This window comes from Treponema sp. R8-4-B8, from assembly GCF_054786175.1.
Genome location: NZ_BDHE01000484.1, coordinates 57672 through 226697 on the forward strand (window position 1 = coordinate 57672; position 169026 = coordinate 226697).

Below are 169026 nucleotides of genomic sequence, written 5' to 3' on the forward strand. Positions count from 1 at the left end.
ATCAATTATTTAAAAGAAGAATTTGCCTCTCTGCTTGAAAGCGGCTGGCAAATCGCAGTCGCCGCCGAATCGCAGGTGCAGGCAGACCGTATAAAAGTGTTGCTTGAACCGCATAAATCATTGTCTATTATGGCAGTCCCCCTAACCGCCGGTTTCAACCTGCCTGACATAAAATTTATGCTGGTGCAGGAAAATGAAATTTTTGGCAGAAGAAAACTTCCTCCCCGATCTTTAAAAACCGCGCGTTCAAGCCCCATAGACACATTCTTAGAAATTAATCCCGGCGATTACATTGTCCATGTAAACCACGGCATCGGTCTTTTTAAAGGTATCGAAAGATTATCGTCAGGCGGCAATGAAAGAGACTATATAAAAATTGAATATGCCGACGAGGAAACCGTGTTTGTTCCGGTGGAACAGCTTAACCTTGTACAGCGGTATATCGGGAATAACGGCTTGCAGTCGCCGCGCCTTGACAAGATCGGTTCTAAGAGCTGGGAGAACAGAAAGGGAAAAGTAAAAAAATCCGTAGAGGACATCGCACAGAAACTGATAGAACTCTATTCAAAACGGAAGCGGGCGCAGGGCTTCGCCTTCCCCAAAGACAGCGAGTGGCAGACAATGTTTGAAGCCGCCTTCCCTTTTGACGAGACGGAGGATCAGCTTCGCTGTATTCAAGAGATAAAACAGGATATGGAAAGTATCTCTCCCATGGACAGGCTTGTCTGCGGAGACGTTGGCTTTGGAAAAACAGAAGTCGCCCTTAGGGCATGCTTTAAGGCGATAATGGGCGGGAAACAGGCGGCCTTCCTCGCCCCCACGACAATTCTTGTCGAGCAGCACTATGAAAATTTTGAAGAAAGATTTTCACGCTTCCCAGTAAAAGTCGCGATGCTTTCACGCTTTGTAGACAGAAAAAAAACGCGAATAATTCTTGAGCAGTTAAAAAGAGGAGAGGTTGATTTATTAATTGGCACTCACAGAATTATCCAACGTGACGTGCAATTTAAAAACTTAGGTTTGATAGTGATTGACGAAGAACAGCGTTTTGGCGTTAAAGACAAGGAACGCTTAAAGGAATTAAAAACAAACGTAGACTGCCTGACTCTTACCGCGACGCCAATCCCGCGCACGCTTCATATGAGCCTTGTAAAAATTAGGGACATGAGCCTATTGGCTACCGCCCCCGGAGGCAGGCACCCGATAGAAACATTTGTCGAAGAATACGACAATTATTTAATCGCGCAGGCCGTCCGCAGAGAGGTTGAACGGGGAGGGCAGGTATTTTTTCTTCACAACCGAATTGAAACGTTAAAAGACATCCGCATTAAACTTGAACATTTAATGCCTGAAATACTGATTGAAACGGCCCACGGGCAGATGGACGCGCAGGAACTTGAAGACGTGATGCGCCGTTTTATTCACGGCGGCTTTCATGTTCTTGTATCAACAACTATTATCGAGAACGGCATTGATATTCCAAATGTCAACACAATTATCATAGACAGCGCCGACATGTACGGCGTGTCGCAGTTATACCAGCTTAGGGGCAGGGTAGGCAGGTCTGACCGCGTGGCATACGCGTACCTTTTTTACCCCGATCAAAAAGCCCTTTCAGAAATAGCTATGAAGCGTTTGCAGACAATTTCCGATTTTACTGAACTTGGCTCCGGTTTTAAAATTGCGAGAAAAGACATGGAAATTAGGGGAGCGGGAAATCTTTTAGGGAGGGAACAGTCGGGAGATATTTATTCAGTAGGGTTTGATTTATACGTGAAGCTCTTAGACGAGGCGGTAAAACGTCTTGAAGACTCAAATTATGAACCAGATACTGAAACCTTGCTTGAGCTTGAATATACGGGCTTTATCCCCGACTCGTACATTGATTCCCCCCAGCAGAAAATGGAAGTTTATAAAATGATAGCCGCAATACGCGACAAAGAAGACTTGGAGCGCGTATACTCTGAGTTACTCGACCGTTTTGGCCCGTTACCCGACGAAGCCGCGTCTTTGTTAGCCCTTGCCGAAATCAGAATTATATGCCGCCAACTTGCGGTATCTTCGCTAAAAGAGAGAACCGGCGTAGTGCGTATAGAGTTCGCAAAGGTAGCCCGCGTAAAAGTGGACAGGCTGGTTCGCCTAATGCAGCAATCCGCCGGCAAAATAAAACTCGACCCCAAATGCGCAAACGCCCTCTTGCTTAAAACAGGCAGCGTCGGCCTAAAAGAAAAAAGCGAATTTATCCGCGAAAAACTGTCCTCTTTGGCTGGATAGTGAAATATTCCCAAATTTTCTCTCGCAAAGGCGCAAAGGCGCAAAGTTACTGTCCGATAGCTCATTATTGACTAGATATATTAGTTTGACTACAAATCATGAAGGAAAAACGATAATCCCTCGAATAACAACTTCGCGTCCTTTGCGCCTTTGCGAGAGAATTTTCTCAATATTCTTGCTATAAAAGCATACTTTGTGGTATTATGTGATAAATGCCAAATACATCAAAACAGGCTGACTTTTTTGACAACGTTCAGCTAATTACGGAAAAATACCTGACTAAGCGGGCGCGTCTCCGCCATGAAAAAAAGGAAAAGCGAAAGGCAAAAAACCCCATTTTAGATTGGCTGGACGCGTTTATTTGGGCTGCCTGTATGGTTTTGCTGGCAAATCAGTATTTAGTGCAGGCGTATAGGATTCCTTCCGGGTCAATGATAGACACGCTTAATATCGGAGACTTTGTTTTTGTCAATAAAATTATTTACGGGCCTGAAATACTGCCCGGTTTTTTTAAACTGCCAAGCCTTATAAGCCCTAAGCGCAATGACATTATTATTTTTGAAAATCCTTCGTATATCTCAAGGGGAGTCGCTTTTGACGTAACGCAGCGCATTATCTATATGCTTACCCTGACCTTTGTTGATATTGATAAGGACGAAAAAGGGGAGCCGAGAGTTCATTTTCTCATTAAAAGATCAGTCGGATATTCGGGAGATCATTTAATCATGGAGAACGGCGACATGAAGATACGTTTTTCAGGAGAAGACCGCTGGGTTGATGAAAGTGAATATAACGCGTCTGTCGGGTGGAACCACAATATAAGCAGATTAATGCCGCAGGAACAATATTCGGCGCTGAACGCGGCGGCTAAAGCGGCGGGATGGATTGACGCTAAACTGAATCCTTCACAAGATTTATATTCAAAGTCTCAGGCATCAAGTGAAATGCGGTATCCCGATTTTCTTACCTATGAAAAAATAAGGATTGAAACATTGCGAAAAGCGTCTCCCGGCGACGGACGTTACGCGACGCTTTTGGCAAAACAGAGACTTGGCTGGTATGTGCCAAATGGAAGAATATTGCCGATGGGGGACAACCGCGACAATTCCAGGGACGGGCGTTATTTTGGCCCTGTGAAGAAGTCAAAAATTCTTGGAAAAGGGATGTTTATTTATTGGCCTTTATGGCGAATGGGAACAATGCATTAGGATAAATATGTTTGATAAATGGACGCAATATTCATATACCGCGCAAAAAAAACAGAGAAATAAACTTTTTAAATATCTTTTTATTTTTATTATTCTGTATGTTATATATAATTGTTTTAACGCATTCCTCTTTTCAACGTGGTCAGTAGATAATAATACTATGCAGCCGGGGCTTAATTCCGGGGATCGTTTAATATTTACGTCATTTGTTATTCCTTCTTGGCTACGTAACAAAAACGAACAGAATTATTTTCCGTTCAAACGCGGAAGCGTCGTATTGGTGGATATGGGGCATTATAAAGACAAGAAAATTCCCCTGCGTATTGTTGACGGAATTGTAAGGTTCTTTACGGCGCAAAAGAAAAGCATATTTTCAGGAAAAGGGCAGTACTATGTAAAAAGAGTTATCGCGCTTCCCGGCGATGAAATTTCCATGAGCAATTATGTGTTCGGGGTAAAAGCCGCGGGAAGCACGTACAGCCTTACGGAGTTCGAACTTTCAGAAAAGCCGTATCAGCCGCTTATTCCAAAGACGCCTGAATTATGGGACGGCTCAATTCCTTTTTCGGGAAGCATGGACACCGTTATTTTGGGTCCCGACGAATGTTTTGTAATTTCAGACGACAGAAGCAACACTAACGATTCACGGACGTGGGGGGCGGTCTCCCCTTCGTTAATCGTAGCGAGAGCTTTGCTCAGGTTCTGGCCTTTTGTGAAATTTGACCTGCTTTAAAATTGAAAACAAGCGCTTCACTGTATATACATATCCCTTTTTGCGATTCCTTCTGCGATTACTGTGATTTTTATTCGGTAACCGTGAAAAATTTAAATGAAGAGTATATTGAATCATTTATTACGGCTCTTATTACAGATATAAAATTTCAAATAGAGTATTTTAACATTAACGAAATTCCGACTGTTTACATAGGAGGCGGAACGCCGTCCGTTCTTGGTACAAAAATATCCCCCCTTTTTGAAGCGTTAAAAGAAATCCCCTTTTTTACGCATGAAGAATTTACCGTAGAGGCGAATCCCGAATCAATTACGGAAGAGTTTCTCTCTCTTTGCAGGCGGGGTGGAGTGAACAGGCTAAGTCTTGGAGCGCAAACCTTCCATGAGCCTTCGCGCCTATCAGTAAACAGGAAAGGAAACGCGTTTTTTCTGGAGAGCCAATTAAACCTCGCCTGTCAATATTTTCCCGGCGCTCAAAGTGGAGCGGACTTGTCTTTTGACCTTATGACCGGCTTCCCTCATCAGGATGAAAAAATTATCGAGGAAGACATAAACCGCGTTTGCGCCCACAATCCTTCGCATATTTCGCTTTACAGCCTGACCTTAGAAAAAAACACCGCCCTGGAAGAAAAAATAAAAGCCCAAAAAATTATCCTGCCGGACAGTGATAAAACTGATTCTCTTTGGCTCTACGGGCGCGATTTGCTTAAAAGCGAAGGTTACAACCACTATGAAGTTTCCAATTTCGCTCTGGATGGGAAACAATGTCTTCACAACCTTCGTTACTGGCAGATGAAAAACTGGATAGGAGCCGGCCCATCAGCGTCAGGCACTTTAATAAACGAAGACTCCGCTCAGGCTAAACGGTTTACTTACGCCCATGATGTTGACGCGTATATAAAATCACCGTTAATAACCTCCGCGCTCTGCGAAAACATTGATAAAACAGCTCTTTTAAAAGACGTAATATTAATGGGTTTCCGTTTAAAAGAAGGCCCGGATAGGGAATTGTTCAAGAGCCGTTTTGGTCTCACGCTTGAAGAAAGTATTCCCGAAACCTTAGAAAAATGGAAAGAAAAAGACAAAATGCTTTTTTTGAACAGTTTCCTAAATGACGCATTTATGGAGATAGATGGAACTTTTAAAACATTATTCCAAAATTTTCTCTCGCAAAGGCGCAGAGGCGCAAAGTTCCTGTCCGATAGCTCATCTTTGATCTAAATATATTAGTTTAACTACAAATCTTGAAAAAAAAACGATAATCTCACGAACAACAACTTTGCGCCTCTGCGCCTCTGCGAGAGGTCTTCTTTGTAAATAATTAAATGTTACAGATTACTAAGAGAAAGTTCAGCGTCGGTTTTTCTAATGTATTCAGGTCCTGAATATAGATAGGGCGTGCAGTCCTTGTTAAATAAATTGTTGCTCTTAGCGATGGCGATTAGTTCTTTCGCATAGCCGTTTTTTTCAAAAACAAGCGTAAGACTATCTTTTGTGTTTTCAGTCAAGGAATCGTAAAGGAGTTTTGAGCCGGGGCCTGTTAGGGTTATTTGTTTATATTCATTTTTATATAGCTCTATATCATTTATTATTTGTGATAAATTTGAGTCTTTATCTTCCGTCAGGCGTTGCCCGTCTTTAAAAAAGGCGTAGAAAAAAGCGTTTTTTCTGGCTTCAATTACAGACAGAGTTACCCCCAGCGCAAATCGCTCATTATTGGCGATACATTCAAGGGTTGGGACGGGCGCGAAGGGGACTGATAAAGAGAGGGCAAGACCTTTGGCTATTGAATAACCGATTCTAAGGCCTGTGAATGAACCAGGGCCGCCCATGCAAAGAATGCCGTTAATATCCTTGGGCTGGATGCCGGCTTTTTTTATAAGGCCGTCAATTAATTCCATTATAAGCTGCGAATGGCTTGTTCCGGCTTCCGTTTCAGAGGAAAATATTTCTTCTTCATTGGAGACAGCAACTGAAAGAATGGACGCAGCAGTGTCTATCGCAAGCAATTTCATAATTTATCAAGCCCTTTAATTTTTATCGCTCTGGAAACGGGGCTTGTTATCTCCATGCGGATTTTAATTGAATTTTCAGGAATTGATTCTGGTATGCGTTCGCTCCATTCAATTATTGAAATCCCGTCTGAATTAATTATATCATCTCCGCCAATATCTTCAAAATCTTTATAACAATTTAAACGGTAAGCGTCAATGTGAAACAGAGCGGGGGAGGAGCCATTTTGATATTCATTGATTATTGTATATGTTGGGCTTGTAATATTTTCCGTTATGCCCAAACCAAGCGCAATGCCCTTTGTAAGGCAGGTTTTTCCGCTTCCAAGACAGCCTTCAAGGGCGATAACGGAACCGGCAGAAAGAAAACTTGCAATCCGTTTTCCAAGGATAATAGTTTCTTCTGGGGAATTAGAAACTATGTCAATCATATTTTAGTCGGGAAGCCCGTCGGCGCAGTCCAACTCGTATATATGGCGTTTAAGTTCCCTTATTACGGGAACAAGAGGATAATCAACAGCGTCAATAAATGTTACGGCGACTTCTTTTTGGCCCGTTGGTTTTACTTCTATGGAAAAATCAATACGGTAATCGTTTTGCTTGTTATTTAATTCAATAACCGCGACGCTTGTATAAAGCTTTCTGTAGTAAATGGGGACATCCTTTCTGATCATGTCTTTTAATGTTACAATCTTCATCCTTTTATCCTTTTTTTTATTTTACTCCTGTGAATATTCATATACAAATGAATTGATTACATTCATTGATTTTTGGGTTAATTTAAGGAATTTCATATGAATAATAGTATTTGCGCCAGTCCGGTTTGTCCTTAAAACCTGCCCCAAAGCGGCCAAGTTTATATCGCATAACAAAAATTCAACTTTAAACCTTGCCCCAACCTGTATGGAGGTCATTGTTTTTATTGAACAGCCGCCTACGGAAATATCGGCGATAGTGCCCTGTAATTTCCTTTTATCCGCGATCAGGCGCTGTTTTTTGCCGCTGCCTTCAACAATTACAAGAAATAATGAGCAGGGGACGGCCGTTTGTTTCCTGCGGAAACGCCTCTGTGAAAGAAACCTTAATTGATTGGAATGGGCAATCTGCATTGTAGGATGCCCTTGTCTGGTTGTGTAGCCCGTAACTCTGGTTTCAAAAGAAAAACCTTTGTTGCTTTTATCAAAGAATAATACGTTTAGCTTTGTGCCTTTTTGAAGTTTTATCTGGCTTCCAAGTACGGTTTTTGGCGTTTCAACTTCGATATTTTCACCTTTTGTGGACATTACGGTAACTTCAATTCTTTCTTTGTTCGCGACAATGGTAAATTTTGTGTCGTCCTTTATTTGGCGCGTGGAAGTCAACCCTTCCAAGACGCTGTTTTCGATAATGTTTCTTGTTGAAAAAAGAACCCCAAGCTTATGCTGCGTTTCGTTTTCATGACCGTGCGTCTGCTCTAAGACTCTGTACGCGCGCCTGAAATGCCTGTCTAAGAGAGAAGGAGTTATTATGGATCTTTGCGGATCAACCACCTGATCTGTTTTAAAAACATAATCAAGCATTTTTGTCTGTTCATGATCAAGCCCAAGACTTCTCGCGATGCGGTGAAACGCAAAAATTGAAAAAACGCCCGCCCCCGAAGCCCCGGTTGCCGCGCCGGAACTTTTTTTGCCTGCTGTTGCAGAGCCTCTTCTTGAATTGACAATTAAAAGAGCCGCTACGATGACGACGACAATGACAAATATGATTATTATATCTTTAGGAGACGCGTTTGATTTTGATCCACCCCAGCTAAAATCTGTCGCTGATACTAATGGATAAAGCATTAAGATATTGCCTGTCATTTTTCACCCTGCGCCGTTTGCCGGCAGTTGTCTAAAATAGCGAAATATAATTCCTTTAATCTTGGAGCCGCTTCATATTCTGCAATGTCTCCAATAATGATTGTATCATGTTTTTCGTAAGCTTCCAACAGTTGCGTTAAGATATTTTTAAAATCACTAAAGTCATGGGCAATTTTATTTGCTTTTTCCATCTGTAATAGATAACCTTGAATGTTTAACTGGTAAAAAATACGCAATATTTTTTCAGTTAGAGATGAAAAAATTTCTATTGTTTTTGCCGCAAGCAGGTCTTTTCCAGTTTGAATATTCAAAGGAAGATTTATAAGTTTTTCGCAAATTTCATTTAAAATAGGTTCGAGCTTTTCCAGTTCTTTTACAGGTTCTGTTACTTCCCTTTGTACTTCTTCAGTTATTGAGCGCAAGGTCAGGACGGATACATTGCCTGTGGAAAACGCATCAACAAAATAAGAGTAAAGCTCGGGCATTTCTTCGGATATATACTGCGCCTGTCCGCTTTTCTTCCAGTTTTCAAAGAATTTTGCCTTTTCATCAAAGTTAAGTTTTTCGTATTCGTCGATATCCCGTTTTAAATTAATTATGCAGGCCGTGGTTAATTCCGCGATTGAATTAGTGCGTACTTCAATACATTTTACCGTATTAATGTCTTTTTTGAAAATTTCCTCCACCATAGAAGAGTTGACATCCTGACCGTCAACTGACATTTCGCTCATACGGTGTCCTGAATTGGAAAGCCATTGTTCAAGGCCGGCGACAATCTCTATTAATGTTTTTTCATTGCTAAGCGTATAATCCAGCGGCTTGTCATTAATTTTTATTATCATTACCTGCCGCCCCGGTTTTGCTGGCTAAAATTGTCAAGCGACCTTGACATTTGTTCCATCCGCGCGTAGGCGGATTCCATTCTCGCGTATTGCATGCGAAGATCCTGTTCTTTTGCGGCTAATTGGCGATCTAAAGTGGCAATACGCCTTTCGTCCTGGTTGATACGGGAATCAATAGTGCTGCTTTTCAAGGAAATAATGCCGCCTGTTTCAACAAACGGCCTTACAAGAGAGTCTACGTTAAACGCGATGCCCGTATCCGCGATTATGTCTCCTGAAGTGTTGCTTGCAAAAAGCTCTTTAATTGCCGGTATTTTAGTCTCCAAAGCCGCGTCAAGGGCTTTTTCGTCAATTTCCAGATAACCTCTTAACTGTGACGGATTGTATCCGGTGCTTCTTGAAGCGTTTGAACTGACGCCTATTTGGGATAAAAGCGTAAGTTCGCGCTCAAGGCTTGTAGGGTAGGGCGCGGTAACCGTCCTTGTAAGGTGGGTTTTTAAATTGGTTAATGTAAGGTCTCCGTTAAAAGCGCCCAGTCTGCTTTGCATCTCCTTTTTTTCTTCAGCGGTTAAGTATGTCAATTCATTTATAATCGCGTCATCCGCGGCGGTATTGTATCCCGATCCTGAGTACACGCTTCTTGCGGTCAGTACGTTTATCTCCGCCATAAGGCGGTTGTAATTTCCAACAAAAGCGATAATCGCTTCTTTTACCGCTTCCTTATTACCGGTAATTTTTAAATCAACCGGTTTGCTGGAAACGCCTCTGACAGTTAAGGTAATGCCGGGAACAAGGTCGTCTATAACATTGGTAGGGCGGGTAATTTCTATGCCTTCCATTGATAAAACTGCGTCGCGCGCCGTAGAAACGGCGTTTAACGGCCTTAAGCCGCCCGCAACCGTAGGATCTACTATTTCTATTTTACCGACTGAAACTTCACGGTGGGTATTCGCGTTTTCGATATTAAGCGAGACAATAGTCCTGCCGCCCGCGATTTCAGATAAATTGTATTGCCTTGAGGTAAATGAATTTGAATCGCTAATAGCCGGTAATTTTGCCGTTGTGCCGTCTGAGAAGACAATGCTTAATACCGCCATATCATCGTTTCGCTGAGCAGCGGGCGGCGGGGTAGAGTCAAGTTTTGGAGCGTCGGACGGCAAGTTTTCAATTGTGATGTCTCCGTAGGTTACTGAACCTGTCGGGATATTCGGCCCCGGGCCGGGTTGAGGAGTATTAACGGCGTCGCCGGTATTAACCTTAGTTTGAGTTTCAAGCTTCAGTATTAGGGGAGAATCGGAGCTAATTGCGATATTCATTGGGACGGAGGCGGAAGAAAGCGGGGCAACCTGTAATACGCCGTTGTTAATTGTCACATTAGCGGCGTTTTGTCCCGATCTTTGCACTGTGTTTTCATTGACGGGAAAGTTTGTCTGTTCTCCGCTGCCGACTTCCATCATTCCGATACGTGTGGCAAGAGCCGCCGCGTCCTGAGAAAAGATCAATCTGTTTTCAGAGCCGGTTAATTTGGATTCTATTAAAAGTGAAATTGTTCCGCTTTTTACGGTTATAAGAGAAGCGGAGATTTTATTGCGCCCGCGGTTATTTATCGTTTCTACAAAATTTTTTAAGGTGCCGCCGCGGTAATTTATGGTAATTTCATCATTGCCGACTGAAAAGGAATATGTGCCGGCTTCTATTCTTGTTTTTTCATCAAGAGGCTGGGAAAGGAAGCGGTCTGCCTGGGCGGTTTGTTTAACGGTAAAAGTAAAGGTTTGTTCCAAGGCATCCCTATTTGCGATTGCCGTTATTACGGATTCATCGGAACTATTGCCCAGTCTTTCGTTAAAAGGGTTTTGAAAAGAGTAGAGTTGGCGGGCGCTCTCCCGCAGCGCGTTTATCCTTCTGCCGACTTCCTGCCAATAGCCTTTTTGAACGCGCAGAGCGTCAATGTTATTTTGGGCTCTGTCTCTGGGAATTCTTTCAATTTTCATCAGGCCGTCAATAACCTGATCAGAATTAAACCTGCTTTTTACCCCCGGTATGTAGACATCGGACATAAACTTGAACTCCCCATCATCAATTCGCTTAAAATAACCGCTCGTTTACGCTTAATCTTTGCGGCTAGACCATCTCATCAAATAAAAGACCTATGGCCTCTTTCAGGTTACTGTGCAACCGCTGCAACTCTTCAGGCGGAATTTCCTTGATCACCTTATCGGTTTCTTTATCAATAACCTTGATAATCACCTGATTAGAACCGTGATCTACTACAAATTGCAGTTTCCTGTTAAAAGCAAGACCTATTCTCTCCAAATCCGCCGTTGTAGAGTTACTGACTTGAGGCTTTACTTTCTTTTCCGGCTGCGTAAGCGTCTGCCTGACCGGTTGCTCCTGTTCGTGTACCGGCATTGGCGTGACAGGATTAAATCCCACACTTGCTACGGACATGATATACCTCCATGTAAATTGTCTGACTTTCCTTATATGGATTGCCAGACGCTATTTTTCCGCCAATCCCTGGCAGAAAAAATCGGGCAGTGAAGGCGCGAACTTCACTGTCCTTGTACGAATAAAAAGACGACATCCAGAAGTCTCTTAATCCGTTATTTTTAAATAATCGACACTTACGAAAGCAGCGACAAAACAGATTGACTGCGAAGATTGGCCTGCGCCAACATCGCGGTCCCGCTCTGGTTCAAGATGGAGTCCCTTGTATAGTCAACCATCTTATTCGCCATATCTGTATCCCTAATGCGGGATTCCGCCGCTTGCAAGTTCTCCGCCGCAATGGCTACGCCCTGCGCCGCCATTTCAAAACGGTTCTGATAAGCGCCAAGGTCCGCGCGTTGTTTTGAAACCATTTTTAACGCGTTGTCCACCGTGCCTATGGCTTTGTTAGCTTCAGCGGGGTCGGCAATAGAAATCTTGCCTTGTGCACCCTGCGCGTTATTCAAACCTAAAGCATCTGCTGTCATATTGCCAATAAAAACCCTTGCGCTCTGATCCATGTTCGCGCCAATCTGGAACTGCATAGTCCTTCCGGTTGTATCCGTCGCAAACGCTCCTGTGAGCATATTCATGCCGTTAAATTGGGCATGGCTCGCGACGCGGTTTACTTCATCGACTAACTGCGAAACTTCGACTTGGATCTGCATACGATCCTCGTCCGTATAGATTCCGTTAGCTGATTGAACCGATAGTTCCCGAATACGGTGCAGTATATCCTGGGTTTCCTGGAGATAACCTTCAGTAGCCTGAATAAAGGACACACCGTTTTGAATATTGCGTTCCGCCTGATTTAATCCGCGAATTTGGCTTCTCATTTTTTCGGAAACCGCAAGTCCGGATGCATCATCCCCAGCTCTGTTGATCCTCATACCGGAGCTTAATTTCTCCATGTTTTTGGTCAACGATTCCTGGGTTACGCCGAGCTGACGATCGGCGAACATGGCGCTCATGTTGTGATTAATAATCATTTTTTTACCCTCCATAGTTTGCTTGTCCCGGCTATCCCTTGCCGGGACCGTTCCGCGGACGCGGTTTACAGGAGACGGTTTCGCGCCGCCGCCCCAATAAACCGCAAACAGAACGAAACGATTTATTAACGATTCGAGGCAAGTATATATACTTGCCTTTTTGTCAATTAATCTATCGTTTCGAACTGTCCCACGCAAGCCTAATCAATATGATTGGACTTGGCTGGAAGGTTTTTGTCAAATAACCCTGCTGGATTATAAACACCGTTTAAAACCCAGACTTTAAACTACCTTAAGAAGGGGGGCTGAACCTCTTTCCACGGTTAAGTAGATTCAGTATCCCCCTATAAGGTAATTTTAACACATTATTGCAACAATGACAAGACCGAAGTTGACCTTTGATTGGCCTGTGCCAGCATTGCGGTGCCAGACTGATTCAGAATTTGGTCTCTAACATAGTCAACCATGTATTTGGCCATGTCCGTGTCCCTTATTCTGGATTCTGAAGCCTGCATGTTTTCCGCGCCTACGTCAAGACCGCGGACGGCGTGTTCCAGACGGTTCTGATAACCGCCAAGATCCGCCCTTTGTTTATTGACGATTTTGAGGGCAGCGTCCATAACGCCGATGGTTCTGTTCGCTTCATTTGGGGTTGATAAACTGATGAAAGTATCGTCCATTTGGCGGATTCCAAGACCTTTGCTGGTCATGGTGCCGATATAGACCTGCTCCCTTTGATCCATGTTGGCGCCGATATGGAGCCACATTGACGCTGTAACGACATTATCGCTGATTACGCGGGCAAAACGCCCTGTAAGCATATTCATGCCGTTAAACTGGGCATGGCTGGCGATTCTGTCCACTTCGTCAACAAGCTGTGAAACTTCAACTTGGATGTACATTCTGTCTTCATCGGTGTAGATGCCGTTTGCAGACTGTACCGCCAATTCCCTGATACGTTGAAGAATGTCCTCTGTTTCCTGGAGATACCCTTCCGATACCTGGATGAACGAAATGCCGTTTTGGGCATTTGTTGAAGCCTGGTTAAGACCACGAATCTGGCTCCGTAATTTCTCGGAAACCGCCAGTCCGGACGCGTCATCGCCCGCACGGTTGATTCTAAGACCCGAGGAGAGTTTCTCCATGTTTTTGGTGAGGTAAACTTGAGTTACCTTGAGGGACCTGTCCGCAAACATTGCGCTCAGGTTGTGATTAATGATCATAAGATCCTCCTTGAACTGTTACGAAAGCATCCATGCTCCCGTTTGATTCTAGCCGTTTCCGGCTTAAACCGTTAGATAATGTACCTGAGCGGAATCCGCGGAAATCCCACGCCAAATACATCTTTCCGTTTTTATTGTCGGCAGGTGGGGATTTATACTTTAGATAAATTTAAAAATTATTTTGGGAAAACTATTAATGGGCGCCTATGGCCGGTTTGCTGTAAGGCGCTTCCTTCAGGGAGACTCATATCTTGCTGTTGTATATTTAACTGTTTTTCTGTCGGTTTTTCCAAAGGTCTTTCAATCGGCTTTTCAATTGGTTTTATCGCGGGATTTTCTATTACAACCACTGGCTTAAAAACCGGCTTTTTTTCTATTTTTGGGGTTGGTTTTGTTATTTTCTCAGAAACAGGTTTTTTTGATGTTTTTGGCGCGGATTTAGAGATTTTCTTGGAGACCGTTTTTTTAGGCGTTTTTGATGGTTTCTTTAAATCAGGTTTAACAGCCTTTTTTTCTGTTTTTACTGGTTTAGCTTTTACGGAAGCCTTTTTTGATACAGGCTTCTTTACCTGTTTTGCGGGGCTTTTTACTGCCTTTTTCTTGGAAACTTCCTTTCTCATAAATAACACCTCTTTTGAACAATTTATACGCTATATATTAAATATAACATAAATTATTAAAATTGTGAACTATATAACGAAGAATTTCACACGAAGAGCACAAAGGAAGAGAAGAACACGAAGGGAAAGAGGGGGTTCTTGTACGTATTTTAGGAGACTGTCTTAACTTTCTTCTCTCTTCACTTTTCTTTCTTCTTTCGCATTATCCGCTACGTGCCCGTTTGCAATTAATTACGGTTCCATGACCAATTTCTGTCGGGATGTTTCCCCATAATTCCTCTGGAAGTTTGCAATGTTCAATGCTTCCATCAATATGCCTTTGTTTTGGTCTTTCACAGTTATACAAATTAATAATTTCATTGTTTGTTAGATTGACTATTTCGGCTGTCTTTCCGAATAATGTTTGAAAATCGTTAATATTTATTACTATATAACCGCAATCGTAATTTTTCTTTTCTGGCATAATTGGACAAAAATAACATCTGCTCATGGCATAATGCAATGAAAGATGTTCTTTATGAACTTCATATTTTATCCCGGTGCATTTTATATAAAAAAGAAGAGCTGCAAAACTAAGATATATTTCGCCCATAGATTTTGATACGCTGCCTTATATTGTGAAGAATCCCACTTCTTTAATCGGAGTTTTGTGTTGTTGTGTTAAATAGTAAAAATTTATAACGCTTTGGCAAAAAAATATATCAGGCTCTGTTGGTTTTAGAGAATTTCTTTCTCGTGAATCTTTAGGGGTTTCAAACCAAATTCTAAGCCTTTCATAGTATTCTAACGACCTTTTTGATTGTTTATATTTATCAAATTTTTTAAGAAAATTCTGGTCATTAACGCTCATAAGCGGAACCGGTTTTTTCCCCTGCTCCTTAAAAAATTCTTTTTCGCCTTCAGTTGTAATTTTAATAATTCTATTAACTATGTCAAAGAAGGCCGCGAATAACATTTTTTCTTCAGAAATAACCCTTAATTCATTTTCAAGACATAAGCCAGAGAAATCTTTAGAGTCTTCCCTATAATTACTAATTACTACATTGAATTCCCTATCAATGTAATCTTCATCCGGGATTTTAAACGTGAAAGCGTAACTGTAAGGAACGCCTTTATACACCATGCACATAATATTTCTCCCTTAGACAAGAGGGCAGGTTCCTTCGCCGCAAAAGCGACAGCTTTATAGGCCGGAAACCTTCCAACCCCCTCCTTAGTAAACAACCCCAAAAAACCTATATATTAGCCATAATTCTTTTTAAGCTATTTTTATTATTGCTATATGCTGCAAAAAAAGTCAATAGTTATACAAAAGAAAAAAGAATAGAGAAAAATGAAAAAAGCAAGAACCCAGTTTCGTCAGATCATCGTCTCGGCAGTAGCCCCGCTCACTAACAACAATCTTCCCTTTCTTCTCTCTTCATTTTTATTTTTTCTTTTGCATTTGCTCCGTTCGCTACGGCTCGGGCATTTCGCTAAGCTAAAAAGCCGCAGGCTTTTTAGCACTTGAGCCTGTTAAAAGGAGCGGACAAGCCGAAAGCCAGAGGAACTGGCCCGGGGGCTCGGGTAGCCGACGCTCCGAGACGCGGAACGCAAGTCCTCGGCTGAACTACTCCAACCCCCGCCGCGCCCCACGCGGTAAGTCCCCGAAGACGCGCCTGTCGGATTATTAGTCGGACTATTCAAATAATAACCTGAGTCGTACCAATCCCAGCACCATTCATACACGTTCCCATACATATCATACAAGCCCCATACATTTGCGGACTTCAATCCCACCTGATGCGTCTTATTCTCGCTGTTACCATAATACCACCCAGTATTGTCGCTAATCGTATTTCCCGTGTTGTAAGCGGTCGTCGTCCCCGCCCGGCACGCGTATTCCCATTCCGCTTCTGTCGGTAATCTATACCCGTTTTTGTTCTTGTACATTACCGCGTCATTCCATATCGCATTACCGCTTGAGGGTATGCTTCCTCCGTTATTTTTTATCCAAGCAGCAGGATCGGTACTGCCGCCAATGCTGTACACTGGGCTTAATCCTTCTATTATGCTTAATTTGTTGCAGAACACTATTGCATCATACCAGTTTACATTGTAAATAGGATAATTATCTCCTTTGCCACGTTGGGTGAAGGTTCGATCTTCCCTTGTGCCCATTACCGCCCGATACTGCGCTTGCGTTACTTCATACTTGCCCATTTTAAATCCGCTCAACTTTACCTTATGTTGCGTTTCACTTGTAGGACTGCCCATTATAAATGTCCCGGCGGGTATTGAAACCATTTCAATTCCATTTTTTATAAGCGTAAATTCCGTTTCTTTTGCATATAAATTCATTGTATTCCCTGAAACAACCGCAGTACCAAATTTACCGTCGACTGTCAATGTAAAAATTACCGATTTGTAGTCTAGGGAATAAGTACAAGCACCTGAAAAAGAGCCTTCATCATAAATTTCTGCGATCCAAGCGGGACCTGTACATATTAATGTCGAATTATCACCTGCCCATATTCCAATAAATGGATTGTCATCGTTGTCATTATCCTCGTCATTTCTGTCATTGGCGTTATCACAAGAGACGAATGAAAACCCGATTATTGCCGCAAGTGTAATAAGCCAAAACAATTTGGTTAATTTTTTTATCATAATATGTGCATTTTATCATTTTTTTTTGGATAATTTGTCAAGTAAAATTATACCCCATCCATGGACACGGCTGCCTAAAGTCAGCCTTACTTTTATTGTAAACAGCGGCGTTTATTGGTGCTACGTTGTGCGGCATTATTCATCCACACGGTTACACCGTGCGTTTGTTTAACGAGTGTGAGGTCTTGGCGAAATAATTTACAAAATAGCTGTCAAACAAACGCTCTTCCACTTCCACAAAAGCGGGCCTTTGCCTATTCGCGTTCTAAGCGCTTCTTCAATCGCGGTAAAATCGTCAGTTTTTAAAGTTTTCGCCATAAAAGCGCCCCAGCGGGATTGTTCGGGACTGAACCAGACGGAAAGATCTTTTTCGGTGATTAGGCGTTCTTCTTTTTGGTCGATTGTTTGGAGGGAGACGTTAAAGCCTTGTTCTTTAAAGGCGGAGGTAAAATCTTCCGCTTCCCAAAGATCAGCGCTGTTTTTAAAGAACAATTCTTCAGCCTGACCTAGCGATAACGAGAGTTCTTTTTGATTACATTCTTGCGAAAGTACGCGCGAAAGACGTTCGCCGAGGCGGGGAGGGGAGCAGAGTAACACTACATTGCCTTTTTTCGCGAGAATAGCTTTCGCGCTGGAGGCAAGAAGAGCGGGGGCGCATGTTAATCTGAGAGCGCGAATAAGGATGTGGTCAAATTGGGGGCATGAAAACCACTCATCACACTCCGCAGGAGCGGGTAAAATTTCTTCTGTTACGGCGATTAGCGGTTTTTCAGTTTCATCTAACACTGAGGCGTATTGATAAAGAGCGTCTTTTGCGGCGGCGTTGTTTACAAGCGCGGCGCAAAGGCCTTCGGGGCAGCGGCGCAGGCTTTCCCAAAGAAGAAGGCCGTCGTTAGCGAGGGGGATTAAAACGCGGTCATGGCGCATAACGGAAGCCGCCGCAAAAATAGTATCCCTGTCGTTTAACAGCAGCCTGCTTCTTCCCGATTCAAGGCGTTTAAACCACCCTTCGCGCCCTTTTGCCGCCGCCGACCATGTTAAAAAATCTCCTTCAGAATCCGCTGTTTGCGAGCCTAGTACAATCGCCGCCTGCAATTCGCGTTTTCTTAAAACGTCTTCGCGTATTTTTCCCTCATAGCCTGACGATGACGGAATGTAAAAAGTCCTTCCGCGCAAGGAATTGGGCAGGTACTGCTGGGCAGCCCAATGGTCGCGGTAAGCGTGGGGATAGACATACCCTTCGCCGTGGCCGAAACTTTCCGCGTCTCTGCTCGCGTCACGCAAATGGTTGGGGACTTCGGCGTCTTCGCGTTCCACTTCTTTGAGAGCGTCAAAGTAGGACATTGCGGTATTCGATTTGGGGGCGGTCGCAAGGTACAGGCAGGCGTGGGAAAGCGGAAAGTTTCCCTCAGGGAATCCGATTCTTTCAAAAGCCTGGGCGCAGGAGATGACGACTGAGATTGCGTTTGGATCGGCAAGGCCGACATCTTCGCTCGCCAGGATAATCATTCTCCTGAAAATAAATTTTGGGTCTTCTCCGGCGCGTACCATTTTCGCAAGCCAGTACAAAGCCGCGTCCGGGTCGCTGCCCCTTACGCTTTTTATAAACGCGCTGATGGTGTCAAAATGATAGTCGCCGTCGCGGTCGTAGAGAAGGGCGCGTCTCTGTATGCTTTCTTCAGCCGCTTCCATGGAAATGTGAATATCGGCGCCTTCTTTTGGCGGCCAGGGAGTGACGCTTGTTTCCACCGCAAGCTCTATAGCGTTAAGAAGGCTTCTAGCGTCCCCGCCCGCCACTTCCACAATGTGTTCCAACGCGCCTTCTTCAAAACTGACATTCCATTTTCCATAGCCGCGTTCTTTATCCGTAAGAGTCCGCCTCGCCGTTTCAAGCAGTTCCGGCCGCCCCATAGGTTTTAACTGGAAAATTCTGCTTCGGCTGACAAGGGCGCGGTTTACCTCGAAAAAGGGATTTTCCGTAGTCGCGCCGACAAGTATCACGGTGCCGTTCTCTACCCAGGGAAGAAGCGCGTCCTGCTGGGCTTTATTCCAGCGGTGTACCTCGTCTACAAACAGAATGGTTCTTTTGCCATAAAGCCTGAAACGGTCATCAGAGCGGTCTATTACTTCGCGGATATCTTTAACGCCGGATAGGACTGCGTTTAATTTTTCAAAAGCGGCGCGGGTTGTATTTGCGATAACCGCGGCAAGAGACGTTTTCCCCGTCCCCGGCGGACCGTAAAGAATAATTGAAGAAAGACGGTCAGCTTGAATGGCGCGGCGCAGAAGTCTTCCCTGTCCTACGATATGATCTTGGCCAATAATATCTTCCAGAGTTCGCGGGCGCATTCTGTCAGCGAGAGGGCTGGCGGAAGTTTTGTTTTTTTCGTTAAATAGCTCGTCCATCAAATAAAGAATAGCAGATTATTCTTCCGCATTCCATATCATAATGTTATCACGCTTTTTGTATGACCAAAGGCCGTCCTGTTGCGTGGAAGCGAACATGGTCATATTCTCGTCTATTGTAAAAGGAGTTTGAATAATATTATTTATAAGTTTTTTACCCAAAGAAGGCGTATAACGATCATAATCATCAATACTGGTCGGAGGGCTTTTTCCCGGTTCTCTGAATCTTTGTATTTCATCGCCTTTTTCATTTAACACAATCTTTATTTTGCCTGTTTCATCTAACTCAATTTCAACATAACCGTTTGAATACGCCGAAGTGGTGGAATAATAATCCTCATACCTTCCCGCAAGCAGCAAACTTGGCGTTTTGTCATTTATATCTTTATGCCAAAGGGCAAGGGCGCCTGTTGAATAACGTCCGTCATTGAAACCTGCCACTTTTTTAGAAATAGGCCCATTTTCGGAAATTGAAATTTCATGAAGGTCTCCTCTTTCGGAAATTGCCGCAACGCAATTAGCGTTTAAATTAATAATTCCGGTAAAGACGTAATTTGCTCCGGGTACTAGTAAAGGAGAATCAATATGTTTGTTTACATAAAAAATTCCATAATTAGTGCATAGATAATAATAAGTGCCGTCAAAAGCTACGCCTTTTAAAATGCAATTCTTTTTTTCCGTATCAGAGATTTGTAAAGAAATTTCTTTAAAACCCGTTTTCTCATCTTCTTTATAATAAAAAGCATACGCATTCTTATCATTTCTAATACATGCGAATAAATAATTATTCGACGCGTAAATTGATTGGACATTACATGGAACATTATCTGGCAGAATTTCTACTTCAATGGGATTGCCGTCTTTATAATACCGTCTTATTTTTCCGCTGTCGCCGCTTAAATAAACCGCGTAAAGTGAATCGCCGACAACCGCGAGATTTATTACAAAAGAATCTAATTTTTGCCAAGCGGGGTCTGACCATTCATACTTGCCTGATTGTTCATTCTTGCCGTATGAGAAAATATTTTTCCCTGACGCGATATACAATTTGCTGTTATATTCAACAAAATTCGTAGGCGATCCGCCGATTAACGGTTCAATCATAGGGGGCTCTACGGTAATCTTATAAAATATCGCGTCGTTACAGGATACAAGCGAAAAAACAACCAATAAAATAATTAATTTATAATTTTTCATCATCCTAACCTTATATTAAAAATGATAACGCCCAACAATCGCCAAATCAACAAAAAGCGCGTCAACGTTTTTTGCAGGCTCATTTGTCCATTGCGGAAACCAACTGAAATTTGACGTTATTCCGAATGACCATTCATGCGTAATTCTGAAATATGCGCCGATTCCAGCTTTCATATATAAACCAAAATAACCGAAATCAAGATATGTTTGTATTGTTCCGCCAAGAGATATAAAAATCGGAAATTCAAACTTCCCAAGTATAAATTGGGTTCCCGCCCTTGCTCCGAAGAATGTCATAAATACCGTATTGCCGCCCGTTGTGGGCATAAATAAAAGGCCAAGCTCCCCGCCTGTAAAAAAATAGGAATTTAAATAATATGTATAATTTAGGATTCCGGTTCCGCCCATTGGTATTTCGGTATTAGGAATTTTAATTCCATGGGGGATCTCTTTGCCATTATTAATAAAAACAATTGGAAAACCTACTCCAACGCCAATGGAAAGAGTCTGATCTCCCCTTGAGTATAATTCATTTGAATAAATATCCCCCCAATCGGGTTCAGTTTCAGGGTCGCTGTCATCTTGGGCAAAAAGCAGAACAGAAATCCCCCAAAAAAGTATTAAAAATAAGGCTGCCGCCTTTTGCATAAGAACTCCTAATATTAAATTACTTTATTTCTCTGCTTTATTCAACAACTAACGGGGCTTTAGGTTACTGTTTTTTATATTCGCCTTTTTCCATTGCCAAATATTCGAGTAAAATGGGATATTTTGTAAGCAATTCCCCGTAATGTTCCAATTCTTCAAAACGAAGCTGGGTTTCCATGTGGCTTTCCGCTCTTTTTCCAAAGGAGGATATGGCGTATTCCCGCTGACTGGAAAGATATCCCTCATAAATAAGGCGTAACTGCCTGTAAAGGACAAAATCAGGGTACTTTGCCGACTTAATTTCAAAAGAAAAATCGCAAATTTCAGGAAAATTTCCCTTTATTTCCCTTTCCAATTCCGCGTCTGATATTCCGGACATCAGCTGTTCCAGCCTCACGCTGTCTGTTCCCTGCGAAGAAAGAAGCCTAAGCAGCAGAACTTCGATATTTTGCGCTACGGACTGCAAATATGCGTCCAAATCATTTTGATCGATAATATTATTTTTACTTACGACAGGAATGAGCATTTGCGGGTCAAGTTTAAAACTCAATTCCCCAGTAAGATTCCATGAAAAATCCGTGTTTGCAAGGCCGATAAAGGCGGCATAGGTATCTCCGGACGGCAGAGAACTGTTAAAATTAACGGGGTATCTGTTATGATCCAGATTAAAAATGGAAATTTTTACATTTGTAGGTATCAATTTATACCAAATCCAGCGGAATTCGCCCGATTGCACGGTTTTTTGATCAATGCCGTGTGTTTTTGAATAAATAACGCCGTATTTGCCCGGAGGAACGGAAAACTGCGCCCAGCCGAACATGAAGGCGGTTCCCGCGATTATTATCAATATAATCAGGGTGATAAAAAACTTTTTCATACTGTATTATAATAATACATATATTGATCTTTTGGCAACATATATAAAGAAGGTAAATGGATAAATTGGAGAATAACACAAACAGGATAACCGATCCCTTAACATGGATATTGTTTTTATGTTTTGGAGTTTCACTTTTCTCGCTTATAATTTATCTTTTAGATTTTAATTATAGCGATAAAACCCTGTTTTTATTGCTTTCCGTAATACGGTACTCGTCATCTATGCTGTTTATATGCGCTTTTTATAAAGTGTTATTGAATATTTACCGTACTATTCGCGATCATAAATTTCATTTGTTAAAATTATTGCTTAATCTTGTATTAATGGCATATAGCATAGTAATTATTTTTATGGATGAGTTTATTAATACGTTTTCAGGGGGAAATTTATGAAAAAACTTTACGCGCTTAGAGGGGCCGTCCGTTGTGAAAATACGGCGGATGATATGATTTTACAAATCGGTTTGATGTACGGGGAACTGCTTAATTTGAACAAGCTGGAAGAAGCGGACATTGTTTCGGTAATGTTTTCCGTAACCGATGATCTTGACGCTATTAACCCATGCACTGCATTACGGAAAGGCGGCAGGGCGGGGGAGCTTTCCCTTTTTTCCACACAGGAGCCAAAAGCTAAGAATTCCCTTGAAAGGGTTGTAAGAGTCATAATTCACTGTTATCTTGATGAAGGCGCTAAAGCAAGTCATGTCTATCGTAATGGTGCGGAAGTCTTGCGCCCAGATAGGGTAAAAAAATGAACAGATTTATATTTATTGTTGAAAACGAGGCCTTTGAAGGCGTAAAAAGAATCGCCAAAAAAGTAGGCGCGGATTTTGAAAAAGTATGCGGAGCAAGTCCTACTTTTTCACAAAATGTTTTGTTAGCGGCAAAAAAGCCCAATACAATTATTTTCGCTACGTTGGGAAAAAGCCCTTTTGTGGATACGCTAATAAGCGAAGGAAAATACGATTCTTCCGCAATAAGCGGCAAGAGGGAAGTTTATAGCATAAAGTTTATTGATAACGCGTTACTTGTCTGCGGCAGCGACAAGCGCGGAACAATTTACGGAATGTTCGCGTTATCTGAATATATAGGAGTTTCCCCATTATGCTTCTGGGGAGACGTTGAACCGTGTCGGCGCGAAGATTTAAAAATAGAAAAGGATATAGAGACGGTTTCAAAAGAGCCAAGCGTTAAATACAGGGGCTTTTTTATTAACGATGAAAGACCTTGTTTTGAAACATGGGCTTTCGGGCATTTTAGAGGTTTTACGGTGGAAATGTACGATTATGTTTTTGAATTATTACTGCGGCTAAAAGGGAACTATATGTGGCCGGCAATGTGGACTTCTTCATTTCCTCTGGACGGGCCCGGAAACCGTAACGAGGAATTGGCGGATATTTACGGCATTATCATGGGTTCTTCTCATCATGAGCCGTGCCTTAGGGCAAGCGAGGAATGGGACAAGGTAAGGGGAGAAAATTCAATTTACGGCAATGAGTGGAATTATTATACAAATAAAAACGGCCTTTTAAAGTACTGGGAAGACGCTCTTATTAGAAGCGGCAAGTACGAAAAAATAATCACAATAGGGATGCGCGGGGAACGCGACAGCTCTATGTTAGGTGATAATTCATCGCTTAAAGAAAATATTGATCTGTTAAAAGACATAATAAAAAACCAGCGCGAATTAATAAAAAAGCATATTAATCCCAATTTGGAAGAAGTTCCGCAGGTGATCGCCCTGTACAAGGAAGTTGAAGAGTACTTTTACGGAAAAGAGGGGGTTGAAGGTTTAAAAGATTGGGACGAGCTAAACGGCGTTATCTGCATGTTATGCGAAGATAATTACGGCTTTATGCGGACGCTGCCCACGGCGGATATTCGCTCCCGTAAAGGCGGCTTTGGAATGTATTATCATTTTGATTACCACGGCGGCCCTATTTCTTATGAATGGGTCGCGTCCGCGTCTTTTGAAAGAACATGGGAACAGATGTGCATGGCTTATGATTACGGAGTTAGGGATATATGGATAGTCAATGTTGGAGACATAAAATTTAACGAAGTTCCTCTTAATTATTTTATGGATCTTGCGTATGATTTTGAAAAATGGGGGACAAGATCGCCTAACAGCACAGGTGAATATACGTCGCTCTGGTTAAATAAAAGTTTTCCAAACGCGGAAAAAGAAACGCTTGAAAAAATAGCCGCCGTTCTGCACGGCTATTTAAAAATAAACGCGGCAAGAAGGCCTGAGGCTCTTAACGCTGACATTTACAATCCATGCCATTATCTTGAGGCTGACAGAATGTTATCCCTTGCGGAAAAAATAGATTCATTAAACGAAGAAATTTATTCCTCGCTAAATAAAAATGAAAAAAACGCGTATTACAGCATGATCTATTTCCCCGCGAAATCAAGCGTAAATTTGCTAAGAATGCATTTATACGCTGGAAAAAACAGGCATTATGCCGCGCAAGGGAAGAAAATCGCCAATAAATACGCCGATCTTGTAACCGATTGCATAGAAAAAGACAGCCTGTTAAAAAGCGAATTCGCCCAGTTTAAGAACGGCAAATGGTTTGGCATGGAGCTTGAACAGCATATCGGTTTTACAAAATGGAATGAAGATAATTGCAGATACCCTTTAAGGATTCAAGTTGAACCCGCATATAAACCGCGTTTGGTCGTTTCCAGAAAAGACAGGGAAGAAATTTATACAAAAACTTACGGCGACCCCATGACTGTCGAAGTTAATGATTTTCTTTACGCCGGAAATGAAGAAGTGACACTTGAAATCGCCAATGACGGAATAGGCGAGCTTGATTATACGATTGAAACCGATAAAGAATACCCGTGGCTTGAGATCAGTTCGTTAAATGGAACGGTTGAGTCTCAGGAAGAAATAATTATCAGGTGCAAAAAGGACAAACTTGACAAACAGCAAGCGGAAGAAAAAGCGAGATTCATTATACAGGATAACGAATCAATTGTCGCGGTAGAAGTAAAAGCGAAAGTTATAAATTTCGAGATGCCTGAAATGACTTTTTTAGAAAACAACGATATAATTGTAATGAACGCCAAGCATTTCTGCGCTAAAAAAGACGTTCCCAAAGGCGGCTTTATAGAGCTTAAAAATTACGGCAGGACCGGCTGCGGCATGAAAGTATTTCCCGTAACGTCGGATTTTGATGAAAAAGAAGAAAAACCGTCTATTACATACCGTTTTTTAACCGAAAAATGCGGCGATTATACCGTTGAATTGTGGACGACTCCCGTTAATTCAATACAAAATAAACGCCCTCTCAGATGTCAGATAGAAAGCTCTAATGGCGAAAAACAGATTATAGTAACTGTTCCCGATGATTTCCACGCCGGAAGCCCGACTGACGAAAGATGGTGTCAGGGAGTTTTAGATAATATCCGCATAAATAAAACGTCATTTAAATACGAAAAAGGCGTTCAGGAAATTTCAATAAGCGCGTTAGAAGCCGGGCTTGTTCTTGAGCGTATTGTAATTTACCCGATAAATAATCCGCCGCTTGAATCGTATCTGGGACCGCCTGAAAGTTTTTTTTGTAAAGAAAATTAACCACGGAGGACACGGAGTTACACGGAGGAAGAAAAGATTTTCGTACAAAAACTGCGTGTACTCCGTGTAACTCAGCGTACTCCGTGGTTTAAATTCTTAATTGACCTCGAAGAACGCAAAGTTTTACACGGAGGAAGATAAGATTATCGTACAAAAACTCCGTGGTTTTAAATTCTTTTATTCCCACATTAGCTTAGGATACCCGCGCCCGGTAAGAACTAAAAAATCCCAAGTGTTAGATAAAGCGCCGAGACCAGAACCTGTGCCGCTCATATTAAAAGCCAAATTATCCGGATCTATCCAGAAGCTCGTCTCGCGAAACTGTTTAAGGAGGGTATTTTTGCCATCAGGCTTTGCCGCACCGTCTTTTGAGTCGTTATCTGGAATAGTACTGCTTGGATCAGTCCCGCTATAAGTTGTAGTTCCAACACGCGTTGTACTTAGAGCGTAATTATTGCTGCCGTTGCCTGTTGACGTATTGTAAATCCGCGACGCGACTCCAACGGAGCCGCCGGTATTGCCGCTTTTGGCAACAACAAGCGCGTTAAGCGCCGCGTTGTGATTTAAGAGGCCGCTAACCATGTACCCTACGATGCCGCCAGCATAGGCGGCGGTTGTGGTTGAACTGTTTTTTGCTATGACTGTTCCTGTGGCAAAACTGTGTGTAACAGCTTTAGCCGCGTCAATTTGCATATAGCCTACAAGCCCGCCTGAGTAAACAGCCAAACCCGATGAAGATCCATTATCCGAGGTAACATTACCCGTGGCGTAGCAGTCATTAATGGAAGCTCTTTGTTCATTCAACGAAGTAGAAGTCCAGCCAAGGAAGCCCACAAGTCCCCCGGCAATGATCGGCATGATTCCATCATCTACAGTTTGTACGATTACATTACCTGTGGCGTAACATTCGCTTATGTCGGTGGCTTGCGCCAGCCCTACAAGTCCTCCCACTCTAAAATTAAAACCGGATCCGCTTGCGGTGTTATACGCGTTAATTCCGCCGGTAGCGTAGCATTGGCTGATTGTGTTGTTATTTGTAACAGCGGTAGAACCGTAAGAAAGACCAACAAGGCCGCCGATACAGTTAGACAAAGTATTAGTACTCGTAGAATTACAACTAACTTCTAATATATTACCGGATGAAAAGCAGTTTTCAAGACCTGCGTTATTGCTACCGCGGCCTTGTAAAGACCCGCAAAAACCGCCAACAATAACTGGACCTGTCCCCTGATGATAACTGAAAGGGACAGTTATATCAATTGCGCTGGAACAATTTTTAATATTACTGTTTGTATATGCCTCTCCAACGAAACCGCCTATATATAGAGTTCCGGAAGATGATGAATTAACATAAGCCGACAAGGTATTAGATGGACTCTTTTTAAGAGAGTGGCAATTAGTAATATCGAAGCCAGACCCATTTATTTTACCTATCACTCCGCCAACCCATGAAGTTCCGTCTGTTCTTATAAGCCTTATCGTACCTGAGATGTTTGAGTTTTTTATGCTACCACCGGCATAACCGATTACGCCGCCTAAATAAACATCGCCGTTACCTGAGAGAAATTCGCGGAAATGTCTCCGGTAACTGAACACCCGTCAATATTGCCGCCAGTACCCGTGATCCCGCCTATATATAATTCATTACCGCCGAAATTTGACGTAGCGTCAAATTGAATCTTTCCGCCGAATACGCAATCTGACAGTCCGGAACCATAGCCAACGATTCCTCCAAAGTAGTTGGTTATGCCAGTTGAAGAGCCGTTGGTTTTCTTTATGTTTATTTGTCCGACGCTTGTTATTTCCTTGTAATTGGCGGTAGGATCTTTATTGCCAATTACGCCGCCCAGATTAATACCGTAATCGCCGCTAACGGAGAGGCTGATGTTCAACGCGGCGCGGCAGTTTTGGATATACGCGCTATTGCGAATGTCACCGACAATGCCGCCTGCATTGGTAATAGCGCTTGAGTTTAAAGTGAGTGTCGCCGTATTAGTGGCGCTTTTTACAATACAGTTGAGTATTGATGTGTTTCCGTATGCCTGATACACGATGCCGCCAAAACCGCTTGAGCTTACCGTCATGGTAGCGTAATTTACGGTAAGGTCGCGGATCACATTATTATCATTTTGGTTGTTTAGGCCAATAACGCCAAAGAGGCCGCCTGAGCCGCTTGAAATAGTTATTGTATGCCCGTTACCGTAGAAATTGCCTCTGAATGAAGTATCGGCGCCGGTGCTCCCTACCGGAGTCCATGCTGTGTTAATAGTGATGTCTTCGGTTACTATAAAATTTTTCCCGCTTGAACCGGCGGCGACTAAATTCGCGCTGAAATTGTCATTGTCAAGCAGTACCGTGTTTGTTTGGTTTATATTCATGCCCGGTATGTTCCAGATAGAAAGCTCCTGCGCCGCCGCTCTGCCTGCCGCGTTATACGCTTCCACGCGGATGTCGTAACGCGTAACATTGGCAATCGCCTGCCCCTCTCTCACGCCGGAAGCGTTTATCTGCGGAACCGTAAATTTGTAACTCTTCGCGCCCTGGCCGTCAATCCGCGTCTCTGCGCCGTTTACATACACATACGCGCCGGTCATGTCATCCGGTGTAGTCCAGCTTGCCGTTACCGAGTTACTCACCGCATCGTATGCCGCCAGTAAATTTGTAACCTGAGTAACCTCTCCTGCTATCCGCTTAATGGTTAAGCCGGTATCATTTGTCGATTCATTGCCAATAGTGTCGCGGAACATCACCATAACCGAATATTCTCTGTCTACTGTCAGATCGGAAATGTCTTTTGTCTGTTCCTTAACAGGAGTAAACACATTGTTCACTACTCCTTCTTCTTCCGCGTTAAGCCAGCCTGAATCAATCACGTCCCCGACAAGAACGCGCCACTGCAGGACTTTACGCTCGTCCATTGTCCATGGTCGATTCCACGCTTGGCTTACCGGTATTCCGCCCTGCGCCCCGTTGTCGTTCAGGAATGAAAGCCGATTAAGAGTCAGCGTCATTGCGGTTTCTTTCCCAAAGATATGCAGTCCCGAAACGGCGGAAACATGGCCGGTTATCTCCGCGCCCATGCCGCTTAAGCCCGGAGGAGCGCTGTCTATGACAACCGTTACATACATTCCCTGCGCTATGGCGCTATTCAATTCCATGTACTGAAACAGGGGTACGCCGTTTTCTTCATGCCAGGGCAGTACCAAAAGCCGTATAATGCCCGACGTTCTGGTTTGCAGTTCATGGCTGATTGTATACCAGCCGCCTGACGGGTTTATATTTGAATAGGGAATTTCAATACTGCTTTCCGAGTTATAGCCGCCTAAATCATAACTAAGTTTTTCAATAATGGTTATCCTGTTCGGCACGGACGGAGCGTTTTCCGGAACATTTGTCGCCGGAATGGCGAACCTTATTTCAACGGTTTTGAGTCTGTCATTGGCGTAATTGAAGCGCCGGTCTTTAGTGGGATTATTCCAGTCGCCGTCCTGAAACCAGTCTCCGTCTTGCCTTTTCGCCTGTATTGTCGCTGGGCGGTACGCTTTCTGCGCTACGCTTGTGTCGGTTTGATAAATTATTACCTGCGTTTCCGCCATAGAAACGCCGCCTTCAGTTTCAATCCCAGGACCGACGCTTATGCTGACGCTCAGCAGTTGGAGATGTGTGGAAGGATATTCCGCCGTGCTTTTTGGGCGAAGCTCCACATAGTCTACAAGAGCTTTATCCTTATCATATAACAGTTCAAAATAATTCGTTATTCCGTCATCTCCGCCAAAAAGCTGCCCGCGCTGCCCCCGCTCGTCGTCTGTCAGCAGTATCGCGCTTACTTTGATGTTATCCTGAAGGGTGCTTGCCTTTACCGGCAGCGTAAACCAGATACTGACAATTTGGTCAAACGGAAACGGAACCTGAATGGGGTTAACAGGCGGGTTAGTTTGTTGGGAAAGTCGGGGCCTGTTGCCGCACCAGGGGACGAGCGTTACAGACTCTAGTATGTTGATTTTTACCTTTGCGGTTCTCGCGCCAGTTTCGCTTATGTCTTCGGTTATCGTTACATCAGCGCCGTTAAGGGCGGAACCTTCAACTTCGCTTGAACTTTTAGTCTTATCCAGCCCCGCGTAATCGGCAGTTTTAAAGGCAAGCCACTTTTCAAATCCGTAGCCGGAAAGCGGGGTAAACTCCACGCCGAATTCATAGCCCATGCGCGTATCGCCGCACTTGCCTTCACCGCTTTGGGGGCTGTTCCCCCATTCGGGCGGAAACGCCACGGTAACGGTCAGTTTTGGAGCGTTTGCCCAATCCACTTCATCGCTGATTACCTTAAACAAATCAACTTTAGGAGCGGAAAATAGGTCGCAAGAAATAACGAATAATGAGGTAATTAACAATAACGTAATAAGCAATGAACAATTCAATTTTTTGCGCGTTTTTGGTGATTGTAATACGCCATGTTTTCGGACACTTACATTATTAATCGTTAATTTCTCATTATTCATTGTTAATTCTCCTTATTATAATAAAATAACTCATTTTTAAAAAAATGTAAAAAAAATGGGTGTTGAACAGATAAATTTCTCACAAAGATCACAAAGGAAATCAGGGGACTTTTGTTCCCTATCCCATCGTAAAATCCACGCTTAGCCCTCGGACAAAAACCCCCTCTCCCCTCTTCTTTGTGCTCTTCTCTTCCTTTGTGTTCTTCGTGTGAAGTCTCTTTAAGATAAATCCTAAAATACCGATACATAAAGAGAGGTATAGTCATGATTTACGAAAAATGCAGGGATATCCTGCTTCAGGAATGTGAATTAATCCAAAACGCCGTTTTTGAGCAGGAAAAAATACGCCAGGCGGTTACAAACCGGGAATGGACGGTATTTGAAGACCATTTAGGCGCGATAAACTCAATCGAAAGCAAAATTGAAATTCTGGAAAAAGAACGCGAACAGCTTTTTAGCGTTTTTAAGACATTAATTCATCAGAAGAGTTTTTCTGAAAATCTGGACGCAAAAGGGCAATTTTACGCGTTAGTCACGTTCCTGCCTGCAAATCAGCGCAATGAATTAACCGCTATTTACCGCAGTTTAAAGATTGAAGCAATAAAATTGAGAATGGCAAACGAATCGTTATTCGCGTATTTGTCGGGAATAAAATCGACATTAAAGGATTTCTTTGATCTTGCGTTTCCCGAGCGGGGCGGAAAAATGTACACAAAAGAAGGAATGCATTTTTCCAACGATATGCAGAGTATTTTTTTAAACCGCAGTTTTTAAGAGGAGAGTAATATGACATCGACATTCATGGGATTGGAAATCGGAAAAAGAGGCGTTCAGGCGCATCAGCAGGCGCTTGCCACAGTCGGACATAATCTTGATAACGTTAATACGCCCGGATACTCAAGGCAAAGGGTGGAATTTACTCCTGTAGAACCTATTTTTATGCCGGGGCTAAACCGCGCGGAAACTGCGGGGCAGATAGGGCAGGGGGTCAACGTTGAGCGCATTGAGCGCGTCAGGGATCAGCTTCTTGACAGAAGGATTGTGGCTCAAAGCTCAGGCGAAGGCTATTGGGCGACGCGCGACCGTTATATACGCGAAATGGAGCAGATCTATCTTGAAACGGGAACAAATTCCGTAAGAAGCAAAATGGACAGTTTCTGGGACGCATGGCAGGAGCTTTCCCAGCACGCCTCGGAAAACGAATTCCGCATCGGCGTTATTCAAAGGGGAAAAACTTTAATTGACGGCATAAAAAATCACTATAACGGTCTTAGCAGACTGCAAACTCAGACAGACGATGACATTCAAATGACGGTTTCTAGGGTAAACGAAATATCGCGCCAAATAGCCGCTCTTAACGGGGACATACAAAGGATTAAGGCGCAGGGCGATAACCCAAACGATTTAATGGACAGGCGCGATTTATTAGTTGACGAGCTTTCATCGTTAATTGACGTAACCGTTACGCAAAAAGACCCGGATGAATTTATGGTACACACTTCAGGCCATATTCTTATACAGGGGCAGGTAGGCAGGCAGTTTGACATGAGGAAGGACGTTGACGCTGAAAGTTTCGCGTACATTTATTGGCGCGATACTGGGACTGAAATGGTTTTTTCAAGAGGCAGTCTTGGCGCGTTGATGGAACTGCGTGATGTGACAATACAAAAAGAAATTCAAAACTTAGACAACATGGTTATGAATTTTACAGACCTTGTAAATGAGATTCACAGCGAAGCCTATGGCGCTAACGGATCGACAGGGAATAATTTCTTTTCCGAATATCCGTTTGTAACCAATGTGAACGGTAATTATGACAGAACAGGAGACGGAGTTTTCGATTCAAGTTATATTTACAGGATAAACGGACAGAATAGGCTTGAACCAATGGCGCAGGTAGGCTTGGAAGGAGTAATAACTCTTTCCGGAAATGACAGGCAGATAGAAGTGCCTTATTATCCCACGGATACCGTAAACGACATTATCATCCGCATAAATAATTCAGGCGCGGAAGTTGTGGCGCGGTTGAACAGGGAGGGAAAAATCTCTTTTAAAGGCACTCCCGCCGAATTAGTTGACGGGCAGAGGGTAAATCCCGACTTTGTTATACGCCATGTGGAAGATTCGGGGCATTTTCTTGTGGGATACGCTGGAATGCTTCTTCAATCGGGAGCGGAAGGCGCTTATGATTGGGGGCGCGCGGACGCCGTGACAAGTTTAAGGGGAACTCCTGAAAATTACGCGCTTGCCCCTGTCGCGCATCCGGCGGGATGGATAGAAGTAAATCCAATGCTCATTAAAGACCCCACTTATGTGGCGGCGGGTTTTGGCATTAACGGAAGGTCGGCTAATCCCGGAAACGGAGACGCCGCGGCGGATATCGCTTCCATTAGAAACAATCCCGTAATGGTAGGGCGGCTTGATACATTTGACGATTATTTTGCCGTTTCAGTCGGAAACATCGCCTTAATGGGAGAAGAATCCGAAAGGGCGCTTAACACTGAAAATCAGATAATGAAATATCTGCGCGATTGGAGGCAGTCAATATCGGGCGTAAATATTGATGAAGAACTCGCCAACATGATCCGCTTCCAGCAGGGGTACAACGCCGCGGCAAGGTTTATCACGACAGTCAATTCCATGCTGGATACGCTAATAAACCGCATGGGAGTTTAAATAAATAACACGGAGGAGTAATTATGAGAAGGATATCAAGCGACATGGCCCATTCGGACATGCAGTATTATTTAAGGCGGCAGGAAGAAAACCTGAATAATATTCAATCAAGAATTGACACGCAGAACAGGCTTCATAGGTTAAGGGACGATCCTCTCGCCGCGTCTCACGCGGTAAGATATGAATCTTATATTACGCGCCTAAACCGTTTTGAGGAAAATACATATAAGGCAAGAGAACATTTGGACAATACTCATGATTATTTAAACGAAGCTAACAGTATTCTTCAAAGAATAAGGGAACTTGCCGTGAATGGCGCAAACGGCGTCCATCAGCAATACGAACTTCAGACGATGGGAATGGAAGTAAATGAACTTTTAAAAGAACTTATTTCATTATCCAACGCCATTGGCCCTGACACAAGGCAGATTTTTTCCGGGGATAAAGTTTATACGGAACCTTTCAGGGTTGTTGAAGGAACGGTGGAAGGCGCCGGTGAAACAGTGGTAACCCGCGTTGAATACCGAGGGGCGGGGGCAAGCCGGAGAGTAGAAATCGGCGACAATATGTTTTTAGAAATTGATTTAGCCGGAGACGAAGCTTTTTGGGCTGAGAAAATGCAGGTATTTTCCACTACTGACGCTACAGATTACAGAGTGAGGGAAAACGGAGCGTTTTATATTGACGGCGTGGAAATAACCGTAAACATCGGCGATACATTGCCTTCGATAGTCGCAAAGATAAATGATTCCGCCGCTCCCGTTAAGGCGTATATTGATCCTGATACAAGAGGGCTGGTTCTTGAAGGCACAAACGCCCATCTTATCCGGGCCGAAGATAAAGCCGGTGGCGCCACTGTGTTACGCGATCTTGGAATAATAGCCGGTAACATGGAAAATGGCGCTCCCAATTGGAACTCTTCCGCGAGAGTTTACGGCGGGTCGTTATTTGACATGGTGATACGTTTAAGGGACGCGATGTACAGGGGAGACCAGGATTTTATAGGCAGCCAGGGAATAGGGGGGATGGATCTTGCGGTTAACAATGTAGTGCTAAGATTAGCCGATGTCAGCAGCCGCAAGGAACGCGCCGAAACCGCGTGGCAGAGGATAAACGCGCAAATTCCCAATGTTACGAGCATGCTTGGTCGCGAAACAGGACTTGATTTGGTGGACGCTATTACGGAATTTAAAATGGCGCAATTCGCGCATCAGGCCGCGTTGCAGACGGCGGCAAAAATTTTGCCTTCGACATTACTTGATTTTTTAAGATAGGAGTAAAAAATGAAAGTTGACACTAAGGTCTACGGGGTTATAGAAGTTGACGAAAAACAAAAGGTAATAATACCGCAGGGGCTTTTTGGTTTTGAAGATTATAAAGAATATGTATTGCTGGATAATATGGAGCAAGGGCAATTTTTTTGGCTTCAATCCATTGATGATAAAGAAACCGCTTTTATATTGATAAATCCCTTCCTTTTCCGCAACGACTATGAAGCTAACGTAACAAACGACGAACTTGCCGAAATTGGAATAAAGTCCCCAGAAAACGCCCTTGTTTTTGTCATTGTTACAATTCCGCAGGACGGCAGCTCAATGACGGCCAACCTTCAGGGGCCGATAATCATCAATAAAGAAAATATGACGGGAATGCAGGCGATACTATCCGACTCAAAATGGAGAACAAAGCACGACATTATAGCTGAATTTAACAAGCAAGGACAATAATATGCTTATACTGTCAAGAAAAGTGGATGAAAAAGTCGTAATCGGCGATGATATTAAAATCTCAATTATAGAAATTCGAGGCGATCAGGTTCGTATAGGCATTGACGCTCCTAAAAAAGTAAAAGTTTTCAGGCAAGAAGTTTATGACGCGATTAAAGCCGAGAACAAAGCCGCTTCAAAGTCGGCGACCGTTATACCAAATGTGAATTTTGGCAAGAAATAAGGAAGAATATTATCACGAACCTGAGCACTCCAGAGTTGTCAGGTAGGCCAACTCGAACATGAATAAAAAGAATTATACTGTAATTTATCAGGATGAAAAAATAATCGCAGTTAATAAATCATCGGGTATTTCTATTGGCGGAGACAGGTGGGACGAGTCAAAGGAAAGGCTGGACAGGCTTATTGAACGGGATTTAAATATTCCAAAAATTTTTACGGTTCACAGAATAGACAAGGAAACATCGGGGCTTGTAGTATTCGCGAAAGACAATGACACGCACCGAAGTTTATCCATGTCCTTTGAACGGCGTGACGTGAAAAAACTCTATACCGCAATTGTTCATGGCCGCCCATCATGGAAAGAAACTTCCTGCGATTTGTCCCTTATTCCAAACGGCAATAAAAAACACATGACTATTATCGATAAATACCGTGGTAAAAAGTCTTTTACCCGCTTTATCTGCATTACAAGCGCCGCAAACTACAGCGTACTTCAAGCAATCCCCGAAACGGGCAGAATTCATCAAATCAGGGTACATTTAGCCGCGCTTGGCCATCCTGTAGTCTGCGACGAATTATACGGTAAAAAGTCCGTAGTAAAACTCTCATCCTTCAAACGCGGCTACAGAGGCGATCCCCTAGAAGAGCGCCCGTTACTCGAAAGACTGGGCCTGCACGCCCAAGAATTGACACTGCCGGATGGGGAAGTGCTTGTTGCTTCACTGCCCAAAGACATGTCAAGCCTTATTAAACAGCTTCAAAAATATACATAATATACCCAAAGAAAACCTCTCGCAAAGGCGCAGAGGCGCAAAGTTTTCGTCCGATAGCCCATTATTGATCTAGATATATTAGTTTAACTACAAATCTTGAAGGAAAAACGATGATTCTACGAACAATAACTTTGCGCCTTTGCGCCTCTGCGAGAGAAAATTTGAGAATAATGCTTTGTAACTAATATTTATCCCTAATAGAAATATCGCTAATTTTAGAAATATTGTTAGCTGCCATGTATTTGTGTAAGCCGTCAATAATTTCTAACATTGTGTGGGGATTGGAGAAAGTCGCGGTTCCCACTTGAATGGCGCGTGAGCCCGCCATGAGGAATTCAAGCGCGTCGTTTGTGCAGGAAATCCCGCCCATTCCTACAAGGGGGATATTCACTTTTAAATCCTTTAAAGAGTCATATAATTCCCACACAATGCGGAGGGCAATCGGTTTAATCGCGGGACCGGATAAGCCCGCTATTATATTGTCAAAAACAGGCTTGCGTTTTTCAATGTCAATGGCGATAGCCCTGAAAGTGTTTACAAGAGATAGCGCGTCCGCGCCGGCATTAACGCAGGCGAGGGCTACGGAGGCAATTGAAGGACAGTTAGGTGAAAGTTTTACAATAAGCGGCTTATGGCGGCAGGCGCGGCGGACAGCCACGACCAACGCGGCGGAAGTTCCCGGATCAAGTCCAAATGCAAGGCCGCCGTCTTTGATATTCGGGCAGGAGATGTTTAGCTCGATCATATCAACTGAAGAGCTGTCCAGCAGAGCGGCGCCTTTAACATATTCATCGGAAGAAGAGCCTGAAAGATTGGCGATTATCACGGGACCAAGGCGGCGCATATAGTCAAGATCGTTTTCTATAAATGATTTAATGCCGGGATTTTCAAGTCCGATTGAATTTATCAGTCCGCTTGGAGTTTCCCAAACGCGCGTCCCCGTGTTTCCCGGGCGCGGAATAAAAGTCAGTCCCTTTGTACATATTCCGCCAAGAAGCGAAATGTCAAAAATCGTGCTGTATTCCCTTCCTTTGCCAAAAGTCCCCGAAGACGCAATAACGGGATTGTTAAATTTTACGCCGGCGATTTCCACCGACATGTCAACTTGGTTTTCGTTTGAAGTTGCATTAGTATTATCACTCATTAAAAATCACCTCACGCGCGGAAAAAATCGGACCTTCCATGCAGCAGCGGCGGTTTCCGTTTATTGTTTTTATTGTGCAGCCCATGCACGCGCCTGTGCCGCAGGCAAATTTGTTTTCCATAGAAATAAAACAGGGAACGTTTTTCTCTTCGCATTTTTTCTTTAAAACGCTCAACATAAGAGTAGGGCCGCAGCCTAAAATTACGTCAAAATCCTGCGGTGAAAAAATAAAATCGGTAATCTTGCCGATAAGGGCGTTTCCGCCGTCTTCCGCGGAAATAGAAAAACGTTTTGAGTTTACGGCGTGTCCCATAACGGCGTTTTCCTGTTCTTTTTCCCTGAAACCTTTTTTAAAACCGGCAAAAAAATGAAAATAATAATCCGGCTTTTCGCCGACAAGGGCGGCAAGCGGGGCGACTCCAGCGCTGCCGCCGACAAGAGCGGCCTTTCCGTTTTCAGGAAGGAAATCCGACCAACAGTTGCCAAAAGGCCCCGTTAGCTGAATATTTTCCCCCGCCTGGGCGCAGAATAGTTCTTCAGTCCCCCTGCCTTTTTTCTGTATAAGAAATTTTACCGTATTTGTTTTGGCGATATATTCAAATACGCTGATAGGGCGCGGCAACAAAACGCCGCCGCGCAACGGTTTTATCATAAAAAACTGACCGGCTCTTGGCGCCGGTTTTTTCCATGAAAATTCAAGAATAAAATATTCATCCGTAACAACGGTATTTTTTTCAAGTTCGCATACAATACTTAGACTCATTTTTTATTTCCTTGCCTCTTTAAATATATCATCTCTCATAACAATTACTGCCTGCCTTGCCTTTTCGGCGGCAAACAAATTATCAGCGTTTTCGCTTCCTTTTTCTTTCTGCCACGCGGTAATAATCGACCTTGACGCGTTCACAACGCCGCCGTTTCCATCCTTTAACAATAACGCCGCGTCCTTCGCGCCGCCTCCCTGAGCGCCGTAACCGGGTATCAGAAAGAAAAGATCGCTGTAATTCGCGCGTATTTCAGCGGCTTCGTCTCTTTCCGTACAGCCTGTAACAACGCCAAAAAGCCTGTAGCCGTAATTTCCTATGAAATTCTCGGAAAACGAAGCTAATTTATCACCAACACTATGATATAAGCGTTTTCCGCCGCCAATTTCAAGATACTCAAAGTCCCTCATCCCGGCGTTACTGGTTCGCATTAATACAAAAGCACCTTTTCCCTTATTTTGGGCTTCTTTTAACCACGGCTCAATAGAATCTAAACCCATATAAGGGCTTAAGGTTACAAAATCAGACTCAAAATCGCCTGAAAAATGAGCTTTTGCGTACCTAATAGCGGTATCCGCTATATCGCCGCGTTTAATGTCCGCGATAACAAGGCAATCCTTACTTCGAATATATCTTAAAATATCAGAATAAACACGAAGACCGTCAAGTCCTTTTTCTTCATAATAGGCAATTTGCACCTTAAAACAGGCGCATACGTCGCAAACTGCGTCAACTAGTGTCCTATTAAAAGCCAGCACGGCCTCAGCGTCATTCCGCGCCCTACGCCTCTCCAACTCAGGCACATAATCTGCCGCCGTATCCAGCCCAACGCAAACATTCCCTCTCTCTTTCACTCTCTCAAACAATTTATCAACATTAAACATTCACATTATACTCCAAAATATTTTTCGAGAATACTCTCACAAAGAACACAAAGGAAGAGAAGGACACAAAGAGGAATAAAGGGTTTATGTCCGCTATCTTAGCGTGAAGCTCAAGCTTAGCCTTCAGACAAAAACCCCTTTCCCCCCTTTGTGATCTTTGTACCTTTGTGATCTTTGTGTGAAGTTCTTGCGAAAAAAAGTTCATTTAAAGTCTCCAGCGGAGATGATTTCGTCGCAGTACTCGCAACGGTAGGTGCGCTGTTCTTTGTTTTCTAGGTGGAAAACATGGGTTAAATATTTTTCCGTGGAACTGATACAGCGCGGGTTTTTGCATATAAGCACATTTTCCACTTTTTGCGGAAGCTGGAGTTTTATTTTTTTGGTTACTAGCTCATTTTCTATGATGCTTACGGTAATATTTGGGTCGATTAAGCCAAGAACGTCAAAATTAATTGATATTGTATTGTCTATTTTGATAATATCCTTTTTTTCGCATTTTGTTGAATTGGCGTTAGCTACAAACGCCACAGTATACGGAACTTTATCAAGCCCAAGCCAGTTAAAAATACGGCTTCCCAGCCCCGCCTTAATGTGGTCTATAACAATGCCGTTTTTAATCTTCTCTATATTTAACATTCGCTAACCCCCAGTATAGAAGCAAGTAACGCCATGCGGACATACATTCCGTACTTCGCCTGTTTAAAATATGCGGCTCTAGGATCGCAGTCAATCTCAACGGAAATTTCGTTCACGCGGGGCAGGGGGTGCAGAACAATCATTTTTTCCTTACCCATAGCCATTTTTTCGGTATTAAGAACGTATGTATCCTTCAGGCGGATATAATCATCCTCGTTAAAAAACCTCTCCCTTTGGACTCTGGTCATGTACAGTACGTCCAATTCATGCATTGATTTTTCAAGGTTTTCCCTTTCTTCAAAAGCGATATTCTGCTTCATTAATATGCTCTTTATGTATTCAGGCAGGACAAGTTCGTCAGGAGAAATAAAAATCAGTTTTATTTTGGGATAACGCGCCAGAGCTTTAGCTAGAGAATGAACCGTGCGCCCGAATTTAAGGTCGCCGCAGAAACCTACGGTAATATCGTCAATTTTCCCTAAAAGACGCTTTATTGTAAGAAGATCGGTAAGAGTTTGGGTAGGGTGGTGGTGTCCGCCGTCACCGGCGTTTATCACGGGAACGGAAGAATAACGGCTGGCAAGGAGCGCCGCCCCCTCTTTGGGGTTACGCATCACTATCGCGTCGGCGTAACTTGCCGCCATGCGGATTGTATCGGCAAGGCTTTCACCCTTAGAGGCGGAACTGGAACCGGGTTCGGCAAACCCCAGACAGCTTCCCCCAAGTCGCAGCATGGCTGCTTCAAAACTAAGGCGAGTCCTTGTGCTAGGCTCAAAGAACAGGGTAGCCAAAAGTTTTCCCCTTAGGCTTTCCCTAAGGTACTTTTCGTCTTTTTCTATCAACTCTGCAAGCGAAAAAAGACAGTCCATCTCACTTAGTGAGAAATCTTCCGGCTCTATTAAAGACCTTCCTTTAAGCATTTTAACCTCATTGTAAACCTGACCACTTTGTAAAGTGGTCAGGCTATCTTAATCGAAGTCTCCGCGTAGCGGAGACAAACCTCATTTTAAGTCTGACCACTTTGTAAAGTGGTCAGGTAATTTATCAAAAAAAAACCGCCCTTTTAGGCGGGTTTCTTATAATGATGATTTTTAAGTTCACAATAATCATAGATGCATTATACCCAAAATATAATTTTTTATCAAGAGAAAAATAAAATTTTGATAAATTTTCTTTAAATTTTAATGCAAATTTCTTATATTTGAATTATAATTAAGGAAGAATATTATAATTTTGCGAAGAAATATTACATTCATGTTTAAAATAAACATGAAGGGGGCTTAAAATGTGCAAAAAAAACCTGTTTGTTTTCGCACTGTTTTTGATTATTGGAAGCAGTCTTTGGGCAGGCGGCGGAAAAGATAATGTATCCAAATCGGCGGAGGATCCGTCAGGTTTTACAGATACGTTGGATATTTCAGAAAAAAAACCCGGAAAATACAATTATTATCTTGAAGCTAAGGACAGAGCGGGCAACACAACCCTTGCGGGGCCTGATAATATCTATATTGATCCAGAGTCCGATCTTCCACGGACTACCATAATTAACCCTCTGCCATATATGCGCGTTCAGGGTAACATGAATATAGTCGGCATCGCGTTTGACGATGACGGCATTAAAAACGTGGAAATCGCCGTTTATAGGGGAACGGACGGCAGAGGCGAAGAAATAGTTCGCGTAACGGCAAGCGGGACGGATTACTGGTCGTATTTCCTTGACACGTCGGACGGGGAGATTTGGCGTGACGGAGACTATACCGTAAAAGCATGGTCTACGGATATAAACGATCTTTCAGGCGTCGCGGATAAATACCCTAACGGGGATAAAGTACCCGTAAAAAAACAAAAAGTCGCGGTAGTTTACTGGAGGCTTGACCGCAAAAAACCGGAAACAATTATAACAAGCCACGCGGTTGGCGCCCTTGTCGCCGGAAATATACGCCTTGGCGGAACAGTTACCGACGGTAACGGCATAGCCGCTTTAAATTATTCAGTTGACGGAGGAGAGAAGTACCTTCCGGCAAAATTCAAAGTGGATAAAAGAAAAGGCAATAATACATGGGAAATAAATCTTAATACAAAACAATTTAAAGACGGCCCTGTCGTTATCTGGCTTAAAGCGCGAGACGGCAACAACAGTATCGGAACCGCCGCGCATCTGTTATTTGTAAATAATACCGGCCCCGACGTAAAAATCGTGTATCCGGAACCCGGCTCTACGGTAAACGGAATTTTCTCCATAGCCGGTTACGCGAAACATCCCGTTGGGCTTAAATCAATAACATGGAAAGCCGGAACCCAGCAGGGAGAATTTGAATTACTGCCCGGGAATCAATGGTGGTCAGCGAGTGTGGACGCGCGCGGCTTAAAAGGCAATTCAATTGATGTCGAAGTTAGGGCGGTTGACGTTTCTGGAAATGCGACCGTTTCAAAACAAAAATACAAAGTGGATCAAGCGGCAGATATGCCAGTAGTAAAATTAACGGCGCCCGTACCCGGAGTTCTTAATAACAAACTTGGTTTAATCGTAAAAGGAACCGCGACAGATAAAGAAGGCGTAGCTTCGGTATTTTATTCGCTTGACGGCGCTCAGCCTGAGGAAATACCGTGTAACGGTTATTTCCAATTTATAATTCCCACTCCGACAGAAGGAATCCATTTCCTTGACGTTTGGGCAAAGGACATTACCGGAGTTATTGGAAACAAAGTGCAGGTAAAAGGCATTGTAGTTTCAAACGCGGTAATACAGCCAAGTATCGCTTCTGTTTCATGGCCGGAAGGAAAAGTTACAAAAACTGATATTTTCAATACCGGCATGAAAATCAGACCTGTCCCAAAAATGACTATGGCGCTTTCTTTCAAAGCCGCAGCCGCGCCCGCGTCGGCTACTATTACATTTGGCAGCCAATCGCCGGTAAATGTAAAATTGGCAGGCTCAAAAGAAGTATTTACGGCGGCAGTTCCAGTTCCATCTTTGCAAGAAGGCCTTTTGGAAATTATATTAACGGCTACCGACCGTCAGGGAAAAGTGTTTACATACAGCGAATTTGTTTATGTGACAAATCAACCGGCAGATGACGAGGAGCCTTTCAGCGCTTCTAATAGTTCATTTACATGGGTAAGGCAGAATACCCTAAATGACGGGCGCATATTATTGAAAGAAGGCGAAACATTGATGGGTATCAGTTCGACTCCTGTCAACAACGCAACTCTTCAAGGCACAGGGGCGAATTTATTAAATGTGACTGTTGACGAAAAGGGAAGGGTATTGCTTACCGCCGCAAACGAAGGCGAAGCCGGCCCTCTGACGCTCAGGCTAGAAGTTGACGGCGGCACATTTACAAGCGGCCAGTTCAGAGTCGTCGCGGAAACCGCTGGACCCGTTATCACATTGCAGAACATTGAAAATTACAAGTGGGTAAAAAACAGCGTTCCTGTCACTTTTAACATAACAAGCAGAAACAAGGTAAGCGCCGTAGACGTGTCCTTAGACATGGGAGACAACTGGCAAAATCTATTAACGGCGGCTGAATTGACGGCTATTCGCGCTCCTGTAAACAATAATTATTCAAAAACATTGGATATTACAGCCGCTGAAGACGGTTCGATCAACATATTGATAAGGGCGGCTAACGAATCAGGTTTTGATTCTGTCGCGAATTTTACAGTGCTAAAAGACACGCAAGCTCCGCAGGCGCAGACTATTATGCCAATCGCCGAAGCCGGAGTAAACGGCACAATACGCCTTGCGTTCGCGGTAGAGGAAATGGGCGCCATTCAGTCCATTAAATACAGCAGAACCGTTACAACTCCGGCGAGAGCGGCGACTCCCGCTACCCCGGCGGCTCCGGGAAGACCGGCGACTCCCGCTTCTCCCGCCGTTCCCGCGTCTACGACAAGTCAGTCGAAAGAGATTTTTAACGATACTCAATGGGATAAAGATTACGCGCCGCGCTTCTTCGAGGTGTTGATGGATTCGCTGGAAATGCCGCTTGATAAGGACATGCGTTTTACATTTACGGATAAAGCCGGAAATTCAAGCGAAGTCGCTTCATGGTCATTTATAATCGATCAGGAAATGGACGTTCCCGTAGTGCAAATAATCCTGCCTTTGGATAGCGAGGTAATTACAAATGATTTCATCGTTTCAGGCGTAATGTTTGATGATGACGGAGTTAAAAAGTACCAATGGAAAATAGACAATAATCCGTGGCAAACTGAGGACGCCGAATACGGTTTTTCAATCCCCGTAGCGCTGACAACGCTGACGGATAACGAGCATACGATTTCTGTAATTGCCGAAGATATTTACGGCGTAAAAAGCCAGCCCGTTACGCGTGATTTCCGCGTGTCGTTGAATGAGCCTACGGCGATAATGACATATCCGCTTTATGATACGGTATTAAAAGAAGGGATAGAAATAAAGGGGACTGCTTCCGACAAGAACGGCATTAAAGAAGTGAAAGTTTCAGTAGATAACGGAAATTCATTTAACGTGGTAAAAGGAAATTATGGAACGCCGACTGAGACAATACAATGGTCGTATCAGTTTAACACCACGATTTTAAAAGACGGCCCGCATGTCGTGTTTATAAAAGTATATGACAGGTATGAAATACCCGCCACTTACGCGTTTATGATCAATGTTGACAATACCCAGCCTGAAATTATTTTGGACAGCCCCGGAGACGGTTCAATCACCGTTGGCAATATTTCGGTAATGGGCCGTATTTTGGATCCCAATTTAAAAGAAGTAAGCATAGAGCTAAGAAGCCTGGACGGGTTTACAATTCCCGCAAACTTAAGGTTAAGGAAACTTGATTTAAGCTCGATGATCAGGGAAAACATCGATATTGCGGCGATGGCAGACGGGCAGTACAATGTCGCGATTATCGCCACTGACAGGGCTGGAAACATGACCCGTCTTTCACGTAACGTGCAGATGGCGCGGCAGACTTACAGAAACTACATAGAAATCCTTTACCCGCTTGAAAACGAAGAGACAAGCGGCGAATTTAACCTGTATGGCTTTGCGGGAGGCGCGAATCCGGCGGGGACTGTAACGTTAAGAGTAAACGGAATGGATTTGGACACGGCTCATGTTGACGATTCGGGTTATTTCGTCTTTAAGATGAACGGCGAAAAACTCAGTACCGGAGCCAATGCTATTACCGTAAACAGCAATTTCGGAGGCCCGACTCTTGTTTCATCGCGCTCTTACAATTTGGTTTACAGGGACGGCGGTCCGTGGGTAACGATAGACAGCTTTAAGTTTGCGGAATTCGCCTATGAAAGGCCGTATCTGTACGGGCGCACGGGATACGTTTTATCGGAAGAAGACAAGGAACTGCTTGCTGACAAGAAAACTGACAAAGCCATTAAAGACAAAATCAGGGCAAAAACACCTGATTTTACCGAAATAAGTTTTGATAACGGAAGATCGTTTATAATGACAAGCAAGTCCGCGGCAAAAAATATTAATTACCGTTACAGGTTAGAAGACGGTGAAATGGCTGAAGGCTACCATTATATTGTAGTAAGAACAACAATGAAAAACGGCGAATTCGCCCTGACAAGAATGTTAGTCCAAGTTGACAAAACAAAACCTGAAATCCGTCTTATATCGCCTGAAGCCGGAAACCGATACAATCAGTCTATCGCGTATTCCGCTTCGGCGACTGACGACATTGAACTTGTAAGCATGACATACCACCTTCGCAAAGGAGACAAATCCGCTTACGAAGTGCCGGGCTTCTTACAGGGGCTTTATATTGAAGGCGTAATACCTCCGTTCTACAGACAGCTTGCGGTTTCAAACGGTTTTCAAGAATGGGCGCCAACAATGCCATTTGCCGGAGGCGCGACATACACTGATTTTGGCCTCGGTTTAAGCTTCTTTGACGACAACGTAAAAGTACAGGGACAATACGGTTTTATGACTCAAGACCTGTACGAAGCGCTTGGCGGTGAAGGCGCGGTTCGTTACGGCGGAGACATTATCGGCCTAAAGATAATCGCGAGCGTTTACACATTGCCTCTTGGCTCGGTATGGGGCCCAGACTTTGACTGGCTTTACGCGTCAATCTCCATTGGAGCTAACTTCTCGCTGTTTAACTTCTTAAACAAAGAAAATCCAAAGTTTTCGCCAAATAAAAACGGAGATCCCGTGTATTACACCCAAAGCGGCGCGTCAACATGGTTAAGCGCGTTGATATTGCAAATTGAATTCCCGAAAGTGACTATTCCAAAGAAGAAAGCTTTAAGAACATTCAGCTTATTTACAGAAGGGCAACTTTGGTTCGTACCAACCGACATAAACGCCGAACAGATGGGCATAGAGACAATGATTCCGCATGTGATGATGGGGTTAAGAATTTACATATTCTAAGAATACTAATAAATGAAAAAGGGGCTGTCGGATGACAGCCTCTTTTTTTATTTTTACGGAAGAAGTTCACAATTTAGCGATAATATCAGGAGATAGTCCAGTATACTTATTGATCTTAGATACAGGCATATTATCAGCCTTCATTTTTCGGGCATTTTCAAGCTTTTCTTCTTTACGTCCTTTTTTGCGTCCTTCTCTACGTCCATCTTTAAGGGCTTTACGCTGAGCGGTAACCACTTCGTCCTGATAGTCCATATCGCATTTTATCCGATAAGATTCGCGTATGTAGTCTAATTCCCTCTGCGTGAAACCTTTCATCGTTTTTACCGCCATCGCTATGCCCTCCTCCTTATTGATTATATCAACAATTTTAGACCTTTTTCCGGTATCTGTCAAATATTGGAAAAATACCGCCCACAGTTCCGCAGTTGTCATCTTTTCTATCGGTTTTTCAACTATAGGTTTCGTCTTTTCAAGTTCAACGGTTATTATTCTGGTTTTTCCTCCCAAAGAAATTCGGGTTTTTGGATCATAGTAAATAAAATCATGTATGAGGTCATTGTCAGGGAAAAAATTTTTCTTCGCCAGAATTGCGATTTGATATGTCTTTTTCAAATCGACATAATTTTTGCCTTTTCCGTGAAGCTCCTGCCCAGCGAACAGCCTCGCGGCGTGGTACTCAAGACGAACATGTTCATTTGCCTTTGGGTTAAAGGACATTTCGACGTTTATAAGCTCCCCTTTTTTTGTTTTGCAGGCGATGTCGAAGCGCAAATATCGCTGCCGCAGATCGCTGACCGGCGGTTCGTTGGCTGTGATTGTCCCCACCGTAATAACACTGCCTATAAGCGCCGAAATCAGATCGGACAGCGCGGCTCTTGAATAAGCGGTGTCTCTGGTGAATACGGCTTTGAACACCGGGTCATGGCGGATGTCAAAGACTTGAGTCCCGCCCTCGAAAGGGAAGGGTCCCCACTCGTACTGGACAGGATTTTGAATTTTAGATTTCATTAGGTCTCCTTAACAACAAAATTGTTGTTACCTATATATGGCGCGCGGATGCGTGGCGCTTGACTGTTTTTAAAAATTTTTGAAAAAATGAATAAGAATTTCTACCACGAACTACATGAACCAGAGCGAACCTAAAGAACGAAGAAATTTATTATAAATACGCGTGTAGTAGCCGTAGGATCAGGGGTTTTTGTCCGTTATTTTTTGTCCGTTATCTTATCGTGAAAGCCCAAGCGTAATTTTTGAACAAAAATTCCCTCTTCGTATCTTCTTCTTCCTTTGTGTCCTTATCTTTCTTTGTGTTCTTTGTGAGAAAATTTTTCAATATGATTCTTCATATACAGGAGGAACAAATGGTCTGCTATTGATACATTTTGATGGTACAAATAAAACACATAAATTTTATATTGAGAGGTTAAAATAAACCAAGGAGCCTTTTGGCTCCCTGTAGGCTCCCGAAACTACAAGGCCGCATCGGGGGGTGGCTACGTTATCGTTCATCACGATACGCACCGTTTTGATTAAACAAAACGACTAATGAATTAAATATATCGTAATTTTATTAATCTGTCAATATCATTTTTTAGAATTTGTTAAAGAAATTCTTTATTTTTTTTAATTATAGTCAAGCAAAACGGGAAATACATACCAATATAAGGATGTTTATACCGAAGAACATCACACAAAGAACACAAAGGAAGAAGAGATCACAAAGAGGAGAGAAGGGATTTTTGTCCGTTATTTTATCGTGAAGTCCCTGCGTAATTTTTGAACAAAAATTCCCTCTTCCCCTCTTCTTCTTCGTGCTCTTCTCTTTCTTTGTGTTCTTTGTGAGAAAATTTTTGGAAAATTTTCAATATTTGACAGATAAGGAAAAAAGAGCTAAAATTATTGATATAATTAATAGGGTGGAATGTATAGCGATGGCGACGGAAATTTTATCGAAAATAACGCAAGATGAGATAGAATACGCTCGTATGACTACGTTGATAAAAAGCCAGCTTGACTACCAAAGCGGAATGGTAGAAGCTAGACGAAGTGGTATTAAAGAAGGACGTGAGGAAGAACGTCAGTATTTCCTTGAGTTGCTAGATCAAGGCTTGTCTGCCGATGAAATAAAAAAACGACTGAGAGATGGTTAATCAAATGGATGATATAAAAGTTAAACTTATTAATATAATTAACCGAGAGGAAGGTATAAGGATGGCGACAGAAGTTTTATTAGAAATAACAAATGACAAGGAAGAATACGCTCGTTTGTGTGATGAAATAATAAAAAACCAACATGACTATAAAGACGATATGGTAGATGCCATGCGAGATTGGATCAAGAAAGGCGGAAGAATAGACTGGGAAAAAGCCCGTGAAGAAGACCGTAAGTATTTCCTAGAATTATTAGGTTACGATTCGGCTAAAGAGGAAATTAAAAAACGACAAAGAGACCAATAACAGCTAGACAGTACCACAACAAAAAACCCGGTCAAAGTACCGGGCTTTTTTGTTTTGAGTGACAACCCCCGCTGTCAGTCTTTGGCTGAGAGTTTGACACGTCGGTCATAAATATGTTACCGGAAGATTTACGGAAAAACTCACACAAATAACACAAAGGAAGAAGAGAACACAAAGGGGAGAGAAGGGGTTTTTGTCCGTTATCTTATCGTGAAGCCCAAGCGTAATTTTCGGACAAAAATTCCTTCTTCGCATCTTCTTCTTCCTTTGTGACCTTCTTCGCACTGTCGGCTGCCTAAAGGCTGCCTTGCTTTATTACAGACAGCGAATTTTTTTGGTGCTCTCGCTATGCGGCATTTTTCATCTTCACTGCTTCGCAGTGCGTTTATCTAGCGTTCTTTGTGTTCTTTGTGAGAAAATTTTGTGATGTTTTTTTTTAATTTTTTTTATACGCCTAACCTTGACATTACATTTTAAAAAAGATAAATTAAATAATAAAGCATATTTGAAGGAATAATTATGCCGGTAATTAGGAAAAAAACGGATTTATTGAATAATTTAGAAGAATTAATCGGCAAATTAGAACTTTATCATTCATTACAGATGGGATTGGATCAGATAAATAATGGTGAATTTATTGAAGAAGAATAGTTTATGGCATTTTTAGATAATCTGGAGTTAATATACCATATATAGAAAAATAATCTCTATAATTTACAATAAAAAAAGAAGGAAAGGTTATATATGTCTCGTTATGATGAATGGATTGAACGAGCAAAAGGCAGTCTTGAATTAGCGCAATAACCTATTGAATAAATTCTGATATATTGAGTATTATAGTTATATGCCAACAATTTCAATGTTTTATGGTATACTAATTAGAATGTATTTGGGGAAAAAAGAACATAATCCCCCGCATATTCATGCAATTTATCAAAACAAAAAAGCTGTTTTTTATATAAAAATTGGTGAAATAACTGAAGGAAATTTACCTAAAGACAAAGAGAAATTAGTCTCTGCTTGGATAATTTTACACTAGGACGAATTATTGGCTGATTGGGAATTAGCCCAGAATGGCGAACTTCCATATAATATTGATCCGTTAAAATAAAGAGAACGAAAATGTATTTATCTATAAAAAAAGTAAAACCATTAAGCGATTACAATTTGGAACTTACCTTTGAGAATAATGAAATAAAAATATTTGACGTAAAACCATATTTAGATACAGGATTATTTAAGACATTAAAAGATGAAAAAATATTTAAGAAGGTAAAAATAACATATGATACAATAGAATGGCCTAATAGAGTAGATTTAGATCCGGAAGTATTATATGAAAAAAGCAAGATAAAAAAATAGGGAGCGCAATATTTCGCATAACCAGACCGGTAAAAACCTGCGTAATTTTCGGACAAAAATTTTTTCATCCTCCGTGTAACTTTGCGTACTTCGAAATCAAAAAAGAATAAAACCACGGAGGACACGGAGTTCACGGAGTTTAAGTCTGATAATCTTTCTTCCTCTCCATGTCCTCCTAGCTATCCAAAAAACAGCAGTCCTCTGTGGTTAAATTCTTCCCTCCCTGTCCCCAATCTAATCCCTGTGTAAGGCTCTTCCCCACTTTCCCCCCTTTGTGTCCTTCTCCCCCTTAGTGTTCTTTGTGTGAAAATTTTTGGGTATTAATTCAAAAAAAAGCGGACAAACGCAATCGCGCCTGCCCGCTCGCTGTTACCGTTATTCGCTATTTTCCCGGAATCCCGCTCGTCATGTCGTCCTTAAGAATAGCGCCTTCATAGTTAACGTTAGTTTGATAACCAACCAATATTGAATTGGTTATGTTAGTTGTCGTCAAACCAGTACCTGATATTGTTCCAGTGCTGGGAACTCCGTTACAGATAAATTCGTTCGATACCGGCACGTTGGCGACAGGGACGGTCATTACTTCCCATTTGCCTGTAAACATATCACTGCCGTCTGTTCCTGCTGACAATGTGGAGCTTTTCTGCCAAGCTACCCTGATGGAGTTTTTGGTTTCCGTAAATGAACCGTGGAAATATGTAATGTACGGAGTAGTGCCTCTTACATTGATCATAAGTTTTGTTCCCGCCGAAAGGAAGGTGTCTACCTTTACTGTTGTAACAGTTCTGGGGTTTGTAAGTGCTGTTGGTGAACTGGTGATGTTTGTAATAAGGGCGTAATACACGCCGCCGTTATTCAAATCATAATAAGCAAGGTGAACATTATTGCTTGAATCAACCGCCATGTCTACGTGAGCGCCCTTACCTGTATCAACTACAAAGGCATTGTCTTGCCATTGTGTTTGTGTAGTTACAACTCTTGACGTATTGTTACTGTCGTTGTAACCATTAGTAGACGGCGTACCGCTACCATAGGATAAGTATAATGTATTCTCATCATCATACCATGCGATAAGAGGTCTTCCGTCGCTCAAGAAGCCAACTGCCGTATACATACCGGCTTTTTTCCCGGTTGAACCAGTTGCAACTACTACAGCCACACTAGAAGTGGTTGCCGCATCAGAACCAGCAGTTGCCGTATTTTCAATATTACTGGAATTAGCACCACCGCCAACATTACCGTAAATTATATTGACGGTTTTTTTATCTCCATCGTAATAACCTATTAATACCCTGTCAGCATTACCGTCTGATCTATTATTACCTGTTGTACTAGTAGATAGAACGGCGACACGCGGTATCTTAAAACGATTACTGTTGGCTTGTATCTCTTTTACAACAGGAATTGCCGCTGGTGTAAATGTTGTACCGGTGGAAGTAACAGTAGCAGTACCATTTTCAAGGCTGCGACCAAGAAAGAAAGGATAGCTGGTAGGTACGCCTTGTTGTCCAGTGGTTGAATCAGTACCCATTGCATACCATGAACTATTAGTATTACTTCCAACGACAGTTGTATTGTACATTCTATTACCCTGCGCGCGCGCGACTTGGTAATTAGTACCATTTCTGTTTACATTTAATCTTCCATTACCTGGACTAGGATAATAACCGTAGCTTAACAGAAGGGTGCTGTTACTGGTTATTCTCATAAAGGGATTGAAGATTGTGGATGAAGCGTTATTATCAATATAATTTGTTGTCCACACATAGATGTAACGGCTGTTGTCTAGGATGTTGTTGTTTGTGTTATTAGGCTCCTTATTGTAAGCGGCGGACGTGTATTTGTATAAACTGTTATTGAAGGAAGGAATATTATTTGTCTTAACTTCAAGATTGCCTGATGAAAGAGAGGCAGAAACAGTACCTTTTATGGAAGTGTTATCTCTGCTGGTAACAGTAACATAGTTGGTTCCTCCTCCTATTGTTACGTTGTTAGTGGCGGTATTAGTGTCGTCAGTTCCAAAGTTAAATCCATTAATTGTGATTGTATCGCCTTCACGCACCGGATAGCCGCCTAACGCTGAACGGTTAAAGGCGGACGGTGCTGTATTATAGGCTCCGGTTAACGGGGTTATTATTTCCGATATGTATGGGACAATGTTTACATTTTTTACCGAGGTTGCGGTTAAAGGCGTGTCGTTACCGTCGTAAACCTTAAAGGTAATATTAACATTGTTTTGAGCGACGGTACTGATCTTTGAACTGTCCCACATAAACTGCCATACTAGCGTATGACCGTAAGGAAGAGAGAACTGCGGGGCGTCATCTTGAGAATATACAAGCCTGAATTCCCTCTCTCCGAGTATAGTATTTGTCGGATCCGGTCGAAGCAAACTGTTTTCCGGATTTCTTGAAGCAATTATTATCTCGCTATCACCGTTATAACCGGGAATTTGAACGGTTATTTTATTGATTTGGTGGTTGTCATTAACTTTACCGTTAAAAATAACTTTGCCGCTTATATTCGCCGTAGTATTAGGCGATGAATGAGCTTGGTACTGAACATAACCATTTTTTACGCCGGTTGATGTTGTATCAACATAATCAGAATAAACAGCGTTGGCAAGAGGCGATAAAACGTTTGCGGTATAGTTTTGAACATTCCCCGTTAATGACTTTTCATGTTTTTGGCCAAAATTGGCTACTTCAATTAGGGGTGCAGTATTATCATTATTGTTTATAGATACTGTTAGCAATACCGCGTGGCCAAGCTGATCATATTCCGAGTGTACTGAGCTTCCTGATATGACCGTATCGTATACTTTTACGATAAACATCCCATCTGTCCTATCTGTAACTCCGTCAAAATTAGTAAATGTAAAAATGTTTGCGTCTTCAACATTTTGCGGACCTTGTTTTGAAATTTCAGTGAACGGATAAACGGTACCGCCATCTTTTCCTTCGGGAGGAGGAGCGGCGGCGGAAGAGGCAATAAAAACAGTGTTTTGACTGTTATTCGTAGCACCGTACTTGGTATAGTCCGTATATTGACTAGATGTGGCAATCTGATAAACTTTACCTCTTTCCATAGAGGTAGCAGGTATTGTAGCGCCTCTTGTAACATTGGTAACAGTAGCTTTTTTCTGGCCATTGCCCTTGTCCAACCCAAGCCTCAATCCAAAACGCCTATTGCGAATCCTGAAATCAGCGTCAGGAGTTTCAATTCTGCCGGTGCCTTCCGAAGTGTTGTTAATAGAATATCCATGTCCGCCGCTATTATCCAGGAACTCCGCCGGATAATCAAGTCCGCCGCTAAAGTCGATATCCGTTCCAATGTTAATATTTGTGATACGCGGTTTGTTGTTTTCGATATAGATGTCTTTCTGGTAATGGGTGGCGTTCCCCGCCGTATCCATTACGATATAATGCACCATATACGGGCCGTCGGGAAACTGCTGTGTTCCGCTTTCTCTATCGGAGATCATCATCCTCGCTTCCCATGTTTTATCGGTAAGGCCGATCCATTTCTCACCGTAAGTTCCGTCATGGTCATAGTCCTCTTTAGGATCATTTTCTGCGTTATCAATGACCAAAGCGGTTGGAGATGTCCATTTTTTACCGACGCTGTCATATTCAAGCTTAGGTATTCGATAGGTTGAGCTATTTGGGGTTGTTTGACCAGGCGAGTAATTCAACGAGGTATCCATAACATTTGGATGATCCATAAAGAATGAGTTGCCAGTTGTAGCAGCGGCGCTGCCGCTTGGAGTAAGGTAGCTGCCGTTCCCGCTTACAGTTCTGCCTGTCCATAATGTCGTACTGGTATAACTTATTGTCGCTTTCTCAAAGTACACCAGTACTCGTTCAAGCCCCTGTAGAGCGCCTGAACCGGTTCCCCAGTCCTGCGCCGTTCCCTGGACAAGGAAGAATTTATCGATATTTATATCATCAAACGCCATAATGGAAGTTTCAATAACCGCGCTCGGGTAGAAGTTGTCAATGCCTACCCTGAAATTGTTCGTCGCGGAAAAATTCTGCGCCGTATCGTCTTCCACTGTTATTTCCAAATTCATAACGCCGGTTTTCCCGTAACCTATTCCTGAAACAATGGAATTGATTGCTGTTGAATCGACAGTCATCGTAAGGGTAGCTTCATAACGAGCCTCAGAATTCATTGTGGGCGTGGTAATGTTCCATACTGCGCCGTTTTCCAGTGCCGTGTTACTGGTCATTAACGTCACCTGACTGTCATTGTTCACCTTTGCCAAAACTTTATTGATGCCGTCCAAGGCGCTGATTGTCATTGATACTACAAATTTCCCCGATGAGCTGATTCCTTCAACGTAATCGCGTATGTCAGTTCCTTTTGTAATCTTAATATCTTCGATCCTTGGCACTTTTGAACTGAACTTGACAGTCTGCGTCGTTATTGGCCCGATTATATGCGGCCTGATATGAGTCGGCTCGTCGGTGTCAATGGCGACAACGTCAAACCTTACGTCTACCGTTTCCGCGTCTCCGGGAGGATTGAGTTTTCCATCCCCGTTTACTGTTGCAGTCCAGTTTACGGAAAGGCCGTCGCCCACTAAATTAAGCTTGAACCAGCCGGCTTCGTCCCGCACGCCGCCGCTCTCAGGAGCGGGATATGACGCGTCAGGATAGAACTTTTCAGTCGGGGGGACGGTAGGTATGTACCAATAATCGTCTCCCGATGTTCCGTCTTTGTGAATCCTCATAAGCACGGTGTGCATCCAGTAATTGTCTTCCGCCGTTCCCGTTACGCGGACGGTGCCGCCTACGGTGCTGTTTTTTTGCGGGTATATTATGTTCACCTGCGGTTCGTCCAGAAGCGGGTCTACGCAGAGCTTGTAATGCACGATGTGAAAATTTTCCGCGTTGTCTACTACTTTTACATAGAAGGGCAAATAAAAGCGGTCTCTTTCATCGGTTTCGGAATTTGAACCTGAAAAATTTGCCAGATCGCTTAATTCCTGGGTTATCTCAGAATGGTCTCCTTTATAACCGATAGGGTAGTTCACGGTATATGTCCACGCGTAGGACGTGCCGCTCCACGGGGTTACCGGCGTTGAGGTATTCAACCTGGTGTCTTGCCAAATGACAGCGTCATCGTAATGGGCGTCCCAATAGCCTTTGGGATCAGAATCGTCGCCGAGTTTTCCCACATGATAATAAATCCCCTTTATGTTGGATTTGTCATTCGGAGTTCCCCCTACAGATATGGTTCCTGTTACCCACTTTGGAGATTCCGACGGATAGTAAACGGAGTACATTCCGCCGTTTAACGTTCCATCACGTATATTTGTTAAAACTACCGGCCTGTCAATTACCACTTCAGGCGGCGTAATGTCATAAGTGAAATTCTGGTATAAATACGGGCCAGGCTTTTCTAGCTCGTCTTTTGCCCTGAGTCTGACGGACATTGTCCCTTCCTGCGGATTTTTCCATTTTTTTACTTCCTCAACCGGAATTGTCAGTATGTATCTGTAAGGGCTGCCCCTGTCGGGAGGCTGGAAAACAGGAGTATACGGTCCGCCTATTATATTTTCATCCACTTCATTGGCTTTGGTTATTATATACGCCGCAACAGGCTCGGTAGGATGCAGTTTATTTTGACTGCTTACTAAAAAGTCAACAACCAAGTCCTTAGCGCCATTGTAGTATTGGGGGCTGTCCGTTACCTGAATAATAGGTATGTCCGAGGCAAGGTAATTTATCTCTATGTATTTTTTTGAAGCCGTAGTCGCCCCGTGATCCGTCCTGTTGGGATAGTAATTTTCATTTCCAAAAAGGTCTTTGGTCACTATCCTTATGCGGTATTTACCGATTTTAAGGTTATCCACCAGCTCGTCATCTTTCGGTAAGCGATAGCCGCCGGGAGCGTCGGCATCCTTATGAAGCTTTAACATCGGCCATGAAAACTTTGTCGCAGTTAAACCGGGTTTGGGATTGGGAACGACAAGGGAGCGCCATGTTCCGTAATATTCATTTGTCGGTAAAGGCAGTCCGTCTTCGTCAATTTCATTAAATTCGGCGGGGTCGGCCGGCCAAATCAATATCTTAGGATAGCCTTCTGCGATTCCGTAATTATCGGTGGCCAAACCTAAAAGTTCAAAACCCATGTAAAGCGGGTCAGTGTTTATCAGGTTGTCAAGGAAAGCGTCATCGTCCCAGTTATTGTCAGTTACAGCCGGCATATTCAACTTAATCTGAGGCGGAAGATTTTTTATGAAGTAGACCATATCGGTAGTAGTGGCTTTATTGCCGTCAACGTCGATGGCGGTGACCCACGCCGTGATGGTGCCGTCTTCCATGCCGATAGTGTCAAGATCAACATACCATTTTTGGTTCGCGTCGTCAAAAAAAGCGTCAATAATTTTACGGGTTTTTTCTTGTGTCGCGCTGTCAATATATTCGACTTCCATGTAAACTTTTGCGATGCCGAATTCCTGTTCGACATCCAGCCATATTCTGTTGCCGTTTCCCGCGATAAAATCGCCGGGTTTGTTTTCGTCTCCCGCCGTTTTGATGACAGGCTTTTCGGTGTTTACCTTTGTGCCCAAGCCAATTGAGTTATCGCAAGTTGTAAAAATTAAAACCGACATTAAGAGTAATAAAGATACTTTAATAATTGACTTCATAAAAGTCCTCCTTAAATAAACACCTAAAACCCCGGCGTTTTTTATTGTTTTTTTAAAATTTCCGCCGTTTTGGACAGAAATTAATATTTTTTACATTTTGAGTAAATTTTATAGTATATTCTATAAAATGTCAATATTTTTTAATAAAATTATGCCCCTTTTTGTTAATATTTGGTTAAAATTCGGCGTTATTTACTTATTTTGAATTTTAGCTTATTTTAATTTTTTTTAAAAAGGTGTGCTATCCACTTGACAATTTAGAACGTTTTAATAAAAATTAAATAAATGAGTTTTTATAAAAATAGCCAGAAAAAATTTAAAAATATACGGAGTATGTTTTAATAATGCTTGAAATTGAGACGAAAATAAAGTTAGATGGGTAATATTATCAGTTAGAATACTCACCAAACCATAAAAAATGGTGTTTTTTGTGTACAATAATGATGGAGGAGAGAAGATGTGCATGATTATTCCGCTTAAAAGTGTCGTTGCGAACGCTTTTATTGAGTTGAGAAAAAAAAGAAGTGAAGAAAATGAACTTTTGTTTGATAAAATGGACGCTTATAGGCGTAAAATAATTGATCTTTTGGCTGAAGAAAAGAATGAGATCGCGGCAATTCCTTGCTCAGGTAATGACGTTTCAGAATTTTTAAACGAATATTCAAATTTATTTAAACTTGAAGAAAGAAATAAAAGGTATTATTTTCTCCTAAAAATCAATAATGAATCTGTTGATAAAATATTGATGGGATTTAACGCGTATCTGCCGCTTAAATTTTTGGCGGTTGTTTCTAGTTCAAAATCGACTGAACCGTTATTTCAGGCGGAAAATGTCCAATCCAAAATCCATAAATAGCAGAAATGAAAAAATATTTAAAGACCCGCTCTATGGCTATATAAGCCTCCCCGTTAATTTTGTTGATACCTTCATTGATACGCCTGTTTTTCAGAGATTAAGAGATATTGTTCAAACAAGTTATTCCTCGCTTTATGCGGCTACATTACATAATCGTTTTATACATTCGCTGGGTGTTTATCATTTGGGCTGTATAGCTTTTAAAAATATGCAAAATTCGATAAATGAGGTGATATATAAGCGTAAAATTGATAATTTCTCCGTAGATGAACATGAAGAACTGTTTATGGCCGCCTGTTTACTGCATGATGTAGGTCACGCCCCCTTTTCACATATTGGAGAAGAATTTTATGAAAAGCCATATGGAAAAGAATCCCTTGAAAATCAATTTTGGGAAGCGGCTGGCGTTGCAGAAGATAAATATAAAATGGTTAATCCGCATGAGATAGCCGCTCCGCATGAAAAAATGAGCGCTATCGTGGCGTTGCGGGTTTTTAAGTCTTTCTTTGAAAACAAAGATAAAGAATTTTTCGCAAGATGTATTACAGGATACAAATATAATGTCTCTCTATATGATAAAAAATTAAAACATCAACTTCAGCTTAAAAATTGTTTAATCTCCATCTTAAAATCCGAACCAATAGACGTGGACCGTCTTGATTATTTAATTCGTGATTCTTTTGTAAGCGGTTATCAAAATGTTTCTATTGATTATAAGCGTTTACTTAACGGTCTTATGGTGGTATATGATAATAAAAAAGATGAATATATTCCCGCATTCCATAAAAATGCGGTAAGTATTATTGAAAGCGTTATCTTTGCCCACGATTCAGAAAGAAAATGGATACAAAATCATCCGGTTATTTGTTACGAGGCCGAGATTATTAAGTATGCAATTAAAAGAATAATTACTTTAACTTATAATAATATAAGCATCTTCTGCCGTGAAGCGTTAATGGAAGAAGGAGTTGTAGTAAATGCCGAGCTGCATTTAAATAATAAATTAAAAATAACATTATTATCTGATACAGATGTTTTATTTTATATAAAAAATGTATTATATGAAGATAAATTTCTTAAGGAATTATTTGACCGCGCTAAAAGACGTAACGCGTTATGGAAATCAGAAGTTGAATTTACTCATTTGTATAGCGCAAAATTATCGAAAGACGCAATAAAGTCCATAATAGAAATATGTAAATCCATAAACGAAGTTTTTAGCGGAAGTCTGTCGCATATTCCGCCTGTTATTAATGAGAACGCGCTAACTGCTGCGACAGAAATACTAAATAATTATAAAAATCGGGGCGATTACGAATTATATCTTGATGAAAAAATATATGATAATGTTGATGAAAAACGAAAAAAAATAAATAAGAAAGGAATTACTGACTTTATAACATACTGTAAATGCTTTAAGAAATTTGCCAATGATAACAAATTGGATTTTAATATAGGCTTCATGATTCTAATGCCCGATAAATTTAAAAGTAATTTTGCGAGAGATAAAACTAAAAATATACGAATATGGTTTCCCATTACGCAAAGAATAGATTATTTCTCTAATATAACATCAACGCTTATACCAACACAAAACTCTGAAACCGCTCCACAGCCCGAAGAAACGAATGTAATATATTTTTATACGCAAAAAATAAAGAACAATGACGAAAAAAGAAAAATACAAGAAAAATTTATTTCTTTTATTGAGGAAAATTTGAAAAAGAAATATGAAAAATTATCAAAGATATAGCAAAAACGCTACCGCCTAGATAGAGTAAAAAGGAGTGATGTGAAACAGGAAAAAGTATTAGTTATAGCTATGAACTATTTAAAAGACTTTGTTCGCCCAAATTGCGTTAATGTGTCGAAAAACATACAAGACTTTCTTAACGCTGTTCAGAAAGAAGGCTGTTTTATTCCCAGAAGCAATGCGGAGAATGATTTTAACTTCAAGCAGGTGATTCCGTATATTTACATTTCTCATGATAAAAACATATTCCTAACTAATAGAAAATCAACTCAATTTGAGTCAAGGCTGCACAATAAATATTCGTTAGCTGTAGGCGGTCATATTAATGAATTTGATATTGAGGGAATTGAAAATATAATTCAAAACGGAATGCTTCGTGAATTAAATGAAGAGGTTATTGTTGACAACTACGATATTTTGGAAATATCAGCTAAATGTTTGATAAGCGATGATACTAATGAAGTGGGACGGGTTCATATCGGCGTTGTTTATCAAGTTTCATTAAAATCGCCAAAATGCGCGGTAAATGAGATTGATATGATGGACGGAAAATGGATTCAAATATCGGATATTCCCTCTTATTATGAAAAATTGGAAACTTGGTCTCAAATAATTTATGACTTTATTTTAAGGGATGGCGCTAATATTTAAAGTAAATTGTCCGAGTCTATGCGTGAATTTCACGATAAGATAACGGACAAAAACCCCTGACTCTTCTTTGTGATCTTCTCTTCCTTAGTGTTCTTTGTGAGAGGTCTTGGCGAGTAATTGGCGAATTATTGTAGCGGTTCTATGATCCAAATTGCCGCGCTTCTACGCCAAACAAGATTCTTATTATCAATCCAAGCGTCTTTATCCAAACCGGCTTTAACGCAGATTTTTTCCAGAAAATCTTTTTTTGTATAGTGTCTTTGCACGGCAATCGACGCTTGAAGGATCGTGTTTTCATAACCGTCCGCAAGCCAAAGGTTGTGGCTGCCGGGAATAAAATCTTCGGGCGTGGACATATCTTCCCATTCGCCAAAAATAAGCAGTTCCACTAATGTATCAGCCGCTTCTTCGGGGCGAAGCGGCTCATAACGTGAGTCTCTTAGAGCCTGTGCGGCGCAGAATGCGGCAAAGAGATTCATATCGCCTGAATTTTTGTACCACGCCAGACAGCCTCGGTCTTTTCCCTGAACAATAAGCCGGACTGCCAAGCCTTCGTTTATGCCAAGCGGAGGCAAAACAGGCGTCTGTCCGTCATTCCAAACCTTGAAAATACTCTCTCTTGCGGACTGGAGAATCTCTTTTAGCCTGTCCGTGTCATAAGTTTCCCGGAGTTTTGCGTTTATTTGTAATTCTTTTCCGGACGGATTGCAGGAAATGAGCAAGGCTAATGCCCAAATAAGAAATAATCCGCAGACGCGCATAGGGCAGTATACATCAATATATGGAAAATTTCACTTGGGAAACTCTAAAACTTTGATTTTTTTCCAAGAAACAGCATAAAAATCCTCCTTTTTCATTCTTCTGTGAGAGATTACTTTCATTATTTATCAATATTGTTTATAATTGAAATATGTGGTGGAACATTATTGCGTTTATAAAAAAATTTTTTTATAGATTAGGTTTTTTTGCGAAAACTCTTAAAGGAGTCGGTTACTTTATCCGCCATTCGCAGGCTTCGTTTAAGGTTCTTATCATGCAGATTCTCTTTACATTCGTATACGCTTTGGGGATTACGACCCTGCTGGCGCTGGCAATCGGCGCGGCTGTCAATATAATTGGAGTGCCTTTTCTAGCGATGATAAACCAGCAGCAGCTTATTTATACGCTGTTAATCATAATTATTACAAGGGAATTGGGCCCTCTTTTAATCGCTTTTGTCGTTATCGCCCGTTCGGCAACCGCTATTGCCACGGAAATAGCGGGAATGGTTATCTCGCATGAGGTTGAAGCCTACATTTCCGTCGGGATAGACCCTATTGAACAACTTGCCGTTCCCCGGTTTTTAGGCGTTACTATTTCGCTTGTGCTGATGAATATTTATTTTTCAGTTTTCGGGCTTGCCGGTTCCTATATTGTCACGCAGATATTCAGTTCAACTCCGATGGATTATTATTTTACAAGTTTATTGCAGCATTTGAGCATTTATGATGTGATTGTTTCGATAATTAAGAGTGTTGTGTTTGGTACGATCATCTCTGTTTATGCCGTAATTGAAGGTTTTTCAGTTGAAAGGGCAAGTACCGAAGTTCCAGTCGCGGGTTTACGCGCTGTCGGCGGCGCTTTTGCGCTCTGTATAGTGGTAGACGTTATTATTTCAGCTTTATATTATGTTGCGTTAGGGTAATGGAAAATATTATTGAATTAAACGATATACATTTTTCTGACCATGAAGGCAGGAAAATAATACAGGGAGTTTCCATTAAATATAAACCCGGAAAGACTACCGCTATTATAGGGCCTTCAGGCGGCGGTAAAAGCACCGTGTTAAAAATTTCCGCCGGGCTTCTTCAGCCAAGCCACGGGGCGGTTTTTTATAACGGGCAAAATATCGCGCTGATGAACCGAAGCGATAACCTTGAATTCCGCCGTGAAGGGGCTTTTGTTTTTCAAGATTCGGCGCTTTGGGCAAATATGGATTTGTTTCAGATAATGGAGCTTCCGCTAAAGATTCATTATCCAAAGATGACAAAACAAGAGCGTAAGGATCGCATTAATGAAGTTACAACGGAAGTTGGTTACAAAAAAAACATGACCGTCCGGCCTTCAACACTTTCTATGGGCGAGCAAAAATTAATTGCCTATGCGCGGGCGATGTTATGCGATCCGTCACTCCTTTTTTTGGATGAATGGACTGAATCAATGGATGAAAATTCCGCCAACAGGCTTGTCAATCTTGTAAGAAAAAAACAAAGCGCTGGAGCTACGATTTTATTTGTAAGCCATGATATGAGGGTAATTAAAGATTTAGCCGATTTTGTAATAGTAATTGCTGACGGTAAAGTAGCGATGAATACGCCGAAAGATCAAATAATAGGCGATTTATCACTTAACGATTTTGTACAGATGGGGGTAGTGTCATGAAATTTTCAATAAGGTTTGCGGATCAAATTGTAGGTACTCTTGTCTTACTCGGGCTTGCGATTTTGATTTTTGTAATTTTTATGTTGGGCAAAAATCAGCGCTGGTTTGAACATGACAGCCAATATAAGGCTTATTTCGCGTCCGCTTCTGGAATAAGCCCCAATATGGTGGTTCAGTATAAAGGTTTCACCATCGGGCATGTTAAAAAACTTTCACTTTCCTCCGATGACCGCGTGGAAATAGTATTTTCTATTTTTGAAGAATATACAAACAGGGTTACCGAAGGCTCTTTAGTAGAAAGAATGGAAAGCCCGATAGGCCTTGGAAGTTCATTTAATTTTTATCCCGGTAAAGGCAAAGATCAGCTTCCGGAAGGTAGCGTTATTCCAAATGTAAACTCGCCGGAGGCAAAAAAGTATATAGCGGAAGGATTGGCCGATATTCCAAAATCAAACGACAGCATAGGCAATATTGTAAATCAGGTTAATTCGATACTTGAGACTGTAAACGCCGCGCTCGCTGGTTCTAATGGAGAGCCCGCCCTTGTACAGATTGTCAGTAACATAGAAGGAGTTACCGCAAGCCTTCAAGCGTTAGCTGATAATCTTTCCGGGCAGTTGAAACCGATATTAAACAATTTTGAAGGGTTTACAGATAATCTTTCCAGCCCGACAGGCGCGGTTTCCAATATTCTTGACTCGAAAGGGCCTTTATATGAAGCTATCAATTCGCTTGCGGGCATAATTGATAACCTTAACAAAACAAGTAAATTTATCCCAACCCAGCTTCCTCAGATTGCCACGGCGATAAATGAACTTAATATTCTGCTTAAACAAGTTGAGGACGTATTAACATCGGTGGCCAATAATCCTCTTTTAAAAGGCGGCATACCTGAAAATAAAGAAACCGGCCCAACTGGCGCTAGTCCAAGAGATCAAAAGTTTTAACCGCGGGGGAAATTAGAATGAATAAAGTAATCGGCATTTTTATTTTATCAATAGTTTTTAGTTTGTTATCATGTTCAACGGCTCCAAAAAATTCCGGGGATATCTATAATTTACGAAAAACAGCTGAGATAGGGCTGGAATCGGCCAATAGGGAAGTGGGAAAGGGTAATTATGCCAACGCGGAAAATTTCTTAATTGAATATAAACGCATGGCGATTCTTGCCGATGATCCTTCGCTTATAATCAGGGTTTGCCTGTCTTATGGAAACGTTTTATTGTCTTTAGGGAAAACAAATGAAGCCTACGCGCAGTGGGATCAGGCTGTTGAAGAAGCTCAAAAATCGGGAAATAAAGAACTATTATCCGTAGCAAAAATTTTTAAGGCGAGGGGAAATCTTCTTTCTGAAAAGGCGGCAGCCCAATCCGTAATAGATGAAGTGAACAGGGAAATTGTTAATATTAAAAATAATCTCTTTATCGCCTATTCATGGCAGACAAAAGGTCTTGCTCAGAGGGTAAAAGGCTCATACGCCGATGCGGAAGAGTCAATAAAGAAAAGTTTGGATATTCATGAAAAAGAAAAGGCCCTTGAAAATGCTTCCTATGACTGGTATACTATCGCGTCGATACGTTCTCTGGCGGGAAACGCGCAGGGAGCGTTACAGGCTTTGGAAAAGGCGGTAACAATTGACCGCCGTATTGAAAATTCTTTCGGTCTTGCCGCCGATTGGAGGGCGATGGGCGATATTTACCGTAAAATGGGGAGAAATGACGACGCGTTGGAAGCGTACAAAAGATCAAGGGCGATTTTTGAAGCTTTGGATAAAAAAGACGAAGTTACGGAAATTGACAATCGAATGACAGGTTTTTGAAAACATCTAAAAACTGAAGTTTTTAAATGTTCCATAAAATTAATCTTGACATAATGTTGGAGAAATAAATGAATAGCGTTTTTATGAATACATATCACAGGCTGCCAGTGACTTTCGCAAGGGGCGAAGGTTCATGGCTTTTTGATATAGACGGGAAAAAATATCTGGATTTCAGTTCCGGGATAGCCGTAAACATTCTAGGCCATAATTATCCGCCGCTCGTGCGGGCGGTTACGGAACAGGCGGCAAAATATTTTCATGTGTGCAATTATTTTCAAAGCGATATAAGCGTGGATTTTGCCGAGAAACTTGTGCAAGCCACCGCTCCCGCGGGAATGAAAAAAGTTTTTCTTTGCAATTCAGGAGCGGAAGCTAACGAGGGAGCGTGCAAGCTCGCGAGAAAATACTCGCTTGTAAAATACGGGCCGGGAAGGCATACCATTGTCACTTTAAAGGGGAGTTTTCACGGAAGGACTATTACGACTTTATCCGCGACCGGGCAGGAAAAATTTCACAAGGACTTTGGCCCCTTTACGGAAGGTTTTATCCATATACCGTGCGGCGATATTGACGTGCTTGAAAAAACACTGGATAAAAACACAGTCGCCGGCCTTTTAATTGAAGCGGTACAAGGCGAGAACGGCATAGTGCCGCAGTCGCAGGATTTTATCGCCGCCGCCGCGGATTTATGCGCCCAGAGGGACATACTGCTGATGTTTGACGAAATCCAGTGCGGACTTGGAAGGACGGGAACCTTCCTCGCGCTTGAACAGTACAAGGACAAAAACGGCAATCCCATTAAAGCCGATATTGTAACGCTCGCGAAAGGCCTAGCCGGCGGAATTCCCGCTGGCGCTGTTTTAGCCGGAGAAAATACTTATGCCGTTTTTGAAGAAGGCGATCACGGCAGCACGTTTGGCGGCAATCCTATCGCCGCGGCGGCTGGGATTGTAGTATTAAAGACGGTAAACGATCCCGGTTTCCTTGCTGAAATAACCAGGAAGGGTGAAATACTGATGAACGCGCTTAAGCAAAACCCAAAGATTAAAGAAGTGCGGGGCAGGGGACTGATGATAGGGCTTGATATTGAAAGCAGTTCATGGATATTCCTTAAAGCGGGAATCGCAAGAGCCGATTTCGCTAAACAGCAAAATGGCCTATTACTGCTGTCCGCCGGAACAAACACTTTACGCCTACTGCCCCCGTACACGATAACAGATAGCGAACTAGAGCAAGGCATTGAAATAATGAACGAATTACTCGCGGCTAGTTGATTCGCCAAAACCTCACACAAAGGGCGCAAAGGAAGAGAAGATCACAAAGACGCTAAATAAACGCACGGCGTAGCCGTGTAGATCAATAATGCCGCACAGCGTAGCACCAATAAACGCCGCTGTCTCTAATTAAAGCAAGGCGGCCTTTAGGTCGCCGACAGTGCGCGAGAGAAGAGGGGGTTTTTGTCCGTTATCTTGTCGTGAAGTTCACGCATAGACTTCGGACAAAAACCCCACTGCTCACTGCTCATTGCTCACTGCTCACTCCCCTTACTTATTCGGCAATCCCGGCGACGCTTTATTCAAATCAGTTACATACCAATCATTCGCGGTGTGGGTATTTTCTTTGTTTTCGTGTCTGCTGACGCTTTTGGTCGCAGATGTTTTTATTGTCGAAGTATTAACGGCATCAAAAGGTCCGGGCAGATGGCCGTCTGCGGATTTCCACGCTTCTTTATTAAACAAATCTTCTATAATTCCCGTGAAATGCGTTTGATTTTTTTTCCATGTTTCAGCGGGCTCATCATTCATAATAATTGTGTCCAGAATTCTGCCGTTTGCGTCCTCTAAATACACAATATCGGTTTTGTGCAGCAATTTTTCAGAGCCGGAAACCCAAAGATCACGCGCAGTAGGGCAGGAGTCGGTCCCTGCGGATTCAGACAAGTTCTCTCCTAATTCATTAACGCATGTACTTTCCAAAGTACGCAAATGAAGCGTAACATATTCACCTAACTTTACGTCAACAGACGGGAAGTCGTAAGTATATGGTTTTTTAGCGTCATACATAATGTAAAGTTTTAATCCGTTCAAATCCCCCGCTGATTTAACTTTAAATTCAATATATTCCGCCCGTTTCGCCGAACTTGAATATTCCGTGCGTAATTCATTTATCTCTATTTTTGGAACCCAGTCATTGACAAACAGGCGTTCTTCGACAGACAACGAATTTTCATGGTTATCTATTACATTAAGTTCAATTAAAAAATCCGTCTGCAATTCAAGGTTTTCTTTTAGAAAAACTTTTACGGTTTTTCCGTCCTGAACGCGCTCAATTTCCTGATGCGGAGTAATTGTACAGGAAACATTTTTAACCGCCGCCGTAAAATTAAAGCGTATTTCTTTTTTGGAAAACAAATAGAAGTCTATATATTCCGCGGGTTCGGTTTCCGTAAAATCAGATTCATTATTATCCGTCTTATCCTGATCGTTATCTGCCGGATCATAATCATTTGGTTCCTGCCCGTCAGAATAATCAATATCGTCACTATCAGCCTCCTCCTGCTCGATATCCTCCTGATCGGTATCCTCTGAATCAGCATCATCTGATTCTTCTTCGTAAGAGAAATCAGGCTTATTTTCACCCGGTTTCTTCTGATTGGCGCCCGGTATTTCCGGGACTTCAAACTCTGGCTCCTGCAGAATGGGAAGGTCATTTGAGCATCCGCAGATTGCCCACAGTAATGATAAAATCATTACCAAGCTAAAAACATTTTTCATTTGCATCTCCTTAAAATAGATTTTAATGTCGCATACGCGACACCTATATATGGCGTGAAAGTGCCATTTTGCTTGACCGTTTTTGAAAAAATTTTTTATTATTTTTACCACGAACCACACGAACCAGCACGAACATTTCAATTTTTTGATAATTTTAAGAAAAAAGCCAGAATGGCTTGACATCTATTGAATTTTTTTCAATTCCTGATATACTTAAAAAGAGGTAAAAAATGGGAGCCAGAGTAAAACCTGTACAACCAACAGAAATTAAAGACAAAAAGATAGTTTATCAAGTTATACGGGAAATCCGCCGGAAACCGACAGCGGCAGCCCTGAAACGCCATAAGGAAGAAGAAGAAGACCTGATAAAGTTGCTTAAAAAATGAATACTCCCATCACCGTAAACCATAGGAACGGTAATACTCTATTTTATTTTGAACAATTATCTTCTGTCTCTTTGTTGGATAGTTTTTCCTGTTTAATAGCCGAATACAATGATTATTTATTTAATGACGCTCTCCGTTCTCAAAATGATCATATTGCGTTAACATGGTTATTAAGAGAACGGACTACCGATGCTATTACCGCCTATATGTCTCTGATTACGGACGCGATAAAATTATCAGTATCAGAAAGAGAAATCCACAATTTAAATTACCCTTTTAAAACTATTCCCGCAATGAAAATAGCGAAACTAGCTTTTTATTTTACGCCGGTCATGGGATACAGTCCAACGGCGAGAACTACCTTATCCCCGTGGACGCGAATATTCCCAGTGAAAACTTCCTACGCAACCGGGCGGTTTCCGTGCAGGAAATGCTTGACGAACTGAACGACGCGGGAAACAAGTTCAATGTGGTAGTATTGGACGCCTGCCGCGACAATCCCTTCGCGTGGAAGCGTTCCGGCAGCCGAGGTCTTGTCGGGGTAGGACAACAGCCCGCGGACAGCAATACTATATACTAACCACTAATAACTAATAATTAACGCCTACAACAGCAAGAAGTGTAGTTATAAGGCGCGGTAGAGGATTAAAAATGATGCCTAATTCCCGCTTGTTTCATTATGCCATTGGCGACATGACGGATGCGTATTTCCCCATCTACCGGAAAATTTTTTTCAGTGATGGGGCTATACCATATATCATGGTCCCCTTTGCCGTGACGCACAAAATGACAATTATATTTAAGAAGAATCTGCCGGACTTTTTTCTCGTATTCAGCCCCATTAAGCTACAACCGCTTGAGCTTCCATTCTGAAAAGCAGATGGATATTTGAGTGCGGTTTTCCGTTTAATTCCAGAAGTTCAGGAGTCGCCGTTTTGACTCGTTTAATAAGCGTATCAAGTGAATCGGATTCGAGGGCGATAGGTATATCGTCATTGAGGGCATACCATTTGGCGGCTTCATCATCCCAATCCAATGAAACGGTGTATTCGTTCATATTTATATTATATCTTATATTAGCAAAGGCGGCAAGTTGGGAACCTGCGCCAAAGGCGGCAAGAAGCGGGGGGAGCGCAAAAACAATAATGCGGTAAATTTATTATAAATTCACTTGACATATACGAAAACATCAGGTATTTTTACTTTTTTTCCTCTTCGTGTTCTTTGTCCCTTCGTGAGAAATTTTCTCCAACTGTCTCTTTTCGAACCTTTACTTATACTCCCCTTCAAAACTCATGTGTTTAACAAGAATCTCCGTAATCTTCTGCGCCGCCAGCCTTGCGTCATGCTCTGGAACTCTTCCTTGCCTGTTAAGGGATTCAGTAAAAAATTCGGCAAGCGATTTATAAATATCAGGAGATTGATAGAACACTACCGCAAAATTGCTCTCGGTGGGATTAAGGATTGTAAAAGAACCAAAACTTTCGTTTGGCTCTTTCGCTATCATTATCTTTGTTTGATTTCTCGCGGTGATAATTTCCAATTCGCTAAAGTGTTTTGGAATTCTCTCGCCGTCCGCCCTTGAAACAGGTTCTTGAAACTTGAGATGATACGAGTCAGGTTCAACCAAAATATACAATTTTTTTCCACCCGTAATAAATTGCAAACCTATATCCGTTAAAAAGATTTCTTTTATGCCGGCGTAAGATACAATTTCATAAATTGAATAGTAGGACGTTTCGCTGAAAAATGAAGATACGATATACCCCTGGGCAAACGGAAGTTTCCCCTGTCTGTAAGCGTCAAACAGATTACGGAATGGAACGTCGCTTATTTCTTCTACAGGTAAAGCTGCCGGTTTTTTAACTACGGGTTTTTTTTTAGCCTGTTTCTTAGCCTCTTCGTCGGTTGGCTCTCCGCAGACTGGGCATATTACCATATCATCATCAAGTTCTTCGCCGCATTTCTTGCATTTTTTAGGCTCCACTTTAACCGGCTGCTTGCAGTACGGGCAAAATACCCAATTCGGCTTTAAAGGTTTATCGCAATTTTTGCATTTCAATTCTTCATCCATGTTTTACTCCTTATTTAAATATAATTATACCACGATTACAATTTTTGTAAAGTATAGAATTTAATGGCCAAGATCTCACACAAAGGTACAAAGATCACAAAGAGGGGGAAAGGGGTTATTGTTCGTAATTTTATAGTGAGGCTCAAGCTTAGCCTTCGGACAAAAACCTCTGATTCCTCTTTGTGTTCTTCTCTTCCTTTGTGATCTTTGTGTGAAAATTTTTCGAATCAAATCCTTAGATAATCAATCTTTCCTTCTCCAAGAGCTTTCAGAATACGACGCTTAACGTCGCCCGCTTCTTTTCCGACAAAATTCGATATTTTGTCCCGCATATCTCTGCGTTTTGAATTTTGACCGTAGGGGCAGGTGCAGGCGTTTTTTAAAATATTTTGTTCCGCGGCGCAGGAAATAATTTGCTTTTCTTCAAGCAGGGCAAGAGGGCGGATAAGGCTGACGGGGTATTTTCGGTATTTTAAATTAATAGGCATGGCAAGCAACTCGCCCTTTGAGCAGAGATTCATAAAAAAGGTCTCGATAATATCGTCAAGATGATGACCAAGCGCTATTTTATTAAAGCCGTTTTCTACGGCGAATTTTAACAGTTCTGTCCGTCTTTGAGTTGAACACCAGTAGCAGTTCATTTTTTCGCCTTCTTTCAGTCTGCCAATGACGGGGACAAATAAATCGGTAAAGGTAATTCCCCATTCTTCCAGTTTTTTGCAAAGAACCGATTTCTTGCAACAGGCGCAAAAATCGGTGCTTATGTGCAAACCCGCTAATTCATAATTTATTTTTAACGCCGGTTTTATTTGCGAAAGCGCCCATGATAATACGCTAGAATCTTTCCCGCCTGAAACGGCGATTAATACGCGGTCGCCTTCGTTAATAAGGGAACGTTCGCAAACTGTTTTTACAACCAGTTTTTTTACGATTTCGCTAGCGTTTGTTTTTCTAAAAAATCTGCTCATCGCCATTTACCCGTTTTTGTTAAACACGCTGTTTATTACCAAACTTGCCAGCAACAACCCGGCGCTTGCCGTTACAGTTACAATACTGCCGTTTACTTTTTTTCGCCCTTGATAAGGACTGTTTCCGCTTGCGTTTACTGACAGTACCGCTTCATCTGCGGCGCGTTGCGGAGTTTCCGTGCTGTACACCGCGGTAAAATCGCCTGAAAACCCGCGCTTCCTTAAACCTTGTCGTACAAGCCGCGCCAAAGGGCAGTTGCCTGTTTTCCATATTGAAGCCGTCTTTATCTGCGAGGGGTCTGTTTTAAGAGCCATACCCATCGACGAAAAGAGAGTAACATTAGCATTACAAACAAGTTCGATTAAATCGAGTTTGTGGTTTAAACTGTCAATAGCGTCTATCACATAATCCGATTTCTCAATACAGTAGTTCCCTGCATTTTCGCGGCAAAAAATATCGTCCCACGCCGTAATCTCACATTTAGGATTAATTTCCAAAAGCCGTTTTTTTAACGATGACGCCTTAGGCTGTCCAAGAGTTAAAGAAGTCGCCTCCACCTGACGGTTCACATTTGAAGCGCAAACAAAGTCATTGTCGATAATGCCTAATTTCCCTATCCCAGAGCGGACAAGCGCCTCCGCCGCCCAGCTTCCCACGCCGCCCGCTCCAAAAACAAGAACGTAAGTATTGTTAAGTTTCTCAAGACTTTCTTTGCCGGTGAGTAAAACAAGTCTTTCAAAAATGGGGTTAACCATTAGTACTTTTTTCCCTCTTTGTGTTCTTATCGCACTGTCGGCAGCCTAAAGGCCGCCTTGCTTTTATTTTAAACATCGGCATTTATTGGTGCTCTCGCTATGCGGCATTATCCAACTTCACTGCTTTGCAGTGCGTTTAACTAGCGTCCTTTGTGTTCTTTGTGAGAACTCTTATCCAAATACCTCTCTTCCTCGCTAAACACGCACCCGCAGTATTTCTGCATATAAAATCCCGCGGATCGGGCTTTTGATTGCCCTTCACGGAAGAGCGGGCGAAAATCCCTATATAAAAAATCAACTCCGTATTTTTCCGCCGCATCTTCGCCAACCCGCTTTATCTCCTCATGATCCTGATACGGGCTTACAAGCAATGTCGTGCTAAAGGCTGAATATCCTTCCCGTGACGCGAAATCCGCCGTCTTTTCAAGGCGCATGCGGTAACATTTTTTACACCGTTGTCGATAAGAAATTGAATTACCGTCTGCCTGCGAGTAAACTTCGTTTAAAAACTCTCTTAACCCATATTCATCAATCGACGTAAGAGCCAATTTTTCGCTTTTGGCGAATTCTTTCAGGCAGTCTCCTCGTGATTTATATTCCGTGTACGGGTGGATATTAGGGTTGTACCAAAACAAGCGTGGCTCTATTTTTTCAGCGCGAAGACTGCTAATACAGGAGACTGAACAGGGAGCGCAACAGCAGTGAAGAAGAAGTTTCATAACTAAATAATTATAACATACTCAAAGGATCAACATCAATTTCTAGGTAGGCCTTGCTTTCTTTGCTTTTTTCATAAATTGATACTGTTTCCCGCGCCATGGAGTGAATCGCGCCAATTGATGGGCCGCGAAGAATTAACTGCCGCCTGTAATTGTTATTTATAATGCCGATTGGACATTCGGCTGGTCCGAGCATGTCGGCGTCTTTGGGAAGTAATTTTTCGGCGATACCCGCAAGTCTGTTAATAGCAGTGTTTGCTTTCGCTTCTTCTTTGGCGCGGACAGTAAAACGAATAAGTCTTGAGTAGGGGGGAAAGCCGAGGGAGCGGCGGTGTTTTAACTCGGCGTTAAAAAAGCCTGTTACGTCAAGGATACACGATCTTGTAATTACAGGGTCGTCGGTACGCAGGGTTTGCACGATTACTTTGCTGTCCGGGAAATATCTGCCGGCGCGGCCTGCGACTTGAACAATCAGAGAAAAAGTTCTCTCCGCCGCGCGGAAGTCGGGCAGGTGAAGGCCGGTGTCGGCAAACACTACACCGACAAGCCGCACTCCGGAAAAGTTCAATCCTTTAGCGACCATTTGCGTTCCAAGTAAAATGTCGATTTCTCCTTTTTTAAATAATTTAAGAGTTTCCTCAAGACCGCCGCTTTTTTTTGAGGCGGTGTCCGCGTCAACGCGGCTAAGGCGCAGATCAGGAAAAGTGCGCCGCACTTCTTCCTCGATCATTTCCGTTCCAAAACCGCGATAGCCCGCTTCTACGCAGCCGCATTCCGGGCAGACTGATGGCGGCGAAGTACTGTAGCCGCAGTAGTGGCATATGCAGCGGTTGCGGTTTTTATGCCATGTAAGCGATACGGAGCAGCGCTTGCAGACAAGTTCCCAGCCGCATTCAGGGCATTTGTAAAAATGAGCGAAGCCTCTGCGGTTTAAAAAAAGAATAGTCTGCCTTCCCATTTGAGCGGTAAGACTGATTTCATCTTTTAATTCCTTTGTAAGACAGCCTTCGGTTTTAGCGAGGCTTACGGCTTTTATCTCCGGCATTCCTCCGCCTGAAAGACGGCGAGACAAGTCAAGCCTTTTTATGCCGCCTTCCTGCATAAGTTTCCACGCCTCAGCCGAAGGAGTAGCCGATCCCATAACAAGACGCGCCCCTTCTTTTGAACAGCGGTGAAGCGCGATTTGCCGCGCGTGGTATCGCGGCGTGTTACCCGATTTATATGAGCCGTCGTGTTCTTCATCAATTATGATAAGCCCAAGATTAGGCACGGGAGCGAAGACCGCGCTTCGCGGCCCTACGACAATCGGCGCTTTTCCGTTTTTTATCCTAATCCACTCGGACAGACGCGCCGAGGGAGTCATTCCCGAATGTAAAGTGGCTGCAAGAGAGCCGAAACGGTTTCCAATCATCTGCGCCGTTTGGTGGGTTAGCGATATTTCAGGCACAAGATAGATAACTGATTTTCCCTCGTTTAACATAAATTGAGCCGCTCTAAGAAACACTTCAGTTTTGCCTGATCCCGTAACGCCGTAAAGGTAGAACATCGGCGGCAAGTTTGAATTGGAATTTTCTATTGGGGAAGTAATCGCGCTTAAAGCAGCCGCCTGTTCGTCGGATATTGAAAGTGAGGGGGAAATTTCCTCATCGCCTGAGGGCAGGGTAGGGATCTTTTCCCTTCTTCCGGACGGGATCATCGAAGAAATCGCCTGCCCTGTGCCGCAAATATAAAATCCCGCTATCCACTTGGCGATTTCTATTTCCCGCTCGCCAAATAACGGCTCGCCGTCAACCACGCGGCGGATTTTTTTTACCGCTTCCTCTTTAACCCCTTGTGGCGGATTTTCACGCTCCCCAATGACATACCCCAGGCAGTCCCTTTTACCAAACGGAACCATCGCCCGTTTCCCTATAGCCGCCTCACTTTTATCGTCAATACGATAGGTGAAACTGCTATCCAGCGGAATGTCAAATACTAAATCAAGAAAAGCCGCCAATATCTGCCCCGTTATTTAAAATTTTGAATGAAGAAGTTTTAAATCTTCCCAAGCCGGACGTTTATACTCTTCGTTACGCAAAAGCGCGGCGGGATGGTATGTGGCGATGAGCGGAATTTTCATCTCTCCAACTTCCAATTCCGTAAATTTTCCGCGAATTTTTCCTATTGACTCGGTTGTTTTTAAAAGTGACTGCGCCGCGATCCTTCCCACGACAAGAATAAATTTTGGTTTTAACAAAGCAATCTGCCGATTAAGATAATGCGCGCACGCGGCTGTTTCTTCCGGGTAGGGATCGCGGTTAAAAGGCGGACGGCATTTTACCACATTGGCGATAAAACAATTTGTCCTGCGCGAAAGGCCGATTGAATCAAGCATCTTATCCAAAAGCTGCCCGGCCCTTCCTACAAAAGGCCGCCCCTGCCTGTCCTCATCTTCACCCGGCCCTTCGCCGATTACCAGCACAAGCGGCTGTAAAACCCCTTCTCCCGGCGCGGCGTTTGTTCTTTTTTCCCAAAGCCGGCAATTCCTGCAAACCCTGATTTCCTGCGCGATTTGTTCAATAGTATCCGCAGTGTCAACTTGCTCTTTTGATTCATCATCGCTAAAATGATACTCCCTTATCGCAGTTTGGTAGCCACAGGAGAGGTGATCGGAAGCAACATCAAGAAACTCCGCTATTTTTTGTTTTTCTTCTTTAGTCATTATTGAAACTATAGCATAGATCCTAAAGATTTCACACAAAGAACACAAAGGAAGAGGAGATCACAAAGAAGAAAAGAGGGGGTTTTTGTCCGTTATCTTATCGTGAAGCTCGCGCATAGCCTTCGGACAATAACCCCTGATCCCTCTTTGTGATCTTTGTACCTTTGTGATCTTTGTGAGAGTCTTCTGGAATTAAATGTAATACTCATCTACCCCGGCTTCTTTGTAGTCGTTTAGAATATTTTGAAGGGTAATGCTGTCAAGATATTTGTTTATCGCTTTTTCAAGACCTTGCCATACGGGCAACGTTTTACAGTATGCTTTTTTTTCGCATTTATTTGGTTCATCCGCAAGACAGGAAACGGGAAACAGTCCACCCTCGGTAATCCTTAAAATCTGTCCTACAGTGTACTTGTCCGGGTCTTTTGCGAGCATATAACCGCCTTTGTTGCCACGGTTGGTTCTTAAAATATCAGGACGGCTCAGAAGGGTAACAATCTGCTCAAGGTACTTTTTGGAAATACCCTGCCTGAGTGAAATATCCTTTAAGGAAATAAAACCGTCGTTTTTATGCTCTGCCAAATCTAAAAGCATATTGAGCGAATACCGCCCTTTTGTTGATATTTTCATATTTCCTAATATACCATAAATTTACTATGTATTCAAGGTTTAAAGTTGCATAAAATAAATAATAAGTTTATATTAGAAAAAGGTAATGCTATTGACGCGTATTATAATACCAAAAATATTTTCTAAACGCCCACTTTATGTACAGCTTTTATTTACTTTTTTCGCGTTTTTATTAATGGTTGTTTTAAGCTATATCTTCACCAGCAGAATTGTGCGGATCAATTTAGTACGCCATGTTGAAAGCGTGCTTGATTATGTTGAGTCGCAAATCTATGCCGATCTTTTAGAATCACGGACGATACTTGACGATTTCGCGCAATCAGTGCAAAGTTTAGCCATACGCGGGGATGATTCCGCAAAACTGACCGCCTATAATACGGATATATCAAGTCATTTACTCTCAAAAAACAACGCGACTTTCAGCACTAACGGTCCTTTTGGCTATATTGAAAAATCTCCAGAGGGGCCGTTCTTTTTTAACGGTATTGGCTGGAATCCGCCTGAAGGTTGGAACCCGCCGGAGCGCCCCTGGTACAAAGCCGCCATCGAAGCTAACGGTGAAATCGCGCAAACCAATCCGTTTAAAGATACGGTAACCGGCGAAACAGTTTTTTCATACTCCCGCTGTCTTTTTGATAATGACGGGAATCGTTTAGGCGTTGTCGCCATTGACGTGAGGGCGGATCATATTGGGGAAAGAGTCGCTTTTACTGATTTCTCCAAAGACAAAAGTTACGGAGTATTGGCAAGTCAGGATTTTACATTGATTGGCCATCCAAACCCGGATTTTATCGGAATGAAAATGTACGATCCTAATATCCCCATTTCAATTGTAGTTGATCGGTTGAATAAAAACGGATATGTCTCAGGAATACAATTTAAGGCGTGGAATGACGATTCGGTCGTCGGTTTTTTTAGAAAGCTTAGAAACGGTTGGAGTTTAGGCCTTATGACGCCGACAGAGATATATTATAAACACGTTTATAATATGGAGTTAATACTCGGCATGTTGGGTGCCGCGCTTGCGATAATATTGATTGTCATTCTTATCAACGTTGATGCGGCCAGGCAAAAATCTGATATAGAGAGCAGGCATAAGAGCGCGTTCCTTGCCAACATGAGCCACGAGATACGCACGCCTATGAACGCGATTATCGGCATGACTGCGATAGGTAAATCCGCTTCAGACTCCATTCGCAAAGATTACTGTTTTTCTAAAATAGAAGACGCTTCCAACCATTTGCTTGGCGTTATTAACGATATTCTTGATATGTCAAAAATCGAAGCTAATAAGTTTGAGCTTTCCGAAGCGGAATTTGATCTTGAGAAAACTCTGCGGCGGGTAGTGAATGTCGTCAACTTCCGCATTGATGAAAAACATCAAAAATTTTTCGTGCATATCGACCGTTCAATTCCCCGCGTGCTCATAGGGGATGATCAAAGGATAGCGCAGGTGATTACCAATCTGTTGGGAAACGCCGTAAAATTTACTCCCGAACAAGGGACTATAACTCTTGCCGTGCGCCTTGCTGGAAAAGGAAGCGACATCTGCACGCTGCAAGTTTCGGTAAACGACAGCGGAATTGGCATAAGCCCCGAACAACAGGCGAAACTTTTCAAATCTTTTGAACAGGCAGAATCAAGCACGACTCGCAAATACGGCGGCACGGGGCTTGGCCTTGCCATTTCTAAAAGCATAGTGGAACTGATGGGCGGCAGTATTTGGGTTGAATCGGAAATTGGAAAAGGCTCCACTTTTTTCTTTACCATTCAACTAAAACGCGCTGCTAATGAAAAACATATGCTTTTGTCAGCAGATGTCAATTTGAAAAATGTCCGTATCCTGACAGTTGACGATGACAGGGACGTATTAACTTATTTTAGCGATATTGCTCAAGGTTTTAAAATTATGTGCGATACGGCCATAAGCGGTGAAGAAGCGCTTAAACTCATAGAGAAAAAAAGCGGCTACAATATCTATTTTATAGATTGGAAAATGCCTGTCATGGACGGCATACAGCTTGTCCGCGAAATAAGATCGCGCGTTAAAAAAGACGCCATTGTAATAATGATTTCCGCCGCCGAATGGAGTTCGGTCGCCACGGAAGCAAAAGCTGCCGGTGTTGATAAATTTCTTTCAAAGCCGCTGTTTCCTTCCACCATTGCGGAAATGATTAATGAATGTCTGGGAGTGGACGAACAACAAGCTGAAAAATCGAAGGCTGCGGACATTGCCGGCATCTTTACCGGTAAGCATTTACTGCTTGTTGAAGACGTTGAAATTAACCGTGAAATTGTTCTAGCCTTACTTGAGCAGACAAAGCTGGAGATAGACTGCGCCGAAAACGGAGTTGAAGCGGTAAATATGTTTACCGAAGCCCCAAATAAATACGACATGATTTTCATGGACATACAGATGCCCGAAATGGACGGCTATGACGCGACCCGGCGCATACGCTCTTTGAATATCCATCAAGCAAAAACCATCCCAATAATTGCCATGACAGCTAACGTATTTAAAGAAGATGTTGAAAAATGCCTTGCCGCCGGAATGGACGGTCATGTAGGCAAACCCATAGATTTTGACGAAGTTTTAGACAAATTACGCGTATATTTGAATACTCCCCACTCCTAGTCAGTAACATCTAAAATATTATTCTCAAATTTTCTCTCGCAGAGGCGCGGAGGCGCAAAGGGCGCAAAGTTCCTGTTCGATAGCCCATTATTAACTAAATATATTAGTATAACTACAAATATTGAAGGAAAAACGATGATCTTGCGAACAACAACTTTGCGTCCTTTGCGCCTTTGCGTGAGATTCTTTGCGAAAAATACTTTTCCTACAGTCTCCTGCGCCTCTACGAGAGGTCTTTTGTAAATATTTAGATGTTACAGAATACTAACTCCCCAATTAAAAAACCACACAAAATATAGTACCACCTATTGACAGGTACGCTATATATATGGTACTATATATAGCGTAAGTTTATAGGCAGGAGACACTATATGCGTTGCCCCCATTGCGGGACTGTTGAGGACAGGGTAATTGAATCGCGGACTTTGGCTAATGGGGATGCCGTGCGCAGGCGCAGGGAATGTATAAACTGCAATTACCGGTTTACAAGTTACGAAAAAATTGATGAAAGACAGTTCATGGTAATCAAGAAGGATTTAAGGAGAGAGCCTTTTGACAGGGAAAAATTGGAACGGGGAGTGGTGCGGGCGCTGGAAAAAAGGCCGTTTTCACAGATGCAAATTGAGAGTCTTGTGAATGAAATTGAGGATGAAACGGCGATTATCAGCAAAGGAAGCCGTGAAATTTCAAGTTCGGTTATTGGGGAATTGGTTTTAAAGAAGCTTGGAGCCTTGGACAAGGTGGCATACATCCGTTTTGCCTCGGTTTATAAGTCTTTTAATGATTTAGAGGAGTTTATTGAGGAAATTAAGCAAGTTGGTGAATAACCTTGAGGTTTGTTGCCGGTTTTGGGCGGGGGTTCCCGTATAGATACGGGAAAAACCGGCAGTCCCCTTCGTTTTGAAGGGATTTTTCTTAAGACCGCGTAATAGCGTAATGCTTTTACGCGGTCTTTTTTTAACTGACACGTTTTAAGATTTATGATATGATAAGACAGCGTTTATTTGCATAACGCCCCGGAGGAACTTGATGAAAATAGGGCTGGATACTTTTGCCTGTGACGGCGGCAAGTCCGGAGTGGGTATGTATTTAACCCAATTTTTAAAACGCATAAAGCCGTCAGAAGCACTATTTGAGCTTTTTGGCTGGGAATATGACAGGTATACGTACAGCGAAGTAGCGCCGAATTTTGAATTTATTCCGCAATGCTCAATTCACGGAAGAACGGCGAATTCACTATGGCACGTTTACAGATACCCAAAATTTGCCTTAAACCGAAAATTTGACGCGTGTTTTTTTGCCGCCGCCCACCGCCATCTTCCGTATAAATCGCCGTGTCCTACAATAGGCGCCGTTCACGATATGGCGGCTTATTACGGCAGCCGCAAGACAAGGGTTCATCTTGGCGTGTTTTTAAGAATGATTTTTCCGAATTCATTGCGCAGACTGGACAGAATTATCGCCGTAAGCGAATTTGTAAAAAAGGAATTAGTTGAATTGGCGCATGTAAAAGAAAACAGAATAGAAGTAGTTCCTAACGGAATTGATCACGAATCGTTTTATCCCCGGCAGAGAAACGAGGAGAGCGTTATTTTAATCCAGCCTTTTAGTTTTAAGCGGCCCTACGTGCTTTGCGTGTCGCGAATTGATCATCCTATAAAAAACCATATCCGCCTGATAAACGCCTTTAACATTTTTAAAGAAAAAACAAAATTTCCGCACAGGCTTGTATTGGCTGGCGGCGACAGCAACAACGCCGCTCTTGTTAAAGAAGCCGCTTCTTCCTCTCCCTGGAGAAGCGATATTTTTTTTACGGGGCATTTTCCCCCCAAAAGCCTGCCTGAGCTTTACGCCGGCGCGGATTTCGCAGTTTATCCGTCCATGTACGAAGGGTTTGGCATGGGCGTGGTAGAAGCGATGGCCTGCGGGGTGCCGGTGTTATGCGCGCGCGCCGCGTCTCTGCCTGAAACCGCCGAACACGCCGCGCTTTATTTTGATCCTTTAAGCGTGGAAGACATGGCGGACAGAATGGTTACAGTCAGCACGGACCGTAATATTTACAACGAATGCAAACGGCTTGGCCTTGAAAGGGCGCAAGCCTTCTCATGGGACAAGTGCGTAGGGAAAACGTTACAGATAATTTATGAAACCGCCGGCAATTGATTTTTAATTATGTTTTTTGAAACGCAGACTTCCGCGCAGTGTCCGCACCCCGTGCATTTTGAATAATCAATTTTCGCGTGATTATCTACAATAACTAGAGCGTTATCCTTACATTCCCTTACGCATTTGCCGCAGGCGATACAGCCTGTTTTACATTTTCTTCTTGTTACAGCGCCTTTTTCAATGTTATTGCACGCGAGAATCACGGGTATATTTGAGTTCTCTATCCAGATTAATTTATTGGGGCATGTTTTAACGCAAAGACCGCAGCCTGTGCAAAGGCTTGGAATTACGCGGGCAAGCCTGTCTTCTACGCAAATAGCGTTGCTCGGGCACGCGAATTTGCAGTCGCCGTAACCGAGGCATCCGAATGTGCAAGCGGTATGCCCGCCAAAAAATTGTTTCGCCGCGACGCAGGTTTGCACTCCCTTGTATTCCATTTTTTTAATTCTAAATTGAGTGGAACCTATGCAATGAATAACCGCATTCTTTCTTTCTATGCTGCCGGCTTCAACCCCAAGAATCGCGCTTATTTTTGACAAGACTCCCGTTCCGCCCGGCGTGCAAAGGTTAATTGCTACTTTTCCGTCAGCGAGAGCCTGCGCGTACCCCGAGCAGCCGGGATAACCGCAAGCGCCGCAGTTAGCATTAGGTAAAATTTCTTGAAGCCGGATTACGCGCTCGTCAGTTTTTACATACATAAGTTTTGACGCGGCGGAGAGAATTATGCCGCAAATCGCGCCGATAGCGGTTATGGAAATTATCGCAAATAAAATCATATTCATATTACACCTGTCACTTGAATAAATTTTCTATTACGCCGTTAAATCCGAAAAACGAAAAAGAAAGTATCGCCGCGGATATAAGCGTAAGAGGAAGCCCTTTAAAAGATTCGGGAGGATCAGTGTTTTCAGTATATTCCCGAATACCGGAGAAAATGACCATGCCAAGGAAGAAGCCAAGCCCTGTGCCAAGCGCGTTTACGAGAGACTCGGTATATGTGTACCCCTTGTTGATATTTAAAATAGTTACTCCCAATACGGCGCAGTTTGTCGTGATTAGGGGAAGGTAAACTCCAAGCGCCTTGTGTAAGGAAGGAACGAATTTCTTTAGAGTGATTTCCACAAGCTGCACAAGGGAGGCGATAACCAGTATAAACACGATGGTTTGCAGATAGCTAAGATCGTTTTTATCGAGAAGATGTTTTTGTATCGGCCATGTGACCGCTGTCGCGAGGAGCATGACAAATATTACCGCGACGCTCATGCCGATGGCGTTTTTCAGTTCTTTTGAAACTCCAAGAAACGGGCATATCCCCAAAAATTGGCGCAGAACATAGTTGTTTACAAGAACCGCGCTCATCAGTATCGTGACAAAAATTCTAAAGTCCATTATTTACTCCCTGTAAGCAATTTGCCGCAAGCCGCCGCCTGTGGGCAGCTGTCGCAGCTAAAATCGCCTTTTTTAATTGCCTTTCCGTTTGAAATTTTATTGACAAAAGCTATTAAAAGCCCGAATACGACAAATCCGCCGGGCGCGATTGAAAAGGCGGCGATGTTGTTGTTGACAAGCACGGGCAGTTCAATGCCGTACCATGTCCCGTTTCCGAATATTTCGCGTATTGACGCCATGGCGAATAACGCGAGAGTAAAGCCCGCTCCCATGCCTATCGCGTCAAGGGTTGAATCTAAGACGCTGTTTTTATTCGCGAACATTTCAGCCCTTCCCAGGACAATGCAGTTTACCGTGATAAGCGGAAGAAAAATCCCTAACGCCTCATAAAGGTTATAAGCGTAGGCTTCGACAACCATTTTTACAATCGTCGTAAACCCGGCGATAAAGACGATGTAACACGGTATACGCACTTTATCGGGAATCGCTTTTCTTAAAACGGAAACGGCGACATTTGAGCCAAGAAGGACAAAAGTGGTCGCAAGCCCCATTCCAATGGCGTTTTCCGCCAGAGTGGAGACGGCGAGCGTGGGGCATATTCCGAGTATAAGCACAAGAACGGGGTTTTCTTTTATTATTCCGTTTGTCAGGACAGAGAGTCTGTTATTCATAATTTTTCCCTCATTATAATATCAAATGCGGTGAACGCGTCGCGAATGCCTTTTTTATAAGCGGTAGACGAAATTGTCGCGCCCGAGATGGCGTTAACGCCGTTCAGGTTTTTATCCTTGCCGATATACTGGCTTTCATGCTGATCTTCAAAAACGGGAGTCGCGATTCCTTTTGTTTCAGTCTGATAATTAAGCGCTGAAGTTTTTATAATTATTCCCTGAGGATCGATGCCGCAAATAAGTTTTATATCGCCGCCGTATCCTTGGGAGGTTATCATAAAAATATAACCTATTCCGTTTGTAGTTTTGTAAATTTCCGTAATTGTTGAAGGTATGCCGTTTTTGCCGCGCAAATTGTCAATATCTAATAACTCAAATCCGCTTGCCTGCGGGATTACTTCCTGCCTTGCCGCCGCCGCGCGCTCATCCGCGGCTTTTTGAATAACGGGGCTTGTTTTGCTGTTTACAATAGACAAAGCGCCCGATACAAAAAGGCAAATAAGCGCAAGAATAATTATTGGTTGAATTAAATTTTTGTTCATGCCTTTAAACCTCCAAGCGCTTTTTTATAAGTGATCTTGTTAATAAACGGAACAAGAGTGTTCATTATAAGTATTGAATAAGACACCCCTTCGGGATAACTTCCGAAAAGACGGATTAATACGGTTAGTATGCCGCAACCCGCGCCAAAAATTACGCGTCCTAAATTTGTCTGTGGGGTAGTGACATAATCCGTAGCCATGAATATCGCGCCTAAAAATAAACCGCCTGAAAAAATTTGATAGACGGGATTAGAGCCGGCTAACGCCGTAAGCGCGAATACAACCGCGATGAATGATACGGGCGCGTGCCATGTGATAACTCCGCGGATTAAAAGATATAAACCGCCAAGCAAAAGCGCCGCTTCGCTTACTTCACCAAAAGAGCCGCCGTGGAATCCCAAGAATAAATCCAACGTGTTAAGGCCGTCGGTTTGGCCTTTTAAAAGAAGCACAAGGGGAGTGGCGCCGGTAACAATGTCAGACGTAGTCTTCCACGCGAAAGGCGCTATCCATGTCGTCATCGTTACGGGAAACGCTAGGAACATTACGACGCGCCCAGTTATCGCCGGGTTCGCGAAATTTTTTCCAAGCCCGCCGTAAAGCTGCTTGACAAGAACAATCGCGATAAAACTTCCAAAGATTGCCTGCCAAACGGGAATTGTTACGGGCAAATTGTAGGCAAGCAATGTTCCGGTTACTACCGCCGATAAATCGTTTATCGTGTTTTTTCTTTTTAAAAGTTTTTCAAAAGCCCATTCAAAAAAGACGCAGGATATTATGCAGACTCCGGTTATAAGAGCGGCGCGGGGGCCAAATATAAATACCGAAAATACAAACGCGGGAAGAAGCGCGATAATAACGTCAAGCATTATCCGGTTTGTCGTCGCTTTATAATTTATATGAGGCGCGGGCGAAACAATCAAATTGACAGGTTCCATTATTTTGCCTCCTTTTTAGCTTTTTCATAATTGTAAAGCATATCCTTGGCAAGAATCATTACCTGAACAAGAGGCCTTTTTGCCGGGCAGGTATAAGCGCAGCAGGCGCACTCGGCGCACATATTTACCTTAAATTTTTTAAGCAGTTCAGGTTTTTTAAGCTCATAGGCGTTCTCAATATTGGGAGGCATAAGGCTCATGGGACATCTTGCGAGGCATCGTCCGCACTTAATACACGGCGTAGGTTCTGGAGGCGACGCGTCTTTCGCGGAAAAGGCAAGAATCGCGTTTGTGATTTTTACAATTGGAATATTAATGTCGGGAATCGCGAGCCCCATCATCGGTCCGCCTAAAGTTATTTTTTTTACATCATCATTTAATTTTCCGTCAGTAATAAGTTTATGTTTTTCATCGGTAAGTTGTTCATCGCAAAAAGCAAGCAAATCGCGGACGGGAGAGCCGATAGGAGCGGTAATATTGCATGGTTTTTTTACCGCCGACCCGTCAACGGTTACGCATCTTGAAACAAGGGGGATTCCCGTTTTTATGTACCTTGTAAATACCGCGACGGTCGTGCAATTTACAACGATGCACCCTACGTCGGGAAGCCGTCCGCCTTCCGGAACAATTCTCCCTGTAACATTATAAACCAGCACTTTTCTTTCACCTTGAGGGTATAGAGTGGGCAATACCCTCACCGATATTCCCTCCTTGCCCTCGCATAGAGCTTTAATTTTTTTTATCGGTTCAGGCTTGTTTTTTTCGATGCAAATAATAATATTTTTAGGTTTAAGGTATTCCTTCATAAGCAGAACGCCTTCCCAGAGCAAATCGGTATCGTCTACCATTGTCCTTGTATCGGAAGTGATATACGGCTCGCACTCCGCGCCGTTCACCAGTATATAATCAAGCTTAACGCTTTCTTTTAACGTAAACTTTGGCGCTGTAGGATAACCGGCGCCCCCAAGGCCGACTACGCCGCTGTTTCTAACTGCTTCCAGAAACTCGGCAAGGTTAGTTACCTTAGGCGGCGCGACGCCTTCCCAAATATCCTGCTTTCCGTCCGAAGTGATTGTAATTGATACGGCTTTCTCGCCCGTAATAACGTCAAGACTGTCGATGCTTTTTACGGTTCCTGAGACGCTCGCATGAACCGGCGATGAAACAAAACCGACAGCTTCGCCGATAACCTGCCCAACTTTTACATAGTCTCCCACGGCGACAACGGGTTTTGCCGGCGTACCCGAGTGCATGGACATTGGCAGCTTGACTTCCGCCGGTACAGGCATAACCTGCGGCGCGTCGTCTGCCGTGTTTTTATGGTGGGGCGTCCATACGCCGCCCAGCTTTTTCATAGTGTCTCCTTAATAGTGAGTAGGATAACATTTTTTTAAAATTTATTAAAGTGGGGAAACCGGCATTATTGACTGAATTAAAATAAAATAGCTATTCTAATAAAGGAAGAACAAATGGGACAATATGACAGTTGGGATTATTTAACCAACTTTATAAAAAAGAATATCGCTAATTTTCAGGATGAATTGGCAAAGCCGCCATTCGCTATAAAAACCAAACAGCATGCGGCTTGCCCTAATCTTTACATGTTCAAATACAGCCAGTTCGAGTCGGACTTTACCAATCCGATTGTCCGCTGCTGCCGCGGCTCTGTCTACGATATTCGCGATGACGGTACTGTCCGCCCCCTGCTTATGCCGTTTTTTAAATTTGCCAATTACGGAGAGGCGGGCGCCGACCCTATCGACTGGATAAACGGTTTGTATGTGCGCGAAAAACTTGACGGTTCCCTCATCAAGCTGATAAAAGTTACTGAGCGCGAAGGGTTCACTCAGAATTATGATTTGTGGACAACCAACGGCAGTTTTGAAATTGACACGGAAGTGCCTGAGTTTTATCCGGTTGAAAACGATGAAAACCTCCCGCCGCCGCATACTTTCGCTTCGTTACGCGATTACGCCTTGCGCGGCCATGAAGAAGAAATAAAACGTCTGCCGCAGTTGTGGACTTTTATGTTTGAGCTGACATCCCCCTATAACAAAATAATTGTTCCCTACCGTGAGACAAAACTGACTCTTCTTGGCTGCCGCGATCCTCAGGGTACGGAACATACTCCCGAATGGGCGGTAAAAAATTTCGCTCTTACTTTTGACACTCCAAAAATTTATCCGTTAAAAAACATAGACGAGATAATTGAGCACTGTAAAGCCATTATCACTAACGACCGCGAAGGCGTCGTGGTACAGGACGGGAATTTTAACAGAATAAAAATAAAATCCGAACATTACCGCGGTCTTTCTTCCCTAAAAGGGGAAGATCATTTTTCCGATGAAAAACTGTTTACGGCGATCAAGGAAGAATGGATTGACGACGCTCTTGCCGCGTGGCCTGAAATTAAAAAGCGTACCGATGAAATTATCGCGGAATGGGTAGATTTCAGGCATAAAGTAAACTCGCTCTGCGAGAAAGCGAAAGATTTTTATCAAACCTGCAAAAATGACTTTCCCGGCGACCCCAAAGAGGCGAAAAAGCGTTATGCGCTAATTGTCATGGGAAAATACAAGCCGTTTTCCAGTTTTCTTTTTGAAACGGTCAAGGAAAACGGGGATATTGAGCATGATTTTAAAAAGATAGAGTACAAAGAATTAAGAAGCTACTGGATGCCGGCAAGGCGTGTAGATGAACAAACCCCAATCGCCCCGGCGCCGAACAGCTCTCCCACGACGAACAAACTGAGGCGAGCTTCAGCTCGTCGTCCGCGCCGCGGCGCTCAAGCATGCACGCCGAAGGCGTGTGGATGGACAATACGGCACAGCGTGGCGCTAAATAGAATCCCCATTTAGAATAAACGCGCCGAACCTTTAGGTGAGGCAGTGCGCCCGGACCAAAGCGAGGTATGTAACACTTTTTAGAAATGTATTTAATCGCCATTAAAACCCCTCACTTTCATTGTCTGCACTTTGAAAAATTTTTGAATTAGGGCAGTAAGTAACGGTTTTTGTGTCGGAATTTGAGTATTAATAGCCATTTTTTGTTTCATTAAGAGTATTTTATCATTTTTGGGAAGTCTGTCAAGAGGCTTTTCGGTAACATTTCTATTTGAGGCAACTAGGTAGGAAATTGGGGGTATTTTCCTAAAATAAAGAGTAAAAAAACCATCCTTTAGGTAATATCCTGAATACGCAATGCCCCACTATCAGCCTAAATGCCTATTACCGTCTGACCACTAAAACATATAAACAGGGCTTTTTCTATGATACTTTTTTCATGTGTTTTAGTGGTCAGAATGTATGCCCAAACCAAAAATATTGAAAAAATTCCTCGCTAAGTAAAAGCCGGGCATACGCAAAGCCCTGCCGGTGATCTTGGCGTGGATCGCCTACCAAGCCACGCCAAAGCGTGCGTAGATAAATGTCACGCCACTAATCACCGGAAGGGCTTTGCGTATGCCCGGCTTTTATATAGAATGTTAATTTTTTTTACTATTGAATTCTTTGGGCATACATCGTGTAGAAGAAAAGCGGATTACAGTGAGACGACGATCTAACAGAATATACTCTTACTTTTTTCATTCTTCATTCTTCATTCTTCATTTTTCATTTAACTAGCAAGGGCTTTCCTCTGCTTCTCCACATACCCTTCCTGTCCTGCGGATAGATTTACAAGCCGTTGTTTTAACAGGGCTTTTTCTATTGAGTCTAGCCCTGGGGTTTTGAGTATGTTCCGCAGCCTTGCCTTGTGGGAATGAAAGGCGATGTGAAAAGAGTCCTTCGGGAAACCTTTTACACGGTAATCTTTATCGTGGGGAATGCAATTTTCAACATTTTGATATTGAGTTTTATCCTCTACAGTTTTAAGGGCAAGGAAAGCGTCATCAAAAAATCGAATTGCTTTAGTTAAACTGCTTATGCTGTCTTTGTCTGACTTTTCACAAAATTGGAGTTCCTGAGATATAAATGTGTATTCGGCTAGTAAGATGGTTTGTGGATCGGCAGTTGTTGCCAACCTTTGGTTTGAGGCTTCTTGAAAAGAAGACATAGCATTTGCAATGCCAATTTCATAGTTTATCCTCCCTTCTTGTTCTTTTCCTCTGGTGGCAAAACCTTTGCGGCCTGCGTCAATTTGCATTGCGGCATTTGCGATATTATTTGCTAATGTAATCAGGTCCAAATTCAGCCTCTACTTCCGATAAATTCCAGTTGTATCTCGTAAAAAATTCCATACCGACTTTCTCTTTCATTATTTTAGCAATGTAAGGGGGTAAAGGGATTTTCTTTATAAGACGATCATAGCCTTCCATATCTCCGGCTTTCCATAATTCCGCGGCTTTACAGCCAATAGCTAATTTCTCATCAAGGGTCATGGTTTGCGACATATAAATCTCCTTGATTTAAGTATAACAGAAAATCCATATAACAACTACCCACTATCAAGAACAAAGAAAATCCGCCCTCTTCATAAATTCATTCGAAAGCCTCTTCTCCCATTTAATGGAAAAACTGACAGGAGATTGCGATTCCTTAAATTCTTTCAGTATCGCGCGAATCCCGTTGATGTTCGGGTTTCGGGTAACGTTTACCATGTTTCCGTTTACCTTCGCCATAATCGCCTGAGAATCGGTAACTAAAATATAGTTACCCGGATGATCTTTCGCGTACTGAACGGCGCGGAAAATTCCTTCGGATTCGGTGTCGTCGTTGGTGGTGGAAGCGGAAATCCCGAAAAAACCGGTCTCTTCAAAAATTATTTTGTTATCTTTAACAACCACATACGCCCATTTTTCAAGGCCGCCGTCGGTGTAGATGTAAATATATTTGTTGGAACCGCTTTCTCGCGCTTTACCCTTCAAAATCGCCGCCCTGCCCTACGCTATCCATTGCCGGCATCCAGTAGCTTCTTAATTCTTTGTACTCTAACCTCCATTTCACCGCAATTTTCTCGCTTTTTTCGGAAAAAAGTCTTTTTATAACGTTTCTTCATATAAATCAATCGACGTACCCCCAGCCATATCAGGAGCAATAAAATGAAAAATTACCAATTATTAATCAGAAATGAACAATTATCAATAAGCGAAGTTAGCAAGCGCGGCGGCCTGCCAAGACAAAGCTCACAAACAAAAACATTGTTCATTGCTAATTGCTTACCGCACCCAGCCCATCGTCCGCTTCTTCTTACTCTTCCATTTCTTCTTTTTTCTTTTTTCATTCTTCTTTCGTCATGCAATTTGTTCACTGGACCAAAGGTTGACCTTTTTCAAGTAATCAGTGACGAGGTTGATTGGGCTAACGCGGCGAGATTGACAGTAACCGTGGCCGTTCCTTCGGGGTGGGGCAACAGCCCGCAGTTTGGGGACGGCAAATGCGGCGATACAAGGCTGGGCTACCTTTTCAACGTGGAATTTACCCCCAATTCGGGATACGGCTTCCGGGGGTGGCTGGCGTTTAAGAGCAGTGAATATAACCAACAAGAAATAATCGCTATGGGGTACGAACAGGCGCTTGCCGAATCCTTGAACGGAAATGGCGTTGAAATAACTGACGGGGAAGTTACCAATACCGGCGCGTATCCGGGCGGCGTTACCATCCGCGTCAACGCGCCAGTTACGCTTATCCCGTTCTGCGACAACCGACCTCAAGTTGTCCGCTCCAACCCGCCGCTTATACCGGCGATAACATCCTTCCCCTTCGACCAGACAGTCTCCGTCTATTTTAACATGGCGGTAAAACAAAGCAGCGTGGTCATGGGCGATACGGTTAAGGTGAGCGCCGTCTACGCTTCCGGGCTGGATAACGGTAATCCTTTTGAAAAATTTTCGGATGGGGTAAACATCGACAACGGCGACATTTCGCAATACTTCACAGTCTCGTTCCCGCAGGCGGATGTCATGTATCTTTCCGTAAAAAACACGGACGGTTATTTCGGTTATGATCTGAAGTTGCTCAACATCGGCGTGGAAATAGGGCCGGGCGTGCAAAACCTGAACGGAATAACGATGCCCGCAGTTCAGACCATAACGTATCTTACCAATTCAAGCGAGGCGCAGAAAGTTTACGAGGCGTTTAACATACAGGCGCGGCGAAGTGAAACGGGCGGCGAACATGACACGGCATGGTTTCAGGACGGGGAACGGTGGAACGACCCTGACATAGACCGCCGCTTTAATTGGAAAAACGCCCAATACGACACCGTTTACATCAGGTTTACAGTAACCAACCCCGAAGGGGTAACGACGCTTCCAAACCGTTTTATCGTTTCCGAACAGGTTGCCTATAGTTTAAACGGCCTGTCCGCTAGCGGAACCGCCACGCCCAAAACATACCGGGACCTTACCCCCGACGGCGGTTATTATTACATAACCCATAAACTGGAAACCGCAGTCCCTGGAATTATCCGTCTGGTAATACGGCCGTGGTATGAAGACGCGGACGGCGCCAACAACATAATGGAGCAGGATTATAACGAGGCGGTGAACCTTTTGCATTTTATAACGGCGGTAATGGATACGGAAGCCCCCGGCGGATCGATGACAAGCCTCGGAGCGGAGATAACGGGCGGCGTGTTGAATGATGACGTTTACACCTTTAACGCCGCGTCGGACATGACCTTTGCGCTTAACAGCATTGACAGGCTTTCCGACAACGCGGGCGACGGCATACCGTATTCGGGCGCGTATAACAAACCCTGGACGATGGACGAATGGGCCAAGCTCCAATGGCGCGTATGCGTCAACAATGTTTCGGGTGATACCTACACTGTGGACTCGGGCTGGCTCGACGTTCAGACAAATCAATACACCGGGGGCTTTTCAGGTTTGACGCAGGGGGTTTCTTATACGGTTTACGTATTATTCCGCGACACGATGGGGAACGTGTCTGGCAGAGCTTCGGGCGGGACGATTAAAACGATAGCCGGAGCGCCCGTTTCCGCCTCGGGATTGAGTGCGGTTGTAGACCCGACAGGAAAAGGGATAAAGCTGAAATGGACGACAAATCCAAATGCTGAAAACAACATGACGGGGGCGCGCGTTTACATCAACGAGATAGAACAATCGGCGGAATCGGGAACGGGCGCAAAGACAAGAGATATCGTTTGTACGCAGATTAACGCTGACGGCGTGAGAAGCGGACAGGCGGTAAGCAACGTCCAAAAATACGTCATCAAAATAATAGCGTATAACGCCGCCGGAAGCGCGGCGCCTGTAACGCTGTCGGTCTGGAACATACCGGGCATGAGCGTGAGCCAGACCGAGCCGGCGGTTGAATTGACGGACTCAAATTTCACGTCGGCATTGGCGGCGGATTCAAGAACTTATGTCCTTACTGAAAACGCCGACTTGGGCGCTTGGACGCCGACGGGAACATTTACCGGCAAGTTTTACGGTAACGGGCATACCGTTAACATTAGCGGCTTAACCGCCGCCGAGAACATGGGCTTGTTCGGTGCCGTGTCCGGCGAGACCGCCGTTGTCCGCGATTTAACCGTGCAGTATTCGGGAAGCATAACCCGTTCCGGCAAGACCCGTTTCGGCGGGATAGCCGCCGTTATGTCGGGTAATGCAAGATTGGAAAACACGCTGGTTTTGGGCGATGTTTCAGTTAATGTAACCTCTGACGACGATATGGAAGTTGGGGGCTTCGCGGGAAGAATGAGAGATTCGGCAAGCATAAAAAACGCCTACGGCGGACTTGATCTTAAGGTGGAACACCTCAACGCAAGTACAGTAGAAACAAAAGGAAGCTCCATTTACATGGGCGGTATAGCGGGAGTTATTACGGGTGACGGAATAAATGAAGGCTTAATGGTAAACGTTGATAATGTAACAGTTGTAGGAAATATCAACATTACTGCCAATGTCTTTTTTGGTACTTATGAGTTCATGATCTATGATGAAGGTCTTATCATAGGCGGGATTGCGGGCTTTGTTTTCGATGCTGTAATAAATGATTCCCTTTACAGGCAGGGGGACATTACTGTAGATTTAATATCAGGAAATCTCAATATGGGCGGCGCCTTTGGGATAATTGGATTTTCAGAAGCGATTCTATCATATGATGTAAAATTTGCAGAATTGTTAATTGAGACCCCGCTTGCCGCCGAGATAAACAATTGTTCCGCTTTTGCCAGAACAATTAATATAATAATAAGAAAAGGTACCGCACCGGAAGTAATTGGAGGTTTCGTAGGCCAGTTTTGTCAATCAAAAATAAATAATTGTTATTCTGAAAACCAGATAAATGTAAATGCAGATCAATCATCATTGTTTGCACAATTATATACAGGAGGTTTTGTCGGTTATATTTTAAATTCCAATATTTCTTATTGTTATTCAAAAAATGATGTAAATGTCTATGTTACTAAAAGCGGAACATATGCAAGCGGTTTTGCAGCTCGGGCAGATGTTAGCACTATAAAATACTGTTACGCTTCGGGAAATGTGAGCTTGGTATGCATATCTGAAGGTGAAGACGGAATAGCGGGGGGGTTGGCAGGTCATACTGGTAGTTCGGTAGTTGAAGGTTGTTACTCTCTGGGGAATGTGTTTATAGATTCAAATGGCAGCTACATGTCTGCCGGAGGCTTAATTGGGTTTGCAGCAGGCGGTAATTATAAAAATAACTTTTCTGCGGGCGCAGTAACTGCTCAAGTTGATGGTGCGGCAGGGGGGCTTTTTGGTACTTTAAATGGTACTTCTCAAAATAATGTTGCTTTGGGTACAAGCGTCACTATTACATCTTCCGGTACCGCAATAGGGCGGGTCTATGGTAATAAAAATGGTACTTCTTCAACTAACAACTACGCTAACAGTGATATGACGCTCTTAAGCCGCACAAATAATAACGCGGCATGGAATACTACGACTGTTACCCCGTCTGCGGGGGGAGCCGCCACAAAAGACGGCGACAACAAATACGAAGGCGATTTCCGCAAACCGACTTTCTGGAAAGGTCTGGGTTTCTCCGACGACGACTGGATTTTCTCCACCACGGTCGGCATGCGCCATCCCATTCTCAAGACAAAAGACGGCAAAGAGATGGGGGGACAGAGGTAGGGGAAGTTAGTGGATAGTATGTAGTATATAGTAGGTAGATAGCGAGGTTTGCAAGCTAAGCGTGATGTTATCAGGCGTGGCTTGCGAACAACAATACTAACTACTATTCACTAACTACTAGTAGTCAGTAACATCTAAAACTTTACAAAGCATTGTTCCCAAATTTTCTCTCGCAAAGGCGCAAAGGACGCGAAGTTCCTGTTCGATGCCTCATTATTGATCAATATATATAATTTTAACTACAAATCTTGAAGGAAAAACGACGATCCTACGAACAACAACCTTTGCGCCTCTGCGCCTCTGCGAGAGGTCTTTTTGTAAACTTTTAGTTGTTACATTGTACTAGGGGTACGCTCGGTGTCAGGCGATGAAATTTCGCCTTATTTATTAAGTTGACAAAATATCAATATAATGATATATTAATAAAAATAATTTTGGAGGTAAATTGATGCCGGCAATACGGAAAAGCGCTGATTTACGGAATAATTATAGCGAAATATCGGAATTTTGCCATAATTATAGAGAACCTATATATATTACAAAAAACGGTCAAGGAGATTTGGCTGTAATGGGTATTGAAGCGTATGAAGAAATGAATGGCAGACTTGAATTATATCAAAAAATTCTTTTAGGTTTAAGCCAAATAAAAAATGGAGAAACAGTTCCAGAAGAAAAAATAATGAAAAAAATTAAAAAATATGCCAGCGTATAATTTAGCATTTTCAAAGATAATAGATGAGGATATTGAAAAAATAAAAAGGTGACTGTCACCCTATTCGTAAGAAGAAATTAACTTGAATGAAACAATTCGTCGCTTTCGCCTCAAAGATCACTAAGAGACAAAGATCACAAAGTAGTAAAACCCCTATTACCGCTAGAAGATGTATGCCGAATAAATTCCTTGAGTACAGGGCAATTCGGCTACGCCGAATTGCTAAGGAGTTTTGCCAAAGAAAAAGCTCCTGTTTCTATTGGAATTTTTTCCTTTGGTAAAGCTCTATGCTTTTTATTGTTTTTCGTATTTGGCAAAACTCCAGACTGTGATGTTCCTATTAGCCCTAGAAGATGTATGCCGAATAAAATCCTTGAGTACAGTCAGGGCAGGCTGCCGGTGGCAAAAACATCTTCTGGAATTCTCCGCCGTAGGAGACTTGGGAATAAAACAAAGAAAATTCAGAGAACAAACGTCCCTGACCACTTAAATGCGATAAAGGAATAGTTTTTATACATTAAGAAAAAAGTAATAAAGGAATTAAGTATTTATAAATTTATCGTAATTTTGCATTTAAGTGGTCAGGGAAGGCTCCGTAGGCGGTATCCTCCAGAGTTTTTGCCACCGGCAGCCTGCCCTGACTGTACTAAATAAATTCTTTAGGCATACATCGTGTATTAAATACGCATTGTACCCACCCCATTGAATATTATTATAATATAAAGTAAATTAGTAAGATAACCAATTTGTTATAAAACATCATAAGGAGGAGTAGTTATGATTCTCAAACAATTTATAACAAAGGGGATTATTTTGCTCATTTTTCTTTTGCTCCCCTTCTCTTGTAAAAAAGAAAACTGGAAACCCGGAATGCCTCTTGCAAAAGAAAATGTAAAAATAGGAGTAGTCCACATAACCGACCCTTTTTCTGAAAGTTCCGGTTACGCCTACTCTCATCAGACAGGCATAGAGGAAATGAAAAAAAACCTTGGTTTGACGGACAGCCAGATACTCTACAAAACCAACATAGACGACGTTGATTTAATAAGCATTGAAAACGCCTACCGCGAACTCATCGCGCAAGGAGCCAACATTATTTTTTCACCAAGCTGGGGTTATATGGACACCTGCGATAAACTCGCGCGGGATTTTCCGTCCGTCATATTCGCCGTCATAGGGGACAAATACAATGACACAAACCTTACCAATTACTATGGTAAAATTTATCAGGCGCGTTACCTCTCAGGCCTTGCCGCGGGCATGAAAACAAAAACAAACAAAATCGGTTTTGTAACCGCGTGGGGAAAAGATAATAGCGACGTAACCGGAGGCATAAACGCCTTCGCGCTCGGAGTAGAAAAGGTAAATCCAAAAGCGCGAATTTACGTCAAAGTTACCTATAGCTGGTTTGATCCAATGGGAGAGGCGTTTGCAAGCCGCGCCCTAATCTTAGCGGGCTGTGATGTCATCGCTCAGCACACGGATACGCCCACGCCAATGATAGAAGCCGAAAGAGCCGGAGTATGGGGAATAGGCTACAGTACCGATATGAGCGCCGACGCCCCCAATGCGGTCATCACTTCGGTAATATGGCGCTGGAGCGCGTATTATACCTTCCTTGTGCAAAGCGTAATAGACGGCACGTTTAACACAGTCCCTTGGTACGGTTCGCTGAAAGATAGGGTAGTAGACATCACCCCCCTTAATAAAAATATCACCCTGAACGCGGAAACAGAGCGAATAATTGACGAAGAGCGGCGGCGCATTGAAGACGGCGAGTTTGACGTGTTCAGCGGAGTGATGGAAACCAACGACGGCAAAAGTATCGGCAGGGAAGGCGGAAACCTGACCGAGGATGAAATCCGTAACGGAATGAACTGGTATTACCGCACGGTGGCAGAATGAAATTATTTACCATGCCGCGTTTAGTATCGCGTAACAATTACCTACAGTTGCTATTTGTGTTCGCCGCGTTTGCGCTCATGGCAATCACATCATTTCTATTTATCGGACGCATATTGCAGAACCGCCTGTCAAGCGAGGCAAACGGAATTCTGTTTTCCGCGGAATCAAACGTGAGAGCCGGACTTTCGGAAGCCGAAACAACCCTCCTCAATTCCTATTACATCATACAAAATATGATAGAACAGAACGCCGAACGGCAGGAGATAATTGATTACCTTAGCCTCACAAACGAATGGCTTCGCAAACGCGATCAGGGGCTGATGATTTACGATGGTATTTTCGCGTATATAAACGGGGAATTTTACGACAGCGCCGGACTCAGGGTCGCCTCTGATTTTATTCCGCAGACGCGCCCCTGGTATCAGATAGGGATACGAAGCGGCAAATCAGTCGCCTTTACCGTACCATACAGAGATTTGCGAAACGGAAATACCGTTATGTCCGCCGTTCGGAATATCGACTTAAAAAATGGCGATATGGCGGGAATTATCGTTTTAATCATTAAAATTGATTGGCTGGTAAAATATGTGGATTCGCTTTCACTCGCGTCAGGCGGATATGGAATGTTACTCAGCCAAAACTTGACTTTTATGACCTATCCTGACACAGCGTTCATAGGCCGCCAGTTGCGGGATTTAGGCGGCGATTATCTTGACATAGCCAGAAAACTGCGTTCAGGAAAAGAAATGTCAGCCGTCAGAATAAAAAATTCAAACGGCAGTTCCGCGATTGTTTTTTTTAAACGTATTTTTAACAACTGGTATATTGGGATCACAACCCCTCTCTCGCGGTTTTACTACGATCTTTATAGTTCCGCCCGCATACTCATCGTGTTAGGGCTGGTTCTCGCCCTGTCGCTGGGCGCGATACTGCTGCGTTTAGCTGTGGCGAAAGGCCGCGCCGTAGAAAAATCCCTCAGTCTTGAACGCGCGCTGTTAAAAACAATGGCGGAACTGGTAGATTGCAGAGATGACGTAACAGGCGGCCACATAGACAGAACGCAGCGGGGGATAAAAATACTGTTAGACGAAATTCGCAGAAACGGCGTTTATAAGGAAATAACAAAAGACTGGGACATAGACCTGATAATCCAATCCAGCCAATTGCACGACATTGGCAAAATTTCCATAGAAGACAAAATCTTAAAAAAACCCGGCAAGCTCAGTGACGAAGAATTTAACGAAATGAAAAAGCACACGACATTCGGAGAGCAAATAATAACAAAAATAGAGAGCATGACGAAAGAAAATGAATTTTTAAAATACGCTAAAATTCTCGCCGTCAGCCACCATGAAAAATGGGACGGCACAGGTTACCCAAAAGGGTTAAAGGAAGATGAAATTCCTTTATTGGGACGCATCATGACGATTGCCGACGTATACGACGCGCTTGTTTCCGTAAGATCATATAAAAAGGCGTTTACTCACGAAGAAGCCGTTAAAATAATAGCAGACAGTAAGGGAAAACAATTTGACCCCTGCCTTATAGATGTTTTTCTGGCAGTTGCTGACAAGTTTAAAAGAGTTATGGTGTGACATAAGCCGGGTAGAGCGGAGGATTCGTAGTTACGGGGCTGTCCAATAAGTAAGAAAATAACCACGGAGAACACGGAGTTTTGGTACAAAAATATTCTCTTCTTCTGTGTAACTCCGCGTACTCCGTGGTAAAAACTCTCGGAATAAAAACAAGTAAAAAAGCTGGACATTTATTATTTTTTGCGTTATATATATAGTATCATGTGTACCCTTGCGGGTATTGGACAAGAACAAAAACATAGTTAAGTTGTGATATATTAAGTAAAGTTTTGAAGTTTTCCGTTTCTTGCCGCTCCTTTTTAACTTTAAGGAGAAAAATGATTACGGAGGACTTATGTATTTATCTAATGAACATTCGCAGTATTCCCGATGGGAATCAGAAACCGCGCTCAAAGAATCCCTTTACAGGATAGCCAAAGATGAACCCAATCCGAAATACGGCGGCATACCGTTATACGCCGATGAGGAAGCGGTCTATGTTGAACATGAGGACATTCATTCGCTGATAATAGGCTCGACAGGTTCTAAAAAAACCCGCTTGATCGGCATGCCGTCACTTCAAGTGTACGCGATGGCGGGAGAATCGTTTATAACGACCGATCCTAAAGCCGAATTATACCAAAAAACATATCAATCACTGAAAGAGCGCGATTACAAGATATTTCTGTTTAATTTGCGAGAAACCCTGCGAAGCAACGCGTGGAATCCGTTAAAAATCCCATACTTGCAATACCGCAATGGTCAAAAAGACAAAGCAACTGAGTCTGTTATTGATATGGCGGGCTGTATCGCCAAGTCAGGAATGGCAAAAGAAACGTACTGGGAAAACAGCGCGGCTGACGTGCTTGCGGGGCTGATTTTGCTTTTGTTCGAGTATGCGGATGAAAACGAAATACATTTTAGAAGTTTACGGACATTAAGGAAAGAGGCATTTAAAAATACTAAGGAAGAATTAACATATATTCAAGAATATTTTTTATCGCGTCTGGATAATTCGACATTCCTTTGTTCACTTTTATCGGGGTCTGCGGAACTGAATGACCATACCCGCAGTTGTGTTATTTCAGAATTTGATCAAGCCATGCGCCCATTTTTCTGTCAGGACAACCTAATTGACATGCTTTCAGGTAACGACTTTGTGATAAGCGAGATTGGCAAAACAAAAACCGCCGTATTTTTAATAGTGCCTGATGAGAATACTCTGTACAACGCGCTGATCAGCGTATTTGTAAAACAGTGTTATTCGGAACTTCTTAACGAGGCCGCAAAACATCCTAAAAACAGGCTTCCAATACGCGTTAATTTTCTTTTAGACGAATTTTCCAACCTGCCAACGATTACTGATTTTCCATCAATGATAACCGCTTCAAGAAGCAGGAACATTCGTTTTAACCTGATTATTCAAAACCAAAACCAGCTTAAAAAAAGATACGGATGTGACGCGGAAACGATTAAAGCCAATTGTGAGAACTGGATATTTTTGCACAGCAGGGAATGGGAGCTTTTGGATGAGATAGTGAAGCTGTCGGGGATGAAAAGCATTGAGGAACCTTTGGTGTCCATGTCGATGTTGCAGACGTTGGACAAAGAAAAAGGCGAGGCGTTTATTCTGCATAAACGTTTTAATCCGTTTATCACCCATTTAATGGATATTGATAAATATCCAAACATGGCGGCGGAAGAGCGGGATGTTCCATATCCTGAAACTGACAGTAAAGCGACAGCGGTTTTTGATTTTGAAAAATGTTGCTGTATGATGGCCAATGAAAATAGCGAACCGATATTTATCAGCGAATTGCCAGAGGATAACGAGATTGAGGAAGCTGATAATGAAGAGGTAAAGACAAATTCCGTTTTAGAAATGACTCTTGACAGGTACGGAGCAAGCGTCGGGAGCGGATGGCACGGCCTTCTTGCGCCGATCTTTGAAGAAATCAATCTGTATAATAAAAATAATAAAGGCGATGAAATACGGATTTACAACATAAAGGAAAAATACGGCACTCTCAATTTAGATGTCAGAAATTGCCCCGATTACATAGAAGGCATGATTTCAACAGCCGAAAAAGAAAGTGGTCACGTATGCGAAATGTGCGGAACGCGGGGGGAAACGGTAGAAATTAATGGATGGTACACGACTCTGTGTCCGCGTCACGCGAAAGCGAAAAAAGCGGCGGGAATTAATTATAATCTGGAGTCAAAACTGTACAGGAAATTCATGGATACTTATGAGCGCGGCAGGAGGTCTGGCACGTACACTCCTGTCATCAATAAATGCAAGGAAGAAAATTGGTTTATTACAAAAGAAAAAGTGGACGGAATATTGCTACCGTTAAACTGGAGAGGGAATATGAAAAAACTAACTTCTATGTGAAAAACGGGAATGAGTTTATTAAACACGGAATATGCGTCCAATGGCATGAAAATAAAGACAAAACATTGCATGAGGGGTATTGGCACGTAATGAAGGAGAATGAAATTGAAACCTACTGGATTCTTGAAAGAAAAACCGCTGAAAAAGAGGCCGCGAAACTGATTTTTTCAAATTGGGGTAGTAATCCCAATATGGAATTGAAATGAGCGGGTGAAAGTCTTGAAGGCGAAAAGTCATGGGTGAATCCCGATATGGAATGATGGGAGTGGAAAGCAGGCAAATGTTAGACTTTTAAAAGAACCTCTTTTCTAGCATTTTTTCTTTTTTACTTCTCATGTTATTATTTCCCATACGCCCACATATTAACAATATGCCATACAGTTCATATTGTCAAGTAATTTCTTTTAAGTTAATACCTGAAAGAGTGTCGAAGGTAACTTGAGCGTGTCCTTTTTTGGGGGAATCAATAGCCGCCGTCATCACAGATAACGGCTACCTGACTCGAAATTGTTTTACTTTTACGCTTCTATCTCTTTCGGTCTGCTTTTTGGCTGGGTATTTAAGGGCTTCATTAAAAGAAGAGTCTAGCTGTTGGTTCAAGTTATCAACCGCGGTTTTTGCTTTTTGCCTAAGTTCAAGCAAAACAGCGGCAGAGGAGGTATTTAATTCGTTTTTATTTAAATGGTATGGTACGAACAGTTGAAAAACATCCATATCAAGGGCTTTAGCAAGCCTTGTTATTGATTTATCGCTTATCCACATCCTGCAACCTTCGATGGTGTTAATCGTCTGAACGGATAATTCGGCGGCTTCGGCAAGCTTTTCTTGAGTTAACCCTAGAAATTCCCTTCTTGATTTGATATTTTGCGCCAAAATACGCCTGATTTCTTCATATTTGTTTTTCATGCCACTAAAGATAGATTATTTTCATTTTTTTTATTGACAAGTTGGTAATATTGGGTTATAATGCTAATAATACCGTAAGAGGTTTTGTAAAAAAACACATTGATTTTTAGGCTTATGAGGGCAAGCAATTAAAAATGTGGGAAGAAAAAAATTATGAAAAAACAATTAACATTTCATTTTTTATCTTTTCTATTTTGGAAAAACGCCAGATAAATCGGCTTTTTATATTCAAAGTCTGAGGACTATAAACAAGGAGTAAAAGATGACAAACAAAAAATTGACGAAAAGAGCATCTATCGTACTGCGTAAATTGCTAACCGTAATATTACTTGCAGTGGTATTCGTCTTCTCAATGGTGGCCTGTACTGGAGGCGGAGGAAAAAGCATCAACAGCGCCGATGCGCTGAAGGCATACCTTGACAGTCGGCCTGCAAATAGTTCGAGTAAACCGATAAAAGTTGCTATGAAAATTAATGACCAGATGTTCGGGAAAGTAAAGGAAGCCATAAATTCAGCAAACAAATATATGAGTCTTGATCTTTCCGGCAGCCCATTAACCAGTATTCCAGCCAATGCTTTTAAAGGTTGTACCAACCTTACCGGCATAATCATACCCAAAAGCATTACCAGCATTGAGAAAATGGCTTTTTATGACACCGGCCTCACTAGCGCAACCATAGGAAGCGGCGTTACTAGCATTGGGGAAAGCGCTTTTGGCAAATGCAATAGCCTTACTAGCGTAACCTTACCGGACAGCGTTACCAGCATTGGAAAGAAAGCTTTTGAAAGTTGTACCAGTCTTACTAGCTTAAAAATAGGAAGCGGCGTTACTAGTATTGAATTGGGCGCTTTCGATACATGTACCAACCTTACCAGTATAACAATACCGGACATAAGGAAAACTGCACGTTTTACCTAATTACAAAATAGACCGTTTCCGTAAATGCTTATCCCATAAGGAATTAGCGTTGCTGATTTTTACGCTATAAATTATGGGAATTCGGTGTAATCACAAAAGACATCATATTCCCAAAAAAGAGGTAGTTATGAAGATTCATAATGATTTTACCTTGTATTTTAGGGTTACTTCTTCGGGTAAGCGGGTTGTTTATTTCTACGCTTATGATGAAAACGGCAAGCGGACGCGGGGCAGGTCTACGGGGCAGACCAATAAGACGGCGGCTAGGGTTCTGGTAAACAGGCTTTTGAAAGATGGGGCGTTGTTGCCGAAAAAAGACGATGTGCCTACCTTCGGCGAATATTCCGTGAACTGGTGGGATTGGGAAAATTGCGAGTACCTGAAAAAAAGACGGAAAAGGGCGAACCTGACGCAAAGTTATTCTGACCACATGAAGCGGAATTTGGATAAGGTTATTTTGCCGTATTTCAAAAACATGAGAATGGACGCCATTACCCCCGCCGTGATTGAGGCTTTTCTGGACAGCCTTATAAAACAAAAATATAAAAACACGACCATTAACGGCTATTACGGAACTTTCAAAACTATGATGATTGAGGCTGTGGAACGTGGGATAATCGCTGTTGACCCTACCGCCAAAGTGGAACGGCTTATAAATGACCGAGCCGAAATTAAAATTATCACTCCTCTTGAATTCAAAAAATTATTTGTGGGCGATTGGCGCAAAGTGTGGGAAAACAGCCATATTACCTGTACCGTGAATAAAGTGGCGGCGTTGTCTGGAATGAGGGTGTCGGAAATTTTAGGTCTTAAAGGGAGTTGCCTTTTTGATGACCATATCTACGTTTGTATGCAACATGACAATTACGGCTACAGGCTGACTAAAACAAAGGACAAACATAATATTCCGCTTCCCGCTTCTTTGATTGCCGATTTGAAACTGTTGAAAGAAAAAAGCGGGGACGGATATTTATTCTCTACGGACGGCGGCGGCAGCCCCATTTGCCGTAAAACAGTTTTAATGTATCTGCGCAAGGCGTTGGTAAACATCGGCATTAGCAGCGCGGAAATAAAAGAGCGGAATTTGCATATTCACGCTTGGCGGCATTTTTTCAATACGGAAATGCTAAAGGGCGGTATGACAACGGAACAAGCGCAGGCGATAACCACGCATAAAAGCGAAAGAATGACGGAAAGATATACGCATTTTGACCCTCTGGAATTTGTGAAGGCGAAAGAAATACAAGAGGCGTTGTTACAGCCAGTTCAGGATAAAACGCAAACAGCGGAAATGCCGCCTAATATTTTTTCTTTTCCTGTGCAAAATACACAGACAGAGGAACGGAAACAGGCTTAAGCGATTTACTTGAACCTTATCCCTCGCTGACGGTGGCGGGGGATTTTTTTTGCCCTGATAAAAATTGCGTGTTTATCCCAATTACTTTTGCGTCTGGCTCTATGAAAATAAAACCATGCGTATGATTTCCAATTTTACCTAAATACTGATAACGCTAAAACCTTTATTTTTATTAAGCGATGATAAATGAGGAAGGCTGGTTGAAATTGCCGTTTCCAAAAATTCTAGGAAACTCCTATATCTTTTTGAATTGCCAAAACTTATTTTTATTTGTATGCGGAGGAAGCATAAAGGCTTATGAAAATAAGGTTAAAAGTTGGACTAAATCCAACTATCTTTATGAAAATGCAGCGGGTATTTTTTATGTATGGGAAGCGAATAAGAATAACGGGGAAAAGACGGCTGAGAATTTATTTTTTACTGAAAATTGCACTAAACAACAGTATCGCTTTGAAGCGGCAGGATTTATTTTTAACTTATGCGGGGGGCGTATGGAAACTTATTGGAAAGTGAATGAAGCGGCGGCGGCGTTGCAAGTGTCGGTTAAGACCATATACCGGTATGTGGCGAATGGGGAGATACCTTTTCACAAATTGAGAAGGGCGGTGCGGTTCAAGCCTTCCGAGATTGAAAACTGGATGGAAGGCAAAAAAACGGAGGCGGTGAAACATGAAATGTAAATACTTTGAAGAGTGTTCAGCGCCTATATGCCCAATGGACGCAGGGGCGGCGCAGTCGGCATGGTTCGCCGATGAGCCTGTCTGCCGTTTGCAGGACGTTCCCGAATGGGTTAAACGTCAGCGGAAAATCGCAAAAATGGGCGTGTCCGCTATAGCGGGATATTTTACCCTTGCCATGCTTGAACGGCGTTGCGTTATCGGGAAAAAGATGTCCGGCATAGACCCTGACGCAACGGACGAGGAACGGGAAACCGCCGAAAAAAACTGGCTTTGCGGGCATCCGACCGTTAAGGCGAAAACAAGCGAGGAGAGGGAAAAATTAGCGGAGCGGATGCGTTCTTTAAGGTCAATCCGTCTTGAAGCGGAGGGGGAAAAACCCAATTCCGCTCAGGGGAAAACGCAAACAGAAGAAAAAAAGGTGAAATCATACGGCAAGGACGGGCAGGGCTGTTTTACGCCTTGTAATTTGAATAATGGCGGGGGATAAAGAAATGAGCGGAGGGGTATTGGTGCTTACTAGGGCGGTGGGACATCATGCGGAGATAAAGAAGTGGCTTGAGGCGTTGGGTTTTCAGAATGTTACCGTTACTGACAAGGATAATAACGCTTTAAATACCGTTATCTGCAATAAAAACCCAAGTCTTGTTATTATTGACAGTTGGTTTTATCATATCTGTACTGCTGAAAGGATCAAAAAGCTGTTAGAAGTGTTTCCGAAGTTGAATATAGCCGTGGTTTCAAACCATGACTTTCCCGTGAGTTATGCCCCTTGTTTCATCTGGTCAGGGGCGAAGTCGTATCTCGATATGTGGGAAGATAATAATGAATTTTACCGTGGCTTGCGGATTGTGCGGGAAGGCGGACAGTATATTTCCCCGAAGGTTCAAGAAATTATAGATCATTTTGATGAATATCCTGACGCTAACAGCAAAGTTACTAAAAAGGAGAGGGAATGCCTTGTCATGCTGTGCAGCGGATTTACCATTGAGCAAATAATGGAAGAGCTGGATATAGCAAAAAGCACGGTTTATAACCACCTGAACAGTTTATATAAAACTTTTCATGTCCACAGCCGTGAAGAAATGATCGCGCTTGCTTGGGAAATGGAATTGGTGACTCCTAAAGATATTAGGTTTTATGACGGGAAGAAAGAATGTCTGCCGATCCCTAAATGGGCTGAGGTGAAAAAGAAATGCGATAAATTTTATACAGATTGATTTCAGCCACAAAACTGCTTTTTTTAAAAGAAAATTGTTCGGAAACTGAAGTTTCCGAACAACTTTTTTACATTTTAACCGTTTTTTTAAATTTTGTGGCTAGAGTTGCGGGGCTGTCTTTGTAAACCCCATGAAGATAGGCGATGTATGAATGGGCGATTTTTAACGTGGGGAATATGCGTGATTGTTTTAACGCTGAATTTTCAAATAACGGGAATGGCGTTAAAGCCGATTTAGTCGTAAAAATTGAAGTGCTTGCCAACTGCGGCTTTCCGTGAATAAGATTAAATTCCGCATACGCCCGATAATGAATTGAACCGCGCCCCCGGCGCGAGCCGGGGGAACTGCGGCGGTTTTTATGCCGCATTTATAACTACCTCCTTTTCTACCGCCGGCTGTTGGTTAAAACCGCATACGGCGCATTTTGTTTTGTCCTTACATTCCGGGCAAACAACCGATGATGAAAAAGCCGAAGATAATTCATTGACGATGATGTCAATGGCTTTTGGCATGGACACGTTAAGCGCCCAAGCGAGGCGGCGGACTGTCACGCACGCCATTTCTGAAAACTGCGGCGAATAAAACCGCTTCTTTTCGTTGTACATAGTACAACCTCCTATAATTGTAGTAGCCCCCGATAGCTAGGCACGGGGGGCATGAAGGGGGGCAAAAAACCCGAAACCGCCGCCTTTAACAAAAACCCAACGAAGGCAGGCGGGGTATTTTGTATTGGTGGTGTGGGCTGTAGCGCCCTTCGCCACCGCACAGGGCGCGCTCACACCACCAAGGAAAACAAAATACCCCGCCTGTTGGGTGTTATTAATTTTTAAAACTAAGAATAGAAAAAATTGCGTAAGCAATTTTTACCTTATTTTACTTTACAAGGGAAAAAACGCTTACACAGAAGAATTAGAATAATTGCCCTGCCCCCCGCAGGGGGTTGGCATGGCTTTTGCCTGGCTGTAGCCATTTTATTCCCACTGCAAAAGCCATGCCAAAAGGGTTATACGGAATGAATTATTTGTTATGTGAAATATGTAGGCAGATGCGATTTTTTTTAATGCTGACCTACACGTTATATATAAGGGTGGTCGGCAGTCAAGCGACACTATGAAAAAGTAGTGTCAGATACTACTACTTGTCCATCGTATTACGCCTACTCTACCAAAAGAGTTACAAAAAGAACTGCCTAATCCGACACAAATTCAACAACTATTGGCGGAAATATTATACAATTAGGCATCTATATTTTCATTAGTTAGATTAGATATTATGGCATGGAAAGAATGATGATTTTCAGACGAGGTATTTTAACGCATTATAAAAAAATATCACAACTGGAAATAATATGGCAGTTTGTGAAAAATACTTTGTGATCATTTATATGTTACGATTATTAGAGAAAACAAGGAACTTACATCTGGCGTATGTTTTGTTATACATTAAGGATTTTATATAATTCTGAATCTTGAATTTTAAGGTTATATTGCTTTTCAGCTTCTTTGATTTGATTGCAAAATTTATTTTTTTCACTTTCTGTAAGAAGGGATAATGTATCTTTGTCATTTATAATTTCTTTTATTAAAGAATCTGAAAATACTAAGGATGGTGATATAACAAAATAATATAAAAATGAAGTTTTATCATCACTTTTTTGTAATAAAGAAATAATTATATCTTTCTTATACTGATAACCATATAGCAATAAATATTTAGTAATATAAAAGAAATTTTTTTTGAAAATACTTTCGTTATTTGATATGATGTCAAAATATAAATCAGCCCAAATTGATTTTTTATTTGTGAGAACTAAACCTAATGGTATTTTTATTTGTTCTGAAACATTAGGGTCGATCAACATTTCATAAACTTTCTTGCGCTCAATATCGTCAATTTGAACATTTGGATTATAATTAATATAATTTATAGCTTGAGTTTTCAATTCTTGATTATTTGATGACAAGTTATTAATAGCTGTCTTCATATCATTAATCTCTTTATCCTTAATATATTTTTCTAGTCTCTCTTTTACAACTTTTTCAAAATTGATTTCTAGTGTTCTTAGTCTTTCTTCAGCATCTTTAGCAGGTTTATAACCGAACAAGTATGTAAGTAAAGGTAATAATAACGATAACCCTGCAAGTAAACCTATTAATATTTGCTGTATGTTTAACCAATGACTAAAAATATTACTATAATTACTAATATTAGTATTTTTAATTTCATCTAACAACTCAAAATATTTTTGATTTAGTTTATCAATTTGGGTTTGTATTTCATAAAATGATTGTTTTAAATTACCTTTTTCAGAATAGTCGGTTTTATCATTTTGATCATCGGCAAATACTGAGTATGAAAAAACAATAAAAAAAAGAAAAAAGATTGCTCTCATAGATTTTTTTATCATTTTATCCATATTTAGTCAACAAATAATACTCTATTTTATATTCATTTGTCTTTTTTTAGTTCTTCAATATCAATAAATGTACCCTCTATCATAATACCAGACAAAACTGGAAATATGGGACCAAAAACAGAGCGACTGTATTGTTTTATAGTATATTTTACACCATTTTTATCAATTACAACAACTTCATCTTCGCTAAGACATAACCCATATTCATTGATAACAACAGAAGAACTTTTTAAATTCTTTTCAGTTGATTTTTGCTTAACTATATCATTATCCTGAAAGTTTGCAAAATATGATTTTTGATGATCGTTTTTTATAAAGTATTCTTTTACTAATTCCTTGTATTCATCTTTCTGTGCTATTTTTAAAAACTCTTTTTTTGCATTTTCATCAGAATTGATTGTGTTAATTAAATTATTAAGCAATGAATCAAATTTTTGAGGGTTTTTTGAATAAAAATGTAAAACCAAGTCGATTTTTTCTTTTGTAATAATTGATTTGTTTGATATAATACTATGTAAACTTTGATTATCAATATCGTCTCTTGACAAAATAAGGTCAAAGAAATTGTCAGTATTAATATGCCATATATTGGAATATGACATATTAATAACCATTTGCAATGCAGAATCATTACATTTCTCAAGGATGAAATCTATATAATTATTTAACCCTCCACCACTTGCTAATAATGACACTAAATAAGTGCTCATTTCATTATTAACAATCAACTGATCTTTTATATAGATTACAGTTTCTGGTGAATTATCTGCTATAAGGTGTGTAAGAATACTATTATGCTTTAATGGATCATATTTTTGTTCTCTTAGTATTTTCATTAAAAAAGAAATTGTTTTCATATTATTAATTTTTATTAATATACTTGTTAATGTACTAATGTTTTGGTTAGAATAAATATGCAAATCACGATTAAGTTCGTTATATAGAACTTCCTGTAAAAGGTCGTAGTCATTGTTATTAATTACTGGATTAAAAGTTAATTTGTTTATTGCATCATATCTTTTTATAAGATTTTCCGAAAATAATTTTGATGTATTCATGTTATACTGTTCTCTATAAAATTGTTCAAAAAACAATCCTGGAGTTTTTTGAATTTCTTTAATGAGATTTTCTGCATCTTTGATTTTTGAGAAATAAATAACGCCAAAAACGATAGCAAAAATGACTAACGCAGCAGAAAAAAGAGCTATTGAGAACTGGATATTAGACAGAAGTCTGTTATATATATTTTCAATATTCGTTGAGATAGAATTGTTTATTTCTTCCTGTATTTTGATTGATAATTCATTTTCAAATATAAAAATATTTATGGGAATTATATCATTCTTTTTGAATATAGGGACAACAAAAAATATTGCTGTAAAGGCAATTATTATAGATGATGTAATAGTAGTAATAAAAAATAAAAACTTATAAAAAGTAGTTTTTACTTTTATTTTTTCATATAATGATTTCATGTCATATACTCTTTTACACTAAACAAAATATCCCTGCACATACTGATTGTTTTACGACGTTTATTGTTGGTTTCTTCGTTGGGGATAAAACCGTTTTTCTGGTAAAAATTAAGGACGCTTTCATTGTGTTCTATATCGGCATCAACGGTGATGAAACGGTAGGCGAAATGTTGTTCATTGCAAGATTCGGCGATCTCGATAGCCATTTCTATCATAAGCGAACCGATACCTCGATATTTTTCTTGAAATTGGGCGGAAACTGCCAGTTTTGCTATTTTCATTGCGGGGACGGTTTTGAAGGAGTAGTCAAGATTATGGAGTTCTTTTTCTGTAGCTGATAATTTTATGGCATCGGATATGAGGGACATATATGCGGCGACAGCACCAGTGGAGCGTTCAAGCAGAAGCCATGTGAGCGCCATTTGGTCATTTTGTGATCTTAACGCCTCGTGTAACAGATAGTCATTATATTCTTCAATCGGGCAGAAAAAACTATCAAGACGGATTTTCTTTGTAAGCTGTTCAAGTGAAAAAAGCCGCTTATCGGTGATAATTGATTTTTTGTCGTTTTGGTTCATTTTGCGGTCAATTCGCTAAAAAGTTTCTTGCGTGCTTTTGCCCATCTAATGTCTTCGGCAGCCGGCTTACGGCGTACTTGGGCTATAACTTCACTGACAATTTTCTTGTCCTTTATTACAGTCGGCTCTACTGGTTTAATTTTGGCAGCCATTTTATTACCTCTTTCTTATAATGTATCATGTATTTTAAGTAATTGCAATTGTTATTGCCACTTTGTAGAACATGAGGAGAAAACATTATTAACTGCATTTCCTTTCTTTTTTGCTTTTAGTAGTGGGTTTTTGGTGTTTTTAAGGACGGCATTGAAACGGAAATGCGAAAGGTTTTACTTTGATTGAGGGAATTTTGCATCTCCCATGACGGACCATTTGACACTGGAGCGATGGGGAAGGCTTTTCCAAAAATTAATAATATTGTCATGTTTTATGTGTTTTACCTAAAAAAAAGATATGATACAATAGATATTATGAATAGCGTTTACGCTGATTATTTATATACAATTGGTGAAAAATTTACCTCTTTGTTAGGGGAAATCAGAGCAGATTACAATTTTGATTTAGGCGATGAATTTGAAATAGCTATATGTAAGGCTCTGCGTGTTATACTTCCAACTAAATACGGAATATGCCGTGGAACAGTTTTTACCATTGATAACAAATCTATAGGTGATGATATTATTATTTTTGATCAGTGGAAATTTCCAGTATTACGTTTACTTGATGATAATAATTATGCACAAAAACAACGTATACCAATTGAAGCTGTACTTGCTTATATTGAAGCAAAAAATACTATTGTTTTAGAAAATGGGCATGGTAACAGTCTTAAAAAAGCACTTGAACAAGCAACTGCAATAAAAAAAATTGGAAGAAAAGAAATGCGATTAAACCCATTTTATTTTGAAACTGCTGATGAAACATTAGATATTATCAAAGCAACAAGGGGCGAAAACTATCCAAAAATTGATAATCCTTTATACACTTGTATATTCACAAGAGGAGTAAGGTTAAAATATAATACTGAACTTCTTGATGCAAAAGAAATAGATGATAACTTGACTGGCAAAGATCTGTCTTCTAGCGGACGCTGTGTAGATTTATTAGTGCTTCATAAAGATATTGTTTTATTCCCCATAGTTAATAGTTACTTTAGTTCTCCATTTTGGTTAAACGGAAAAAGTACAAATTATAGAATTTACAACAGAGAGAATTTAGCTTGGGGAATAGGTGTTTCATTACTCCTTTTTGCATTTGATTTTATTCGACTAGGAAGTATGGATTGGAGAAGGATAATAGGGCAAACACTAAATATGGCTCCTTATGATTAACAAAAGAATAAATCTGGATAATTTCTTGGGGGGTGTTACAGGGACTTGCTCCCGTTGAGGAGGGTATAGTGCAACGAAGTGCGCCTTAGAGGATGGTTTCCCTTCTTAATTATTATAAGAAAAATAATAGAATCTGTAAAGGAATGAAATATGGACTTTATGAATGAAATAGAGAATGAATATATTTTAAGAACTGGGAACGATTTTTCTTTTTTAGAAAAACACGAAATTTACAAAACAGAAATTACATCGTTAATGCTGTTATATGATAACTGCAAATATGATATAGAACAAACAATAAATTATTTCTTGAATGATTATTTGAAAAAACAAGATATATATAATTCTATTTACCCATACTTAAACGATTTTTTGGTATTTTATGAAAGTAAAATATTTGGCAATGCAGAATTTATAGAATTTATCAATAAGTCAGCTCATGTGTATCTGAGTAAATATAGGGGAAATCCTGAAATCGAAAAATATAAATTAGATGAATTATATAAGTGTCCAAAAACTGGAACAAAATTTGTTGATCTTGCATGTGGGTTTAATTTCATACACTTCTTTGATGATTTAGATAAGGAGACTACTTATTACCTAGTTGATAAATCTATTTTTACCTGTGAATGTATAAAAATAAAAATTAAAGAAAAGGAATTAAGCAATGTTTTTGTAATAAATAAAGACATAAGCGATGTTATTATTGAAGATATTGGGGAAACAATTTCAGTAATTCGTGTAAATAATATCTGGTGTTATATGCCAAATTTCCATGAGTATATACCGAAGTTCAAGACGTTTCTAATGGAAGAAGGAGTTTTTGTTTTTCAAGAATATAGTACTACTAAAGTATTTAGCCTAACAAATAATCCTTATACATGGTTGGACGGTTGTTTTGGAGATGATTGGGAAAAGGAAATCAAGATACAAAATAATGAAAATATAAGGGCTTTTGATACAATTACTTACAGAAAAATAAAGACTTAATAAGGGAAAAATGCGACAGGCTGAGTTTCCTCTTACGCCGCTTTTTTGTATGAAAATTTCACTTTTTTAGCAGTTGATTCAAATTTGTATTCTATGATTGTCTCTCCGTCAAAATCAGGATTTTCATCAAATACAAGCCTGAAATGATTTATGGTAATGTCATTGTCTATACAAAAATCTAAATTATATTCAGACGTATAAAATCCAGATAACCCATCAAATTCAGGTGATTCTTCACAACCATCATATATTAAATTCTCGGGGTGTTTTTTATAGTATTTATCTATCTTATCATATGTAGATGTATTTGCCAATAATATATTGGGATATACTCCTTTTTCTTCACGAAAATCCGCCACTTTCATTGCTATTATATCTGCCCATTGTGATATTCTGGTAATTTTTCCGTAATCGACAGGCTCATTTGAAAGTTTATCAAGATGCCCTAATATTTTTTCTTTAAAATATTGTAATTTTTCTTCGTCTGTTTCTCCGTGGCTATTAGCAATTCCTTTTTGTATTGATTCAATAATATCATCCCATGTTAAGTTATTATCTTTCATTTTATTTTCCAAAATTCATTATTCTTCATGATTAATCTTTTATTATTCCTAATTCCTTTAATTGTTTTTCATCTTTCCTTAATCAATCCTAGGAACCCAAGGTAATGTTTCTACTTCGTTATAAATAACATTTTCCATAACAACAGGAGTATTTCCGACTTTATTTTGGTGAATTCTGAATGAAATACCTTCAATAGCATCTTTTGTTCTTTCGGGTGGGAACCCGACAAAATCTGCTTTTATCATTACCATGTAAGGATATTCCTCGTCATCTACAAACCTTATCTGAAATGTGTCTTTGCCTTCAAAAAGACCACGGGTAATTATTACGCCACGTGAGCCTGCGGCGGCTTCAATAAGTTCTGAAGCATTAGGTGATACTAACAAATCCCAGTTACCACAATGCTGACAGAGATAATATAAACCAAGCTGGTAGTAATCGGTCTCAAAATAATTTGTATGTTTCAATTTTTGGTCATCGCCCCAACTAGACAAAACCATGTCTGTGGGTATTTGCATTCCATTTGCTTCTATCATTTTAGTTCTCCTTTATATTTCTTTCTCCATAATACCCCATTCCTAAAATAAATCGCTTTCTATTATGTCTATCTCTTGTTTATCCAGCCCGTAGAGATTATAAACGATTTCATCTATCTGGTTTTCCAAAAATGCTCTATCCTCGCCTGACTTCATGGGCTTTTCGTGCAGAATTTTTTCTACAAGGGCGATAACTTTCTTTTCAGTGGCTTTGTCAGCTTCGATAATCGGGAGGTTGTTAATTTCATAGCCGTTTACGTTGCTGTTTGTGTTAAATTTCTTAAAAATAAAATTGAGCAATTTTGAATTCATTAAACCAAGTAAATATCTTAGGTTAATGTTTTTTTGTATAGATAGGAAATTCAATGAATTGGCGCAGTACACGTTCTTTACAATCATTGCCTTTATTCGTATTTTTTCATTTACGCCCGTAATGCCTTGCATGACGATACGTTCATTATTGATTACGTCCATATTTATTGTTTTTAATTTAAATAACACTGGTTCATTAATATAGACTATTTCGCCTTGACTCATTTTTTTACGCAATATGTAACGATCAATAATTGCCCCTTTGAGTAAGGTTGCCTTTGTCTTATCATCAGAAAAAGCCGATTTACACGCCGTCATGTGTACTTCGCCTTCTCCACAACTGCCATATTCAATAAATCGTTTACCTTTTTTATAAGTCTTTAATAAAATATTGGTTTCAATAGGAGAAGTAAGGGGGAAACTTAAAAATTCCGGCTGTAGGAATGAGATGTCTTCACTCGTTAAAAAGTTTTTATTTTCATCATGGCTGATGCTTCTATCATCATTCAAACGCAGGTAAAATTGTTCTTTAGGAGTCGGGGTTTGCTTTTGACATTGCAGAATGCAAGTTGACATTTTGACCGCTTCAAAAACACGTCTGTTTAGGTTATCCCTTTCGGGAAACGCCTCTATAAAATGTATTTGAGTATTATCAAAAATAAACTTCCGTAGTTTTTTTATGCTAATGTCTCCGGTAAACGCCAACGGGAAAATTTGTGAAAAAATACCGTTTTGTTTTAGCAGGGAAACACTTTTTACGATAAATAGCCGGAAAATATTTAACATACCGCCCTGGGCGGGAGCGTAAAACTCATTTTCTTTATAATACGACAGCTCCTCATCAGGGATTACAATGCTTTCCGATTTATTCTGTTTTTTGTTCAATATGCCGTAAGGGGGATTACCTATAACCGCGTCAAACCCGATAAAATTACCATCGTTATTCAACACTTCGGGGAATTCAAAACGCCATTCAAAAGCGTCCTCATAAATTCTATTATTTTCGATTTCGTCCATAAGATTTTCGACGTTGGTTAATTCGATTTCAAGTTTTTCTAATAGTTTTGCTTTACGTTCTTTATCGCCTGAAATAATAAATAGGTCTTTCTGATTCTTAATGGCGTTTATTTCACCGCGCAAATTTATTTTGCGTTTATAATTTTTGTCAAGATTTTTAATATTGGCACGGAAACTATTTTTTATTTTTTCAATTTTATTGTCTAAATCTTCCTGCGCTTCTTTGTTTGAGGAGTTTTTATAATTCAATACCGTGGTTTTATAATCTTGTACTGAAAAATCAAGCGATTTCAAAACTTCAGATAAATCAATATCCAGATCAAAACGTGTAATTAGACTGTTGCCTGATTTTATATTCAATTCAAGATTTGGCAAGGTTTCAAGCTCGGTAAATTTACTCTCTTTTGTATAGTATGCGCTCTTTAACAATTCTATCCATAATCGAAGACGGCAAATTTTAATCGAGTTTCTATTAATGTCAACTCCGAATAGGGAATTCTCAATCAATTGACGTTTTTCCCTAAAAAGTGTTTCTTGAAGCCTTTGTTTGTCTGGGTTTTTATAATTATATTCAAAAGGTTTTCCGGTCTCTTTGTCCAGTATATCAAGCTCGTCATTGGTAACGGAAATTTTATAATCTTTGATTTTAAAACCTTCATTGTCAACAAGAATACCCAAAAAACTCTTTATTGCGATTATTTCATTCAAAGCGGAAACAAGAAAATGACCGGAACCTACAGCGGGGTCTAAAATAGTTATATTGTTGATTATGTCGTTTGCTTCCTGAATACCTAATTTCTCTATTTTGTTAAAAATATCCTTCATTGTCTTGGCTTTCCAGCCTTTAGCGGCATTGAATTTTGTTATTACCAATTTTTTAATTGTTTCAGAGCTTATAAAAGATGTGATAAAACCGGGGGTGAAATATGAGCCGTCTTTATAGCCGTTGATCTTTTCAAAAATAAGCCCTAATACAGAAGCGTTAATAATGGTCTTTTTGTACTCTTGTATTATATCACTATCGACATTTGAAAAATCATAAGCGTCCAAAAAAGAAAAGATATATTCAAGAAGGGAAATTTTGCCTTTTTTCCTGTTCCCTTGTTCATCTTTAAGAACTGTAGAAGAAAACAAGTCCATCTCTTTATTTTGCAAACTGGAGATGGGACATTTTCTTTCATTGTCAATTTTTATAAACAGCGAACTGTTAAGGTAAGGTACATTTTTGAATTTCTCCTTGATGCTTATATCCCGTGAATTTGTTTTTTCGGCGAGAACCTTAAAAAACAAAGTATTCAATTCATTAAAATTCGGAATAGTATTTATATTCAAAAACGCATAATTTCTATTACCGTCTTGATATTTTAATAATTGGGCTTCAAGCAGTTTTAAAAACAGAATGCGGTTTATCCAAGTGATAACTAATTCAAAAGAAATGGCAAACAATACTTCTTCATCGGCTATATCTTCGGATAATTGGAAGATTGTGCTTTCAAGCAATGAAGCGTTTTGCCTGTCTTTTATATTGCGGACAATAACCCTTTTATTTTCTTCTTTTTCTTCGGTTAACCCAAGAATATAAAGCAGTTCAAAATAAAAATTCTGATTTAATGAATTGCTGTCATTTGAAAATGATTTTTTCAAAAGGTGTTGCGGTGAAAATATTTTATACAAATTTATTAACTTGTTTTCATCTTCGGCATCCGGCTGATAAATAATTTTTTCTATATCGGATAAATTAATATACGCAAACGGAATAACATTCTTTACTTTCTCAATGCAAGGGGCGGCAATGTAAGTGTAGAAGTATGTTGTATCTGTGCCGAATAATGACTTGTTTTTATATTCTTTGTATTTGTTTACCAGTTCAGTATTCTTTAAGAAATAACGATAAAAATCTTTAGAGTCAAAAATGAACCATTCTATCCCATTAGTAATAATTAAATTTTTTATATCATTGTTTTTATTGGTAATTGTTTCATTAAAAAAATAAAACAATAATTGTTGCATGGACTTAACATTGATATTTGAACGGCTTGCCATTTCTGGGCTTTTACCTGGCTTTTTAGTTTCAATAATTACACCAACCGAAGTACTGGATTTCTCGCCGTTGTGAATAACCAAGTCAAGTTTATAGCGTGTGTTGATATAATAATCAGGAGAGTAAAAAGTTTTCTGTAAAAAAGCGGATATTGTGTTTTTATGATGTTCTTCGGACTCATCAGGCTTTTCTTTTATGTCAGAAAGCAAGTTATGTATGCCTTCTTTGAATTTATCAATGTCGGAGCGGGAAACTGGAACTTTTATATAGGCGCTGTTAAGGGCGTCTTTTATCGAAATTTCCGGCAATGATTATACTCCTGAAAATCATATTACCACGCAAGAAAAAAACAAGCAACTCGAAACCTGTCTTCTATACAAATATTCAGTTTTTACCCGAAAACTTCGTTTATAAGCGTTTTCAGCTCTGATACATCGGGTAATTTTCAAGTTCAGGCAAGGCAGATGAAACGCCCTCATAATACCACTTAATACGGTCTTTAGTGGCATTAAAACGTTCCCAAAGTTGATCGCCAACAATGGTTTTATCACTTGCCATTGAACGTATATTGGAGAGTTTGTCGGCACAGCATACCAATTTTGTTTCCAGAGAGGCGTTTTTAAGATGATCGATTGTTGCCTGTTTCGTTCTTCCCATGTTTTTGACTTGTCTTCGGATTCTGTTTGGACAATTTCCAAAACGTCCTGACCGAATTTTTCGCTGATTTCATCTGGCTTTGTAAAAGTGTCTTCTAATGTGTCATGAAGTATTCAAGCAACAATAACTATTTCAGAGCAGTTATTGGCGGACAATATTTGCATTACTTCCATTGGATGCGTTATATATGGGATATTAGTCCCTTTTCTGTTTGAGTTTTTTGCCGAGTTATGTTTAAGGGTAGCAAAAATGATAGCTTCATGAATTAGGTTCATGCGGACATTATATCATATCTATATGGATTGTGTAAGGGAGTTACAAATATTTACTCTTCTTTTTGCTTGTACGCTTTTTCTCTTCTATCACAAACATCTCCAGAAATTTTTACTGAATTGTTCCCTATAATTATCTGATCACCTAATAATCCTGAAAAATAATCACACCATTCATCCTGTCTTTTATAAAATGTTCTTACAAGCGGATGCTCACGTTCATTTTGAAACAACCTATCTGCGGGTCTCATTAAAAGCCAATAGTAAAATTCTTCCACTTTTAATTGGTCGATATTGGGTATATCTTCTACAAGAATATTACCATCTTTAATAAATAAACCTGTTGGATAATAATGATCTATTAATAAATACGTGTCAACATTTTTAGTAAAAAGATGCTCATGGGATTTACCACCATAATGTAATACAAGTTTAATTATTTCAATAAGTTTATTTTCGTCTTCTTTATCGTCTGACATACAATATTCATCGTATGCGAAATCTAAAACAGTATGACTATCTTCAATGCTGATTAAATTGGGATTTGCTCCATGCTCAAATAAACATTTCATGGAAGAATATGATCTTTCGTAAATAGCCATGTGCAAACAAGTACTACCGTACCAGTCTTGATAATTTACGTCTGCGCCTTTATTTATGAGCATGGTTAATAAATTTGTTATATCACGTTCATAACTACAAGAGAAAACTATTTCTTCCATTAGGCTTTTACCATCTGAATCTTCAATTATATTTACATTCGGTAATTTGGAAACATAGTCTTCCAGCTTGGAAAGGTGAGGTTTGTCAAAAAAATCATTTATAAGGTCATTAAATTCTTTGGCGAACATATTTTATTCCTTAATATTTTTATGATAACAATTCATTAAAGAAGTCTTTTGCCTTTTCTATATTTTTATTCAAATAATAATTGTCAGGTTCACCTTTTTGAGCTCTATTTTTTAATTGATAATTTGGCATATTTGGATTGGTATTATCAAATAATACTAGCCCAATCCCGAATAAAAAGCACAAGGAATCTAATCGGGATATTTCTTCTGCATTAGATTGCTGTGGTATAACTAAATATACCTTATGGCTAAATATTTTATATGAACAAGCCTGACCAAAAGCTGTAATTAATTCATTTTGTGAAAATTTTATTTCAACAGATGTAATTTCAATATCTTTTTTCACAATATCTGTAGGTAATGATTTTGATACTCCTATTACGTCAGGGGTTCCCCATTTATTACCAAAAATATTCCTTCCTAATTCCTTTGCTATTGTACATTCTTCACGATCATCAACAAGCCATGCGGCAAAACTGTCATAAAAGTCTTCTTCTTTAATTGATGGTATTTGATTGTTAGGCTGAAAATTATTATTTGGTACTGAAGATATATTTTGAGAATTAGTATCTTGATATTTTATCAGCTTATAAAGCCCCTTATCAGGTTTATAAACAGAAGATATATTTTTATTATAAAATTTCCGTAAACTGCCAACGATGGTTCAGCTTTTCATATTTGGGTATTCTATCTTAATCATAGAATATAAATCAGCCCACCTTAATCCATTTTCATTTTCATCAAGTTTTTTAAGAACCAATTTAGTTATATCATCTAAAGCAGACATATTTTCTCCTTTTGTTATTCTTTTGCTAAAGCCTTCTTCTGTTTCTCCACATACGCTGTTTGCGCGGTAGACATATTAGCTAAACGCTGTTTTAACAATGCCTTTTCGATAGGGTCTAGCCCTGGGGCTTTGAGTATGTTTTTTAGCCTAGTCTGATGTTTGCCACATGCAACGTGAAATGAATCTTTTGGATAGTCTTTTATACGGTATTCTTTATCGTGGAGAAAGAAATTATCAACTAATTTATAATCTAATTCATTAAGAGCCTTCACCGCAAGAAAAGCATCATCAAAGAATTTTACGGCTTTAGATAAACTGCTTATGCTGTCTTTATCTGTTTTTTCTAAAAATTCAAGCTCTTGCGATAAGAAGGTATATTCGGCAAGAATAAGGGTTTGAGGGTCAGCGGAGGTTTGGGCTTGTTTAAATAATGACATGGCATCAGCGATACCTGTTTCATAAGAAATTCGCCCTTCCTCGGCTTTTCCTTTGGTGGCAAACCCCTTACGCCCTGCGTCGATATTTGACGCTGCTTCATATAATACTATTGACGAGTAAAATCTGGTCCAAATTCCGCCTCTGCTTCTGATAAGTTCCACCCGCTCTCTATCAATGGCTTCAAACCAACTTTTTCTTTGTACATTTTTGCCAGATATGGCGGCATGGGGATTGATCTTGTAAGGCGGCTATACCCTTCTCTGTCTCCGGCTTGTAATAATAAGCAAGCCTTGTTTGAAATGGCTAGTTTTTCGTCAAGGGTCATGGTTTGCGCTTGTGGCATATATTTCTCCTTATTATCATTTTACTTGCTTTTGGAAGTTTCAGGCAAGGGGAAAATTGCACGTTTTACCTTTTTATTACTTTGATAATACGGTCTTACTTTTGAATACAAGATGACAAGGGTTTGCTTGCTGATACCCTATGTTAATCAAATAAACATTCAAGGAGTGATTATGAAAGAATCTATCGGTGATGAAAGCGTTTATCTTAGGATTAGCGAATTGAAAAATGGGAGTATTCAATTTACTGATTCAACTAACGCCGAAAGGCTGTTAAAGGAGCATAAGCGGAATATCCGGTATTTTACCGCTTGGAAAAAATGGCTTGTCTGGAACGGAACGAATTGGAAAACTGACGAGGGCGGCGCTTTGATTCATGAAAAAGGGCTTGAGACCGTGCGGAACATTTATGATGAATTATCAAGGACTAACGATTATCGGGAACGGATCGATATTGAGAATTTTGCGAGGATCAGCGAAAGCATAAGAAGGCGGGAGGCTATGATTAAAACGGCGCAATATATCCAGGAGTTGAATATTACCGCTGACGATCTTGACGGTAATCCGTGGCTGTTGAATGTGCGTAACGGCACTATTGACGTGGTAACAGGGGAATTCAGGGAACACAGGCAGGAGGATATGATCACAAAACTTGCCAATGTTGAATATGATCCTAACGCCGATTGCCCACTTTGGAAGCAGTTTATCCGTGAGATTATGGATTATAAGCCGGATTTAATTAAATTTTTGCAGACCGCTATGGGGTGGGCTTTGACGGGTGATAATACGGAACAAACTATGTTTATTTTGTATGGGAGCGGCGCTAACGGAAAAACCACTTTTTTGAATACGATTCAATATTTGTTGGGCGATTACGCCACTTCCACGCCTACCGAAAGTTTTATGAAAAAGAACACGGATCAATACACTAACGATATAGCCCGGTTGAGGGGCACACGTTTTGTTTCCACTACGGAAGCGGAACAGGGGCGGCGGCTGTCCGAACCGCTTATAAAAAAGATTACAGGCAATGACCAGATTACCGCACGTTTTCTGTACGGCGAATATTTTAATTTTACCCCTAGTTTTAAAATTTTTATGGCGACTAACCACAAGCCTTTGATTAAAGGAACGGATCACGGCATTTGGCGGAGGATTAAATTAATTCCTTTTACCACTACTATCGCACAGGAAAAACAGGATAAGAACTTGGAAGCTAAATTGAAACAGGAGACAAGCGGTATTCTTAATTGGCTTTTGGAAGGTACGGCAAATTGGAAGCGTGAGGGGTTAATAGCCCCTGCTGATATTCTTGACGCTACTGACGAGTATCGGGGTGAAATGGACGTTATAGGAAATTTTATTAAGGAGCGGTGCGTAAAGGACGGCGGTATTACGATTCGGATTAGGGATTTGTACAGGGCTTATGCCGATTGGTGCGAGGAAAATAAGGAACACGCCGTAAGCGAAAGGTTTTTTACTATGAGGCTTAAAGAAATGGGTTTTGTGCAGGGTAGGACGGCTGAAATGCGGTTTTGGACGGGGATTGGATTAGCGAAATAAATGCTAAAAAGCCTACGGCTTTTTAGCTAAGGAGTTTTGCCAACGAGAAATATTAAGTTTTTAATTATTTTTTCTAATATGATAAGAGACATTGCTTTTTTTATAATGTTTTGTATTTGGCAAAACTCCAGAATTTTAAAATACGAAATGAACAAAAAGCCATAGGATTTTGTCGTTGATAAGGGCAATCCTGTGGTTTTTTATTTTTAAATAGGGACGCTAATAATTATTTTTTTACAAAGTTTTTAAGTACCTCGCTATGACCGCGGCTCATTTTATTCATCTTGTTAAGCTGTACGGCGCCGGAACGTGTAGCATTTTTCATCTACACCCTGCGGGTGCGGTTATCGGTTCCCCCGTGCGCCCCTTTAATTGGGTAAACAAACAGGTGAATAATCGACGTTTTTTGACAGAAAAAAAATTTGCTATTAACAAAATATGGCATTTTTTGGGGGCGCACGCTCCCCCCTGTAAAAAAAATCCCTTGCCGCATAAAAGAAAAAAAATGCTAAATAAAGATAAAATTGCCCTGTTATTAGGGATATTGACGGAATTCAATGTCATAAATGACTGTGATTTTGTCAGAAAATTTGTCTCTTTTTTTTCATCATAATTACGCTTTATTATTCTTTATATATATTATTTATATATATATTTTTTTTATGACTTAATGACTAATAATAAAATAATATATTTATATTATAAGAGGTTATAGGGAGATGTTGAAACTGAGTTAATGTGGCGGTCATCGGGTCATTCAGTCATTGGGTAGCGGTTATTATCAGCCATTGCCCCTGCGGAAAAACCGCCTTGTTTAATGATTTAAATTTCAATTATTTTTTATGGCGGTTTTTTCGCATAGGGGTCTTAGCGACAAAATTTTCAAGTTGGGATTTCAAGAGGGAGTACAACTCTCGCTTTTTTTTTATCAAACGAGAGCGGTTTGTTTCGACCATTTTTACAAGTGGGGATTTTATTGTGCGCCACGCCATGCCGATTTTTTCATCTACGCCCCTTGACGGGGCGCGGTTATCGGTTCACCCCTGCCCCCTTAATTTTCGGTAGTGAAAACACGAATTATAATTTGATTGATTTTTGTATTACTCCCTGTTGCTACTGGTTGCTCTGTATTGCTATCTGTTAGCGATAAAAAACAAAAAACAAAGCGAGAAAATCTTTTACTACATTGTTAAAATTTCCAATTACAAAATTATGGCTTTTTTAGGGGACGCGCACGCCCCCCGCAATAAAAATGGCCTCCATGCCAGTTTTATTGCATGAAGTTTTTACGATGTAAAAACTTCACCAAGCATTGGTAACAGCAGCATCCATGCTGCCAAGAGAAAAAATTCGTGTATCATGGTGTATGGTTATGTAGGATTAACAAAGGATTATGCTACACTTTTTTTGTTGCTCCCTGTTGCTCCTTTTTACTCCCAATTATCACCTATTACTATATTTTTTTTTATTTGTGTATCTTAAATAAAAAAAAAGGAAACTTATAAATATATATAATATATATATAGAAGTGGCAAATTCGTCTTTTATGCTACATTTGCTACACTTTCAATGATTCATTTTCTGGCGATTTTTTAGCACGGCGCACTGGCTCACCTAAAGGTTCGCCGCATTTTTACAAGTGGGGATTTTATTGTGCGCCACACCATGAAGAATTATTTATCAACACGGCTTAACGCCGTGCATTATCGGGCGGGGGTTTCATCGATTAAAATTAACAGGTTGTAATTCCAAGAGGGAGTAAAACACTCGCTTTTTTATTTATCAAACGAGAGCGGTTTATTTAGAAAATTGCCCCCTGCGAAAAAGCCGCCTTTTATAAAGATTTAATTTTCGATAATTTTCTATGGCGGTTTTTTCGCAGGGGGTCATCGGCGATTTATTTTTTTTAGTTACGGAATTTGGGAAGGCTGTTTTATTTACGTTAGCCGTGTGCGTATTCCGCTCCGCCTGTTGTTATGCGACACGCCGGGTGGGGCAAACTACGCCTTTCTGCGGCGGAGTTGAGGCGGTTGCGGGCATGGACGCCGCTGTATCTGAAAAAAAAGGCAAACATGGATGTTTGCCTTTTTTTCTTCCTTACAGCACACGACCAACGGGAGTGGGCTGCTCCCCCCCTTTGAGCCGGTTAATAGTTAGTTTTGCGCCTGTAGCCTGACCATATAATTTAGCGTTTTATGCTTAATCGTTTTTTAATTTAAATGAGGTCGGGCAAATTTGATTTTTACGGGTCTTTTGTTATATGGGCAGGCGTAAGGCGCAAAAGTTTCCTTATTAAAATTAGGGGGGGTAGCACGGCGGCAGGGGGGGGTACGATAATTTTAACCGCCTCGACGTAGCCGCCGTATTTCGCCGTGCTTGTAGGTCGCGCTGGCGGGTGGGGCGTACTGCGACTTGCCCACACGGGTTTTATAATGCGTGTTTTGCGGCATTTTGTGATGGGCGGGTTGCCGGGGTTTTTTGTGCCTTTTGTTTATTTTCTTTTTGCCTATAATTTTAGACAAAAAAGTATGGCGTTTTATTTTGTTGTTGTGTTAAAACACGTCCGGCGGTACGCCGTTGTTTAATGCCCTTTTGGAATTATCTTAGAAAAAAAAAGCGTGAGGATTAGCTTTTTTTTTCATGCCCATGCCCAACACGATGTTGGGCATGGGTGCGAAGTTTGCCTGTTGTTATTATGCCGTGTTTTCATTTTTATTAAATTTTACAGTTTGCCCTTGCCATACTTTTTTGTTCCTGTTTATCCAGATTTTTAGGATAGCATATCGAATGTCCGCACAAAAAAGGGCGGTCTCTGCCGGAAAAATTGCGGAGTGGAGCGCAGCGGAACGGAGCAATTTTAACCTTTAGGCTTTAAGGGGGTGGCGACTCTGGAGCGGGGATAATGTTGCGTGTCTGAACTAATGTTATTGGGAGCGAATAAGTACTGAGGGCGAATATTTACTTTTCACAAATTTATGGGTTCGGGCGGTTGCCGTATTGCCCTTAGCCCGGTGTGCGCGTAGAGAGGGAAATATTTATTATGTTTGTTGTTCTGTAATTGGGAGCGCGACAAATAGGGAATGTGTTTTTTTGTTTGTTTTAATCTTATGGATAGTTCAACACTACGAAGCCAATACTGAATTATTACCCCCTGCCCCGCGCGCCGGGTGGGTGGGTCTACTCTCGCTTTGCTCTCGGACTGCGCTGCGATGGGCAGGGCGCGCGGGGCGGGGGGTATTGGCGAATAATATTAACAAATCGGGTGTTCTTCCTTTCGTTTTCAATTAGGGCGCAGCCCTACCGCCGTAGGCGGTCCTCTTTTTGGAGAAAACTTGCAAAGCGTTATGCGACATTCAAAAGAGCAAAAAACGGCATTGGAAGGGGTTTTATTGGGTGTAAAGGTTAAATATGATACGGTAATGGGGATTAAAGCTGTTTTGTGGGTTTTTTATGGGCGTTATAAAGGGTGTTTTGAACGGGGTTTGCGGTAATAATTATTCAGGTTTGTTAAATGCGGTAATGTAAAGTGCGCTTATGTTACACCAGAAAAGACATCATATTTGTTGAATAACGGTGGGTAATTATAAGCAATTAAAAATAATTATGAGGAAAGTAGTTGACGTAATTCGTTATCTGATATAGACTTATGAGTAATAAAGCGTACTTGTGAGTAAGCATTAGAAAACTGTAACACTGTACCTAACAGCGTTACCAGTATCGGACAAGCCGCTTTTATTGAATGCAGAAACCTTGCCAGCTTAACCATAGGGAGCGGAGTTACCACAATTAGTGATTACGCCCTTGACAGTTGCATTAACCTTACCAGCGTAACGTTTGTAGGCACTATTCCTTCAAACGGGTTAAGCGCTAATGCGTTTGGTGATATTTCAGATGGCATTAGCGGCGGTTATATCGGCGACTTGCGTGACAAATATCTTGCAGGGGGGCCAGGAACATATAAAAGACCGAATGGTGAAAATACAACATGGGAGAAATCATAAAATATTAACAAGGAGGAAAATATGGTTAAAATATGTAAAACACCAGCAGTGCTGTGGTTTTAATAACAATTCGTTGAATTGTAAAATGAAAAATCCGCAATGATTAAAAACTAAGGAAGGAGAATTGTATGAAGAAGTTGTTATTAGGTATTTCGTTAATCGTTTTTTTTGTTTTCGCCGGATGCGCGACAAGTTCGTTGACGTATGTTTTTGATCCGGAAATTCATGGAGGAAATTTATGAACAATTTATTTTTAAATCCAATTTTTTGGATACTTTATATAGTTTTCTTTATTATTTGTATCCTTATAGGGATATTTTATAGAAGAAATAAAAAGAAGTTAGAACAAGAAAAATTGGACAAAGAAAAGTTAGACAAAGAGCAATATGAAAAACAATTAAAAGAAATAAAAGAAAAGCCGATAAGCGATTTTCTAAAAGAAAATAAATTGGAACAATATTGTGAAATATTTGAAAAAAATAAAATTGAAAATGTTGAATCAGCTATAAGTTTATCTGATACAGATTTATCGAATATTGGTATTTCAATGCTGGGTGACAGGAAAAAAATTCTGTCATTATTAAAGGATGTATCATCACCCGCGACAAAAGAAGGAACATTATCATCCGTAAACGCAGACGGTGTAAAATGTCCAAAATGCGGTTCAAGTGACATTCAGGCAATTAGTGAAGTAGAAGGAAAAACAAAAGGATTTGGTTGTTGTTCAGGCGCGATAGGAGCTATACTTCTTGGTCCAATTGGCTGGTTATGCGGTTTATGCGGAATGAATAAGGGAAAAATTACTTCTAAAACTATGTGGGTATGTAAAAACTGTGGAAATAAATTCCATTAAAATATGGATTTTTCTAATGAAATTGGGGGCAAAAACAGGCTGCCATCAATTGCATGAACGTAGTTTTTCTATAAAGGGTTATCAATTTCCTCTATGTGCCAGATGTACCGGTTTATTTATTGGTCAAACCTGTGGATTGATATTTTCCTTCTTTTATATTAAATATGATATAAAATATTTATTTCTTTTTGCATTAATATTTTTTGTATTGTTAGGAATTGATGGTTTTGGGCAATATATAAATTTATGGGTTTCAACAAATTTAAGAAGATTTTTAACAGGGATAACATGCGGTTATTTTGTTACAATATTTATTATAAACATAATTATAAAAGCAATTGAAATAATAAAAACAAAAATAAATATATAATTAAAATAAAGAAAACGCAAAAGTAGAGGAGCAGAAAAGAGAAGGTTTGAAAGGGACTGTCCAAAAAGTAACATTTTTGAGCAGTCTATTTTTATTGACCCTGAAAGTGAAGGACACGCGAAGTGCTTTTCTCATACTGATTGTTTTACTGTGTTTGCCGTTCATTACAGCATTTTGAATAAAGCCGTTTTTTTTTAAATTCTATAACGCTTTCGTTATGTTAAATATCCGCATCTGAAAAAGGAAAAAGGAAATATAATTTAAGCCGACATAAAAATTTTAGTCGTCCAATATGTTTACCAAACTTTTGGTTCACCCTCCGGTTTTATAACTTTAACATCATCGCCTGACGGTTCAATAACAAAAAGCCCTTTTTTTAGAGCGTAGTTTCTGGTAGAATCATCTGTAATTGTAGAAGCCATCGCTCCCATGAATTGGCGTTTGTCGCCGTGTTCATCGGCGTATTTGCGTATTTTTTCCATGCGTAGAAGGTGGTCGTCTATATCCGCGTTACGAAGGGTGGCTTTTACTTCTACCGCTATCGCGAGTTCGCCATTTTCAAGCATACCGTCAATTTGGGCGTAAACGCCTTCCGCGAATTTATATGTGGCTATGCGGTTAAAGGAATAGCCGAGCTTTTTAAATTTTTGAGGAAGGCCTGGAGTCAATATATGTTCGGCAATAGAACCTAATGTTTTGTTAAGACCGCCGATGTTTTTTTGGGTCTCTTTTATAGCTTTTTCTGTTCTTAAATTAGATTCTCTTATGGTTTTTTCGGTTTCTTTATGAGCTTGTTGGGTTTCCCGTATTGCTGCCCATGCTTCGTTTTGGGATTTTAATAAATCGTCCAATGTTATTTTTTGAGACGATTTATTTGCTGGCTTTTTGGCGGTTTTAGGACTTACAGTCCGTGGACTTTTAGTCCGTGAATTTTTCCGTACTGTTTTTTTTACTGCTGTTTTAGTCGGCATTTTTTCCCCCTGTTTTAAATATACCCGAAAGTTTGATTACAGGCAAGAGAGCAAAATAGCAATGAGTAGAGGTCACGCATTGTACACCATCATAGTGTACCTTGAAACCCGAACACTGCTATATATTGAGTGACACAATTTAAGCCGACATTCTCGCGGAATAATACCGATGTAATTCTTTACGCCTCTCTGGTGTTGTTCATAAAGGATTTTCCGGATTATTATTACGTTTGTTTTTATCCTTATTCCGGCAGCGTCTTTAAAAGACACTAAAAAACTAGGCCGGTCATGCCTTTTGAAGACGGAAAACGGATAAGGTTTCTTGAATATAGCGTTCATAACACACCTCATTAAACCAACATTTAAAACGACTTTATATGTCGTTTTATGTGTCGATAAAATTAGTTAATCGTTATGAACGCCCAATGAATGGGTAGTTCATCGGCTAATTCCTTATGACATAAGGAATTAGCTTACTTTGGGGAGTGGAGGATTCGAACCTTCGAAGGCTGAGCCAACAGATTTACAGTCTGCCCCATTTGACCGCTCTGGAAACTCCCCAATACAACTTCTATAATACTTATACAAAAAAAAAAGAATCTTGGCAAGAGGGTTATTTCTTTTTTCTTATTCCGTCTATTGCCCAGGAATTAATGACATTTAGGCGTTTGGAAATAGCGGAATCAATGTCGATCTTTGAAGCGATAAAATCAGAAATGTCAGTGCCGGCGACGCTGTATATTAATACGCCTTCCTGAATCGGTTCAAAATAGAGCTGGGCTATAAATTTTTCTTCTTTAATTACCGGAATAAACAAATAACTCATATTGCGAAAATTAGTCAGAGTATAGCGAAGTCCGTTTTGAATTAACGCCATCTCCGCGCGATAATAAGTGTTTCCAAAATTAACGTCTTTAAGCCTGATATAAACAGTCTCTTTTGCGGGCAGCATTTTTGCCGGAGGCGGATCGGGAATTGCGGTTGTTTGCTTTTCACTGACTATTCTGTTTGCTTCTTCAAAAAGAGGGACAGACTTTTTTTTAGTAAAGGAACTGTACAGCCTCCCTTTAAGAGCGCCTATATTTCCCAACGCGTTGTATATATTAAGAAGGCTTACAGAACCGGAAGTTCCCTCAAGAACCAGTATTGATTCTACAAAGAAGCCGGGATTTTTTTGTAATACATTATTAACAATTTGAGGATCCAATCTTGATGTTTGCGCGTTTCCAATAATGATAAAACCGCTTGTTTTTTGACTTGATTTCACATAACCGGATTCTTTAAAGGCTAAAATTCTAATATCCTGATTTAGATTTGGAAAAATATCATTAAACGTGCGCAGTTGGGCAAAGACGTTATCTGCAAAAAATAAAAATAAAAGGAAAGAAAATATTTTTTTCATTTAATATGCGCCCTTGCCTATAATTACCACGCCAAAAGTTCTAAAAATTATCCAGAGATCCAGCCATACCGACCAGCTCTGCTGATAATATATGTCATAAGCGACCCTGTCGAGGTAATTGGAATCCGATCTTCCCGACACCTGCCAAAGGCCGGTTAATCCGGGTTTTACGGAAAATACGCTGTTAAAGTCCTCTCCGTATTTTTCTATTTCGCTGTCAACAATAGGACGCGGGCCTACAAGGGACATTTCACCTTTAATAATATTGATAAGCTGTGGAAATTCGTCAATGCTTGTACGGCGTAAAAATTTGCCAATTTTAGTTATTCTTGGATCTTTATACAGTTTATGGTTTTCATCCCATTCTTTTTTTAATTCAGGATCTGATTCCAATAAATGCTGCAATATTATATCCGCGTCATTTACCATTGTTCGGAATTTATAAGCGTAAAAATGTTTGCCGTTTATGCCAAGTCTTTCCTGTTTATAAAGTATGCAGCCAGGCGAATCTAACTTAATTATTAATGCAATAATAAGAAGAAACGGCAAGACTATAATGCCGCCAAAAATAACAACGCAAATATCCATAAACCTCTTAATAAGAATATTAACGGTCATATTGAGTTTATTGCTTGTATCAATTCCAAGGACTCCGCTAAAATCGCGCACTGACATCCAAATGCTTGATATATTGTAAAAATTCGGGATAAGCACGTTATAACGAAAAGCCCGAACGGACGTATTTTGAAGATGTTTTAATTTTTGGGAGTCAAGAGACGGCATGGCGACAATTGCCATTTTTATATTGTACCGTTTTACAATTTCAGGACCTGCGGCAGTATCGTGAATTATCGGGACGCCTTTATATTCGTCATCTCCAAGGGGATTATCGTCTAAAATAAGAACGGGCGAATAACCTGTCCTGATGCTGCCAAAAAGGCAATCGGCAACTAATTTTCCTGTTTTTCCCGAACCGTAAATTACAGTCGGGATTCCTCCAAGTTTTGTTTTATGCAAAAACCAGTGAGTCGCGCTTCTGCCCGTCAGAAGGATAATTGTTGAAAATACGCCGCTAATAAGGAATGCGGTATTAATTGAGTCCCACTTGTCGTTTTCAATAAACCGGGACATTGTTATGCCGCCATAAGCAATTAATGAACCGATAAAAAATCTTCTCATTTCTTCGGAAGGGGCAAGGGAGACTCCGGGATACAGTTTGTGAAGTTGGAAAATCAAAATGAAGACTGGAAGATACGGCCAATATGTAATAAACGACTTTGCGTTAATACTGCTATAATGATTAATAAACCCGTAAATTCTTACCCAAAAGAACCCCCAAGCGAAGGATAACATAACCGCCAAAAGGTCAGAAAAGACAAATGCCGATGCCGTGAGAGCGGAACTGGTGCGGCGGTATCTTGTCCTGTACCAAATGTCAAATTCGGCGAGAGTCATTTGTATTCAATATAACTTAATTTATAATGTCTTTCAAGATACATTAGACTTGTTCTTGAATGCGGTCGGTTTTCAAACAAACCTGTTAATTAATAATAAAAATTGACTGAAAGGCCAGCCTGACCGCCAAAAGTTTTTGCATCATTAATGTGGGCGTTATTTAAAGAATAAATACCGGAAATTTCACCTTTTATTGTTATATATGAATATATCTTCCATTGGGCGGCAAATGACAGTATATATTTATTTTCAACAATACCTGAAGGAGTTTTTTCTAAATTATAAGGAGGGCCATATTCAAAATCCCATTTTACGCCGTCCTTATTGTGTTGTCCGCCGGATATCCATGCGAATAAAGCGCTTAGTTTAATAATGTCATTTTTAAAGAAATCCGCCCCCGCATAAATCGCGATTGTGTCTCTTGGATATCCGATATAATTATAATAGTAACGGTCCGGCGCCCACGCCAAATACCTCATGTGGATGTAACTCGCGAATGGAGACGCTAAGATATGAAGATACGGATCAGTGTAAAAGAATTCAACGTAAAATAAGGAACCCCATGAGTTAAATGAATGGGTGTAACGCAAACCGGCCATGTAACCAAGGGCGTTTGGTGGCTGGCCATCAGGGTTTATACTGAGTTCATGTTCAGTGGCAAAGTCATTCATAATAAACTGGCAATAAAAAGCAAGTGAGCTAAGAATATTCCAATTAATTTCCGCGCTTAAAATAGATCCTACCATATGCTCATAATTTTTTTGCCATTCATCATAATTCCACCAAGAAAAAAATGAATGATATATGCTCATAGGATTTAAATAACGTAATTCAAGACTTGAATTGCCTACTAACGCGCCTTCCATTATCCCAAATGAAACTTTATTAAAAAAAGAAATATCGATACGATGCAGGTATAAATAACGTTGTGTCGTTCTTTTTAAATAATCATCTTCAAAGTTTTCATTAGAGAACGCTATATCGTCGGAAAGCGCAAGAGGCAGATGGCTTACAAGAAACGAATATTTGAAAAATTTAGAAAATAAAGACAGTCTCATAAAATCATGATAATCAGGGTTATCCATTATGGCGAGATTTCCGTTTTGACCCGTACCGTAAGACAAACGATCTCTTCCAATTTGGAAATTCCAAAAAGGGCCGCCGACGGCAAGGAATGCACGTAACGGGATATTTAAATCACAGGGATAATAAGTACCAATGGGAATATTAACGCCGAAATAATCTAATTTTTTATAATCTTCCGGATCCATAGCGTACATCGGTTCAAGATAGAGCGTTACAAATTCAGAGAAAAAAAATCTTAACGGCAATGAAAGTACGGCGGGAGTTTTTGTATTTTGGGGATACCACGATATGTCGGAGTTAAATCTTGTTCTAGCTTCCAGCGTGGAATTGATGTTAATAAAAAAAGAGAATAAATCGCTTGATAAGCTTAGCGGAGCGTTTGGATTAAGGCGTTTTTCCACGCGGTAATATGCCTGTAGCGCGGGGGGGGAGAGGAGTGAAGTGTCAAGCGAATTTAAGAAGGTTTGAATTTCATGAGGGGCGAATGGCGGGATAAATGAAAGGATGGAATTTCCTGATTCTGCGGAGAGGTAGCGAAGGTCGTCCAATACCGGATCGCCTGTTAGAATCATGTCATAGGGGAGGGAAAAAAGATTAAAAGATGATAAGAAAAAAAGTGAAATGAAAAAACAGCGAACCGCCCTCATAAAGGCAGTTTAGCACAATGTTTAAATTATGTAAACGCGAATAAAAACAATTACCAGCTCCACATTATGCCGATATTCCAGAAATGGTCAAAACCGTTGTTTCCTTCTATAATTTCACTTTTAATATTTTCTTTGGTACTATTAATACTTCTGTTCCAGCCGTATTGGATGCCGTATCCGCCCATTAATTTGAAAGTTCCAAACGACGTGGGAATTGACCATGTTACGCCTATTGTTCCTCCCAATTTTGTTTCTATCACGCTTTGAGTTAAGAATTCCATATCGCTATCGTAGTAATTCTGTATTGATGTTTTACCGGGCTGTTCATCTTTATTATGCCACGGATCGGTACCGCCCGAGTCAAAAATAGTGCCATCATGATAATCCTGATCAAATAATGGTTTATCAGCCGAAGCGTTAGCGTGACGGATTAAATAAGCTGATAAATTTATATCCAAATTACGGATAATTTTCCAATTGCTTCGTAAAGAAAACCTGTCCGAATTTGGCTCAAGATCGGGGCCAATGTTTCTTCCCCTGTGGGTATAATCATAATAATTCGCGACCGGATCACCATTTTTTCCAAGAGGAGAATTAGTTTGATCGTTGTCCTCATACCCGTTATAACGCAAACGTGAAGGTACAACCCAATGCGTGTAAGTATATGGCATAACGGCCGTATAATCAAAATCAAGTTTAGAAAGTATGCTTCTTGCGGGAGACCATGAAACGCCAATTTCTCCCGCCGCTTTAAAATTAGGTTTTCCGTCTAAAATTCCGTTAAACGAAAAATCATCAATATAAATCTGAGTGTTTACAAGAAAAGTGTTAATAGGCCGCCAGCGAAAATTAAGCCCCATAAAAGCGTTGTCATTAAAGCCATTTATAGATTGAGAACCAAACAAATAACTAAAAGGTAAAAGATATAAAAGCTCAATACGTTCGCCATAAGTTAAGGATTGTACTAATCCAAATTCAATGTTTTGTATTGGACGAAAATTTAAAGTATGCACGACATTATATTTTGCTGGAAACCATTCTTTAAAATAATAATCAGTTGCTACAATGGATTGAAAAAGAATTTCAAAAGAAAATAAAGTATCCCAATAAACAAAAGAAAAATGCCCGGCTCTTGGAGCCTGAGGACCGACTACAACGCCATTATCGTAAAAAGGCCCGTAAGAAGAGCGGCTTAAGCCTCCCTGAAAATAGATATCGCTGTTTCCTAAGGCGAGAAGGCTTGTCCAATTCTGCAGAACGCGAAATGGCCCTATATCCGCGCGATCATTTTCAAGATCCGGGTATGGAGAATAATTGCCGGGAATAATAAATTGTTCTCCGTCAAATCTATTAATTTTATTGTTATATTTATCCGTATCCGCATGAACCGTATAATTATAACTTACACTTAACAAATTACGAATATGTAATAAACCTTCGGCAAACGGAGATATTACAAAACCATAATCCTCAGCATTACCTTGGGCATATGTTTTTAATCCTACATGTAAAAATCTTTTTCCTGGGAGTAACATGTCAAGATATTTTTGAGCCAATTCAACGGCCTTTTCATCGCCGTTATCAATTACCTGTTCAAGGATTTTATAAATAAGTTTTACAGGGTACGGGCGAATCATAGGAGGAAATTCTTTAACATATCCTTTAACAAGCCAAATATCTATATCTTTGTAAATTTCACTATTTGGATCATGGACGGTTTGAGCGCCAAGAATTATTGATAGAAATAAAAAAAAGATTATAAAAAATTTAAATTTCATAAAGAAACTCCGGCTATCATAATATAAATTATACTTATTTTTGTCCAGTAAATATTTTATTATTTTCTAATTTTTGATATATGGGGAACAGATGAACCTTGCCATGTAATAAATACAGGTTTGTGTGAAATTTCCACAATAGCTTCGTCTAATAAAGAAAAATTGTCCACCGATGATATATCATGAATTGTTATTGTTGTTGGAATTGAAACCTTTATTTTCTGCTTAATGTTTACGTCATTCCAGATAATCAGAGTATTAGCATTTGATTCATTTCCAATAAAACATAAAGTAACAATATTTGATTTTACGTCCTCTTTTATAGGAAGTTCAGGATAATATCGCGAGCCGGGAAGGTAACGGGCGCATAATTCATAAGCCCATGCGCCGTCTTTTCTTATGAAATCTGAATATACAAGACCAAAATAATATTCCGAATTGATTGTGTTAATATATTCATCAAATTTATACGAATCTTTAAAATGATACCATATAAGGGCTCGAGTTCCACGGGCGGCGGCAGGAGCGATAGTTTTTATTACATAAGACGGCAGATCTTTTAAAGACGCTCTTGACGGATACCAACCTGATGTAGGATAACCAATTTCCGTAATCCAAATGTCGCCGTTAAAATTAATTTTTGAAGCTATTTTAAAAAAGTTATCCAAGAGTCTTATTGCGCCCTTTGGATTTATGGCATAAGGATGAAATGAAATAGCGCTCAGATTTTCCATAGCTCCGGCCTTTTTCATGTTTAAAATAAAATTATAGGGAAGGCGTTGAAAATTTCCGCCAATAATATAGGCGTCAGGATCTATTTCCTTTATTTTAACAGCAGTAAGCTTTGATAACTCAAAAAATTCTTTATCTGTTCCTTTCCAAAATAACCAATTTGGCTCGTTCCATATTCGCCATGCGTCAATTTTTCCTTTATAGCGGTTGACTGTAACTTCTACATAATTTATAAAATATTGAAGATTTTCTTTGGAGATATAGTCTTTATTTTTACCGTCATTAATCCATGACGTGGAATAAGCAAGGCAGGCGACTATTTTTTTCCCATGCGCTTTTGCGTTATTAACAAAATTATCATAAAAAGAAAAATCAAAATTATCTTTTTCTTTTTCTATTTGGTGCCAATTAAATACCTTAGAAACCCATACCGGACACATTTCATTTAAAACTTGATATTCTTCAACCGCCATTCCGCCCGCTATCCCTAAAAAATCAGGCGGAACAGCAACTTGATTTAATGACGTTTTAGGAGTCGTTGAACATGATATTGAAACTATAAAGAAAAAAAATCCTATAAAAATAAATTTGATGATATGTGTTTGTATTTTAATTTTTATACTCTCTTTTTTTCAGTAACGATGCGCGTTATTTTTTCTTTAAATGCCTCGCGTGAGAATTTCCGCACATGCGCGTTAAAGGTTTCGCGGTTGCGGAATTGTTCCTGACAAGCTTCAAAATGATCCATCGCTTTAATCAGCGATTGTGGAGTTTGTTCATCAAAGAAAATGCCCGTTACGCCGTCTTTTACCGTATCAAGCGCTCCGCCCGCGCGGTACGCTATTACAGGGCAGCCCGCCGCGTTAGCTTCTACTGGAATAATACCGAAATCTTCAATGCCGGGAAAAATCAGCGCGAGCGCCGATGAATAGAGTTTCAACGCTTCTTCATCAGAAACTCTGCCCTTGAAGGTAACAAGACCTGTTTTCTCATACTTGCGCCATTTTCTGTTTATTTTTCCAGCTCCCGCGGCTATAAGGCGCCTTCCGGAAGTGACACAGGCTTCTATTGCGAGGTCAGCGCGTTTATAACCGGTAAGCTGTCCAAAAAAAAGATAATAATCTTCAGGTTGCCGTTTTACGGAGAAGTATTTTTCTATGTCAACAGGCGGATAAACTACCGCCGCCTCACGGTTGTAACAGTGCCTAACGCGTTTGGCGACATAATTTGAATTAGCAATGAAGAAATCAACCTGATTGGCGGAAATCGCGTCCCAGAGCCTGAGTTTTGGCACGATGCGCTTCATGAAAAAGCGTACTAAAAAGCTAGTTCCTTTGAAATATTCGTGGTACATATCCCACAAGTAGCGCATGGGACTGTGGCAATAACATATATGATAGGCGTTAGGGTTGGGTATTACTCCCTTGGCAGGACCGGACTCGCTTGAGATGACAAGATCGTATGATTGCAAGTCGAAGTCATTAAGGGCGTTAGGCATAAGAGGCATATAAAGCTGGTAGAGTTTTTTTGCAAAGGGCAGGCGGTTTATATATGAAGTGATAATTCGCTTGCTTTTTATCAAAGAAGAAACGGCGTTAGGATTATATACATGAGTAAAAATATCCGCATAGGGAAAGATTTCAAGCAGAGACTCTATTACCTTTTCTCCGCCACGCATATTGACAAGCCAATAGTGGACAATTGCGACTCTCATTTAAATTCCTTAATAATAATTGAAAAAGTTTTTTCAAAAGTATATTTGTTTTTTAACTTATCGCTAAGACATATCGTATGTTGATTTCTACCTGATAAAATTTCCTGTAATTTATCATGCAAGTCGCGGCTGTCTCCCGCGTGAAAAAAAACAACTGGGAAGTCTGAAAAACTTTCCTTAAAAACGCTTATATCTGAAATGAGAACTTGGGTTCCACATAGCATCGCTTCAAGAGGAGGGTAGCCAAAGCCTTCATACAGGGAAGGCTGTACCAAAAGAGCGCTTTGTGCAAGGAGTTTCCATTTTTCATCATCGCTTAAAAAACCTGTAAAAGTAACTCCCTGATCTTTAAGACTGTTAAGGCGTTTTGAAATTTTCTTATCTCCAGATCGAAAGTTGCTCTGTGAGCCTACAATAATAAGTTCATAATTCAAGCCTTCTTTCCTACACTTCAAGAAAGCGTCAAGCAGTATGCTAAGCCCTTTATGTTTCTTAATATTCCCAATAAATAAAATATAATTCTTTTTTACAGTTTGATTTTCAAGATTTATGTGAGGCGCAATTACCGCGTTTGAAGCGTTAATTACATTTAATGATTCGCCAAGAAAGTGTTTAATTCTGGATTTTGAAAATTCTGAAACTGTAAATATTGCTTTAGAAAGACGCGCAGCCCTTTTATAAAAATACATACGCGCCCAAAGTCCCGGTATAGAAACAAGGTCAGGCATATCAGGAAAAAGTATATCATGAATTGTGGAATATACAGATATTTTTATGCCGTTTGGAACATTAAAATAGGGAGTGTAATAAATATCGCATGAATTTATTTTTTTTAGGATTGATTTTGGAAAAGCGAAAGTATCGCGAAGGGAAAAAGGTTTTATAGTACAATGCGCTATTTCAACGGTTTTATTTTGCGCTGATTGTCTTAAAATATTCTCATCGCCCAGAAGGGAAATTGAAGCGCCTGATGCGAGAAAAAAGGGAAGAAGCCCCTTAAAATAAACTCCTATTCCTCCGCTTGCATTGAGATGTCTGCAATCAAGAATTATTTTCATGGCAATGTATAATTTTCCCAGTTTGACGCTTCATAAATTGAATCATGAAGATACATCCATTGATTTTTTCTGATGTTAAAAACATATTTTCCATGATTAGCGGCCATTGGCGCGTGATATGTCGTAATTAATATTCCGTCATTTTTAGACAGCGTGGTAATAGGATTGCCGGTAAACGGGTTTGCGGGATTTTCCAATAAACCGTTAATCGTAAAAAAGGGAACGTCGGCATTTGTCATAAAATCATTGTTAATGGATAAAACGCCATGAGAATCAAAGTCTTTATATAGAAAAATAGGATTATATGATTCTCGAGTTTCACCTTTTATGGGTAACGGATCATCCGATATTAAGTTATAAGCGCCACTTCCATGATCGGCAATAATAATTATTCTTGTATTATCATAAACGCCATTATTGCGCAAGTAATCAAACCATTCGCCTAATTTTAATAAAAGGGCGGTATTTGAATGATACCTTCCAAAGGACGCGTATTTTCCATTTCCGATTGTTGACGGGATTTCAGAAGGCTTTAAGTCTTGTCCATGCAGCCATACTGAATCGTGAGTAGTTTCATTTGTTATTAGAAGCGCCGTATTTTCAGAGGCGTCAAAGGAAGTAAGGTTTGGCAAGAAATCCATGATTGCGTACGAATTTATAAAGTTAATAATTGATCTGCCCATATTATCCGTATTCCAATACCAGCCAGCGTCATAAATAATAAGGCGTAAAAGCGGATTATTCATTTTTAAAATGGAAAACCATATAATATTGCGCTTTATTCTTGGATATGTATATTCCTTTTTGTCAGGTTCGTTTTTTTCATACCATAAACTTGTATAGCGCCGGATAATATTAAAAGCTTTTATTTTATCATATTTTTCATATATGGAGATATCAGGTATCCATGAATAATTTGCCCAAGAAGGATCGGTCACTGTGACGTTAAAACCCGCCTTTACAAGCAGTAATGGAGTTGTCAAAAGCGCCTGATTATGTTTCTCGACAAGGGGAACGTCGCTTTTACTGTTCATTTCAAACGGAGTATACTCATATCCTCCCCAAATGGGAGGCGCTCCCATTAATGTATGGCCTGAAAATGAAGCTGTGTTCTTATAAAGAGTGAAACCGTCAAATTGTTTTTCAAGTTGCGGATGTTCGTCGAAAATAAGAGGCACAAATCCATTAATCGCGGCGTCAGCCATAAAAACAATTACATTTTTATTTTCTTTTGAAAGGCTGAAAACAGGTTCAAGCGACGTTTTTTCCGGAGTATTAGCCATTTTTACGCTCAACAGGGTATATGCTTTTTTAATTTTTACAATATTGGATATGGAAATAACGGCAAGCGAAAATATTAATATAGATAAAAAAGAATTTAAATATGTAATTTTACATTTATTGATAATAAAAAATAAAATAAATAGTAATAGAAGAGGGGTAATTATTGAAAGAACGGCCTGAATAATGCTGACCCCAAATACGCCGGTAGTATTAAAATTAAAAAGGGTATTTATTGTGCCATAGTCCCCGCTGAAAGCGACAGTATAGATTGAAAAGATTAACGCGAGAAAAACAAGAATAAAACTCAAAAAAGCTTTTATTTTATCAGAAAACAGCAAAAAGACGCTAATAGGCCAAATAATGAAAAATCCAAAATAAAATAAATTTGAATGAATAATGTAGTTAAATGGGGAAGCGTGATTTTCTATATAGCAAAATTCATCAGGCGAAGACGCGATAACGGATGATGGAATATAAAGACCGGCAAGCAAAAACAGCGTAAAACATGAAAGTATTAGGAGGATAATCATGTTATTTTTATTTTGAAATAATTTTATTAAAATATGTTTATATAGATAATCAAAACCTTTTAGAAATAACGGTAAAAAATAGAAAAGCGAAATAATTATCGCGGTAAGAAGCCTTAGTTTAAACACGCGTGTTTTCATGCGAAATAACAAATAAAAAATAAAAAGCGAAGAAACAACGCAGAAAATAATATATAAAACTTTTAACGGATTTTTTATTTTATAAAAAATATTCTTGATAAGAGAAAAAATATTATTAAGCGTCCAATATATAACAAGAGCCGCAGGCGAATTATAAAGCAATATCAGGAAGAGGGCGGCCATTCCATAAACTTGTATTTTATCGCGGGCTGGAAGGTTATGAGTGTAAACGACTCCCGCCGCGCAGTTAATAAGAGTCATCGCTATAGGGAGAATATTTACGGAAAGATTGCCAATATGAAAAAGAGAATCAGGAAGGCTTATGTCTTTTATGGAAAAAAAACGTACCCCTTGCAAGGCCTCAAGATTTGAAAGAAATGAATACGCGGCGATGAAAAACGGAATCTGAACTATAAGCCCGATAGAGCTTCTAAGAGAATAAAGAGGATGATAATGATTCTGACGGTAAAATGTGGAAAGAATCATAAATTGCTCGTCGCCTGAAAAAACGGATTTTATCTTTTTTATAGCGGGTTTTAACCGTTTGATTGTATCGCGTTCAATAATCTGCCATCGTTCCGCCATTATATACAATGGAAGCGATAAAAAAGAAACAATCATGCTGACTCCCAAGACGGAAAATGCCGCGTTTTTAAAAACTTTAAAAAAGAAGACATAAACAAATTCTATTATTTGAACAATAGGAGTAATGATAACCGTATAAAGAATATCAGCCATTTGCAATTCCCCTCATGAATTCAAAAATCCGTTTTCCTGCCTCGCCGGGATACTGCCATGCCGTTTCTCGGGCATTCTTACGGGCAGATTTTAAACCTTCGCTGTCTCCCGCTTTTTTAATAATTTCAGCAATATTTGAAAAATGTTCCTCTCTCAACTCAATACCCGCTTCCTTGATTGTTTTAAACTGCCACAACTCGTGGTCAAGATCATCCGCGTCATAGGGGCGCATGTCAAAATCCTGACTAACATACAATACCGGCTTGTCGCAAAGGAACATATAATCAAAAATAATACCGGAAAAATCGGAAATCATTATATCGGCTTTATTAAGGGAATAAATATTTTCACGTTCATAATCCCATTCAATGTTACTCAATTCTTTGTAACGCGCTTGCAATCGTTCAAGCATCGCGGCTTCCGATTTTTGTGATTGGGGATGAGGACGGATAATGACGCGCCACTCTGATGCGGAAAGAGGATCGAGCAATTTTTCACCGTAACGGGTCAAAAGCGCCGAGGGACCCCATGAAGGGGAAACAAGCGCGGTAAATGGATGATTTTCTTCAGATGGAATGTTTTTAATTTTTTCAGCGTATACGTCAAGATATGTACATCCTACAGTGAGGAGTTTCTTTTCAGGAATGTTACGCTGACGCTCAAGAGTTCTTATATCCTCAGCCTGATAATCGCCTGTTAAAAGTACGGAATCAAAATAATCAATTCCAAAAAGACGGTACATAGTCGCGTCGCTTGGAGCGTGAAGAATATGCGAGTAATGTTTGACCATTTTTGAACGCTTTAGCTGGTATACGTCAAGACATGGAGTAGTCATAAGACAGACTCCGGCGCGAAGCATATTAAGGCGTGCGAAAGCGCGGTTACCTTCGCCGATAAATTCAGTTTTGACAAAGTTCCATGTGGCATTAAATACAGGATCATCCTGCGCCGAAGTCAGGTACAGAAGAGAAGTTTTCTGACTTTCAAATTCGTCAAGGACAGGCTTAAAAACATTCCAATACTGTTTACCTTCGTTATAGATGACAAAAGGATGCTCGGAAGACGTGGCACTTACGGTTTTTCCGCCTGAAAAAAACACTTTCAGTTTTATTATTAACGCGCGGCCTAGAAAATAAACCGTCGCCGCTGCCCCTATTAAAATTGAGAATAACGCGCTTCCCGTTCCAGGGTCAATATACAGAAGAGGAATATTCATTTTTTCTCCTTTTTCCAATTGTTTGGATCAAATATATTATCATGGATGCTTAACCATTGATCATCAGCAATTTTAAATTGCAAGGCATTTGCGCTTGTGATGATGACGCCATTTTTTTTATTTATTGTAACAGGATTGTTAGAGAAAGGATTTTTTGGATTATCAATTAATTCATTCATCGCGATAACCGGAACATCCCCATGCGTCATAAATGCCACATCCGTAAAAATGCCTCCATGTGAATTAAAATCTTTTACCATAAGAAGCGCATGATAACTTGAAAGCCAGTTATTATTAGGTAAAAGAAAATTACCAGTATACTTTACTTTTACGGAAACTCCATGATCAGAAACAATAATAATCCGGGTATTATCATAAATATTCTGTTCCTGTAAAAACTTGAACCATTTTCCCAAAAGAATAAATGAAGCCATTATAGAGTGATAAGTTTTTTCTTCTGCAAAAGGCCCATAACCTCGGTTAGTAACATCCATTTTAGGAATATAATCGGGATATTGAAATATGGCGCTATCATGCGTTAGCTGGTTCACAATTGCCATATAAGTATTAACCGTATCATCTGAAATATCAGTGATCAAAGGTAAATAATCAAGAGTAGTGTAACTGTCAATCGTATCCAACGAGATCTGTTCGGAAGAGTTTTTTTGCACTTTAAGCCAGTCTGCCCTGTCATAAATAAATATTCTAAACGCCGGTAGGGAAATTTTTAAAAAAGAAAAACGAATTAACAGTTCCTGTAAAATTTCAGGAACAGATAAAATTTTAAGTTCAGGGTGAGAACGCAGCCACATTCCGGTATAATTACCTAAGATATTCATGGCAGTAATTTCGGGATAAGGGGCAAAAACGCTTAAATCGGGCTTCCAGCTATAATTTGCAAAAACAGGTTCTATAACGGTAACGCGGAAACCGTTATTCAGAAAAATACGCGGCATCATTAAAAGTGCTTCGTTATGTTTTTGCATCGCATAGGAACGGTCTTTCTGAATAAAACGCGGTTCATATTCATAGCCGCCAAACAGTACCGGAGCGCCAATTCTGGTATGGCGACCGAAACTGATACAGTTGGGATAATAGGTAAAACCTGAATAATCTTTTACAAGTTCCGGTTTTTCATCGAATATATAAGGAACGTAGCCTGAAATAGCCGCGTCAAGCATAATGACGATAACATTTTTTCCGTTTTTGGAAAAACGATAAACTGTATCAGGCTTTTGTGAATAAGCCGCGTTAATGCCTGATTTTCGTCTTTGATTATCATAATTTAAAAAATCACGGTTAATTTTGAAAACATTGTAGACGCCGAAAAAAACAAGAGCTGTAAGAATAATTAATTGAAAAGAATAAAAAATAAATTTTCTTTTGGTTAAAAGAAGGTAAGTAAATCCGCATAACAGGCAGATTGTGGCAAGACCGCTTAAAATAATGATTTTGTATTTTGATTCAAATGTATCGGGATTGGAAAACCTGAATGAAGTGGTAAGAAAACCGTAATCGCCAGGGAAAATAAATGTATCAATAAGAGCCGTAACAGAAATGAGCGAAAAGATCAGGGTAAGGCCGTATTTAACTTTTTTTGGAAAAAGATAAAAAACGCAAAGAGGCCATAAAAGAAAAAGCCCCGCAGACTGAATAAAAACTGAAAATATAAAAGGGAGCGGGGTAGTATAGGGATCATGAAAAGAAAATTCCTGTACCGAAGACGCTATAAGTGAGCCGGGAATAACAAGACCGCAAAGGATAAAAAGTATGCACGCCGAAAGAATAAAAGTTTTGTTGTTAGATAGAGAATTCTGTTCCGGTTGAATTAATGTCGAAAACTTTTTTGTACAGTACTTATAAAATCTGATGAAGAGCGGAACAAAGAAAATCAAAGAACATAAGCCTGCGACAAATAAACGCTTGGGGGAGAAACCGAGATGGATAAAACGTATATCAATAATCAAGACGCAAAGGCAGAGAAAACAGTATACTATTTTTTTCGCGTGTTTTGTCTTAGCCAGAATGTTTCTAATAAGTGATAATATATTATTCATGGTCCAGTAAAGAACCATGCCGGACGGCGAATTGTAAAGTAAAACAAGAAAAACTAAAGCCATGCCGTAAACTTGAATTTTTTCACGGACGGCTAATCCCTTTGTATATACCGCTCCTGAAACGCAGTTAATAAGCGTCATAACAACGGGAAGCAAGTTAAGATAAAAGCCGCCGAAAGACAAAAGCCTGTCAGGAGCGCCTAAATCCTTTATGAAAATAAAAGACGCTCCTTTTATAAATTCCAGATTTGAAAGATACGCGTATGCCGCGATGAAAAAGGGAACCTGTATAAAAACCCCAAGAGAACTTCTGAGGGCGTAAATCGGATGGTAATGATTCTGCCTGTAATAGGCTGAAAGAACCATATACTGTTCATCGCCTTTAAAAACAGATTTTATTTTTTTTACTTTAGGATATAACTTTGCCTGCAATTCTCTTTCAATTTGCTGCCATTTTTCCGCTATAAAATAAAGAGGCATAGTGCATGCCGTAATGGTGGCGCTTACTCCGAATATGGCAAGCGCTTTATCTTTAAATATTCGGTAAACAATTACAAATGATATTTCAACAATTTGTACCAGAGGAAAGATAAAAAGGTTGTACAAAAAATCAATCATTTAATATTTATTCATAAAAATATTTTTAAAGCAATCAGCAAGTTTATTATTATCGTCTTTATTCCGTATGGCGATTCTGATAAAAGAATCATCGGTAATTCCGGTTTTACCGGTAAGATCTTTGATAAAAATATCATGTTCAACAAGCAGACGTTCAGTCAATGCGGGAGCGGAAATTCCATGCAATTTACACAAAAAATAATTTGCCTGGGAAGGATAGACACGCAAAGGTTTAATTTCATCAAGCAAACCCTTAAAATTAATTCGCTCTGTGGCGATATTTTCACAGGACTTTTTATATTCTTTTTGATACTTGCCGATGATTTGTAAAAAATATTCACCAAAAGAGTTAATGTTCCATATTGAAAGATTTTTTCTTATTTGCATGATTAAATTTTCATCGCCGCAGGCTAACGCGCCTAAACGGATTCCGGGAATGCCGTAACTTTTGCTTAACGATTTTATTATGATAACATTTGGATAATCATTTAAAATATCCTGACATAGCAATGACGGGTTTTTTTCAATATCCGCGAAATCAATAAACGATTCGTCAAGTATCAACATTTTTCCATGCTGTTTAAGTTCTGCGGCAAGATTTATTAAATCGTCCCGTGGAATAAAATTGCCTGACGGATTATCAGGATTGATAAGAAGAATAACATCGCAATTTTTTGAAAAAGTTTTTAGATCATCCGCAGTATATGAAAAATCGCGGGGAATAAATTGTACGATTTCATTTTTACCGCGCCCGATAGAATTGGCGGCTATAAAACTTTCCGCGTATTCGTTAAAAGTAGGATATGTTATTCCTATTTTTCCATTTACTGCCGACACAAGAGCGCGAATTAATTCCGCCGCCCCGTTGCCTATAAGTATTTGAGTTTCTTCAATATTATAGAGTTTTGCTCCCAGCAAATTTTGAGTGTTTTGCCCCGATGGATATGAAGAAAGAAGATCGGAAAAATACGCTTTTAATTCAGATAACATTTGCGATGAAGGAAAATATGGGTTTACAAGATAGCAAAAATCAAGCATTGAAGGATAACGCCAATATCCGCCATAAGCGTTTTGAATCCGTTTGAGTTTTTCTTTTGGAGAATCGCAAAAAATAGTTTCAGCGATATTTTTATCTTGTATATCGTCAATTTCATACCATTTTTGGCCTGTTAAAACAAACGCTTTTAACTCGCTCTTGTCAAGAGTAGCGATAACGCGCAAAACCTGCTCATAATATTCATTATTGCCCATTGTGCGCGAATAAGCCTCAAGGAACGGAACATAGGTATTTTGCGAAAAATTACGTGAAAATTTGTAAATATTGACGGTCTTGTAATATGAGTCTTTCTCGTTAAATGTAAAAAGTTTCTTGGGAATGAACGCCGCAATTTCACTGTTTTCGGTAATCTGTACGACAGTCCCGTCCATCCACGACTCAAAACGCGCGACTGCGGCAATTGTCGGGTTGGAATTGGAAAGCATATCGGAAATTAAGCGGCTCTCAAAAATCAAATCACTTTCTAAAAGAAGCGTATCGTCATGAAGCAAGTAATCTTTCGCCAAATAAAGCGAATAAATATTATTGGTTTTGTCATAAATATCATTTGACACATAAATAATTTCGATATTTTTATAACTGTTTCCTAAAAAAGCGATAACATTTTCTTTCTTATATCCGACAACAAAAATACATTTACGAATCCCCGCCTTGTCTAAAGCGTCAAGAGCTCGTTCGGCAAGTGTTTTTCCGTTTATTGGAAGCATGCACTTAGTGTTGTTCTTTGTGTATTTACCGAGCCTGTTTCCCATGCCCGCGGCAAGAATAATCGCCTGCATTACAACTCCTTTATAAGATATTATTGCGTGTTAATCGACTTCAATCTTCAAATAACGATTAAAAATCTCATCAAGTTTCTTTAACCGGTTTTCATACATTTGCGGAATAAGAAACTTCATTGTCTCATTTGACGCTTTTCTATCAAAACCATTATATCTAAATAATGACGCGAGTATTTTAAGCGTAGTTAACGCCTCTTTATGAGATTTATATACATAAAGTTTTTTATCATAATCTTTATTTTGAATGTCGCCATACGCTTTAATAAGTATTGGTATGCCTAATTGCATTGGAAGTAAAATTTTAGCGGAAAATGACGTTTGTCTTAACAGGTATGTAAAATGTTTTGAATAAGGAATAATAACAACAAAAGAAGATAAAATAATTTTTTGATATTCATTAAAATCAAGATAACCTTTAAAAATAATATTTTTCTGGTGAATTCTTATCCTTTGAATTCCTATTACATAAAAAATATAATCAGGATGATTTATTGCCATTTTTTTTAATAATTTCAGGTCGATTCCTCCGCCAATAATTACAAACTGTTTTTTAGGATATATAGGATTTGATTCCTGATATGGAATGAAACCTGAATGAAAGTATGTAATTTTATCTTTATATTTAACTGGAAAATATTGTTCTTTAAGCGCGCTTGTAACAAAGACTGACTTTTTTATAACATTTTCTTCGAGTAATTTATAAAAACGCCTGTTTGAATTAAAACATATAAAAATTGGATCAGACTGGCGATAAATTATTTTATTGGAAATTTCAAGAGAAAAATATATAGGCAGACCGGATTCAAGAACGACATAATCATACTGGGAGAAATCAACAGGAGTTTGTTTCCTAATTAAAAAGCGGAAATAAGCAAGAAGAATAAATGAAGGGAAAATAAATTGTATTATCTTATAATAAAGCCTGATAGGGTCGTAAGTATAAAGCTGGCGTATATTCACGCTGACTTGCTTGGGGGAATATTTTTTTCGGGTAAAAAAAACAAGGTGATCTACCGAATGTTTATTTTCAGCAAGATAAAAAGTTATCATATCAATACCGCGGTTGGTTTTTTTATATTCACGGTCGCTGACAACAAGAAATTTCACAACTTAAAAACCTTATCCGTTTCTATAGAAATATTTTTAACGGCGTTTCTGGTGTCTACAACTAACTGCGCTTTTTTTACGATATAATCGACATTAAAGCAGGAATGGTTAGTTGTAAACACGACGCAATCGGCGGAGCTAAGAAGTTCGTCGGTGGGCAAAACGCCTGTGTAATGATTTCCATGCTCATCTGTAACGTCTAATATATAAGGATCATGATAAAAAACTTTCGCTCCTTTTTTTGCGACTTGTTCCATTACCAACAGGGCTGGGCTTTCTCGCGCGTCGTCAATATCGGGTTTATAGGCAATGCCAAGAAATAAAACAGTAGAACCGTTTAACGCTTTCTTATGCCGGTTTAAGGCAAAAGAAATTTTGTTCATAATGCGGTAAGGCATGAAATCATTGATAGCTCCGGCGGTATGGATCATGGAAAGTTCAAAATTAAAGTTTTTAGCTATATGCTCAAGATAAAAAGGATCGAGCGGGATGCAATGTCCGCCTATGCCGGGACCTGGATAAAAAGCCTGAAAACCGTAAGGCTTTGTCTTTGCCGCTTCTATAGCTTCCCAAATGTCAATATCCATTTTGCCGGCGAGAAGTGCAAGTTCGTTAATAAGGGAAATGTTTACAAGCCGGTATGTATTCTCAAGAATTTTTACCATCTCGGCAATTCGCGGCGAGGACACGATATGCAGGTGTTGTATCGCAAGACCGTAAAGGGCGGCGGCTATTTGTTTTGCTTCTTCTCCAAGGGCGCCTACAACTTTTGGAGTGTTATCTGTTTTATAGTCTTTGTTTCCGGGATCAATCCGTTCCGGGCTGAAACATAACCAAAAGTTTTTTCCTTCAAGTAATCCCGATTCATTCTCAATAATCGGTTTCATAAAATTCTCTGTCGTTGTAGGATAAGTGGTGCTTTCAAGGCTGATAAAAGTGCCCGTTTTCATATTCCTGCCAATATCAATGCAAGATTGTTCAATGCAGCTCATATCCGGTTTTTTAAATTTATCCAGCGGCGTAGGCACGCAAATTATTACCGCGTCACACTCTTTTATACGCGAAAAATCAACCGTCGCTGAAAACATTTTTGTTTCAGAAACAACTTTTTCTAAATCCGAATCATCCACATCGCTGATATAATTTTGCGCCTTATTCACAGCGTCAGTTTTTTGGGAACTTTTTTCAAAACCAAGCACAGATACGCCATTACGGGCAAATGTAACCGCAAGTGGAAGCCCCACATACCCAAGACCTATTATTCCGATTTTAACTTTTTTTTCGGAGATTTTTTTTAGTATTTCCGCGTTTGCCATTATTGTCCTCCTTTGCCATAAATTTCCATGCGGGAATCACATCAATATTTTTTCCTTTAGTTTTAATTATATCCTCAGTATCGAATGTAATGATAGTACCATAATCCAAATCAAAAAAATCCATAGCCGCAATCAAACCGTTAATTTCCCGATCCTGATTATCATGCGTCAGTTCCCAACAAACCTGAAAACAGGAAGGGTTATTACGCGATGAAAATATAAAATCACATTCACCGCCGCTTTTGCCGGTAAAATAGTAAATTCCCATCTCCGACGGTAAAGCGGAACTGCCGGCTTTGGCCCGTAAGACGTTATATACGCAATTTTCAAGCAGGGCGCCCAAATTGCCGCTAAATGAAACGGCGCTTGTTTTTATAAGTCCCGTATCCGCTATATACGCCTTTTTAGGCGCAAGATTCTGAGCCTTGACAGACCAAGCGAAACGGGGCAAAAGGCTTATAAGGTAAGACGCCTCAAAAAAGGAGATATACTCCAAAACCGTAGTAGGCGATTTGACGCCCGCAACGCTTGTCAGTTTGCTTGGCGAAAAAAGCTGGGCCGGATTTGACACAAGATAAACAAACAAACGCTGTAATGACGAGGCATCGCGAATTCCGTACCGCACCGCAATATCTCGGTACAAAATATCCGACTGCAACTGGGTCAGAATATTTGTATTGCCGGTTTTTAAATATTCAGGAAAGCCGCCTTTTTCAATATAATTTGACAGGGACTGCGAGCCGGGATTAACTTCCGTAAACTTGCAAAATTCCATGTAAGAAAAAGGAAAAAGCTCTTTTGACAGATGCCGCCCCGTCAAACGGCTTCCAAGTTCCCGGCTTAAAAGTGAAGCGTTTGAACCTGTAATGACAACCTGAAAACCTTCGTCAAGTTTTTGCCGGACGTATAATTCCCACCGTTGCGCCGATTGAATTTCATCAAAAAAAATCAATTTTGCGCCTGATTCGGCAATAACTTTATCTATAAGCCCGAAATCCGCATGGGAAAAAGCCGCAAGGCGGATATCGTCAAAATTTAAGTAATAGTAAGGCCTTTTTAATTTATGTACAAATTGCCGGAGCAGAGTACTTTTCCCGCACCGCCTTATGCCGCATACGACCAGCGCGTGGCTTTTTATGTCCGGAAGTTCAGACAATGATTTGCGTATAAGTCCCTGTTCCTGCTCCTCCAACTTTACTCTTTGAGTGGCGCTTATATCCTGTATTTCTAATAACTTCATAGTATTAGTATACACTAATACAAGACAATATTCCAGTAGTAATGGAGTAAATATTCCAGTTAAAATGTATTAATTATTGCAGTAGTAATGGAATATTTATTTCAGTAGTAATGGAATAAATATTTCAATAGTAATGGAATATATTTCTTCATAAAATCATTTATCTTTTTTTGAGTACGGTTTCCATTGGAATATGGCTATTTTCTAATATATTCCAAAACAGCGTTATACAATTTTTCCTGATAATTCAAACCTATAAATTCAGTGTTATGCCACAATAATACAAGTTCCCCATTATGTTTATAGACTTGATCAATTATTTCTTTACATGTGCTTAAAGCATTTTCATAATCAAAATTCATGTACTTTTTAAGGCTAAGAGTACATTCCATAATTTCCAGTGGATGAATCATTACATTAGTTAATTCTTTTATCTTGGGATTGATGAACCTGTATGGACGACAAGTCCCAACCCTGAACCCCGCGCTGTCTGCGTAAGATAAGGTAAAATCATCAGTAATTCCCGCCTGTTCCATAAATATTACGTCTTCCGGTTCTCGCCATTGCAGATAATGATGACGGCTGACAACATTGGCGTCACTCAATATTTTTTTTAACTTTTTTACTTCATATTTTATTCTTTTTGGGTTTTTACCGGCTTCGTAACTTATATGCAGTCCTAATTTTGCGCCTTCTTTAATTAGCGTGTTAATTAAGCGGTTCATTTTTTTTGAAAAAAAATTATAGTATTTTGAATTAAAGAATGAGCCTGCTGTTAGAAAAAAATATACGCTCTCTACCGTTACATCAGGCAATGATTCACGCAAAATTTTATCATAGTTAATAATTTTTGGAAACGTATAATACTCATCATACCGTTCATTTAAATATTTTTTAAAAGGAGAAGATGAATAATTGTATTTTAACAGATTCTTAAGGTATTGTTTGCATACTGTTTGAAGGCGGCTAAAATGGAACGGTTCGTCAACGTCATGGGTAAGGCGTATTTTACCAAATCCTTTATTTTCGGCAGTAACATTCACTCCGATTTCACGTAACCATTTGCGGAGCAGTATACCGTATTCATCAACCAGCGGCCTATTTCCGTAACCTTGTTGAAAAACAATGGAATCTTTCGCTAAAAACCTGCCATGCTCATCACGGCATTCAGGTTTTAATATCTCTTCATAACGGGAAAGCAAGAAAAAAGAAGAAGCGATAATATCGGCGTATATTATTAATTTTCCGTTTTGTCTTTCTATTTTTGAACTGCCAAAAAGCACAGGGATACTATCAACTTGAAAAAAAGGAGTTTCAGGCAAGTTTTTTATTTCAAAGTTAAAAAAAGCCGGAACAATAATAATTTTCGCGTTAGCGGAAACATCTTCAATTTTTCCATAATGGACAACGCTTGATTCTGATACGTGAAAACGGGCGAGGAAATCAATAATATATGCCGTTATTTTATCCAAATAATATTCTCATAATAAAACAAATCAAACTTTTTACGTTATTATCTTCCAATACCCGCCTTTATCCGGCCCCACGCGCTCAATTAACCTTTTTTCTTTTAATTTGGAAAGATTATATTCTATGCCGCGCCTTGTTAATCCTGTAATTTCCGACAATTCAACCTGTGTTATTTGTGGATTATTTGTAATGGCTTCCATGATTTTCTCCACAGTTTTCTCCACAGTTTTCTCCACAGTTTTCTCCACAGTTTTTGTCGAATTAGCGTTTTGTTTTATTCCTATTTCATTTCTTTGATGTTTCTGGGTTGTTTTTATACCGTTTTCATCAACTTTTTCATTTAGAAAAAACGTAGCTTCCGAATAATCAATATTCGTATCAAATTCCACTTTATACTTCCATGCAAGCATTTTATCATATCCGAAACCGGCGTTTTCAGCCAGTTTTGCCCAACGAAACATTCTTGCAATCACAGGATTTCGAGGTTTGGAAATGGCGGTTTTATGCCACTCTAAAATATTAATATCAAATCTTCCGGGATTTTGAAAAACAATTCTATTACTGAAAACTCTTATTGTTGAATGAATTACGCTAAAATAATCAGCGTGCATTAACATGTTTACAAATCCTTCCCGCAAGGCATCCAACTGGATATTATCTTCATACGCAAATCCGTTATCACCCATTTTAAAAGGATTGTCGGCATAGTTTCTAAGCCTTTGAATAAGTACATTATAATATTCCCATAAATTTTCTTGCTCTTGAATACGAAACGTATATCTCGTTTGAGCATCCGAGTAGGAAGTACCGGGGATTTCAATATAATCAACCCAAAAATCACTGAATTTCCGACGTATAGAATCTGCTTTTCCAAGAACCAATAAACCGCCGTAAGTTGGCACTCCATTTTTTGTAACGCCTAATTTCTCGCAAAATTCCGCGTCAGAAAGATCATTATAGAGCATCTGCGGGTTCTGATTTTTAACTCTGTTTCTGTAAGTATTCAGTGATCCATTATTTAGATCATTAAAATTGAACCCGTCAACAATCAAATCGGAACGTATGCCGAATGATTGCTCGCGAAACAACGCGTTAATTTCTGAATCTGTCGCGCGTTGGTCACCGCTTGCGGTGCGAACAAATGTATTTGACAGTGAATTGAAATATACCGGTTTTTGTTCAGAAGACGAAATGAAAAACGCCAAAACTATTTTTTCGTCTATGTTGTACTTTTTACATATAGGATTAATCAAGACATTAAATTTACTGCGACTGCGCAGTACAGTAGTAAAACTTTGTTCTATTTTTTCCGGTTTTTCAACTCCGCATATTTCAAACTTTTTCCCTGTTTGTGATACGCCTAAAACAATCCAGCCCCCTGAAGAATTGGCAAACGCGGAAACTGTTTCCCAAATATTCTTTGGAAGCTCGGAATGAGCTTCCTTAACTTCAAAGTCATCCCATTCAATATCAGCTAAACGTAATAGCAGTTCGGATTTATTCATTTTTAATTATTTTTAATTGTTCGTAACACTCTTAAAATAAGATTATCGCATTTTGATATACTGTAATATTCCGTCTGATGAGAACCAAAATATCGATATGACGCTTCTACTCCTTTTATCATACTGCCTTCAAAATCAAATCTGTTTACAAATTGTGATACATATTTAATTATTTCATAAATTAAAAATTCATTACCGCCGGATGTATTAAAATTTTTTTCCCTCATACCCATAATGGAGTAAGCACATTCTTTATCCCATAAAATTAACTTAATTGCATGAATATCGTCATTACTGTCAGTACAATAAAAAGCACGTCCTGTCTGATGCGTATATACGGCATTATATATTCGTTGAAATAATTCTTTAGAGAAAGAAACCTTTTCACCTCGTTTATGTATAACATCAGAGAAATAATCGTAGAAAGCTTCAGGTGATAAATCAAATTTTAATTTCAAAGATTGTTTTGCTTTTTTTATTTTTTCTCTTTTTGTTCTTTCAAAATTTTTAAAAATATAATCATGATTGTTTATTTGATTAAGAATATAAGTATATCTTGTGGTTTGTTTGAATCCCTTCCAATAAAATGGGAGCCAATTCTTATACTTCCAGTCAAAATTAATTTTTAAACTGTCACATTTAGGCAGTTTATCAATTATTTCATAGTAAATTTCATGTTCATATTCAATGATTTTATTTTCTGTTTTTTTATTAGAATCATATACAATATAAGGACCAAGTTTTTGCGTAAGCGGCGGCATTCCTATATGGCTAAATATTTTCTTTATTTTAGTTTTATAGTATGGAAAAGACGCGATTATTTTATTATTTCGTTCAATAAGGATAACATCCCAACTGTCGGGACAAACCGCGTCCAACCACCACGGTTGGCTGAAAATTGGAATATCGGAGTGTTCAGTACAAAATTCAATATATTTATCTTTATTTAACATGGGTATTAATTTCGATAAAATCCCAACTGTAATTATTGCTAAGAGGACATATTAAATAATATCTTTCTTCATTTAAGTCTTTATCAAAATATTTATCTACAGGTCTAAACCCTAGATTAATGTTCGACTTCAATGATGGATAATTATTTAGAGAAACTCTTGAAGAAATACCATTCATACCGTTTCTCTTAAAATGATTTATTGCATGAAGTCTCAATATTGTACCTATCTTCTTTCCCTGCCATTCAGGTAATATTCCTGTAAATCCTTCATGAATAGTATTTTCAATGATATCTCTTTTATTTTTATAATACAATCCAATTCCAATTATCATAGATGTATTAATATCTCTGACAGTAAAAACACATTTTTTATATAGAAAATGATAAGTAATCCGTTTTGAAATGTCTATTTTTTTATTATTATGGAAAAGCGAGTATATATTTAATACATCTTTTAAATCCTTTATTGATCGTGCTCCACAAATAAAAAAATTATCATCAATAGCTTCTGTAATGTTTTTTAAATATAATAAATAAAATATATTTCTAATTATAAATATAAAATAATAAAATAAATTGATTATATTATGAAAAGCTGTCATTATTTAAGTTCTTTATTATTCTCCAGAATCTTATTATTCAAAATATTTTGCGCTATTAAAAAAGTTAAAAAATATATAAAAGACATGGAAATTGCGTATAAAATTATAAAAATATTTATTTCTAATAATAAATATTTTGATATATAGTAAACCGCTAAAACAAGAATGACTCTTAAAAGATCAATTATAAACGCTTCTTTTTGTTTTTCAAAGATTGAATACAGCCTGCTTATAGGCATAAAAATTAATCTTGAAAAAATAATTATTGCCATAATTCTGGCGAAATATCCTGATTCTATCCATGATTTTCCGAATATAAGACCAAACAAAAACGGCCCTCCGGCTAATAAAATTATTAATGGAATTAATCCCATTATAAATAATTTTTTAAAAAGCTTATTTGACAGTTCTTTTAAACGTTTTGGATCATTCCTGCCAAAACTGGCAGCTTCAGTGTAAAAAACATCACCTATTGAATTCCCAATTAAGATCATCGGTAAATTTAACACGGTATTGGCCAGTCCGTAGAAACCTGCTGTCTTGCCGTCATATAACGAAAGAATTAATAATGAGGGTAATAACAAACCCGCTTGATTAAATAATTGGCTAATAGATGTAAATAAGGGAAAATTTATATATCGTTTAGCGCAATATTTTATTTTATGCCATTTTATTTCTTTTAATAAATGGTAATCATCACGAAAAAATGGAATAGAAAGCGTTGATAAACCGGCGCTTTCTCCGGCAATAGTTCCTAATATTAATCCTGTCGCTTTAAATTTTCCAAAACCTAAGAATATCTTAATAACATTATTAAATAACGCTTGAGTAAATTTTGTTTTAGAAATGCTTTTAATATTTTTTCTTCTATAGGCCCATTGTGAAAAAATATTATATAAACCAAGTAAAAATACGCCAAGCGGTATAAAATATTTGTACTGTATAATTAAATCATATTTTAATTTTATTAATATTATACTTCCGGCAAAAAATAAAATTATTATTATTATTGATATTATACATAATAATACAGCAAGGCATAGTCCGACAATATTTATTGCCGTTTCGTCATTATCGGCTATTACAATTGCAAATTCATATTTTAATGAACTAATAATAACCAGTAGTCCTAGAATGGAACTATAAACAGAAAGAATGCCATAATCTTCCGGCGTATATAATCTTGTAATAACCGGTGATAATAAAAAATTTATTACTTGGGCTAAAACAGCCCCGCCGGTCAGCATTAATACGTTTTTTAAGAAGATGTTCTTAATATTTAAATTAAAAAGTTTTAACACTATTAAAAATTTAAGATTATTACTCAGTATTAAGTCTTTTTAATAAATATTCATCAAACCATTGCGGGACAAAATCAGAATTTGATAAATAAATATTATTTCCGTTTTTTTCTACAAAGAAGTCAAATGAACCGTTTAATTTTTCGGAACTGTTTTCAAAAATATATGCCCTGTCAGACAATTTAAACGCGGAATATAAATTATTCATAGTTCTATAATACCGATCATTAATTTTTACATTTGGAACGTCATGACCGCCTGTTTCGACTCTGTTTTTAATGCGTTGAAGATTTATGGATGGATCTGATGTTGATATAAAATAAAAATAAATTTTAAAATTAGCTTTTTTCGCAATTTCAATCTCTTTAATTTTAGAATCATGTGAAAATACTGATTCAAAAGAAAATGATGAATCGGATTGTATCATTTTATAACGAAGAAAATCTGAGATGGCGGCGGCAAGGTAACTGTCATTGAAAGACGGGTCTTTTAACGCTATACGTCGCTCTTTGAAATACAAAAGATCAGAAATATTATAATTAACTAATGCTTGAAAAGGTGATAATTTTAGATAACTGACTAATTCATTAAAAGAAAAATCTATAGGCCAATTATCAAGATTAAGCGATACAGATAAATCTTTGGCGATAAGATCAGGATTTATGTGATAATAAGAATTAAAAGCGTTAATTTGAATTAAATATTTATATAACGTAGATTTTCCTGATCTATTAGGCCCCGCAAATATTCTAAGCCTTTTTATACGATTAGTCATTTTATCGTATATACCTTTTTAGTTACTTTAACTTTAGGCTTAATTTTTCCAAGAACTTCTATTCTTCCGTCAGAGTATTCCTTAATAATTTCATCATTTTCAACATAGGTAATCGGAAGACCTCTGTCTTTTGCCTCTTTTATCGCGAAAAGTCCGGCTTCTCTGCACATCTGTTGGAATGCTTCATATCTTGGAGTGCCTATTATTTGTTCGTCTTCATCAAATTTTCTTAAGTCTTTCATAATATACCTTGTTATTTATACCTTCTCCCCATTCTCATCTACTTTTCCCATAACGCGCGCGGGGTTCCCATAGACAAGCGCGTAAGCCGGAACGTCTTTCGTTACAACGCTTCCCGCCCCGATAAGCGCGTACTCGCCGATTGTCACTCCGCAGACAATTGTCGCGTTCGCGCCGATACTCGCGCCTTTTTTTACAACGGTCTTTTTGTACTCATGTTTGCGCTCAACAAAAGCGCGAGGGTTTATTACATTTGTAAACACGCAGGACGGGCCGCAAAATACGTTGTCCTCAATAATTACGTCATCGTATACGGAAACATTGTTCTGTATTTTTACTCCGTCTCCGATAATAGCGCGCGAGCTTATGTTTACATTTTGACCGATAGAACATTTTTTCCCTATTTTTGCGCCGGGCATGATGTGGCAAAAATGCCAAATTTTTGTGCCATCGCCAATCTCAGCGCCTTCGTCCACATAACTGGATTCATGGACAAAATAGGGTTTATCGCTCATTTTTTATAAAACTCTTTTACGCTATCACAAACAAAACTTACTTCGTCTTCCGTCAGTTCGGGAAACATAGGAAGCGCTAATACAGTTTCACATAACTTTTCCGCTATTGGAAAATCGCCTTTTTTGTAACCTAAGTATTCAAAACATTTTTGCAAGTGAAGCGGGATAGGGTAGTATACCGAAGTTCCGATGTTTTTTGACTTTAAATGCTCTTCCAACGCGTCGCGTTTTTCCGCTTTTACGCAAAAAACATAATACGCTTCTTTACAGCCGTTTTTAACTATGGGCAGTTTAATTTCTGAAATGTCTATTAACATTTCACGGTAATGCGCTGCGTGATTCGCCCTTTTTTGAACAGCGTTTTCTATGTGGGATAATTTTACGTTTAATATAGCCGCCTGTAACGTGTCTAAACGCGAATTGTAACCGATATAATCATGTTGATATTTTTTTGTCGAACCGTGCGTCCTGTAACTTTTCGCTTTTTGATAAAGCTCTTCGTTATTTGTAACAATCATTCCGCTGTCGCCGTATCCGCCCAGCGTCTTTGTCGGAAAGAATGAAAAAACGCCAAAATCACCAACCGTTCCTGAGTGTTTATATTCACCGTTATAAAGCGACTTCATTCCAAAAGCTTCCGCGGCGTCTTCAAGTACCGTTAGGCGATGTTTTTTTGCAAGCTCCATACATGCGTTCATATCAGCGGTTTGTAAAAACAAATGAACAGGCAGTATCCCTTTTGTTTTTTCTGAAACGCGATTTTCCGCGTCATTCATGTCAATGCAAAAAGTGTCTTCGTCAACGTCGCAAAATACAGGTTTTCCGTTTAAACGGGCTATGCAGGACGCTGACGCGAAAAAAGTAAAAACAGGAGTAAGAACCTCAGCTTCGTTTTTATATCCCATTATATCGCTGGCTATTAAAAGAGCGTCGCTTCCGTTTGCTGTTCCTACCGCGTATTTCGCGCCTGTGTACTTGCATACTGCCTCTTCTAATTCCTGAACTTGTTTTCCAAGAATAAACGCGCCGCTGGCAATAACTTCAGAAATAGCGTTGTCAAATTCCGATTTGTAAAGTATATATTCGCGGGTAGAGTCGTAAAAAGGCACTTTCACCTGTTAAAGTATCCTTTCATTTTTAGGGTAGTAAAATTACAGGGAAGATTAACAGGTTTGCCTGTTTTTTGGGATTTATAAATAGCCAGAATTATCTCAAGCGCTTTCTTGCCTCTCTCACCGGAAATAAGCGGCTCCCTGTCAGTTTCAACAGCTTCAACAAAATCTTTAAATAGGGCGGAGTGCCCAAAGCCGTAAACTGTAGGAGGGTCTTTTTCATTTGGATTTAAAACTTTTTCTTCTATGTCACCTATTTTTTCAGAATCAGAAAAACGCCATGTTTCCAGTTTATTAACCGCAAGCCCCCCGATTACAACAGAACCTTTTTCGCCAAAAATAGAAAGCGTCTCATTTATATTTTTAGGGTAAATATCAGCGCTTCCTTCGATTATTCCGACAGCGCCGTTTTTAAATTCGATTATCGCGGCTCCAAAATCTTCCGCTTCAATAGGGCGCATAAAGCGTCTGGTTTGCGCCTGCACGCGGACGGCGTTTTCTCCCATAATCCATTGCAAGAGGTCAATGCCGTGAGTGCACTGGTTCATCAATGTGCCGCCGTCCTGTTCCCATGTGCCGCGCCAAGGCGCTTCGGCATAGTAGGCCTCATTACGGTTCCAGCGGATTTGTATGCAGCCGTGAAGAATTTTTCCAAAACGTCCCGTTTCCAAAGCGGCGCGGAGTTTTTGTACGGGGGAGTTAAATCTGTTTTGAAAACATACTGCAAGTTTAAGATTTTTTCTTTTAGCGGTTGAAATCATTAAATCCGCGTCTTTTGTTGAAAGAGCCATCGGTTTTTCGCAGATAACGTGTTTCCCCGCTTCAAGGCAATCTACCGCTATTTGGCAGTGTTTTCCCGATTCCGTCGCTATTGTTACAATATCGGGCTTTTGTTTAACAAGCATTTCCCTATAATCCGTAAAAACGGAAATCTTCGCGTTAGGCAAACTTTTTATATATTCGTATTCTTTTTCCCGAGCGCGGGATAATACTGGATCACATATCGCTATTAATGTTAATTTGTCAGAGTTATTAACAAACGCTTCTATGTGCTTAAAACTGATTCTGCCGCATCCAATTAACGCTATTTTTTTCATTAAATATTCCCAATCCCCTATTTGAAATTCACAATCCACTATTTACTATCTACTATCTACTATCCACTATTTTAATAATGATGTTCCATGCCTAAGAATAATTCAATCGGAGTTCTTTTTGAAATATTGGAAAAATCCCAGCATGTTGATATGCGGAAGAACATGCTGCGGAATTGATGCGGATAAATAATAATATCAAATCCCGCTCCAAGAAGAAAATTTTCAGAATCAAACGATACGTCTTTTAACGGTTGTTTGTAAAATCCGCCGTCAATAACGGGATTTATATGCAAATCAAAACCTAATGAGCGTAAAAACTTGTTTTTGGGAAACCATTCATACGCGTCTATTTTAAATACTTTTATATGTATATCCAAATTTAAAGAAACAATAAATTCGGCGTTTACGTCTTTATCATAAACGCCGCGTAATAAATCTCCCGCGTATTCATAATTTGAATTTATCCAATGCCGGTGGGTCAAACGCGCGGAAAGGCCAAAGCGATCTTTAAAAAAAATAAAAAATCCTTTTGTATCTATGCTGTAATTATATTCCCATGGTTCCATGTTGATTTTTGGGTAATAAAAATTATAACTGTTCGCGTTGTTAATTTGAACATAAAAGCCTTCACGAAAATTATCAATCCAATTTATACGCCCAAAATAAAGAGAATGATTAAAATGTATTATCGGCCCTATTCTGTTATCTGAAAGCGGCCATGAAGGGAGTTCATGATTAAATACGGCGTAAATGTTAGGAGTATAAGTCAGTTCCCCGTATTCGCCGATTTCAAGGCCGGTTGGTATCTTCCACGATATATTCGGCTGGCTTGACAAATAAAGCCCTTCCTGGAAATCTCCATAAACAGGTTTGTCAGTATCGTCATTTTCTTCATTTAATAAAAAAGATTCGGAAAACAGCAAATTAAGAGTTGTGCGTTTAATAGGAATGTCCATCGAAATCGCGGTCTTGTTTTTAAAATAAAATGGCAGCGACATATCGGGGCGGTAATCAAAATAATTGTCAAAATCAAAAAACCAGTCAAAACCAAAAATCTGGAATGGCGTTCCGGAATCAAGCATTAACGAAAAGTAAGATTGTCCGTCTTGGTCGTATTTATAACCTATATCGATCCTTAAAGGCTGCATTGAACCCAAAAAATTGTAATCACGGGCTTTAATCGTCAGTTCAAAACCGTAATTTGTACTGTATTTAGGATACGGAAGCGCGATTATGTTTTTCGTGTCTTCAACGTATATTTGCAAGTCAACAGGATATTTGCCGTCTTCATCCGCTTCCGCGATAGTATATTCTATCCTGACATTTTTTTTTAATACCCTTTCATTGATAAGCAGCTGCCTCTTATCATTTATAAATTTAATAAAATTTGTTTTTCCTGTTATTTCTTCTCCTTTTTTTAATTCAGTTTTGTTGTTTAACGCGAAAGGAAGAGTCCTGCCTATAACGTTGTAGTTAAAAGAATTAATTATAAATATTGACTCTTCGCCATATTTATCGTTTTGTGAAATATCATCAAGTATTAATTCTTCTTCTGAAATTATTTCACTAGGTTCATCCCTATTTTCTTCGCAATAGACGGAAAAACATATAATAGGAAACATAAGAAGCAATATTGTTTTTCGCAAATTCAAACCGCATACCTGCCCTGTAATATGTTTTCTAATATTTCCGTTTCTTTTGTTTCAAGCGCTATAATACGGGCGCTTTTATCGTCGGGAACAATAAATGTAAGCCGTCCGTTTTTTTTCTTTTTATCGCTTTTCATCGCGTTTAAAAACACGCCTATGTCTGCCGCGGCAGGATGGGGGCATGAACATTCATAACCAAATGATTTAATAAGAGCGATAATTTTTTTTGCCCTTTCGCGCGGCGTAACGCCTAACGCCAATCCAAGTTCGCAGGCGCGTACCATACCCCACGCGACCGCTTCTCCGTGCGTAATATTTCCCAATCCCGCCGCGCTTTCAAGCGCATGCCCGAAAGTATGCCCCAAATTTAAAAGCATCCGCTTTCCCGATTCAAGGAAGTCTTCGCTTACGATGCCGCCCTTGTACAAAACGGCTCTTTCTATACATTTATGCAGCGTGCCGTCTTCTAAAAATTTATTTAAATTATTTATATTTTCCGCTAATGGCGTTAGCTGTTCAAGAAAGTCTCCGCCGCAGAGGACGGCAGTTTTTATTAGTTCCGCCATGCCGCTTTTTATTTCAGCCTGAGGCAATGTTAAAAGAGCGTCTGTCGGCATATAAACGCTCGATGCGGGATAAAAACTGCCCGCAAGGTTCTTTATGCCAAAAAGATCAAAACCGGTTTTGCCGCCGACGGAAGCGTCAACCATGCCGAGCAGGGTAGTGGAAACAAGGACGAAACGGCAGCCGCGCATATAAATGGAGGCGGCAAAACCCGCAAGGTCGCCAATTACTCCGCCGCCGACCGCGATAAAAACGCCGTCTCTGCCAAGGGAGGCTTTGGAAGCGGCGGCAAGTATTGTTTCCACGGACTGCCATGTTTTATTATCTTCGCCGCTTTTTAAAAAAAGATAAGGATACTTAGCGCCGTCTGATATTTTGGCGGCGATATAGGCCGTGTTTTCATCAGCTATGATTAACGGTTTAAAAGAGCCGCTATCAGCTTCAAATCCTAATTTTTGCGCAATTATGCGAATTGCGGGAATTTCACGGCTGATTTCTACGAATGTGTGATAATTGTTAAATGTAAAATACAAAAAAAATACCTTTCCGGGGAAAAAACCGGAAAAAAGAAAAACAAAAACTGCCTATCCGCTGAAGATGAGGGTAAAAATTGATAACGGTCAGACAGACGACATGTCAATTGGCAGCCGAAACATACTCAAAATAAATGCCGATTTCTACCTTATAATATCAATATTTTGTATGTTTTTCAAGTCATTACAAGTCTTTATATAGTAGGAAATATTACTCTGACAGATCCATAATACATTCTTCAATGCTATTTAAGAGCGAATTTTTTGAGAATTTGCTTATTTCATGCTTTTTATCAAGATATTCAAGCCAATTAATAAGAAATTCATTGGCTGATTTCCTGTTCAGGGGTAAATATTTGCCGTTCAAGATGTCTTCTCCCTCTTTATTTCGGAAAATAGCCTTCCCTTTATAAATTACTCTAATATCAGAAAGTAAATTTTTTCGGGTTTTCGCGAGTAAAACAAGCGTTTCGCTGTTAAAATAATCTTCGCAAAAAAACTTTTTGTATACGGTATAATCCCATTGATGAAGCGGAAGCCTTATTCTTGTAAGTAATTCATGTTTTTCCAGCGCCGTATGTTCCTCCGAATGAAAACGGGCGGCGGAAACCCATCTTGTCATGTTTGACGCGTTTCGGAATTCATATTGCGCGTCTAGCGCGGTAAGGGGAGCGGGTAAATCGAGGAGGCGGGAAGTGCTGCAAATATTGCCTCCGATAGTGGCGATATTTCTTAATTGGACTCCGGCGATTTTTTTTAAGCATGAGCATAATACATCCGGAACGATTTTTCCAAGCATTAATAATTTGTTTAATTTTACCATAGAGCCGATTTCAAGATACTGTTCCGTTCTTGTGATACGCTGCAGTTCTTCAATTTTATCAAGTGAAAGAAATACAGGCGGAAGGTAGAGTATATTATTCCCCTGTTTGCCAATAACATTAGTTCCTCCCGCGAATAAGACTGCGTCTGGGAAGCGCTCCCATGCCGCGAATAATTCCTGAAATGAAGAGGGAATAACTACCTGATTAAGAGGCGTCTGCATTCAGCCTCCTATGCCGCTGCGCGGCAATGATATTCACAGCTTTTACGAGCCTTTCAACATTAGTACATCTGCACTTAATTCCTGAAAACCCCGTTAATATTTCTTCTTTGGTGGGGAAGGGGATATGTTCTATAAGCGCTTCGGCGCACAGGATTTTTCCCGCCTCGCAATAGCCGCAATTTCCAAGATGCTCCTGTTCAAAGCCGTTTCTTATTTCCTGACATTCAATTGTTTGTGAAAAACCTTCAATGGTGATTATTTCGGCTCCGCGTATTCTAAAAGCGGGTATTAAGCAGGCGGGACTGACCTGTCCGTTAATAATAATCGTGCAAGCGCCGCATTGACCTGCGAGACAGCCTGGTTTTGATCCAAACAAACCAAAACTGCCGCGTAAAATATCGATAAGCCGCACTCCGGCCTCGCCGTCAAAAACAACGTCTTCGCCGTTTAAAATAAATTCAATTTTCATCTTGCCCCCTGTATGGAAGTATCAAGATTTCTCGCGCGTACAATTTCCCAAATTTCATTTCTTTTTAGAGGAATTGTTTTAAAGCCGTAATCCATAGCTTGGGAGACGGCCTGAAGAAACGCGGCGGGTATGCATGTAAACGGAAGATCGCTTATACCCTTAGGCTCGTTTGAATCTCCCGTGATAAAATCTATGTGAATAGGAGGAATTTCCACGGGGGAAAATATTGTAAAATTATCGTATTGGGCTCTTGGAATAACGCCGTTTACATACTCGATATTTTCAGTAAACGCCCATCCAAGAGACTGCGCCGCCCCCCGCGTCAGCGCTCTTTTAGCTCTGTTAGCTGAAATAATTTTTCCGCCGTCAACTCCAAGCCAGACGCCGCGCACGACGGGAACGCATTCCACAAGATCGATTGACACTTCCACTACGGCGCACGCCAATCCCAATTTTGAAAAACTGTTAATATCAAGAATTTTTCCGGGGGGAGGGGCAAAACGGCCGCCTAAAAGAGTTCCGTTAGAAGGTTTTATTGAGCGGCGCACCGTAATAGGCAGAGGATCGTGGAAACGCTGTTTGCGGATCGCGAGGCAGCATTTTTCCACTAATTTGGTGACAACGGTAATATTTCTGGACTCGCATGAAGGGCCGCAATCGGGCGCGTTGGTTGAAATAATACTGACCATATTATGTTCTATGGACATGGTTTCCATGGCGATTCTCGCCCATATTCTGGAATAATCTTCGGGACTTGTAATGCTTGATTTTATTTCAAGGCGGCTTTCTTTTGTCAACGTTACTTCTACGCCGTAGAAGCCGTTATCCTCGCCATGATAAAGAAGCCCGTTTCCTTGAAATCCAATCGCAATTCCAATTCCGCGTGGTTTTTCGCCTATATCAGTTTTTTTCCCTTTACGCGTTTTACGCAGTAATTCATAAGACGCCCATTTATGATTATAATCGCTCATTTTAGCCGTAGTCTTGATCAGATTTTCGCCTGAAGCGCTGTTTTTAGCTTTTGACGAAGGCGTTAAAAGCTGCGTATCTAAATATTTTTCCCTCCATTCGGCAGGGTCTTGATTGACCATGTCGGCAATCAATGAAACATGGCGCTCAATGGCAAAAAGCCCCTGCGCTAAACCAAAACCGGTAAATGATCCTTGAGGTGGAATATTTGAGCAATATGCCTTTGCCGTGAGTTTTAATTTGTCAAAATTATATAAACCAAGCGTTCCAAGGCAAATTTTATCAAGAATCTCATCTCCGTTAACCTCATAAGCGCCAAGGTTTACGGAAATATCGATGTTTATTGCGTTTATGCCGCCTTTATCATCAATCGCAGATACGATATTAATGTTTGAACCGCAGCGTTTTGGAGTATAAAGAAAATCTTCTTCCCTGCTCAGGATAAGGCGCACCGGTTTTCCAGTAATGAACGTCCCCAACGCTGCATGGCAAGCTATTAACGACGGATACCATAATTTTCCGTCCATGTGAAGGTTAAGGCAGGTTGGCTCTACCAAAACTAATGACGCGTCAATATTCAATACGCTTGTCACGGCTCTTTTTACATGGTACGGCCATTGCGTGGCGGTTTTTATAGTGATAGGATTTATGCCGCTCTTTAAACTATTCTCTTCCTGTCCGGTATTTAACCATGAAATCGCGCCTATAGGCTCCGCGTACCAATGCTCCTGAATGCCTGTTTTATAACTGCTTGTTACTATACGCCCTGTCTCATTAAACGATTCAAAAGTGTTTCCCGTGTCAATTTCCCTTTTTAATATAAGGGGATTTTCATTGCCATAAGAAAAAATGGCGTTTTCTTCATCGTCAAGCACTATGCATCTGGATGAAAATTCTTCCAGTTTTGTTTTATCCGGTCCCAATAAAATGCCTATAGGTTCGCCGATATAATTTAAATATTCTTCCGCTAGAATTGGGATTTTAGTGTTTTCAAGCGTGTTTTTACCCGGGATGTCTTTTGCGGTAATGAACGTGAAATCATCGGGGAGCAATGGAACATCTACGCTTATCAATTTGCCCTTGGCTACAGGCGACCTTATTGTTACCGCATACAAGAAATTGGGAGGGTAAATATCTTCCAGAAAAGGGAGAGTTTCCATTAATGGTATTTTATTGGTATTTTAATGAAATTACAATATCGCTCGTCAGCCTTGAAATTTTAGAACAACAAATTCCCACAAATATTGATGAGAGAATTTTATTGCCGCCAATGGTATTTTTTATTATTTTTTATTATATAAAGGGAAAAAATTATGAGTAATGATTTGACGCCTCGGCAGCAAGAATTATTTAATATGCTCCTCAAAGGCATTTCGCCAAAGGAAATCGCCTTTAACTTGAATATCGCTTATAATACGCTATTGTATCATCAAAAGAAATTATACCGTAAACTGGGAGTACATAATATTCAAGAATTAATGGCCAAATATTCGCAAGAAGTTAAAGATAAGACATCCGCTGAGACGGTTGTAGGATCAGGAACAGTAACCATCCGTAAAAGCGTACTGCTGGGAACATTTGGAGCCCTTATAGGCCTGCTAATAGTTACGATTGTTCTTTTGTTTAATTAACTTTTTAAATTCTTTGATAGATCGGCTTACGCTGCTTTTTTCGCTGTTTTTTCGTTATCAAGAATACCGTAATCATCAAGTACGATTCGTAAGGTTTCAGTACTGCGGTAGGCTTTTGGTTTGGCGGGATCAAATCTGCAAACGGGGCGCAATTCATCAAGGAGTTTTTTAGTGTCTAAAACAAAGGGATTTTTTTTGCTCACCTTTAAAATGCGGCTGTACTCCGTTTCGGTTTGCGTTTCATCTTTGCCGATTAGAGTCTCGTCAAGCCTTTCGCCTGGGCGCAGGCCTATGTATTCGATCTTTATTTCCGAATCTGGTTCGTAACCGTGGAAACGGATCAACTGTTCGGCTAAATCGCGGATACGCACGGGTTCGCCCATGTCTAACAAGTACAGGCAGCCGTTTTCGCCGACTCCGCCAGTTTTTAAAACAAGCGAACACGCTTCACTGATGGTCATAAAATAGCGTCTCGCGTCCGGGTGGGTGACTGTCACCGGGCCGCCTTTTTCGATTTGCTGTTGGAAGAGCGGGACAATCGAGCCGCGGGAGCCTAGCACGTTTCCAAAACGGACTACTACAAAGTTTGTACCGTTTTTCTGGGAGTCCGCGCTCGCGGAAATAACCAACTGTTCGCAGATGCGTTTGGACGCTCCGTAGACGGATACGGGATCGACCGCCTTGTCGGTGGATATGTGGACGAAACGTTTAACGCCGTATTTTACGGCGGCATTGATCAGGTTTTCAGTCCCAAGAACATTGTTCTCAATCGCGGCGACGGGGTTTTCTTCCATCATGGGGACGTGCTTGTATGCCGCCGCGTGAAAAATAGCGTCGGCTTTTAAGTGGCTTAAAATGTAATCGACAAAATCAGCGTCTTTTAAGTCCCCAATTACAGGCACAATCGCCGCTTTTTCCCCGACCCCTTCGTCCTGTAAAAGCCGCAGTTCCTTGTCTATCAGGTAAATTGAGTTCTCTCCATGCCCTAACAGGTACAGACGGGACACTCCGCCCGACAGCAACTGGCGGCATAATTCGCTGCCAATGGAACCGCCCGCGCCAGTGACTAGAACGCGCTTGCCGCGCACATAGGAAAGGCTCTGTTTAAGTTTGATTGTTACTGGGTTTCGCCCCAATAAGTCCTGTAAATGTATGGAGCGCGTCTGTATAAAGTGGGCGTCCCCTTCGACTATTTGGGAAATTCCGGGAAGAATACGGATTTTCTGGAAGTTGGCTTTTTTAAGGATTGAGTAGAGTTCTTTAAGGTACTCTTTACTCGCGCTTGGAATCGCGATAATCGCTTCGTCTGCGGGGTTTGTCTTTAATAGAAGAGCTACATCGCGGATTGGTCCCAAAACCGGGATGCCGTCGATTTTTTTGCCTATTTTTTCAGGATCGTCGTCTAAAAACGCTACTACTTCGCCAAAAATCGCCTTTGTCGTTATTTCGCTTGCAAGGGTACGTCCGGCAAATCCAGCCCCGATAATGTACAGACGTTTTGATTTTTCCATTATCTCCCCTTATCATTATCCAGCGACCCTATCACCTCAAAAGCCAGATCGATAGAAAATGAATCATTGTAAAGGTCGAGCTTTATTTTTGCCCTCCCCTTTCTTCTATCGACCTTTATTATCCTTCCCTCAAGCCCTATTAACGGGCCTTCCACGACGACAATGCGGGAATTTTCGTTAAAGTACACTTTGGAGCGCCCGGCTACGGAGCCGGAATTATTTATAAAATGGAGGACAAGTTCCAAATCCCTGTCCGCAAGCGGGGTAATGTCGCGGTTTGATTTTAAAAACCTGTAAAACCCCTCAGTCCGCCTGAATTCCCACTGGCAGGATATGATTTCTTCATCGCTGCCGGCTTCTATGAACAAATACCCGGGAAAAACCGCCGGAGTGGAAGCTCTTATCTTCCCGCCCTTCCTTATATCAAGAAGCCTTTTTGGAAAATGGATGGGCAAGTTGATTTGCGGGTGGCTGGCTTTAAAAAGTTTAATGAATTTATCTTCTGACCGGGTTTTTACCTGTATGGCGTAATAATTCATTTTATCCAGTATGATTCTTATTTTGTGTTTTGAAAAGAGTGCCGATATTAGTTATAGAGGACTAATGTTAAAGCGTATCGCTATTGCCGTAATTATTGGAATTTCCCTGACTTTAAGCGTTGCCGCCGCGACAGTCTCATTTTATGTGATTGAAACGGGCATAAATGAAGATTTTGACATAAAGCAGTCGCAATCAATACAATGGGAAAACGCGTTCATGGACGTTTTCTTTGACGCAGGGTATATAATCAGTAACGCTCCAATTATGCGTCTTGAAAAAATCCCGTCCGACGTTCTGCAAGTTATTGATATAAACGAAGCCGTTGTTTACGGAATTGATTATATGCTGATTGTTTTGCTAGATTATAAAAAGGAGTTGAATGATTCGAGTGAAGTGTCATTTTTTATTTACAAGGTTACAAGGAAGGAAAAAGTGTTTGAAAAAAAAATCCTTATAAAGAGGGAATCTTCACAGGATGATTATAACAATATGAAATCAATTGCAAAAGGGTTTGTCCCCTACATAGGAGAATAGAGTAATGAAAAAACGCCTTACGTTAGTAATTATCGCGTCGCTTTTATTGTTTCAGGGCGCGTCCCCGTGGGAAGGCTCAGCCGCAGTCGCGCCTAACGGAGACTTGCCTTCAACCGGTTTTTATATCGCCACTAACGCGTTTCCAAAAAACACTGTAGTTGACATTACCAATATTGAAAACGGAAAAAAAACGCGAGTAATCGTCTCTGATACTTTATCCAGTCCCGGTCTTCTCGCGGTAGTTTCCCGCGAAGCCGCCGAATTAATTGGAATGAGGGCAGGTTCGATAAGCAGAATCAGAATGATACAGCCCGCGGATCCTATGGCCTATATGCGTTTTACGGAGAGTATGGCTACCGGAACTCCTGAGTATGATTCCGGAAATGTAATTGACGAAGATAAACTGGTTGAGGATGTGTATAGAGAAGACACATACACTCCGCCTGCCGCACAAAGCCAGCCAACTGAAACGCCCGCCAGACCACCGTCGGCGCCCGGTTATATTGTTGATGAGCCAGAATGGGGCGGCAGCGGCAGATTGCAAATTGTCGATGTTCCCGGTTATGTGGTTGAACCGTCTGAACAGCCTACTGTAACGCAAACGCCGCCTGTTAATCAACCTGAAAGAGAAACTGAATTGGTACAAGAAACTCAACAGCCCGCGCAGCAAACAGCTGAAAGTACTGAAAAGCCTCCTAGAGAAGTGATAAAAGACGTGCCGGAATTTATAACGGAAACTCCCCGTGAAGATGTTGTAAAAGATACGCTGGATTCAGTTGAAGTCGCTACAGCTCCACAGCGGACTGAACCAGAGCCGCAAAGGCAACCCGAACAAGAAGCGCAAAGGCAGGAGCAGCAGGTTTTGGTACCTGTGGAAACAAATCCAAATCCGCCGCCTTCCGGCGTTTACGGAATTGATCCCAATGATATTATTCCTAGCATAACGTCTACCGCGCCTGAAAAAACTGACGAGCGCGTAAGTGAAAACGCGCCTTCAACAGCGAATCAAAATCCTTCAATTAGAACGATAGACAGGCTTGACAGAGGGAAATACTATGTGGAAGTTGCAACTCTTACCGCTGATCTTGTTGAAGGCGTATTAAGTCAAATTGACCGCAGTTTTTCTCCGGTAGTGTTTAAAGGCGCGGATAACGTGTACCGCATTTTAATTGGCCCGTTGAATCAGGGCGAAAGCGCCGCCGTCCTTGTACGGTTTAAAAGCATCGGGTATAAAGACGCGTTTGTGCGTATTGGCGGATAAAAACCGCGCCTGAAGCTGTCTAAAAAGAAAATTTTTTACCACGAACCAACACGAACAACGACAAGATATGCGCGAAAAGTTCGTGCATGTACCGTAGGTACAGTTCGTGTGGTTCGTGGTAAATTCCTTGTATATTTCTTGATAATATAATAAAGTAATAAGGATACACTTTAATTCATAAGGAGGATACAAATATGACACATGATAAATTTATTGCCGAATACTACAATGTTTCTGCCAGGGCGACAGCATGCTCAGAGAAGGCCAGAAGAGAGGGTTTATTGTCATTAGAAGATCAAATTGATATTGAAAAAGTGAAACAGCGGGATATTCTTGAATATGGCTTAAGATTTGTAGTTGATGGTGTTGATGCCGCAGTAATAAGTGATTTATTTGAAAATATCATTAACCAGGAAGAAGACAAGTATACCCGTCGATTAATGGAACTTAAACTGGCAGCCGTACTATCAATACAAGCAGGCGATAATACGCGAATTCTGGCTTATAAATTAAATGCTTTTACGAACTTTTCTCTCACAGATGATCCAATTACTCTAAAAATTATTAAAGAAGACTTCGATTACAATGGGGAATCTACTGAAGCAGATGAAACAGACAAGGGGAAAACTACTGAAGATGAAGACGACAAGGGGAAATTTACTGAAGAGGAATTAGACGAACTTATAGGAGGAAAAAAATAACATGGGTACTAGCATTGTAATAACCACGTATGGAACAGGAAAAACCGTTAATGATTTTACTGTAACTCTCTTTGAAAATGAACGTGATTATGGAGCAGACAAATCAGATGACTATTGCTCTATCATCAACGGACTTGAACTTAAAGATGATAAATGGATTTACGCGTTTAAGGTAAAGGAAAACCAAAAATTCAAAATTGCAGACTTGAGGGAAAGCAATTTTGATATCCTCAGCACTCTTGACAACAGGTCAATGCAAAAAGTGCTTCGAGAGGTTGACAGTCAAGAATTAGCAAAGGCGTTAAAATCAGCCGAAAAGGAAACAATCAAAGCCGTACTAAGAAACATGAGCAAAAGAGCCGCCAGA

The 169026-nt window shown here is 40.3% G+C and carries 150 protein-coding genes, 1 tRNA gene and 1 pseudogene (1 of these 152 cut by a window edge); 57 read left to right on the forward strand and 95 right to left on the reverse strand.

Annotated elements, in window-relative coordinates:
- From mfd to hemW, 4 genes are all read left to right on the forward strand, one after another.
- Positions 1-2274, forward strand: partial view of a transcription-repair coupling factor gene (mfd, locus tag ACYVRA_RS11410; protein WP_461252830.1) — the 3' portion only. The gene continues 1152 nt to the left of window position 1, outside the view; 2274 of the gene's 3426 nt are visible here — the last part of the coding sequence; its start codon lies beyond the left edge, outside the window; its stop codon occupies positions 2272-2274.
- Positions 2275-2486: 212 nt separating this feature from the next.
- Positions 2487-3482 carry a signal peptidase I gene (lepB, locus tag ACYVRA_RS11415; protein WP_461252831.1) on the forward strand — a complete coding sequence of 332 codons (996 nt, stop codon included), beginning with the start codon at positions 2487-2489 and terminating at the stop codon, positions 3480-3482.
- Between the two features lie 7 nt (positions 3483-3489).
- On the forward strand, positions 3490-4215 hold the full coding sequence (lepB, locus tag ACYVRA_RS11420; protein WP_461252832.1) for a signal peptidase I: 726 nt from the start codon (positions 3490-3492) through the stop codon (positions 4213-4215).
- A 2-nt stretch (positions 4216-4217) separates the two neighbouring features.
- A complete protein-coding gene (hemW, locus tag ACYVRA_RS11425) occupies positions 4218-5435 on the forward strand; it encodes a radical SAM family heme chaperone HemW (protein ID WP_461252833.1) in 1218 nt (405 codons plus the stop codon).
- A 107-nt stretch (positions 5436-5542) separates the two neighbouring features.
- On the opposite strand, the gene tsaB is transcribed toward hemW, so the two are convergent.
- The 17 genes from tsaB to ACYVRA_RS11510 all read right to left on the reverse strand — a co-directional run bounded on the left by tsaB (position 5543) and on the right by ACYVRA_RS11510 (position 22005).
- Entirely contained in the window at positions 5543-6229 is a 687-nt protein-coding gene (gene tsaB / locus ACYVRA_RS11430; RefSeq protein ID WP_461252834.1) for a tRNA (adenosine(37)-N6)-threonylcarbamoyltransferase complex dimerization subunit type 1 TsaB, read from the reverse strand.
- Positions 6226-6657 carry a tRNA (adenosine(37)-N6)-threonylcarbamoyltransferase complex ATPase subunit type 1 TsaE gene (tsaE, locus tag ACYVRA_RS11435; protein ID WP_461252835.1) on the reverse strand — a complete coding sequence of 144 codons (432 nt, stop codon included), beginning with the start codon at positions 6655-6657 and terminating at the stop codon, positions 6226-6228. The genes tsaB and tsaE overlap by 4 nt, the downstream gene beginning before the upstream one ends.
- 3 nt (positions 6658-6660) lie before the next feature.
- Positions 6661-6924: a hypothetical protein gene (locus ACYVRA_RS11440; RefSeq protein WP_461252836.1), complete on the reverse strand. Its 264-nt coding sequence runs from the start codon at positions 6922-6924 to the stop codon at positions 6661-6663.
- Between the two features lie 21 nt (positions 6925-6945).
- On the reverse strand, positions 6946-8067 hold the full coding sequence (locus ACYVRA_RS11445) for a flagellar brake protein (protein WP_461252837.1): 1122 nt from the start codon (positions 8065-8067) through the stop codon (positions 6946-6948).
- Positions 8064-8909 carry a hypothetical protein gene (locus tag ACYVRA_RS11450; RefSeq protein WP_461252838.1) on the reverse strand — a complete coding sequence of 282 codons (846 nt, stop codon included), beginning with the start codon at positions 8907-8909 and terminating at the stop codon, positions 8064-8066. Before ACYVRA_RS11450 ends, ACYVRA_RS11445 begins: the two co-directional genes overlap by 4 nt.
- Positions 8909-10966, reverse strand: a complete 2058-nt coding sequence (gene fliD / locus ACYVRA_RS11455) for a flagellar filament capping protein FliD (protein ID WP_461252839.1) — start codon at positions 10964-10966, stop codon at positions 8909-8911. Before fliD ends, ACYVRA_RS11450 begins: the two co-directional genes overlap by 1 nt.
- A 64-nt stretch (positions 10967-11030) precedes the next feature.
- Positions 11031-11357, reverse strand: coding sequence for a flagellar protein FlaG (locus ACYVRA_RS11460; RefSeq protein WP_461252840.1), 327 nt, complete (start codon positions 11355-11357; stop codon positions 11031-11033).
- 176 nt (positions 11358-11533) lie between these two features.
- On the reverse strand, positions 11534-12385 hold the full coding sequence (locus ACYVRA_RS11465) for a flagellin N-terminal helical domain-containing protein (protein ID WP_461252841.1): 852 nt from the start codon (positions 12383-12385) through the stop codon (positions 11534-11536).
- Between the two features lie 365 nt (positions 12386-12750).
- Entirely contained in the window at positions 12751-13608 is an 858-nt protein-coding gene (locus ACYVRA_RS11470; RefSeq protein WP_461252842.1) for a flagellin N-terminal helical domain-containing protein, read from the reverse strand.
- Positions 13609-13784: 176 nt separating this feature from the next.
- Positions 13785-14228, reverse strand: a complete 444-nt coding sequence (locus ACYVRA_RS11475; protein WP_461252843.1) for a hypothetical protein — start codon at positions 14226-14228, stop codon at positions 13785-13787.
- 202 nt (positions 14229-14430) lie between these two features.
- Complete coding sequence (locus ACYVRA_RS11480; RefSeq protein ID WP_461252844.1) at positions 14431-14691, reverse strand: hypothetical protein; 261 nt, start codon at positions 14689-14691, stop codon at positions 14431-14433.
- A 147-nt stretch (positions 14692-14838) separates the two neighbouring features.
- Positions 14839-15357, reverse strand: coding sequence for a hypothetical protein (locus ACYVRA_RS11485; protein WP_461252845.1), 519 nt, complete (start codon positions 15355-15357; stop codon positions 14839-14841).
- Between the two features lie 386 nt (positions 15358-15743).
- Positions 15744-16877: a formylglycine-generating enzyme family protein gene (locus ACYVRA_RS11490; protein ID WP_461252846.1), complete on the reverse strand. Its 1134-nt coding sequence runs from the start codon at positions 16875-16877 to the stop codon at positions 15744-15746.
- A gap of 198 nt (positions 16878-17075) precedes the next feature.
- The gene (locus tag ACYVRA_RS11495) at positions 17076-19283 is read right to left on the reverse strand and encodes an AAA family ATPase (RefSeq protein WP_461252847.1); all 2208 of its coding nucleotides are present in this window, start codon (positions 19281-19283) and stop codon (positions 17076-17078) included.
- Between the two features lie 18 nt (positions 19284-19301).
- Positions 19302-20483, reverse strand: coding sequence for a hypothetical protein (locus tag ACYVRA_RS11500; RefSeq protein ID WP_461252848.1), 1182 nt, complete (start codon positions 20481-20483; stop codon positions 19302-19304).
- Positions 20484-20495: 12 nt separating this feature from the next.
- Positions 20496-21128: a TP0733 family outer membrane beta-barrel protein gene (locus ACYVRA_RS11505; protein WP_461252849.1), complete on the reverse strand. Its 633-nt coding sequence runs from the start codon at positions 21126-21128 to the stop codon at positions 20496-20498.
- 64 nt (positions 21129-21192) lie between these two features.
- Complete coding sequence (locus ACYVRA_RS11510) at positions 21193-22005, reverse strand: hypothetical protein (protein ID WP_461252850.1); 813 nt, start codon at positions 22003-22005, stop codon at positions 21193-21195.
- 56 nt (positions 22006-22061) lie between these two features.
- On the opposite strand from ACYVRA_RS11510, the gene ACYVRA_RS11515 reads away from it, so the two are divergent.
- From ACYVRA_RS11515 to ACYVRA_RS11525, 3 genes are read left to right on the forward strand one after another with little or no spacing between them, the layout of a single operon-like run.
- Entirely contained in the window at positions 22062-22400 is a 339-nt protein-coding gene (locus tag ACYVRA_RS11515) for a hypothetical protein (RefSeq protein ID WP_461252851.1), read from the forward strand.
- Entirely contained in the window at positions 22397-22762 is a 366-nt protein-coding gene (locus ACYVRA_RS11520) for a chorismate mutase (protein ID WP_461252852.1), read from the forward strand. The genes ACYVRA_RS11515 and ACYVRA_RS11520 overlap by 4 nt, the downstream gene beginning before the upstream one ends.
- Positions 22759-25596 (forward strand): glycosyl hydrolase 115 family protein, encoded by a 2838-nt coding sequence (locus ACYVRA_RS11525; RefSeq protein WP_461252853.1) that lies wholly within the window; start codon positions 22759-22761, stop codon positions 25594-25596. The genes ACYVRA_RS11520 and ACYVRA_RS11525 overlap by 4 nt, the downstream gene beginning before the upstream one ends.
- A 177-nt stretch (positions 25597-25773) precedes the next feature.
- On the opposite strand, the gene ACYVRA_RS11530 is transcribed toward ACYVRA_RS11525, so the two are convergent.
- The gene (locus ACYVRA_RS11530) at positions 25774-27192 is read right to left on the reverse strand and encodes a GLUG motif-containing protein (RefSeq protein ID WP_461252854.1); all 1419 of its coding nucleotides are present in this window, start codon (positions 27190-27192) and stop codon (positions 25774-25776) included.
- Positions 27132-30092, reverse strand: coding sequence for a hypothetical protein (locus ACYVRA_RS11535; RefSeq protein ID WP_461252855.1), 2961 nt, complete (start codon positions 30090-30092; stop codon positions 27132-27134). The genes ACYVRA_RS11530 and ACYVRA_RS11535 overlap by 61 nt, the downstream gene beginning before the upstream one ends.
- A gap of 264 nt (positions 30093-30356) precedes the next feature.
- Here ACYVRA_RS11535 and ACYVRA_RS11540 point away from each other — a divergent pair, with 264 nt between their 5' ends.
- From ACYVRA_RS11540 to ACYVRA_RS11565, 6 genes are read left to right on the forward strand one after another with little or no spacing between them, the layout of a single operon-like run.
- Positions 30357-30866, forward strand: coding sequence for a hypothetical protein (locus ACYVRA_RS11540; RefSeq protein WP_461252856.1), 510 nt, complete (start codon positions 30357-30359; stop codon positions 30864-30866).
- Positions 30867-30878: 12 nt separating this feature from the next.
- A complete protein-coding gene (gene flgK / locus ACYVRA_RS11545; protein WP_461252857.1) occupies positions 30879-32768 on the forward strand; it encodes a flagellar hook-associated protein FlgK in 1890 nt (629 codons plus the stop codon).
- Positions 32769-32791: 23 nt separating this feature from the next.
- Entirely contained in the window at positions 32792-34042 is a 1251-nt protein-coding gene (locus ACYVRA_RS11550; RefSeq protein WP_461252858.1) for a flagellar hook-associated protein 3, read from the forward strand.
- Positions 34043-34051: 9 nt separating this feature from the next.
- On the forward strand, positions 34052-34495 hold the full coding sequence (gene fliW, locus ACYVRA_RS11555; RefSeq protein WP_461252859.1) for a flagellar assembly protein FliW: 444 nt from the start codon (positions 34052-34054) through the stop codon (positions 34493-34495).
- Between the two features lies 1 nt (position 34496).
- Positions 34497-34718, forward strand: a complete 222-nt coding sequence (csrA, locus tag ACYVRA_RS11560) for a carbon storage regulator CsrA (protein ID WP_461252860.1) — start codon at positions 34497-34499, stop codon at positions 34716-34718.
- A 58-nt stretch (positions 34719-34776) separates the two neighbouring features.
- A complete protein-coding gene (locus ACYVRA_RS11565; protein ID WP_461252861.1) occupies positions 34777-35490 on the forward strand; it encodes an RluA family pseudouridine synthase in 714 nt (237 codons plus the stop codon).
- Positions 35491-35671: 181 nt separating this feature from the next.
- Here ACYVRA_RS11565 and ACYVRA_RS11570 read toward each other — a convergent pair whose 3' ends face one another.
- The 5 genes from ACYVRA_RS11570 to pyrB all read right to left on the reverse strand — a co-directional run bounded on the left by ACYVRA_RS11570 (position 35672) and on the right by pyrB (position 39838).
- Positions 35672-36634, reverse strand: a complete 963-nt coding sequence (locus ACYVRA_RS11570; protein WP_461252862.1) for a dihydroorotate dehydrogenase — start codon at positions 36632-36634, stop codon at positions 35672-35674.
- Entirely contained in the window at positions 36627-37397 is a 771-nt protein-coding gene (locus ACYVRA_RS11575) for an iron-sulfur cluster-binding protein (RefSeq protein WP_461252863.1), read from the reverse strand. The genes ACYVRA_RS11570 and ACYVRA_RS11575 overlap by 8 nt, the downstream gene beginning before the upstream one ends.
- 3 nt (positions 37398-37400) lie before the next feature.
- Entirely contained in the window at positions 37401-38282 is an 882-nt protein-coding gene (pyrF, locus tag ACYVRA_RS11580) for an orotidine-5'-phosphate decarboxylase (RefSeq protein ID WP_461252864.1), read from the reverse strand.
- A gap of 201 nt (positions 38283-38483) precedes the next feature.
- On the reverse strand, positions 38484-38918 hold the full coding sequence (locus ACYVRA_RS11585; RefSeq protein ID WP_461252865.1) for an aspartate carbamoyltransferase regulatory subunit: 435 nt from the start codon (positions 38916-38918) through the stop codon (positions 38484-38486).
- Entirely contained in the window at positions 38912-39838 is a 927-nt protein-coding gene (pyrB, locus tag ACYVRA_RS11590) for an aspartate carbamoyltransferase (protein ID WP_461252866.1), read from the reverse strand. Before pyrB ends, ACYVRA_RS11585 begins: the two co-directional genes overlap by 7 nt.
- Before the next feature lie 365 nt (positions 39839-40203).
- Here pyrB and ACYVRA_RS11595 point away from each other — a divergent pair, with 365 nt between their 5' ends.
- Positions 40204-45306, forward strand: a complete 5103-nt coding sequence (locus ACYVRA_RS11595) for an Ig-like domain-containing protein (RefSeq protein ID WP_461252867.1) — start codon at positions 40204-40206, stop codon at positions 45304-45306.
- A 66-nt stretch (positions 45307-45372) separates the two neighbouring features.
- Here the strand turns inward: ACYVRA_RS11595 and ACYVRA_RS11600 are convergent, their stop codons facing one another.
- Positions 45373-46317, reverse strand: coding sequence for an Rpn family recombination-promoting nuclease/putative transposase (locus ACYVRA_RS11600; RefSeq protein ID WP_461252868.1), 945 nt, complete (start codon positions 46315-46317; stop codon positions 45373-45375).
- 842 nt (positions 46318-47159) lie between these two features.
- On the opposite strand from ACYVRA_RS11600, the gene ACYVRA_RS11605 reads away from it, so the two are divergent.
- The 5 genes from ACYVRA_RS11605 to ACYVRA_RS11625 all read left to right on the forward strand — a co-directional run bounded on the left by ACYVRA_RS11605 (position 47160) and on the right by ACYVRA_RS11625 (position 49128).
- Positions 47160-47459: a hypothetical protein gene (locus ACYVRA_RS11605; protein WP_461252869.1), complete on the forward strand. Its 300-nt coding sequence runs from the start codon at positions 47160-47162 to the stop codon at positions 47457-47459.
- 4 nt (positions 47460-47463) lie between these two features.
- On the forward strand, positions 47464-47766 hold the full coding sequence (locus ACYVRA_RS11610; protein ID WP_461252870.1) for a hypothetical protein: 303 nt from the start codon (positions 47464-47466) through the stop codon (positions 47764-47766).
- A 519-nt stretch (positions 47767-48285) separates the two neighbouring features.
- On the forward strand, positions 48286-48417 hold the full coding sequence (locus tag ACYVRA_RS11615; RefSeq protein ID WP_461252871.1) for a hypothetical protein: 132 nt from the start codon (positions 48286-48288) through the stop codon (positions 48415-48417).
- A gap of 193 nt (positions 48418-48610) precedes the next feature.
- Complete coding sequence (locus ACYVRA_RS11620) at positions 48611-48805, forward strand: DUF4160 domain-containing protein (RefSeq protein ID WP_461252872.1); 195 nt, start codon at positions 48611-48613, stop codon at positions 48803-48805.
- A gap of 83 nt (positions 48806-48888) precedes the next feature.
- Positions 48889-49128 (forward strand): DUF2442 domain-containing protein, encoded by a 240-nt coding sequence (locus tag ACYVRA_RS11625; protein ID WP_461252873.1) that lies wholly within the window; start codon positions 48889-48891, stop codon positions 49126-49128.
- A gap of 382 nt (positions 49129-49510) precedes the next feature.
- On the opposite strand, the gene ACYVRA_RS11630 is transcribed toward ACYVRA_RS11625, so the two are convergent.
- Entirely contained in the window at positions 49511-55786 is a 6276-nt protein-coding gene (locus tag ACYVRA_RS11630; protein ID WP_461252874.1) for a hypothetical protein, read from the reverse strand.
- Positions 55787-56243: 457 nt separating this feature from the next.
- Here ACYVRA_RS11630 and ACYVRA_RS11635 point away from each other — a divergent pair, with 457 nt between their 5' ends.
- From ACYVRA_RS11635 to ACYVRA_RS11645, 3 genes are read left to right on the forward strand one after another with little or no spacing between them, the layout of a single operon-like run.
- Complete coding sequence (locus tag ACYVRA_RS11635) at positions 56244-56642, forward strand: hypothetical protein (protein WP_461252875.1); 399 nt, start codon at positions 56244-56246, stop codon at positions 56640-56642.
- Positions 56617-58395 (forward strand): HD domain-containing protein, encoded by a 1779-nt coding sequence (locus ACYVRA_RS11640; protein WP_461252876.1) that lies wholly within the window; start codon positions 56617-56619, stop codon positions 58393-58395. The genes ACYVRA_RS11635 and ACYVRA_RS11640 overlap by 26 nt, the downstream gene beginning before the upstream one ends.
- Positions 58396-58434: 39 nt before the next feature.
- Positions 58435-59046, forward strand: a complete 612-nt coding sequence (locus ACYVRA_RS11645) for a hypothetical protein (RefSeq protein ID WP_461252877.1) — start codon at positions 58435-58437, stop codon at positions 59044-59046.
- Between the two features lie 125 nt (positions 59047-59171).
- Here the strand turns inward: ACYVRA_RS11645 and ACYVRA_RS11650 are convergent, their stop codons facing one another.
- On the reverse strand, positions 59172-59807 hold the full coding sequence (locus tag ACYVRA_RS11650; protein WP_461252878.1) for an AMMECR1 domain-containing protein: 636 nt from the start codon (positions 59805-59807) through the stop codon (positions 59172-59174).
- Positions 59808-59956: 149 nt separating this feature from the next.
- Here ACYVRA_RS11650 and ACYVRA_RS11655 point away from each other — a divergent pair, with 149 nt between their 5' ends.
- The 5 genes from ACYVRA_RS11655 (at position 59957) to ACYVRA_RS11675 (ending at position 64560) form a co-directional block, all read left to right on the forward strand.
- The gene (locus ACYVRA_RS11655) at positions 59957-60730 is read left to right on the forward strand and encodes an ABC transporter permease (RefSeq protein WP_461252879.1); all 774 of its coding nucleotides are present in this window, start codon (positions 59957-59959) and stop codon (positions 60728-60730) included.
- A complete protein-coding gene (locus tag ACYVRA_RS11660) occupies positions 60730-61467 on the forward strand; it encodes an ATP-binding cassette domain-containing protein (RefSeq protein WP_461252880.1) in 738 nt (245 codons plus the stop codon). Before ACYVRA_RS11655 ends, ACYVRA_RS11660 begins: the two co-directional genes overlap by 1 nt.
- Positions 61464-62414 carry an MlaD family protein gene (locus ACYVRA_RS11665; protein WP_461252881.1) on the forward strand — a complete coding sequence of 317 codons (951 nt, stop codon included), beginning with the start codon at positions 61464-61466 and terminating at the stop codon, positions 62412-62414. Before ACYVRA_RS11660 ends, ACYVRA_RS11665 begins: the two co-directional genes overlap by 4 nt.
- 17 nt (positions 62415-62431) lie before the next feature.
- A complete protein-coding gene (locus ACYVRA_RS11670; RefSeq protein WP_461252882.1) occupies positions 62432-63286 on the forward strand; it encodes a tetratricopeptide repeat protein in 855 nt (284 codons plus the stop codon).
- A gap of 68 nt (positions 63287-63354) precedes the next feature.
- Entirely contained in the window at positions 63355-64560 is a 1206-nt protein-coding gene (locus tag ACYVRA_RS11675) for an aspartate aminotransferase family protein (RefSeq protein ID WP_461252883.1), read from the forward strand.
- 270 nt (positions 64561-64830) lie between these two features.
- On the opposite strand, the gene ACYVRA_RS11680 is transcribed toward ACYVRA_RS11675, so the two are convergent.
- Positions 64831-66060, reverse strand: a complete 1230-nt coding sequence (locus ACYVRA_RS11680; RefSeq protein WP_461252884.1) for a hypothetical protein — start codon at positions 66058-66060, stop codon at positions 64831-64833.
- A 230-nt stretch (positions 66061-66290) separates the two neighbouring features.
- On the opposite strand from ACYVRA_RS11680, the gene ACYVRA_RS11685 reads away from it, so the two are divergent.
- From ACYVRA_RS11685 to ACYVRA_RS11695, 3 genes are read left to right on the forward strand one after another with little or no spacing between them, the layout of a single operon-like run.
- Positions 66291-66446, forward strand: a complete 156-nt coding sequence (locus ACYVRA_RS11685) for a hypothetical protein (RefSeq protein WP_461252885.1) — start codon at positions 66291-66293, stop codon at positions 66444-66446.
- The gene (locus ACYVRA_RS11690) at positions 66443-66892 is read left to right on the forward strand and encodes a hypothetical protein (protein WP_461252886.1); all 450 of its coding nucleotides are present in this window, start codon (positions 66443-66445) and stop codon (positions 66890-66892) included. Before ACYVRA_RS11685 ends, ACYVRA_RS11690 begins: the two co-directional genes overlap by 4 nt.
- Positions 66811-67026: a hypothetical protein gene (locus ACYVRA_RS11695; RefSeq protein WP_461252980.1), complete on the forward strand. Its 216-nt coding sequence runs from the start codon at positions 66811-66813 to the stop codon at positions 67024-67026. The genes ACYVRA_RS11690 and ACYVRA_RS11695 overlap by 82 nt, the downstream gene beginning before the upstream one ends.
- Positions 67027-67287: 261 nt before the next feature.
- Here the strand turns inward: ACYVRA_RS11695 and ACYVRA_RS11700 are convergent, their stop codons facing one another.
- The 8 genes from ACYVRA_RS11700 to ACYVRA_RS11735 form a co-directional block, all read right to left on the reverse strand.
- A complete protein-coding gene (locus ACYVRA_RS11700; RefSeq protein WP_461252887.1) occupies positions 67288-67503 on the reverse strand; it encodes a DUF1902 domain-containing protein in 216 nt (71 codons plus the stop codon).
- 213 nt (positions 67504-67716) lie between these two features.
- Positions 67717-68520: a zinc ribbon domain-containing protein gene (locus ACYVRA_RS11705; RefSeq protein ID WP_461252888.1), complete on the reverse strand. Its 804-nt coding sequence runs from the start codon at positions 68518-68520 to the stop codon at positions 67717-67719.
- Positions 68521-68747: 227 nt separating this feature from the next.
- Positions 68748-69488, reverse strand: a complete 741-nt coding sequence (locus ACYVRA_RS11710) for a tRNA 2-thiocytidine biosynthesis TtcA family protein (RefSeq protein WP_461252889.1) — start codon at positions 69486-69488, stop codon at positions 68748-68750.
- Between the two features lie 6 nt (positions 69489-69494).
- A complete protein-coding gene (locus tag ACYVRA_RS11715) occupies positions 69495-70244 on the reverse strand; it encodes a tRNA threonylcarbamoyladenosine dehydratase (protein ID WP_461252890.1) in 750 nt (249 codons plus the stop codon).
- A gap of 140 nt (positions 70245-70384) precedes the next feature.
- Positions 70385-70963, reverse strand: a complete 579-nt coding sequence (locus tag ACYVRA_RS11720; RefSeq protein ID WP_461252891.1) for an epoxyqueuosine reductase QueH — start codon at positions 70961-70963, stop codon at positions 70385-70387.
- Between the two features lie 10 nt (positions 70964-70973).
- Entirely contained in the window at positions 70974-72959 is a 1986-nt protein-coding gene (gene priA, locus ACYVRA_RS11725) for a replication restart helicase PriA (RefSeq protein WP_461252892.1), read from the reverse strand.
- A gap of 15 nt (positions 72960-72974) precedes the next feature.
- Positions 72975-73664, reverse strand: coding sequence for a uracil-DNA glycosylase (locus ACYVRA_RS11730; protein ID WP_461252893.1), 690 nt, complete (start codon positions 73662-73664; stop codon positions 72975-72977).
- Between the two features lie 192 nt (positions 73665-73856).
- Positions 73857-74294: an RrF2 family transcriptional regulator gene (locus ACYVRA_RS11735; protein ID WP_461252894.1), complete on the reverse strand. Its 438-nt coding sequence runs from the start codon at positions 74292-74294 to the stop codon at positions 73857-73859.
- Positions 74295-74469: 175 nt separating this feature from the next.
- Between ACYVRA_RS11735 and ACYVRA_RS11740 the strand changes: the two genes are divergently transcribed.
- The 3 genes from ACYVRA_RS11740 to ACYVRA_RS11750 all read left to right on the forward strand — a co-directional run bounded on the left by ACYVRA_RS11740 (position 74470) and on the right by ACYVRA_RS11750 (position 79092).
- Positions 74470-76929: a response regulator gene (locus ACYVRA_RS11740; protein WP_461252895.1), complete on the forward strand. Its 2460-nt coding sequence runs from the start codon at positions 74470-74472 to the stop codon at positions 76927-76929.
- Positions 76930-77300: 371 nt separating this feature from the next.
- Positions 77301-77756, forward strand: a complete 456-nt coding sequence (nrdR, locus tag ACYVRA_RS11745) for a transcriptional regulator NrdR (RefSeq protein WP_461252896.1) — start codon at positions 77301-77303, stop codon at positions 77754-77756.
- Positions 77757-77958: 202 nt separating this feature from the next.
- Positions 77959-79092, forward strand: coding sequence for a glycosyltransferase family 4 protein (locus tag ACYVRA_RS11750; RefSeq protein WP_461252897.1), 1134 nt, complete (start codon positions 77959-77961; stop codon positions 79090-79092).
- Here ACYVRA_RS11750 and ACYVRA_RS11755 read toward each other — a convergent pair.
- The 6 genes from ACYVRA_RS11755 to rsxC are packed head-to-tail and all read right to left on the reverse strand — an operon-like array spanning position 79071 to position 83990.
- Complete coding sequence (locus ACYVRA_RS11755; RefSeq protein ID WP_461252898.1) at positions 79071-79877, reverse strand: RnfABCDGE type electron transport complex subunit B; 807 nt, start codon at positions 79875-79877, stop codon at positions 79071-79073. The genes ACYVRA_RS11750 and ACYVRA_RS11755 overlap by 22 nt on opposite strands.
- A 10-nt stretch (positions 79878-79887) precedes the next feature.
- The gene (locus ACYVRA_RS11760; RefSeq protein WP_461252899.1) at positions 79888-80484 is read right to left on the reverse strand and encodes an electron transport complex protein RnfA; all 597 of its coding nucleotides are present in this window, start codon (positions 80482-80484) and stop codon (positions 79888-79890) included.
- Positions 80484-81155 (reverse strand): electron transport complex subunit RsxE, encoded by a 672-nt coding sequence (gene rsxE / locus ACYVRA_RS11765; protein ID WP_461252900.1) that lies wholly within the window; start codon positions 81153-81155, stop codon positions 80484-80486. Before rsxE ends, ACYVRA_RS11760 begins: the two co-directional genes overlap by 1 nt.
- Positions 81152-81697: an FMN-binding protein gene (locus tag ACYVRA_RS11770; RefSeq protein ID WP_461252901.1), complete on the reverse strand. Its 546-nt coding sequence runs from the start codon at positions 81695-81697 to the stop codon at positions 81152-81154. The genes rsxE and ACYVRA_RS11770 overlap by 4 nt, the downstream gene beginning before the upstream one ends.
- The gene (locus ACYVRA_RS11775; RefSeq protein WP_461252902.1) at positions 81694-82635 is read right to left on the reverse strand and encodes an RnfABCDGE type electron transport complex subunit D; all 942 of its coding nucleotides are present in this window, start codon (positions 82633-82635) and stop codon (positions 81694-81696) included. Before ACYVRA_RS11775 ends, ACYVRA_RS11770 begins: the two co-directional genes overlap by 4 nt.
- Positions 82635-83990 carry an electron transport complex subunit RsxC gene (gene rsxC, locus ACYVRA_RS11780; RefSeq protein ID WP_461252903.1) on the reverse strand — a complete coding sequence of 452 codons (1356 nt, stop codon included), beginning with the start codon at positions 83988-83990 and terminating at the stop codon, positions 82635-82637. The genes ACYVRA_RS11775 and rsxC overlap by 1 nt, the downstream gene beginning before the upstream one ends.
- A gap of 114 nt (positions 83991-84104) precedes the next feature.
- Here rsxC and ACYVRA_RS11785 point away from each other — a divergent pair, with 114 nt between their 5' ends.
- Positions 84105-85493, forward strand: a complete 1389-nt coding sequence (locus ACYVRA_RS11785; RefSeq protein ID WP_461252904.1) for an RNA ligase — start codon at positions 84105-84107, stop codon at positions 85491-85493.
- A 757-nt stretch (positions 85494-86250) separates the two neighbouring features.
- On the opposite strand, the gene ACYVRA_RS11790 is transcribed toward ACYVRA_RS11785, so the two are convergent.
- The 3 genes from ACYVRA_RS11790 to ACYVRA_RS11800 are packed head-to-tail and all read right to left on the reverse strand — an operon-like array spanning position 86251 to position 87499.
- On the reverse strand, positions 86251-86820 hold the full coding sequence (locus tag ACYVRA_RS11790; RefSeq protein WP_461252905.1) for a hypothetical protein: 570 nt from the start codon (positions 86818-86820) through the stop codon (positions 86251-86253).
- On the reverse strand, positions 86795-87025 hold the full coding sequence (locus tag ACYVRA_RS11795) for a hypothetical protein (RefSeq protein ID WP_461252906.1): 231 nt from the start codon (positions 87023-87025) through the stop codon (positions 86795-86797). Before ACYVRA_RS11795 ends, ACYVRA_RS11790 begins: the two co-directional genes overlap by 26 nt.
- A 54-nt stretch (positions 87026-87079) precedes the next feature.
- Positions 87080-87499 (reverse strand): hypothetical protein, encoded by a 420-nt coding sequence (locus ACYVRA_RS11800; RefSeq protein ID WP_461252907.1) that lies wholly within the window; start codon positions 87497-87499, stop codon positions 87080-87082.
- Between the two features lie 174 nt (positions 87500-87673).
- Here ACYVRA_RS11800 and ACYVRA_RS11805 point away from each other — a divergent pair, with 174 nt between their 5' ends.
- From ACYVRA_RS11805 to ACYVRA_RS11830, 6 genes are all read left to right on the forward strand, one after another.
- Positions 87674-91699, forward strand: coding sequence for a GLUG motif-containing protein (locus tag ACYVRA_RS11805; protein ID WP_461252908.1), 4026 nt, complete (start codon positions 87674-87676; stop codon positions 91697-91699).
- 448 nt (positions 91700-92147) lie between these two features.
- On the forward strand, positions 92148-92411 hold the full coding sequence (locus ACYVRA_RS11810) for a type II toxin-antitoxin system prevent-host-death family antitoxin (protein WP_461252909.1): 264 nt from the start codon (positions 92148-92150) through the stop codon (positions 92409-92411).
- A 777-nt stretch (positions 92412-93188) separates the two neighbouring features.
- Positions 93189-94316 (forward strand): BMP family ABC transporter substrate-binding protein, encoded by a 1128-nt coding sequence (locus tag ACYVRA_RS11815; RefSeq protein ID WP_461252910.1) that lies wholly within the window; start codon positions 93189-93191, stop codon positions 94314-94316.
- Positions 94317-94327: 11 nt separating this feature from the next.
- A complete protein-coding gene (locus ACYVRA_RS11820) occupies positions 94328-95911 on the forward strand; it encodes an HD domain-containing phosphohydrolase (protein ID WP_461252911.1) in 1584 nt (527 codons plus the stop codon).
- A 334-nt stretch (positions 95912-96245) separates the two neighbouring features.
- A complete protein-coding gene (locus ACYVRA_RS11825) occupies positions 96246-98285 on the forward strand; it encodes a VirD4-like conjugal transfer protein, CD1115 family (RefSeq protein WP_461252912.1) in 2040 nt (679 codons plus the stop codon).
- A complete protein-coding gene (locus tag ACYVRA_RS11830) occupies positions 98282-98491 on the forward strand; it encodes a hypothetical protein (protein WP_461252913.1) in 210 nt (69 codons plus the stop codon). The genes ACYVRA_RS11825 and ACYVRA_RS11830 overlap by 4 nt, the downstream gene beginning before the upstream one ends.
- 286 nt (positions 98492-98777) lie before the next feature.
- Here ACYVRA_RS11830 and ACYVRA_RS11835 read toward each other — a convergent pair whose 3' ends face one another.
- A complete protein-coding gene (locus ACYVRA_RS11835; protein ID WP_461252914.1) occupies positions 98778-99191 on the reverse strand; it encodes a helix-turn-helix transcriptional regulator in 414 nt (137 codons plus the stop codon).
- 262 nt (positions 99192-99453) lie between these two features.
- On the opposite strand from ACYVRA_RS11835, the gene ACYVRA_RS11840 reads away from it, so the two are divergent.
- The 5 genes from ACYVRA_RS11840 (at position 99454) to ACYVRA_RS11860 (ending at position 103364) form a co-directional block, all read left to right on the forward strand.
- Positions 99454-100110: a leucine-rich repeat domain-containing protein gene (locus ACYVRA_RS11840; RefSeq protein ID WP_461252915.1), complete on the forward strand. Its 657-nt coding sequence runs from the start codon at positions 99454-99456 to the stop codon at positions 100108-100110.
- Positions 100111-100237: 127 nt separating this feature from the next.
- The gene (locus ACYVRA_RS11845; protein WP_461252916.1) at positions 100238-101467 is read left to right on the forward strand and encodes a tyrosine-type recombinase/integrase; all 1230 of its coding nucleotides are present in this window, start codon (positions 100238-100240) and stop codon (positions 101465-101467) included.
- A gap of 245 nt (positions 101468-101712) precedes the next feature.
- Positions 101713-102147 carry a helix-turn-helix domain-containing protein gene (locus ACYVRA_RS11850; protein WP_461252917.1) on the forward strand — a complete coding sequence of 145 codons (435 nt, stop codon included), beginning with the start codon at positions 101713-101715 and terminating at the stop codon, positions 102145-102147.
- Entirely contained in the window at positions 102137-102634 is a 498-nt protein-coding gene (locus ACYVRA_RS11855) for a hypothetical protein (RefSeq protein ID WP_461252918.1), read from the forward strand. Before ACYVRA_RS11850 ends, ACYVRA_RS11855 begins: the two co-directional genes overlap by 11 nt.
- Entirely contained in the window at positions 102621-103364 is a 744-nt protein-coding gene (locus ACYVRA_RS11860) for a response regulator transcription factor (RefSeq protein ID WP_461252919.1), read from the forward strand. Before ACYVRA_RS11855 ends, ACYVRA_RS11860 begins: the two co-directional genes overlap by 14 nt.
- A 67-nt stretch (positions 103365-103431) precedes the next feature.
- Here ACYVRA_RS11860 and ACYVRA_RS11865 read toward each other — a convergent pair whose 3' ends face one another.
- The 6 genes from ACYVRA_RS11865 to ACYVRA_RS11890 form a co-directional block, all read right to left on the reverse strand.
- On the reverse strand, positions 103432-103731 hold the full coding sequence (locus tag ACYVRA_RS11865; RefSeq protein ID WP_461252920.1) for a hypothetical protein: 300 nt from the start codon (positions 103729-103731) through the stop codon (positions 103432-103434).
- A complete protein-coding gene (locus ACYVRA_RS11870; RefSeq protein WP_461252921.1) occupies positions 103721-103969 on the reverse strand; it encodes a hypothetical protein in 249 nt (82 codons plus the stop codon). Before ACYVRA_RS11870 ends, ACYVRA_RS11865 begins: the two co-directional genes overlap by 11 nt.
- Positions 103970-104799: 830 nt before the next feature.
- Positions 104800-105780: a hypothetical protein gene (locus ACYVRA_RS11875; RefSeq protein ID WP_461252922.1), complete on the reverse strand. Its 981-nt coding sequence runs from the start codon at positions 105778-105780 to the stop codon at positions 104800-104802.
- 32 nt (positions 105781-105812) lie between these two features.
- Positions 105813-107255 (reverse strand): hypothetical protein, encoded by a 1443-nt coding sequence (locus tag ACYVRA_RS11880; RefSeq protein ID WP_461252923.1) that lies wholly within the window; start codon positions 107253-107255, stop codon positions 105813-105815.
- Positions 107252-107833: a GNAT family N-acetyltransferase gene (locus ACYVRA_RS11885; RefSeq protein WP_461252924.1), complete on the reverse strand. Its 582-nt coding sequence runs from the start codon at positions 107831-107833 to the stop codon at positions 107252-107254. Before ACYVRA_RS11885 ends, ACYVRA_RS11880 begins: the two co-directional genes overlap by 4 nt.
- A complete protein-coding gene (locus ACYVRA_RS11890) occupies positions 107830-107985 on the reverse strand; it encodes a hypothetical protein (protein WP_461252925.1) in 156 nt (51 codons plus the stop codon). Before ACYVRA_RS11890 ends, ACYVRA_RS11885 begins: the two co-directional genes overlap by 4 nt.
- A 231-nt stretch (positions 107986-108216) precedes the next feature.
- On the opposite strand from ACYVRA_RS11890, the gene ACYVRA_RS11895 reads away from it, so the two are divergent.
- Both ACYVRA_RS11895 and ACYVRA_RS11900 read left to right on the forward strand, forming a co-directional pair.
- A complete protein-coding gene (locus tag ACYVRA_RS11895) occupies positions 108217-109161 on the forward strand; it encodes a DUF6602 domain-containing protein (protein ID WP_461252926.1) in 945 nt (314 codons plus the stop codon).
- 159 nt (positions 109162-109320) lie between these two features.
- Positions 109321-110151, forward strand: coding sequence for a hypothetical protein (locus tag ACYVRA_RS11900; protein ID WP_461252927.1), 831 nt, complete (start codon positions 109321-109323; stop codon positions 110149-110151).
- 32 nt (positions 110152-110183) lie between these two features.
- Here the strand turns inward: ACYVRA_RS11900 and ACYVRA_RS11905 are convergent, their stop codons facing one another.
- From ACYVRA_RS11905 to ACYVRA_RS11950, 10 genes are all read right to left on the reverse strand, one after another.
- Complete coding sequence (locus ACYVRA_RS11905; protein WP_461252928.1) at positions 110184-110714, reverse strand: hypothetical protein; 531 nt, start codon at positions 110712-110714, stop codon at positions 110184-110186.
- 78 nt (positions 110715-110792) lie between these two features.
- Positions 110793-111251, reverse strand: coding sequence for a hypothetical protein (locus ACYVRA_RS11910; protein ID WP_461252929.1), 459 nt, complete (start codon positions 111249-111251; stop codon positions 110793-110795).
- Positions 111252-111293: 42 nt separating this feature from the next.
- Positions 111294-114929, reverse strand: a complete 3636-nt coding sequence (locus tag ACYVRA_RS11915; protein WP_461252930.1) for a DUF7149 domain-containing protein — start codon at positions 114927-114929, stop codon at positions 111294-111296.
- Between the two features lie 112 nt (positions 114930-115041).
- The gene (locus ACYVRA_RS11920; RefSeq protein ID WP_461252931.1) at positions 115042-115278 is read right to left on the reverse strand and encodes a hypothetical protein; all 237 of its coding nucleotides are present in this window, start codon (positions 115276-115278) and stop codon (positions 115042-115044) included.
- Positions 115279-115391: 113 nt separating this feature from the next.
- A complete protein-coding gene (locus tag ACYVRA_RS11925) occupies positions 115392-115553 on the reverse strand; it encodes a hypothetical protein (RefSeq protein WP_461252932.1) in 162 nt (53 codons plus the stop codon).
- A 50-nt stretch (positions 115554-115603) separates the two neighbouring features.
- Entirely contained in the window at positions 115604-116401 is a 798-nt protein-coding gene (locus ACYVRA_RS11930; protein ID WP_461252933.1) for an ankyrin repeat domain-containing protein, read from the reverse strand.
- A gap of 19 nt (positions 116402-116420) precedes the next feature.
- The gene (locus tag ACYVRA_RS11935; protein ID WP_461252934.1) at positions 116421-116747 is read right to left on the reverse strand and encodes a hypothetical protein; all 327 of its coding nucleotides are present in this window, start codon (positions 116745-116747) and stop codon (positions 116421-116423) included.
- A gap of 318 nt (positions 116748-117065) precedes the next feature.
- Entirely contained in the window at positions 117066-117188 is a 123-nt protein-coding gene (locus ACYVRA_RS11940) for a hypothetical protein (RefSeq protein WP_461252935.1), read from the reverse strand.
- Between the two features lie 14 nt (positions 117189-117202).
- The gene (locus tag ACYVRA_RS11945; RefSeq protein ID WP_461252936.1) at positions 117203-117625 is read right to left on the reverse strand and encodes a hypothetical protein; all 423 of its coding nucleotides are present in this window, start codon (positions 117623-117625) and stop codon (positions 117203-117205) included.
- A 107-nt stretch (positions 117626-117732) separates the two neighbouring features.
- Entirely contained in the window at positions 117733-117969 is a 237-nt protein-coding gene (locus ACYVRA_RS11950) for a hypothetical protein (protein WP_461252937.1), read from the reverse strand.
- A 172-nt stretch (positions 117970-118141) separates the two neighbouring features.
- On the opposite strand from ACYVRA_RS11950, the gene ACYVRA_RS11955 reads away from it, so the two are divergent.
- The 5 genes and pseudogenes from ACYVRA_RS11955 (at position 118142) to ACYVRA_RS11975 (ending at position 124754) form a co-directional block, all read left to right on the forward strand.
- Complete coding sequence (locus ACYVRA_RS11955; protein ID WP_461252938.1) at positions 118142-119530, forward strand: DNA primase family protein; 1389 nt, start codon at positions 118142-118144, stop codon at positions 119528-119530.
- A 1864-nt stretch (positions 119531-121394) separates the two neighbouring features.
- Entirely contained in the window at positions 121395-121706 is a 312-nt protein-coding gene (locus tag ACYVRA_RS11960; protein ID WP_461252939.1) for a hypothetical protein, read from the forward strand.
- Positions 121707-123264: 1558 nt separating this feature from the next.
- Positions 123265-123324: pseudogene (locus ACYVRA_RS11965) on the forward strand (hypothetical protein); the annotation flags it as partial.
- Between the two features lie 445 nt (positions 123325-123769).
- Positions 123770-124384 carry an SAM domain-containing protein gene (locus ACYVRA_RS11970; RefSeq protein WP_461252940.1) on the forward strand — a complete coding sequence of 205 codons (615 nt, stop codon included), beginning with the start codon at positions 123770-123772 and terminating at the stop codon, positions 124382-124384.
- Positions 124385-124400: 16 nt separating this feature from the next.
- On the forward strand, positions 124401-124754 hold the full coding sequence (locus tag ACYVRA_RS11975; RefSeq protein ID WP_461252941.1) for a DUF2085 domain-containing protein: 354 nt from the start codon (positions 124401-124403) through the stop codon (positions 124752-124754).
- A gap of 296 nt (positions 124755-125050) precedes the next feature.
- Here the strand turns inward: ACYVRA_RS11975 and ACYVRA_RS11980 are convergent, their stop codons facing one another.
- The 31 genes from ACYVRA_RS11980 to ACYVRA_RS12130 all read right to left on the reverse strand — a co-directional run bounded on the left by ACYVRA_RS11980 (position 125051) and on the right by ACYVRA_RS12130 (position 163641).
- Positions 125051-125725, reverse strand: coding sequence for a hypothetical protein (locus ACYVRA_RS11980; protein WP_461252942.1), 675 nt, complete (start codon positions 125723-125725; stop codon positions 125051-125053).
- A gap of 479 nt (positions 125726-126204) precedes the next feature.
- A tRNA-Tyr gene (locus ACYVRA_RS11985) sits at positions 126205-126286 on the reverse strand.
- A 52-nt stretch (positions 126287-126338) separates the two neighbouring features.
- Entirely contained in the window at positions 126339-127127 is a 789-nt protein-coding gene (locus ACYVRA_RS11990; protein WP_461252943.1) for a DUF6675 family protein, read from the reverse strand.
- Complete coding sequence (gene wbaP, locus ACYVRA_RS11995) at positions 127128-128582, reverse strand: undecaprenyl-phosphate galactose phosphotransferase WbaP (RefSeq protein WP_461252944.1); 1455 nt, start codon at positions 128580-128582, stop codon at positions 127128-127130. It lies immediately after the preceding gene.
- A gap of 89 nt (positions 128583-128671) precedes the next feature.
- Positions 128672-130315, reverse strand: a complete 1644-nt coding sequence (locus ACYVRA_RS12000; protein WP_461252945.1) for a capsule assembly Wzi family protein — start codon at positions 130313-130315, stop codon at positions 128672-128674.
- Positions 130316-130365: 50 nt separating this feature from the next.
- The gene (locus ACYVRA_RS12005) at positions 130366-132093 is read right to left on the reverse strand and encodes a hypothetical protein (RefSeq protein WP_461252946.1); all 1728 of its coding nucleotides are present in this window, start codon (positions 132091-132093) and stop codon (positions 130366-130368) included.
- A gap of 59 nt (positions 132094-132152) precedes the next feature.
- Complete coding sequence (locus tag ACYVRA_RS12010) at positions 132153-133298, reverse strand: endo-1,4-beta-xylanase (RefSeq protein ID WP_461252947.1); 1146 nt, start codon at positions 133296-133298, stop codon at positions 132153-132155.
- 143 nt (positions 133299-133441) lie between these two features.
- Entirely contained in the window at positions 133442-134539 is a 1098-nt protein-coding gene (locus tag ACYVRA_RS12015) for a glycosyltransferase (RefSeq protein ID WP_461252948.1), read from the reverse strand.
- Positions 134536-135597 (reverse strand): glycosyltransferase family 4 protein, encoded by a 1062-nt coding sequence (locus ACYVRA_RS12020; RefSeq protein WP_461252949.1) that lies wholly within the window; start codon positions 135595-135597, stop codon positions 134536-134538. Before ACYVRA_RS12020 ends, ACYVRA_RS12015 begins: the two co-directional genes overlap by 4 nt.
- Positions 135594-138287, reverse strand: coding sequence for a YidC/Oxa1 family membrane protein insertase (locus ACYVRA_RS12025; RefSeq protein ID WP_461252950.1), 2694 nt, complete (start codon positions 138285-138287; stop codon positions 135594-135596). Before ACYVRA_RS12025 ends, ACYVRA_RS12020 begins: the two co-directional genes overlap by 4 nt.
- On the reverse strand, positions 138280-139503 hold the full coding sequence (locus ACYVRA_RS12030; protein WP_461252951.1) for a CDP-glycerol glycerophosphotransferase family protein: 1224 nt from the start codon (positions 139501-139503) through the stop codon (positions 138280-138282). Before ACYVRA_RS12030 ends, ACYVRA_RS12025 begins: the two co-directional genes overlap by 8 nt.
- Entirely contained in the window at positions 139500-142178 is a 2679-nt protein-coding gene (locus tag ACYVRA_RS12035; RefSeq protein ID WP_461252952.1) for a YidC/Oxa1 family membrane protein insertase, read from the reverse strand. The genes ACYVRA_RS12030 and ACYVRA_RS12035 overlap by 4 nt, the downstream gene beginning before the upstream one ends.
- Entirely contained in the window at positions 142179-144014 is a 1836-nt protein-coding gene (locus tag ACYVRA_RS12040) for an aminotransferase class I/II-fold pyridoxal phosphate-dependent enzyme (RefSeq protein ID WP_461252953.1), read from the reverse strand.
- Positions 144015-144044: 30 nt separating this feature from the next.
- Entirely contained in the window at positions 144045-145124 is a 1080-nt protein-coding gene (locus ACYVRA_RS12045; protein ID WP_461252954.1) for a glycosyltransferase family protein, read from the reverse strand.
- Positions 145121-146440 (reverse strand): nucleotide sugar dehydrogenase, encoded by a 1320-nt coding sequence (locus ACYVRA_RS12050; RefSeq protein WP_461252955.1) that lies wholly within the window; start codon positions 146438-146440, stop codon positions 145121-145123. The genes ACYVRA_RS12045 and ACYVRA_RS12050 overlap by 4 nt, the downstream gene beginning before the upstream one ends.
- Positions 146394-147680 carry an ATP-binding protein gene (locus ACYVRA_RS12055; RefSeq protein ID WP_461252956.1) on the reverse strand — a complete coding sequence of 429 codons (1287 nt, stop codon included), beginning with the start codon at positions 147678-147680 and terminating at the stop codon, positions 146394-146396. Before ACYVRA_RS12055 ends, ACYVRA_RS12050 begins: the two co-directional genes overlap by 47 nt.
- A gap of 197 nt (positions 147681-147877) precedes the next feature.
- Entirely contained in the window at positions 147878-149152 is a 1275-nt protein-coding gene (locus ACYVRA_RS12060) for a polysaccharide deacetylase family protein (RefSeq protein WP_461252957.1), read from the reverse strand.
- Positions 149153-149185: 33 nt separating this feature from the next.
- Positions 149186-150655, reverse strand: coding sequence for an RNA-binding domain-containing protein (locus ACYVRA_RS12065; RefSeq protein WP_461252958.1), 1470 nt, complete (start codon positions 150653-150655; stop codon positions 149186-149188).
- Between the two features lie 2 nt (positions 150656-150657).
- A complete protein-coding gene (locus ACYVRA_RS12070; RefSeq protein ID WP_461252959.1) occupies positions 150658-151608 on the reverse strand; it encodes a GNAT family N-acetyltransferase in 951 nt (316 codons plus the stop codon).
- The gene (locus ACYVRA_RS12075; RefSeq protein ID WP_461252960.1) at positions 151598-152212 is read right to left on the reverse strand and encodes a GNAT family N-acetyltransferase; all 615 of its coding nucleotides are present in this window, start codon (positions 152210-152212) and stop codon (positions 151598-151600) included. The genes ACYVRA_RS12070 and ACYVRA_RS12075 overlap by 11 nt, the downstream gene beginning before the upstream one ends.
- Positions 152212-153513, reverse strand: a complete 1302-nt coding sequence (locus ACYVRA_RS12080; protein WP_461252961.1) for a lipopolysaccharide biosynthesis protein — start codon at positions 153511-153513, stop codon at positions 152212-152214. The genes ACYVRA_RS12075 and ACYVRA_RS12080 overlap by 1 nt, the downstream gene beginning before the upstream one ends.
- A 19-nt stretch (positions 153514-153532) precedes the next feature.
- On the reverse strand, positions 153533-154288 hold the full coding sequence (locus ACYVRA_RS12085; protein WP_461252962.1) for a hypothetical protein: 756 nt from the start codon (positions 154286-154288) through the stop codon (positions 153533-153535).
- Positions 154285-154530 carry a hypothetical protein gene (locus tag ACYVRA_RS12090; RefSeq protein WP_461252963.1) on the reverse strand — a complete coding sequence of 82 codons (246 nt, stop codon included), beginning with the start codon at positions 154528-154530 and terminating at the stop codon, positions 154285-154287. Before ACYVRA_RS12090 ends, ACYVRA_RS12085 begins: the two co-directional genes overlap by 4 nt.
- A gap of 15 nt (positions 154531-154545) precedes the next feature.
- Positions 154546-155043 (reverse strand): acyltransferase, encoded by a 498-nt coding sequence (locus ACYVRA_RS12095; RefSeq protein ID WP_461252964.1) that lies wholly within the window; start codon positions 155041-155043, stop codon positions 154546-154548.
- Positions 155040-156158: a DegT/DnrJ/EryC1/StrS family aminotransferase gene (locus ACYVRA_RS12100; protein ID WP_461252965.1), complete on the reverse strand. Its 1119-nt coding sequence runs from the start codon at positions 156156-156158 to the stop codon at positions 155040-155042. The genes ACYVRA_RS12095 and ACYVRA_RS12100 overlap by 4 nt, the downstream gene beginning before the upstream one ends.
- The gene (locus ACYVRA_RS12105; RefSeq protein ID WP_461252966.1) at positions 156155-157252 is read right to left on the reverse strand and encodes a Gfo/Idh/MocA family protein; all 1098 of its coding nucleotides are present in this window, start codon (positions 157250-157252) and stop codon (positions 156155-156157) included. The genes ACYVRA_RS12100 and ACYVRA_RS12105 overlap by 4 nt, the downstream gene beginning before the upstream one ends.
- A gap of 71 nt (positions 157253-157323) precedes the next feature.
- Entirely contained in the window at positions 157324-158874 is a 1551-nt protein-coding gene (locus ACYVRA_RS12110) for a hypothetical protein (protein WP_461252967.1), read from the reverse strand.
- Between the two features lie 26 nt (positions 158875-158900).
- Positions 158901-159998: a 3-dehydroquinate synthase gene (locus ACYVRA_RS12115; RefSeq protein WP_461252968.1), complete on the reverse strand. Its 1098-nt coding sequence runs from the start codon at positions 159996-159998 to the stop codon at positions 158901-158903.
- A gap of 211 nt (positions 159999-160209) precedes the next feature.
- Positions 160210-161043 carry an FAD binding domain-containing protein gene (locus ACYVRA_RS12120; protein WP_461252969.1) on the reverse strand — a complete coding sequence of 278 codons (834 nt, stop codon included), beginning with the start codon at positions 161041-161043 and terminating at the stop codon, positions 160210-160212.
- Positions 161027-161512 carry a (2Fe-2S)-binding protein gene (locus tag ACYVRA_RS12125; RefSeq protein ID WP_461252970.1) on the reverse strand — a complete coding sequence of 162 codons (486 nt, stop codon included), beginning with the start codon at positions 161510-161512 and terminating at the stop codon, positions 161027-161029. Before ACYVRA_RS12125 ends, ACYVRA_RS12120 begins: the two co-directional genes overlap by 17 nt.
- Positions 161509-163641 carry a xanthine dehydrogenase family protein molybdopterin-binding subunit gene (locus ACYVRA_RS12130; protein ID WP_461252971.1) on the reverse strand — a complete coding sequence of 711 codons (2133 nt, stop codon included), beginning with the start codon at positions 163639-163641 and terminating at the stop codon, positions 161509-161511. Before ACYVRA_RS12130 ends, ACYVRA_RS12125 begins: the two co-directional genes overlap by 4 nt.
- A 153-nt stretch (positions 163642-163794) precedes the next feature.
- Between ACYVRA_RS12130 and ACYVRA_RS12135 the strand changes: the two genes are divergently transcribed.
- Positions 163795-164112, forward strand: coding sequence for a helix-turn-helix transcriptional regulator (locus ACYVRA_RS12135; protein WP_461252972.1), 318 nt, complete (start codon positions 163795-163797; stop codon positions 164110-164112).
- Between the two features lie 26 nt (positions 164113-164138).
- Here ACYVRA_RS12135 and ACYVRA_RS12140 read toward each other — a convergent pair whose 3' ends face one another.
- Both ACYVRA_RS12140 and loaP read right to left on the reverse strand, forming a co-directional pair.
- A complete protein-coding gene (locus tag ACYVRA_RS12140) occupies positions 164139-165623 on the reverse strand; it encodes a polysaccharide biosynthesis protein (RefSeq protein WP_461252973.1) in 1485 nt (494 codons plus the stop codon).
- Positions 165623-166162, reverse strand: a complete 540-nt coding sequence (loaP, locus tag ACYVRA_RS12145) for an antiterminator LoaP (RefSeq protein WP_461252974.1) — start codon at positions 166160-166162, stop codon at positions 165623-165625. Before loaP ends, ACYVRA_RS12140 begins: the two co-directional genes overlap by 1 nt.
- A 64-nt stretch (positions 166163-166226) precedes the next feature.
- On the opposite strand from loaP, the gene ACYVRA_RS12150 reads away from it, so the two are divergent.
- From ACYVRA_RS12150 to ACYVRA_RS12165, 4 genes are all read left to right on the forward strand, one after another.
- Positions 166227-166697 carry a hypothetical protein gene (locus tag ACYVRA_RS12150; protein ID WP_461252975.1) on the forward strand — a complete coding sequence of 157 codons (471 nt, stop codon included), beginning with the start codon at positions 166227-166229 and terminating at the stop codon, positions 166695-166697.
- Positions 166698-166701: 4 nt separating this feature from the next.
- Positions 166702-167958 carry a hypothetical protein gene (locus ACYVRA_RS12155; RefSeq protein ID WP_461252976.1) on the forward strand — a complete coding sequence of 419 codons (1257 nt, stop codon included), beginning with the start codon at positions 166702-166704 and terminating at the stop codon, positions 167956-167958.
- A gap of 194 nt (positions 167959-168152) precedes the next feature.
- Entirely contained in the window at positions 168153-168659 is a 507-nt protein-coding gene (locus tag ACYVRA_RS12160) for a hypothetical protein (protein WP_461252977.1), read from the forward strand.
- A 1-nt stretch (position 168660) separates the two neighbouring features.
- Positions 168661-169026: FliG C-terminal domain-containing protein (locus tag ACYVRA_RS12165; protein WP_461252978.1), on the forward strand; the 366-nt coding region annotated here is incomplete at its 3' end.

What these genes read in the sequence shown, in the direction of transcription:
- lepB (WP_461252831.1), top strand. Translation starts at nt 2,487, where the DNA reads ATGCCAAATACATCAAAACAGGCTGACTTTTTTGACAACGTTCAGCTA.
- lepB (WP_461252832.1), top strand. Translation starts at nt 3,490, where the DNA reads ATGTTTGATAAATGGACGCAATATTCATATACCGCGCAAAAAAAACAG.
- tsaB (WP_461252834.1), bottom strand. Translation starts at nt 6,229, where the DNA reads ATGAAATTGCTTGCGATAGACACTGCTGCGTCCATTCTTTCAGTTGCT.
- tsaE (WP_461252835.1), bottom strand. Translation starts at nt 6,657, where the DNA reads ATGATTGACATAGTTTCTAATTCCCCAGAAGAAACTATTATCCTTGGA.
- ACYVRA_RS11440 (WP_461252836.1), bottom strand. Translation starts at nt 6,924, where the DNA reads ATGAAGATTGTAACATTAAAAGACATGATCAGAAAGGATGTCCCCATT.
- ACYVRA_RS11445 (WP_461252837.1), bottom strand. Translation starts at nt 8,067, where the DNA reads ATGACAGGCAATATCTTAATGCTTTATCCATTAGTATCAGCGACAGAT.
- ACYVRA_RS11450 (WP_461252838.1), bottom strand. Translation starts at nt 8,909, where the DNA reads ATGATAATAAAAATTAATGACAAGCCGCTGGATTATACGCTTAGCAAT.
- fliD (WP_461252839.1), bottom strand. Translation starts at nt 10,966, where the DNA reads ATGTCCGATGTCTACATACCGGGGGTAAAAAGCAGGTTTAATTCTGAT.
- ACYVRA_RS11460 (WP_461252840.1), bottom strand. Translation starts at nt 11,357, where the DNA reads ATGTCCGTAGCAAGTGTGGGATTTAATCCTGTCACGCCAATGCCGGTA.
- ACYVRA_RS11465 (WP_461252841.1), bottom strand. Translation starts at nt 12,385, where the DNA reads ATGATTATTAATCACAACATGAGCGCCATGTTCGCCGATCGTCAGCTC.
- ACYVRA_RS11470 (WP_461252842.1), bottom strand. Translation starts at nt 13,608, where the DNA reads ATGATCATTAATCACAACCTGAGCGCAATGTTTGCGGACAGGTCCCTC.
- ACYVRA_RS11475 (WP_461252843.1), bottom strand. Translation starts at nt 14,228, where the DNA reads ATGAGAAAGGAAGTTTCCAAGAAAAAGGCAGTAAAAAGCCCCGCAAAA.
- ACYVRA_RS11480 (WP_461252844.1), bottom strand. Translation starts at nt 14,691, where the DNA reads ATGCCAGAAAAGAAAAATTACGATTGCGGTTATATAGTAATAAATATT.
- ACYVRA_RS11485 (WP_461252845.1), bottom strand. Translation starts at nt 15,357, where the DNA reads ATGTGCATGGTGTATAAAGGCGTTCCTTACAGTTACGCTTTCACGTTT.
- ACYVRA_RS11490 (WP_461252846.1), bottom strand. Translation starts at nt 16,877, where the DNA reads ATGATAAAAAAATTAACCAAATTGTTTTGGCTTATTACACTTGCGGCA.
- ACYVRA_RS11495 (WP_461252847.1), bottom strand. Translation starts at nt 19,283, where the DNA reads ATGGACGAGCTATTTAACGAAAAAAACAAAACTTCCGCCAGCCCTCTC.
- ACYVRA_RS11500 (WP_461252848.1), bottom strand. Translation starts at nt 20,483, where the DNA reads ATGATGAAAAATTATAAATTAATTATTTTATTGGTTGTTTTTTCGCTT.
- ACYVRA_RS11505 (WP_461252849.1), bottom strand. Translation starts at nt 21,128, where the DNA reads ATGCAAAAGGCGGCAGCCTTATTTTTAATACTTTTTTGGGGGATTTCT.
- ACYVRA_RS11510 (WP_461252850.1), bottom strand. Translation starts at nt 22,005, where the DNA reads ATGAAAAAGTTTTTTATCACCCTGATTATATTGATAATAATCGCGGGA.
- ACYVRA_RS11515 (WP_461252851.1), top strand. Translation starts at nt 22,062, where the DNA reads ATGGATAAATTGGAGAATAACACAAACAGGATAACCGATCCCTTAACA.
- ACYVRA_RS11520 (WP_461252852.1), top strand. Translation starts at nt 22,397, where the DNA reads ATGAAAAAACTTTACGCGCTTAGAGGGGCCGTCCGTTGTGAAAATACG.
- ACYVRA_RS11525 (WP_461252853.1), top strand. Translation starts at nt 22,759, where the DNA reads ATGAACAGATTTATATTTATTGTTGAAAACGAGGCCTTTGAAGGCGTA.
- ACYVRA_RS11535 (WP_461252855.1), bottom strand. Translation starts at nt 30,092, where the DNA reads ATGAATAATGAGAAATTAACGATTAATAATGTAAGTGTCCGAAAACAT.
- ACYVRA_RS11540 (WP_461252856.1), top strand. Translation starts at nt 30,357, where the DNA reads ATGATTTACGAAAAATGCAGGGATATCCTGCTTCAGGAATGTGAATTA.
- flgK (WP_461252857.1), top strand. Translation starts at nt 30,879, where the DNA reads ATGACATCGACATTCATGGGATTGGAAATCGGAAAAAGAGGCGTTCAG.
- ACYVRA_RS11550 (WP_461252858.1), top strand. Translation starts at nt 32,792, where the DNA reads ATGAGAAGGATATCAAGCGACATGGCCCATTCGGACATGCAGTATTAT.
- fliW (WP_461252859.1), top strand. Translation starts at nt 34,052, where the DNA reads ATGAAAGTTGACACTAAGGTCTACGGGGTTATAGAAGTTGACGAAAAA.
- csrA (WP_461252860.1), top strand. Translation starts at nt 34,497, where the DNA reads ATGCTTATACTGTCAAGAAAAGTGGATGAAAAAGTCGTAATCGGCGAT.
- ACYVRA_RS11565 (WP_461252861.1), top strand. Translation starts at nt 34,777, where the DNA reads ATGAATAAAAAGAATTATACTGTAATTTATCAGGATGAAAAAATAATC.
- ACYVRA_RS11570 (WP_461252862.1), bottom strand. Translation starts at nt 36,634, where the DNA reads ATGAGTGATAATACTAATGCAACTTCAAACGAAAACCAAGTTGACATG.
- ACYVRA_RS11575 (WP_461252863.1), bottom strand. Translation starts at nt 37,397, where the DNA reads ATGAGTCTAAGTATTGTATGCGAACTTGAAAAAAATACCGTTGTTACG.
- pyrF (WP_461252864.1), bottom strand. Translation starts at nt 38,282, where the DNA reads ATGTTTAATGTTGATAAATTGTTTGAGAGAGTGAAAGAGAGAGGGAAT.
- ACYVRA_RS11585 (WP_461252865.1), bottom strand. Translation starts at nt 38,918, where the DNA reads ATGTTAAATATAGAGAAGATTAAAAACGGCATTGTTATAGACCACATT.
- pyrB (WP_461252866.1), bottom strand. Translation starts at nt 39,838, where the DNA reads ATGCTTAAAGGAAGGTCTTTAATAGAGCCGGAAGATTTCTCACTAAGT.
- ACYVRA_RS11595 (WP_461252867.1), top strand. Translation starts at nt 40,204, where the DNA reads ATGTGCAAAAAAAACCTGTTTGTTTTCGCACTGTTTTTGATTATTGGA.
- ACYVRA_RS11600 (WP_461252868.1), bottom strand. Translation starts at nt 46,317, where the DNA reads ATGAAATCTAAAATTCAAAATCCTGTCCAGTACGAGTGGGGACCCTTC.
- ACYVRA_RS11610 (WP_461252870.1), top strand. Translation starts at nt 47,464, where the DNA reads ATGGATGATATAAAAGTTAAACTTATTAATATAATTAACCGAGAGGAA.
- ACYVRA_RS11615 (WP_461252871.1), top strand. Translation starts at nt 48,286, where the DNA reads ATGCCGGTAATTAGGAAAAAAACGGATTTATTGAATAATTTAGAAGAA.
- ACYVRA_RS11620 (WP_461252872.1), top strand. Translation starts at nt 48,611, where the DNA reads ATGCCAACAATTTCAATGTTTTATGGTATACTAATTAGAATGTATTTG.
- ACYVRA_RS11625 (WP_461252873.1), top strand. Translation starts at nt 48,889, where the DNA reads ATGTATTTATCTATAAAAAAAGTAAAACCATTAAGCGATTACAATTTG.
- ACYVRA_RS11630 (WP_461252874.1), bottom strand. Translation starts at nt 55,786, where the DNA reads ATGAAGTCAATTATTAAAGTATCTTTATTACTCTTAATGTCGGTTTTA.
- ACYVRA_RS11635 (WP_461252875.1), top strand. Translation starts at nt 56,244, where the DNA reads ATGTGCATGATTATTCCGCTTAAAAGTGTCGTTGCGAACGCTTTTATT.
- ACYVRA_RS11640 (WP_461252876.1), top strand. Translation starts at nt 56,617, where the DNA reads ATGTCCAATCCAAAATCCATAAATAGCAGAAATGAAAAAATATTTAAA.
- ACYVRA_RS11650 (WP_461252878.1), bottom strand. Translation starts at nt 59,807, where the DNA reads ATGCGCGTCTGCGGATTATTTCTTATTTGGGCATTAGCCTTGCTCATT.
- ACYVRA_RS11655 (WP_461252879.1), top strand. Translation starts at nt 59,957, where the DNA reads ATGTGGTGGAACATTATTGCGTTTATAAAAAAATTTTTTTATAGATTA.
- ACYVRA_RS11660 (WP_461252880.1), top strand. Translation starts at nt 60,730, where the DNA reads ATGGAAAATATTATTGAATTAAACGATATACATTTTTCTGACCATGAA.
- ACYVRA_RS11665 (WP_461252881.1), top strand. Translation starts at nt 61,464, where the DNA reads ATGAAATTTTCAATAAGGTTTGCGGATCAAATTGTAGGTACTCTTGTC.
- ACYVRA_RS11670 (WP_461252882.1), top strand. Translation starts at nt 62,432, where the DNA reads ATGAATAAAGTAATCGGCATTTTTATTTTATCAATAGTTTTTAGTTTG.
- ACYVRA_RS11675 (WP_461252883.1), top strand. Translation starts at nt 63,355, where the DNA reads ATGAATAGCGTTTTTATGAATACATATCACAGGCTGCCAGTGACTTTC.
- ACYVRA_RS11680 (WP_461252884.1), bottom strand. Translation starts at nt 66,060, where the DNA reads ATGAAAAATGTTTTTAGCTTGGTAATGATTTTATCATTACTGTGGGCA.
- ACYVRA_RS11685 (WP_461252885.1), top strand. Translation starts at nt 66,291, where the DNA reads ATGGGAGCCAGAGTAAAACCTGTACAACCAACAGAAATTAAAGACAAA.
- ACYVRA_RS11690 (WP_461252886.1), top strand. Translation starts at nt 66,443, where the DNA reads ATGAATACTCCCATCACCGTAAACCATAGGAACGGTAATACTCTATTT.
- ACYVRA_RS11700 (WP_461252887.1), bottom strand. Translation starts at nt 67,503, where the DNA reads ATGAACGAATACACCGTTTCATTGGATTGGGATGATGAAGCCGCCAAA.
- ACYVRA_RS11705 (WP_461252888.1), bottom strand. Translation starts at nt 68,520, where the DNA reads ATGGATGAAGAATTGAAATGCAAAAATTGCGATAAACCTTTAAAGCCG.
- ACYVRA_RS11710 (WP_461252889.1), bottom strand. Translation starts at nt 69,488, where the DNA reads ATGAGCAGATTTTTTAGAAAAACAAACGCTAGCGAAATCGTAAAAAAA.
- ACYVRA_RS11715 (WP_461252890.1), bottom strand. Translation starts at nt 70,244, where the DNA reads ATGGTTAACCCCATTTTTGAAAGACTTGTTTTACTCACCGGCAAAGAA.
- ACYVRA_RS11720 (WP_461252891.1), bottom strand. Translation starts at nt 70,963, where the DNA reads ATGAAACTTCTTCTTCACTGCTGTTGCGCTCCCTGTTCAGTCTCCTGT.
- ACYVRA_RS11730 (WP_461252893.1), bottom strand. Translation starts at nt 73,664, where the DNA reads ATGACTAAAGAAGAAAAACAAAAAATAGCGGAGTTTCTTGATGTTGCT.
- ACYVRA_RS11735 (WP_461252894.1), bottom strand. Translation starts at nt 74,294, where the DNA reads ATGAAAATATCAACAAAAGGGCGGTATTCGCTCAATATGCTTTTAGAT.
- ACYVRA_RS11740 (WP_461252895.1), top strand. Translation starts at nt 74,470, where the DNA reads ATGGTTGTTTTAAGCTATATCTTCACCAGCAGAATTGTGCGGATCAAT.
- nrdR (WP_461252896.1), top strand. Translation starts at nt 77,301, where the DNA reads ATGCGTTGCCCCCATTGCGGGACTGTTGAGGACAGGGTAATTGAATCG.
- ACYVRA_RS11750 (WP_461252897.1), top strand. Translation starts at nt 77,959, where the DNA reads ATGAAAATAGGGCTGGATACTTTTGCCTGTGACGGCGGCAAGTCCGGA.
- ACYVRA_RS11755 (WP_461252898.1), bottom strand. Translation starts at nt 79,877, where the DNA reads ATGAATATGATTTTATTTGCGATAATTTCCATAACCGCTATCGGCGCG.
- ACYVRA_RS11760 (WP_461252899.1), bottom strand. Translation starts at nt 80,484, where the DNA reads ATGGACTTTAGAATTTTTGTCACGATACTGATGAGCGCGGTTCTTGTA.
- rsxE (WP_461252900.1), bottom strand. Translation starts at nt 81,155, where the DNA reads ATGAATAACAGACTCTCTGTCCTGACAAACGGAATAATAAAAGAAAAC.
- ACYVRA_RS11770 (WP_461252901.1), bottom strand. Translation starts at nt 81,697, where the DNA reads ATGAACAAAAATTTAATTCAACCAATAATTATTCTTGCGCTTATTTGC.
- ACYVRA_RS11775 (WP_461252902.1), bottom strand. Translation starts at nt 82,635, where the DNA reads ATGGAACCTGTCAATTTGATTGTTTCGCCCGCGCCTCATATAAATTAT.
- rsxC (WP_461252903.1), bottom strand. Translation starts at nt 83,990, where the DNA reads ATGAAAAAGCTGGGCGGCGTATGGACGCCCCACCATAAAAACACGGCA.
- ACYVRA_RS11785 (WP_461252904.1), top strand. Translation starts at nt 84,105, where the DNA reads ATGGGACAATATGACAGTTGGGATTATTTAACCAACTTTATAAAAAAG.
- ACYVRA_RS11795 (WP_461252906.1), bottom strand. Translation starts at nt 87,025, where the DNA reads ATGTCGCAAACCATGACCCTTGATGAGAAATTAGCTATTGGCTGTAAA.
- ACYVRA_RS11805 (WP_461252908.1), top strand. Translation starts at nt 87,674, where the DNA reads ATGAAAAATTACCAATTATTAATCAGAAATGAACAATTATCAATAAGC.
- ACYVRA_RS11810 (WP_461252909.1), top strand. Translation starts at nt 92,148, where the DNA reads ATGCCGGCAATACGGAAAAGCGCTGATTTACGGAATAATTATAGCGAA.
- ACYVRA_RS11815 (WP_461252910.1), top strand. Translation starts at nt 93,189, where the DNA reads ATGATTCTCAAACAATTTATAACAAAGGGGATTATTTTGCTCATTTTT.
- ACYVRA_RS11820 (WP_461252911.1), top strand. Translation starts at nt 94,328, where the DNA reads ATGCCGCGTTTAGTATCGCGTAACAATTACCTACAGTTGCTATTTGTG.
- ACYVRA_RS11825 (WP_461252912.1), top strand. Translation starts at nt 96,246, where the DNA reads ATGTATTTATCTAATGAACATTCGCAGTATTCCCGATGGGAATCAGAA.
- ACYVRA_RS11835 (WP_461252914.1), bottom strand. Translation starts at nt 99,191, where the DNA reads ATGAAAAACAAATATGAAGAAATCAGGCGTATTTTGGCGCAAAATATC.
- ACYVRA_RS11840 (WP_461252915.1), top strand. Translation starts at nt 99,454, where the DNA reads ATGACAAACAAAAAATTGACGAAAAGAGCATCTATCGTACTGCGTAAA.
- ACYVRA_RS11845 (WP_461252916.1), top strand. Translation starts at nt 100,238, where the DNA reads ATGAAGATTCATAATGATTTTACCTTGTATTTTAGGGTTACTTCTTCG.
- ACYVRA_RS11855 (WP_461252918.1), top strand. Translation starts at nt 102,137, where the DNA reads ATGAAATGTAAATACTTTGAAGAGTGTTCAGCGCCTATATGCCCAATG.
- ACYVRA_RS11860 (WP_461252919.1), top strand. Translation starts at nt 102,621, where the DNA reads ATGGCGGGGGATAAAGAAATGAGCGGAGGGGTATTGGTGCTTACTAGG.
- ACYVRA_RS11865 (WP_461252920.1), bottom strand. Translation starts at nt 103,731, where the DNA reads ATGCGGCATAAAAACCGCCGCAGTTCCCCCGGCTCGCGCCGGGGGCGC.
- ACYVRA_RS11870 (WP_461252921.1), bottom strand. Translation starts at nt 103,969, where the DNA reads ATGTACAACGAAAAGAAGCGGTTTTATTCGCCGCAGTTTTCAGAAATG.
- ACYVRA_RS11875 (WP_461252922.1), bottom strand. Translation starts at nt 105,780, where the DNA reads ATGGATAAAATGATAAAAAAATCTATGAGAGCAATCTTTTTTCTTTTT.
- ACYVRA_RS11880 (WP_461252923.1), bottom strand. Translation starts at nt 107,255, where the DNA reads ATGAAATCATTATATGAAAAAATAAAAGTAAAAACTACTTTTTATAAG.
- ACYVRA_RS11885 (WP_461252924.1), bottom strand. Translation starts at nt 107,833, where the DNA reads ATGAACCAAAACGACAAAAAATCAATTATCACCGATAAGCGGCTTTTT.
- ACYVRA_RS11890 (WP_461252925.1), bottom strand. Translation starts at nt 107,985, where the DNA reads ATGGCTGCCAAAATTAAACCAGTAGAGCCGACTGTAATAAAGGACAAG.
- ACYVRA_RS11895 (WP_461252926.1), top strand. Translation starts at nt 108,217, where the DNA reads ATGGGGAAGGCTTTTCCAAAAATTAATAATATTGTCATGTTTTATGTG.
- ACYVRA_RS11900 (WP_461252927.1), top strand. Translation starts at nt 109,321, where the DNA reads ATGAATGAAATAGAGAATGAATATATTTTAAGAACTGGGAACGATTTT.
- ACYVRA_RS11905 (WP_461252928.1), bottom strand. Translation starts at nt 110,714, where the DNA reads ATGAAAGATAATAACTTAACATGGGATGATATTATTGAATCAATACAA.
- ACYVRA_RS11910 (WP_461252929.1), bottom strand. Translation starts at nt 111,251, where the DNA reads ATGATAGAAGCAAATGGAATGCAAATACCCACAGACATGGTTTTGTCT.
- ACYVRA_RS11920 (WP_461252931.1), bottom strand. Translation starts at nt 115,278, where the DNA reads ATGGGAAGAACGAAACAGGCAACAATCGATCATCTTAAAAACGCCTCT.
- ACYVRA_RS11925 (WP_461252932.1), bottom strand. Translation starts at nt 115,553, where the DNA reads ATGAACCTAATTCATGAAGCTATCATTTTTGCTACCCTTAAACATAAC.
- ACYVRA_RS11930 (WP_461252933.1), bottom strand. Translation starts at nt 116,401, where the DNA reads ATGTTCGCCAAAGAATTTAATGACCTTATAAATGATTTTTTTGACAAA.
- ACYVRA_RS11940 (WP_461252935.1), bottom strand. Translation starts at nt 117,188, where the DNA reads ATGTCTGCTTTAGATGATATAACTAAATTGGTTCTTAAAAAACTTGAT.
- ACYVRA_RS11945 (WP_461252936.1), bottom strand. Translation starts at nt 117,625, where the DNA reads ATGTCATTATTTAAACAAGCCCAAACCTCCGCTGACCCTCAAACCCTT.
- ACYVRA_RS11950 (WP_461252937.1), bottom strand. Translation starts at nt 117,969, where the DNA reads ATGCCACAAGCGCAAACCATGACCCTTGACGAAAAACTAGCCATTTCA.
- ACYVRA_RS11955 (WP_461252938.1), top strand. Translation starts at nt 118,142, where the DNA reads ATGAAAGAATCTATCGGTGATGAAAGCGTTTATCTTAGGATTAGCGAA.
- ACYVRA_RS11960 (WP_461252939.1), top strand. Translation starts at nt 121,395, where the DNA reads ATGGCGGTTTTTTCGCAGGGGGTCATCGGCGATTTATTTTTTTTAGTT.
- ACYVRA_RS11970 (WP_461252940.1), top strand. Translation starts at nt 123,770, where the DNA reads ATGAACAATTTATTTTTAAATCCAATTTTTTGGATACTTTATATAGTT.
- ACYVRA_RS11975 (WP_461252941.1), top strand. Translation starts at nt 124,401, where the DNA reads ATGAAATTGGGGGCAAAAACAGGCTGCCATCAATTGCATGAACGTAGT.
- ACYVRA_RS11980 (WP_461252942.1), bottom strand. Translation starts at nt 125,725, where the DNA reads ATGCCGACTAAAACAGCAGTAAAAAAAACAGTACGGAAAAATTCACGG.
- ACYVRA_RS11990 (WP_461252943.1), bottom strand. Translation starts at nt 127,127, where the DNA reads ATGAAAAAAATATTTTCTTTCCTTTTATTTTTATTTTTTGCAGATAAC.
- wbaP (WP_461252944.1), bottom strand. Translation starts at nt 128,582, where the DNA reads ATGACTCTCGCCGAATTTGACATTTGGTACAGGACAAGATACCGCCGC.
- ACYVRA_RS12000 (WP_461252945.1), bottom strand. Translation starts at nt 130,315, where the DNA reads ATGAGGGCGGTTCGCTGTTTTTTCATTTCACTTTTTTTCTTATCATCT.
- ACYVRA_RS12005 (WP_461252946.1), bottom strand. Translation starts at nt 132,093, where the DNA reads ATGAAATTTAAATTTTTTATAATCTTTTTTTTATTTCTATCAATAATT.
- ACYVRA_RS12010 (WP_461252947.1), bottom strand. Translation starts at nt 133,298, where the DNA reads ATGGCGGTTGAAGAATATCAAGTTTTAAATGAAATGTGTCCGGTATGG.
- ACYVRA_RS12015 (WP_461252948.1), bottom strand. Translation starts at nt 134,539, where the DNA reads ATGAGAGTCGCAATTGTCCACTATTGGCTTGTCAATATGCGTGGCGGA.
- ACYVRA_RS12020 (WP_461252949.1), bottom strand. Translation starts at nt 135,597, where the DNA reads ATGAAAATAATTCTTGATTGCAGACATCTCAATGCAAGCGGAGGAATA.
- ACYVRA_RS12025 (WP_461252950.1), bottom strand. Translation starts at nt 138,287, where the DNA reads ATGGCTGATATTCTTTATACGGTTATCATTACTCCTATTGTTCAAATA.
- ACYVRA_RS12030 (WP_461252951.1), bottom strand. Translation starts at nt 139,503, where the DNA reads ATGAATATTCCTCTTCTGTATATTGACCCTGGAACGGGAAGCGCGTTA.
- ACYVRA_RS12035 (WP_461252952.1), bottom strand. Translation starts at nt 142,178, where the DNA reads ATGATTGATTTTTTGTACAACCTTTTTATCTTTCCTCTGGTACAAATT.
- ACYVRA_RS12040 (WP_461252953.1), bottom strand. Translation starts at nt 144,014, where the DNA reads ATGCAGGCGATTATTCTTGCCGCGGGCATGGGAAACAGGCTCGGTAAA.
- ACYVRA_RS12050 (WP_461252955.1), bottom strand. Translation starts at nt 146,440, where the DNA reads ATGGCAAACGCGGAAATACTAAAAAAAATCTCCGAAAAAAAAGTTAAA.
- ACYVRA_RS12055 (WP_461252956.1), bottom strand. Translation starts at nt 147,680, where the DNA reads ATGAAGTTATTAGAAATACAGGATATAAGCGCCACTCAAAGAGTAAAG.
- ACYVRA_RS12065 (WP_461252958.1), bottom strand. Translation starts at nt 150,655, where the DNA reads ATGAATAAATCCGAACTGCTATTACGTTTAGCTGATATTGAATGGGAT.
- ACYVRA_RS12070 (WP_461252959.1), bottom strand. Translation starts at nt 151,608, where the DNA reads ATGTTAAATAAAGATAAATATATTGAATTTTGTACTGAACACTCCGAT.
- ACYVRA_RS12075 (WP_461252960.1), bottom strand. Translation starts at nt 152,212, where the DNA reads ATGACAGCTTTTCATAATATAATCAATTTATTTTATTATTTTATATTT.
- ACYVRA_RS12085 (WP_461252962.1), bottom strand. Translation starts at nt 154,288, where the DNA reads ATGACTAATCGTATAAAAAGGCTTAGAATATTTGCGGGGCCTAATAGA.
- ACYVRA_RS12090 (WP_461252963.1), bottom strand. Translation starts at nt 154,530, where the DNA reads ATGAAAGACTTAAGAAAATTTGATGAAGACGAACAAATAATAGGCACT.
- ACYVRA_RS12095 (WP_461252964.1), bottom strand. Translation starts at nt 155,043, where the DNA reads ATGAGCGATAAACCCTATTTTGTCCATGAATCCAGTTATGTGGACGAA.
- ACYVRA_RS12105 (WP_461252966.1), bottom strand. Translation starts at nt 157,252, where the DNA reads ATGAAAAAAATAGCGTTAATTGGATGCGGCAGAATCAGTTTTAAGCAC.
- ACYVRA_RS12110 (WP_461252967.1), bottom strand. Translation starts at nt 158,874, where the DNA reads ATGTTTCCTATTATATGTTTTTCCGTCTATTGCGAAGAAAATAGGGAT.
- ACYVRA_RS12120 (WP_461252969.1), bottom strand. Translation starts at nt 161,043, where the DNA reads ATGCAGACGCCTCTTAATCAGGTAGTTATTCCCTCTTCATTTCAGGAA.
- ACYVRA_RS12125 (WP_461252970.1), bottom strand. Translation starts at nt 161,512, where the DNA reads ATGAAAATTGAATTTATTTTAAACGGCGAAGACGTTGTTTTTGACGGC.
- ACYVRA_RS12130 (WP_461252971.1), bottom strand. Translation starts at nt 163,641, where the DNA reads ATGGAAACTCTCCCTTTTCTGGAAGATATTTACCCTCCCAATTTCTTG.
- ACYVRA_RS12135 (WP_461252972.1), top strand. Translation starts at nt 163,795, where the DNA reads ATGAGTAATGATTTGACGCCTCGGCAGCAAGAATTATTTAATATGCTC.
- ACYVRA_RS12140 (WP_461252973.1), bottom strand. Translation starts at nt 165,623, where the DNA reads ATGGAAAAATCAAAACGTCTGTACATTATCGGGGCTGGATTTGCCGGA.
- loaP (WP_461252974.1), bottom strand. Translation starts at nt 166,162, where the DNA reads ATGAATTATTACGCCATACAGGTAAAAACCCGGTCAGAAGATAAATTC.
- ACYVRA_RS12150 (WP_461252975.1), top strand. Translation starts at nt 166,227, where the DNA reads ATGTTAAAGCGTATCGCTATTGCCGTAATTATTGGAATTTCCCTGACT.
- ACYVRA_RS12155 (WP_461252976.1), top strand. Translation starts at nt 166,702, where the DNA reads ATGAAAAAACGCCTTACGTTAGTAATTATCGCGTCGCTTTTATTGTTT.
- ACYVRA_RS12160 (WP_461252977.1), top strand. Translation starts at nt 168,153, where the DNA reads ATGACACATGATAAATTTATTGCCGAATACTACAATGTTTCTGCCAGG.